This window comes from Pseudomonas sp. B21-056 (genome assembly GCF_026016325.1).
GTDB lineage: Bacteria > Pseudomonadota > Gammaproteobacteria > Pseudomonadales > Pseudomonadaceae > Aquipseudomonas.
This window is the reverse complement of sequence record NZ_CP087203.1, coordinates 3961227-4185485: the sequence shown is the minus strand read 5'-3', so window position 1 is coordinate 4185485 and position 224259 is coordinate 3961227. Positions and strand designations below refer to the sequence as shown.

Here is a 224259-nt window from a genome sequence, read left to right as displayed (position 1 = left end):
CCACGGCGCTGAAAATCTCCCGCAGGCCCGAGCGGGCGGCGAAGCGCAGCAATGGCCGCGTCACATAGCGTCCCAGCAGGATGACGACGCTGATGGCCGCGACGATCTTGACGATCGACAACGCCAGGGCGGTGCCTGACGGTGTTTCGCCGTGGGCCGACAGCAGGGGGATCATGGCGACCAGGGGAATGGCCGCGATGTCCTGGAACAACAGCACGGCAAAGCTGCTGCGGCCGACGGCGGTTGCCGTCAGGTTGCGTTCATTCATCGCCTGCATGGCAATTGCCGTGGAAGAAAGGCTCAGGGTCAGGCCGACCAGCAACGCAGCCGTCCAGTTCAGGCCCAGGGCGGCGCAGAACACCGCGATCGCAACGCCACAGGCGAGCATCTGCAAGACCCCACCACCGAACACCATCCGTCGCAGCGCCCACAGCCGCTTGGGGTCGAGCTCAAGCCCGATGATGAACAGCATCAGCACGACGCCGATTTCGGCGAATTCCAGGATGGCCTTGACGTCGGTAATGAGCTTCAGCCCCCACGGGCCGATGACGCACCCGGCCAGCAGGTAACCCAGCACCGGGCCCAGGCCGAACCTGACGGCAATCGGCACGATCAAGGTTGCCGAGGCCAGGTAGATGAGCATCTCGATCAGGCTGTGAGTCTCCATTTCAATCTTCCTTCCAGCAGGCCAGGCGGGCGCGGTAGTGTTCGATTTGTGCGTGTTGGGTTTGCGACTCGGCGGCATAGGCACCGTGGACGACGACCGGCTCCAGCCAGCGCATGCGGCAGTAGACCGCCGTTGCGTGAAGGGGCTGGGCCAACACGGAAAAACCTGGATGGGCGCCGATCTGGAAATGGTCAGGCTCGCCACCCGTGGTGACGGCCCACAGCAGGCCCTTGTCCTTCAGGGCCGTGGTACCTCTGCCGTACGCCCAACCATGGGTGAACACCTTGTCGATCCACAATTTCAGCAGGGGCGGCATGCTGTACCAGTACATCGGGTGCTGGAGGACGACCAGGTGTGCCTGCTCGACGGCGCGCTGTTCGGCTTCGACGTCGATGTCAAAGTCCGGATAGAGATCGTAGAGGGAACGTACGACCACGTCTGGAAGGCTGGACGCCCGCTCGAGCATCTGCTGGTTGACCCGCGACTGGTCGGGGTAGGGGTGGGCGTAAACAATCAGGATCATCGGGGCAATTCCAGGGCGGGTCCAGGCCGAAAGGCCGGACATCCTACCGGGGAAGGCAGCGGTTGTTCAGGCTTTTTGTTTGCCGACGGCCCCTTGGGCGATCAGTTCAATGGCAGCGAAACCCTCACTTGCAACCCGCTATCGCGCCGATTATCGAGGGCCAGCGTCCCACCGTGCTCGAGCACCGTCGCCCGCGCCGCCGAGAGGCCCAGCCCGACGCCACCGGTATTCTTGTTGCGTGAACCTTCGAGACGAAAGAACGGGGTGAAGACCTGCTCGCGGAACTCGGGCGCGATGCCCGGGCCTCGATCCAGGATATGGATTTCCACATGATCGTCCCAGGCCTTGAGTTGAACACTGGGTTCGCCGCCATATTTGATCGCGTTGTCGATCAGGTTTACCAACGCGCGCTTGAGCCCGATGGGCCGGCCCGTGTAGACGAAGCGAGGGGCGCCATCGAAGGCAACCTCGCTGCCGGCGTCCTTGAAATCATCGACGACGGTGTGCAGCAGCTCAGCCAGGTCGAAGGCGGTGGGGTGTTCGAGCCGTGCGTCGTCGCGGAAAAATTCCAGGGCCGAATTGATCATCGCCTGCATCTCGTCCACGTCCCTGAACAGCCGGGATTGCTGCTCGGTGTCCTCGATGAACTCCCCGCGCAGGCGCATGCGGGTCAAGGGTGCACGCAAGTCATGGGAGATGGCGGCGAGCATTTGCGTGCGATCCTCGATGAAGTGCTTGAGCTGGGCCTGCATGGCGTTGAAGGCGAGAATGGCCTGGCGGATTTCGTAGGGACCGACGACGGGAATGGGTGGTGCCTGGTGGTCCACGCCGAAACGCCTGGCGCCTTCGGCGAAACGTTCCAGGGGCGCGGCCAGGTGTCGGGTGGCAACCAGCGCGACGATAAATGCCGACAACAGGATTAGCGCGATGATGATCAGGTTGCGCTCCCATTCCTCCAGGCCCCAGCTGCGTGCCGGTAGGGAAAACATCACCCACGAATGATCGGACAACTCGATCATCGCGGCGTAGCGTCCGCCGGGCTGGTCAGCGGGCCAATCGCTCGGCTCGTAGCCTTCTATCCGTGCATCGGGCCTGCCCAGTTGCTGGCGCAGCAGGGTTGCGCCGTCGCTGTATTCCGGATCGTCGACCACCGGTAACCGGGCGTCTTCATGGTGTTGCAGCCATTGCGTGCTGAAGAGCCGGTCACTGGCCGCCCTGGCAATGGCCGGCCGTTGTTCGGGCGCCACGGAGTCGATGATGCGGGTGATGGCGGCGATTTTTTCGATCAGGCCGGTTTCCATCAGGGGAGGGCGGGCCCAGGCTCCCGCCAGCAGGCTGAACAGTGCATTCAGCGCCAGCAGGGTCAGCATGGCAACCAGGGTGGTCAGGGCGATCCAGCGCGCCAGGGTATCCCGAGGACGACGAGTGCCCGTACGCTTCGGCTTCATCGTTTCACCACATGGGGGCTGAAAAGGTAGCCACCGTTGCGAACGGTGCGGATCATGGACGCACCGGTGATGTCGGTTTCCAGTTTGCGACGCAACCGGCTGACCTGGACATCGATGCTGCGGTCAAATGCGTCGTAAGTCTCGCCTCGGGCCATGTCCAGCAACTGCTGGCGGCTGAGCACCCGACGCGGGTGTTCGACGAACACCAGCAGCAGCTCGAACTCACCGGTGGACAGCGGAATCATGACTTTTTCCGGCGAGCGCAATTCGCGGCGGGCAACGTCCAGTTGCCAGTTTTCGAACTCCAGGACCAGGCGAGTGTTGTCGCCGAGCGCGCCCTTGGCGTCGCCGGTACGCCGGAGGACGGCACGCACCCGGGCCAGCAGCTCCCGTGCGTCGAACGGCTTGGTCAGGTAGTCGTCCGCCCCCAGCTCCAGGCCGACGACGCGGTCACTCAACTCGCCCATGGCGGTGAGCATGATGATGCCCACCGTGTGTTCGGCGCGCAGCCGCTGGCAGAGCACCAGGCCGCTGTCGCCGGGCAGCATGACGTCGAGGATGATAAGGTCCGGCAGGCGCCGTTCCACCGCTTGCCAGAGGGCGTTGCCGTCGGCGGCCACATCGACGCTGTAGCCATGTTGTTCGAGGAATTTGCGCAAGAGGGCGAGGACTTCGAGGTCGTCGTCCACCAGGATCAGATGGCTCACGGTGGGGCACGCAGGGTAGGGAATACAGGAGGGGATACTAGGGGCAATCCACGGCCTGCGTCATATATTTCAATCCGGAAATAAAGTTGCCGGCGGGCAATGTTGTGGAAATCTGCGGGCAAGAAAACAGCGGCAGGATTTGCCCAATGCCGGTCCTGTTGAGCACAAAACCTGTGGGAACTGTGCATGGCTTCATTCCTCGACTGACTGGCACCGCCCATCCCTTGCCGAGACAGCCCCGTATGCCGCTCACCGACCCCGCTTCGCTCCGTGTTCGATCCTCCCTGGTCATCCTGCTCGCAGCCCTCGCCGGGGGCTGCGCCAGCACGCCCGCCGCAACGCCAGGCCGTTGCGATAGCACAAGCTATACCGTTGCCGATCCAGCCGAGCCCATCAACCGTGGCATCTTCGCCTTCAACCGAACCGTGGATGACTACGCCCTGGCCCCTGTCGCCCGTGGCTATCGCCATCTTCCGGAGGCCATGCAGACCGGCATGCACAACTTCGTGGCGAACTTCGGCGAGCCCAAGGTGTTCATCAACGATCTGCTGCAAGGCAATGGGCAGCGCTCGCTCAACACCCTGGGACGTTTTGTCATCAACACCACGGCCGGCATCGTCGGGCTGATCGACGTGTCGGGCAAACTTGGCATCGAGCGCCACAAGGCTGATTTCGGCCAGACCTTCGGCGTCTGGAACATCGCTGCGGGGCCGACGGTGGAATTGCCGCTGCTGGGAACGGCCAACCTGAGGGACGCCACTGGCAAGGTGATCAGTTTCGCGGTCGACCCGTTCGGCGGTAACAGCAACACCGTCGACACCCTGGGCACGATCAACACCGCAGGCGGCATCGTCGATGGCCGCGCCCAGGCGTTACCGCTGACGGATCAACTGCGGACCCAGCCGGATTACTACGTGGCCCTGCGCGATGCGGTGGCGCAGCAGCGCGCCGATTTTGTCGCCCAGGGAAAATCAGCTTCAGTTGCCCGACACACCAGACAATGCCAGCAAGGGGAGCCCGTCAATGAGTAACGACGCGCTGGTCCTGCATCGACGCATGAGAACGTGCGATCAAGGTGCGCTGCACTGCCGCGAGATGGAACTGCGGTTGGCCGAGGATGGCCAGCATGTGCTGCTCAGCCGTTATGTCGAGCGCTACAGTCAAGAGCAGGGGAGCTGGTGCGCGATCCAGCATCATCGGGTGCCGTTGGCGAGCATGATTCGCTGGATGATCGATCAGGGCGAGCGGGTGAGGGGCTAGGGCGTAGTGAGTATTCAGCAGACAAATGCCCGGCCGCGAAAAGCCGGCAGAGTTTGAAATATTTTCACACACTTACCCGTTAATTATGGTTGTACGATGTCGTATGTAATGTGTTCGACTGTTCCCGTTTCTTACAAAAAAAATAACGGAGACTCCATCCATGTCGAGCATTCCTTCCGTTGAAGGCCAGGCTGCCGCGTCCACGCAGAGCCGCTTCGTACGCACGCTGAAGCTTCTTGGCCCCGGCATCATCGCAGTACTGGCCTGGCTGGGCGCAGGCGACCTGATCACCTCTTCCGTGGCCGGTGCGAACTACGGCTACGCCATGATGTGGGTGCTGGCGGTGTCCTTGCTGCTGCGATTCCTCATCGTCAACATCATCGCGCGCTTCCAGCTCTGCAATAACCAGGGCATGACCATCCTGCAGGGCTATGCCCAGCTCAACCCGTTCTTCGCCTGGTTCCTGCTGGTTTATGCGCTGCTGATGGGGCATTTGATGAATGCCTACATGATCAAGGGCGCCGGCGAGGCGCTGGCCATGTTGCTGAAGATCGACCGCCCATTGCTCTGTTCGGTGGCGGTGGTGCTGGCGGTGTGGCTGCTGGTGGGTCGAAACATCTATTCGATGATCGAAGGCGTGATGAAAGCGCTGCTGGCGATCATGACGTTGGCATTCCTGGCGCTGGCGGTCATGTCCGGCCCGGATGTCGCCGGTATCGTCAAAGGCACCATCGGCTTCAGTATTCCTCCCGACGAGGGCGTGCACGGTGCGCTGCTGGTGGCGGTTTCGGTGATCGGTGCGGTCGCTGGCTCCATCGCCAACTTCGTGCATCCCTACGTCATGCGCCAGAAGGGCTGGACAGGTCCCGAGCACAAGCGCGTCCAGCGCAACGACCTGCTGTTTGCGGTGTTCGTCGGGATCATCATCAACCTGGCGATCTGGATCGTCGGCGCGGAAATCCTCCGGCCCAACGGCATCGAGGTCAACACCCTGGGGGATCTGGGCAAGGCGCTGGAGATGTTCTTCGGCTCGATCGGTTGGTACGTCTTTTTCGTCGGCGTGTTCGCCACGCTGTTCGCCAGCATTTCGGGCAAGACCACGGCTTTTCCGATGCTCATCACCGACGCCTTCCAACACGTGCGGCCCGAGCGCCGGGAGCGCTATGGCAAAGAGTTCCACCGCGACCCGATGCACAAGTGGTTCATGCTGTTCATCCTGGTGACCCCGTTGATCTGGTCACTGCCCGGCATGCCGGACTTCGTCACGCTGACCATCGGCGTCAATGCCTTGAATATCATCGGCCTGCCGGTCATCTCTCTGGGCCTGCTGATCATGTCCAACCAGAAGTCGTTGCTGAGCAAGGAATACCGCAACAACCTGTTCGAGAACATTGCGCTGGCCTTTGCGACTGGCCTGGCGCTGTGGGTTGCGTTCCAGTTGGGGGTGGAGTTGTTTAACTGATCAACCTGAAGCGCCGTGGTGACCTGCACCACGGCGCTTCAGTACCCCATGACGTCAAATCGGTAACTCGGTCGTCAGCTTGATCTTCTGCATCGGGATTTCAGTCTTCAGGTTCTGGACGCCCTTGATGCGCGCCAGATGCTTGATCTGGAACTGCCGGTAAGCGTCCAGATCGGAAGCCACCACGCGCAGCAGGAAATCGCAGTCACCCGCCATCAAATGGCACTCCAGCACCTGCGGCAGCTCACGCACGGCAGCAGTGAATCGATCGACCGTCTCTTCGTCCTGTCCGGTCAACCACACGCGTACAAACAGCGTGATGGCCGCGTCTACCTTCAGCGGATTGACCAGGGCGACATAACGCTCGATGACACCGGCTTCTTCCAACAGGCGCACGCGTCTCAGGCAGGGTGAGGGCGAAAGACCGACCTGCCTGGCCAGTTCAAGATTCTGCAAGCGACCATCACGTTGCAAGGCTCGCAGGATCCGGCGATCGATTGCGTCGAGATTCATGGGCATTGGATTCTTCTATCTCTTTGAAAAATGGCATCTGATGCCAATTCTTCTCGCGATTACCCCGTGTTAGCAATCAAATTCTGCCGGACTGCTGGAATAATCAGCACCTCTGGAGGTGGCTGATGACCGAACACAATCTGACCCTGTCGGCGACTGTCGGCAGTACACGACAAAATGAACTGATACGCGGTGCCAAAGCCGCTCGCCCCGTGTTGCTGGGTTTCGTGCCGTTTGCACTGGTGCTGGGAGCGCAGGCGTCGCAGAAAGGCTTGCGGGTATTTGAAGTGGCGCTGATGACCGGGCTGAATTTCGGCGGCGGTTCGGAGTTTGCCGCCATCGAGGTCTGGGCTTCGCCGCAGCAGGTGTGGGTGATCGTTGCGATGACGCTGCTGGTCAACAGCAGGCACTTGCTCATGGGGGCGACACTGGCTCCTTACCTGAAGCACCTTCCCCTGAAAAAAGCGTTGCCGTCGCTGTTTTTCATGTGCGATGAAAGCTGGGCCATGGGCCTGGCCGATGCACAGCGCAACAGGGATCGCCTCGGCCAGCCACGTTTCAGCCTGGCCTATTACCTGGGGTTGTCGCTGTGCCTGTGGCTGACCTGGATCATCTTCACGACCCTGGGCGCCGCTGTCGGGCCGGTGCTTGGCGACCTTCACACCTACGGTTTCGACATGGCTTTTGCCGCGGTATTCCTGGTACTGCTGCGTGGCATGTGGCGCGGCGTCCGGGCTGCGCTGCCCTGGTTGTTCAGCCTCCTGACCGCTGCGTTGTTTTACCGGCTGATCCCGGGTGGCTGGTACGTGCTTGCAGGGACTTCGGCTGGGTTGGTCAGCGCTTATCTGTGGGCGAGATCATGATCGATCATCTGGTTTTGCTGACGATCGTGGCAATGGCGACTGTCACCTGGTTGACCCGGGTGCTGGGGGTCATCGTTCTGCGCAACCGCGTCATGAGCCCGGTGATGCACGAAGTGCTGCAGGCGGCACCCGGGTGCGTGCTGATTGCCGTCATCGCCCCCAAGTTCGCCGACGGCAGCCCCGCGGACCTGATCGCCCTGGCGCTGACACTGTTCGCGGCCACGCGCTTTTCCATCCTGCCTGTCGTGCTGCTGGCTGTAGTCGCCACAGGTGTCCTGCGTTTTCTTCTGGCGGGCTGAAAATGGTCGGCTCGGGTTTGGAAGGACGGGAGCGCCTTGCCGGCGCGAAAGGCAGTTCATCACCCGATCGATGCCGGAAAAAGTGCGCTGCTAGACTGCACCGACCAGTCCCTCTCGGAGAACCAGGATGAATAACAAGAACAGGATCTGTCTCTGGTACGAAGGCGATGCCGTGGAGGCGGCGCAGTTCTACGCCGCAACGTTCCCGGACAGCGCGGTCCAGGCTATCCATCACGCGCCAGGTGACTATCCGTCGGGCAAGGAAGGCGATGTGTTGACGGTGGAGTTCACGGTAATGGGCATTCCTTGCATCGGGCTGAACGGTGGCCCGGTGTTCAAGCACAACGAGTCCTTCTCGTTCCAGGTGTCCACCGAGGACCAGGCTGAAACGGACCGTTACTGGAACGCGATTGTCGGCAATGGCGGCGAGGAAAGCGTCTGTGGCTGGTGCAAGGACAAGTGGGGGCTGTCATGGCAGATCAGCCCGCGTGTCCTGACCGACGCAGTCGCCAGCCCCGACAAAGCCGCCGCCAGGCGCGCGTTCGAAGCCATGATGCAGATGACGAAGATCGACATCGCAGCGATTGAAGCAGCGCTGAAAGGCTAGTGGCGGCTGTCCCGCCACTATCGCGAGCAGGCTCGCTCCCACGCAGTCTGCACAATAAATCTCCGGTGAACCCGGCTCCCCTGTGGGAGCGAGCCTGCTCGCGATGACGTCGGCACATCCAGCATCAACTCAACTGACCCACCGCTATCGCGAGCAGGCTCGCTTGTATGGTAGGACTTGAAGGGAGGAGGAGGGACAAGGTTCGCTTCTGACTGATGCGCGGCGCGAAAAATCCGGGCCTTGATGCGCGATAAATGAATGTTGAACTGTTTTCACATAGTGCAAAAGAATTACACAAAGAAGGCCCCCGCGTGGGGCCTTCTCCGTTTCATGCCGATAGTCGCTTGCCCGACACCCCCGGTTCCCATGATGCCAATGCGGGATCTTGTGGGCGTCCTTTACAGTCAATGCCAGTGTTGAGCATAGCCAACGCCTGAGAGAACAGTCGAAGTCCCATTGGCGCTAGTTCTCTGCACCATAGGGCCCGAGGCGTGTCGCCCGGCCGGATGTGGCACCAGTCCTGGGCCAATATCGGGCCGGTATCCGCGCCGTCGTCCAACCAGTAGACCGTTCCCCCCGTTACCGGCTCGCGCATATGCACAGCCCAGTGCACCGCGTCCCGGCCTCTATGCCTCGGCAGCAGTGACGGGTGGTATCCCAATGCGCCGTGCTTCGCCTTGGCGCGGACTCCCTCATCTATATAGATGTGCGCGTGAGCGGTAAGGATGACGTCACACGCGGGCACTTGGTCGGCGTGGAGACAGCCTTGAACGCAAATAGCCGGCACGCCGCGCTGCTGCGCTACCGCGTACAGCCTGTCGTATTCCCCATCCGCGCCGATAGCCGGGCTGATCGCGGTGACCACCTGGTGCCCCTCTGCCAGGCAGCGTTTGAGTAATTCGGCCGCGAGCCACTTCTGGCCGATGATCACTACTCGCATGCATTCTCCCCGAGGTATCGAAAGCCCTGAACCGCCCGGAAGTGGCCGCCGAAGCCGCTCCCGTTCCCACTATGCCGTCCCAGCCTGCGATTGCTCTCCACCAGGCTTTGGCGGCTTCTGGCGTAGTTGCCGCCGACCAACGACGCCGAGACTTGCGTCCAACGTTTGTCCCTTCGAAGCGCCGCCGCGAGGCCGGGGTGGCTGGTGTGGAACAACGTGCGCAACGGCCGGCCGTAGCGGTTGCGACCGTCCAGCCAACGCCCGCACAGGGCATTGAGGAAGCGCATCCCAACCCCGGCGCCTTGCCACTCCGGCATCACGACCAGCCGGCACGCCCGCGCCTCGATCAGCCCCGGCCGGGTCGAGAACGCGATGTGGGCCACCGGCTCGCCGTTGACCCAGCCCACATAGTTGGTCGACGCCACCATTGGGGGCAGCTTCAGATAGTGATGCGGCTCAAACACGGCATAGTCGCGCTGCTTAGCCTCGCGGACCTCAAGCTCAAAGCTTGGTCTTGGCCGAAGCCACCCCCGATGGAATTCACCTGTGCCTGTGTCGTAAACCCAATCAGGCTGTACCCAGTCGAGGATGTCGTAATGGCAGGAAAGGAGAACGACTTGCCCACAGGTGCGGCGCCACGCCTTGGCGAACGCGGCGGCGCCGACGCGGGCGATCTGCCGGTCTACTACTGAGCTGAATTCATCAACGACGGCCATGTCGGGCGCTTCACTGACCAGCCTGGCCAAGTTGGCGCGAAACTGCTCGCCGTTGGATAGCGCCGAGAACGGCCGAAGCCATGCCGGCACAGTCCCTAGCCCAACAGCCGAAAGCGCACCTGTCACGACGTCGAATGACCCGGCGGGGTCAATGGCGTCTATAAGCGGCTGGTCTTTCGGCCAGCGGGGGCGGTAGAGCTTACCAATAGCCTTGCCCAAGGTTGTTTTCCCTGAGCCCGACGGGCCGACGATGACGCCAATCTTCCAGGGCTGATCCTCAATCGGAAGCTCGGCCGCGATGTCGACGTCGCAGCCTGATGCCACGTTGAACAGCGACTTGACCCGAGCAGCCCGGTAGCTATCGAAGTCAGAGCAGCGGTGGGACACCTGAACCTTCATACGCACACCACCCGGACTTTATAGCCGAGCGCTTTGAGGCGAAGAAAGGCCGTTTGCTGCCCGCCTTCATCGGGGCAAACAATGATCACTCCATACTGAGGTTTGTATGTGAACCCATTACGGCCGGGGGCTTTGCGTTGCTTTTCCATGACTGCCTCGATCATCGGCGCTCGGCGGCGCTTGAGATATGAGGCTCACGGCCTTCTGATGATTGATGGCCCCGCAGCGGGGGCATTTAATTTGAACTTCACTCGGCGGCACTATTTTCGCGAGCAGCCTGTGACATTGACCACAACGTATCTCTTGCATCATCTGCAAACCTTTTGCACTTCTGGTAGGCTCCCCGTCGCTCACGTGAGCGGGAGGGTCCTGGCTGGCTTGCAGGCTAGATCTGCTCGTTGGCGGTCGGTCTGAGTGTTCCCGCACTCAGACCGACAGCCCTCTCTTTCTACTGATGTTGTTCGGGAATCCAGGCCGGCCGGATAGGACGGTATTCCTGGTCCGGAAACTCTTGCACCGCAGGCCAATCACGTAAAGCCTGCACATAATCCAGCAGTTCCCCTGACTGCTCGACCGTCAAGGTAGTCGGCCGCGCCGAATCGACCTCATCACGGTGGCGCTCACGCAACCACCGGACGCTTTCAATCTCAGCATCCCGCCATGCACGCTCAGCTGCCGCCAACTCATCATCCGTAGCCGGAGGTGGGTCTATCAGGATCGGCAAGCCATCGGCGTCATGGGACCGCACTTTTCCAAGGGCGGGGTTCGCGATCACTGCCTCATAACGCTCACCGTCAATCTCAACCGCGTCAGCCGGCATGGTTGGGTGGATGGAACTCAGGTAAGTGCAACCTGTTGACTGGCTATAGAAACGACGCATAAATCCTCCTCAGTAACCGAGAGCAAACCACTTGAATGGAACCGTCGCGGGGCCTGGGGCAGCGCCAATACTTGCTCCGTATACCTGCGCGGTAAAACCGTTTCGCGTAGACCCCACCACGTCGGCGAAGTAGTAAGAGCTTGCCGTCTCTGTCACCTCTCCGCCGTCAACGAAAAAGCATGCGTTTGGAAATGCCAGGGGAAAGGTAAAGCTTGTCCCACTCCCCACCCCCCATTGCAGAATCAGACCGGATAGCCACGAAGGGAATGCGATATAGCCGTTGGCCGCAAAACTGGATGCAAAACCGGCCCGCAGTTTTTTGGGGGTTACGATGGTGGTGTCATCGGCCCCGGCGTTAACTTGCTCCTGGGTCGCAACGCTGTCGCCGGTCATATGCTCAACCCAAGCAGAGAAAACGCCGGAGTTGGACATGGTGCGCGTTGCGACGACCGGACGGGTTCCTGGAGACAGGCCAGACGTTAAGGTCTGAACTAGGTAATTGGTGCTGTTGAGCCCGGACACCACCATGCTGTGGCGCGTCGATGGTGACCAGCCCGCCGGAATATTGAGTAAGCCAACCAGCGGTGTAATAAAGTTACCTGGTGTCAGGTAGTTGTTCATGTCGACTTCGGTGCTGGTAATTCCGACCCCTAGGCCGTAAGTACCAACCGTAAGCACGGATCCGGCGGTGACGTCGGTGGGGGTGGCAACCTTCACCACTAACTTGGCAATGGCCTTAAATACCCTCTGGGCCGACACCCACTTGGTCGTATTGGTCCCCGCCTCAGCCTCCAACTCGGTTGCTTGATTGCTCGTCAGCATCGCATCGGTGATTCCATAGCCGGCCAATGTCGTGGGCTTGCCGGTGGTGATCTTGCTCCAGTCCAACGCCGGTATATCCGCGGTTGCCAAAGCGGTGCCTGCCGTGATCAAGCCCTTCGCATTGACAGTGACCTTCGGATAGGTTCCGGCAACGGCGCCGCTATTCGCCAGGGTCAGCGTAATAGCGGCGTCGGCCGAACCATCGAACGAGGCGCTGCCCGTTCCCGCGCCGCTAATGGAAATAGTCCTGGCCGTGGCGAGCTGAATGGCTTTGCCAACGCCGGTCACGCCGCTGACGAGTTTGTCGATCTGGTCCTTGAGCCACCTGGTGCGGTTGGCGAGTTGCTTGCCCTGCAGGTTGTCAATGCCGTCAGGCCCGCCCAATACGGGGTCGGACGTCTCAAGCTGATAAATACCGGGCGTCCATTCAATGAGTTCGGGTAGGTCCGACATTAGCTGCTCCCATGGTTGTATTGCCCGTCGCGTCTGGCAAAACCGTTATGGCGGATGGCAACTGACGAATAGTCGAGCGACACCAGCCGGCAACGTGCGGGGGCGACAGAAAGTAAAAGGCGGCGCAAAAGCGCGGCCTGGTCGTTGGTGATGACGCGTTGCAAGAAAACGCGGTAAAGGGGCCAGGCGGCGGGGTTGCCGTGGACATGGTTGCCGTCCCGGTTGATCGAGCCGTCCCGCACCTGGTTATTCAGCCCCTCCTGGATCGTCACCTCGCCGAAGCCAAGTAGGCGGATCACTTCCCGGATAGCCCAAGGCGTTCCCTTGTAACGGTGCAACTGGGCCGAGTTCTTGATCAGGTCGCGCTTGGCGTCCGCTGATTCCGCCAACGCCCAGGCGGCCTCGTCGAGGAGTGAGAACTGATCGGCCAAATAAGGCAGTAGATGGGGTTTCAACAGGTCGATCAGGTAAACCAACATGGCGTTGACATCAACGCCCTCTAACTTCTCGTTGAGCAACTCACAAAGCAGCGCAAAACGCTCATCTCCCGCCAGCGCCGGGGGCAATGGTTGATCAGCCATAGGCCACCCCCGCGTCTTCCAACAGGATCGAACTGCAATTTGCCCATTCATTGCCCGCCAACTCGTGCAAAGCGCCGGGCAGCTCCAAGTCCGCCCGGTAAACGCCGTTCACCTGCAGCAAGGCGGTCAATTGCTCCTGGACAAGGTCCCGGCCGAGCCCCGCCCGCCGGTCTTGGGCGTACTTGCCGGCGGCGGCCTGGGCCGCCTTCATGGCCGCAGCGCGATCCGCCCAGTCATAGAAAGTGATGCGGGCCTTGATTTGGAACGCAACTTCTATCGGCGCATAGGCGTGCACCGTGTCACAGAGCGGGCGCAGCTTCTCGCCGCTGACTTGGTTTTTCACCCGCTGCAGCAGGTCTTCTGAGGGGAGCCCCGTATTGGTAAGCGGATATAACGCGACGTGGCCGTCCGGCTGCCCCTCATCCGGGCCGTGGACGGCAACGTCCATAATCGACTGATGCACCGCCAAAGCGTGGTAGCGGTAGGCCCCACGACTGCCGGCATTACTGAAGGCTTCGGGGGCCAAGATGATCCGTTCACGGTAACGGTCATCCTCTTCATCCTCCGCGCCGTCGGCGGTGACGGTTGTATTGATTGCCGTTAGGCCAGCCGCTGGCGGGTTACCAATACTGCTGATCTGCCCCACTGCCCAGCCATTGCCCAGCTCACCAGCCGTCAGGCATGTGGCCGTGACACTGACCTGAGCCTGGCCGGCTGGAATGACCGCGTCCTGGTCAGTTACAAAGGTGAGTTTGGCGTCTTGGGTGCTGACCCGAGTGCCGGCGCGTATCAGCAGGGGCTGCTGGACGGCCGCCGGCATGCTGAAGCGCAACATGCAGCGGGCCGGAACCGCCAACAGTCGGGGGGTCGCCACCAGCTCGCCCAGGTAATCGAGAATGGGGCCGAGCGCGAAGCGGACTAGCGATTGTTCGCCGGCATTCTGAATGGCCATTTGGACGCGGGTCACGGCATAGGCGATCTGATCGATGTACAGCCGCTCGACTTGCGCCGGGTAAAGCGTTTTCCCCGATTTGGCCTCGTAGCGGGCGATCAGGTCGGCCTCGGTGGCGGCCGGGTCGATCTTGACGAATTCGGGCTTAGGCAGTTCGCGCATACGGCACCTCGGTCAACTGCGCGACGCCGTCCGCAACGCGCCACTGCACCCGCAAAACGATGCGCGATTGTTCGATCAGTACCTGCACCTGGGCGACTGAGACGCGAGTTTCCCAACGGCGAATGGCGTCGACCGCCTCGCGCACCAGGTGCGGGGTTACGCGGTTAACGGGCCAGTCGATATATAAATGGAGGTCGCTGCCAAACTCAGGCCGGTGGGCGTCGCTTCCCTTGGGCGTGGTCAGGATGATGCGGATGGCCTGATCGATATCGCGCAGGCCCTCGACTACCTCGCCGGGTGAGCCGAGGGCGGGCTGCCAGTGGGCGGCGGTTAGGCTGGTGTAGGGGATGGGCGTCGTCATGAACCCATGATGCAGAAGCTTGGCTGTGGCGGCTTTTAATCGAGTTTAAAGGTGCCCGCAGAGAGCCCCTGCATGGCAAACTCTAGCGATCCCATACGGACTGAGATAGCTATGAAAGCTAACGAAAAAATGAAGGCGCAGAAAGTGCTCGACAAAATTCAAGGAGGAAATTTTGACGAGAATGACATCGACAATATTTTTATGCGGCTTCGCGCCTACTCTGGTGGTTTTCGGGTATTTCGTGAGGCTGCTGATTTCGTTGCACATAACGACGCAAGGAATAAGGGACTGGTCAATGAGGCCCTTGAGGCTCTCCACCTAAGCTTCAAATTTTACGCCTCGTATGGCCATATGAATCGGCCGCTAGACCTATCAAAACCAGCGCCAATTTACATAAAAAAAATGCTGAAGCTTCACGTCTATAGGTTTAAAGCGGAAGAGCTTAGGGAAAAATTCAACGTCACCCAGACGCGCCTTGAATCTTGGATTGACAACCTCTTCAAAGATGACAAGAAAAGCAAAACCACAATGCTTCAGCACCATGCTTTGAGCGAGGTAAAACTCGCGGCAATTCAGCATCTGATAGGTTTTAACACTTACCCGGCGTTCACGGCCGATGAACTGATGAGAGAGTTAATTGCCGTCCTACGGCTCAATAAATTGAATTTTGATGAGAGAGCAGTCTTAGAACAGCAACCTAACATCGTCCTTTGTGTGATGTTGCTTATGCACCAATCCACTTACGACTTTGGTGATGGGGCTATGGGCGAATGTATGATAACCGCTGAGTGCCCCTCGGTGACTCTGGGCTTTCCTGCTGATTTTGGCGCTCCTGGCTTTGGCGATTTGCAGGTCTCAGGCATGGTTAGAGCTGATGTGGGCGGTAGATCGATAGGGCTCGCGTTCGCGGTTTTTTCCTCAGGCCTTCGAGTTTCTGAGCTGTGTGACGAATCATTATTCAGTGTAAAGGTGCTATCTGAGGTTCAAAATTTGTACACGAAAAACGTCGATCTTAGTGGAGACCTGTTTTTGCTCAACAGCGGTAAAATTGGTAAGAGCTCCCCATTGTAAATTGTCCTCTAATGGCTGTGATGATTCGAATTCCCGCCAGCGTCTATGATTGTGCCTGTAGCGTTGATATCTCCGTTGACCTGCAGGTTGCCATTCAAGGCCACCTGCGGGATCTCCAACGTAGCCGAAGGCGCTTTCACCACCACCGGCTCGCCTGACTCCACTGTGATGTTCCGGGCACACTTCAGCAGCAAAGCCCCCACGCAGTCCAACGTCATCACCCCGGCCACACGGTCGTACATCGAAACCGTCCCATCGCTGAACCGCACATAATCTGTATCCTCGTCGATTACGGGCGGCGGTTCAGCCGTTGAGTACACCCCACCCAAGTACACGCCGCCCACTCCATCGGCATCGAGCAGCACCGCAACTTGCTCGTTCAATTCCGGCATCAGCGGCCGGCGCTGCGTCCCTTGGGTGTTGCGCTGGGGCACGTTGAGCCAATAGCTCTCAACGCCGTCGCGTTCATCCAGGCGCACCCGAATGCGGCAGGTCACGTAATCCACGGCACTGACCTCGCCGTACTCCAATTCAACGCCCATGCGCGTAATCCCTCATATCAGGCCACCACTTCGTGCTGAACGCCGTAGGTCGACAAGGCCAGATCCGGCTGGGTGTTTTCCAAAGTCAACGAGATCGACGGCGCCGAAACGCGGCAGACCTCTTTGTCCACGGTATAGCCGCCGCTTCGGGTCATCCGGTGTTGTGACGACGTGATCAGATAGTTGCCGCCAAGCTTGCCAGCGGCAACCAGGGTCACTACGTTGCCGCTGACCAGGTTCGGCCGGCCCATGGTTGTCCAGCCGCCCCTGGTACGCTCGCGGTTAGCCTGGGCCAGCTCAGCCTTGGCTTTCGCTTTGGATTCTTCAGCCGAGGCGCTGCGCTTGCGTTTCTTTTTGGTGTCGCCGCTGGTGGTGCTTTTACCAGCGCTGCTCGGCACGGCAACCGTCTCGCCATTTTCCACGGTGTAGGCGATCAACTTTTTCTGTGTCGGGTCTTTGTGTTTGACCTCGACGGCCTTCGGCACGTCCCGGATCTGGTCGCGCAAATTGACGTTCGCCAAGTCCTGAAGCACCTGCGTGGCCACCGGGGCGCCTTTAGCCAGCTCGCTGATGGCGTGAAAGACCAGACGGCTGCCGGTGACCTTAAAGGCGTAGTCGTATTCCCCGGCTAGGTTGCGCAAAAAGGTCAGGTCTGACTCTTGTTGCGTCAGCCGGTCCAGCTTGATCGGCTCGATGCTGCCGACCAACTCAAGCCCCTGCCTGGCGGCAATCTGCTTGGCCACCGCGTCCAGGGTGGTGTTCTCATAGGCGCGGTGCTCAGTCGTGCGCAACGCGGCGTTGATCCCGGTGGCGAGGGCTCGAATGTTGATCGTCGAAGGTGGGCACCTTAATTCGATCTCATCGATCTCAAAGCGGCCCACGTTGCGCAACGGCTTTCCCTCCCAGCCGATTGCCAAGGTCAGCGAATCCCCGTGTCCGGGATACCACGCGTCCCGCCATTTGCCTTCGGTATCTTCCAGCTCGACATCCAGGCTGTCCGCCTCGCCGGTCAGGAAGTCCGAATAGGTCAGCGAGAGCAAGTGTTCGCTGATATTGCGGGTGATATTGCGTTGTTGGTAGGTCAGTACGAAGCGCGCTTCCGGCACTTGCTCCGGGGTCATCGCATCCATGGCGGCAGATCCTCGGTGGACGTCGCGGGTTCAAGCACGGGGATGGCCAGCGTCAACCCGGCGGGGAGCGCGGCGGTGATAGGCACGTGCTTGTTGGCTTCGACAATGGGCTGGTACCGGTGAGGGTCGCCGTAGTAGCGCCAGGCCAACTGGTCCCAACGTTCGCCCTCAACGGTGATATGGGGAATAAACATTAGGCCCTCCGGGTCAAGACTTGGGCGGCCAGGCCCGCTAAGCGGGTTCCGGCGCCGTCCATTTTGGTGAGCGCCTGGTCAAGGGAATCCCGCGAAGCGGAGAAGCGATCCACGATGTTGCCCAGGTCGACCGGGTTCAAACTGCTGCGGGCGCCCGTCACGCTGCCGAGCACGTCTTCGCCGAGGCGCGCCAAGTCTGAGCCGTCATTGAGTAGCCCTGCGGCGGCGGTCAGGCCCTGCAGCGGCTCAATGGCCCGCGCCGTGACGCCCAGCAACTGCGGAACCTGCCCAAGGATCATGGAGGCGTTGCCGCTCTTGACCGTCTCGTACAGGTTTTGGCCGGCCCTGAGCATGTTGCCGGCCGTTTTAGCGTGGCCGATTACCATTTGCGTGACGCTGGGCGATGGCATCAGACGCGAGATAAGCCCCGGCGATCCGGCCGCCGCAGCCGGGGTGCCGGTCAGGGCTGAATCGAGCAGGCCCGGCCGGAGCGTCTTGCGGGTAAAGGCGCCCGTGTATTCAGCGAGGCTGACCTGTACGGTAGCGGCGTTGATCTGTCCTACGGCCGTAGAACGGCGAATGGCGTTGCTGATTTCGCGGATGACATAAGCGCCCAGGTACTCGCCGCTGCCCATGACGAAAGCCAGCGGCTCGTGCTTGCTCTTGGCCCGGCGCAGCGCCCGCAGGCGCTCCTCAGGGTCGCCAAGCACCGGGTGCAGCTCAATCGTCAGATTGCACTGATCCAGTCCTTCGCCGATCCATTCCAACAATGGCTTGCCCTGGATCCGCGAATGTTCGGCCCAGTCGGCCGAGCCGCTTTGCTCCATGCCGCTAATGCCGCCCGCCACGGTAAATTCGATATCGCCCAAAATGGCAAACATCAGGCTAGCCCCCCATCCGCTGGGCCGTAGCTGCGGCGTTTCTTGTCGTGTTGGTAGCGCTCCATGAACCGCACAAAGTCGGCGTAACCGGCCTGCAGGCTCTGGGCAACTTGCTCCTGCACCCCTGCGCCGCCGGGGACAGTGATTTGCGGGGAAAAGTGAAACTGCACGCCGCCCGCGCCGGGCGCGCCGCCGGGGCCCGCGCCCGAGGCGCCGCTGAGCATGCTCGCTCTGGAAACGTCGGCCGGGTTCGGCGGCGCCATGTTGACGGCGGATTGGGCGGCCATGCCCAGCGCGGCTTTGCGCACCAGGTCAGCTTGGGAGGCGATTCCAATAGCCGCGCCTTCGCTGATATTCGCGCCATAACCCATGAAAACCCGGCTCGGCGACTGGATGCCCAGCGTTTCGGTGAACCACCCCTTGATTGAGGTCCCGACGCCGACAACCGTATCCTTTGCTGAGACCAGCGCGTTGCTGATGCCGTTGACCAGGCCGCTGATGATCATGCCGCCGAACTCACTGAATTTGCCCGGCAGCTCAATGCCGAAGTAACTCATCACGCCGGCAAATGCCCTGTAGAAAAGGCCGGCCGGGGAAAAGTTGACGATCAAACCCGCGATGCCCGATAACCCGCCGCTGAATCCCGCTTTGACCTCAGTCCATAGGCCCGCGAAGAAGCCCTTGATTGGCTCCCAATAGCGGTAGATCAGGTAAGCCGCTACCGCGATGCCGGTGATGATCAACCCGATGGGGTTCATCATCAGGGCGCGGCCAATCCACAACACGGCTTGGCCGACCAGGCGCAACCCCATCAGCAGCTGCCCGCCGAGCACTCTGCCCAACATCATGCCGCCACGGGCCAGCCATGCCGCGCCGCGCCCGGCGGCCTGCATGCCGCTGCGCAAGTCATTGAAAGCCGCACGGCCGAGCCAGCTCGCGGCGTTGCCTACGGCCCGCATCGCCCGGGCTCCTTTGCCGAGGCCACTGACAAGGGGGGCAAATCTGCCGGCCTGCCACATGGCACGCAATAGAGTCCATTTGGCAGAGAGCGTGGTGATGGTGGTGCTCATTGCAGTGATCGGCGATAGAACCAGATTGGCCCCGTAAGCGACGCCGATGAAGGCCAGTTTGCCCAGCAACAGGCCGCCTACCAGGCCGACGACGCCTTTGATGATCGCGGGGTTTTCACCGGCCCAGGCGGCGAACGATTGCATCAGGGGAACAACGGCCTTGCTCACGTCCACCAGAGCGGGCAACAACGCGTTGCCTACAGATATCCCAATATCAGAGAGATTGATTCGTAGTGCCTTGAGCTGCTCTTTGGAGCTGCCCATACGCTTTGCCCAATCCTCATCGAGCACGCCCTTATCGGCGGCGTTCTTACTGCCACTCTGGATGTTATTGAGGTCTTTTTGATTGGCCAGCGCAGGTCGAATGAAGGACAGAACCTGTTGATCCGCGAACAACTCGCCGAGTTTGTAAGCCTCATCAAGTCGAGACAAAGCTATCTGGCGTTCCTGGTCATCCTTAATTTCAAGGGCCTTCCCATATTCAGCGGCAGCAGCCGGCGCTTTGGTGCCCAAGTGTTTTGTCAGGATTTTTATCATCGACTCAGCGGGCGATAATCCCTGACTGACCAGATTCTTCATACTGCCTTTAAGATCGATGCCGGCCTTCTCAAATGCTTTCAGTGTTTCAGGCGCGGTAAGCTTGGAAAGGAAGTTTTTGAAGTTGTTGGCGGCCTCGTCGTTGCTGCCGGCCCCCCGGCGGGCGATTTGAAGCGATGCCCCAATTTCCGCGACGGCGCGTTCCCCTGTGATGCCCAGCGCGGCGAATTGAGGGGTGAGTTGTGGCAGCCATTTAGCCATGTCCGCCAATTCGAACTGGCCGCTTTTGCCGGCAAACGCCAGCATATTCATGGAGCGCTCCAGGCCGGCGGCACCGATGCCCAGGTTGTCATTGAGGGCGATGGCCACCGATCCGAGATCGTCCATGCTTGCGCGGGTTGCGGTAGCCGCCTTGGCCATAACGGGCGCGTATGCCGCCAGCTCTTTTGCGCTTGAGATCCCGCCGGCGATTAACACTGCGGTGCCGTTTGCCACGTCGGTTTGCGTCTGGTTCCACCGCAGCGCCGCGCCCCGCATCACGTTACTGAGGCGTGTTTCCTCCGCCTCGTCGAAGCCTCCGGTGATGGCAATGTCCCGAGTCTGGTCCTGAAAGTCGATAGCAGTGCGCATCGACTGAACCACAGGCGCGCCGAGGACGGCGGCCGTACCGGCAGTCTCCATAGCCTGGCTACGCAGCTCGCCGCGTTTGGATTTCAGGGCTTCGCCTCGGGCAATGCTGGTGTTGAGGCGTTCCTGTTTGCCCTTGAGCTGTTCGATCGTTCGGCCGACCTGGTCATACTGACGGCGCATCCGTTCGATGCCGCTACCGCCGCGCGCCAGGGATGCCGCCAGTTCGGCGCCCATCTGCTTTTGCTTGGCGGTGAGCCCATCCGTGGCGCGCCCTAGCTGCTGAACGGTGGACTTGGCGGAACCGAAGGCCGCGTTCAGGCTGCCCGAGACGACGGCGCCAATTTTCAATCCGACCAGAACTTCGTTAGCCATAATTTGCTACGCTGTCCGCATGTTTGAGAAAGCCGCAACACGCACTGCAAAAACCATCTATGCACTGGCCATTGGCGTCGGTGTGATCTGGCTCGCCTGGTTGTGCCTGACGCACTTTTCGGCGTGGGCCGCCGTGTTGGCGTTCTGTCTGGGCTTGCCGTTGTTGGCGCTGATCGCCGCCCCTGTTGTAGCGGGCGGCGCGTTACTAACGGGAGTCGCGGTTGGGCTGGCTGTGACGGTCAGTTCTTCATTTGCTCGGCGAGCTCGATCCGCCGGTTGATTTCGCGCTCACAGACCTCGGCCCAGCGCCAATAATCGTCCATATCCAGCCGGGCGATTTCAGACGGTTGCAGCCTCAATACCAGCAGCAGCGCCTCGTCCCAAGAGCGCAGCAATGTCTCCCCCGTTAGCCATTTCCCGCAACACCTCGGTGGCTAGTTTCGAATCCGCGATATCGAACTCCCCGAGGTCCTCCAGCGTGATGCCCAACATTTTTGCCACGAGCATGTCTTCCATGGCGCCTTCGTCGCCTTTGACGGCGCCCTGCGCGGCGCTGATGTCTTTTCGTTTCAGGCGTTTGATAGGCAGCTTCGAGATCAACTCGCCGCTGGCACTTTTGAAGGGAAAATTGAGGGTAAAACTGAGGGCGTCGGCCATTTCAATAGCTCCAGGTTGATCGATATGATCGGTTGCTCTTCGAGAGCCCTGAGCTTCGCACCTGGCCGTGGCGCTTGCTTTTAATCGACTTTAAAGAGACTGCGCGCCTCGGAAAATTGCCCTAACATCAGGCGCTCGATGACGTTTTTTTATCCCAAGGAGAAGGCGAATATGAGTGTCGACAACAAAGAACAATTCAATCTATTGACTGGAAAGATCCTGGCGCTGTTGGTGAACGCCTGCCCCGTGCCGGTACAGATTACCGCTGAGACATTCGGGCTTCCGAAGGGCGAGTATAAGGCAGAGAGAGGCGGCCCTCTGCTTATGGGATTCTATGACAATACCCCTGAGGAAGAAGTGCTTAAGAGCTTGCTCAAATGGCTAGAAGCGGAAAATTACGTTAGGGAAAAAGGTGGCTATTACGTCGCTACGCTGCAGACTCTGAAGCTCTACAACTCGGTACCTAACGCAATTTCGGAGTAACAAAAAAGGCAGTCAACCGCAAGGTTCGCTGCCCTTTCGCTTTTATGCCTGCCCGATATTCCGCCTGTATTTGGACAACTGATCCTCGCCGCCCACGCGGAAGATATTGGCCAGGTAATCCAGCAACACCACCTCCTCACCGTTGAGGATCTGACGAACATAAGTGGCGGAGAATGGCGTCTCGTATTTGGTCGGGTCTCGGGGCTTGTGGCTGCCTAGTTGGTACTCTTTGCCCGTAATGGTCATGGTCGTGACCAACGGGATCTCGTCAACCAACCCCGCGCTGTTGAATACCTGCACGTTGGAGCGGCACTGCAACTGCACGCTTTTGAACGGCGTGACCAGCTTCTTGGCCGCTTCGAAATACAGGCTGTTCCAGGTAATTTTCCCCTCCAGCTTGTCGATGCCGTCCGGCAACTCGATCAAGCCGACCATGCCGAGCCCCTGGAAGTCGCTCATGACTGTCTTGATCGAGCCCAGGTCGATCTCCTCGGACTTGCCGAAGAAGCTGGTGCCGTCGAGGTAGATATTGGCGTTGGAAATGCGGTGTGCGCTAAAGCCTGGCATTTATGCGGCCCCCAAGTTGACCAGGTATTCCCCGGTGATTTCAGTTTCGAAGGTGCCGCGCTCAAACGGCACCGGAACGCCCAGTTTGTAGTTGAACAGAACGTGCCCCAGCTCCAACTCGGTTTGCGGGTTACGGGCCGGGTCGTACCAGCATTCGCCCCCGAGCAGCGCGCCGTCGCCGATCAATTTGCGGAAATACAAATTGACGCTTTCGGTGATACTGGTAAGCAACGACTCGCTGACGGGCATGTCCACGAACTGCAGCGCGCTATAGCGGATCGACTCGTCTGCGACGTCCTTCGTACGCCGAACATTCTCGAAGTTGCGCATATGGGTCACGGTCGGCCACGCCGCCGTGCGGTTGCCCCAAAGCCGCAGGCCGGTGCCGAACGAATTGAACACCGTGGTGATGCCGTTTTCGTTGAGCAGGTTGACCTCGCTGTTCGGGTCGTCGACCCGCGCCGTCAATGGGCGCTCCAGGCCAATCACGCCCATCAGCTCCTGGTTGGAACTGCTCCACCAATACCCGCTGTCGTTATCGACTTTGGCCCTCAGGCCGGCGGCCCGGATCGAAAGCGGTTGCAGGCGCTCGCCGTTGGTCGTGGCGTCATAGACCTTAACGTGTGGGTAGCACAGGCGGACACGATCACTGCTGGTGTTGAAGTTGATAGCGCCGGCCGGGCCGCGCCCGGCGATGACTTGTTGAACGGTGGTGCCGATTGGGGCGTCGATGTAAGCCACGCCGCTGACTTGTTCGGCCGAGGCGATCAACTCGACGCTCACCGAATTCAACGTACTGAACCCCGGCGCGGTGAAGATCTTCGGGAAGAAGCCCAGCAGGTTGTAGCTGTCCTGGAACGCCTTCAGGCCAGTACGTCGGCCGGCGATGGTGACGCCACCAATGATCTCTGCGGGCGTGACCTTGCTTGGGTCCGCGTAGGTATAGTCTGCTGACACTTGGGCGTTGGCGGGGATACTTCCTGTAGCCAAGCGCTTCACCCGTCCGGTGAGCAGGGTCACCGTGTAGTCCACGTCCGGGACATACGCATCAACTCCCTCAACCGCCTTCAATTGCAGCGATTGCAGGGCGCCGTGTTCCAACTGCAGCAGGTCGTTGTCCCCGAACTGTTTCACCTGGCCGGCCACGTTGGTGCGGTGAATAGCCGGATCGAGCACGTTGACCACCAGCACCGTGCCGGCGCCGAAGTCGTAGATGCCCTCCAAGGCTTCCGGAATGCTGAAGCCGGTGAGATGGGAACCGAACTGGGCGGCGTCGGCATCGTTCTGCGACAAAGTCAGTTCGTTGACCGGGCCAATAGGCGCCGTGCCGACCAGGGCGATAACTGCCGACTTGACCACTTGAATAGCCCGAGGGCCGCGTTCGACTTCGATTGTTTCAATCCCGTGCAAATAATTAGCTGCCATTGGGTTTCGCTCCTTTTTTGGTTTCGGAGGGTTCGGTCACGGCCGGACTTACGGGCGCAGAAACTGGCGGCGCCGGCGCCAGGTGCTTGAGCGAGATCAATACCTGGGTGTATTCGTGGTCAGCGGGCAGCTCCACCGATTTCCCTGGGAGCAACAGCGCTTCGAACAGCTCGCGCTTGTCGCCTACCCGCAGGGAGGCGGCGCTTTGCGGGCCGGAGTAGATGTAGCGGGTAAGGTTCATGAGTTGTCCTCGAAACGAGTTTGAGAAAGCGGAGGCCCGCCGGCGGGCGCCATGGTCTGCAATTGAGTGGCGCGAATGGCGTAGTCCTGGCCGTATTGCCAAAGGCCGGCTACCTGGCCAATAAACTGCTCGGCTACGGGCCGACAGGCCTGATCACAGTGCGGCGCGAACCATCCCGTCAGGCAGGCGCGGATCTGGTCGAGGTAGCTGATCACGCCGTCCTTGCCGTTGAGCTGGCGAAACACCAGGGTCAATCGGAGGACAATGTTGCGTGCCTGGAACATCGAGTCGCCGGCCTCGGAGCCGCCGAAGGTCGATTTCCCGTAAGCCAGCAAGATCGCCCCACGTGGGTGATTCAGGCGATATCCCGCCGGGTTCTCGGGGAACAGCTCGACCGTCAGCCCGTTGCCGAAGTGCTCCTGCAGGCGGTTACGGATTGCATCGAGCAGCTGCTCGGTTTGGGTTTTGGGTGGAATCATCAATACCGCTCCCAAAGATCGCGGCCGAACTGCTGGCGGCGTGCACGAACGCGAATCTCGCCCGGTTCCGGCGCGGCGTGGCCCGAGGGCATGCCCAAGGTGACAACGCCGTCGCGAATGCTCTCCAACAGCTTGACAGTGTCCTTGCGGCTGTCCTTCACCGCGTCGGGCAACGCGCCCTCGGGGCGACGCTGGTACAACCAATGCCGTGCCAGGTAGACCACCGCATCTCGCAAAACGGTCGGCACCGGATCGAGCGGTAGGTTGTAGCGGCCCCGAAGGTAGCCATCCACCAGCTCTTCCGCCTGCCGCACGCCGTCCTCGATCACGTTCTCGTTGGGTGACATGGCGGCCGGATCATCGTTGGAGAGCTGAATTAGTGTCATCTCCGGGATGGCGTTACCGATGTCGGCGCGGGTGCAGTAGCGCATGGGTCAGCCTGCCTTCATCTCGACCAGGGCTTCTGGGAACAGGCACATGGCCAACGGGTTTGCCTGGGCTTCCAGGTCCCAGCCTTTGCCCATCTTGCGTTCCTCGGCCTTGCTGTAGAACGGCTGCCCTAACGTGTTGACCGTTTCGTTGTAGTTGGCCGGGGCGTTGAACATACGGAACACGCCACGGGCCATCGGGAACACTTGAGCGATGTCGGCCGGAATGAAACGTTGGCCGCTGACGGTAACGTCGTACTCGATGAATTCGATGCCGCCGAAGGTGAAGCCGGAACGCATATCGCCGCCGATACGGTCTTGGGCTTCCTGGTAGTGCGCAAAAGCGTCCTTGACCTTCGCGTGATCGGTGAAGGCGTCGAACCAGTCCGGCCCGCAAAAAGAGCGGAACCCGGTGACCATCACGCCGCCCAGTTTGGACTCGGCGTAGCGCTTTGCATCCAGGCAGGCCTTGCGCACGTTGGTCCCGGCGTTGCCGAGCGCCACCGTGATTTTCTTTTGCTCAACGTTAAACTCGTCAAACAGGTCGAACAGCACCGAGCCGTCCGCGTCCAGCAGCTTGCCCCGCAATGCGCCGACCCGTTGAAATTCGCGGGTGGCTTCGACGCTGTTTTTCAGCTCCTGCAGGTTGTCGTTGATCACGGCGGCTACCGGCGCGGTGGTGCTTTCCTGGCCGAACGCGGCAATGCCCTGCAACTGGCTCGGCAGGATCGGCCGGCTTACCGGGAGGTGCAGGGTTTCGAAGCTGCGGCGCTTGCGCTTGCCGCCTTTGACGGGTGCGGGGTCGTCATTGCGCGAAGTGTTGGGCACCAGCACCAGGCGGCCCTCGCGTTCGTCGATGACAACGCTGGTGCTGGTCACGCCTTTTTCTTCGAACAAGCCCATGGCGCCGACTTTGCCGGGGATCGCCGGGAGTTTGTTAACGGCGGCGGTGAGGTTGGCGACGCTGAACATATCTTGCAGATTCATGGGGTACTCCTGACTCAGAGGGCCGCACGGGCGACGATGCCAAGGGCATTGAGTTCGTCCAGGGCGGTGGTTTTTTGGGGCTCGGTGATCCCGGCCGGCCATGCGAGTTCGGCAAGCGCTACAACGGCGCCGCGTGCGATGACTACGCCGGGCTTATCGCCCGCTGTTGCGTCAACGGGTTCGCCCAGCACGGCCGCCGCCTTTTCGGCCCCGTCAGCGCCGGCTGGATCGAGCACCTGATACTTGCCGGACACCTTGGCCAGCACTTGCCCGAGCGGGTAGTCAGTTCCGGCCAGCAGCGTTGCTTTTTCCTTGGTCCAGCCGGGGCTGACCTCGACCAGCAGCAAATCGCCCAAGTCTTTGGGCTGGTTAAACGTGGCCATGGGGCCTCCTATCGTTGGGCGCGGGCTTCAGCGTCAGCCAGCAGGGGGTTGGTGGATTCGTTGACGGCCTTGCCGGCCCGGGACTTGGTAGCCACCTCGGCGAAGCTCACGCCGCCGGCCAGGTCGCTAAAGATCGCCTTCAGGCCGTCGCTCAACGGCTCGCGGGCGTCCTCTTCGCCGAACTCCAACGGGGTTTCGCTGGAGTCGGCGTAGTCCAGGGCGGCAATCACAACCGGGGCGTGAACCGGCTTCATGCCCACCGCGACCAGTTGTTCGGCGTACTCGACATTCGCGGCGTGGATCTTTTCCTGGGCCGATTCGCGGGCGGCCTTGTCACGCTTGGCGATGTCAGCTTTCAGGCGTTTGTTCTCCGCCTCCAGGGCGGCTTTTTCTTGCTCGTTCACGACGGGTTCCTCGGCGGCGCGGGTGGGTTCAGCGAAAGCGGTTTGTTGGGTTTGCTCGGGTTGCCGGGCGATTTCGGCGAGGCTGTCGATGGCCCACGATGGGGACACCTGGTCGGCTGTTTCTTTGTCGAATTTGCCGATCAGCCATTCGCGGAAACGGCGCCACATGTCGGAGTTGAGTTCGTGGCCGTAATCGCCGAACTCGATAACGCCTTCCTCGCCGTCGGCCAGTTCAATGGGGCGCAGGCCCTTCACGGCCGGCGGTTGGGCGCCGAGAAAGCCGACGTGGCGCAGGTAATACACGCCGGGCGCCGGGTTGTTGGCGGCGTCGGGGTGGTAGAAGGAGGCGGAGATTTTTTTGTAGCTGCCCTTGGCCACCTGCTCGGCGAAGGCGGCGTCGACCTGCTGCGGCTCGGCGATCAGGCCTTGGGCGGTGGCAGTCAGTGACTTGATCCAACCGGCGGCCGGCGCGTCGTGCTTGGGGTGGCCGATGACCATCGGGGCTTCGTGCAGCGCCGGGTCATACGCGGCTACGGTTGCGGCCAGGTCGGATTCGCTGAATTCGAAGCTGGCGCCGCTCATGGCGGTGTGCGTGCCGGGTTTGAAGATGTGCAGTGGTTTCATGGCTGTGCGCTGCGTGGAGGTGATGCGCACAGACTGGACGAATGCGTGGCCTAGGGCTTTTAATCGGGTTTAAAGAGTGGCTTCCAGACTGGGTCTAGTTTGTTGTACATATCTTCACCGTATTGAATAGGGGAGCCGTTTATCTGCTCAGCAAATTCATTTTTGCGCCTCATTAGCTCTCCCAGCACGGTACTAGAAGGTCGAAATAACGGATGATCCTCGACGGTTGCGGCTAAGAGGACGGCAATGGCGATTCCAAATTCGACACATTGAGTAAGACTTCCGCCCGTATAAGTCCCCCAACCGTATAAACATCCAAAGTCGATTAATTCGTCATTGCTTTCGTTGACCATCACGTGCCCCTGCATAGCTCTGGGGTTGGGATGACCTCCAAAATCTATAGCGGCCTCATACAACGCCTTGATTAGCATCGCCGCATCAGAATCAATTTTCTCTATAAATGCAGCTGCCGTGGGTACCGCTGCTGCAAAGGCCTTTTTTTGAGCCTTAAGATCCTTTTCACTTCTATGCCTACACAGCCATGTGTTCACTAAGCTTTCGTTACGCACAACCAACAAGGCATAGCAGGCCGATTCCAACGACGTTCGCAGAGGAATTGATACCGCTGCGGGGTGTCCCGACAAGGCGATGCGGATACCTGCCAGATAGACAAATAGAGAGTTTGCCGCTAGTGATCTTGCTGCGAGGTTTATCTCACAGGATTGAATCAGTCCTTGGATCAATTCTACGCATTCACCGGCAAGCAATAAAATTCCAGGCTTTGCTGCCAAAATTTCCGTAGAGGTCTCATCGGCCGAGTTCAGATATTTTTTGAGGTGGCTTCCATCAAAATCGTCCATTTTTGTTCTCTGAGGTTCTACTTGATTAAGTTGCGGCTCTAGCGAACCGCAACAGAGGAAAGCCACTAAGTCTTGGGTGCCCAACGGTCTGTTGCTACGCCGGCACTAACACTCAGATGTTCCATGTGGTGATAGTGATCAGAGGACTCATTTCCTTCCTCCACCACCTCAATCTCACAGTAGTAACTACCCGACGCGTAAATGGATTGCACGATTTCGGTTAACCTATCTTCCAGCTGTTTATCAGTCTGATCTGTCGTGGCGATATGGATGCTGTACACGCACGCCTTGTCGTCAAAAAAAATCCTAACGAGTCGCGCACGTTCAGTATTGTGATCCAGAGCTTTGGCAATCACCGCCGCAATGAATTTGTGATCCTCATCAGGGAAGCTTGCTCGAGCTTCAAGGAGTACGCGGTGCTTACCAACCGTAAACCATTCTGAGTGGAAACCTTCAACTGGCATGTGAATCTCCTTGTAAAACATGCAGGAGATCGCTTTATAAAGCCTTTACAACGTTTTTTCGAGCCTCTTCAAGGGAATCACGCTGCTTCGTCTCTACGACGGCCTCAAGGGCTAGGTACGGGCCGCTCGTTCTAGATGCATGAGAGCCAGCTCAAGGATCGCTTCCTCTACTTCGGGCTGGATCACACCTTCTACGTCCATAGGCAAGAATGGCCGCCCCGGAATATCACCCCACAGGTGAGGGAAGTCGGATTTCTCCCCACCGAAGTGCATCATCGCCGCGTAGGGTTTGTTGCTGCCGACCAGCGCTGAGCTGTCGGTTGCGAGGCTGGTGACCGAGGCCGCCAACCCGGCGGCGCTGATTTGCAACATCTGGCCGGGCCAGTTGCCGCTTTTCGCCCGGCGCTCGGTAGTTGTGTCCGACAGGTCGGCCCAGTCTGGCCGCCCCTCGTTCTCAAAGTTTTCCTCTGTTTGGCTGAGCAGCTCGGCGGCAATGCCGCGCATCAACGGCGCCAGTTCGCCGACGGCCCATTCGACTTTGCGCAACGCGTCCTGCAGGCGCTGGTGATCCAACTCAACGGTGAACATGTTGTGCTCCTATGCGGCCGCTTCTTTGCGTTTCAACGCCTCGGCCAAACCGGCGCCCGGCGCGTGGTTGAAGCCCGGATCGGTGCGGAAGGTGGTCGCCCGGCCCTCGGCGGCGGTAGTGCGCAGGCCGGTGACCGTGGCCGTTCTGATTTCGCCGGTACGTTTGTCTATTCCGGTCTCGACAGTTTCGGTGAACATCCGCCCCGCGCTCGATACGACGGTGAGGCCCCGGCGCTTGACGGCCACCTCGGTCAAAGCGACCACGCGGCAACGGCAGTTGAAGCCGTTGGGCGGGAAGATCGCCGACCAGATGGGGTCATCGTGGCGGAACACCTGGCCGTGGAGCGCCCGGTGGCTTGGCCGGGTCTTGCCGTCCAGAATGGAGACGTACATCCAATACGGGTGCGTGTCGGCAGTCTGCTCCATGTCGGCCTTGCGGCCGGCCATGTAGGCGCTTTGCAGGTTGGTCTGATAAATCGTCTTGAGCCGGCGCGGGCTGCCGAGTTGCACCAGTTCCCCGACGCCGTCGCTGTCCACAATGACCTGTTGCCCCCACCAGCCTTGGGCTTCCAGGGTCGGCTGCATGTTTGCGGTGAACTGTTTGAGGGTTTGGCCGTTCTGCAGCGCAGCTTCCAGTGCGGCCCGAATATCAGACAACAGATCGAGGCGCATGGCCTTCGCCACGGTGAAGGCCTGGTCATGCGCCTGGTCGAGCATGTCTTGCCAATTCCAGGTGACCGCGTAGCCCTTGAACTTGAGGTAGGCAATGGCCTTCGCCGGCTCAAGTCCGAAGACGGTTTTGAGGTCGGCCGGGTTGAGGCGCTTCTCTGCGGCGGCCATGTCAGTCCTCCCGGTCGGCGCGGGCGCTCAGGCGGCCCCAGGTATCGGCGATGAACAACAGATTGGCGAGCTGCTCCTGGAGCGCTTGGTCATCCATTTGCGGGAACGCCTCGGCTAACAGGCCGAGGGCCTCTGAGCCATCGCGGGCGCGCTGCAGCGCTTCAATGAACGGGGCCGCGGCCTGTTCGGCCTGTTGTTGCAGCACTTCGGCGGGCAGGCCATTGATGGCCTGATCGAGGGCGATCTGGTCCAGCAGCGGCCGCACGGTTGCCTCGGCGAAGTCCGGCGAGTCAGCGGCGGTCGGCGCCGTTGCGAGATCACCGTCCTGCAGGTTGTAGGTGCGCTTCCAGTACGCGTCGGTGAACTTCACGCCGGACTCGGTCAATGCCTTGTCGCGCTGGGCCAGGGTCTTGTCGATTTCCTCCTGTTCCCACAACTCATACAGCGGCGCGGCGACGTCGGCGCCGAAGTTGAGGTCCACGACCAGGCGAATGCAGGCGTTCAACGCGGCGGCAACGATGCCGGCGTCGCCGTCGCGGATATCTTTGGTGACCTCGGCGCCGGCTGTGGCGCTGGCGCGGTTGCTGTCCTTCTCGGTGGTCTGGTTTTGCCCGAGCATGGCCACGTTGATTTCGCTGCGGCAGTACTCCAGCAGTTCACGGTAGACCTCGGCGCTGCCGGCTTTGCCCGCCGCCTCGATAATCTGCACGCTGGAATCGTCCGGGATGGCCGCAACGGCGTCCTGCACCATGGCCTCCAGGCTATCGAGCAGCAAATCGGTTTCGCCGTCGTTGGCGCCGCGTGGGTGTTTGCCGATGACCCACGGGCTGCCGTACTTCTCGGTGAACTGCACCCAAAACTTCAGGCCGCCTTTCATGAAGGTCGCCGGCCAAAAGCACATGCTGAGGTCCGGGAAGCCGTAGGGGTTGGCGTAGGTCGCGTCTTGCCGGGCAACGATAAAGCGTTGCGGGTCGTACAGTTCGCCGTCCTGGCCAGCTTCTTTCGAGCGAAAGCGCAGCGCGTTGTCCTTGTCGTAGAAGAACCATTCGGCGGGCTTGCCGAGCAGGTCTTGCGGCACCAGGTGCATGCCCAGCGGCTGCCACATCAGCTCGACGGGCTGGTAACCGAACAATGGCGCATCGAGCAATTCGCGGATAATGCGGTCCAGGTCCAGGTCGGTGAGCCAATCGCGAATGAAACGCTCGACTTTGGGCGGCGCGTCGCCGCGTTTGATGCCGCGCTCCAGGGAAAGCACCGAGGCCTTACGGCGGCGAACGTTGCCGCCGACCAACGCCGAGCTGCGCAGGTCGCGGTAAACCGTGATGTCTTTGCCCTGCGCCTTGAGGATGGGGTCGGGATTCGGCAGGTTGGCCCCGCTGAAGCCGCCCGCGTCTGAGCGGCTGCGGGTGGCAATGTGTTGGTTGAGTGTTGTGCTGCGCTTGGCCTCGGCAAAGCTGACGAATTCGGTGGGGCTGACCCACAGGCCTCTCTTGTTCATGCGTACCCCTGGGTGATGCGTTTGCCCTGGCGCGGGCGGCGTGATTTGACGGAGACCGGGCCGGCGGAAACCTCCAACGTCGCAAAGTTCGCCAACGCGCCGGCCCCGGCGAAGTCGCCGTGGCGGTAGAGGTCCGGGTCTTTGAGGTCTTGGGAACGGGCTTTAACAATCATCGGAATGCCGTCCACCATTTCGATAGCCCGCACGTCCTGGTGCAGCGAATCATCGAGCGGAAGAGTGATGGTCGAATCTTCGAACAATTGCACAAACTTCGGCATCCAGGCGCCGTACCAGGCGCGGCTGATCTTTACCTGTTGAATGCGGTTGCGGCCGAACTCGTCCGCCGTTTCTTCGGCGAGCGTTTCGCCGCTGCCGGTGGCGTCCAATGCGGCGCCGACAAAACGCGGCAGGCCGCGCAGGATGTAAAACAGCACCTGCTTTTGTTGCCGGGTCGGGACCTTGTGCATCTCGATGACAAATGGAATGTCACGGTGGCGAACCTGATCGACCGACATCGGGCAGATGATGGAAAAGTCCCGGTGCCGGGCGTAGTCCATGCCCAAGAAATGCCGCAGGTCGGGCGCCAATGCCTGTTGCATCAGGGGCGTTAGGTAGCGCCCGATCCAGTCATCGACATAGGCTTCGCGGCGGTAGACCGGCTCCAGGGTGAAGTCATCATCCAGCGCCAGGCGCAGCACTGTACGGCCGGGGCGCATGGCTTCATCGATCCACACGCCGGGGATGCAGACGCCGTTGCCGTCGCGGGGGATAGCGTCCAGCTCTTCGCGCATTTGCGCCTTGCGCGGGCCGTAGGCGTTGCGGATCTTCTTGTACCAGGCCTCTTTGTCTTCGGCCGTGGCTTGCTTGTCGGCCATGAAGCAGACCCGCTCAAACAGGCCGTTGGCGACGGCGTCGTCGAAGGTGGCCCGGTAGACCTGGGCGCTGTCGCCGTAACGCTTGTCGCGGATGTCGCTGACCATCTGGTTGAACGGGTTGGATTTGCCGTTGTGGGTGCTGATGATGACGATGCGTCCGCCCCAAATCAGCAGCGCCGTAGCGGCATCGAGCACGGCCGAAACGTCACGGTGAAACGCCGCCTCGTCGATGATCACTTTGCCCTGCAAACCGCGCACGCCGGCCGGGTTGCTGGACAGCGCGACGATTTTGAACCTCGAGGCGTAGCGGATGCGGTAGGCGTTGATTTGCCGGGTGTTGCCGGCCTCGTCCTGGTCATCGAACAAAAACTCTTCGATTTCACTGACGCCGGATGCCTGAGCCTCGGCCATCACGCGGCTGAATTTGGCGCAGTAGCCGATGAACTCCAGGCCTTTTTCCTTGGTGTCGCCGATGTAGAAGCAGTCCATGCCGCCCGCGACTTTTTGCGAGGCGGCGGTGATGACCGAGTCCAATGCCTCGGCGAAGGTGATGCCGGTGCGCCGGCCTTTCTCACACAGCTTGATCTGCGCGTCGATGCCCAACCATTCCGATTGATGGGCCATCAAGATCCCTTCGTCCAGCGGGTTGTAACCCGCCGGAATCTCCCGGACGCTCGGCGGCAGCTCCTCCCACTCTACGACGCGCAGCGTACTGGATGAGGGTTTCATTGCTTCACGCCCAGGAATTTCTGGCGCCAGAACAGGGCCTGGTCTTCGGTCATGCCTTTGGCCTTCACGGCGTTATCCAACTCGGCGGCCTGCTCGCGTAGCAGTCGTTCGCGGGCCGCTTTCTCGATGGTTTGGCGCTCTTTCACGCTCATCGTCCGTGCCTCCATGGTGGCCTTGGCGGCGCGCGCCAACGCGGACACTTCGGCAATGGTGACCTCGTCTTTCTCATGGGCGCCCATGGCGGCCTGATAGGTAAGCGTCGAGATCGCTTCCACCAGCAGCGCGCCGGTCTTGTCCGAAGAGTCTTCGCCGAAGGCCCCTACAAAGGCCTCGGCCATTTCGCGTTGTTGGCGGGCCTTGTCGGTGAGTTCATCGAAGCCCAACTTGAAGCGGCCCAACGCGCTGCGGCTCGGGGCTTTCTCGTTGGGGAAGCGCGTCTGGATATCGGCCAACATGTCATCCAGGGTCATGCGGTCTTCACGCAACAGCTTCTGGATGTACGCCTTGACCATCGGCGGCAGACGGTTGATGGATGACTTGCCCGCCATGGTTATGCCCCCGGCCGTTTGATGCCGGGGACGCGGGCGCGCCCGGCCGCAATGTCCTGGCCGCGCTCGGTGAGCGTTGCCACCAGCACCGGGCCAACATCGGCCAGGGTCAACGCGCCTTGCTCTGCCAGCCAGTGCAGCTCGGTTTTCACCTGGTCACGGCTGAGGGTGTGCCCGTAGTTGTCCAGCGCCATGGTCAGTACGGAGCTATTGGCGCGGTAGCCGGTCATCTCGACGAGCAGGCGCAGGATCACCAGGCGGTAATCCTGGCGCAAAAAGTCGGCGTATTCGGTCATGTTTTTTCTCGCAGCAGGTAATCATTGATCCGGTCCAGCGAACGGGCTAAAGGGCCGAGGGCCTCCTTAACCCCAGAGAGTTCAGCGCGTACCGCCTTCATGTCGCCGAGCAGATCCGTGACGGCGGTCTGGTCAGGCAGGTGGCGCACGTGTTCTTCCAGGGCGACGATACGGGTGCGCAGTTCCAGGAGTTCCTGAGCGCTGGCGGCTTGTCGCTTGGTCATCCAGGTGTAAATGCTGAGCACTGTGAGCATCAGCCACTGAACGGTTTGGAAGCCGAAGTTCAGCTCGTTCAAGTTCATTCAAAACCCCGCGTTGCCAAGTGTTCCAAGGCGTCTATGCAATCAAGACAATGTTCGGTGCCGGGCTCGGCCTGGCGGCGGTCTTCAGGGATCGCATCGCCGCACTCTTCGCAGCGATAAACCGACCGGCCGGAGCCTCGTCGCAGGGCGCTGTTGCGGACGCGCAACTCCGAAGCGCTGATGTCGTCATCTGTAGCGTGCTCAGCTACATCCATAGGGCGTCAGTCCTTTTCCTGGAGGTCGAGCAAGGCGTTGAGTTGCGCGAAATTGGTTCGGGCCCACAGGCCGTAGTCCTGGGCGTGGGCCAAGATGTCGGCCGGAGTGACGCCGCTTTCCAATAGTTCGGCGTCAGTGCCGGCGGCGGGCCGGGCCGCTTCTTCAACAGCGGCGGCAACGGCGCCCGGTCTTGGGGCGGGCACGCCGAGGGCGGCGTTGAAGTCGCGCAGCCAACCAGCAGTGAACACGCAACGAGGAATAGGCTGAGCCGCCGCGCCGGGCGCCGGCCGGTATTGGGTCGTGACATGGGGGATACGCTCCTGCAGTTGTTGTTTCTCGTTGGCGTGCTGAGTCATGAAATCGAACAACAACGACTCGCTTTGTTGGGCGCGGGAGACCTGTTGCAGAAGCAGCACCCGGTTGGCTTGTTCTGCGGCCAGGGCTTGGGCCGAATGTGTGCTCTGAAGATTGGCCAGCGCGGTATCGCCCAGTGCGGCGGCGTACCGATAGCCAAACCCATAGGCGATGGAGCCGGCGGCCGCCGCGCTGACCACGCAGGCCAACAGGGCAACGGTCAGCCCCGACGGTAGCGGCCATGGCAATCGGTCAAGCGCGGCCATGGTGTTGCCTCATACGGTTGCGGGATTTGCGCGCCCGGCGTTTTGCCGCCGCGATGCCGGTCTTGCCGTGACGGTACGGCGGGATGACTGTGGGGTTAATCCAGCTGCCGGCTGCCGCGATGGGAACGGTCCAGCGGTAGGCTCCCAACAGGCCTGCGAGGAAGGCGGCAAAGGTTCGGCCAAACAGGTTCAGTTTCATGGCTGAACCTCTTGAGGGGGGCCTTGCCTGATCAGCCGGGCAACGAACAGGATCAGCCCCAACGCGCTGTTGCAGGCGGCGTAAGCCCTGTCCGAAAGCTGCGCCTGCCACAAGGGCAGGATTTCAAGTTGGGCGAAGCCAAGGAGCGCAATCAGCACGCCGAGTTGGACGCTGTAAAGCTTGTAGCAGCAACGCCAATCGCAGATCAGCTTCATGCCGGCACCTCGCCCTTGCCGTGCACGATGCCACGTTCAACCCCCGCCAGTGCCAATCCGTCGGCAACGATTGCGTCGCCGTACCATTGGCCGCCTGGCAAAGGGCCGGGGCCGTTTTCATGGCGGATGATGGCAAGCACCAGGGCGCGCATGGTGTCGTACTGGTAGACGTCCAAACCTTCGAAGCCAGGATCGACCGCCAGGACGCTGGCTACGGCGGCGGCGTATGCGTCGGTGTTGTTTTCGGTTGCCGGGGCCCAGCGCTCAATGATCTCGCGAACGCTGTCGATACGGCTGCCGTCAGCGGCCCGGCGTTTGTCCTGGTAGGTGATCAGCACGCGGGCGATGGCGCGGATTCCCCAACGCGGGCCGTTGAACTGGACGAAGTTGGCGTCGGACTGGGCGACGGTCATGCCCTGCCAACGGACGCCTTTAGCGTGGCGGATATTGCCGGGGTTGAAGTTGCGGATGCCGCGAGGGGTTTCGGGTCGCATGGGGCGCCTCCTGTAACGGCGCCGCCAGTTTCGGGCGCCAGAAATACACACGCCGCCATGATGGGCGGCGTGTGTCAGGGGGGCTTTTAATCGGGTTTAAAGAGATTCCATCCGGTCACTCTTTACGCTCGGGGTTGTGGATACTGCTTTCGCGAAAATCAAAGACTTGGGAAACAAACGATTGGAACCAGCCGATCTTTGGTAATTCTTCCTTTTTGAATCCCATTGCACGCATTGTTTCGTTGTGACAGATGATGTTTAAAACATGCATCACGGGGGGCTCTTCGGCCTCAATGCTCAGTCGGGCCTCTGCGACCTCAAGTAATCGCTCTTCCGACTCATTCCCAAGCATGCGTTTTTCTAAATCAACGTACCGGCGCATGAAGTCCGCGTGAGCGCGTCCGCGTTGAGCACTTCCAACAACTAGGTTAATGGATGAGACAACGGTCACCGTGGCAGATGCCACCAAGGCCACATTCTTCGCGTTATCCTCAAGTACGCCGTAAATCGCAGCGGATCCGAAAATCAAAGACAGCATGTTGGAAAATTGATCCAGCCTGTCATAGAAGGCTCGACGGCGTTGGTGATACCGGATTGAGCGGCGCACACTAAACAGGGTGGCCCACCAGCGATCCGAAAGATCAGCCGTTGTCTCTCCCATCACCATTTCCTCTGTCGGGCCGTGGTGGGGGTGAGAGAGTATCTACCACTTCAGGAAACCCCCGGTCTCTGTAGTTTTCGAAGCCATCGCGACTGCCTTCCCCTTTGTCCCGATTGTTGTTGAGACCGTCGCTGTCGTCTCGGCGGCCACGGTCTCTGCTGTGATCATCTCTATCCCTTCTCATTTTTGACTCCTTGCTATGTGTTGTGTTTTTGGCAGTTGTCAGGAGCACTTTTCGGCCCCTTTTATTTTGAAACAGTCCGGCCAGAATCCGGTCCCCGTTATCGGTGGCATTGATAACCCGGCCCTGTCCGTGGCTCAAATTTTTGTCTTACAGTCCTTCGGCAAGGGAACCTCGACCAGCTCTTGCGTCTTCGGGTCAAGGGCGTAGGTGGTTAGACAATTGCCGTCACCGCCTTTTGCGTCCTGTGCACTTGCAGGTTGAGCATCTGTTAGGCACTGCGCTCGACTCGATTGATAGCTTTCGAGGGCTCCTTTGATGGCGCCGGGGCTCGACTCTTTGCCGCCTTTGGTGGCAGCGGCGAGCTGGGATGTCCACCAGCTTTGCGCGAATACGCCCGCGGCCCCACAGCTACCCAGGGGTTCGAAAACTGAGCCCCCAAACTGATTTTTGCCCTCGGTGGCTAACGCCGTGAACCTTTTGCTTTGTGCGTTTACTACGGCAAGGTCTCCGCCTTGTAGTACGGCGACGGCATTTGCCATTGCCTTATCCAATTCGCTCAAATAACGGGAGGCGCTTTCAAATGCTTCCGAGCCCTTCTGGCCGGGGGCTGCGGCGAATACGAATGCGGACATTGACTGGGTCAATAATCCGATTCCAATGCACTTCAAATAGTGCTTCATAAGATGCCTATTGCCCCCCGAGTCGCTTTTTAATCGCATCGCCAAGCTCGTCACCGTGAAACAGCCACCAGTCCTTGAATCCCGCCCAGAGGATAGCGCCGAAAAAAACTATCGCGCCGGCACATGCACCCAATTCGAAAAAACGGAAGGCATCAATCACGGTCGTTTTTTCCTGAATTTGAATCAGCATTCCCCAAGTACACAAGAGCGCGAAGAAATATCGGCCCATACGATCCTTCCACGCGCGTTCTCTCAACGCTTCCCGGCAGTGTCTACAAATACTGGCGCTCCCTGCGACCAGTCGTGTCTCACAGCTTCCACATGGTTTAACCGATAGCTCTTTAAGCTGTTCAGGCGTTAGGTTTAGGCTCGGCTTTTCGTAATAATCCCTCATCGCAACTCTGTTGTTTTGCCCTTCAACGTGCATCTCCCCACCTCATTCCTTCGTATGAAAATCCCTACCCGCTACGCGGTTACCTGAGCCAGTCACTGTGGTGTTAGTTGACGCCTGTGCCCCCACGGCGTCGCCTGGCTCGCCCAAGATCATGCTGGCAAGCATTCTTTTTTTGCTGGCCGCGTCTAATGCGCGGTATCCATCAAGCAGCATTTGTTCATCTGCCGCCAACTGCGATTTTTCAGCCTGAACGCGTTCTTCATTCAAGAGGACACGTAAGGCTGCGTCCTGCTGCGCCTCAGTGCTGCGCCTGAACTGATCGAGGAACAACCGCTCCCTCATCGTCGGCGACGCGGAACCGTGCAACCCCGTTAGAACGTACTGAACGTCTGCGCCGGCTGACGCAAAAGCTACCAGCACTTCCATTCCCGGCGACACCGTGCCCCCTTCGTATCGACTCCAGGTTTCCCGGCTGACCCCCGCGACGGCGCTCGCCGCCGCTTGGGTGAGCTTGAGGCGTTTCCGCTCTTCTTTGAGTCGCAAAAAAGGTGATGTATCAGTCACAAAATATCCTTGACGATGTGATGTATAGATCACATAATCATTCGCACATCCAGCCATTATCTTTGCATCACAGGAGCCACCACCATGGCCACCCATGCCAAAGCCCTAACCGCCGACCAGGTGAAAGAAAACTTTCGCCGGGTAGGCAAAACCATCACCCAATGGGCTATCGAAAACGGTTACACCCGCAATGAGGTCTATCGCGTCCTCAACGGCCAAGCCAAAGCCAACTATGGCAAGGCCCATGACATTGCGGTGAAGCTCGGTCTCAAACCTTCCGCAGCGTTGGCAGCGTAATGGCTACCTTGCTGATGAAGTTAAACGGGCGCTTCTCGCGTCAGCCAACTGGTCACATAGCCATACCAGCGTTCTTGCCGCTTCAGCGTCTATCGACTGCCCAGGCCAGCGCACAGGCCGCAGTGCCTGCTCAATGCACTCTGGCGCTACAACCCCGGCAACTTCCAACGCTGCGGCAAGGCGTAACCAGCCCTGCGCCAGGGCGTTCACTTGAGCTTCAAGCTTCTCGATGCGGTTGGTCATTTCTCATGTCCATGTTGGGGAATGTACCCGAAAAGATTGCGCCTGGAGTAATCCTTTTGCCTATGTGCAAAGGCGCGGTTTGTTTGGAAAACGCTCTAGCGGGGGCTTTCCAATGAGCCGCCGCCGCTGGAAGACCCTCCAGCCAACCTCATTGCGCCACGCGCTAGAGCTGTGCAAGGACTTTGCGCGGGAAACCCACAACAAAAGCGTGGAGCGAATCGCGGATGAGATGGGCGTGGCTGATCACTGGTCAGTTTACAAATGGCTACAAACTGGCCGCATGCCGGCCAATTTGATCCGCCCTTACGAACGGGCTTGTGGCTGTGATTACGTCACCCGGTGGATCGCCGCCAGCGCCGGCCGGCTGACCATTGATATCCCAACCGGCCGCAACTGCGATGCCCAGGATATGCAGGCGCTTCAAGAGCTGCTCACTACCGCCGCCGGAAAGTTGTTGGCGTTCTACACAAAGAACAGCGACACCGAGGAAACCTTGGCGGCAATACAAGCCGCAATGGAAGCGCTCGCTTGGCACCGGGGCAACGTCAGCCAAACCCAACACCCACAACTTGAACTGGAGGGGCAGCCATGAGCCGCACCGTCTCAGCCGCAGCACGTGTGTTGCGTGTGCTCAAGGCTTTGAAGGGCCACACCGTGACTGGCCTCAGCAACACCGAGCTGGCCCATCTCACGCAGGACAGCCCGAGCAATATCACCCGCGCCATGCAGACCCTCATTGAGGAAGGGCTTGCGGTGAAGCTCGATAACGGTCGGTTCGCTCATTCAGTGGGCGTGCTGCAAATCGCCCAGGCCCACGCCGAGCATATGGCCCGTCTGACCAACCGCATGCAGGAAATCAATCAGCGCATTGCCGCTGGCTCGATGAACTAAGGAGAACCCCATGGCTCGCACCAAAAACCAACCCGTAGACGCCGCTGAGTTGCCCGTTCTGGACGGTGAAACCTTGACCGCGAACCAGAACGCGATGACGTCAATCCTGGCCTCGCACAGCGATGAACGTGATCTGGTCAATCAACTGCTCGGCCAGGCTCAGATGGCCGAATCTTTTGCGAAATTTTCGCTGACGGTCAGCACTTCAAAACTTGCTTACGTCAAGGAAACCAAGCTTTACCGGGGCTTGAGCGGGAAAGTAAGTGCTGACGGTCAGCAGTTTACCGGCACCTGGGACGAATTTTGTTCGCTACTTGGCCGCTCTCGCCAGCAGGTGGATGAGGATATCGCCAACTTGCGCACGCTCGGCGAAGAGGCGCTCGAATCCATGAGCCGCATGGGCATCGGCTACCGCGAACTGCGCCAATACCGGCGCCTGCCGGAAGATCAAAAAACAGCCCTGATCGAAATCGCCAAGACTGGCGACAAAGAGGCGTTTGTCGATTTGGCCGAGGAGATCATCGCCAAACACGCCAAGGAAAAAGAAGAACTGACCCAGCGGCTGGACGAAACCAACGCCGACTATGAAGCGCAAAGCGAGGTTATGGCGAAGAAGACCAAAGAGCTGGACAGCACAAAACAGGAACTTTCGAAACACCGCAAACGCATCCAATCCGCCACGCCGGACGAGGTTATCAAGGACCTGCGTGCTGAACTTGTCGGCGTTCAGTTTGAGGTTGAGGCGAAGATCTTGGGAGAGCTGCGCGAAGGCTTTTCCCTAATGGCCGAACACGGCGCCGCAAACGGCGTTGATCACCGGGCCTACAAGGCCGATTTGATCCGGCAGCTGGAAATCACGCTGGCCACCATCCGTAGCGAATTTAACCTCCCCGAACACGCCGAGGGCGGCGCCCCTGTGTGGATGACGGCGGCCGAGGCTTAACCCATGAACCCGGTACAGATCCAGCAGTTGGCCCAAATCGCCCAACGCGCCGAGAACGCCCCACACGGCCAGCGTACCGCCGTTTACCAGGCGGGTGCGGCCGAGCTGGGTGTGTCCCTTCAAACCCTGCAGCGCAAGCTGAAGGAGATCCGCGTGACGAAGCCCCGCAAACGTCGTAGTGATGCCGGCTGCAGCGCGCTGCCCATTGAAGAGGCGCGGATGATATCTGCCGTGCTGCTCGAATCGATCCGCGCCAACAATAAGCAGCTGTCTACCATCGAGCGGGCAGTTGAACGTCTGCGCAGCAACAACTTGATCGTGGCCGGCCGGGTGGACGAACAAACGGGGCTGTTCCGCCCGTTGACCGGCGGCGCAATCAACCGGGCTTTACGGGCTTACAAGTTGCACCCCGAACAACTGCTACACGATGCCCCGGCGGTCTCGCTGGCCAGCAAGCACCCCAACCACGTTTGGCAGGTGGACGCGTCAATCTCGACTCAGTTCTACCTGGCCGATGACGGGGCGCGGGCGATGAACAAGGCCGAGTTCTACGACGGTAAGCCCGGCAATCTCAAAAAGATTGAGCGCCAGCGCCTGTGGCGGTACGTGATCACCGACCATACCAGCGGCACCCTGTACGTGGAATATGTCCTGGGCGCCGAGTCGGCCGAGAACCTGTGCAACGTTTTGATCAACGCCATGCAAAAGCGCGGCGAATCAGATCCGTTCCACGGCGTGCCGTGGGTGCTGATGACTGACCCCGGGGCGGCCATGACCAGCGGTATTTTCCGCAACCTGTGCCGTGCCATGTCCATTGACCTGATCATCAACCAGGTCGGCAATGCGCGGGCAAAGGGCCAAGTTGAGCAGGCGCACAACATCGTCGAGCGCGAATTTGAAAGCGCCCTCAAGTTTCAGGCCGCTGAGAGCCTGGAGCAGATCAACGCGTGGGCCGGCAAGTGGATGCGTTATTTCAACGCCACCTCCATTCATACCCGCACCCGGCGCACACGCTACGGCGTCTGGCAGATGATCCGGCAGGAACAATTGCGGCTAGCGCCCGGCGTCGAGGTTTGCCGCGAGTTGGCGGTCAGCACGCCGGAATACCGCAAGGTCAGCAATCTGCTGCGGGTTTCGTTCCGGGGGGCTCAGTTCGATGTCAGCTCGGTGCCAAGCGTAATGGTCGGCGAAAAGCTGCTGATCACTCGCAACTGCTGGCGCGACAAGGACACGGCCATTGCCGTCCTTGTTGGGGAAGACGGCCGCGAAAATTACCACGTCATCGAGCGTATTGGGGTGGATGAATTCGGCTTCGCCGAGACCTCCGCCACCATCGGCGAAACGTACAAGCATCACGCCGAAACGCCGGCCCAACTGTCGCGCAAGGTGTTGGAGCAAATCGCAACCGGCACCGCAAATCAGGCGGACGCCGAGGCGGCCCGCAAGGCCAAGGCGGTTCCGTTCGGCGGCCTGATTGATCCGCACAAACACGTTACCGACACCGTGCTGCCGGCCTACATGCCACGGCGCGGCACCAGCCTTAACGTCAACGCCCCAACCGTCGAGGTTGCCCCGCTCAGTCATGTTGAAGCCGCGAAGCTGCTGCGCCCGCGCCTGGGCAACCTCTGGACGGCGCAAACGTTCGGTTGGCTGCTGCAGCGTTACCCGGAAGGAGTTCCCGAAGAGCAGCTCGATGCCGTCGAGGCTGAGCTGAAACGGCCCGTTGAGGTCATGCGCAAACCGTTCAGCCTGGTGCTGGCAGCGGTTGGAGGTGAGTGATGTTGAAGCTTAAGAAAATCCTACAGGAGGTGGGCCGCCCTCAATCGGCCTTGGCCGAATCACTGAGCCTCAGCGGCGCCACGGTCGCCCAGTTGCTGAACCACGGCCATTGGCCGCGCAGCCTGGACAGCGAAGAACTACAGGGGCGCATCCGCGTGTTCCTGACCGAATCCGGCGCCAATGACGCCGATATCGCCAACGCTTTTGAAGAAGTGGACCCGCCGTGCGCCAACACGGCAGGTCCGGCCCTTAAAAAAGAGCCGTCCGGGGAGGACGAACCTATGTTACTGCCAAAACAGACCATTCAGCCAAGTACTCGTAAAGCCTTTGGCTTGTTTCGCGACCCGTTTGATGAATTGCAGTGCGCCCAGGACATGTGGGTCAGCCCGGATATTCGCTATGTCCGGGAGGTGATGTACCAGACTGCGCGCCACGGCGGCTTCCTCGCGGTGGAGGGGGAATCGGGCGCGGGCAAAAGCACGCTTCGCCGTGACCTGGTGAACCGCATTGCCGAGAACAACGACCCGGTGATCATCATCGAGCCCTATGTGTTGGCCTCCGAGGACAACGACGCCAAGGGCAAATCCTTGAAAAGCACCCACATAGCCGAATCGATGATGGCGGCCGTAGCGCCCCTCGCTAAGCCCAAGAGCAGCCCGGAGGCGCGCTTCGCCCAGTTACATAAAGCGTTGAAGGAGTCCCATGCTGCCGGCTACCGCCACTGCCTGGTGATTGAAGAGGCCCACAGCCTGCCGATTCCGACGCTCAAGCATCTCAAGCGCATCCTGGAGTTGGAGGTCGGGTTCACCAAACTCGTCAGCATCATCATGATCGGCCAGCCGGAGTTGGGCGTGAAACTCAGCGAACGCAACGCCGATGTGCGTGAGGTTGTGCAGCGTTGCGAACGAGTCACGTTGACGCCGGTTGATACCTCCCGGCTGGAAGAGTTCTTGAAGTTCCGCTTCGACCGGGCCGGCAAAGCGCTCGCCGAGGTCATTGACGAGGGCGGCATTCAGGCAATTGCTGCGCGCCTGTCCCAGCCCAAGCGTAGCGGCGGCCGGGACGAAACGGTGTCGCTGCTTTACCCCCTGGCTATTGGCAATCTGATGATCGCAGCGATGAATCTGGCTGCCCAATTGGGCGTACCAATTGTCACCGCTGATGTAGTGAAGGGGGTGTGAAATGGCCGCCCTACATCTGGTACCGCCAGCCCTGGCACGGCCGCTGAGCATCCTCACCGAAGATTTTCCGAAGAAGCTGGCCACCTTCAACGATCTGACCCGCGACATGCGTGAGGCCGGGATCGTGATCAAGGCGTTGGTACTCGCGGATAACAAGATTTTTGTTTCCCCCGATAGCCTCGAACTTCTGGCGCGGCGCTTTGGGCATGAACTTCGCGGGATGCGCTGCAACGTCGAGGGGCGACTTGCGCGCAACACAGCTTCGATTCGGGGCGTAGGCGTTGTCTGGTTCACCCTGGTCAAGGAGCAGGACAAATGAGCCTGTCACTGAATGCATCAATTGAGGCCTTGCAAGACGCGGTATGGGCGGAGCTGCCAACCATGTCCTGGGCAGACGCAATGAAGCACGTTTCAACGGTGCTCGAGCATGTGCATCGCCCATCCGTGCCGGCCGAGCATCTGTCGGCGGCCAGCGCCGCCATAGCTGAAAGCCGTTTTTACGATGCCGGTCGGCATCTTCGCCGGGCATTGATTGCTTTGGACATTCGTACCGGCGAACGCGTTGTACGTCAGGCCGAACTCTTGGACGCCTTCGACCAGGCCCACGCGGTAATGCCGTTCCTATGGCTGGAGATTGGCTACAACCGGGTCAGCGACTGGGCCGTCACCGTTTACGACAAAGCCGGCGGCACAGAGCGCGTGGTCGTGCAGTCCAGTGGTTTGGGCGCTGATGAAACTTGCGGGCGCGCTGCACAGCAGCTCCGCCAACTTCTGGAGGAAAAGACCAATGACCAATAACGACGTTCTGCAAGTCCCACTCGGCTACCGCGTCGACGCCCTCGGGCGCATGGTGCCCGAGGCCTCCATCAAGCCTACGGATCTGTTGCGCGACAAGGTGGTGATTGAAGCCGTTGACCAGGCCATGGCCATCAGTGCAATGTTGGTGAATTTCAAAGCGCACGTTTTCGGTGAAATTGACGCGCTGCTGCAGATCAGCAAGGAGCAATACGGCGTTGTGTCGCGTGGCACGAAGGGCAATCTGACCCTGATCAGCTTCGACGGGCGCTACAAGCTGATGCGCGCCAATCAGGATCAGATCGAGTTCAACGAGCACCTGCAGTCTGCCAAGGCGCTGCTCGATGAATGCGCGCATGAGTGGACGGCCAACTCCCACCCCGGCGTCAAAGTGTTGATCAATGACGCGTTCCGGGCTGACCGCAACGGGGAACTGCGTACCGCCCGAATCCTGTCACTACGCCGCCATGACATTGATGATCCGCGCTGGAAAAAGGCGATGGAGGCCATCGGCGATGCGATCCAAGTCGCGGGTAGCCGCAGCTATATCCGCTTTTACAAGCGCGTCGGCGATACCGACCGGTACGAAGCTATCCCTCTTGATTTGGCGGGGGTGTGACGTGGACAACGACCGCACGCTCGAAAAAATCAAAAAATGCCTGGAAATGGCAAAGTCCAAAACCAGCAACCCGAACGAAGCCGAGATCGCACTGCGCCAGGCCCACAAGCTGATGGAGCTGTACAACCTTGAAATGGGCGATGTACTGGCCAGCATGGCGTGCGAAACCAAAATCGCCGCCGGGTCCGACGGCGTGCCGCCAACTTGGCGGGTGCGCTTGGCACATGTGTGCGCCCACGCCTTCGGCACCCGCATGATCATTACGCACGGCTGGCACGGTGGCGGATTTATCTTTGTAGGATGCGCGGCGGCGCCTGAGCTGACCGGCTATGCGTATGAGGTGCTAGTGCGTCAGCTACAGAAGGCCCGCCGGGAATTCCTCTCTCTGCCGAAGCAGAAGCGCTGCAAACGATCCACCAAAGTTGCCAGGGGCGATCATTTCGCCAACGGGTGGATCGATGCGGTGTATCACAAGGTGGATGAGTTCGCGGGCGTTGAGGACAACGTCGCTGAGGCTATCGAGGCCTTCATGGAGAAGCATCACCCGGACCTGGAGCCGGCCGAACTCAAACGCCGCAAGCTTAAAGCCCGCGACGAGGGCGCCGTTTCCGCCGGTTACGCGGCGGGCAAGTCGGCACAGTTGCACCAGGCCGTAGGGCATCAGCCCCGCGCTCTGCTGACGGCGGGGTGCTGATTATGACATCTACAAGCACAGGCAAACTCGCGTCCGGGGTGTTGGAGTTTCGGGCTATTTGCGATCAGTGCGACCGGCCCCGTGCCGTTGGCAGTCACGTGAAGTGCAGCAAGATCCGCCAGCAGATACACGCGGCCCGGAACGAGCGACGCGGCGGCTCGCGTTCTGGAGGTGCCCAATGAAAAAAGCGCCCGCCAACCCGAACCGCCTGCCTTTAATCAAGCTGATCCACGTCGCCCGGCGCGAGCTGCGTATGGATGACGACACCTACCGCCTGATGTTGGCCAGCATGAAGGGGTTGGACGGCGCGACGTCTACCGCTGACTTGAGCGTTCCAAACCTGCTGCGGGTTTTGGAACAGCTCAAACGGCGCGGCTTCACGGTTCGTCCAAGCAAGACCAAACAGCGCCCCATGGCGGCTGACGGGCAGTCGAAGAAGATGCGGTCCCTGTGGCTGGCATTGCACGGCCTCGGCGCGGTGCGTGACTCTTCCGAAGAGGCGCTGGCGAAGTTCGTGCTGAACATGACAGGCGTCGCGGCCCTGCAATGGCTCAACGGCGCGCAAGCCAGTCGGGTGATTGAGAGCCTGAAGCAGTGGCAGCAACGTATCGAGCCGGCTCCGACCGCTGTAAAGGAGGGTGTATGACTGAGTTCAGAAGCAAAGGCCCCGAACTGCTCACGGATCTCACCGAGCACATCGCCGTTGCGCTCGTTGAGCTGGTATCGATGGAGGACGCCGCCGCTCGCCACGTTGCGCAGGAAGTCTCTGACCGCATGGCGGCGCACTGGGGCGGCCAGAACCTCTATTTTCCGATGGGGCTGTCGGTCAAGTTGAGCCGCCGGGATCGCCAGATCTACGACGAATTCAACGGCACCAACCATAGCGAACTGGCGCGCAAGTGGGGGGTGTCGCTTCAGTGGATCTATAAGATCGTCAAGGCGGTCCGAAAGGATGAGATAGCGCGCCGTCAGGTTGATATGTTTGCCTCGCTCAGTGACGATTGAGCGGGGCGTCACCTATTGCACAGGTTGCAACTGAATTTCCATAATCATCCCAACCTGTGCCAGCCTATCCCGGAATAGCCCGGGTTTATCTCACGTTCCCCCTGGTATTTATCTCAGTCCTAAACATCTGACTGTTCGCAGCAGTACAGACCGTGGGAGATTTTACCCCTCCTCCTTTCACCCAAGCGCCGATAAAGAATGCATCTGGCCTAGACCGACGATAGGAACAAGCCTGCGCCTCTGGGTGAACCCTTCAAGTGTTCAAACCTTAGCCCGGAGAGTTTTCAATGGCAATGCCGATTCCCCTCGTCAAGCCGATTGTGGGTGTGGATGTCGCCAAGGATGAGTTGGTGATGTATCACGCCGAAACCGATCAGCTTGAGATAGTCCCCAATAACAAAACCGCGATCAATAAGTGGCTTAAGGCCTTGTCCATGCAGGTGGATATCGCCATTGAGGCCACCAATATCTATCACCTGGAGTTCGCCGATCTGGCTCACAAGGCCGGCTGCGTGATCTACATGGTCGGTGGCTATGAGCTTAGTCACTACCGCAAAGGCGTGAACGTGCGCGCCAAAACCGATGCACTGGATGCTCGCCTGTTGGCCCGTTACCTGAAGAACGAAGGCCAGGAACTGCATCCCTGGAACCCGCCATCGCCCTTGTATCGCCGGCTCGTAAGCCTTTTCCGGCGCCGTGCGGCTGTGGTCCAGGCCCGTGTCAGTCTGAGCCAAAGCTGGGCGAACGAGCCGTTACTCAAAGCCGCGTTCAAACGCCAGATAGGCGCGATGCAACGGCTGGAAACCCTGGTCGAAAAAAAGATCCAGGATGAGCTGAAGGACGCAGGCTTGCTGGGTCAGCTCAAGCGCTGCATGAAAGTTGAAGGCATTGGCCTGTTGACCGGCGCCCGGTTGCTCACCTCGTTTCAGCGGGGGGATTTCAAAAATGCCGATGCCTTCATCGCTTTTCTGGGGCTGGACCTGCGCATATCGCAATCAGGGCGAAAACAGGGTCGCCGCTGCTTGACCAAACGAGGTGATCCAGAAGCTCGCCGACTGCTGCACAACGCAGCGATGTCGGCAAGGCGCACGGAGCGATGGAAGGGGTTCTATGAGGCGTTATTAGCCCGGGGGATGAGTACAACTCAGGCCATGGTGGCGCTGTCGCGCAAGCTTGCCCGCGTAGTATTCGCTCTGCTGCAGAATCAGAGCGAATACCTGCCAGAAAGGCATTTGAAGGCTAGTCATGCACCATAGAATCTCCCACAATGGATCTTCAGTGGGCTCGATATCCGCAGCACACCCAAACCCTTGTGGGAGCGAGCTTGCTCGCGATAGCGCCATCACTGACTCACCGCACAGCGTCAGGCAACCTGGCAATCACCTTGATCTCGAACTGAAACCCATACAACCACGTCACCCCCACCGCCGTCAGCGTCGGGTGCGGTGCGTTGCCCCAGAATTCAGGCACTACTTTCCAGATGGTCTCGAACTTCGATTCGGGATCGACCATGAAAACGGTGACGTCCACCACATCGTCAAAGGTGCAATCGGCAGCGGCGAGAATTGCCTCCAGGTTCGTGAAGGCACGCCGGACCTGAACCTCCAGGTCGGGTTCCGGTGAACCGTCGTCGGTGCTGCCGACTTGGCCCGAGACGAACAAAAAACCATTGGAGCGGATCGCCGGCGAATATCGATTGCGCTCGTAAAGCGCCTGGCGTCCAGGTGGGAAAACGACATCACGGGGTGTCATGGGAACCTCCATCAGGGATCAAATAGGTCAATCAACGATGAAGTCACTCTAGGGGCTTGTGCCGGGGCGATAAACGCGCAACCTTGGCGATCACTGTTTGTGAAATCCAAACAATCTGATCGATACGCGGAGCAGCAATGGATCGTTTTGACGCGATGCAGGCATTCGTCCGGGTGGTGGAGGCGGGCAGCTTCACCAAGGCCGCCGAAACCTTGCACATGAGCAAGACCACCGTGACCCAACTGGTGCAGCAGTTGGAGGCGCGCCTGCGGGTCAAGTTGCTCAACCGCACGACACGCAAAGTCAACGTCACTGCCCAGGGCGCCGTCTATTACCAACGGGTGCTGCGGCTGCTGGCCGACATGGAGGATGCCGAAACCAGTCTGTCCGAGGCCCAGGCGCTGCCCAGGGGACGGTTGCGGGTAGACGTCCCGAGCCCACTGGCCGCCCTGATCCTGATGCCGGCGCTACCGACCTTCCATGAGCGCTACCCGGACATCCAGATCGACATGGGCGTCAGTGATCGCATCGTCGATATCATCGATGAAAGCGTCGATTGCGTGGTGCGTGGCGGCGAGCTGACGGATCAGTCGCTGATCGCCCGGCGCATCGGTGACCTTGAGCTGGGCGTCTTCGCGGCGCCGAGTTACCTGGCACGTGTCGGCACCCCCGCGCATCCACGCGACCTTGAAGACTCCCAGCATCGCATCGTCGGCTTCCTGTGGGCCCGTACCGGCAAAGCCGTGCCCTATGCCATGCACAACGACAATGAACACCTGCACATCAATGGCCGCTACACCCTGGCTGTCGACGACGGCAACGCCTACCTCGCGGCGGGCCTGGCGGGGCTGGGGGTGCTGTGGCTACCCAAATACATGTCCCGGCCCCACGAAGCGAAAGGCGAACTGGTGCCGCTTTTCCAAACGTGGCGCATAGACCCGATGCCGCTCTACCTGGCGTACCCGCCGAACCGGCACATCAGCGCCCGGTTGAGGGTGTTCATCGAATGGATGGGGAAACTGATGGCGCAACATGCGCCCCTCGCAGACCGCCGAGCTTTGTAAACTGCCGGGACGCGTTATGCACACTGACTTGCGATACCCAAGGAATGCCGAATGATCGCCGAAGGACTCGTTGTACTGCTGGACTATGCACTTTACTTGCTACCGGGCCTCACCCTCCTGGGCCTCTGGTTCGGTCTGACGCCGAAGAGCCAGGTCGGATTGCGCATCGCGATCCTGATCCTGGCGTTCGTGTTGATGCGCGACGCAATGACGCCGCTGCGCATGTGGTTCCTCAATGACGACATGCAAATCGGCTTCCTCGCCAATCCGTTCCTGCTGGCTTCACTGGGAGGGTTGTCGCTGGCGTTGGTCGCGCTGATCCGGCGTTTGTCTGCGCAATTGTGGCAGCTCGTCGTTGTGTTCAAGGGCAACCGACTGGCTGGACTGCTGCTGGGTATCGTCGCGGGGTGCTTGATCGGTTTGCCCTTGCGGCTTTACCAAGGCGTCGAAGCGGGCGTCATTCCAGGCTACTGGACCTGGCTGGCGGGCATGGCGGTATTGGCCTACGGCGCCAACGCGCTGGAAGAAGTGCTGTTTCGCGGATTGCTGCAAGGTTATCTGGAGCAGCACATCAGCGCGTTGCGGGCGGCGTTGACCAGTGCCGTGGCGTTTTCGGCGTGCCATACGTTCCTGGCGCTGAGCGTCACCCAACTCGGTTGGCCCGTCCTGCTGTTTACCCTGATCGAAGGGCTGGCGTGCGGGCTCATTCGCATGCGTTATGGGGTCGTGGCGTCGACTGCCGCCCATGGGACTGCGATATTGCTGATTGCAGTGCCGATGGTGGGGAGTCAGTAAGTTAAACCAGCGGCGGCGGGGGTGGTCGAAGGCTCATATGCTCGATTGCAGAGGAGACACACCATGGACCGATTCACCGGCGGCTGCCTGTGCGGCAACGTTCGCTTCGAAGCGTCGGGACGCCCGTACCGGGTTGGCCTCTGCCACTGTCTCGACTGTCGCAAGCACCATGGCGCGCTTTTTTACGCCGCCGCCATGTTCCCCCAGGACGCGGTGAAAGTCGAAGGTGAAACCCGCGATTACGCCGGTCGCTGCTTTTGCCCCCGCTGCGGCTCGCCGGTCTTTGCCCGCAGCGGTGACGAGATCGAAGTGAACCTGGGAAGCCTGGATGCCCCTGACCAATTGCTGCCTACCTACGAATGCTGGACCGTGCGTCGCGAGGCGTGGCTGCCGGCGTTTCCGTTGACGCGATACGAGCATGACCGGGAGACGAAAGGTCGGTTCGAGGAGTAGGGCGATCAGCCAAACCCGACAATCGCTTTGACCTCGGTGTACTCCTCAAACCCATGAACACCGAATTCCCGACCATTGCCTGAGCGCTTGTAGCCACCGAACGGCGCCAACGGGTTCCACGCCGGGTAGTTCAACAGCACCTGTCCGGCGCGGATGCGCGAGGCCACGGCGCGTACCGCTTCGAGGTCCTGGCCTTGCACATGGGCACCGAGGCCGTAGACGGTGTCGTTCGCGATGGCGATGGCCTCTTCCACTGTGTCATAGGGGATGATGCACAGCACCGGTCCGAAGATCTCCTCCTGGGCAATGTTCATGGCGTTGTCGACGTCCGAGAAAATGGTCGGTCGGGTGTAAAAACCTTTCTCGAAACCTTGCAGGCGTCCTGGTCCGCCGCAGATCAGTTTTGCACCCTCAGACAGGCCCATCTCGATCATGGCCTGCACGCGATCGAACTGAGCTTTGTTGGCGATAGGGCCGAGTACCGTTTCTTCCGATTGTGGATCCCCAACGACGATGGCGTTGGCCGTCGCGGCGGCCAACGCTTCAACTTCCGCCAGCCTGTTGCGGGGCACGATCATCCGGGTCGGCGCACTGCATGACTGGCCGACATTACGGAACGCCGACATCACGCCGGGAGGCACGGCCTTGGCGAAGTCAGTGTCTGGCAGCAGCACATTCGGCGACTTGCCGCCCAGCTCCTGGGTGACGCGTTTAGCCGTGGGGGCGGCAGCCTGGACTACCAGTGCGCCTGCACGGTTGGAGCCGGTGATGGAAATCATGTCGATATCGGGGTGAGCTGCCATGGCCGCGCCGACGTTGACCCCGCTGCCGTTCACAAGGTTGAACACGCCCGGCGGCAGTCCCGCGTCATGCAGCAGTTGGGCGAACAGCAGGGCGCTCAGCGGTGAGAGTTCGCTGGGCTTGAGTACCACCGTGCAACCGGCGGCAATTGCCGGGGCGACTTTGGCAGTGATCTGGTAAAGCGGCCAGTTCCACGGTGTGATAAGGCCGCAGACACCAATGGCCTCGCGTTGAATGGCGGTGCCATTTTCGACCTTCTGAAATTGATACGTGGACAGCACATCACGGGCCACCCGAACGTGTTCGGCGGCCAGCGGCACCTGCATGGACCGTGCGAAACCAATGGCCGCGCCCATCTCCAGCGACAATGCCTGGGCCAGCACTTCCTTGCGCTCCAGGATCAGCTCATGAATTTTTCCCAGGATCGAAACGCGGGTTTCCACCGAGGTGGCGGACCAATCGGCAAACGCGGTGCGCGCGGCCGCCACTGCCCGGTCGACGTCTTCGGTGGAACCCCGAGCGACTTCGGCGATCACTTCCTCGGTCGCCGGATTGAACACCTGTTGTGTAACCAGGTGGTCCGGCGACGACCACATGCCATTGATATAAAACTGCCGACACATTTGCGGGTCGACGCTGTAGGGGTTCGAAGATTGGGTCGTCATGCAATGGGCTCCCATTGAGTGGTGAAAGCACTGCCAGCAGCAGATCGTGGTGTCGTCTCTGCTCAATAAACTAGCAAAGCGGCCCTGATGGGGTATGCCGTTCTTGAGGTTGGCGAAGGAGAATCTGCTGTATATCGCGTCAACTTTACGAGAACGTAATGCAGACCGATTCGAGACAGCGCTGCGCCAGGATCACGCGCTTGCTGCATGGGGCGTTGCCAGCATCAGCCGGCATTCAACGGACAAGGCCACCCGTGATATTTGCCGAAACTGATGGTGAATGGCGTTCAGTACTTTTTCGCCTGGTCCGTAGGGTGTTCTTCAATGGCTGACTTGTTGTCATCTCCCATGGCCTTGCGGAACCCCTTGATCGTGTCGCCGATATCCGAGCCCAACCCCCTCAGGCGTTTGGTGCCGAACAGCATGATCACGATCAGCAGGATGATCAGAAACTTGCCGATACTGATGCCGCCTATTCCCATGATGTGCGCTCCGTAATGAGTGGTCGATGGATCGGGGAAGGATGAATGCTCACGCCAGCATGGACATGACGGCGTTGTACCCACCGGGCTTTTCGCCGCAGGTCGAACGTCAATGGTGCCCGCGACTCAATATCCTCCGCCGGCACCCAACACTGTTCGCGTTATTTGACGACGTAAAGCTTGCGAACGTAGACGGTGCTCTTCCAGGCGCATGGAACGCCTTTGGGCACAAATACCGTATCGCCGGCGTTGACCACCAGCTCACTGCCGTCCTCCGCCTGCAGGGTGACGCTGCCCTCGATCAGGTGCATCAGCTCATGCAGCTTGTGGGGGCGCGATCGGCGTGTATAGGGTGTCGAATCCCAGACGCCAATGATCAGATTGGTTGGTTCTTCGACGAACATGCTGTGTGAGCGGCATTGCGGTGTCGGGCTGAGCAGAATCTCGGCGTCCGGGGGATTGGAGGAGGAGAGCGCGGCGAGCGGGTCGAGCAGCGTGAGACCTGGACTGCGTTCGCCGATGCTCTGGATATCGGCGCAGAACGCCCAAACGGCATCCCCCTGCACCTCAACCCGCAGCGGCGAGCCGCGGCCGATCACGGCGCTGCCGCCGGGGCCCAGATCAAGAGTACTGTCATGGCTCTGCAGGATGACTCGTCCGGAATGGACCACGATCATCTCGGCATAAGGATACTCATCGACGTTGAACTGGCCACGGGCCTCGACCACCCCGGCGGTGATATCTCCCGGGCCGGTGTAGGCGGTTTTGCGCTGCGCGCCGAAAGGATCTCCGGCGCCCAATGGACCAGGGATAAAGGCAGTCGAGACAGGGGTGCCATCGGCGCGAGCCAGCAGCACTGAGATGGGTTCTGACATCTGGGATTCTCCAGGTAGGGTAAGTAGGGGAGTCGTGTGTTGAGGCCGTCAGCCAATGGCCTGGCTCACCAGGGAGAATTGCTTGACGCCGCCGACGGACTGAGGGGGCGTCCCGCGTGCCATCTGCGCAACCTTGTCGACCTGTTTCAGACCCGCTGTGTCGAGCCAGTCGGACAGGCCGCTATCCGCCGGAGTATCAATGCGGAAGAACTGATCCGGCACCCGTGCCAACAACGTAGCTATCAGGTGTTTGGCCTGCTCCGGATTCTGCGCGATGATCGGTCCGACGCAGTGGCCTCGGCCGAAGGGGCGCAGGATGGCGAATGCGCGAAGTTGGCCATCGCGTTCGATACCGACCGCGTGTTCGACGACATCGGACAGATCGTTGAGTACGGTTTCCCGGTCCAGACCGCTGCCGGCATTGGCCAGTTCGAGTAGGCGAGCCCGGTCGGATACGGTCAAGGACCGACACTGTTCACCGTCTGACAGGGCAGGGGGATCGATGGCTTGCGCCTGGCCCTGATGCTGCAGGATGTGACCGAACTCGACAAAGCCCTGGCTGATATAAAGCGGGGCACCGGCCAGTGTGGCGTTGAGGATAGCCGTGCGTGGCGTGCAGGCCTCCAGGGCCAGATCCATCAATTTGCGCCCAATGCCTTGGCCTTGGTAATCATCACTGACGATAACCAGGCCGATAGTGGCATAGGAGCCCTGTGGGCAAGTGAATGCTGTACCGATCAAGCGATCGCCATCTTCGGCGACGAAGCCCTCAGCGATGCGCTGCAGCATGGCCCAATCCTCCAGGCGGTGAGGCCACTTCAATCGGACCGACAAGGCGTGGGCCGCTGATACATCGGCGGCGATCATCGGACGGTAGCGATACGATGGCTTCTGCGAGACGGACATGGCAGATCTCCATTAATGGTGGGGACGGTGGCAAAAATTCACCGGCGATGAAGGCTATATCCCACTTGCCACGAGGCCTGACAAGGGGGGGGAGTCAATTCGGCAGATTCCCCACGCGAGAGCTTTTCAGGCCCAATTTTTTACTTAATTGAGACCCGTTAGCAGCAATAAATACTTGGAAAAAAAGGCGCCCGAATGGGCGCCTCAAGGCGAAGGAGCGTGGAGAAAGCCTTCAAGAAAACCGGTCGACCCACGAGAGAGAAAAGCCGACCGGGAAAAACCGCTACAGGATGCTCAGCGGATATTCGATGATCAGCCGCACCTCATCCACATCGCTTTCAAACGAGCTGGAGCGATGGGTGGCCTGGCGCAGGCGCAAGGACAGGTCCTTGGCCGAACCCGACTGGACCACGTATTTGGCTTCGATATCGCGCTCCCATTGCTTCTCATCGTCGGCTCCGGCACGGAAATAGGCACCGTTGGGATCGGCCTTGGTGAAATCGATCTGGTCACCCTTGACGTAGCGGGTCATAAGGCTCAGGCCCGGCACACCGAAACTGGCCATGTCGATGTCGTAGCGGATCTGCATGGAGCGCTCATTGGGACTGTTGAAGTCGGAGTACTGCACCGAGTTCGCCAACCAGATCGAGTCGACACCGATGTAGTCGAAGGTCTCGTCGCCATCAATCTTCTGGTAGGCCAGGCTGACCTTGTGCGGGCCGAAGGTGTAGGCGGCTTTGGCCGACCAACTGGTGGTGTCGATCTTGCCGGCGCGGGCTTGCCCCTCGTCGTTGGTCTTGTAGGCCGTCAGGCCGAAGTTCAATGACTGCTTGTCGGCCAACGGCAGGGTGTAGGAAGCGCTGCCGAAGTACTGGCGCCAGACCTCTTCGGCTCTGCTGGTGTAGGCCATCAGCCGGAGGTTATCGCTGACCTTGTAGGAGCCGCCGACGAAGTCCACGCTGTCGGCTTCGACACCCGCATAGCTGGTGACCAGCTTGTCATTGGAGTTGGTCGAGTTCCTGCCGTTGTACGCGGTGAAGTGACCGGCCTCGAGGAAAAGATCATCGAACTCTTTGCTCGACAGCTGGAAGCCGGTGGCCACTTCCGGCAACAAGCGGTTGTCACCCATGGCGAATACCGGGGCGGTCGGGCGCTGTTCGCCGTACTTCAGCACAGTGGAGGAGACGCGCATCTTCACTGCTCCACCGATCTCGCCGTAGGCGTCCGGCACATTGGCGTCGGAGGTTCGGTTGTTGCTGATCGGCAGCAGGCCGTTACCGACCCGACCGCGACCGGTATCCAACTTGGCCCCGCCGTAAGCGAAGGCATCGGTGCCGAAGCCTATGGTGCCTTGGGTGAAGCCTGATGCGAAGTTGAGCATGGCGCCCTGCGCCCACTCTTCACGGTAGCCATTGCGCTCACTGGCCGGCTTGGCGCCGTTGCTGCCCTGACTGTTGCTGCCGCCGTTGCGCAAGTCGCGGTTCATGTAGAAGTTACGGTTGAGCAGATTCAGGCTGCTCTCCTCGATAAACCCCTTGGCTTCCTCCTGCTGGCCGGCGACGGCCAGTTGCGAGGCCGTGGTGGTGACGGCCAGGGCGAGACAGCTGTGTTTCACGACGTTCATGGGGTGACTCCATTGGTTTTTTTATTAGTTTTTCGTTGCTCTTACGGTGGACAACGGGTCTGCGGCAGAACCGGCTCCTGGGCAAACTCGCGAGAATGAAGAGCCTTGCCGGCGACCTCGTTGCATTGGCAGTCCGTTCTCTGTTGCCTTGGGAGCGGTGGCTGTATCGCAGCTGTCGCCAGGCCTGACAAGGGGCTGAAAGTAATTCGGCAGATTGCATAAAAGATGGCGCGACAGACCGCATCTACGGCTCAAATCAAGGGCAAGGCCGGCAGCAAATGTCGGCTGGTTTTTCAGGGATAGAGGCTTGGTTGTCGCGCTTGGCCGAATAGGTTTTCAACCGTTTTCGGGAGCAGTCCATGCCTGGTTTTTTTGCCGGGCAGGTGGTTCTGACGAATAAAAAAAAGCGGGAGCAAAGCTCCCGCCAAACAACGAAGAACGATTGTCAGAACTCGGAGACCTTACCCCAAACACCTCTGTTCAAGCGGGCAAGTGAATACTGAGTGTGGTCCACAAATGGCCTCGTACCGGACGCCAGTTCGGCAATCAGGCGCCCGGCGCCGGGGCCTATGCCGAAGCCGTGCCCCGAGAAGCCGGCGGCCAGAATGAAGCCCGGCAGGTTTTGCGCTTCGTCGATAACCGGCACACCGTCGGGGGTGCTGTCGATATAGCCTGCCCAACCGGCCTGAATGGGCACGCTGCCCAGGGCGGGCAACAGCCGGCGCGCACGGGCAAGGGTTTCCTTCAGGATTGCATCTGAGGGGCGAGGGTCGAGTATACGAACGCGCTCCATCGGTGTAGGTCGGTCGAGCGCCCATTTGCGGCGCGTCTCGTGTCCATACTGCCAACCTTGCAGATCACCGGGCGAGAGCATTTGCCAGCGCTTGGCGAACATCGGCAGAAAGTACGATGAGAACCGAAGCTGCTGCGGCGTCGGATCCACGCAGGCCCGTCCGGAAATAGCCAGCGTATAGCCGCCGTCCCCGCGCCGGGTGACGGTCACATCGCTGGTATGAAGCGTGTCGGGAAGCCCCTGGGCTCCCGGCATGACCGACATGATGCTCGATCGCACCGACGCCTGGGGAAAGCGAATGCCAAGCTGGGCACAGAAGGAAGAGGCCCAGGCGCCGCCAGCCATCACCACCTGACGGGTCTTGATCACACCCTTTTCCGTGATGACCCCCGACACTCGGCCGGCTTCGGTCTCGACGCCGCGGGCTGCGCAGAATTGGTGTATCGAACCGCCATGCTTGATCACACCCTTGGCAATCAGCGGGGCCGCCCGCGATGGGTCAGCGATGCCATCGGACGGCGAAAATACACCACCCAACCAGGGCTTGCCGGTTGCCGCGCCACGTTGCGTGGCTTCGGCACCGCTCAGCATATGAGTCGTGACGCCCTGGGTGAGCGCGAAATCCCGCCATTTTGCCCAACCGTCCAGTTCGGCCTGGCTGTCCGAAAGATAGAACAATCCGCAGCGGCGAAAACCCAGGTCCTCGTTCAGGTCAGCGGTGATCTCCTCCCAGAGCGCGAGACTTCTGGTCGATAACGGCAGCTCGCGGGCGTCGCGGTTCTGCTGGCGGCACCATCCCCAGTTGCGGCTGGATTGCTCGGCACCTATGCGGCCCTTCTCGATGACAGCAACGCTCATACCCTGACGGGCCATGAAATAGGCGGCGCATACGCCGATGATACCGCCGCCGATAACGACAGCATCGGCGCTTCGCGGCAGCTGCGGTGTGGACTCAATGGTTATCAAGGGGGCCGGCATTCTATTCTCCTGGCCTGGAGCCTATTGGTTTATCGCTTTGTAGTGAGCAATGCGCAATGCGGCAGCGTCGTCCCAATACCGTAACGCTATTACTTCCCGAAGAAGTTATCGGTACGTGCAGGCATCTGGCAGCCACTGCCGTTGTTGGTCCCATAGTAGACATCCGGACCCCGGGAGGACTGCCGTATTGGGTGCGCGCAATCGCAGGATCGGGCATTTTCGAGGGGGCGTTCGGAAGTTTCTGCTGTGCTGGCCGGAATGATCGACGCGGCAGGCACAGAGGCCTCAGCAGCGAATGTTCCATCCGCCACTTATTGCTCGTCTTTGGGAGCGTTAGCTTTGGTCGCAGATGATGAAAAAAACTGGAAGTTGCGTATTTCCAGGGTATCCGGGATTTTCTGCTGAGCGCTCGGCAGCATAATGATTACAGGCAAACGGGTCATGCACTCTCGTAGAGCTCGCACCTGAGAGGGTGAGCAAACTCGGCTTGGGAACCTATGCGTGAACCTGACAGATGCTCATCCAATCACAGCGAGTTGGTGTAGATGAAAACATTGCTACTGACTAAAGAAGAAGTCGGCAAATTGATATCCATGCAAGAGGTCATCGGTACGGTGGAAGAAGCGTACAAGGCCTTCTGCAGTGGACAGGTGATACAGCCTGATTACATCGGCATACATCTCCCGGCGCCTCGCGGAGAAATCGACTTCAAGGTCGGTTACTGCAAGAGCAACGAAATGATCTCGATGAAAGCCTCTTCCGGAGGCTTTCTCGATAATCCGACGACATACGGCGTGCCTAATGGCATGGGCTCCATTCTCCTGTTTGATGCCAGGAGCTGCGCGCTGATCTGCGTCATGGACGCAAGTCTGCTCACCGGTCTCAGGACGGGGGCGTCGGGGGCCGTTTCGGTAAAGGCGCTGGCAAGGAAGAACGCAAAGAAAATCACCACCATAGGTACAGGGAACCAGGCCCGGATGCAGATTCGGGCCATCAGCCTGGTGATGCAGATCGAAGAGATCCATGCCTGGAGCAGAAACCCGGAGGCGCTCGCCAGATTCAAAACGGATATCGAAGGCGAGTTCGATATTCCAGTGATCTTGGCCGACTCGAAGAAAGAGGCAGTCGAGCAGGCCGATATTCTGATCACGACCACTCGTGGCAAAGGCTCACTGGTGGATGCGAGCTGGGTGAAACCTGGAACCCATATCGTCGCCATAGGTACGGATATGAAAGGCAAGCAGGAGTTGGATCCTGAAATATTCAGGCACGCCAAGATAGTCAACGACTCGATCTCACAGTGCATCGAAAAAGGCGAAACCTGGCATCCGCTGAACGCGAAGATCATCACCCAGGACGATATCCATGGTGAGCTCGGCGAGATACTGCTGGGCAGAAAGCCTGGCCGGGAAAACGATGACGAAATTACCATTTTCGATTCCACGGGCATGGCCATCCAGGACAACACCACTGCCGAAAAAATCTACCGCAATGCGCTGGAAAACAAGGTCGGGACTTTTTTTGCGTTCCTTTGAATTGTGATTTTTCGACAGTACGGAGAGAGAACATCCATGCGTGACTATCCAACCATTCAGGACATTCGAGAAGCCCAGGAACGGCTGAAACCCCATGTCAGACATACGCCGCTACTGCGTGCGGAGAAAATAGAAAAGGCGGTGGGTTGTCAGCTCTATCTCAAGCCTGAAACCCTGCAGATCACCGGGGCGTTCAAGATTCGCGGTGCGCTGAACAAGACGCTCTCGATGCCCAGGGAGGCGATCGCCAATGGCATCATTGCCACGTCTTCCGGCAATCACGCCCAAGGGCTCGCCTACGCTGCTCGAATGCTGGGTGTGAAAGCATTCCTGGTGCTTCCGGTTACCACGCCGAAAATCAAGATCGCCAATACGGAAGCCCTGGGTGCCGAGGTCATTCTTTTCGATGGTGACAATTTGGCGCGGTGGAAGAGGGTGTATGAAATTGCGGCAGAGAATGGCTATACCGTCGTCCATGGCTTTGAAGACCCGGTGGTGATGGCCGGTCAGGGAACGATAGGCTGCGAGATCCTGGAGGATCTGGAGGATGTGGACACGGTCATTGTCCCAATGGGCGGTGGCGGTCTGATTTCTGGCATCGCCACCGCAATCAAGGAGACCAAGCCATCGGTGCGGATCGTCGGCGCGGAGCCAGCGTTGACCCCCAAGTACTATCACAGTCGATTGAACAAGCAGCGCACCACGCTCCCCTTGAAGAACACCATTGCCGACGGCTTGCGGTTAAGTGTGCCGGGGCAGAACCCCTATCCCATCATCGAGCGCTACGTGGATGAGATTGTTCTGGTCGAGGACGAGCACATCATTCAAGGCATGCGTGTCCTGGCCAAGGACGCGAAACTGATCGCCGAGCCCGCCGCTTCGATCGGCATCGGTGCGCTGTTGGCGGGCGTCGTCAAAGTCAGGCCGGATGAAAAAGTTTGCGTGGTATTGACCGGCGGCAACTGGGATCTGTGCGACCTTGCCGAGGTTTACAAGGGTGGCGAGTAAGCTTGCGGCGCACGATGGATAGTGTGCCTATGAAGCCGTGGTGATGCCGCGGACCGTGTGTGACAAATGCCCCTCTTTCATGGAGGGGCGTTTTGTTTTGTTGAACAGCAAAGGGTGAATTGCTCCTTCCGGGAGACCGCTCGCTCGGCACCGCAGGTGCTGCTGCAACGTGAGTGGCGGCTACGATTACCGCTCGGCAAAGTCTGCTGAGTGTGACTGGCAAAATAGTGGTTTATACCAAGCAGATCGGGCTTTTAACGCCATATGCTGGTTTCACAGTGCTGTAATGAGGTCGTGTTGCTGCGACGCATCGTCGCCCCGAAACGGGGTCAATGCTGTCGGCAATCATGTTTATCAACAAACTTCAGGACTGCCCACATGAGCTTTCTGCGCCCCAAGTACATCACCTTCGACTGCTACGGCACGCTGACCAACTTTCAGATGGGCCCCCTGACGCGCGAGCTATTCGCTGATCGCGTTGCCCCTGAGCAGATGGACCAGTTCGTAAAGGATTTCACCGCCTATCGCCTGGATCAGGTGATGGGTGACTGGCTGCCTTACGATGAAATTCTCAAGACCGCCATGTCGCGGTTGTGCAAGCGTTGGGGCATCGAGTATCGCGGCGAAGGCCAACTTTACTACGACGCAGTGCCGACCTGGGGTCCGCATCCCGACGTAACGGCCGGTCTGGCGAAGATCGCCGACAAGATCCCCCTGGTGATCTTCTCCAACGCGATGAACGAACAGATCATGTCCAACGTCGACAAGTTGGGCGTGCCGTTCCACAAGGTCTTCACCGCCCAGGAAGCCCAGGCTTACAAGCCACGTCTGCAAGCCTTCGAATACATGCTCGACAACCTCGGCTGCGGTCCGGAGGACGTGATGCACGTGTCCTCGAGCTTCCGTTACGACCTGATGCCGGCCGAAGACATGAAGATCAAGAACAAGGCCTTCGTCGCCCGTGGTCACGAGCAGCCGGGCAACGCTTGCTACAACTATCGTCAGATCGCCGATATCGGTGGACTGGCCGGCCTGGTCGGTCTCTGAGTCAGCACCGTCACTTCACTCCGGCCTGGCGATTGCGACGCCTGGTCGGAGTGCGTCGGACGGGTACTTGTTTGCAAATGCCCAATTAGAATTTTCCCGCGCCAAGGTGATTTCATGAGCGATAACAAAACCAAACACAGCCGGCCGCTACGCAGCGCCCGCTGGTTCCGCAAGGATGACCTGCCTGGCTTCGTACATCGCTCGACCTTATCGGCCGTCGGCTGGAGCCGTGAAGACCTGATGGAGCGTCCTGTTATAGGCATCCTGAACACCTGGTCTGACATCAACCCATGCAATCTCAACCTTCGCGCCCTTGCGGAAGAGGTAAGGGTCGGGATTCTCGAGGCAGGCGGTATTCCATTCGAGGCTCCGCTGATGTCGCTTAGCGAGAACATCATCAAGCCGTCCTCGTTTCCATTTCGAAACCTGCTTTCAATGGAGGCTGAAGAGTCCATCCGCGCTTATCCATTCGATGCGGTGGTGCTCCTGGGAGGGTGCGACAAGACTCAGCCGGCTCTGCTGATGGGAGCCGCCAGTGCCGGCGTTCCGTTTATCTTCCTGGGAAGCGGTCCGGCTACACCCAGGTCATCGACCGGCGGGAATCTGGCGAATGCCACCGGTGTCTGGCGTCTGGTCGACCAGTTGCGTGCCGGCGAGCTCGCTGAAGGTGATTTCGCGGCGTTCGAGCGAAGTGTCATGGGCACTGCCGGCCATTGTTCCGAGATGGGTACCGCCTCCTCGATGGCGGTCATATGCGAGGCGCTGGGTGTGTCGCTGCCTGGCAGTAGCCTGGTTCCGGCGGTTGACCGGCGTCGCAATCAGATCGCTCGCGAGGTGGGGCGCCGTAGCGTGCGCATGGCCGCCGAAGGCAGCCCGTGCCCGGATGAGGTTCTCGATGCACGGGCCTTCGACAATGCCATCACGCTCCTGTGTGCGGTGGGCGGTTCGACCAACGCCATCATCCACCTGCTGGCTCTCGCCGGCCGCGTCGGTGTGCCGCTGACCCTCGACCGCTTCGATGAGATTGCCAGGCGCGTACCGCTGATCGCAAACGTCCAGCCCGCCGGCGAACATCTGACCGAGCGATTGATGGCTGCCGGCGGCGTACCGGGTCTACTGAAGACCCTCAAGCCGTTTTTGCACCTGGATGCGCAGACTGTCGACGGACGCACGATGGGCGAGATCATCGAGACCGCCGAGGTCATTGATACCGAAGTCATTCGCGCGCTGGACAATCCGGTGAGGTCCGGCGAGGCGATGGTCGTGGTGAGGGGCAACCTTGCGCCGGACGGAGCGGTGATGAAGACCTGTGCTGCGGATCCGAAACTGTTCCGTCATCGCGGCCCTGCGGTGATATTCGAGGACGTACAGACGATCGCCGACCGGATCGATGATCCGGCGCTTGGTATCGACGAGAACAGCGTACTCATCCTGCGCAATGCCGGACCCGTGGGTGCGGCGATGCCGGAGTGGGGCATGCTGCCACTGCCGCGCCATTTGATGGCGCGTGGCGTGCGCGACATGCTGCGCATCTCGGATGCCCGCATGAGCGGCACTGCCTACGGTGCCGCAGTGCTGCACGTCTCCCCCGAGGCAGCCGTCGGCGGTCCGCTCGCCCTGGTGCGTGACGGCGACATCATTGAACTGGACGTTGCCGCTCGCCGGCTGGAACTTTGCGTCGAGCCGGAGGAACTCGAGCGCCGGCGCCTGGCGTGGCAGCCGCCGCTATCCCGGCACGTGCGTGGTTACCGCAATCTTTACAACCGACATATCGAGCAGGCGCATCTCGGCTGTGATTTCGATTTTCTCCGTGGTGCCGACGAAGAGACCCTCCCGGAAGGGCTCTTCGACGGCTGGGTAGGCGGCTGGTAGGACTTACATATGAGCATTCTCTATCGATCTGATGCAGCGCGTGCGGCCGCTTGGGCAAACTACTTCGCCGAGCATGCCCCTGACCTCGACTTTCGTGTCTGGCCTGATGCCGGCGACCTCGACGAGGTCGAATACTTGATCGCCTGGCAAGCACCGGCGGAGTTCATCGTCACGTTGCCTCGGCTAAAGGTTTTCTTCTCATCGGGAGCGGGGGTCGATCATGTCGATTTTTCCGCCGTGCCGGCGCACATTCCCATCGTCAGGATGGTCGAGCCGGGCATCATCAACGGCATGGTGGAATATGTCAGCCTGGCTGTCCTGGCCCTTCACCGTGACTTCTTCGACTATGTTGCGGCAAAGGCGGCGCGCGTCTGGGATCCACTCGAGGTTCCGCCTGCCTCGGCCCGTACGATCGGTGTGATGGGTATGGGAGCGCTTGGTTGCGCCGTGCTGGCGCGGCTGGCGAGTTACGGTTTCCGTTTGCGCGGCTGGAATCGTTCCCTGCGCGAGATGGATGGCGTTGAGGGGTTCGCCGGCCCCGATCAATTGCATACCTTCCTTGAGGGGTGCGATGTGCTGGTCTGCCTGCTTCCGCTTACCCCGGCGACCAAGGGTATCCTGAACCGGGAAGTTTTTTCTGCGCTGCCTGCTGGTGCGGCGTTGATCAACGTCGCTCGTGGTCCGCACCTGGTCGATGCAGATCTCCTCGAGGCGCTGGATTCGGGGCGGCTGTCTCGTGCGATCCTCGATGTCACCGAGCCTGAGCCCCTGCCAGTCGAACATCCCTTCTGGGCGCATCCGCGAGTGTTCCTGACCCCCCATGTGGCGAGTATGACCCAGCCCGAATCGGCTGCACCGATCCTGCTGGCGAACCTCCGTCGACACCAGCAGGGCGAGCCGCTTTCGGATGTTATCGATCGTTCCCGTGGTTATTGAGTGGGTATCGAGATACGCGTGACGTGGCTCGCAAGTCGCAAACAACGGCAACGGGTGCTTTCCTCGGAAGGCGCCCGTTTTGTCTTTTTTTCGGGCGCATTTTCTGCGGTAGATCCCGCCTACACTTGCTTTATGAGCTGGAAGCAATGAGCCGCAAGGGTGCAGAGGGCCTGGAAATGCCCTGCTCTGAAGCGCCCCGCAAAGTCTGCTGAGTCTGGCTGGCAAAACGGTGGTTTATATCAAGCAGGTCGCACTTTTAACGCCATATGCTGGTTTCTCGGTGCTGTAATGAAGTTGTAGTGATGCGACGCATCGTCGCTCCTGAAACGGGGCCAGTGCCGTCGACAGCATATTCATTAACGAACCTCCAGGACTGCCCACATGAGCTTTCTGCGCCCCAAGTACATCACCTTCGACTGCTACGGCACGCTGACCAACTTTCAGATGGGCCCCCTGACGCGCGAGCTGTTCGCCGATCGCGTTGCCCCTGAGCAGATGGACCAGTTCGTCAAGGATTTCACTGCTTATCGCCTGGATCAGGTGATGGGTGACTGGCTGCCTTACGATGAAATTCTCAAGACCGCCATGTCGCGGTTGTGCAAGCGTTGGGGCATCGAGTATCGCGGCGAAGGCCAACTTTACTACGACGCAGTGCCGACCTGGGGTCCGCATCCCGACGTAACGGCCGGTCTGGCGAAGATCGCCGACAAGATCCCCCTGGTGATCTTCTCCAACGCGATGAACGAACAGATCATGTCCAACGTCGGCAAGTTGGGCGTGCCGTTCCACAAGGTCTTCACCGCCCAGGAAGCCCAGGCTTACAAGCCACGTCTGCAAGCCTTCGAATACATGCTCGACAACCTCGGCTGCGGTCCGGAGGACGTGATGCACGTGTCCTCGAGCTTCCGTTACGACCTGATGCCGGCCGAAGACATGAAGATCAAGAACAAGGCCTTCGTCGCCCGTGGTCACGAGCAGCCGGGCAACGCTTGCTACAACTATCGTCAGATCGCCGATATCGGTGGACTGGCCGGCCTGGTCGGTCTCTGAGCCGTCATTCCTCAACCTATAAGGGGTTAGCCATGCGCAGTGAGTCCTATTGGCTCGATACCGCACCGGTGTTCACCGGGGCTCAGACCGGAGCGCTGCCGGCACGGGTCGATGTTGTCGTCGTCGGTGGCGGTTTCACCGGTCTATCGGCGGCCCGGGCGCTGGCTCTGAAGGGCGCGAGCGTTGCGGTGCTGGAAGCCGGGCGGGTGATCGGCGAAGCCTCCGGGCGCAACGGTGGTCATTGCAACACCGGGGTAGCCCAGGACTACAGCGGCCTCGTTGCCACCCTCGGCGCCGAACAGGCTCGCGCTTATTACCGTGCTTATGAAAGCGCGGTCCAGAGTGTGGTTACGCTGGTTGAGCAGGAGCGGATTGCCTGCGACTTCAGGCGCAGCGGCAAGCTCAAACTGGCGGCCAAGCCTCAGCACTATGAAGGGCTGGCGCGGACCTGCGAGCTGATTCGCCGTGAGGTCGATTCCGAGGTCGAGTTGCTGTCCGCCGCCCAGGTCCGCACCGAAGTGGATTCGGCAGAGTTTCACGGTGGACTGCTGCAACGCAACGGCATGCAGATGCACGTCGGGCGCTTCGGTGTCGGTTTGGCCGAGGCGGCGGCTCGGCGCGGTGCGCTGATCTACCAGCAGACCACGGTCCAGGGCTGGAAGGCCGAGGCCAACGGTTATCGGGTGAACACCAGCCGCGGCAGCCTGCTGGCTGGGCAAGTCCTCTTGGCAACCGGTGCCTGCCAGCATGGCGGGTTGGGTTGGTATCGGCGCCGGATCGTGCCGGTGGGCAGTTTCATCGTTGCCACCGAAGTACTGCCTGAAGCGCTGCTCGACCGCCTCCTGCCGGAGCGTCGCTCGTACGTCACCAGCCGCATGATCGGCAACTACTTCCGGGTAACACCGGATAACCGCCTGCTGTTCGGTGGCCGGGCACGCTTTGCCATGTCCGGCGGCAATTCCGATGCCAAGAGCGGCAAGGTGCTGCAGGCGGCGATGGCACGGATGTTCCCGCAGTTGGCCGAGGTCCGTACCGATTATTGCTGGGGCGGGTTGGTGGACATGACCGCTGATCGACTGCCTCGCGCCGGCCAGCATGGCGGCATCTACCACTCCATGGGTTATAGCGGCCATGGGGTGCAGATGTCGGTGCACATGGGTCAGGTGATGGCAGAGGTCATGGACGGCAAGGTCGAGGCCAATCCCTGGGGTGAACTGGATTGGCCTGCGATTCCCGGGCACTTCGGCAAGCCCTGGTTCCTCCCGGCGGTGGGCCTCTACTACCGGCTACAGGACTATTTGCATTGAGGCTGTTCCTTGCACCGGGTTGTGTGCAGGGACGCTGTTATCCGGATAACCGAGTTTGTTGCTTCACCGTCGTTTGCGTTACCAGGTCGCTCAGGCTTAACCGTGAGCATTGAGCCTTCTCATTATCGACAGGTAGAACCGATATGACTGACAACAAGAATAAATCCGAATCCCCACTGATCACCGGCGAACAAAGCCTGCGTGTTTTCGAGGGACTCAATCGGGGCATGTCACGCCGTGATGCGTTGCGTATGCTGGGTATGGCAGGCGTTGCCGTCGCGGGTGCCGGCAGCCTGTTCGGCCCGGCCGGTCGGCTGTTTGCCGCGGAGGCCGGCGCAGCGGCTGGTGGGACGGGCAAAGGTCGGCGCGGTGGCCGCATCAAGGTCGCCAGTGCGACCAGCTCGACCGCCGATACGCTGGATCCGGCCAAGGGCTCGAACTACACCGATTACTGCCGTCATAACATGTTCTATAACGGCCTGACGACCCTGGACGAGGCGCTGGTGCCGCGTATGGCGCTGGCAGAGTCGTTCGATACAACTGACGCGACCTCCTGGACGATCAAGCTGCGCAAGGACGTCGTCTTTCACGACGGCAAACCGTTCACCTCGGCCGATGTCATTTATTCGTTGAATCGACACAAGCTTCCCCAGGTCGGTTCCAAGGCATTGACCACCGCACAGCAGTTGGACGAGGTGAAAGCCACCGGGCCGCATGAGGTGCAGATCCGCCTGACCAGCCCGAACGCCGACTTGCCGGCCATTCTCGCCACGACGCACTTTCTCATCGTGCGTGACGGCACCACCGACTTCGCTGTCGCCAATGGGACCGGGCCCTTCAAATGCTCGGAGTTCCAGCCGGGCGTGCGTTCGATCGGCGTGCGCAACGACAGTTACTGGAAGCCAGGCCTGCCTTACCTGGACGAAGTCGAGTTTTTCTCGATCCCGGACGAGGCCGCGCGCATCAGCGCCTTGCTCGCCGGTGACGTCGACCTCATCAACCCGGTCAACCCCCGTTCGACTTCGCGCATCCTGGAGAGCAACAAGGTGGCGCTGATGGAGTCCCGCACCGGTGGCTATACCAATCTGGTGATGCGCGATGAACTGGGCCCTAACCAGAATCCTGACTTCGTGTTGGCGATGAAGTATCTGTTCGATCGTAAACAGATCAATCGAGCCGCCTTCCGTGGTTACGGCGCCATCGCCAATGACCAGCCGATCGCCTCGAATAACCGTTACTACTTCGCCGATCTGCCGCAGCGCGAGTTCGATCCGGAGAAGGCCAGGTTCCACCTGCAAAAGTCCGGTATGGTCGGACGCACCCTGCCGCTGGTGGCTTCCGAAGCTGCCACCGGTTCATTGGACATCGCCCAGTTGTTACAACTGTCGGCCCAGCAGATCGGACTCAAGTTCGACATCAAGCGGGTGCCGGCGGATGGCTACTGGTCCAATCATTGGATGAAGCATCCCCTGGGGTTCGGCAACATCGGCGCGCGTCCAACCGCCGATTTGCTGTTCAGCCTGTTCTTCCAATCCAGTGCCGGCATGAACGAATCGGGATGGAAGAACGAGCAGTTCGACCAGTTACTGGTGGCTGCGCGCGGGGAAACCGACGACGCCAAGCGCAAGCAGATGTACGCCGACATGCAGGTGCTGGTGCATGAGAAATGCGGTGTCGGTATCCCGCAGTTCACCAGCAGCCTCGATGGCCACAATGCCAAGTTGAAAGGTCTGGTTCCACACCCGCTCGGCGGTTTGATGGGCTACATGTTCGCCGAGCACGTCTGGCTGGATGCCTGAGCGAATAGAGCAACGACAGCTCGATAACCAAGACGCGCCTGTGGGGTGATGCAGGCGCGGTCATCAAGTAAAGGTATTCATTATGAACAGCACTATCGCACGGCTTGTTTCCAGTCGTCTGGCTGTAGGTGTGCTTACGCTGCTTATCGTGTCGCTTGTGGTGTTTTTTCTCACCAGCCTGCTACCGGGCGACGCAGTCCAGGAACAGCTTGGCCAGGATGCAACTCCGGAAGCGGTGGCGGCAATGCGCGCGGTGCTGGGCCTGGACCAGCCCGTGTACCTGCGGTACTTGCACTGGCTGGGCGGATTGATCACCGGCACTCCCGGTGTTTCGTTGGTCAATGGCATGGCGGTTGACGAAATGATCGCCAGTCGCCTGCCCAATACCCTGCGCCTGGCCTCCATCGCAGCGCTGGTCTCGGTGCCGCTGGCGCTGACGATAGGTATTTTGTCGGCCATGTACCGTGGCTCGATTTTCGACCGTTACAGCAACATGCTGGCGGTGTTCGCCGTCTCCGTGCCGGAGTTCCTGATTGCCACCGTCGCGGTACTGATCTTCGCGGTCAAGCTGGGCTGGTTGTCGGCCCTGTCGCGTGATGTCGAGGTCGAGACCTTCGGTGAACTGGTACGCGTCTACGCGATGCCGGTGCTGACGCTGTGTTGTGTATTGGTGGCGCAGATGGCTCGCATGACACGGGCGGCGCTGATCGACCAACTGAGCAGCCCCTACGTCGAAATGGCAGTGCTCAAAGGCGCCAGACCGATACGGGTGGTCCTTCGTCATGCGCTGCCGAATGCAATCGGACCGATCGCCAATGCCATCGCATTGAGCCTGTCGTACCTGCTGGGCGGTGTGGTCATCGTCGAGTCGATCTTCAACTATCCGGGTATCGCGACGCTGATGGTAAACGGCGTGGTCACCCGCGACATGCCGCTGGTACAGGCGTGCGTCATGTTGTTTTGCCTCGGGTTTCTGGTGCTGGTACTGCTGGCTGACCTGTGTGCAATTCTGTCCAACCCGAGGCTGCGCAAATGAAACTTGACACTAATCCACCGACGCCGGGCACAGGAAACAGCATTAAGCAGGATGGACTGAAGCAGCCCGTTGCGCACCCCCATCGACGCCGGCTCAAGTTGTCCTTCGGCGGCTTCATCGGCCTGCTGATCGTGAGCTTCTGGGCGCTGATGGCCATCTTCGGCCCCCTGTTGGCGCCCTACGATGTCAATGCCATGCCCAGCGACGGTTTCTTTGGTCCACTCAGCACGCAGTTTCCGTTGGGCACCGACTATCTGGGCCGGGATATTCTCAGCCGATTATTGCATGGAGCTCCCTACACCATCGGTCTGGCATTGGTGGCAACCGTACTTGCCTGTTCGGCGGGTGTGATGTTGGGGCTGGTGGCGGCGGCCTCCGGAGGCTGGATCGATGCGCTCATAAGCCGCACCGAAGATGCGCTGATCTCCATTCCGAACAAGATTTTCGCGTTGTTGATGGTGGCCTCGTTCGGTTCCTCTGTGCCGTTGCTGTTGTGCATGGCTGCATTTGCCTACATGCCGGGCTCGTTCCGTATTGCACGTGCGGTTGCGGTGAACGTCATGACGATGGACTTCGTCCGGGTCGCTCGCACCCGGGGTGAGGCCATGCCGTACATCATCTTCGTCGAGGTGCTGCCGAACATGCTTCGTCCGGTGTTGACCGATTTCGGCCTGCGCTTCGTGTATGTGGTGCTGCTGCTGAGCGCGATGAGCTTCCTCGGGCTGGGCATACAGCCTCCGGACGCGGACTGGGGGTCGCTGGTGCGAGAAAACATCCAGGGCCTGGAAGAGGGAGCTCCGGCGGTACTGGTGCCAGCGCTCGCCATCGCCACTCTGACCATGGGGGTCAACTTGCTCATCGACAGCTTCGGCGGGCGATCCACGCGCGGGACGGAGAAATGAAATGAACGAAATCGTCAGGGTAAGTGGCCTGCGCGTGGCTGCGCGAAATGAAGAGGGGATCGATGTACCGATCGTACACGGTGCCGATTTCAGTCTGAAAAAAGGTGAGGTACTGGCGCTGATCGGCGAGTCCGGTTCCGGCAAGAGCACCATCGCGTTGTCATTGATGGGCTACGCTCGCAGCGGTTGTCGCATCGTAGGCGGCTCGGTACATATCGGCGATGTCGACGTGCTCAAGCTGTCGAATGCCGAGCTGGCAAAGCTGCGCGGACGCACCGTGGCCTATATCGCGCAGAGCGCGGCCGCGGCGTTCAATCCGTCCAAGAGCATCATGGAGCAGGTGATCGAAAGCGCACTGATCCACGGCACGCTGTCACGGCAGCAGGCGCAGGCCAAGGCTGTCGGGTTGTTCCGGGCGCTGGCGTTGCCGGATCCCGAAGGCATTGGGGCGCGCTATCCGCACCAGGTCTCGGGCGGGCAGTTGCAGCGGCTGATGGCTGCGATGGCCCTGATCACCGATCCGGCACTGGTGATTCTCGACGAGCCGACCACGGCGCTGGATGTCACGACGCAGATCGAGGTCCTGCGGGCCTTTAAACGGGTGGTCAGTGAACTCGGCACAACGGCCGTTTACGTCTCGCATGACCTGGCGGTGGTGGCGCAGATGGCCGACCGTATCGTCGTGCTGCGCGACGGCCAGATCCAGGAAAACAGCAGTACCGAGCAGATCCTGATAGAACCGGCACATCCTTATACCCGTAGCCTGCTGTCGGCGATGAAGCCCTCGGCGAACCAGGATACGACCGATCAAGGCACGCCCGCCACGGGTAATGATTTGCTGCTCGACGTCCGTGGTCTCGAGATTTGCTATGGCCTGAAGAAGGTGTTGCAGGATGTCGACCTCCAGGTCCGCAAGGGCTCGGCAGTCGGTGTGATCGGTGAGTCGGGATCAGGGAAAACCACGCTGGCCCAGGCTATCGCCGGCCTGGCGGAGCCATCGGCCGGGCGGATCCTGCTGGATGGCCAGCCTCTGAGCAAGACGCTGGTCGGACGGACCCGCGAGCAGTTCCGACGAATTCAGTTCGTCTTTCAGAATGCCGATACGGCGCTGAATCCGCGACACAGCATCGAAGATATCCTGGGCCGTCCGTTGCGTTTCTATCACGGCATGAAGGGCGCGCAGCGCCAGCGCCGGGTGGCTGAGTTACTGCAGTTGGTGCAGCTACCGGCAAGCATCGCGCAACGCCGCCCCGGCGAGTTGTCCGGCGGGCAGAAGCAGCGGGTCAACCTGGCACGGGCACTGGCGGCAGAGCCGGACCTGATCCTGTGTGACGAAGTGACCTCGGCACTGGATACCGTGGTAGGGGCGGCAATTCTCGAACTGCTGCGTGACCTGCGTCGCGAGCTGGGGGTTTCCTACCTCTTCATCAGCCACGACATCTCTACCGTCCGCGCGCTGTGTGACGACATCGTGGTGATGTACAGCGGCCACAAGGTCGAGGCGGGTGATTGTGAGTCATTCGTCCAGGTGCCGTTCCATCCCTATACCGACCTGTTGATCAACTCGGTACCGGAGCTGCGTCAGGGGTGGCTGGAGAGCTGCGCTGCCTCCTGCGGCAACCTGCCTCCGATCAGTGCGGTGGATACCACTGCGCACCTGTGTCCATTCCTCAACCGCTGCCCGGTACGCATCGACGGGCTGTGTAATCGCAGTGCGCCGCCACGCCGAAGCATCGCCGGCGGCAGCGAGGTTCTGTGCCACCACGAAAGCGCCGAGCTGCTCAAGGCACAGCAAGGATCAAACAGCATGAAACTGATAGGTACCTACGCATGAATGCGCGTTTTGTGCGCTTGGCCGAGCGCGACCGGACGACGGTGAGGTTGATGGTCGATGGAGAGCCGATCGAGGCAAAACAGGGCGACACCTTGATGGTTGCGATGCTGACCCAGGTGTCAGTGCTGCGTCAGTCGGAGTTCGACCCAGGGCGCCGCGCCGGCTTCTGCCTGATGGGGGCGTGTCAGGACTGCTGGGTCTGGACCCGCAGCGGCGAGCGTCTACGCGCCTGCAGCAATGAGGTTCGCGAGGGCCTGGAGATAGTTACCATACAGCCGGAGGCGATATGGCCATTTCACGGGTAGAGCCTGCAAGGGTGGTCATCATTGGTGCCGGCCCTGCTGGTACCCGCTGCGCCGAGACACTGCTGGCGGCGGGGATCAAGCCGATCCTGATCGACGAAAACCGTCGCGACGGCGGCCAGATCTATCGCCGCCAGCCCGAGGGCTTCAGCCGTGACTATGCGACGCTGTATGGCAGCGAAGCGGACAAGGCCGAGGCCTTGCACCAGAGCTTCGACCATTTGCGTGAGCAGATCGACTATCGGCCGGACACCCTGGTGTGGAGCCTGACCCCTGGCCAACTGTGCTGCGTCAGCCAGGGCAAACATTCGACCGTGGATTACGATGCGCTGATCCTCTGCACTGGGGCCACCGACCGCTTGATGCCGGTCGCCGGCTGGCAGCTGGCGGGTTGCTATAGCCTGGGCGGTGCACAGATTGCGCTGAAGGCGCAGGCAGTCTCCATTGGCCATCAGGTGGTGTTCATGGGGAGCGGACCGCTGCTGTACCTGGTGGCCAGCCAATACCTCAAGGCCGGTGCCAAGGTGGCCGGGGTGCTCGACACCTCGCCGTTGCGCAAACGTATCGCGGCTTTACCCAAGTTGCTTGCCCGTCCTGGGGTCCTGTTCACCGGGATGAAGCTGTTGGCCAAGCTGTATCTGGCTGGCATCCCGGTGCACCTGGGCGTCGAGCCGCAGCAGGTGTTGGGGGATGCGAACAGCGGGGTCAGCGGCGTGCGGGTGCGTACGGCGAACGGGGCAACCGCGCAGTTCGATTGCGATGCCGTGGCCATGGGGTATCACCTGCGTCCGGAAACCCAACTGGCCGACCTGGCCGGTTGCCGTTTGCGTTTCGACGAGGCAACCAGCCAATGGCTGCTGGACACCGATGAGGATGGCCGCACCTCGGTCCGCGGCGTATATGCCGCTGGCGACGGCTCTGTTATCCGGGGTGCCGATGCAGCAGAGCACGGCGGACGCCTGGCTGCATTGGCATTGTTACGCGACCTGCACCTGCCGGTGGATGCCGGGTTGGTCACCGCGCAACGTCGTGCGCTGCAGGTGATGGATGAGTTTCGCCTTGGCTTGGCCGAGGCTTTCCCCTGGCCAGCAGCGCAGGCCCAGGCTTTGCCGGACGAGGCGATCGTTTGTCGTTGCGAGATGATTACGGTTGGCGAGTTGCGCGATGCGGTGCGCGAGAAGGGTGCCTGTGAAGTCAATCGCGCCAAGGCCTTCAGCCGCGTCGGGATGGGCCGGTGCCAAGGCCGCTACTGCTCGCAGGCCGGGGCGCAAGTGATTGCCGCCGCTGCTGGCGTCTGCGTTCAGGAAGTGGGGCGCCAGCGTGGTCAGGCGCCGGTCAAACCCCTCTCGATGCTTACCGAGGAGGTATCGTCATGATCCCGCAACAAGCCGATGTACTGATTGTCGGGGGCGGCCTGATGGGCGCTGCCGCGGCGTTTTTCCTGCGCCAGCGTGGTCAGTCGGTGATACTCCTGGAGCGTGACCAGATCGGCCAGTATGCCAGCGGGGTGAACTTTGGCAACGTGCGTCGCCAAGGCCGTTTTCTCGGTCAACTGGAGTTGGCCAATCGCTCCTTCGCGCTGTGGAAGCGCCTGCCGGAACTGATCGGCGACGACCTTGAATTCATTCCCAGCGGGCACATGCGCGTCTGCTATCGCGAGGACGAGATCGCCGAACTGGAGGCCTACGCGGCGGCGCCGCAGGCACGCGAACTGGATCTGCGCGTCTACAGCGGTCGTGAGCTGCACGAGCGGTTCCCGTTCCTCGGCCCGGAGGTCAAGGGCGGCTCCTACGCACCGCATGACGGTCACGCGAACCCACGCCTCGCTGCGCCGGCCTTCGCTCGCGCCGCACGCCGGGCCGGTGCGCGTATCGAGGAGCGCACGGAAGTGACGCAGGTACAAAAGGTCGGCGGGCAGTTCCACGTGAACACCGCTGACGGTCGTGAGTATCGCGCCGATCGACTGTTGATCACTGCCGGCGCGTGGGGCGAAAAGCTCTCCGCGCAGTTCGGTGAACCGGTGCCGCTGGTCACCAAGGGGCCGCAGATGTCGGTCACCGAACCCGTACCCTATGCGCTGAAAACGGTGATCGGCGTGTTCACCAAGAACCCCGAGGAAATGCTGTATTTCCGGCAGATTCCCCGTGGCAATATCATCATCGGTGGGTGTCACCACAGCAAGCCGGACATGCTCACCCGGCGCGCCCATTTCGAGCCGCAAAGCATCCTCAAGCAGTTGCAGCAAATGCGTCGGCTTGCGCCGCATATGGCCAACCTGAACATCATCCGCACGTGGAGCGGTATCGAGGGGTACGTCTCGGACGGGCTTCCGGTGCTGGGCTCCAGCGGCAAGGTTGACGGTCTGTACTACGCTTTCGGCTTCAGCGGGCATGGCTTCCAGCTCGGGCCGGGTGTCGGTGACGTGATGGCCGAGTTGATCAGCACCGGCAGCACCAGCACGCATATTGCCCCTTTCAATGTCACGCGCTTCGCCGGCGTCGCTGAGCAACGGACCATGGCGTCATGAGAGCGAGGACACTGGAAATCCTCAAGCGATTGATCGCTTTCGACACCGTCTCCTCGGAGTCCAACCTGGCGCTGATCGACTATGTGCGCGAGCTGCTGCTGAGCAAGGGTATCGAGTCATTGATCGTCAAGGACGAGAGCGGGCGCAAGGCCAATCTGTTCGCCAGTACCGGTCCGAATGATCAGCCCGGCATCCTGCTGTCCGGGCACACCGATGTGGTGCCGGCCGCCGGCCAGGCCTGGAGCGTGCCGGCGTTCCAGGCGACGCTCAAGGATGAGCGGATTTATGGCCGGGGCAGCTGCGACATGAAGGGTTTTATTGCCCTGGCGATCGACGCCATGCTCGAGGCCGCTGATTGCTCGTTGAACCGCCCATTGCAACTGGCCCTGTCCCATGACGAGGAAATCGGCTGCGTTGGCGTACGCCGTTTGCTCGACGTCCTGCACCTGGCGCCGTTGCGGCCGATGCTGTGCATCGTCGGTGAGCCTACCAACATGCAGTTCGTTCTCGGGCACAAGGGCAAGGGTTCCTACCGAGCTCTGTGTCGGGGTCAGGAAGCCCATTCATCCCTGGCCCCGCGGTCGGTCAACGCCATTCATGTGGCCTGCGACTTTATCGCCATGCTGCGCGAGGGCCAACGGCGTCTGGAACAGCAGGGTGCGCGCGACGCGGATTACGACGTCCCCTACAGCACCGTGCACGTCGGGCAGATTACCGGCGGCAAGGCCCTGAACATAGTCCCGAACCTGTGCAGCCTGGATTTTGAGGTGCGCAATTTGCCGGCCGACAACCTCGACCTGTTTCTTGAGCAGATGCGCGAACAGGCCGAGCAGATCGTGCGCGAGGCCAAGCGCCTGTCCGGCGCAACCGATATCGAGATCGAGACGCTGAACGTCTACCCAGGGCTGGATACCCACCCCAGTGTGGAAGCTGTGCGCTTTCTGAGGAGCTTCGCTCCAGCGGATACCGGCAACGCAAAAGTTTCCTTCGGCACCGAAGGCGGTTTATTCAGCCAGCGCCTGGATATACCGGTGGTGGTCTGCGGGCCGGGTTCCATCGAACAGGCGCACAAGCCCGATGAGTTCGTCGAGCTGAGCCAGATGCGGGCCGGGGAGCGCTTTCTTGATGGGCTGCTGGGCTCGTTGAAGCTGTAACGCCGTTGTTGCTCATGTGACCCTTGCCGAGTCCGGGGAGGGTTACTTCGCGTTCTTGCCATTCACCCGATACCCCTTGATGGTCGGCGGATTTCTCGCTCGAGGAAAGCGTACGCGTGTCTGCCAAGGGCCAATACCTCAACCGAGTAACCCAGAAAAAAGCGGGACTCTGACAAGTCCCCAATAACACTCCGGGAGTCCGTCCATGAAAGTTCTCGAACGCCTTTCCTTCTCCGCCAAGTTCGCCTTGCTCGGTCTGCTGGTCCTTGCCCTGATTGCCGTGCCGAGCACTTTGTACGTGCTTGGCGCGCTGCAAACGGGCCGTCAGGCCGACCGGGAAGTGCAGGGTCTGCCACCGGTCCAGGCGCTGCTCCATCTGGTCGCGTTGACCCAACAGCATCGCGACCTGGCTGCCACCGTGCTCGGCGGCGACGGCACCCTGCAACAGGCGCGCCTGGCCAAGCAGGCGCAGGTGCAGCGCGCCTTCGAGGCGAGCGAGCTGGCGCTGCAAGCGGCCGGGGTCGATGCGGAACTGTTGACGGCCTGGCGCAAGGTACGCGAACAATGGCAGGCGCTGTCCGAGCAGATCGGCCAAGGCGCCGTCAAAGCCAGGCAGAGCCTGCAACTGCATTCGCAACTGATCGCCTCTATCCTGTTGATCGAGAATGCCTTGCTCGATCAGTTCGAACTGGCCCTGGACCCGGTCCTGGAAACCTATTCGTTGATGTACGCCGCGCTGATCGAAATGCCGCAAACCGCCGAGTTGTTCGGTCAGTTGCGCGGCTATGGCAGCCTGTATCTGGTGCAGGGACGAATCATGCCCGAGCAACAAGGTGCCGTGGTGGGGTTGACCGCCCAGGCTCTGTCCAGCCTCGACAGGATGACTCGGGCCTTCACCAAGGCTGCGGCAACCAATCAGGCGTTCGCCGCTGCGCTGGAAACACCTTTGGCGGCGCTGCGCCCACAGATCGAGCAGGCGCTGGCATTGACCGATACGCAGTTGGTCGCGGCCGTCGAAATGGATCTTTCTGCCGGTGGTGGCTACGGAGTGAAGTTGACCTACCCGGTAGCTGATTATCTGGCCGCGTATGATCGACCGATCGGCGCTCTGCAGGCCCTTGGCGACTCCGCAATGACGATGCTCGACGAGGCGCTGGCGGCGAGGCGCGACAGCTATCGGCAGGACACCCTGCTGATGTCCGCCGGTCTGCTGGCGTTGCTGCTGGTGGGTGGCACTCTGGCCACCTTGATCGTACTGCGCCTGCTCAAACAGCTGGCTATCGCCATGGCGGCAGCCGAGCGGATCGCCAAGGGCGACCTGACCCAGACGCTTGATACCACCGGTATGGATGAGGCGGCACGCCTGCTGCAGGCATTACAGTGCATGCAAACGGACCTGCGTGACACCGTCAGCCAGGTGGTGAGTTCTGCCAAACAATTGGGTTCGACTTCCGAGGCATTGAGCGCAGTGACCGACGACGCCAGTCGAGGGCTGCAAAGGCAGAGCGAGGAGCTCGACCAGGCCGTGACTGCCGTTACCGAGTTGACCTGTGCCATTGAGGAGGTGGCGCGTAATGCGGCCTCGGCCTCGCAGGTGTCCCAGGCCGCCGACCACTGTGCGCGACAAGGCGAAGACAGCGTCACCCGAACCGTCGGCGCTATCGAGTCTCTGACCGGCGATATGGCGCATACCGCTGATGCGCTGCAGAACCTGGCGGGCCAGATAGGCGATATCGGCTCGGTACTGGATGTGATTCGAGGCATCGCCGAGCAAACCAACCTGTTGGCCCTGAATGCCGCGATCGAGGCAGCTCGGGCGGGCGAGAGCGGCCGCGGTTTCGCCGTGGTGGCGGACGAGGTACGGGCCCTGGCGCAAAGGACCCAGGACTCGACCCGACAGATCGAGGGCATCATCGGCTCGGTACAGCAAGGCAGCTGCAGCGCCCTCAGTGCCATGCACAGCAGCAACGAAAAAACCCGCGATACCCTGGGGCTCGCACGCGGAGCAGGTACAGCACTGAATGCCATCGTCGAGGCGATCGGACAGATCAATGAGCGCAGTTTGAGTATTGCCAGCGCCACCGAAGAGCAATCCCAGGTCGCCCGTGAGGTTGATAGCAATCTGTTGAATATCCGCGATGTCTGCGCACGGACCTCGGCCGGCGCCAGGCAGACCCGCGAGTCCAGCCAGGAACTTGCCGGCCTGGCCAGCGAGCTGAGTGGGCGGGTCAAGCACTTCAATGTCTGACTCGGGATCAGGTGCATCGGCGCATACCCTGGTGCACCACGACCCTGCGAGCCGGTCGCTCACATCATCAGTGAATTTCTCCGGTAGAGCCTGCTGTCATCCGCTGATATTCAGCAGCCAACGCTGCTGCGACGGCGCTTTCAGCATCCTGGCCTGTGGCGCCTGAATAGACTGAAGGCTGTCTCGGAACAGGACTCGATCATGCTCAAGAATCGCTTGCAAGACCCCAGCCTGCTGGTAGAACACGCTTACATTGATGGCCGTTGGGTGAGCGCCGATAACGCTGCCACCCTGGATGTCATCAACCCCGCCACGGGTGAGTGCCTGGCCCGGGTGCCGGCCCTGCAAGGCGTGGAAACCCGTCGCGCTATCGAGGCCGCCGACCGTGCCTGGCCGGCCTGGCGCGCACGGCCCGCGGCGGAGCGCGCGGCGCTGCTGGAGCGCTGGTATCAAGCCATGCTCGATAACCTCGACGACCTCGCCTTGATCATGACCTGCGAGCAAGGCAAGCCTCTCAACGAAGCCAAGGGCGAGATCCGTTACGGCGCCAGCTTCGTCAAGTGGTTCGCCGAGGAAGCCCGGCGGATCTACGGCGAAACCATACCGGCCCCCAGCGGTGATCGTCGTCTGCTTACTCTGAAGCAACCTGTCGGGGTTTGCGCCGCGATCACCCCCTGGAACTTCCCCAACGCGATGATCACCCGCAAGTGCGCGCCAGCCCTGGCTGCCGGTTGTCCGGTCATCGTCAAGCCTTCGGACCTGACGCCGCTTTCCGCCTTGGCACTGGCGGTGCTGGCCGAGCGAGTCGGGATACCGGCGGGGGTGTTCAACGTCGTGACCGGCATGCCGGCGGGTATCGGCGAAGAACTGACCGGTAACCCGACGGTGCGCAAGATTTCCTTCACCGGTTCGACCGCCGTGGGGAGCTTGCTGATGCGCCAGAGCGCCGAGCAGATCAAGCGTTTGAGCCTTGAGCTGGGCGGCAATGCCCCCTTCGTTGTGTTTGACGATGCGGACTTGGAACAGGCGGTGGCCGGCATCATGCAGAGCAAGTTCCGCAATGCCGGGCAGACGTGCGTCTGCGCCAACCGGATTCTGGTGCAGGACGGGATCTACGAACGCTTTGCTCAGCGCCTGGTGGAGGAGGTAGGCAAGCTCAAGGTCGGCAATGGCCTGGAGGCCAACGTGACTATCGGCCCACTGATCAACGCGGCGGCGGTCAGCAAGGTCGCCCGGCATATTGACGATGCCCTGGGCAATGGTGCTCGTCTGCTCTGTGGTGGCATCCCTGCGGGTGACAGCCAGTTCGTTCAGCCGACGGTGCTTGCCGAGGCTCATGCCGGGATGTTGCTGGCCAAGGAAGAAACCTTCGGTCCGGTTGCTCCGTTGATGCGCTTCAGCACTGAGGAAGAGGCCCTGGCCCTGGCCAATGCCACGCCCTATGGTCTGGGTGCCTATTTCTTCACCCAGGACCTGCGTCGCTCATGGCGTTTCGGCGAGGCGCTGGAGTTCGGCATGATCGGCCTCAATACCGGGCTGATTTCCATGGAAGTGGCCCCCTTTGGTGGCGTCAAGCAGTCCGGTCTGGGCCGCGAGGGTTCCAAGTACGGTCTGGACGAGTACCTGGAAGTCAAGGCTTTCCATATCGGTGGACTGTAGAGCAACGGTTGTTTGCATAGGCTTGATTGACGCGAATCCGCGAAGGTAACGACATGAGCAAGACATTCAAGATTGCCGCGATCGCCGGCGATGGTATCGGCAAGGAAGTATTGCCCGAGGGGCTGCGGGTATTGGAACAGGCTGCGCGCAAGTGGGATCTGGACCTGAGCATCGAAGTGCTCGACTGGGCCCACTGCGATTATTACCTGGAACATGGGCAAATGATGCCCGTCGACTGGTTTGAGCAGTTGAAAGGCTTCGACGCCATCTATTTCGGCGCCGTGGGCTGGCCGGACAAGGTGCCGGATCATATTTCCCTGTGGGGCTCGTTGCTCAAGTTCCGTCGCGACTTCGACCAGTACGTGAACATCCGCCCGGTGCGCCTGTTTCCCGGCGTGCCGTGCCCGCTGGCCGGACGCGAGGCGGGGGACATCGATTTCGTCGTCATCCGTGAAAACACCGAGGGCGAATATTCCTCGGTCGGCGGCAAGATGTTCGAAGGCACCGATAACGAATTCGTGCTCCAGGAGTCGGTGTTTACCCGGCGTGGCGTCGACCGGATTCTCAAGTTCGCCTTCGACCTGGCCCAGACCCGCCCGCGCAAGCGCCTGACGTCGGCGACCAAATCCAACGGGATTTCCATCAGCATGCCGTACTGGGACGAACGCACGGCGTTGATGGGCGAGCAGTATCCCGAGGTGAAGTGGGACAAGCAGCACATCGACATTCTGTGCGCGCGTTTCGTCCTGCAGCCTGATCGCTTTGATGTGGTGGTGGCGTCGAACCTGTTCGGCGACATTCTCTCCGACCTCGGCCCGGCCTGCGCCGGCACCATCGGCATCGCGCCTTCGGCCAACCTTGACCCGCAACGACGGTTCCCGTCGCTGTTCGAGCCGGTGCATGGCTCGGCCCCTGATATCTACGGGCAGAACATTGCCAACCCGATTGCGATGATCTGGTCAGGTGCCTTGATGCTCGATTTCCTGGGCAATGGGGATGAGCGTTACCGGGCGGCCCATGACGGGATTCTCAAGGCCATCGAGCGGGTGATTGCCGAAGGGCCGATCACACCGGACCTGGGCGGGCAGGGTTCGACCCAGGATGTCGGCAGGGCGATTGCCGAAGCACTCTAAGCCACATTCCAGAACATCAGGCTCACCCTTTTTGCCCGCTCACACTGCGGGCTTTTTTTCTGGTAGCTGTGTGGAGGCGCTAATAGCCCTGTCTGCGATCGATCTGGCCGAGCATGGACTCGCCACGCTGATGCCGACGGATATTCTCCAGCAGCACGCCAAACGCACTTTCCGGCTGAGTCATCGCCGCGATATGCGGGGTCAGTAAAATCTGAGGGTGCTGCCAGAACGGATGTTCGGGCTGCGCCGGTTCCTCCTGTAGCACGTCTAGCACTGCTGCACTGAGCTGGCCGCTGGCCAGAGCTTCCAGCAGATCCTCTTCCACCAGGTGCCCACCTCGCCCCATATTGACCAGCGCGGCGCCTTTGGGCAGGTGCTGGAACAGTTGCTGGTCGAGAATCCCTTCGGTCTGCTCGGTCAGCGGCAGGACACAGAGCAGGATGTCGCACTGACTCAGAAATGCTGGCAGTTGCTCAGCGCCGGCAAAGCAGTCGACCCCGGGTATGCAATGTCGGCTGCGCGCCCAGCCTGACAAGGTGAAGCCATAAGGTTGCAAGGTGGCGAGTATCTGTTGGGCTTGCAAGCCCAGGCCCATAATCCCGACCCGACGTTTTGTCGCGGGCAGCAGTCGGTGTGCTTGCCAGCACTTTCCGGCCTGTTGCTGACGATAGCGCAGCATATCCCGGTGCAGGCTGAGCACGGCGAAACTGGCGTATTCGCACATGCCCTGGGTAATGCCCGGGTCGAGCAAACGCACCACCGGCAAATTCGCTGGCAGGCGGCCAAGGTCGAGTTGATCGACGCCGGCCGACAGGGCGAACAACACTTGCAGGTTTGGCAGCAGCGTTTCCAGATCGTCCGGTGCCTGCCAGGCTGCCAGGTAGCGAATATCCTTCGGATCGCCGATATCCGGCCAGGCGCGCCATTCGATATCCGGGGCCTGGTCGGCGAACAGCGCTTTCCATTGTTCGCCGCGTACCGGGTCGGCTTTGTAAAGCAGGGCCATGGGCATTTCCTCTTATGTGCAGAGAATGGAGCATGCCCGAATGGCGTAGCAGAATCTGTCGATAAGGGTGGTGAAAACGAGGGCGGGGGGTTGTATGGCGGCACAAACTGGCAGATTCCATGGGCCAGCAGCGCCTGACGGATTCTGCCGTTTTCCGGGGTTAAAACAGTCGATCCGTATTTCTCAGCGGCCAAGTTCGGCTTAGAGCATTGCGTCGAAAGCTTAACCTAAGGCACATCGCAGCCTCCTCCTGGTTGCCTGGCTCACTATGGAGATGCCATGAACAGCAAATGCGAAGAAACCCCTTATCTGCTCCAACAGCGTGATCAGTTCGTGCCGCGCGGTTTGGTCACTGCCCACCCGCTGGTTATCGATCGGGCCCAGGGGGCAGAAGTGTGGGACGTGGGTGGTAAGCGTTACCTGGACTTCGTCGGCGGTATCGGTGTGATGAACATCGGCCACAATCATCCGAAAGTGCTGGCGGCAGTACAGGCGCAGATGCAGAAGGTGACTCACGCCTGCTTCCAGGTGGTTGCCTACCGGCCCTACCTCGACCTGGTACAGCGTTTGTGCGGGTTGGTCGGTGGTTCCAGTGGCATTGCGCATAAGGCTGCACTGTTCACCTCGGGTGCTGAGGCGGTTGAAAACGCCGTGAAGATCGCCCGCGCCCATACCAAGCGTCCGGCAGTTATTTCTTTCCGTGGCGGTTTCCACGGTCGAACCTTGCTCGGTACTACCCTGACGGGCATGAGCCAGCCCTATAAGCAGAACTTCGGCATGGCGCCGGAAGTCTTCCATACACCTTATCCGAATGCTTATCGCGGTTTCACCAGCGAGATGGCACTGCAGGCGCTGAACGAGCTGTTCGCCACTCAGGTCTCTGCAGACCGGGTAGCTGCGATCATCATTGAACCGGTTCAGGGCGACGGCGGATTCCTTAGCGCACCGGTCGAATTTCTCCGGGCGCTGCGGGCACTCACCGAACAACATGGCATCGTGTTGATTGCCGATGAAGTGCAGACCGGCTTCGGCCGTACAGGCAAATGGTTCGGGTTCCAGCACGCCGGTATTCAGCCGGACCTGGTCACCGTAGCCAAGAGCCTGGCCGCCGGCATGCCGATCTCGGGCGTGGTGGGTCGGGCAGAAATCATGGATGCACCAGCCCCCGGCGGTCTGGGCGGTACCTATGGCGGCAACGCTCTGGCTTGCGCAGCGGCGTTAGCGGTAATCGATACCTACGAGCAGGAGCAATTGCTGGCACGCGGCGTGAAGCTGGGCGAACGTCTGCGTCAGGGGCTGGTTCGCCTGCAGACGCGCTTTCCTCAGATCGGCGATGTACGCGGTACGGGCTTTATGCTTGCGATCGAACTGGTCAAGGACGATGCGGCTCGCAGTCCGGATCCAGAGTTGAATCAGCAAGTGATTGATGAGGCACGCAATGGCGGTCTGCTGGTGATCAAGTGTGGTGTGTATCGCAACGTATTGCGTTTCCTCGCGCCTCTGGTCGCTGAAGAGGCGCAGGTCGACGAAGCCTTGGATATTCTCGAAAAAGCGTTGTCACGGGTTCTGAACTGACGCCTGGTCTCGGTCGGCACATTGAAGTAAATGCCGACCGAGCACCCTGACGAGTATCTATTTTTGAAATGCCAACATGGGAGGCATTTAGGCCATGGAACTGACGGACTATCGTGCACTGCTGATTGATTGCGATGAGGTCCTGTTCGATCGGAACTCTGGCATCTGGACGGCATTGCAACCGCTGCTCCAGAGTTGTCCAGATACACTGAGTAGAGAACAGGTCTTGGCTGAATATGACCAGGTGATGCGTGGGCTCTATCCTCGCTTCTCCGAGCTGGGGTTCAGTGGCCTGCTGTGTTTTGCACATCGGCAATTGGCCGAGCGTCTGGGGCTCAAGGCCAGTTGGGAGGAGGGCATGACGTTCGCCCGTTCGGTTTGTGACTGGTCCCTGTACGAGGACGCCCCTGGCGCGATGCTGTACCTGCGCAAATTTTATCGGCTGCTGGTTTACGGGGACCGTGACAGCGCAGATCGCGAGGCATTCTGTGAGCGTCTGGGAATCGTGTCGGAAGATTTTCTGTCACCGACCAACAAGCCATTGGAGGATCGCGACTGGCTATTGACCAACGACCTGGAACCCAAGGATATTCTGCTGGTGTGCGGTTCGTCTGCCGACGTATCTTTGGCAAACGGTTTGTGCCTGATCCAGCGCGGTTGCAGCGAACCTCATGTATCTGGCGCTGCGGACTTTTACATCAACAGCATGGCGGACCTGGTGACACAGCATCAACAATCTCTTAGGCGCTGATACTGACAGAATGATTGCATAGAACAATCACGAGGCATGCGATGGAAGGTTTAGTCAAGCTGGACCGAATTGATATCAACATCTTGGTTGAGCTGCAAAAAGATGGCCGCATTACCAATGTCAGTCTCGCCGATGCGGTAGGTCTGTCGGCAAGCCCATGTCTGCAGCGAGTCAAGCGGCTCGAGGCAGCCGGGTATATTTCAGGGTACAACGCGCATCTCAATCTGGCCAAGATCACTGAGTCGGTCACCGTGTTTACGGAGATCACGCTACACGACCACAAGCGCGAAGACTTCGCCAAGTTCGAGTCCAATATTCGCCTGGTCGATGAGGTGCTCGAATGCCATTTGATCAGTGGCGGTTACGATTACCTTGCACGTTTCATGACCCGCAGTATTCCGCATTACCAGGAGGTGATGGAGGGACTGCTGGATAAGAACATCGGTATCGCCAAATACTTCAGCTACATCGTTATCAAATCGCCGGTGCTGAAGGATGGCGTGCCGCTGCGCAAGTTGCTGCATCGCTGATCACCGGCTCCATACCTTTGCAACGCAAAAAGCCCTTCCTGAGAAGGGCCTTGCATGGCGAGTGCGCCGCTCTTATTCCTTGAGGAAGGTCAGCAGGTCCTGGTTCAGGCGATCCTTGTGCGTCTCGGTCAAGCCGTGCGGTGCGCCAGGGTAGACGATGAGCCGGGCACCCTTGATCAATGCCGCCGAAGCCTTGCCCGATGCGTCTATCGGCACGATCTGGTCGTCATCGCCATGGATCACCAGGGTCGGCACGTCGAACTTCTTCAGATCGTCGCGGAAATCGGTGGCCGAGAACGCGGCGATCGAGTCATAGGTATTCTTGCTGCCACCCTGCATGCCCTGGGCCCAGAACGACTGGATCAGACCCTGGGACGGCTTGGCGCCCTTGCGGTTGTAGCCGTAGAAGGGACCGGAGGCGATGTCCAGGTAAAGCTGCGAGCGGTTCTCCAGGGACGCCTTGCGCAGGCCGTCGAACACCGCGAGCGGCAAGCCACCGGGATTGCTGTCGGTCTTGAGCATCAGTGGTGGAACAGAGGACACCAGCACCGCTTTCTTCACCCGCGAAGTGCCGTGGCGACCGATATAGCGAGCCACTTCACCACCCCCCGTCGAGAAGCCCACCAGGGTCACATCCTTCAGGTCCAACGCCTCGATCACCGCCGCCAGGTCGTCGGCATAGTGATCCATGTCGTTGCCTTCCCACGGCTGGCTGGACCGACCATGGCCGCGACGATCGTGGGCGATTACCCGGTAGCCTTTCGACGCGAGGAACATCATCTGCGCTTCCCAACTGTCGGAGTCCAGCGGCCAGCCGTGGCTGAAGGTGACGACCTGACCATTACGCGGGCCCCAGTCCTTGTAATACAGCTGGACGCCACCCTTGGTGGTGATGTAACTGGCGGACTGGACGACGCTGCCGACGGCGGAGGCAGTGGCGTTGGTCTGAGCAGGCGCGGCTTCTGCGCCGGCGGTAGCGAGTGCCAGGGTAGCAATGGCCAGGGTGCGGTTGAGTGTGTTCATTGTGCTCTCTCCATAAGGGTTGCTTGACTGTTGCGATCGGTGTCGATCGCGTTGGTGGGCAGATTAGAGAGAGAGGGCGATGACGAGAACGGTGGTGGTGTTGATAGCAACTATAGGGATAACAGATACTTGCGGGCTTTGGCAGTAAAGCTTGCTGCGAGGAGGTCTTGCAGATGGATTGGGCTGCCTCAGCCCAACATGCTGGTGTTTGGGTCTATGCTTACCTTGACCTGTCAATCAGCTTCACCCATGGAAAGCGATCAGCCCTCAGGAGCACACGTGAAACCTTCGACACCCGCCACGGCGCTGCTCTGTCTATTGCTTGGCACGGGTGTTGTCAGGGCCGGGGAGTATCAGGTCGTTACCGAGGAGTGGGCGCCGTACAACTATCAGGAGAACCGTCAGCTCACCGGCATGACCACGGAGATCGTTCGGGCCATCATGGCGCTGACCGGGGATGAATTCGAGATGGTGCTGCAACCCAGTATGCGAGCCACCCAGGTACTGAAGACCCGGCCCAAGACGATCATGTACTCGCTGTTCCGCACACCGGAGCGTGAGCCGTTGTACAAGTGGGTCGGGCCGATCGTGGAAGAAGCCATTTATCCCTATCAACTGGCAAGTACGCCGCCGGTGAATTCCCTGGAGCAACTGCTCGGCGCCCCGCAGATCACCACGCGGCATGCCGGGCTGTTGCCCGAGAAACTGCAATTTCTGGGGTTCAAGAACCTCGACAAAAGTGCAACCGAGAGCAAGTTGCTCTACCGGATGCTGCTGGCGGGACGCACCGATATCATCGTGGGTGACACCGATGCGGGGGTAGCATATTACAGCCGCCAGTTGAACATCCCACCCGGCACGCTGCGAAAAATACCCATCGAGCTGTACCGTTCATCGCTGTACATCGCCTTCAGTCCTGACAGTGAAGACAAGCTGATCGCTGCGTGGGCCAACGCCCTGGAACAGCTGCGCCAATCGGGCGAACTGAGGCGTATCCAGCGTCGGTACGAGCAACCCACTGGGCAATGAGTGGTTACGCCTCTGCTGGATATCAGCCAAAAGAAGGCATCGGCCCCAACGAATTCAGAATCCATGTGATCGCCGCCGTCGCGACGAGCACTGCGGCTACCACGCCGATAAACAGCCACTTCAGGACCTTCAGCAACACCGGCGGCTTGGACCTCGGCGCGAGAGCCTCTACGGTGAGCCTCATCTCCTCGGCGCATCGCGGGCAGGCCGCGTTGTCTTCGAGGATGAGGCTCCTGCATTGATCACAGATTTTCATGTCGTCGACTCGAGGTTCAGAATTTATAGACGATGCCCAGTCTGCCCATGATCTCCAGCGCATTGACCAGGCCCAAGCCGTTCATGGGCAGGCAGGCAAAAGTCTGGTGCTCATCGAAGTGAGTGCCGACGGCCAGGAGTTTCAGATCATGGGCATCCAGCTGTGCGTTGAAATACTGGAGCAGCGCCCGTTCCCAATCGTCGGCGCCATTGATGGCCTCGACGGTATTGCGGTCGGGTGTAGCGATCTCGATGTTCAACTGCCGCAGCGGTGCAAGGGCGTTGACGGCAGCGACGCCGCAGGACGGCCACTCTTTCCATTCGAACCCGGCCAGTTGATTGGCCTGGGCGAGCGCTGACTCGACTTGAGTCCACGCCCAATCCCACTGCGCTGTCGGGGCCGGAATGCCTTGAATGAGCGCTTGCGCATGTTCCTCGTCGAACAGGCAATCAAACAGATCGGCCAAGGTATCGGCCAAATCGAGCTGTGGCCCTTGGGTGTCCAGGTCTCGGCTCAAACGCTGCCACAGATTGCCCAGCTCCTCCCAGTCTTCCTCATCCATGTCATCTTCGATCACCTTTGCCTTATCGCCGCGCTGGTAATTGTCCAGCCGCGTCTTGAGGACACGTATGGCGCCGTCGGCGAGATCGACTTCGTAGCTGCGGTAGTCCAGGTAGTTGGTCTGGAACACGATGCGATCGGGAAATATCTCCTGGACGAGGTCTTCTTCAGCGTCGAAGTACGCCGCACCCTCAAGCGCGCCATGGGCGGTGATGATGCGTTGAAACGGCAGGGCGTCGATTGGGTTCATGGGGTTCGATCTTAGGGGGCAGTGGCTTTCACGGGTTGAGGTCTGTCATTATCCGGCAAGCCAGGAACTGAGCGGAAGCGTATGAATCGTCAGAAAAAAATCAAGCAGCTATTGAAGGCTCACGCCAAAAAGGCGAGTGCCAAACTGGCACCGAAAAAACAAGCCCAAGTACATCAGTAAAGCTGACCGACTGAAACTCGCTGCGGAATCCAGCGAAGACTCGACCGCCACCCCTGAGAGTTGAGCCGAATCAGTTGTGGGAGCGAGCCTGCTCGCGATAGCGGAGTATCAGTCGCTTAGGATGTTGAATGAGCTGCCGCCATCGCGAGCAGGCTCGCTCCCACATTGTTCCGGGCAGGTACCGGACCTGTGTTCACCGAAAAACCTGTGGGAGCGAGCTTGCTCGCGATAGCGGCTTTGCCACTGGCGAACCTGGAAACGTTCCTTTCACATAAAAAACTTGCTTGGCGTCTTACCAAACTGCTTCCTGAACATGTTCGTAAACGCACTCGGGCTTTCATACCCCAGCCCTAGCGCAACATCGATGATTTTTTCTCCCCCTGCCATTCGCTCAACCGCCTGCAGAAGACGAACCTGCTGCCTCCACTGGCCGAAAGTAATCCCGGTTTCCTTGCGGAACAATCGTTGGATCGTCTTTTCATCAAGGCCAAGGCGGGCGCTCCAGTCTGACAGCGTCGAGCCATCGGCAGGGTCTCCCTGCAGCGTGATGCAGATCTTCCTGATGCGTTGGTCGGCCGGCTGTGGAAGGTGCAGCGGCAGGGTAGGAAGCAGGGTGAGTTCATCAAGAATCAGCTGCATCACCCTGGCTGTGCGGGTGTTCGGCGCGTAGGGGAGTTGGAGGTCCACCGCAACCTTGATCAACTCGCTCAAAAGGGCGGAAATGCTGACGGCCTTGGTTTCGGTCGGAAGGTCTGCGATTGCATCAGGCCGGACAAATACGCTGCGCATTTTCACATGACCCACGCAGCGCACGGAATGTATCTGCCCACATGGCATCCACAGCCCCCGATTCGATGGGACTGTCCACTGGCTTGACGTCGTGTGCACAACCATCACGCCTTCAATGGCGTATAGCAGTTGATGCTTTTCATGGGAATGCGGTGCGATGAACCAATCCGCAGGGTAATCGGTTGCCCTCCCGATCATGGTCCAGGCGCCTTCATCGATCTCGAGCAATGCTTCGTTCAGGGGTCTGATCATGATGTCCTTTTTGCGACAGTTGGTTCCCTTGTCCGGTGAGACAGACATTCCCATGGAATCTAGGATGGCGGCAAGCCTGTCAGAAGATACCGTCATCTTCTGTTTACGTTTATTCGTACTCCTATCGTCCGGAAGCTTTTGTCATGTCCACCGCAGCCACCGCCTCGACCACTGCATCAGTCGTCCACCAAACGAGCCCGCTCGTCATGCGGGTCATTGGCGCCTGCGCACTCGCGCATTTGATCAATGACCTCATACAGGCCGTACTGCCTTCCATCTACCCGATGCTGAAGGCCAGCTATGGGCTGAGTTTCACGCAGGTGGGATTGATCACACTGACCTTCCAACTGACCGCCTCGCTATTGCAGCCCTGGGTGGGCTACCACACGGACCGTCACCCCAAACCCTGGTTGCTGCCTGCCGGGATGGTCTGCACCCTCATCGGCATCCTGATGCTGGCGTTCGTCGGCAGTTTTGAAGCAATCCTCATCGCCTCTGCATTGGTGGGCATCGGCTCTTCGACCTTCCACCCGGAAACGTCGCGTGTCGCACGGCTCGCCTCAGGCGGTCGCTATGGCCTGGCGCAATCGACCTTCCAGGTTGGCGGCAACGCGGGCAGTGCCTTCGGTCCGTTGCTCGCCGCGGCCATTGTGATCCCTTATGGTCAAGGTCATGTTGCCTGGTTCGGTCTGTTTGCCGTCTTCGCCATCTTCGTGCAATACGGCCTGAGTCGCTGGTACCGCAACCACCTCAACCTGTTCAAGCTGAAACAGGGCGGCAAGGCGACCCACGGTCTGTCCAAGGCCCGTGTGACCGCTGCGCTGGTGGTCCTGGCGTTGCTGGTGTTCTCCAAATATTTCTACATGGCGAGTTTCACCAGCTACTTCACGTTCTACCTGATCGAAAAATTCCAGCTGTCGGTGACCAGCTCCCAGCTGTACCTGTTTCTGTTCCTGGGCGCGGTGGCCGCCGGCACATTCTTCGGTGGCCCCATCGGCGACAAGATCGGCCGCAAGAAGGTCATCTGGTTCTCGATCCTCGGTGTCGCGCCCTTCACCCTGGCGCTGCCCTATGTGGACCTGTTCTGGACCGGCGTGCTCAGCATGATCATCGGCTTCGTCCTCGCCTCGGCGTTCTCCGCCATCGTTGTCTTTGCCCAGGAACTGGTGCCGGGCAATGTCGGCATGATTGCCGGCGTGTTCTTCGGCCTGATGTTTGGTTTCGGTGGCATCGGTGCGGCTTTGCTGGGGTATCTCGCCGATATCCATGGGATCGAGTATGTCTACACGCTGTGTTCATACTTGCCGTTGCTTGGTGTGCTGACCATTTTGCTGCCTTCGACCAAAGGCGTCTAAAACCGGGACGGATTCATTGGTAGGCGCCACCCTGTGGGAGCCGAGCTTGCTCGCGATGGCGGTATGTCAGTCACCGGGATGTTGAATGTGTCGCCGCCATCGCGAGCAGGCTCGCTCCCACACTTTCCGGGTGTGATCACAGGATATGCACCGCAAATCCTGTGGGAGCCGAGCTGGCTCGCGATAGCGGTATGTCAGCCACTGAAGATGTTGCATGTGCTACCGCCATCGCGGGCAAGCCCAGCTCCACAGGTCCCGCGTCGAACACAGATGTCGTGTACTGCGCAGATCCCCTGTGGGAGCGAGCCTGCTCGCGATAGCGATATGTCAGCCACTGAAGATGTTGAATATGCTACCGCCATCGCGGGCAAGCCCAGCTCCACAGGTCCCGCGTCGAACACAGATGTAGTGTACTGCGCAGATCCCCTGTGGGAGCGAGCCTGCTCGCGATAGCGGTATGTCAGCCACTGAAGATGTTGCATGTGCTACCGCCATCGTGGGCAAGCCCAGCTCCCACAGGTCCCGCGTCGAACACAGATGTCGTGTACTGCGCAGATCCCCTGTGGGAGCGAGCCTGCTCGCGATAGCGGTATGTCAGCCACTGAAGATGTTGAATGTGCTACCGCCATCGCGGGCAAGCCCAGCTCCACAGGTCCCGCGTCGAACACAGATGTCGTGTACTGCGCAGATCCCCTGTGGGAGCGAGCCTGCTCGCGATAGCGGTATGTCAGCCACTGAAGATGTTGAATATGCTACTGCCATCGCGGGCAAGCACAACTCCCACAGGTCCCGCGTCACGAGCATGTGCAGCGTCGGTGCTGTTCATTTCGCTCTCTCCACCACATAGCACCGCGAGCTGGGCTTCAATGCCGGCAGCAAGCGTAGCGCGAACCCCTTGCTCCTTGCGGGCAGCATCACCGCACAATGCTGCGAGCATGCACGTTCGCTGGTTGTGATCAGGGTCAAGTGAGGACTCAACGGGGGCCTTTGTTCTCAGAGAGACAGTTGCCGCCGTCGACCACGAGAAGCTCGCCCGTAATGTAGCTGGACTCTGGGGAGGCAAAAAAAGCCACCGCGGCAGCGACCTCGTCGGGCCTACCGGCGCGCCCGACGGGAACATATTTCGCTGCGATCAACTCCTGCGCTGTGCTGGATTGCGTCGCGATCCACCCAGGGGCAACAGAGTTCACGGTGATACCGTATGACGCGACCTCCAGCGCCAAGCTCATGTTCATCCCCACAAGCCCCGCTTTCGCCGCCGCATACGCAGCCTCGCCGGGGTTGCTGACGCGGGTGCCGGTCGTAGAACTGATATGGACGATGCGTCCGTAACGACGATCCTGCATCCCTGGCAGCACAGCACGGGTGAGCAAAAATGCAGTGGTCAGGTTGCGGGCAATCGAAGTGTTCCAGGCGTCGACGCTCATAGTGGCCACTTCTGAGAACGTTTCGGCGTCACCCTGCATCGCCATACCGGCGTTGTTCACGAGCACATCGATCCGCCCCCATAGCGATTCAGCCCAGGTCACCAATTCGACAACCTGAGTCGGCTGAGTGAGATCTGCAGCGCGTCCTTGCACCTCATAACCTGCTGCGCTCAGTTCCGCGACGCGATCATGGATGCGGGCACTGCTGCCGGTGATGATCAGCTTTGCGCCCAAGTCCCCGAGCCGCCGTGCGATAGCCAGACCAATCCCATGTTCACTGCCAGCGCCACTGACCAATGCGACCTGACCATTCCAGTTGTTGAACATTGCAAGCTCCACAGGGTTACGCAGGAAGGACTGTTTGACATTCCAGAGTAGACGCTATCAGCCCCTGCGAGGTTATTCCGGTGCACGCCCGACAGCTAGCCATGCGGCCTCAGCAAGCTGTTGTCGATCCAACCACCTGCAATCGGTTCACGCCATCGCGCTGTGCAATGCTGCCGAACTGGCGGGGGGCATGATGACGGAGGTCTCCATTCCCAGCGGCGCTCGGTGGATTCCCAAAGGCATGACGGTCGAGTACCTCGCCAAAGCGAAAACCTCCGTTCACGCCATTGCCGATGGCAGCGAAATCGATTGGGAGTCGTTCGGAGACAAGGTAGTACCCGTCGATATCTTCGACGAAGGAGGGGTGAAGGTCTTCACCGCCCGCATCACCATGAATGTGAAGGCGGGCTGAGGGGGCGCTTGCCAGTCGCTGCACAGGTGACTGGCATTGCGAGTGTTCAATCCAGCAATCGCGTCACGCCAGCATTAGACGATTTTGATCATCAGGCAGGTTCTCCGATACACCACCAGTGGACATCAACGTCATCGTCGCTCTGGGTGACGTCATGTCCATGCTCGATGAATCGGGCACATCCAGGGCAAGTTTGTCGCTCAAGCTTAGCGGAGCCAGGGTGTTGTGTTGTCCCAGAAAGCCCAAGTAGTAGTCCCGGTCATAAAACACCGTGACTTCACTCTGGTGCAACCAAGGCCACGTCAGCAGGCAGGCGACGCGGTAATAGCCTTGGCTGCGATCCGCCGCCCGGGATAAATGAGCCGCCGCTTCGAGTAACTGCTGAACACAGAAGGCTTGCACTTCGATGGAGGCCTGCGGGCCCTGCACCAGGAAAACGTGTACCGGGATTTTCCAGTGGTCGTAACGCTGGTCCTCATAACGGCGAGGAAAGTAGTTGCCTTTGAACCTCGCCGCCCAGCGCTCCAGTGCACGGAGACGGCGTGGGATACCTCGGAGTTTTTTGTCGCTGAGGGCTATTTGACGCAAGGGAATGTCCTTATATTGCCTGACGGTAATGGGGGTCCGACTATCCAACCAGTCAGATGCTGCCTGTGATCTGCGCGCAAATCCGTTCGCCACGATGTGCGCAGAAGAAGGGGAGAATCATCATCGTAAGATGCGTGGAGATTAACCTGTCAGGTACGCGACGGGATCATGGATATGGGCACTGCTGAGGGGAAATAATGACATTGAGTGTCGAAGGGTTGGTCAAGCTAGCAATGGCCAATCCAATAAATGCTGAAATCACCTCGCGCTTGCCTTCACTCCGTTTGAATCAATGTTTCCTCACCGCAGGCTGCCTTTTCCAATCTGTCTGGAATCATCAGGCGCATCTGCCGCCTGAATGGGGCGTGAAGGACTACGACGTTTTCTATTTTGACGAAGACCTGTCCTGGGAGGCTGAGAATGAGGTTATCACTTCGGCTCAGCATCTCTTCCGCGATCTCAAGGTCAACATCGAGTTCAAGAATCAGGGGCGTGTCCACCTTTGGTACGGCCAGCGGTTTGGCAGGTCCTATCCTCAGCTCCAGTCGGCAAAAGATGGCATTGATCGTTACCTGATTGCCGGTACGTGCATTGGATTGGATGCTGAAACGGGTGAGGTCTATGCGCCATACGGTTTGGCCGACGTAGAGGAGGGAGTTCTGCGTATCAACCCAAAGAATCTTCAGCCAGATTTGTTTGAGCAGAAGGCCAAGAGTTATCAATCTCGCTGGCCGTGGCTGCGCATCGGGTTCTCAGGATGACTGACGGTTTTGGGGCGGGTGGCAGGTCGAACGACGTTTTGATCGACTTCTATCTGTCGCGGATGGCAGAGACGATCAGAAGCGGTCAACCGGCAAGCAATTAACGCTGCCCATCTTCCCCCTTGTGACGCGCCTTCAGCGTCTCGCGCAAAAAAGCTAAAGCTCGTTGGAATACAGGGTGGCAATCATCGTAGGGGGGATGATCGAGAGATGCCCAGAAAAACTTGAATAGGTGGCCGTGATCATCAGCAGTCTGATGAGACCATTGCTCTGGCAGCGTTCTTTCCACATGACACAGTTGAAACGACCAGACCTGACTTAGATGGTCGGCATTCCATACCCCAAGATCGTCTTCGATCGTAGCGTCGTCGATACCGGATTCTTCCGCCAATTCTCGTAGTGCAGCTTCGCTAGGCATTTCTCCCTTTTCTATGGTGCCCTTCACCAGTTGAATTCCTGCTAGGGGGTGTCGGAACAAGAGGATCTTGAAGGGCGACACCGATGAAAGTATTACCGGGCACGCTTTGTCAGGGATCATGGTGATTTCCATATCAGATGATGGTTTACCATCATCCTCATTGAATCGATATTTGAATGTACACGAGGAGGTCAGGCAGGCGGTTTGAATACGTTTGCGTGCATGAGCATCTCAACCAGGTTTTCCGGCCATACCGTATCGCTCGTGGTTCTCAGCTCCTGGACTGACCACCAGTGATGATCCGCCATGACCTTCTTCTCATGCACTGTCCACTCAGATCGGGAAAGGACCGTATCTTGGGCATGCACGACAAAATACTGCTCAACAGAGAGCACTGTTTCGCCGCTGGGTAAAAGTAATGGAAACCGCCTATTTGCCAAAGGCTCGCCAACGGTCACGACTTGAATACCTGTCTCCTCGCGTAGCTCACGTATTGCGGCGGTGTGGAATGTCTCGCCATCCTCCAAGCCACCACCAGGTGTGGCCCAGTGGCTTTGGCCGGCCAACGCGTCGTCCGTATGGTGAAATCGAAAAAGAAGAACTTCTTCAGAAGGGCTTATGACCAGTAATCGTGCTGCCTGTCGCTCTCGCATATGCGGTCCTCCGTGAAAGGGGCGCAGATTAGGGGCTGTTAAGTTAGCGGGCAAGCTTGGAGAAAGACACGGTCCCCTTATTCCGCTTATTTCATACCGATGGCCACATTGCCAACGCACGACCAAGGCCGTTCACTGGTTCGCCACCCTTCAATACATGGGTGAAACGGCTCTGTGAGTCTCAGTGGCTGGGTAGAGACTCACACCCTGGCGACCAGCAGGTACTTTTCCGATTATGCCGGTGTGAAGCTCAGGCAGTTGCTGACGGTGGGCAGAAACTATGCATCTAGATCAGACGATAGTTTTTTGAGGAAATCCTGGATCTCGTCCTCGTTGATTTTGACGTTCAACTTCTCGCAGAGTTGATCGTTGGCGCCGAAGTCATACGCGGGGAAGCCGTGACGGATATGAATAATCACCGTTTTGTCGGGATCGTCACCCTTGGCAGCTTCCGCCGCGATTTCCTTGGTAAAAAGCTCGAGGCCTTCTTGGTCGGCTTTCGCGGTCGTTTCGCCCTGGGATAACGCTTCAAACAGCGACCGCACATACGCATTGTAGTTTTTGTAGTGGCCGTTGATAAATATGGCGTCCGGGCTATTACCTGTAAGTGACGGAATCAAATGGCCGATCCATTGGGAGTACGCCTTGGTCGGGTCACCATGCACGTGAGCGTAGCTGTCACCGAATGCATGAATCAGGAACCCCAACTGCCAGTCGGGCACCTCGGAGTCTGGTTGCACTGCGTCTATGATCTTCTGTTTCAGCCTGGCGCGACGGTCATCCACTTTTTTGGCGTCTCCGCCGTGCAGCGAATGCAGTCCGTCGACCACCCTGTGCCGAAATGACCAGAAGCCCGGAATCAGGCCATATGCCGCGACAGGCACCGCATTCAACGACCACAGCTCTTTGTCCGGTGTTTGGGTGTAGCAGGAAATGTTTTCCAGCTTGGAAGTGTTGCGGTATCCAGCAAGGTACGCCACATAGCCAGCGGTGTAGAAATGGCCGTCCTTGCCGTAGTACGGGACAAGCACGCCCAAATTACCCGTCGACAACTTGTTAACGTCAGGTTGGTGGCCTGGATCGGCCGGTGCCACATTTAGCCTATGAATCTCCGGCGATGCTGAAGAACAGCCGTATTGCAGCACGAAAGCAACTAGCAGAGGGAGAGACATTTTCAGTGGACGAAGTGAACTCAAAGTGGCGCTTCCTTACAGTGGAGGAGGGGGAAGAGTCAAAACGAACATAGTACAAATTGACGCAGATGGCGCATGCCTACTCTACGGGCTGTTGAGTCTTTGAATACCAAGAAATTGGTCAAGCATTACCTATTCTAAACGGCCCCCTAGGATTGGCTTGCAATGCAATGTCACTTTGCTATCTTTCTTGCCATCCAAGACCATGGAAGGCGTTTTATGAAGAACAAAGTACTCGCTAGCATTGTCATCGCTCCCCTCCTGACCTCGTGTGCTCTGTTCAACCCTTCCGTGGGCACGGCAAAGATCGAGCAGGACCACCTTAATGCCTCAGGTGCAGATATTTCGCTTCTGCTCAAGCGCGCTCTGCAGTCCAAGTCTGGGCAACTCGCTTACTGGCAGGCAGGCTCTACCGTGGTGATGGCCGGATTGATCGGGTATGGGGGGTACAAGGTCGTTACCGATGGTGGCTCGCACCAGGTGGCTGTGCTCATGGCAGGAGGTGGTGCACTGTATGGCACTAACACGGTGTTGTATAAACCCACGCGTGAGGGCATGTACGCCCGAGCGGTGAGCTCGATCCAATGCATCGATGGGGCGTTTTCACCCTTCAACACCGCAACTGGGCTAGGCCTGAAGAGCGCCATCTACACGCTATCACCGAGTACCTGGAGCAGGTTGGACGCCTCCTTCCAATCGGCCTATTCGCTAGCAACGGAATATGATCTCAAGTACAAGCAGTCGGTCCTTCAGGTCGCTACTGACCTCAATGTGTACCTGGCTGACATGCAGCCCACTCCCGAAAGCACCTACCGAATACTCACGCGTACCATTGGGCAACAAATCACTAAGCCCAGTAAGGACCAAGTGAGCCAGGCCATTACGGCTGAAGGCCAAGCATTCGCTGCCACCGTTACAGGCGATGCGAATGAGAAAGCACGTGCCAGCACAGACCGCGCAATCGAGCTGAGCAACTTGGTCACCCGTTTGTACGCGTGGATTGACTCTATCGAAGAGGCGCATCGCTCGTTTAATGCGAACGACGTAGCGGCCTGCAGCGGCCTGAGCATCAACTTTGGCATTGCCGGAGTAACGGAAGGCAGCGTTGTGTCTTTGAGTGCTGGCAGCACAGCCACTTACCAGATCATCGATACTTCCGGGAAGCTGGTGGCCTATGCCGTACCCAGCGATGCGAGTGACGCCAGCAAAGTAACGACAGCGATTACCACGAGTAATGGCGTCTTCAATTTGCAACTCACAGCAACCACCAAGACTACGCAGCCAGTACGCGTTACGGTGAAAGACAACGGCAAGTTCGGTGCAAGCGTTTCGTTCGAGGTGAAAGTGCCTTAGCGGGATCTCCTCAGGCGATGGCTGGTATGGGCGGTATATCCGAGTGCACAAAGAACGCTCCTGGCATCGATTTATCATGTTGCGCTGCTTCGAGACTTGGGGTTAGGGCTCGGTACATTTGAGGTGAGGGGGTGTTGAAAGCGCAACGCAGTTAGAAGCGCTCCCTGCGAGCGCGTGAGGGCAGTCCGTGCCGTTGGCGCTCCGGAGTCGAAAGTAAGCCAGTCGACGTACTGCGTCGAGATGATAAGCTCGGGCTTCCTTCACGTGCGCGAGTAACACATGGATGAAAAATACCAGGGAAGCTGCTTGTGCTCAGCAGTCAGATACGAGCTACTCACGGCGCCAAAAGCAGTGAGTCATTGTCATTGCAACCAGTGCCGCAAAGGCCATGGGGCTGCATTTGCCTCATACGGTAGTGTTCCGCGTAACGCGCTACGGATACTGGAAGGCGCTGCCAGTATCAAAGCATTTGCTTCTTCGAAGACGGTATTGCGCGAGTTCTGCGTGGAGTGTGGTTCGAGTTTGTTCTGGTCGCGCACTGAAGGTCAATTTGCCGACTGGGTATCGATAGCGTTGGGCTCTCTTGATACGCGTTTTATGCCTCGGGAGCAGAAGCACGTTTATGTGGACTCTGCGGTTCATTGGTATAGGCCATTAGAGTCGGGTTCTCAGGATGACTGACGGCTTTGGAGTGGGTGTCGCAGGTTGTGACGGACGGCGGTGACCAAAAGCTGCCTTTCGCGACCGGCAGCAATCGGCAAGCAGTCGGTGGACAGACTAGTGGCAAATAGGTGGTGCCCTGCTACCCTCTTTACCATAGTCGGGCTTGCCGTCTCCTGTCACGTTCCCCCTCGATAGACCTCGCGCTACCGTGACAAGAAACGCGATATGGCATTTCACCTAATGGGAGAGTATTAGGATAGCGCCATGAAATTTCGATGCCCTAGTTGTGGTTATATCGCAGACTCCCTTCCGCCCACCCATAGGTGTCCTACGTGTGACAAGTTTTCCCACGAATTGCTGAGTTATGATTGGGAAAGCTTTTCCTTAATGAAGCGTCGACATATTGGATATAACCTTTTAATCATTGGCGTGGTTCTAATCAATTTTCTTGCGACGATCACCTCGACATCAACCGATGCGCGTCAGTGGCTGTTCAACTTGTTACTTATTCCAGCAATGATCAGTTTGTTTTATTGTCGAGAGCAGCTTAAAAGGAAATCGGGGTATGAAGGGCATAGGGGCAGGGCTGCGCGTCCCTGGTTTATTGGTGGTTGGGGTCTCTAAGCGGCTAATAACCCGTATATCGACTCTCCCCACAAGTGATTAGCAATGCTTTCCAACCCTGTCGTCAGTGCGATTGCATTCGTGTACCTAGCCTGTTGGTCGCCCCGGCCAGTCGTCGTTTATGGACGATCGCAGATAGTTTCAAGCAGTGAACGACCGTAAAGGGTCGGACGCGGTCAGTCGTAAACACCGAAACAGCCTCAACTAGCTGACCATCGAAGTACTCCGTGTCATCGCGGGGCTCTGAATCCAATCGCAGCCTGGCCTCGGCCAACATCTGAGAAACTGCGATTCGCTGGCTCAGAAAAGTAGCGACCATTAGGTCTGACAGCTCTTTAAAGGGCGTGTCCTAGGCATCTCGACAGTGCTGTAGTAACGTTGTTGGAGCCTCTCCTTTCCAAGGGCCAATGATGCTGGCTACTGTCGTCTGTTGGACCATGGGCATCAACTCAAGCTGGTTGGAAAATGGATTCTACCGACAGATCGAACACAATGCGAAGGGCCGCTTTGGCCAGGAGCGGTCATTCAGACGTGGCTACGAAACCTGAGGACGGTTCAGAGGCCATAGTTGATTGCTAAGCTAATCCTCAAGCTCGAATTGCTGAAAACTCACGCGCCTGACGTAAACCCAAAACTCATCCCCTGGCTCATAATGCTTCATGCAGACGCTTCGTTCCTGGCACAGCTTATCTTCGTCAATCAGCATACGGTCCCAATCGAAATCAGGGTTCTTGGAAATGGCGTAGCTTGGAAAAGGTTGGTCGAGATCGAAATGGATCGAATACACGAACAACGGTGACTCCCACGGCATGTGGGTTTCGTACAACTGCATCAGTTCGGGCATCTGTGTCTTACAGTGCTGCTCGGCGAACCTCAAAGCCTGGAGTGAATCATCCCACACAGCCTTAGCCACGCGTTGCGCGGCGGCAAGCCTAAGGTAAGGCGGCTCGTCATTTCGGTGTTGGACGTAAATCAATCGGTTGCCAAACTGGAACTCGCACTGCCAGACACCCGAGGGCATACGCCAGTGGCCAAGCATGGATTCGGTCAGTAGATTGATGTCCATATAGGTACTACACAGGTGGAAAGGTGCTCAGGTTAACCTCTCAAGTCTGGCCTGGAAATGCCAAGGGCCCTTGGGCCGTTTTTTGCCCCTAACGAAACAACGTGACGAATTTATTTGTAGTCCACAAAACCTATGGGAGCTGTAGATTAGTATCTGCAATATTGAATGTACGGATGCCATCGCTAACAAGCTCAGAACCCGCTATTAACGGAAATAAATTCGTTATTTTTTTGCGCAGAAATTTTTCGGTCTTTTTGACACATCAGTCGTTAAGTCTGAAATAGACTGCCGTCATCGTTCAGCGGCCGAAAATAGCCCTTAATACAGCTAATTTCCCGAACGCAAATCTGGATGTGAGTTTTTTCCCGAAAGCTTGTCCCAGGATAAAGCTCTTCACCTTCATTGAAAGGGGAGCGAGCAGTTTCATAAGCGGGGAACTCAAGCTTCTTTCGGGCGGCATGCATATTTTCATATACAGCGCAGTCCAAGTGACGTTTCAGCAAGTCCAAATCGCCTTCGAACCCCGGGCTGTTTATTGGAAGAGGATTGCCGGTGGCGGCTGTGGTTGCTTCCAATAGCGCGTAAGCGCTCTGAAGCTCTAACAAAGCACCTTCCTCGGTCAAATTGAAGCAGAGTCCAAGATCGAGTACCGCACCGATGACATACGGATGCCTGATTGCTCCTTTCCCGCGCTTTTTGTAGCGTTTGATACTTTCGGCGTAACTCAGAGCCCGTTCTGGACTATTTTCCCAAAAGTAGATGCCTTGCCCCAGCCAGTCATAATCGTTCGTGCTTGGTGTAAGGGACTCGCCAGCAAGGACAGCCTCACCGACATCTCTATCGCATCCATGGAAGCCCAAAACGAACGAAGGGAGGTTTTGATACATTATCGATAAGCAGCCGTAAGCTCGCCTGCATTGGTGTACACCCCCGTCTTCTTCGCAAATAATTTGGCTTCCTTTGGATCCTCCAAAAGAAGTTGAGCCAACTGCATCATTCGCTCGGCTGCGTCAGAATGTGAATTGTGTATCTGCTTTGATGAAGCGGCCTTCCCTGAGGGAGTCTTGGATTTGGCAACAGCAGATGGTTTTGCAGCAGCTTTCGCTTTGGCAGGGACCTTTGGCTTAGCTGCAGGGGTTCCCACAGGCTCGGCGGTCTGGACGGCTGAAATCTTAGGTTTTGCCATGTGGTGGCCTCCTGCGACGGTCATTTACGGGCTGACTCTATCGTCAAAGTGGGTTGGTGTCAGCCACATTGAGATTCTGAAACATTTTAAAAGTCGAATTGGTAGCGACTGTTCGACCCCCATGCTTGGCCGCTGTCGGTCGTTTTTAGTCGTTCATGCTCACGGATATAGTTGGTCACCCCCCATGCGACGGTAGGGCAGGAGGATGCAAACGTCTGGGTTCGTGCGGTCCTCTAGCTCATGAGCAAAAAACGGGCGCTTTCAGGCGCCCGTCGTTCTATCAGCTCATTCAACCTGCTCTTGAAGTCGTCGACCAATGACTTCCAGCAAATCACACCCATCACGCAACGGAATCACCAGAAGCTGTGCAAAATCCGAAAGCACAACCGTGTCGCTGGCGATCTCGGATCGGAAGGCGATGTTTTCCAATACCTGGGTCACCACACGAATGCGGTAATCAGCGGTTGCATGCAAGACGTCAAGTGGGGCTTGGGTATCGATGAGTAGGGAGGCGGGGGTGCAGTCGATGCCAGTTATGGGGATGTATCTTTGCATTTGGATCGCTCCAGTCAAATTAGCGGGCTGATCCGATAGGCAGGTCGCCAAACCTGATCGCCATCTTGGGCGACGGAGTGACTATAGGTTTCGTAGGATTCGGCAGACAAGGTGATGGATTCCCAGGGTTTCGTAGGAAAACGCGATAACGGCTGTCCAGAGATGATCATGACGCTTGATGGGCGTGGGTTCCCGGAAATCCGTAAGGGCCTAGAGGGCGGGTGGTGCAATTCGCAAAAGCAGCCGCTGATTCCTGCTATTACTTGATGCAAGGACATAAGGAAATCGCCAGCCCCATGACCAACCGCAATCAACTCCACCAGAACGGCTACGTCCTCCTGCACCGAGCAATCCCCACCGAATGGCTCACAGAGCTCCGCACCCTGTTCGATGCGAGTGTGATGCCCTCAGATCAATGGCCAACCCCCCGCGGCTGGGACTGGCGTCATTCTCTATTGGACAACGATCCAAAAATCCAGGCGGTGTGCCGTCTGCCACCGTTGCTGGCAGCAGTGGGCGCGTTGATCGGCGAGCGGTTCTTTCTCGCGCAGGTGGAAGGACGCGAGCCCCTGGCGGGTGGCGGTCATCAGCAGTTGCACCGCGACCTGTCAGCCCAACGCCCAGGCGACACAGCCGTCGCCCTGGCTTTTTTCGACGACTACGGCCCCGAGAACGGCGCGACACGAATCGTTCCCGGCAGCCATCGTCCGCAGCCGGAAATGCCGCCCTTCGATTTCGCTGACGAGTCCCGCTCGGTGCAGCTTTCAGGTGGTGCCGGGGACATCCTGGTGTTTGATGCCGAGTTGGTCCATGCGGCCAGCTTGAATGTGAGTGGGGCACGCCGTCGTTCGATCCTGATGGGGTATTTTTCGGAGCGGCTCCATGCGTCGCACCTGGAAACCGCGCGCCTGCGCAATATCCGGATGGACACGAGCGAGCGGTTCGAGCCTGCCGATTTTGTCTTTGGCTCGATATAGCCGATGCAGTAGTCAATTACCGTATCTGTGTAGTACGCCCCAGCCACTGCTCACGGTCCAACGCCCATACTTCCTTGTCCAACTTGCCGCTGACAAATCGCCCCCGTTCCGTCCTGAGCAATCGCATTCCCTCACGCTCGGAAATGCGCCGCGAGGCCTGGTTGCCAACGGCCTTGGGCACCACCATCACCGAGCGATTCAGCGTGACGAACCAGTACTCGTTGATGACTTCGCAGGCCTCGCGTATGTAGCCGTGGCCTTGCCATGGCGGTGACAGCCAGAAACCGCGGTGGTTGTCTGGTTGGTCGTAGAGGGAAATGCTGCCAATGATCTGGGCCGGATTCGACGCCAGCCGGATCATCCAATGCCACTCTTTGCCGCGCTCGATGGCGGGCAAGGCGTGGTCGCGTACGTAGGTCAGCGCGCCGTCGGCGGGGTAGGGCCAGGGTACTCGGCTGTCGAGATAGCGGACTACTTCCCAATGAGGGAACAGGGTCTGGATGGCGGGGGCGTCGGTCAGTTGTAACGGGGTCAGGATGAGGCGTTGGGTTTGGAAGGTCGGGAGGTGGGGCATGGCGGTCGATCCTTGAGCGCGGAGGGGGAAGATAGTTGGGTTCCGGTATTTTCAAACCAACAGAAACGTAAACGATGTCTCCGGTTTCAATCGTAAAGGATGTGTCCATGTCTACATCGCGATAGCGGTGGGCCAGTTGGTATCGGTGTTGAATGTGCCGCCGCCATTCGCGAGCAAGCTCGCTCCCACAAAAGGCAGGTGGCGTTCACCGCCTAGCGATCCACACCCTTAAGCCGCTCCGACATCTTCACCAACGCCGCCAACGAATCCGCATCCATCTTGCGCATCAACGCGCCACGCCGCACTTTCACCGTCACTTCGCTCAGCCCCAACCGCCCGGCCACTTGCTTGTTCAGCAGCCCCGAAACCACCAGTTCCATCACGTCCCGTTCGCCGTCGCTCAGGCTGTCATAGCGTTGTTTCAAGTCATCCATCACCGACGCTGCCTGGCGCCGTTCCCTGTCCCGGTTCAGGCCCAGGCTGATTGCGTCCAGCAGGTCTTGTTCACGGAATGGCTTGGTCAGGAATTCCAAGGCCCCGGCCTTCATGGCTTTCACCGACATGGGGATGTCGCCGTGGGCGGTGATGAAGACCACTGGGACGAGGATGTTCAAGCGGGCCATTTCCTGCTGGAAATCCAGCCCGCTCATCCCCGGCATGCGCACGTCGAGGACCAGGCAGGCGGGGGTGTCCGGGAGCTTGGCGTCCATGAATTCGCGAGCCGAGGCGAAGGCCATGCTCGGCAGGTTCACCGAGGCCAGCAGGTCTTGCAGCGAGACACGTACGGAGCTGTCATCGTCGACGATGTAGACCATCGACTCGGCAATATCGGGCTCAGTCATCGGATTCCCTTGTCACCGCCGGCAGGGTGAAGTGGAAGGTTGCACCTGATTGCGGGTTGCTGGACACCCAGATACGGCCGTCATGGGCTTCGATGATCGAGCGGCTGATGGCCAGGCCCATGCCCATGCCGTCCGGCTTGGTGCTGTAGAAAGCGTCGAACGCCCGCTCATGGTCGTTGCCGGAGAGGCCCTTGCCCTGGTCGGACACGGAAAACAGCAACTGACCCGACTCCAGTTCGGCATGAAATGCCAGGACGCGCTCATCAGCGTCAACCTGGCGCATCGCGTCGATTCCGTTCATCGCCAGGTTCAAGATCACCTGTTGGATCTGCACTTCGTCCGCCAGCATCGGCGGCAAGCCTTCCTGGATGTGCACGCGCAAGGTGATGCCTTGCTCGTTCAGTTCGCCGGCCAACAGCCGCAGGGCAGTGTTTATCGTGTCGGCGACGTTCAGCCATTGCTTGGTGGGGACCTGGTGCCGGGCCATGCCGCGCAGGCGGGTGATGATCTCGCTGGCTCGATGGGTGTCGGCGAGGATGCGTTCCACGGCCAGGCGCGCCTTGGGCAGGTTGGGTGGTTCTGTCGCCATCCAGCGCAGGCAGGCGCTGCTGCTGTTGGCGACGGCAGCCAGGGGTTGGTTCACTTCGTGGGCGATGGAGGCGGCGAGTTCGCCGAGCATGTTGACCCGGGCGATGTGCGCCAGGTGCGCCCGGGTTTTGTGCACGGTTTCGATGGCCGCCGACAGGCGCAGCGCCAGGTAGGTCGTGCCGGCGATGGCGGCGAGGCTGATCAACACGTTGATCTGGCCGGCCTCCGAGTCACCGAAGCGTGTCAGCCGATAGCTGAGGATCGTCAGCACCATGCAGATGAACGATAGGCCCGCCACCGCACGCGCCGGCAGGATCCGCACGGCAATCAGCACCACGACGATCTGGAAGACCCCCACGGCGATTTCGAGATCGGTGATGGTGTCTATCGCCGCGATGCCGAGCGCCAGCCCCAGCAGAAGCAGCAGACGAAGTGCCCATTGAGTTTTTCTCATTGCCTGTTCATCTCGTATCGCTCGGTCTGTCCGCGCTTCGACTTTGCCATTTGAATCACCTCAGGACGGATTGTCCAGGCTGAACTGATCGGCCACTTCATCATAGGCGAACAGCTCCGCGTAGCGCCCCCACTGGGTGACGCAGTCCAGGGTGTTGGCGGCGTCGTGCTCGGACATGAAGTCCTCCAGTTGATCCCGGAAACGTCGCGCCGGCGCCGTGCGGGTCGGGCGGTCGTCCAGCACTTTGCGCACATGCCCCACCAGCGGCACGTGCCTGAGCAGGTGCCGGGCGAACAGTTGCTTGCGCTCATCGACATCCGACCCGGCATAGCGGTGCCCGGCGGGCAGCAGGGTGATGAGCCCATCGCGCAGGTCGGCAAAGCGCATCAGTTGCAGCACCTCGGCGACCGGAAAAAGATCGCTGTCGCTGTAGCGCAATGCCCCGGCCAGTTCCCGCAGATCGGCCTGGCCGTCAAAGGGATGATCCTGGACCGCCTCGATCAACCCGGCCAGAGCGTTGGTGGAAATCGACGGCAAGAGCATGCCCACGTCCGTGCCGGCAAACACACCCTGGCGCGCAGAGTCCGAACGTCCACCACCGGCCATCTGCACATAGATATGCTCGACCAGGGCCTGGAACGCCGGGTCGGCGCGATTGCGCGGCTGGCTGAGGCCCACGCTGATTTCCTTCATGATGCGCCCCGGATTGGAGGAAAAAATCAGTATCCGGTCGCACATCAGCACGGCTTCTTCGATGTTGTGGGTGACCATCATGATCGACTTGATCGGCATCCGCCCTTCACGCCACAGGTCCAGCAGATCGGTGCGCAGGGTTTCGGCGGTGAGTACGTCCAGTGCGGAAAATGGCTCGTCCATCAACAGTACATCCGGGGCGACCACCAACGCCCTTGCCAGGCCGACGCGCTGGCGCATGCCGCCGGACAGTTCCTTGGGGAAGGCGCTTTCAAAGCCGTCGAGGCCGATCATGTCGATGGCGGCCAGGGCCCGTCGGCGGCGCTCGGCCACCGGCACGTTCAAGGCTTCGAGGCCGACCTCGACGTTCTGCAACACCGTCAGCCAGGGGAACAGGGCGAAACTCTGGAACACCATGCGCACCGAACTCGGTAACCCCTGGGCATCGACGGGAAAGTCGACCACGCCCGCGGTCGGTGAAATCAGGCCGGCGATGGAGCGCAACAAGGTCGACTTGCCAGACCCGGAGCGACCCAGCAGGCCGACGATTTCCCCATCGTTCAGGCGCATGCAGACGTCGTCCAGTACCCGACGCTCGGCGCCACCGGCCGTGCCGTAGACATGTCCCACTTGCTGCACATCCACCAGGCAACGTTTTTCCATCACTTGCATTGAATCACCCTCAATCAATTCGCAGCCGGCGCTCGGCGAAACCGTATAGGGGACGCCACAACAGCTGATTGAAACCCACGACAAAGATCGCCATGACCGAAACCCCCAGCGCCACCCGTTGCATGTCTCCCGCCTCAGTGGCCCGGGCGATAAAGGAGCCGAGCCCTGACGCGTACAGATGCTCGTTGCCCCAGGACACGGCCTCGGCAACGATACTGGCGTTCCACGACCCGCCCGCCGCCGTCAGGGCGCCGGTGACGTAATAGGGGAAGACACCGGGCAGCGCGAACCGCCGCCACCATTGCCAGCCGCGCATGTGGAAGCTGCGGGTCGCATCCCGCAGATCGGTCGGCAGCGCGCTGGCCCCGGCGATCACGTTGAACAGGATGTACCACTGGGTGCCCAGCACCATCAGCGGCGACAGCCAGATATCGGGGTTCAGTTTCAGGGCAACGATGGCGACCACTGCAAACGGAAACAGCACGTTGGCGGGGAAGGCCGCCAGCAGTTGCGCGACCGGTTGCAGGCGCTCGGCCCAGCGCGGGTTCAGGCCGATCCACACGCCGATGGGCAGCCACACCAGGCTGGCGAGCACGATGAGCACAGCGACGCGCAGCAGGGTGGCGAGCCCCAGGCCGAAGGCGCTGATGACGTCCTCCAGGCCCAGTGTGCTGCCGATGAAACGTGACAATTGAAAGAGGCCGGCCATGCAGGCCAGGGCGATTAGAGCGGGCCAGAGCAGGTCGATAGCACGACTGAAACGGGCGCTGGCCTTGAAGCGCAGACGCGGCAGCCTGGGCAGTTTGTCGAGGAACAACGAGGTCCTGAGGCCATCCAGGGCCAGCAATGCCAAGGGCACCAGGCGGGTGGAGCGCAGCAGGTCATAAACCCTGGAGCGCGGGCGCTTCTGGGAGGCCGTCTGTTCGAAGCGAAACCGGTCCGCCCAGGCCACGATCGGCCGGAAGAACAGCAGGTCGTAGAGCATGATCACCGCAGCCATCGCCAGCACGGCCCAGGCGGTCGCGGCGATGTCTTTGCGCTCGATCGCCAGCGCCAGCCAGGAACCGATACCGGGCAGGCTGACGGTGGTGTTGCCAACAGTAATGGCCTCGCACGCCACCACGAAGAACCAGCCGCCGGACATGGACATCATCATGTTCCACACCAGCCCCGGCGTTGCGAAAGGCAGCTCCAGCTTGACGAAGCGCTGCCAGGGCGAAAACGCAAACTGCCGGCTGACTTCGTAGAGGTCGTTGGGCACGGTTCTCAGCGACTGGTAGACGCTGAAGGTCATGTTCCAGACCTGGCTGGTGAAAATGGCGAAGATCGCTGCGCATTCCACACCGGATTCCTTGCCCGGGAACAGCCCCATGAAGAACACCACGGTGAAGGTCAGGAACCCGAGGACCGGCACGGATTGCAGAATGTCCAGCGCGGGCAGGATGACCAGGGCGGCCTTGCGGCTTTTTGCTGCCAGCGTGGCAATGAGCAGGGAAAACACAAACGACGCGAACAGCGCGATGAACATGCGCAGAGTGGTACGCAGGGTGTATTCCGGCAGGTGGGCCAGATCGAGCGACAACGGCGAGGCGTCGAGCACACCGAGCGGCTGGTTCATTTGCTCGACGCCATAGCCAATGAACACGGCGAGCGCCACGATGAGGCTGACCAGGGTGATATCGGCCCACCAGGCACCTGGCTCGTTGTATTTGAAAGGGGTCAATGCTGAAGCAGCGAGTGGAGAGCGCATTGAGCACCTCTTTGTATCGTCGGTGTTTAAGTGCGGCGAGATTAAGTCCTGCCTCCGGCGATGACCACTGAGATTAAGGGCGGGAAAATATACGTTGGTATATCGATGGCTGGGGCGAGGGCGCCTTCGATCTGATCCGCTTTTTTTGCTGGCAGGTGCGGCTGTAACGCAACCTGAGTTTCAAGCCAGAATCCTGCGGGTGTTCATCGGAAATCGAGTTCACCTCAGAACTCTGTGGGAGCGAGCCTGCTCGCGATGGCGGTCTGTCAGTCGGCAAGGAAGTTGACTGTGCCGACGTCATCGCGAGCAGGCTCGCTCCCACAGGGGTTCTGAGGTGGCTGCTTGTTGTGTATTTCTCTGAGAGGTGCTTATGACGAAGATGGCGATTTTTCTGGGTGGTTTCCTGGCGTTGACCGTGCTGATTGGCGTGCTGGCGACCATACCGCCGGTATAGACCGACTGTGGCGAGGGGATTTATCTGTGGCGAGGGGATTTATCCCCGCTGGGCTGCGAAGCAGCCCTAAAATCAGCCGACTCGGTGTCAGGTAGATTGAGGTGGCTGCGTTGGGGATGCTGCGCATCCCAGCGGGGATAAATCCCCTCGCCACAAGGTTGCTCATGACTACCTATGCAAAATCACCTGCGCAATTTCCTGCAACCCCATCACCCGTTGCGCGGCGTTGAGTTTGATGGCTTCCTTGGGCATGCCGAAGACCACGCAGCTGGCTTCGTCCTGGGCCACGGTGGCGCTGCCGGCGTCGAGCATTTCCTTCAGGCCGCGGGCGCCGTCGTCGCCCATGCCGGTCATGATGATGCCGGTGGCGTTGCGGCCGGCGAACTTGGCCACTGAGCGGAACAGCACGTCCACCGACGGGCGATGGCGGTTGACCAGCGGCCCGTCCACCACCTGCACGTGGTAGAACGCGCCGCTGCGGGTCACCATCATGTGTTTGCCGCCGGGGGCGATGAGGGCCAGGCCCGGGTGGATGCGGTCGTTGTTGCGGGCTTCGCGGACTTCGATCTGGCACAGGCTGTTGAGCCGGGCGGCGAACGAGGCGGTGAATTTTTCCGGCATGTGCTGGACGATGACGATGCCCGGGCACACCCGCGGCAACGCGGTCAGCACCGCTTCCAGGGCCTGGGTGCCGCCAGTGGACGTACCCAGGGCGACGATGCGCTCGGTGGTCTGCGCCATGGCGTGGCCATTCGCGGCAGGCAGCACGGCATCGGCGCTGAGCTTGGAGGCCGGCATCAGCGGGGCGGGGCGCTTGCCCAGGTTGCGGACGTTGACCTGGGCGGCCCCCCTGATCGCCGCCACCAGCTCCGGCGCCGATTCCAGCAAGAAGTTCTTCAAGCCGCTGGTGGGCTTGGTGATGATTTCCACTGCCCCGGCGGCCATCGCCTGCAAGGTGGTTTCCGCCCCTCTGGGAGTCAGTGACGAGCAGATCACCACCGGCGTCGGCCGCTCGCTCATGATTTTCTTCAGGAAGGTGATGCCGTCCATGCGCGGCATTTCCACGTCCAGCACGATCACGTCCGGCCACTCCCGGGCCAGCTTGTCCATGGCGAAAATCGGGTCGGAGGCCGCGCCCATTACGTGGATGTCCGGGGTGTCGCTGAGAATGGCCAGCAGTACCTGGCGAACCACGGCGGAGTCGTCCACCAGCAATACGTTGATCTTTTTTGACATGGTTAATGCCGGGTCCTTATCGGTTGGTGCCTGACCCATACATCGCCGCTGCACAGGTCGAAAATGATGCTCCGGTAGCCGGTGCTGCCCATGTCCTGGGCAATCAGGTCCAGGCGATAGAGGGCGGCCATTTCCAGCGCCGCATTGACGTTCAGCCGTGCGACGTCGCCGAAGGGGACCTGCCGTTGCAACTCGGGGAACATCTCACCGCCGCCGAACAGCTTGAGCTGGTATTCCTCGGGTTCGGTGTGATGGGCCCGCGCCTCGCGGATGAACAATTCGATGGCTTCGTCGGCGTACAGGCCGTTGAGGGCCGTGGAGCAGCGCATGCGGCTGGGCAGCATGAAATGGCACATGCCGCCGATCCGGTGTTCGGGGTGCCACAAGGTGATCGCCACGCAGGAGCCGAGGATGGTGCGCAGCCGGGTCGGGCACGTGGCGAAGCGGAACTCACCCGGTGCCAGGTAAACCTCGGCCACGTCGCGGGTTGCGGCTCTCATTGCTGTTCTCATGGCTTGCGATAAATCGACGGCACCACCATTTTCAACGCATCGGACACACCATGGAGGCTTTCCGAATGGCTCACGATGAAGTACCCGCCGGACTTGAGCCGGGGGACCAGTCGGGCGACCACTTTGCTTTTGGTGGGTGGGTCGAAATAGATCATGACGTTGCGCAGGAAAATCACATCGAACTCTCCCAGCTCCGGCAGGGTGTCGTTGAGGTTGACCTGGATGAAGTTGACGCGGCTGCGCAACGCCCGGTCGATCAGGAACGTGCCCTCCTGGCTGCCGGTGCCCTTTAGGCAGTATTTCACCAGCAGCGGCTGGGGCAGGGTGCGGGCGCGCTCCATCGGGTAATGCCCGGCGCGGGCCTTGGCCAGCACCTGGGTGCTGATGTCCGAGCCGATGACTTCCCAAGACGTGGTGCCCAGCCCTTCGGCCAGGGTCATCGCCAGGCTGTAGGGTTCTTCTCCCGACGAACTGGCCGCGCTCCACAGGCGAAAGGTCTTGCCCGGTGCGGCCTGGGGCAGCACGTGCTGGCGCAGGAAATCGAAGTGCTTGGGCTCGCGGAAAAAGTAGGTTTCGTTGGTGGTGAGCAGGTCCAGCGCCACCTGCAATTCATCCTTGCGCTGGCCATTCATGATCAGTTTGAAATACTCGCCGTAGCTGTCCAGCTCATAGTGCTTGAGGCGCTTGAACAAGCGCCCGGCCACCAGGGCTTTCTTGGCGTCGGACAGGTTGATGCCGGCGGCCTGGTACAGCCAGGATTGAAACTGGCTGAACTCTCGATCACTGAGGGCCAGTGAGTTCACGGTGCGTTCCTTGCAGTCGGTGTTCACGGGCTTTCAAACTCCAGCGCGGTCGGGCTGGCTTCGGCCAGTTGCGACATTTCGTCGATGGACAGCACACGGCCCACCTCCAGCACGATCACGAACTTGCCGTCGACCTTGGCCATGCCGCTGATGAAGTCGGCGCGGATCTTCGCGCCGAAACTCGGCGGCGGTTCGATCTGCGAGGCCGGGATCTCCAGCACCGCCGACACCGTGTCCACCAGCAGGCCGATGTCCTGGGCGTGGCCGTCTTCGGTGTTGGCCTCGATGATTACCACGCACGAGCGCCGGGTGATCGACGAGTTCTGCCGGCCGAAACGGGCCGACAGGTCCACCACCGGCACGACCGCGCCACGCAGGTTGATGACCCCACGGACGAAGGCCGGCATCATCGGCACCACGGTCAGGTTGCCGTATTCGATGATCTCCTTGATGCAGAGGATGCCGATGGCGAACATCTCTGTGCCGAGCATGAATGTCAGGTATTGCGCTTCTTCCTCGACCGCCATGGCGGTTTGACGTGTAGTAGCGATGGCGCCCATGCCTTTTCTCCTTTAAGCGAGCCTGTGGAAGCGGACCGTCAGAACCGGGTGAATTCGGATTCGTCCGGCGCGCTGGCCATGTTGTAGGCGAACGCCTTGGGCAACGCGGTCACCGAAGCCCGCGCCGGTTTGCGGCTGGACGGTCCCGGGGTGTGGTCGACTTTCACCGGCAGGCTGGCCGACTTGGGCGGCGTGTCCAGGGTGAAGAAACTCATGGCCTGTTGCAGTTGTTCGGCCTGGCTGCTCATCTCCTCGGCGGTGGCCGCCAGTTCTTCGCTGCTGGAGGCGTTCTGCTGAGTCACCTGGTTGAGCTGGGTCATGGCGGTGTTGATCTGCGCCACGCCGGCGGCCTGTTCTTCGGAGGCGGCGCTGATTTCCTGCACCAGGTCCGAAGTCTTGTTGATCGACGGCACCATCTCATCGAGCAGGTTGCCGGCCTTCTCGGCCATGTCGACGCTGCTGGAGGACAGCTCGCCGATTTCCTGGGCGGCGACCTGGCTGCGTTCGGCCAGTTTGCGCACTTCGGCGGCGACCACGGCGAAGCCTTTGCCATGCTCGCCGGCGCGGGCGGCTTCGATGGCGGCGTTGAGCGCCAGCAGGTTGGTCTGGTAGGCGATGTCGTCGATGATGCTGATGCGCTGGGCGATTTTCTTCATCGCCACCACGGTCTGCTGCACCGATTCGCCGCCATCGGTGGCTTCCTTGGCGGCCTTGCTGGCCATGCCGTCGGTGACCTTGGCGTTCTCGGTGTTCTGGTTGATGCTGGCACTCATCTGCTCGATGGAGGCGCTGGTTTCCTCGACGCTGGCCGCCTGTTCGCTGGTGGCCTGGCTCATGGATTGCGCGGTGGCGCTGACCTCTTCGGAGGCGCTGGCCAGGTTGTCCGCCGCGTTGCGCACTTCCCCGATGATATGGGACAGCTTGCCGACCATGTTCTGCATGGCATTGAGTACCATGCCGGTTTCGTCCTTGGAGCCGCCTTCGATTTTTGCGTTCAGGTTGCCTTCGGCGAGCTGTTCGGCCACCGATGCGGCTTGCTTCAACGGGCGGGAAATGATCCGGGAGATGAACAGCGCCAGGCCCAGGCCGATCAGCAGGGCGGCAGCCAGCACGGCAATGATCGACAGGCGCGATTTTTCAAACAGTGCCGTGCCGCGTTCGCTGGCCGCGCCGGCACCGACATCATTGAGCTCGACCAGTTTCTGCAGGTCGGCGGTCACCAGCTCGAACCGACGCCTGGACTCGCCCTTGAGCAGCGCGTGGGCTTCATCGGTCAGGTTCTGCCGAGACAGGGCGAGCAGATCCTTGCTGATGGCCAGGTAAGCCGCCCAGTCGTTGCGGGTGGTTTCGAACAGCTGGCGGTCGTCTGGGTTGGACAGCAGTTTTTCATAGGTGCCCAGGCGGGTTTCGAAGGCCTTGCGGGCTTCTTCCGCTTCCTGTTCGACGGTGGTGCGTTCCTGTTCGGAGTCGGCGGTGATGTGGCGGTTTTCCTTGAGGCGATAGTTCGCGCCGTAGAAGCGCATGCCCGAGGCCGCACGCATCGAAGGCATCCAGTTTTCACGGATCTCGGTGGTGGTGCCGTTCACCTCGCCCAGCTGGATGATCGCGAACACCCCCATGACAGCGGTCAGGGCCAGCACCACAAGAAATGACGTGATCAGTTTGGTGGCGATTCTAAGATCGTAGAACCATTTCATTGGGAAGTACCTCTCCATGGAGTTGCTAAAGCGTCAGCGAGCGTTGGCTTGTGATAATTGGGTAGGGCTGTAGCGGTTTTCTATCTGGGCGATCTGGGTGAGCAGCGCCGGCACGTCGAGAATCAGCGCCACGGCACCGCTGCCCAGGATGGTCGAGCCGCTGATGCCGCGCAGGGCGCCGAACAGCTTGCCCAAGGGCTTGATGACGGTCTGGAATTCCCCCAGCAAGTCATCCACCACCAGCCCGGCCTTGAGTTCGGCGTAGCGCACCACCACCACGTTCTGCCGGCGCGACGCCGGGCCTTCGTGGTTGAAGTGATCGCGCAGGTACACCAGGGGCAGCACTTCGCCGCGCAGGTCGAGGTAACCCTGTTCGCGGCTGGCGACGCCGTCGTCTTCGCTCAGCTCGATGCATTCCTGGACCATGTCCAGCGGAATGACGTAGGTGGACTGGTCGATCCCCACCAGGAAGCCATTGATGATCGCCAGGGTCAGCGGCAGGCGGATGCGCACCACGGTGCCTTGGCCCGGTTGGCTGTCCAGGTCGACGGTGCCGCGCAGCAGGGTGATGTTGCGCTTGACCACGTCCATGCCCACGCCACGCCCTGACAGGCTGGTGACGGCCTGGGCGGTGGAGAAGCCGGGTTCGAAAATCAGGTTGTAGATCTCCTGGTCGGTCGGGCTGGCGCCAGGCGCGACCAGGCCACGTTCCTGGGCTTTTTCCAGGATCCGGTCGCGGTTCAGGCCGGCGCCGTCGTCGGCGATTTCCAGCACGATGCTGCCCGAGTCGTGGTAGGCGTTGAGGTGCAGATGCCCCTTGGCCGGTTTGCCGGCCGCCAGCCGCGCGTCGGCGGTTTCGATGCCGTGGTCCATGGCGTTGCGCAGCAGGTGCATGAGCGGGTCGCCGATCTTCTCCACCACGGTCTTGTCCAGCTCGGTTTCCGCGCCGCTGATGATCAGGTCGATGTCCTTGCCCAGTTCCTGGCTGACATCGCGCACCACCCGGCGGAACCGGTTGAAGGTTTCGCCGATGGGGATCATGCGCAGGCGCAAGGCGCCGTCGAGGATTTCTTCCACCAGCCCGGACACCGTCGAAGTGGCTTCCTGCAACGAGTCGTCGTGGCAGTTGCGGGCCAACAGGCTGGTGCCGGCGCTGGCGATGACCAGTTCGCCCACCAGGTTGATCAGTTCGTCGAGTTTGTCGGCATTGACCCGCACATAGGCGCCGTCCTTGGCCTTGTTTTCACTGGCGGCCGGTTGTCGGTCGGCGGGGAGTTGGGCAGGCATGCGCGGGGTCTTGCGCTGGTCCGGCAGCAGTTCGCCGGTGGCGACCAGGGCGGTGCTTGCGTCGTTCGGTTCCTGGGCGGTGGTAACCAGTCCAGTGTTCGCGTTGTCATCGACGGCCACGATTTCGATCAGGCAATCTTCCCGGACGAAATCGAAGACTTCGTTGATCGTCCCGTGGCCGGCGGCCGAGCGGAAATCGATGTCGAACCCCAGGTAGCAGGATTCGGCGTCAAAGGTTTCGACGCTGGGCAACGCCTCAGTCAGTGTGTCGAGGTGGACGATTTCACCGAGGGTCTGCAGGTAGCGCAGGAATGACAGCGGGTCCATGCCGTTGCGGAACACGTCCTGGCCGAAGCGCAGGGAAATGTGCCAGAGGCGCGTTTCGGACGGCTCCTGGGTTGTGCTGTCTGCTGCCGGTGTCGGGGCGTCATCAGTCGGGGGTGCCTGGTATTCCTGCAGGACCTGGCACAGTTCCATCTCCCGTTTCAGGGCCGGTGGCGTCAGCGTTCCGCCCTGGTTGGCCACGACGTTGATCAGCTCCAGCATGTGATCGCTGGACTTGAGCAGCACGGCGATCAGGCCGGTATCCACCTCGACACTGCCGTTGCGCAGGCGGTCGAGCACGTCTTCGACGATGTGGGTGAAGCTGACGATTGGTTCCAGGCCAAACAGCCCGGCCGAGCCCTTGATGGTGTGGGCCGCGCGGAAGATCGCACCGATGGCGTCATCGTCAGCCGGGTCGTTTTCCAGTTGCAGCAGGGATTCTTCCATCGCCTGCAACTGCTCCCGTGCCTCGACGATGAACGTTTGTTGTGCCTGGTCGAGATTGATGCTCACGCTCATATCCTTTGTCGTGTCGGGCGGTGATGCAGGGCTAGGCCAGCAGGTTGCACAGCTCGAGTGTTTCGCTGACGGTCTTGCTGCGAGCGGTCAGGGTCAGTTGGGTGCCGGCCTTCGGCGCTTCGCGCAGGGCTATCAGCAGTACTTGCAGGCCGGCGCCGTCCATTTCGGTCACTTGGGACAGGTCCAGCTCCATGTGCGGCGTATTGCCCAGGCAGGGCAGCAACTGCGCGGCGAGGTCGGCGGCGGTGTAGATCGTCAGCTCGCCGTCGATCTGCACTTGCGCGGTGTCACCCTGTGTTTCGTACAGCAGCGGCATCACAGCCTCCGGCCATCAAGGAAGAATCAGTTTGGACACCGCCGCCAACATCTGCGCCGGCTGGAACGGCTTGACCACCCAGGCCTTGGCGCCTGCCGCCTGGCCTTCCTGCTTCTTCGATTCCTGGGATTCGGTGGTGAGCATGATGATCGGCGTGAACTTGTAGCTGGCCAGCTTCTTGACCTCCTTGACGAAGGTGATGCCGTCCATGTTCGGCATGTTCACGTCACTGATGATCAGGTGCACTTTCTGGCCGGTAAGCTTGCCCAGCGCATCCTTGCCATCGCTGGCCTCGATCACGTCGTAGCCGGCACTTTTCAACGCAATGCCGACGACCTGCCGAACGCTCGCGGAGTCGTCGACAACCAATACACTTTTAGCCATGAACGGCTCTCCTAGAAGAAGGTTATTTCCTGTGAAGTCTGTTGCGCACCCGAGTCGCCGTGGTGATTGCGGCGCTGCTCGTCGGTGGCGTAAGTGGTTTCCATGCGAGCCAGCCATTGGCGGGCATCGATGGAAACGGCCTGGTCGGGCGACCGGCTGGCCTGCTGCATATGCACATGCAGGTCCTCGATGTTGTCGCGCACGTGGCTGAGGATCTGGCTGACCCGATCCTGGAATTGCAGGCTGACCAGCACTTCGGTGAGTTCGTCGCGGATGCCGAAGCTTTCCTGTTGCAGCAGGTCCGCCGATTCGGCGAGCTGTCCGGTCACGCTTTTGAAACGCTCCAGTACGTGCTGGATGCTGTCCTCGGAACTGGACACCGAATGGCTGTCCTGGTCGGCGCCGCTGGACGCGGCCTGGACCAGTTGGGTGATGGCGGTATTGATGATGTCGACCTTGGCCGACATCTGCTGGCCGGTCTCGCTGGACTTGCTCGACAGGCTGCGCACGGCGTCGGCGACCACCGCGAAGCCGCGTCCTGCTTCACCGGCCCGGGCGGCTTCGATGGCGGCGTTGAGGGCCAGCAGGTTGGTTTGCGCGGCAATCGCGGCGACGTCGGCGGCCATGGTCCGCAGCTCGCCGGTGTAGGCGGTGAGGTTGCGCACCTGGGCCAGGGTTTCGTCGCGGCTGGCTTGGGTGGCTTTCAGGGAGTCGATCACCCGCACCAGTTCGCTCTCGCTCTGGGCCAGCACTTGCACGGCGCCGCCACTGCTTTTCCCGGCCAGCTCACCGGCGGCCAGTTGCGAGGCCTGCACGGTTTCTTCCAGGCGTGACGAAATGCCGGTGAAGCGGCTGGTCAGGGAGACGATCGCGGTTTCGGTCTGCTGCCGGGAGCTTTCCACCTGCTTGGCCCAGATCGGCATGGCACCGAGGATGACTTCGTTGAGTTGCGCGCTGGCTTTGTGGGTGGCGTGCTCGGCGGCTTGCAGGTCGTGCCGGGCGCCGGCGGCGGTAGAAGCGTTGTCGAACTGCCGACGTTGCAACCGGGCACTCCATACGCCTGCACCGAGGCCAAGGACCAGAAGCACTGCGCTCAAGCCGATGTTCTGTGCATTCGTCTCGTTGAATACCAGCACGCCAACGGTGGCGACAACGGCCACGAGCACGGGACTCCAGAGAAGGCGAGGCTGGGTTGGAGAAAAGGAATGACCGTGTGGGTACGACGTCATGGTTCGGTCCTTGAACAGTGTTGCTAACAGGTTATTGGCGAATAACTGGTTATCTGCGACCCCGGACCGGACTTGAAGACCAGTCGTCCGAATCCGACTTCCGTAGGCAAACGCCTACTCAGAGCGTGGCACTGTGCTACTTCAGATTAGCCACAGTCTGTGAAATGTCGAATCGGGCTGACGAAGGTAGCTGCCAGCCTGAAACCTGTGGCGAGGGGATTTATCCCCGCTGGGCTGCGAAGCGGCCCCAAAACCGGTCTGCGCGGTGTGTCATATGAAGTGGGTTGATTGTTCTGGGGGCTGCTGCGCAGCCCAGCGGGGATAAATCCCCTCGCCACAGGTATGGATTGCGCTAAATTACCGACACCTGAATTGTCGAACCTGCCCATCAAGAGCTCCCATGCCGACCCAGCCGCTCTGGAAAACCTACCTCCTGTTCCTCACCCCCATGGTCCTGTCCAATTTCCTGCAGTCCATGTCCGGCACGCTCAACAGCATCTACATCGGCCAGATGCTCGGCACTCAGGCGTTGGCGGCGGTGTCGGGGATGTTTCCGATCCTGTTCTTCTTCATCGCCCTGGTGATCGGCCTGGGCGCGGGGGCAGGGGTGTTGATCGGGCAGGCCTACGGTGCGCGGGAGACCGGCACGGTGAAGGCGATTGCCGGCTCGACGCTGCTGCTGGGGGTGATCATCGGACTGGCGGCAGCGGTGTTCGGCAGTGTCTTTGCACGGCAGGCGTTGCAGGGGTTGGGCACACCGGCCGATGTGCTGGAGGACGCCGTTTCCTATGCACGGGTCATGATGTGGATTTTGCCGATGCTGCTGGTGTTCGTGCTGTTCACACAGCTATTGCGCGGAGTGAGCGACACGCTGTCGCCGCTGCTGGCGTTGTTGGTGTCCACCGGGGTCGGGCTGGTGCTCACACCGGCGCTGATTCGCGGCTGGCTGGGACTGCCGCAGATGGGTATCCAGAGCGCGGCGATGGCGGGGTTGGTGGGCACGGCATCGGCCATGGCGATGCTGGCGTGGCGCTTGAACCGGCGCGAGCATGCCCTGGCGCCGGATCGGGCCTTGTTCGCGGCGATGCGCCTGGACCGGGAAATTCTCGCCAAGGTGCTGCGCATCGGCCTGCCGACGGGGTTACAGATGGTGGTGATCTCGCTGTCGGAGCTGGTGATCCTGGCGCTGGTCAATCGCCACGGCTCCCAGGCCACGGCGGCCTACGGCGCGGTGACGCAGATCGTCAATTACGTGCAGTTTCCGGCGTTGTCGATTGCCATCAGCGCCTCGATCCTCGGCGCCCAGGCCATTGGCGCCGGCCGCCTGGAGCGCCTGGGGCCGATCCTGCGCACGGGCCTGCTGATCAACGTCTGGCTGACGGGCGGACTGGTGTTGCTGGGGTACCTGCTGTCCCACTGGCTGCTGGGGTTGTTCATCACCGACCCGGCGGCACGGGCCCAGGCCGAACACCTGTTGCATATCATGCTCTGGAGCCTGCTGGTGTTCGGCTTCCAGGCCATCGTCAGCGGCATCATGCGCGCCAGCGGCACGGTGCTGCCGACGGTGGCGATTTCGATTTTCTGCATCGTCGGCGTGCAGGTGCCGGCGGCTTACCTGCTCGACGCCCACTTCGGCCTGGAAGGGGTATGGATAGCGTTTCCCGTGGCGTACCTGAGCATGTTGTTGCTGCAGGTGCTGTATTACAAACGGGTCTGGCAGCATCAGTCGATCGAGCGGTTGGTGTAGATCACCACTTGATGAGACAACTCAAAACCTGTGGGAGCGAGCCTGCTCGCGAAGCGGTGTGTCAGTCGATGTCTATTTTGACTGTGCCGACGTCTTCGTCGGATCGCCGCCCGGAGCAGGCTCGCTCCCACAGGGGCTCGTGTTTTGACCGTGAGGAACCCATGTCTGCACACCCCTTATCCACCACCTACCACGCCTTCCTCTTCGACATGGATGGCACCCTGTTGAACTCCATCGCCGCGGCCGAGCGGATCTGGACCCGTTGGGCGCTGCGTCACGGCGTGGACGTGGCGACCTTCCTGCCCACCATCCATGGCGTGCGTGCCATCGACACCATCGCTCGCCAGCATCTGCCGGGGGTGGATGCCCAGGCTGAGGCCGAGCAGATTACCCGGGAGGAAATCGAGGACGTCGAAGGCGTGGTGCCTGTGCCTGGCGCCGTGGCGTTCTTGAATGAACTGCCGCCCGAGCGCTGGGCGATCGTTACCTCGGCGCCCATGGCACTGGCGTTGCGTCGGATGGAAGCCGCCGGCATTGCGCGTCCCGCCGTGATGGTCACCGCCGAGGACGTCAGCGATGGCAAACCCAACCCCGCCTGTTATCGACTGGCGGCTGAGCGGTTGCGGGTGGCACCCCAGGATTGTCTGGTGTTTGAGGACGCAGACGCCGGTATCCGGGCCGGCGAGGCGGCGGGTGCGGATGTGCTGGTGGTGACGGCGACGCATGTGCATCCGCTGGACACCGTCCATCCGTCGATCAAGGATTACCTGGGGCTTGGCGTCGGATTGGATGAATCCGGATTGATGCGGCTGAACACAATTCTGTAACCGCAACAGGCCCTTTGTGGGAGCGAGCCTGCTCGCGATAGCGGTGGTTCAGCCTGCATCAATGCTGAATGTACCGCCGTCATCGCGAGCAGGCTCGCTCCCACAGGGGCGCAGGGTGCTCAGGTCACCACGCGATAGCACGGCACATAGGCCGCGCCGCCCGGCAGTTTCATGCGGTGCTGGGCGACGAAGGCCTGGAGCAGGCGGTCGAGGGGTTCCATGATGGCGGGGTCGCCGTGGATTTCGTAAGGGCCGTGCTCTTCGATCAGGCGGATGCCCTTGTCCTTGACGTTGCCCGCCACGATCCCGGAGAACGCACGGCGCAGGTTGGCGGCCAGTTCGTGGGACGGCAGGTCGAGGCTCAGGCCCAGGCTGGCCATGTTGGCGTGGGTCGGATCGAACGGACGCTGGAAGCCTTCATCGATTTTCAGCAGCCAGTTGAAGTGGAAGGCGTCGTTGCGCTCGCGGCGGAACTGCTTCACTTCCTTGAGCCCCTGGGTCATCTGCCGTGCCACTTCAGCCGGGTCGTCGACGATGATCTGGTAATGCTTCTGGGCCGCTTCGCCGAGGGTCGCGCCGACAAAGGCATGCAACTGATCGAAGTACGGCGCGGCACTTTTCGGCCCGGTGAGGACGACCGGGAAGGGCAGGTCCTGGTTGGCCGGGTGCATCAGGATGCCCAGCAGGTACAGGAACTCTTCCGCCGTACCGGCACCGCCCGGGAAGATGATGATGCCGTGGCCGACACGCACGAAGGCTTCCAGGCGTTTCTCGATGTCCGGCAGGATCACCAGCTCGTTGACGATCGGGTTCGGCGCCTCGGCGGCGATGATGCCCGGTTCGGTCAGGCCCAGGTAACGGCCGCCGTGGATGCGCTGCTTGGCATGGGCAATGGTGGCGCCTTTCATCGGGCCTTTCATCACGCCCGGGCCGCAGCCGGTGCAGATGTCCAGGCTGCGCAGGCCCAGTTCGTGGCCGACCTTCTTGGTGTATTTGTATTCTTCGGTGTTGATCGAATGACCGCCCCAGCACACGACGATCTTCGGCTCCACGCCGGGACGCAGCGTACGGGCGTTGCGCAGCAGGTGGAAGACGTAGTCGCTGATGCCCTGGGACGAGCTCAGGTCGATGCGCTGGCTGTCCAGTTCGTTCTCGGTGTAGACGATGTCGCGCAAGGCACTGAAGAGCATCTCCCGGGTGCTGGCGATCATCTCACCGTCGACGAAGGCATCGGCCGGCGCGTTCAACAATTCCAGGCGTACGCCGCGGTCCTGTTGATGAATGCGGATCTCGAAGTCCTTGTAGGCTTCCAGGATGGTCTTGGCGTTGTCGACATGGGCGCCGGTATTGAGGATGGCCAGGGCGCACTGGCGAAAGAGGGTATAGATGCTGCCGGAACCGGCTTCGCTCAGTTGCTGGACTTCGCGCTGGGACAAGGTCTCCAGGCTGCCTTTGGGGCTTACCGAAGCGTTGATTACATGTCTTTGAGTCATTCAGCTTTCCTTGAAAACGATGCCGTACACACTGCGACGGCATCTTGAAAAATACGTCCACACAGAAAGATCGCACGATCCTTGCGGTATCGCCATGGACTTTGATCCGGATCCTTCGGATCGGTTGCAACACAAAATGAGCCCCAGCATAGCTAAATCGACCGGGCAGGCGATAATGCTCGACTCTTTTCGTGCCGTACAAGGAAATTGCACCGCGATGTTCGAGATCAAACCGTGGGACGCCGACCTCTACCGACAGCAGACCCGCCGCAGCACGCTGATCATCGCCGTGGTGTTCCTGGCACTGGCGATGCTGCTGTCCAGCCTGGCCGTGATGCTGTTCGGCACGCCTGGGAGCGATAACTTTCGCTTCAACCTGGGTGGGGTGATCGTGGCGGTGCTGGCGATGGCCGCGCTGATGCGCCTGTATCTCTGGTCGCAACCCTGGATGGCTGCGGCGGTATACGGCTGGCAGCTCAAGCGCAGCCTGATGCGCATCACCAACGTGATGCATCAGGTGACGGAAGGGGTACAAGCCCAGGATCCGACGGCGATGAAGCTGCTGCGTTTTTACCATCTGGGGCTGACCCAGATGCACCAGCTGGACGCCAATTCCAGCGCCCAGAGTTCATTGGTTCGGGAGGCTGACGAGCATCTGGCGAGGATGCAGGCGTTCAATCTGGATATCGAGCAACTGCGCCTGGACCCGGTTTGGGTCGAGGAGGTCAAGAGGGCTTATGGCGAGCGTTGATTTCGACGGATGATAAGCGCCGGGGCGCAGTAGAACTGCGCCCCGACGGTTGCAGGGTTACGATTTTCTGCCGCCGCCATGGCTGCGTTCGCCACCTTTCTTACCGGCTTCAGAGGCTTTTTCCCGGTCGTTTGCAAAGTTACCGCCCGAAGCATGTCCGCCTTTCTTGCCGGCTTCGGATGCTTTTTCACGATCGTTTGCGAAGTTACCCGGGTTCTTGTTTCCGCTATTAGCCATTTCGAGAGTCCTCATTTTGGTTAAGCGAGCAACTGCCTCGCCTTACTGTGAAAGGAAATGCCCGAGGGAAGTTTAGAAAAAAACATTTTGCCGGCGACGAACGGCTATCAGAGGGAAGTGATCAGCCGTCTCGTTTGGAAATTGCCTTCATCATTCGTCACCGCCACTGACCTTCCAATGCTTGGCCTCGGTGGGGAACACCACCTGCTCGACCCGGTGGGCGATGCCGAAGGCCAGGGAGTTTTCTGCCGGAATCACCCGCTCCTCGGCGCACAGGCATTTGAAGATATCCAGCTGGGTGGCGGCGCCGGCGGTTTCCTTGACGTAGATCTCCACGTACCGCGCCACGTCGTTGTCGAGGCTGGACAGGTACTCGCGCAGCCGCGAGTGATCCACTGATTTCTGGCCGAAATACCAATTCATCGGGTGGATCAGAAAACGTGAGTGAGGCGTGGTGGTGCGGTCACTGGCGGCCAGGTACATGACGATGCCCATCGACTCGATGTTGCCGGCATTCACGGCCCGCACCGGCACAGGGAGGGACTTGATGAAGGTGTAGAGGGTGAAACCGAAGTTGGTGCTGCCGCCGACCGTCGACAGATTGAGCATCAACGATTCGGCGCCTTTTTCGATGGCCTCCAGGCAAGTGTCCCGGAAGCGTTCCGTGGTCCCCTGATCGATCTGGCAATGGAAATGGACAATGTGTTCGGACATCTGGGACTCCTGTCGATTTCACGCGTGGGAGTGTTGCGGATCGTACAGTTGGGAGTTCACCGCTGGCTGGATGTTCCTGTTGGATGAGCCGTTGTTCTGGTCGTATCAGACACCGAACTTCGACTCGCACGCTTGCGTGGCTTCTGTCACCCGTTGCAAAAACATCGCCAGCCCGGCTTCTTCTTCGCTGAGGCCTTTACGGGCCCTGGGCTTGGGCAGTTGCTTCAGCGTGCCAAGCAGAAAGCCCTCCAGCACCGCCGGATGAATGTAGCATTTGCGACAGACGGTTGGCGTGTTGCCCAGTTGCCGGGCGACCTGCCTGACCATCTCGGCGACGTGTTTTTTTCGCCTCCGTCTCGGTTTCCCAGCGCAACGTCCGCAACCCGGCCAGGGCCGCCGCGCTACCGGCCCAGGTGCGGTAATCCTTGGCGGTGAACTCGGCGCCGGTCAGGGTCTTGAGGTAGGCATTGATGTCCGAAGAACTGATGGCATGGCGTTCACCATTCTCATCCAGGTACTGGAACAGATTCTGCCCCGGCATTTCCTGGCAGCGCTTGATGATCCGTGCCAGGCGCCGGTCCTTCACGGTGATCTGATGCTCGACGCCGCTCTTGCCTCGGAACTGGAAGGCGATGGCGCTGCCGTTGACCTCGACGTGTTTGCTGCGCAGGGTGGTCAGACCGTAGGAACGGTTCTCCCGGGCGTATTGGCTGTTGCCGACGCGGATCAGCGTCACGTCCAGCAATGTGATGACGGTGGCCATGACTTTGTCGCGGCTGAAACCGGGTGTCGCAAGGATCGCCTCCAGGCGTTTGCGCAAGCGGGGCAGGGTGCGACCGAACTCCAACATCCTGGAATATTTATCGGCATCGCGCACTTCGCGCCAGCGCGCATGGTAACGGTATTGCTTGCGCCCGCGGGCATCCCGGCCAGTGGCCTGGAGATGTCCGCGGGGGTCGCTGCAGATCCACACATCGGTGTAGGCCGGCGGCACCGCCAGGGCATTGATGCGCTGGATTTGCGCCGCATCGGTGATGCGCTGGCCCTGAGGATCGAAATAACAGAACTTGCCCCGCAGCTTCCTTCGGGTGATGCCGGGGCTGGTGTCATCGACATAATGCAGATCGGCCGGCAATGCTTCCGGCGGCGAGGTGTCGAGCATGAAAAAATCCTTGGCGAGCGAATCCGGTGGCCTATGGATTCATTGACCGCAGCCCGTTGCGGTCGTGCCGAAATTCTCAGAACACCCACCCACTCTGAAGGGATCCTCTGAACCTGTGTGGGAGCGAGCTTGCTCGCGGTAGCGATCATCCGACATCGATGGTGACTGATCTATCGATTCGCGAGCAGGCTCGCTCCCACAGGGGGATGAAGTACAACCGGGAGAGATAGGTCGGCTGACAGGCCGCCTTCGCGAGCAAGCTCGCTCCCACAATGGGATTGGCGTACACCCGAAAGAGTCAGGCCGGCTGTAAGGCCGCCTCGCAGCGGACGTTGATCTCGGCGCCCCGTTAACCACGCTGGCCGAACGCAGGTATTGCGTAGTGGGCAACCCGGCATGGATGCCGGGTTAGCCGCGCTGGGCCATGGATGGCCCTTCGCGGCGGGCCCACGGAGCAATGCCTGCGTTCGGGCATGCCGAGCCTAGGCGAGGCACCGAGTGGTGGGGCAAAAGCGTTTTGCTTACTTTTGCGCTGTTCAAAAGTGAGCCGCTGTAAAAGCGGAACCCTAAGTAGCCGTTACCGCAGGAATGGATATGTACTCGCTCAACAAAATCCTGGTCGGCCCCCAGGCCCCCATCGCGAGCAAGCTCCCACAGCTCAAGCCAACACCGCCACCGCCTTGATCTGCGCCCACAATACCTGCCCCGGATGCAACGCCAACTGATCGCGAGAATAGCGGGTAATGCGTGCCAGCAACGGCGTACCGGCGGCTTCCAGTCGGATCAGCACATGGGCAGCATTGTCGGCAGCCAGTTCACCGGTCACCGTGACCGGCAAGCGATTGAGGATGCTGGTCTGGGCATCGTTCGCCAGGCTGAGGCTGACGTCCCGGGCCTGGACCTTGAAGCGCAGCGGCTGCCCGACGGCCAGCGGAGTATGGGCCACCCGCACGTTCAACAGGCTGCCGGGCAATGTCAGGGTCAGCAATTGATAGGCAGGGTCGTAACCGCTGACCGTGCCCTGGACCACCACCCCCGCGTCATCTCCCAGGGCCAGCGGCAGGTCGAGCCGCGCCAGGGTCTCGCCAATCGGCCCGCTGGCCAGGGCGCGACCGGCGTCGAGCAACACGATGTGGTCGGCCAGGCGCGCCACCTCGTCCTGGGAATGACTGACGTAGAGCACCGGGATGTCCAGCTCATCATGAAGCCGTTGCAAGTAGGGCAGGATCTCGTTCTTGCGCCGGGCATCGAGCGCCGCCAGCGGCTCATCCATCAACAACAGGCGCGGGCTGGTCAGCAGGGCGCGAGCGATGCCCACCCGCTGACGCTCGCCGCCGGACAGGTTGTGGGGCTGGCGCTCAAGCAGGTGGCCGATGCCCAGCAGTTCGGTGGCCTGGTCCATCTCCACCCGTCGTTGTGCTGGGGCGATGCGCTTGAGACCGAACGCCAGGTTGGCCCGCACCGACAGATGGCTGAACAGGCTTGCCTCCTGGAACACATAGCCCACCGCCCGTTGATGGGGCGGGACGAACACGCCGCGCTCGCTGTCCTGCCACACGTCGCCATTGACCCGCACCAAGCCTGCGGGCGCCCGTTCCAGGCCTGCGATGCAGCGCAGGCAGGTGGTCTTGCCGGAGCCGGACTGACCGTACAACGCCGTCACGCCCCGGCCCGGCAGTTGCACATCCAGGTCCAGGGAAAAACTGCCATGGTCGAGCTGCAAACGCGCCTGAATCATCGATCAGCTCCAGGCTGCCCGGGTCCTGCGGCTGGAATACAGCGCCAGCAGCACAACGAATGAAAATACCAGCATCGCCGCCGCCAGCCAGTGGGCCTGGGCGTATTCCAGGGCTTCGACGTGATCGTAGATCTGCACCGACACCACCCGGGTTTTTTCCGGGATATTGCCGCCGATCATCAGCACCACGCCGAACTCGCCGACGGTGTGGGCAAAGCCGAGGATGGCGGCGGTGATGAACCCGGGGCGGGCCAGGGGCAGGATGACGCTGAAGAAAGTGTCCCAGGGACCGGCGCGCAATGTGGCGGCGACCTCCAGTGGGCGATTGCCGATGGCCGCGAACGCGTTCTGCAACGGCTGCACCACAAACGGCATGGAGTAGATCACCGAACCAATCACCAGCCCGGTGAAACTGAATGTGAGGGTGCCCAGCCCGAGGGTCTGGGTAACCTGGCCGATCCAGCCATTGGGGCCCAACGCCAGGAGCAGATAGAAGCCGATCACCGTGGGCGGCAGCACCAGCGGCAGAGCCACCACCGCACCCACTGGCCCGCGCAACCAGGATTGGGTGCGCGACAGCCACAGGGCGATGGGCGTGCCGATGAGCAGCAGGATCACCGTCGTCAGCGAGGCGAGTTTCAGGGTCAGCCAGATCGCTGAATAATCGGCACTGGTCAGCGGCATTTAGCGTTGGTAACCGTAGGCTTGGATGATGGCGGCGGCTTTCGGGCCCTTGAGGTAGTCCATCAGGGCCTTGGCGGCGGGGTTGTCGCGGCCCTTGTTCAGGATCACCGCGTCCTGTTTGATCGGGTCGTGCAGTTCGGCCGGGACGATCCACGCCGAACCGCTGGCGAGCTTGCCGTCCTTGTATACCTGGGACAGCGCCACGAAACCCAGTTCGGCGTTGCCGGTGGAGACGAACTGATAGGCCTGGGTGATGTTCTGGCCTTCGACGATCTTGCCCTTGACCTGTGCGGTCAGCCCCAGTTTGTCCAGCACTTGGGTCGCAGCCAGGCCATAGGGCGCGGCTTTTGGATTGGCGATGGACAGGTGCTGGAAGCCGTTATTCTTGAGCACCTGGCCCTTATCGTCGACATAGCCGTCCTTGGCCGACCACAGCGCCAGCGTGCCGATGGCGTAGGTGAAGCGCGAGTCCTTGACGGTGTCGCCTTCGCTTTCCAGCTTGGCCGGGGTGCTGTCGTCGGCGGCGAGGAACACTTCGAACGGCGCGCCATTCTTGATCTGGGTATAGAACTGCCCCGTTGCGCCATAGGCCGCGACCAGTTTGTGGCCGGTGTCTTTTTCGAAGTCGGCGGCGATGGCCTGGATCGGCGCGGTGAAATTGGCGGCCACGGCCACCTGTACTTCATCGGCCTGGACGGCGCCAGCGGTCAGGAAAGTGCTCAGCAGCAACGGCGCGAAAAGGGTGGGGCGCATTGAAGACTCCATAGGGGGCGGGTTCGCTATATACGGAAATATATAGCGAATGCCTGGCAAACGGAATGTGAGTTTTGCGCTGTTGCAGTTGGCAGTGGGCTGAATGTGCCGGCCTCATCGCGAGCAGGCTCGCTCCCACATGGATCTACGCTTGATCCTGCTGCAACACCAGACCCTGTGGGAGCGAGCCTGCTCGCGATGGCGTCCTGGCCGGCGATGAACTCTCAGGAGCCCGACCCCTTGCCAAGCCGTGCCAGTGCCTCATCCGCCAGGCGCCGCGTCAGCTCGCCGGTCGGCAGTTCCCGGCCCAGAGGAAACGCCTGTCCGGCCCAGAGGTTGCTGAAGTCGGCTTCATCCTTGGCGCGCAGCGGCATCAACGCACCACCTGCCAGGGGAAATGCCGGTGCCAGCGGGCTCATCGGGCCGACTTCGCGCATCACCCGGTTGACGATGCCCCGGGCCGGACGCCCGGTGAACAGGTTGGTCACAGCCGTCTGGCTTTCCTTGGCCGTGCGCAGCGCCCGGTGATGGGACGCGCTGATCTTGGCTTCGGGGGTGAACAGGTACGCGCTGCCCAACTGCACCGCCGATGCACCCAGGGCGAACGCCGCGACGATTCCCCGCGCGTCACCGATGCCGCCGGTGGCGATCACCGGTACGTTCACCGCATCCACTACCTGGGGAAGCAAGGCGAACAGGCCCACCTGGGTGTTGAGGTCGTCGCTGAGGAACATCCCGCGATGGCCGCCGGCTTCATAGCCCATGGCGATGATTGCATCGCAACCGTGCTGCTCCAGCCAGATCGCTTCCTCGACAGTGGTCGCCGAAGAAAGGATTTTCGCCCCGGTGGCCTTCACCCGATCCAGCAGGGATTGCTCCGGCAGGCCGAAATGGAAGCTGACCACTTTCGGCCGCAGCGCCTCCAGCACCCGGCAGGCCGCGTCATCGAATGGCGTGCGGTTGGACACCGGCGTCGGCGCATCGAAATCGGCGCCCAGTTCCTCGTAGTAAGGCTTGAGCCGTTGCTTCCAGGCCTCGGCCCGCTGTTCATCGAAAGCCGGCGGCTGATGGGAGAAAAAATTCACGTTGAACGGCTTGTCGGTCTGTTCGCTGATCGTTGTCAGCGCCTGGCGCAGTTGCTCGACATCCAGCATCGCCGCCGGCATCGAGCCCAGCCCGCCGGCATTGCAGGCGGCGATCACCATGGCCGGCCCGGTCACCCCGGCCAGCGGCGCCTGGATAATGGGCAGCTCGATACCGAGCAGGTCGAGAATGCGGGTGTCTGGCCATTGGCTCATGTGCAGGGTGCTCCGGCAGCGCAAGGAAACCCTGTTTGTAGCAGGTGTGACCCCGCCAGGACCAGTCGAGTTTTTCAATCGAACGCAAGCGCTTGATCCCCCGGGTGAGAGGATTACCATGCGTGCTTCACTTACCCAGGAGCCTTAACCATGGACGTTAAACTCAAGGCAGTCGAACCCTTCAGCGTGGCGGGTTTGCAGGTCCGTACCCGCAACACCGATGAGCAGCAAGCCGACACGGCAAGGATCGGCCCGATGTGGGAACGGTTTTTCACCGAGGGGCTGTTCGACCGGATTCCGGCCAGGCAGTCGGAGTCATTCGTCTATGGGGTGTATTCCAACTATGAGTCGGATGCGACCGGCTACTTCGATGTGACCGCCGGCGTGGAGGTCGACGCGACGAGCCCGGGCTACCCCGCCGTGGACATCGAGGGTGGGGATTACCTGGTGTTCTCGGCCAAGGGGGCGATGCCCGATTGCGTGATCCAGACCTGGGGCCTGATCTGGGCATACTTCGCCGACAACCCGCAGACCCTGCGCCGCTTCGCCACCGATTTCGAGGTCTACAGCGGCCCCGATGCGGTGGCGATCTACATCGGCGTTCAGTCCCCGGACGAGCGCTCCAGCGCCAGCAACTGACGCTTGCGCTCCACGCCCCAGCGATAGCCCGAGAGGTTGCCGTCGCTGCGCACCACCCGGTGGCAAGGGATCGCCACGGCCAGGCTGTTGGCGCCGCAGGCCTGGGCCACCGCGCGCACGGCCTTGGGCAGGCCGATGCGCTGGGCAATCTCGGCGTAGCTGGCGGTGCTGCCCGGCGGAATCTCCCGCAGGGCCTGCCAAACCCGTTCCTGGAACGCCGTGCCCTGTAGATCCAGGGGCAGGTCCAGGCCCAGGGCGGGCGCTTCGATGAAGCCGACCACCTGGGCGACCAACTGCTCGAATTCCCGGTCGGCGCCGATGAGGTTGGCGCGGCGGAACTTGTCCTGCAGGTCGCGGACCAGCGCCTCCGGGTCGTCCCCCAGCAGGATTGCGCACACGCCGCGTTCGCTTTGCGCCACCAGGATCGCCCCGAGGGAGCATTGCCCGACGGCGAAACGGATGTCGGTGTTCTGCCCGGCGGCGCGGTAGTCGGCGGGTTTCATGCCCAGCACTTTATCGGCGGCTTCATAAAAGCGGCTGTTGGAGTTGAAACCGGCGTCGTACAACGCTTCGGTGACGCTCCCGGCGTCGGCCAGGCGTTCACGCACCTTGCGCGAGCGGTGGGCGGCGGCATAGCCCTTGGGTGTCAGGCCGGTGACGGTCTTGAAGATCCGATGGAAGTGGAAAGGACTCAAGCCTGCGCTCTGCGCCAGTTCATTGAGCCCCGGCAGTTCCTCGGCCGCCTCGATCTGCCGACAGGCCGCCGCGACCCGGGCCGCTTGTTGGGCGGCCACCTGGGTCTGGTCCCTGGCGGCGCGTTTGCTCGGGCGATAGCCGGCCGCCTGGGCCTGTTCCGGCGTGTCGAAGAATTCGACGTTACGCGGATTGGGCAGGCGCGACAGGCTGCTGGGGTGGCAGTAGATCCCGGTGGTTTTCACGCCGTAGACGAATTGCCCGTCGGCGCGTGGGTCCCGGGCGAGCACGGCGGCCCAGCGAGGGTCCAGTTCAGGGGCGAGGGTGTTCGAAGTGGTGTTCATGGTCGTTCTGTCCATTGGCCCGTTTTGGCTACAGTAACCAGCCTGCGGGAGGGCGACACTCCGGGTCTTGCGGTTGAATTCTGCATGGTCAGCCGGCGGTGCGGAATGTCATGTTGATCCGCTGCGCGCCGAACCGTGGATGACGACCATCCTTGAGCGGCAACACGCCGTGATAGCGCAGCCGGTCGACGCCGCCCCAGACCACGATGTCGCCATGAAAGAGTGGAACGCGCAAGGTCTTGTCGCTGCGCTCGAACCCGCCGAACTGGAACATCGCCGGCAGACCGAGGGACATCGACACGATGGGGGCGCTGAGGCTGCGTTCGTTCTTGTCCTGATGCAACGACATCCGCGCCCCGGGCACATAGCGGTTGATCAGGCAGGCGTCGGGCTCGAAGTGCTCGAAGTGCGCCGCTCGGGCGGCGGCCTGGGCCAGTTCGCGGAACAGCGCCGGCATGTCCGGCCAGGGGCGGCCGGTCTGTGGGTCATGGGCAGTGTAGCGATAGCCGCTGCGGTCGGTGGTCCAGCCCAGCGCGCCGCAACTGCTCAAGGCCACCGACATGGTAAAGCCGCCAGGCGTGACCATCTGCCGGAACGGCGCGGCCTGCAAGACCGTTTCCAGGGCCGGCAGCAAACGCTCCAGCCAGGGCAGGGCGAACCCGCGCAGGACGAACGCCTGCTGGCCGATCCGTTCGATCTGGCCGGATGTCGTCGGCGGTTCGTCGGCGAACAGGTCCAGCGTGATCGGGTTGTCGTCATTGCGCATCATGAAAAATGATTCCCAGGGTGTGCCGTTGGCCGCTGTGCACGCGGCTGACGCCATGGCGCATGTTCACCCGATAATAACCGCGAACGCCTTTGACCGGCCGTTGATGCACGGCAAACACCACGGCATCGCCCTGTTTCAGACCGATGACCTGGGGGCGCGACTGCATGCGCGGGCGTTGTTCGGCGAGCACGAACTCACCGCCGGTAAAGTCCTGGCCCGGTTCCGACAGCAATATCGCCACCTGCAAGGGAAACACCTGCTCGCCGTACAGGTCCTGATGCAGGCAGTTGTAATCCTCGGGGCCGTATTGCAGCAACAACGGGGTCGGACGCTGCTGCCCGGCCCCATGGCAGTGCCGAATGAAATCGCAATGCGCGTCGGGGTATCTCGTCTCAAGGCCCATGCGTTCGTTCCAGCGGTTCGCCAGGGGGACCAGCAGCGGATACAACGCTTCACGCAACTGCTGGACGATAGCGGGCAAGGGGTAGCGGAAATACTGATACTCGCCGCGCCCGAAGCCATGGCGGGCCATGATCACCCGGGAACGGAACAGCCCAGGCTGCGAGTACAGGCTGCTGAGCTGTTGGCATTGAGTCGCCGACAGCAGGTTGCGGAGCACGCCGCTGCCATCCTGCTCAAGGCTCTGTTCCAGGGCTGGTCGGTTGATTGCACTGATGGATTGGGTCGGAGGGGACATGGTGACAATCCTGGGGGGGAGGATTGGTCAGTTTGGTGGGTGTCCTGTTGATTAACACTCCGGGGCTTGCGGTCAATGTTCCATTGTGGACCGGGGGCCATCTCTCACGCCGCATCACCCTGTGGCGAGGGGATTTATCCCCGCTGGGCTGCGAAGCGGCCCCAAAACAGTCAACTCAATTTGCCTGTTACACCGAGGTGTCAGGATTTAGGGCCGCTTCGCGCCCCAGCGGGGATAAATCCCCTCGCCACAAAGCTCCTGGGAAAACTTTACAACGCCTTGCTGACCTTGACGTCGCTGATCACATCGTCGGGTCCATGCGACGCCTCCAGCGCTGCCCGGGCTTCTTCCTCGGTGCCGGTTTCCAGCTGCGCGAACTCGAAGCGGCGTTCGTCGTTGAGTTTGTACTTGATGACGTATTTGGTTGTCTGGGCCACGGTTTTGCCTATGCGAGCAGGGCTCAGCTCAGTTTCGAGCTGGAGCGTCGGATGATTTTGATCTTGTGGGTCAGGGTCGGCTTGCGCGTGACGCTGATGGCCCGGCGGCTGACGGTGTCGATGGTGATGTTCCAGAAACCGGTGCTCGGTGCGGTGATCCGCGCCGGGAACGTGTCGAACGCGCCGCCATGGTAAGTGTGCCGTCCGCCATTCTTGAAGCTGCGGAAGTTGGCATCGTTCATCAAGCGGATGTTGCACGTTTGGGAGCATTCGATGACGACGATGTCGTCCTCGTTGAGGTGCTCGCGTTGGTGGATGAATTTCATGGGCGCCTCCAGAAGGGCTTTTTCTACACGCTCGACACGGTAGGGGGCTGCAATAATGGCGCGCAGTTTATCAGCACCGACGGCTAAATATCCGGCCCGCGCCGTGGCTTTGCTGATTTAGCGCGGCGCGTCGGATAAAAAAGCGCAGGGCGCCGGAGAAAAACGGCGTTTACACTGTCCGAGGGTCTTTATCGGAGGAATCATATGAAGCGTAGTGTGTGGGTGTTGGCATTGGCCGTGAGTGGATGTGCATCGGTATCGGACATCAACCAGACGCCGCCCACCATGAGTGTTATCTCCGGTAAGAAACCTCAGGAATATGCCAAATGCGTCGCCGACAAGCTGGCCGACAGCCGCGGCGCGTTGCAGATGGAACCCCACAAGAACGGCGTCCGGCTGATCGTCCCCGGCAAACTCTCGAGCCTGCCGGCGGCGGTGTTCGACATTGACGAGCGTTCCAGCGGCAGCAGCATCAAGCTGCATGAAAGCATGTCCAATGTACCGGTGCGCCCGGGTGATGTGCAGGCTGCGGCCAACGCCTGCATTTCCGGCTGAGGCAGGGCCTCAGGTTCGCCTGGACCTTACTTGCACACCACCACGACACTGCGGCTGGTGAAGTTGCCGACGTTCACGCCCAGGGTCTTGTCGCTTTCATTGGCCTGGGGCGTGCCATCAGTACCGACGATACGGTAGCCGGTGCCGGCACAGGAGGCATCTGCCTTTTCATAGCAGGCGGCCCAGGAGTTGGCTTCGCCTGAGCAGTCGATGGTCAGGCCCTGCTCACCGTTGGCCAGGTAGGTATTTTCCGTCGAGGCACAACCCGCCAGGGCCAGGACCGTAAACAGCGCCAGAACAGTTCTCATGAAGTGGTCATCGAAAGGAGGGGGGACTGCGCGAGGTTATAGCGAATGGGCATTTCGGTACAGATAAACAACAGGCCCGCGTCAATGCCGCATGGCGATTGACGCGGGCCTGTCCGGTTATTTCTTGCGGCGATCGGTGCGTGCCGGAGCTTTTTCACGCTCCTTGGTCGCAGGGGCAGGGCGCTCATCCTGGAACACCGCGGCCACTTCCACCGCCATTGTCTTGGTGGGCAAGGGACCGGCAACCTGCTCGCCGTGGTAGTTCACAATCCACCACTGACCGTCCTTGTCCTGACTGACTGAATAACCGTTTGCGTTTCGTGGTGCCGACATCTAGCTGCCTCATTGGCGGGATCAAGGGCGCCATGATACGCCAAATGCACGCAAATGGTGCCTGCGGGCCTGCAGGAAGACCGTTGAACCCCCCGAAACGAAAGGCGATTGAACTATCCGACGGTTTATTTCTCTATGATGGCATCGGTTGGCCAGTGCAGGCATTGTAAGGTGCCTGCGGCCTGATTAGACTGCGCCGAAACTCGTCGTACACACCGCCTTTTAAAGGATTCATATGATCAAGAAATGCTTGTTCCCTGCAGCCGGTTACGGTACTCGCTTCCTGCCAGCGACTAAGGCCATGCCCAAAGAAATGCTGCCGGTGGTGAACAAGCCACTGATCCAGTACGGTGTCGAAGAAGCCCTCGATGCGGGCCTGACGGAAATCTCCATCGTGACCGGCCGCGGCAAGCGCGCGTTGGAAGACCATTTCGACATCAGCTACGAGCTGGAAAACCAGATCAAGGGCACCGACAAAGAGAAATACCTGGTCGGCATCCGTAAACTGCTGGACGAGTGCTCGTTCTCCTACACCCGCCAGACCGAAATGAAAGGCCTGGGCCATGCGATCCTGACCGGCCGTCCGCTGATCGGCGACGAACCCTTTGCCGTGGTGCTGGCGGACGACCTGTGCGTCAACCTCGAAGGCGACGGCGTGCTGACCCAGATGGTCAAGCTGTACAAGCAGTTCCGCTGCTCCATCGTGGCGATCCAGGAAGTCGACCCGCAGGAAACCAACAAGTACGGCGTGATCGCCGGCGAAATGATCCGCGACGACATCTACCGCGTGCATAGCATGGTTGAAAAGCCAAAGCCTGAAGATGCACCGTCGAACCTGGCGATCATCGGTCGCTACATCCTGACGCCGGACATCTTCGACCTGATCGAACAGACCGAGCCAGGCAAGGGCGGTGAGATCCAGATCACCGACGCGCTGATGAAGCAGGCCCAGAATGGCTGCGTCATGGCCTACAAGTTCAAGGGCAAGCGTTTCGACTGCGGTGGCGCCGAAGGCTACATCGACGCGACCAACTTCTGCTTCGAGAACTTCTACAAGACCGGCAAGGCTTACTGATAGCCCACGCCGCGAACTGAAAAACGCCCCGACTGGTTCGGGGCTTTTTTTTTGCGCAATGCATTGCCATGTCTGGCACAGACCCCCTGTGGTGAGGGGATTTATCTGTGGCGAGGGGATTTATCCCCGCTGGGCTGCGAAGCAGCCCTAAAACCAGGCGACTTGGGTGTGTCAGGCAGATTGAGTTGGTTGCTTTGGGGCTGCTGCGCAGCCCAGCGGGGATAAATCCCCTCGCCACAGGATCCGCGCTCGGCTTTGATTAAGCTCACACTGGCATTTTCATTTTCCGCCCCCATAACCAACGCAACGCTGGCCCATCTGGAAACAGCGGGTATGCTGGTGGCCTGCCAAAGGAGACAGTAATGGCCTACGATTTTGACCTGTATGTGATTGGCGCCGGTTCCGGTGGTGTGCGGGCTGCGCGGTTCGCCGCCGGTTTTGGTGTCAGGGTGGCCGTGGCGGAAAGCCGCTACCTGGGCGGTACCTGCGTGAACGTCGGTTGCGTGCCGAAAAAGCTGCTGGTCTACGGTGCGCACTATGCCGAGGACTTCGAGCAGGCGTCGGCCTATGGCTGGTCGGCGGGCGAGGCGAGTTTCGACTGGGCCACGCTGATTGCCAACAAGGATCGGGAGATCAACCGCCTCAACGGCATCTATCGCAACCTGTTGGTCAACAGCGGCGTGGCCTTGCATGAGGGCCATGCGAAGATCACCGGTCCCCATGAGGTCGAGATCAACGGCCAGCGCCACACCGCCGAGCACATCCTGGTCGCCACCGGCGGTTGGCCGGTCATCCCGCAGATTCCGGGGCGTGAGCATGCCATCAGCTCCAACGAGGCCTTTTTCCTCAAGGAACTGCCCAAGCGCGTGCTGGTGGTGGGCGGTGGCTACATTGCGGTGGAGTTCGCCGGGATTTTCCACGGCATGGGCGCACAGACGTCCCTGCTGTATCGCGGTGAGCTGTTCCTGCGCGGCTTCGACGGCGCAGTGCGCAAGCATCTGGCCGAAGAACTGACGCGCCGCGGCCTGGACCTGCAGTTCAACGCCGACATCGAGCGCATCGACAAGCAGGCCGATGGCAGCTTGAAGGTGACCCTCAAGGACGGCCGCACGCTGCTCACCGACTGCGTGTTCTACGCCACCGGCCGGCGGCCGATGCTCGATAACCTCGGCCTGGAGAACACCGCTGTCACGCTGGATGAGAAGGGCTTTGTCCAGGTCAATGAAAAATACGAGACCACCGAGCCGTCGATCCTGGCTATTGGTGACGTGATCGGGCGCGTACAACTGACACCCGTTGCCCTGGCCGAGGGCATGGCGGTGGCGCGGCGTCTGTTCAAGCCCGAGCAGTACCGCCTGGTGGACTACCGGATGATCCCCACCGCGGTGTTTAGCCTGCCGAACATCGGCACGGTGGGCCTGACCGAGGAACAGGCCCGGAAAGAGGGGTATGAAGTGCAGATTTTCGAAAGCCGTTTCCGGCCGATGAAGCTGAGCCTGACCGACTGTCAGGAACGTACGCTGATGAAACTGGTAGTGGATGCCCGGACCGACAAGGTCCTGGGTTGCCACATGGTCGGCCCGGATGCCGGAGAAATCGTCCAGGGCCTGGCCATCGCCATCAAGGCCGGCGCCAGCAAGCGCGATTTCGACGAAACCATCGGCGTGCATCCTACCGCCGCCGAAGAATTCGTCACCATGCGCACCCCCACGGCTTAACCCGTTACATTGTAGGAGCTGTCGAGCGCAGCGAGGCTGCGATCTTTTGCTTTCGTTCTCAGGATTTAATTGCCTGGGGAAAGATCGCAGCCTCGCTGCGCTCGACAGCTCCTACAGAGATTTTTTCTATCTATACAGCCCGTTGATAGCCAAAACCAATTATTCGCATCAGCTTTGCCAATGAGCCAGGCCGGGAATGAGTGGGTAAGCTTCCCTCCATCAACTTTTCAACCCTGATGGAGAAACATCGATGCCTATCATCAACAGCCAAGTTAAACCGTTCAAAGCTACCGCATTTAAAAACGGCGCTTTCATCGACGTGTCGGACGCCGACCTGAAAGGCAAGTGGTCTGTCGTGTTCTTCTACCCAGCCGACTTCACCTTCGTTTGCCCAACCGAGCTGGAAGACCTGGCTGACAACTACGCCGAGTTCCAGAAGCTGGGCGTCGAGATCTACAGCGTGTCGACCGACACTCACTTTGCCCACGCGGCCTGGCACAACACTTCGCCAGCCATCGGCAAGATCCAGTACACCATGATCGGTGACCCGACCCTGACCATCTCCCGCAACTTCGACGTGCTGATCGAAGAAGCCGGCCTGGCTGACCGCGGTACTTTCGTGATCAACCCTGAAGGCCAGATCAAGATCGTCGAAATCAACGACGGCGGTGTAGGCCGTGACGCTTCCGAGCTGCTGCGCAAGATCAAGGCCGCTCAGTACGTTGCCGCTCACCCGGGCGAAGTCTGCCCAGCCAAGTGGAAAGAAGGCGAGGCCACCCTGGCTCCGTCCCTGGACCTGGTCGGCAAGATCTAAGTCCATGCGTCATCGCGAGGGCGATCAGCTCTTGATCCAGTAAGCCGCTTCGCCCCCGAAAACGCCCGGGCGAGATTCGCCCGGGCGTTGTTTTTTCTGAAATTCAAAAAATGGAAATCGCCCGTATGTTGGACGCCAATCTTAAAGCTCAGTTGAAGTCATATCTGGAACGGGTCACCCAACCGATCGAGATCGTTGCATCCCTCGACGACGGTGCGAAATCCCAGGAAATGCTGGCGCTGCTCAAAGACATTGCCAGCCTCTCCACCCAGATTACCTTGCTCGACAACGGCACCGATGCGCGCAAGCCATCGTTCTCGTTGAACCGCCCGGGAGCCGATATCAGCCTGCGTTTCGCCGGCATTCCCATGGGCCACGAATTCACTTCGCTGGTACTGGCCTTGCTGCAAGTCGGCGGCCATCCATCGAAAGCCAGTGTCGAAGTCATTGAACAGATCCGCGCCCTTGAAGGCGAGTTCAACTTCGAGACTTATTTCTCGCTGTCCTGCCAGAACTGCCCGGACGTGGTCCAGGCGCTGAACCTGATGGCGGTGCTGAACCCGAACATCCGCCACGTCGCCATCGACGGTGCGCTGTTTCAGGCCGAGGTCGACGAACGTCAGATCATGGCCGTGCCGAGCATCTACCTCAACGGTGTGAACTTCGGTCAGGGCCGCATGGGCCTGGAAGAGATTCTCGCCAAGATCGACACCAGCGGCATCGAACGCCAGGCTGAGAAAATCAGCGCCAAGGAGGCCTTCGATGTGTTGGTGGTCGGCGGTGGCCCAGCCGGTGCGTCGGCGGCGATCTACGCGGCCCGTAAAGGCATCCGCACCGGTGTGGCGGCCGAACGCTTCGGCGGGCAGGTGCTCGACACCATGGCCATCGAAAACTTCATCTCGGTCCAGGAAACCGAAGGGCCGAAACTGGCCGTCGCCCTGGAAGAGCACGTCAAGCAGTACGACGTGGACATCATGAACCTGCAACGTGCCGATGCGTTGGTACCCGGCACGGACGGCGCGCTGCATGAAGTCCGGTTCGCCAGCGGTGCGCGCCTGACGGCCAGGACCGTGATCCTGGCTACCGGTGCCCGCTGGCGTGAAATGAACGTGCCGGGCGAGCAGCAATACCGCAACAAGGGCGTGGCGTACTGCCCGCACTGTGACGGTCCGCTGTTCAAGGGCAAGCGCGTGGCGGTGATCGGCGGAGGCAACTCCGGCGTCGAAGCGGCCATCGACCTGGCCGGTATCGTGGCCCATGTCACCTTGCTGGAGTTCGATGTGCAATTGCGCGCCGACGCGGTGTTGCAACGCAAATTGCACAGCCTGCCGAACGTGACGGTGATCACCAACGCCCAGACCACCGAAGTGACGGGGGACGGTCAGAAGGTCAACGGCCTGCGTTACAAGGATCGTCCAAGCGGTGAAGTACGCGACGTGGCGCTGGAGGGGATTTTCGTGCAGATCGGCCTGTTACCCAACACCGATTGGCTCAAGGGGACCGTCGAGCTGTCACCGCGTGGCGAGATCATCGTCGACGCCCGTGGCGAAACCTCGATCCCTGGCGTGTTCGCCGCCGGTGACGTGACCACCGTGCCGTACAAGCAGATCGTGATCGCGGTGGGCGAGGGGGCCAAGGCTTCGTTGAGCGCCTTCGATCATCTGATCCGGACTTCTGCGCCGGCATAAGCAGCCGCACGCTGGAAAAACAAAACCCCATGGGCCTGGCTCATGGGGTTTTTTATTGAGCTTCGTATATCCACCGCCGAGCCCTGTGGGAGCGAGCCTGCTCGCGATAGCGTCAGTTCAGTCAACATCGATGTCGACTGATACACCGCTATCGCGAGCAGGCTCGCTCCCACAGGTGGCCAAGGTGAGCTTTAGAGCGGTGCCGGCTGGATAATCTCGACCCAGTAACCATCCGGGTCCTTGATGAACGCCAGGCTTTTCATGCGGCCGTCGCTCAGGCGCTTCTGGAAGTCGCAGCCCAGTGCTTCGAAGCGCTCGCAAGCTGCGACCACATCCGGTACCGAGATGCAGATGTGACCGAACCCGCGTGGGTCGGTGTTGCCGTTGTGGTAAGCAAACGCCGGGTCGCTTTCGGTGCCATGGTTGTGGGTCAGTTCCAGGATGCCGGGGATCGATTTCATCCACTCGGTACGCGCCGCGGCGTCTGCCGGGATCTGGCGCTTGTCCACCAGGGCGAGGAAATACAGGCTGAACTCGGCTTCAGGAAAGTCGCGTTTTTCCACCAGGGAGAAACCCAGTACGCGGGTATAGAAATCCAGGGATCTGGTGATGTCCTTGACCCGCAGCATGGTGTGGTTGAAGACGAAATTGGCCGTGGCGGCATCGGGTTGGGCGGTGACGCCCGGGAAAGTGTCGAGTTCGTGCAGGCTCATGGGCCCTCCGGAAAATAAGTGGGGCAAACGGCGTCGCAGGGCTTGGCGCGACGGTTCTGTGGCTTGCGTCAAACATGATACGCAGGGGGCGCGGCATCGCCAAACCGTGTGCGGCTATTGCCTGGTTCTGTGGCGGGCTTCAGACTTCGCGATTCGTCCTTGAGTGCAGCGCAATGATTCGACCGTGCCTTTCGTTGTTCGTCCTGTTTTTTGTCGTTGTCGCGAGTGCCGGCGTTCAGGCAGGCGAACCGCAGGTCACCTGGCCCCAGGGCTGGTTCATCGAGCCGCTGCCCGCCGACGCATCCGCCGCGCCGGCGGCACCGGGAACTTCGCGCCAGCGTGCGACCAAGAATGACCCGGCAGGCAACGCGGTCATGGTCATGGAACTGACCGCAACGCCCGTCGAGCCCGGTCATCAAGTCAACTTGCAAGGTGTGCTGCTGGAAATGCGCAAGTCAATCCAGAAGGATTTTTTCCAGGGTGGTTATCAAAGTGTGTGCAATAAGATTCACGCCTCCCTATTGGGTGGGGTAACCGCTCTGGAAACTACCTGTACGATCACGCAGAACGGCCGACATGTGTTGTCTCAGACACTGGTCGCAGCACTTAATGAGGGCCGGGCTTATGTACTGTCCTACGCGGGGCAGGCGCAGGTGTTTGTTGAAAGCCAGGATGAAATACAGTCGGTACGAAATAGCCTGAAACTATAAGGCGATCAAGCTAATACGCCAGGGCTGCCTCATAAGTTTGAGCCCATGAAAAAAGCCCTGAAATGCTCAGGGCTTTTTTTATTCATCCCGGATGTCAGGTACGTACCCAGGAGTCGACGGTGCTTGCACCGTACTGTTCTTTCCAGGCTTTCAGGCCACGGTGATTGCCGCCCTTGGTTTCGATCAGTTCGCCGGTGTGCGGGTTCTGATAGACCTTGACCACCCGCGCACGGCGGGTTTTAGGGGGCTTGGCCGATGAAGGTCCCGCTTTTGACGGGTTCGGGTCAAGAATTGCGATGATATCGCGCAGGCCCTTGTTGTAGGTCTTCATCAGCCCCTGGAGCTTTTCTTCGAATTCGATTTCTTTCTTGAGCCCGGCATCATTCTTCAGCAACTCCAGCTGTTTGAGCTGATCCTGAAGGGCCTTTTCGGCTTTACGAAATTCAACGAGTCTGGACAATTATCGTTACTCCAATCAAATATATGGCTGAGACCAACCGCAGACAAAGCTATAAGCCAAGCGCTTTGAAGCGACTCGGTGATAAATGACTCTCCTGCTATCCAGCACAGGCAGAAAAAATTGTAGTAGTTAAACCAGACAGTGTAAATCTTATCTTTTTCGTCATGTAACAAGAGCAAACGTTTTCCTCAAGTTGAATCGCTGTCTGGGGCAGGTCGGAGTGTGTGCCAAGTATAGGTTTAAGTGGGTAATTCGATTGAAAGTTGTGCTTCGATTATCAAGAGATGGCGTTGTGATATCGCCTCGCTGGAATCAAGCCTTTTTTCATTCAATAGACAAGGCCAGTTCAATAAATGCCTGGGTGGCGGGCGAGACCTGGCGGCTGTCCAGCACCGCCAGGCCGATCCGACGCGGAACCGGGGGCGCCAGGGGGCGTATGACGAAACCCGGATGATCACCTTCCGGCAGCGAGCCTTCGGAGACCACGGTCACGGCCTCACCCTGGCTGATGGTGTTCAACGTACTGAGCAGTTGTGAACAGCGATAGCGCACGTTCGGCGTGAGCCGGGCGGTATTGAACAGGCGTGTGACCAGTTCCGCCGATCCGGCCTCGGTGAGCACGAAGGGGTCGTCGCACAGGTCCCTGAGGCTCAGGCTGGTTCGTGCGGCGAGAGGATGGCCGGTGGGAAGGAGGGCGACCATCCGGTCTTCCATCAGGGCGAACGTATCGAAACGGTCCTCGGGCAGTACCACGAAGCCGACATCGATCCGTCGCTCGTCCAGCCACTGGATGACTTGCCGGTCCGGCCCTTCGTCGATGTGCACTTCAATTCCCGGATGCAAGGCGCGGTAGCGCTGCAGGATGGCGGGCAACAACTTCACCGATGACGTTGGGCCGAACGAGCCGATGCGCAAGGTGCCACGGCGCATGCCGCGGGCGTCGGCGGCCTCCTGGCGCAGGGTATTGGCCAACCCGAGCATGGCACGGGCGCGCAGCAGCAGTCGCTGACCGATGTCGCTGGGTTCCACCAGGGATTGATGACGCCTGAACAGCTCCACCCCCAGCTCCTGTTCCAGCGACTTGATGGCATGGGACACGGCTGACTGGCTGATGCCCAGGCGCGTCGCCGCAGCGGTGAAGCCACGCAGCTCGGCCACCAGGGAGAAGATTTCGAGTTGGGTGAGGGTCATGAGGGATTGCTCATTTTACGATGACTTAATATGAGCTAGATAATGGGGTACTAGATTCGAACTGGATAGACACAACCTTGTGGCGAGGGGATTTATCCCCGCTGGAGCGCGCAGCGCTCCCTTTGAATAACCTGCCGTATCGCAAGATTTTGGGGCCGCTACGCTGCCCAGCGGGGACAAATCCCCTCGCCACAAGGTTGTGTCCCTCGTTTTATTTGTCTGTGGTGGCCCATGAAAACCCTCGAACAAACCTTACCAACCCCCTCGGACCTGCCGGTGTACCTGAAGCTGTCCCTGGTCACCATGATCTGGGGCGGCACCTTCGTGGCTGGCAGGATTCTGTCCGATGCCCTGGCGCCTTTGCTGGCCGCCAGCCTGCGCTTCTTGCTGGCCAGCGTGGCGTTACTGCTGTTCCTCGCCCTGGCGAGAATTCCATTGGCCAGGCCCACGCTGAAACAGGGGGTGCAACTGGCGGTGCTGGGTTTTTTCGGCATCCTCTTCTACAACTTGTGTTTCTTCTACGGCTTGCACTACATCAATGCCTCGCGGGCTTCGCTGATCGTGGCCTTGAACCCGGCAGTGATCGGCCTGGCGTCCTGGTGGCTGTTCAAGGAGCGGCTGAGTCGGTTGAAGGTCGCCGGGATCGTGCTGTGCATCGGCGGCGCGGGGCTGGTCATCGTCAGTCGCGATCCTGCCTTGCTGCAGACCGGCGCGCAGAGCTGGATCGGCGATCTGCTGATTTTTGGCTGCGTGCTGGGCTGGGGCATCTATTCGCTGTTTTCCCGGAGCCTGAATGAAAGCCTCGGCCCGTTGCAGACCGTGACCTGGTCGATCCTGCTGGGCACGCTGATGCTGTGGGTGGCCTGTGCCGCCGGGGGCGAGGTTCGCTTCGAAGCCCTGCGCGGGCTGGACATCAGGCAATGGCTGAGCCTGCTCTACCTGGGCGTGTTGGGCTCGGCCCTGGCCTACATCGCCTGGTACGACGGTATCCGCCGGATCGGTGCAACCCGTTCCGGTGTGTTCATTGCCCTCAACCCGCTGACGGCGGTGCTGCTGGGGGCGCTGCTATTGGACGAACGGCTCACTGCCTTGATGTGTGTGGGCGGCGGGTTGATCCTGACGGGCATTTTCCTGTGCAACAAACCCCTTGCGCGGTCGGCGGAAAAGACGATTTGATACAGGAGGCGGACAAATTCGGTTACGCTGTGTAGAATCGATTTACGCATATAAGAATAACGTCTTCTGGCAGCAGAAGCCTCGCCCGCAAAAGCCTTGGGTCGACAATGAAGATACTTGGGTTACAACTGATCTATGGCGATTTCCTCGCCCGCAGCGTTCGCGGTATCTCCTGCGCGCCACCGCACGCCCTCAGCATCGCCCGCAACTAACGTTCCGTTAATTGATAAGCATGATGAGGTGCCGACATGGCAGATCTATACGAAAACCCGATGGGCCTGATGGGCTTTGAATTCATCGAATTCGCATCCCCTACACCCAATACCCTGGAGCCGATCTTCGAGATCATGGGCTTCACCAAAGTCGCTACGCACCGTTCCAAGGACGTGCACCTGTATCGCCAGGGCGCGATCAACCTGATCCTCAACAATGAACCCCATAGCGTGGCGTCGTACTTTGCGGCCGAGCATGGGCCGTCGGTCTGCGGCATGGCGTTCCGGGTCAAGGATTCGCAACTGGCCTACCGGCGTGCGCTGGAACTCGGCGCCCAGCCGATCCATATCGAAACCGGCCCGATGGAGCTGAACCTGCCGGCGATCAAGGGCATCGGTGGTGCGCCGCTGTACCTGATCGACCGTTTCGGTGAAGGCAGTTCGATCTATGACATCGACTTCGTGTTTCTTGACGGCGTCGACCGTCATCCGGTGGGCGCGGGCCTGAAGATCATCGACCACCTGACCCACAACGTGTATCGCGGCCGCATGGCCTACTGGGCCGGCTTCTACGAGAAGCTGTTCAACTTCCGCGAGATCCGTTATTTCGACATCAAGGGTGAGTACACCGGCCTGACGTCCAAGGCCATGACCGCTCCGGACGGCATGATCCGTATTCCGTTGAACGAAGAGTCGTCCAAGGGCGCCGGGCAGATCGAAGAGTTCCTGATGCAGTTCAACGGCGAAGGCATCCAGCACGTCGCGTTCCTCACTGACGACCTGGTCAAGACCTGGGATGCGCTGAAGAAGATCGGCATGCGCTTCATGACCGCGCCGCCGGACACCTACTACGAGATGCTCGAAGGGCGGTTGCCGAACCACGGCGAGCCGGTGGATGAACTGCAATCGCGGGGCATCCTGCTGGACGGCTCTTCCAACCCGGACGACAGGCGCCTGCTGCTGCAGATATTCTCGGAAACCCTGATGGGGCCGGTGTTCTTCGAATTCATCCAGCGCAAGGGCGACGATGGGTTTGGCGAAGGCAACTTCAAGGCGCTGTTCGAGTCCATCGAGCGTGATCAGGTGCGGCGTGGGGTGTTGACGACTGAGTAACAGTTAAACCCCGAGTGTGGGAGCGAGCCTGCTCGCGATGGCGATGTGTCAGTCACTATTGCATTGACTGACAGGCCGCCATCGCGAGCAGGCTCGCTCCCACAGGGGATTGGGGTAATTTCAAGCGCGGCGTCGCTGCCGCGTCATGTGCCTGAAGCCTTCGAACACCAGCACCGCCACGGCCATCCAGATCGGGATATAGGTCAGCCATTCTCCGGCCTTGATGCTTTCGCCCAGCAGCAGCGCTACCACTAGCAACAGCACCGGTTCGACGTAGCTCAACAACCCGAACAGGCCGAACGGCAACAGCCGGCTGGCGAGGATGTAGGACACCAGCGCCGACGCGCTGATCACCCCGAGCACCGGGATCAGCAGCGACAGCCACGGGTACTGATCGAACACATTGAAGCCTTGCTCACCGCTCTGCACGAACCAGAGTGCTACGGGTAGCATCAGTGTCATGTCCAGCCAGAGCCCGCCCAGGTTATCGGTCTTGATGCGTTTGCGCAGGACGAAGTAGATGGGATAGCCGATCACCACCAGCAAGGTCGCCCAGGAAAACCCGCCTACTTGATAGAACTCGTTGCACACGCCAAGGGTGGCGAAGAACACCGCGACTTTCTGCAGGTATGACAGGCGTTCGCCATAGACGATGCGCCCGGTCAGGACCATCGACAGCGGCAACAGAAAATACCCCAATGACACATCCAGGCTGTAGCCGTTGAGTGGCGCCCACATGAAAAGCCAGACTTGCGCGGCCATCAGTATCGAAGACACCATCGCGCCGATCAGCAATCGTGGGTTGGCAATCAGGCGCTGAACCAGTGCCGTGACCAGTTTCCATTCCCGCGCCATCAGCATGAACACCGTCATACACGGCATCGTCAGCAGCATGCGCCAGCCAAAAATCTCCACGCCGGTCAGCGGTGCGAGCAGCGAGGTGTAGTAATACATGACGGCGAACAGCACGGAGGCTGAGACCGATAGGGCGATGCCTTTGGACACAATAACTCTCTGGAAGAATGAATCAGTACACCTTGAGCGATAAACCTTGTGGCGAGGGGATTTAGCGAAACGTTGCACCGCCCCGCTGGGCTGCGAAGCAGCCCCTGGACCTGACAACACTTTGTGTCAGATTGCAAAAGAGGGGGGCTTCGCCCCCCAGCGGGGAGAAATCCCCTCGCCACAAGTCACTGGTTTTATGACGTACGCGGCACGCGTCCCGGCACGAAATGCCCCACATCATTGAACCCCGGTGTCGACGCATGTCCCGGCGTCACCAGCGAATCGATGAAGGCCTCATCCTCGGCGGTGATCGTCACCGCTTGCGCCTTGGTGTAGCCATCCCACTGTTCCTCGGTGCGCGGCCCGACGATGGCTGAGGTGACGGCGCGGTTGTTCAGCACCCAGGCGATGGCGAACTCGACGATACCCACGCCCCGTTCCCGGGTGTACTGCTGGATCTGCTGGGCAATGCGCAGGGACTCGACCCGCCATTCGGTTTCCAGGATGCGTTTGTCCTGGCGGCCGGCGCGGCTGTTGGCGTCCGGTGCGGCATCCGGCGCATATTTACCGCTGAGCACACCCCGGGCCAGGGGGCTGAAGGGCACCACGCCAAGGCCATAGTTCTGCGCGGCGGTGATCTGCTCGGTTTCTGCCTGGCGGTTGACGATGTTGTACAGCGGCTGGCTGATCACCGGTCGGTCGACGCCCAGGCTGTCGGCGATGCGGATCACTTCGGCGATGCGCCAGCCACGGTAGTTCGACAGGCCCCAGTAGCGGATCTTGCCCTGGCGGATCAGGTCGCCGATGGCCGACACGGTGACCTGCAGCGGAGTGTTGTGGTCTTCGCGGTGCAGGTAATAGATGTCCAGGTAATCGGTGCCCAGGCGCGTGAGGCTGGCCTCGATGCCATTGAACAGGTGCTTGCGGCTCAGGCCGCTGCGGTTGGGCACGCCGTCCGGCGGGCCGAAGCCGACCTTGGTGGCGAGCACCCACTCCTGGCGGCGACTGGCAATCGCCTCGCCGACGATCTCTTCGGAACGGCCGTTGGTGTAGACGTCCGCCGTGTCGATGAAGTTGATGCCCTGGTCCCAGGCCTTGTCGATGATCCGCAACGAATCCTCGGTGCTGGTCTGTTCGCCGAACATCATGGTACCCAGGGTCAAGGTCGAGACTTGTAACCCGGAGTGACCCAGTGTGCGGTAGCTCATGACAAGATCCTTTTTATCGATGGGAAAGGCTCAATCAAACCCCAGAACGACCGTGTGGATCAAACACATTTATCAAACACCCCTGAACCCCTTTGGGAGCGAGCCTGCTCGCGATAGCGTCAGTCCAGTCAACATTGATGCTGACTGACACACCGCTATCGCGAGCAGGCTCGCTCCCACAGGGTTGGGTGTCAGGCTTTAAGTGTACGGGTCATGCGCAACGCCAGCCCGCTCCCGCAGACAATCACCCCCGCCAGCAGGTACAGCGCCGCATCGGTCGACCCGCTGGCATCTTTCACCCAGCCCACCAGGTACGGGCTGAGGAAGCCTGCCATCTGGCCCATGGAGTTGATCAACGCCAACCCGCCGGCTGCCGTGCCCGCGCTGAGCAGGGCGGTGGGTACCGGCCAGAACATCGGCAGGCCGGTGAGGGCGCCCATGGTGGCGATGGACAGGCCGAGAATGGCGATGGCCGGGGTACTGGCGAAATTGACCGCGATCAGCAGCCCCAGCGCGCCCATCAGCATCGGTACTACAAGATGCCAGCGACGTTCCTTGCGCAGGTCCGCTGAGCGGCCCACCAGCAACATGAACAGCGCTGCCAGCAGATAGGGAATCGCGCTCAGCCAACCGATGGTCAGGTTATCGCTGAAACCCAGATTCTTGATGATCGACGGCAGCCAGAAGTTGATCGCGTACACGCCGCTCTGGATGCAGAAATACACCAGGCCGAAGGCCCAGATCGCCGGGTTCCTGAACACGGCCAGCAGGGAGTCGCTGTCGGTCTTCGGTTTGTTCGCCAGGTCCTCGGCATGGTCGGCGGTGAGCACGGCGCGTTCCTCGGCGGTCAGCCACCTGGCGTTGGCGAAGGTGTCGCTGAGCAGGAAAAACGCCAGAGCCCCGAGGATGACGGTGGGAATACCCTGCAGCAGGAACATCCACTGCCAGCCCGCGAGGCCACCCTGGCCCGCCGCGAAGTGGTTGAGGATCCAGCCGGAAAACGGACTGCCCAACAGACCGGACACTGGAATGGCCGACATGAACAACGCCATGATCCGGCCCCGGCGGAACGTCGGGAACCATTGCGAGAGGTACAGCACCACGCCGGGAAAGAACCCGGCTTCGGCAGCGCCGGTGAGCAGGCGCAGGGTGTAGAAACCGGTGGGGGTGGTGACGAACAACAGGCAGGTCGACAGTGTGCCCCAGGTGATCATCATCAGCGCGATCCAGCGCCGTGGGCCGAATCTGGTCAAGGCCAGGTTGCTCGGCACACCGCACAGCACGTAGCCGATGAAGAAGATTCCAGCGCCGAGGCCGTACACGGTTTCGCTGAACTTCAGCGCGTCGAGCATCTGCAGCTTGGCGAAGCCGACGTTGACCCGGTCAAGGTAATTGAACAGGTAGCAGATGAAGATGAAGGGAATCAAACGCAGGGTGATGCGTTTGTAGACGCTGTTTTTTTCGTCTGGAGTAGCCAGAAGGGCTGCTGCGCTCTGGGACATGGCGGGTCTCTCTTTATTATGATTTTTGCGAGCCAAGGGGTAACGTTGACCGCCCCTTGAGTCTCGGCCAGCCCAGGGCCTTGTGTCTTTGTGCCTGGGCACAGGGTTTGAACACAGACCCTGTGCGCCTGACCAATCACCCTTGCAAGGAACACCGCCCATGTTCGAACTCGATCACGACCTGGCGCAGGACATCGTCGACCGGGCGATGGCGATCCTGCCGTACAACGTCAATGTCATGGATAACCAGGGCCTGATCCTCGGCAGTGGCGAGCGCGAGCGGATCAATACCCGCCACGAGGGCGCGCAACTGGTCCTGGCCAATGGTCGGGTGGTGGAGATCGACGCGCACACGGCCTTGCAGCTCAAGGGCGTGCAGCCGGGCATCAACCTGCCGCTGATGCTCGATCAACGGCTGATCGGCGTGCTGGGCATCACCGGCGAGCCGGAGCAGTTGCGCACCTATGCCGAGCTGGTGCGCATGACCGCCGAAATGCTGCTGGGCCAGCGCAACCAGCAGGCCGAACAGCAATGGCGCCGCCAGCGTTGCGATGACTTGCTGGCGTTGTTGCTGGGGGACGCGGGGGATTCGCCACGGTTGCTGGATGAAGCGCGGCAGATGGGCCTCAAGCCGCAATTGTCGCGGGTGCCGTACCTGTTCGAATTGGGCCTGGAGCATGGCCCCGGACAGACCGTCGAGGCCCTGAGCGCCTGGCTGATGTCCCGTTACCCCGACAGTTGGTGCCTGACTTCGTCCAAGTCCTCCTTGCTCTGGTGTCGACCGGTCACTGCCTCGGTGGAGAACGAGCGTTTGCTGGGCAAGCTCGACGGGCTGGGCTGGAACATCCTGCGGGTCGCGGTGGGCGGCCAGGCCGAAGGGCTTGCGGGACTGCGGCGTTGCTATCGGCGCGTGGGCGACTTGCTGGCCTATGGACGGGATGTGTTGCCGCTGTCGCGATTGCTGACGCTCAATCGCTATCGGTTGCCGGTGATGCTCTGGCGTCATCGCAATGATGATGCCCTCGATGAGTTGCTCACGCCGTTGCGCAAAGTCATCGCCAAGGACAGCAACGGCCAACTGCTCGCGACCTTGCGCAGTTGGTGTGAACACGACGGCCAGAGCCAGGCCTGCGCCGAAGCCCTCGGCATCCATCGCAACAGCCTGCGCTACCGCATGGAGCGCATCGCCGAGCTCAGCGGCGTGGACCCATTGCGACTGGACGGAATGCTGGCGTTGTACCTCGGCGTCCAACTGCTGCCGCAGACTGAGAGTACGTCCACATAACTTAATGTGGGAGCGAGCCTGCTCGCGATAGCGTCAGTTCAGTCAACATCGATGTGGACTGACACACCGCTATCGCGAGCAGGCTCGCTCCCACAATGGATCTTGGGTGTACGCACCGATATTTGTGAATCTGAACAATAATCCCCAGTGTCTTTTGTGCAGCAGACCGGCGCTACGTCTGCCGTCAGCTGGCAGCATGCCAAGCATCGGAACCGGAGACCAAAATGAAAATAATCATCGCCCCCGACTCGTTCAAGGACAGCCTCAGCGCCCAGGGCGTAGCCGATGCCATCGCCGCAGGGCTGGCCCAGGTCTGGCCGGATGCGCAGTTGATCAAATGCCCGATGGCCGATGGCGGCGAGGGGACGGTGGCGTCGGTACTGGCCGCGTGCAATGGCGAGTGGCGCCATACTTGGGTGCTGGGGCCCTTGGGTACAGCGGTCGAGGCGCGTTGGGGCTGGTTGCCCGACAGCCGCACGGCAATCATCGAAATGGCCGAGGCCAGTGGCTTGCAGTTGGTGCCGCCGGGGCAACGCGATGCCTGTTCCAGCAGCACCTACGGCACCGGCGAGTTGATTCGTGCGGCCCTGGATGAAGGGGCCGGGCGGGTGATCCTGGCGATCGGCGGCAGCGCCACCAACGATGCCGGCGCGGGTGCCATGCAGGCACTGGGCGTGACACTGCTGGATGAACAGGAACAACCGCTGCCATCTGGTGGCCTGGCGTTGGCAAAACTGTCGCGCGTCGACCTGAGTGGCCTGGATCCGCGCCTGGCCGGCGTGAGCTTCGAGATTGCCGCCGATGTCGACAATCCCCTTTGCGGGCCCCATGGCGCTTCAGTGGTTTTCGGTCCCCAGAAAGGCGCATCCCCAGGGCAGGTGCAGCAATTGGATCAAGCCCTGGCGCACTTCGCCGCACAGTGCGCCCAGGCGTTGGGCAACGATGTAAGAGACGAACCGGGCAGCGGCGCCGCCGGTGGCCTGGGGTTCGCGGCCAAGGCGTTCCTGGGTGCGAAGTTTCGGACCGGGGTGGACGTTGTCGCCCAACTGACTGGCCTGGCCGATGTGATCGAGGGCGCCGACCTGGTGATTACCGGGGAAGGCCGCTTCGATGCCCAGACCCTGCGTGGCAAGACGCCCTTTGGCGTGGCCCGTATCGCACGTCGTCACGGTGTACCGGTGGTGGTCATCGCCGGCACGCTGGGGGAGGGTTACCAGGCGCTGTATGAGCACGGTATCGATGCAGCCTTCGCCTTGGTCAGCGGGCCGATGACGCTGCAAGAGGCCTGCGCCGATGCACCGCGCCTGTTGAGCGAGCGAGCTCGGGATATCGCCCGGCTCTGGCAGGTCGCTGCCCGGTAATCGGCCACGAATTTTTGACACATCATGAAATATATTTTATCGGCGCCCTAAAAGAAGGCTGAAGCCCAGCCGATAACGGGGTCAGGCGTTCCCATAACTCTTTCAATCGATACGCTGACCGGCATGGATGCTCGACCCCATCACCCCGAGGTCCTTCCATGTCGTTACGCAGCCTGAATATCGCTCCCCGTGCCTTTCTCGGCTTTGCCTTCATTGCCCTACTGGTGATCGCCCTCGGCGTATTCGCCGCCAATCGCATGTCCGTTATCCGCCAGGCCTCGATTGACATGGAGCAGACCCAGGTCCCCAGTGTCGGCTACCTCGCCAACGTACTGGAAAACGTGCTGCGCATGCGCATTCTCTCGTTCCGGATCCTGGTCAACCGGGACCCGACCAGCCTCGCAGAGTCCGAAACCCGCATCGGGGCGCTGGTGGAGAAACTCCACAAGGCCAACAACAGCTACGCCAAGCTGCCCTCCACTGCGGAAGAGACCGAGCTCTACAAGACCTTTTCGGCAACCCTCGACAAGTACCTGCAAGCCCAGAAGGAGATGCTGGAGCTGTCGCGCCAGGACAAGGTCGACCAGCTGCGCTCCCACATCAATACGCGTATCAAGGAAGGTACCGACCTGATGGGCGAGCAGCTCAACAAGCTCATCGCGATCAACGTGTCCGGTGCCACTGACGCATCGGCCAAGGCGGGCGAGCACTATGACAGCGCCATGACCGGCATCATCGTCGTCTCGGTCGCTGCCGCGCTGGCTACCGTGGTGCTGGCATTGCTGCTGACTCGCAGCATCGTCACGCCGCTCAATCGTGCACTGGAAGCGGCGTGGGTCATCGCCGGTGGCAACCTGGTCAAGGCCATCGAGGTCGATGGCAAGGATGAGCCTGCTCGTCTGCTCCAGGCCTTGGCCGACATGCAAGGCAGCCTGCGCAAGACCATCGAGCAGATCGCCGGTTCCGCCACGCAATTGGGCGCGGCCGCCGAGGAACTGAGCGCAGTGACCCAGGAATCCTCCCGTGGCCTGCAACGCCAGCACAATGAAATCGAACAGGCCGCGACCGCCGTCAACGAGATGACCGCTGCCGTGGAAGAGGTCGCCCGCAACGCCGTGTCGACCTCCGAAGCTTCGAACCAGTCGACCCAGGCCGCACAGGAAGGTCGCAGCCGGGTGGTGGAAACCGTCGAGGCGATCCAGACCATGACCCACGACGTGCAAGCCACCGCCAACATGGTCGAGGGCCTGGCCGTCCAGGGGCGCGACATCGGCAAGGTGCTGGACGTGATCCGCGCCATCGCCGAACAGACCAACCTGCTGGCGCTCAACGCCGCCATCGAAGCGGCTCGCGCGGGCGAGGCCGGACGCGGTTTCGCCGTGGTGGCCGATGAAGTCCGGGCCCTGGCCCATCGCACCGCACAGTCGACCCAGGAAATCGAAAAAATGGTCGCCGGCATCCAGAACGGCACCGGCGAGGCGGTGCAATCGATGCAGCAGAGCAACCAGCGGACCCAGAGCACCCTGGAACTGGCCCGCGCCGCCGGCGTCGCCCTGGAGCAGATCACCCAGTCGATCCACCAGATCAACGAACGCAACCTGGTCATCGCCAGCGCTTCGGAAGAACAGGCCCAGGTGTCCCGCGAAGTGGACCGCAACCTGGTGAATATCCGCGACCTGGCGACGCAATCGGCCTCGGGCGCGCAGCAGACCAGCGATGCGACCCACGAACTGTCGCGCCTGGCGGTGGGCTTGAATGCGATGGTGGCGCGGTTTGTGATTTGAGATAGGGTTGAGGCTGGACACCGCATAAACCAGGAGCCGTACATGCGCTATTCAGCCTTGACCCAACGCATCACCGGTGAAGGTGCCGCCGCATGGCAGATCCACGACCGGGCACTGGCCATGCGTGAGCAGGGCATGGACGTATTGTTGCTGTCGGTGGGCGATCCGGATTTCGACACGCCGCGGGCCATCGTCGACGCCGCCGTGGACAGTCTGCGGGCCGGGGATACCCATTATTCCGACGTTCGCGGCATCCACGGTTTGCGCGCCAGCATCGCGGGCCGCCATCGTCGGCGTTGCGGCCAGTCGGTCGGGGCAGGACACGTCACGGTACTGCCGGGCGCACAGTGCGCGGTGTACGCGGTTGCGCAATGCCTGCTCAACCCCGGCGACGAAGTCATCGTTGCCGAGCCCATGTACGTCACCTACGAAGCCGTGTTCGGCGCCTGCGGGGCGAAAGTGCAGCCGGTACCGGTACGCCCGGAAAATGCGTTTCGGGTCGAGCCGGCCGACGTGGCCCGCCTGATCACCCCGCACACCCGGGCCCTGCTGCTCAACAGCCCCAACAACCCCTCCGGGGCCAGCCTGCCATTGCCCACCTGGCAGGCGCTGGCGCAACTGTGCGTGGAGTATGACCTGTGGCTGATCAGTGACGAGGTCTACAGCGACCTGCTGTACGAAGGCGAGCACATCAGCCCGGCCGGCCTTCCGGGCATGGCCGAACGCACCGCGACCATCAACAGTCTGTCCAAATCCCACGCCATGACCGGTTGGCGCATCGGCTGGGTCATCGGCCCCGAGCCGCTGGCCGAACACCTGGCGAACCTGTCGTTGTGCATGCTGTTCGGCCTGCCGGACTTTGTGCAGCGGGCGGCCCAGGTTGCGCTGGAGGAGGAGCTGCCTGAAGTGACGTACATGCGTGACGAGTATCGCCAGCGTCGGGATTTGGTGTGCGCCATGCTCGATGACTGCCCGGGGCTCACGCCCATTCGGCCTGACGGTGGCATGTTCGTGATGGTGGACGTGCGCCGGACGGGGCTCGCTGCCCAGGCGTTTGCCGAGCGGCTGCTGGATGGGTATGGCGTGTCGGTGCTGGCGGGTGAGGCGTTCGGGCCGAGTGCGGCGGGGCATATTCGGATCGGTTTAGTGCTTGGGCAATCGCAACTCGAAGAAGCCTGTCGTCGGATTACCCGGTGCGCAGCGGACTCACTGGAACAGTTGTCGCAAGAGTGATTGCCCCGACGAACGGGCCTAAGACCTGTCAGATCTGACAGTAGGCGCATCCGGGATATCCACGTCTAATTCCTCCAGGCCCTTTGAAGGTTCGGTCTGGAGAATGGAGCATGGCCTGGTCAGATAAAAACAGTAGGAGTAGCGGTGTTCTGGCAGTGCCTTTGACGGTCGAAGGCGTCGGCACAAGTGGCATGCTCCCGCCCGAGGCCGCCGTAGTGGGGGCCAAACTGTTGATTCCCCTGTGGGTGGACCCTTCGACTCAACCCGGCAATAGCGATCTGTTGGAAATCTGGGTGCTCCAGCCAGGCGATCAGGAGGAAGTGCTTTTCTACAGCACTTATTTTCCTGTGCCCGTACAGACTCCCCCCGTCATTACTTTGCCGCCGCAATACCTTCAGCGTGATGGAATCATTCGCTTGAAGTATCGGGTCACTGCCGGAGATACCGGCAACCCGGACACATCGATCCCTCAAAGTTTCACTGTCAATCGCGCGCCACCGGAGAACCTTGAGGCGCCGACGTTTCCGAGTGCCACGTTATGGGGCTATCTCAACTGCGATAGCCAGCCAAAGTTGTGGGAGCGCGTAGTGGTGCATGTGCCTGCACAACCGGGGCGGTTCGAGATGGGCGACAACTGCGCACTGGATTGGGAAGGATTCAACAGCCTGAATGGTACAGCGCCGATCGCGGATACGTCGCTGCGACTGACCAAGTTATTAACGCAAGAAGAAGCTTCGTCTGGGCAAGGGTTCGATTTTGTATTGGAGAGCGATAAATATGAACAACATATAAAACCGATGGAACGGAATGCGTCGGCCACGGCCACTTACACGCTCTATCGAAATGGAGTCGGATTAGGGAAGTCCGCTCTGGGCCTGGTAAAGATTGATCGAATTATTCCGGGTCAAACCGTTCCTTGTGGTCCAAGTGGTGTGTCAGGGGGGTAGTCCGCTGAGGCGGATTACGTTATTGAGTGGCGAAAGTTGCAAGACATCAATGCCAGGCGCCTGTGACCTGCCATCGTGCGGTCCTTCATCGGGTCATGACGTTGATTGTTCAATGATTAACTCATCGGTGGAGTCATCAAAATGAATATGCAGGTAAGGTCGGGTGGTGTGTTTGCTGAAGAGCCGGTAATTGTCGATATATTACCGGATGACCGGCTCACTTATAAACAGCTCAAGGAAGACCGGAGTATCAAGGTGCGGTTGACGGGCATCGTTGACCAAGGGCCCGAAAGCGGCATCTTAGTAGAACTCCATGTGTTTCCAGAAGGTGTTGATATTGTCCCAGGCGATCCCTCGTATGTGGTCGATACAAAGCTCAAGGCTGATCAGCCCACAGGTGATTGGGTATTTCCGGTAGAGTTCGATTTGGACACCAATGCCTTGAATCTGGAAGATGTATATGACTCGGCTGGTGAGTACAACGCCTATAATTTTGCTTTTGTTGTCTACGATCTTCCTGGGAACATTGATACCTCGACTTACACCCCCGTCCTGGTTGATTTGACCGCACCCTACCAGCGTCAGCCAGGCACGGGCAATGGCACGGGCACGAGACCAACGCTATTGACCCTGGGCGCCACGGTCCCTGCCATTGTTGACGACGCCTGGCTGAGCGATCCGGCCAATGCCGGAGGATTGAGCCTGACTATTCCCCACGCCTATCAAAAGTTCGAAGCGGATAACGACAAGGTCAATTTCTATATTTCAACTCAGACGACTTTTTCCTTGATGCAAGGAGAACCCCCCGCTTTTACAGGTCCGGTGCCAGCCACGGGTATTATCAATATTCCGTTGGCTTTTCTGCAGGCGCTCAACGAAGGGACCTATTATTACTCTTACAATCTCACTGACCTGCCCGGGAATATCAGCAATAACTCTAACATCACGTTGCTGTTCCAACGGGTCAGGACGCCGGCACCGATACTCCATCCTCCAAAGATCCCGGTGACCAATGGAGGTCAATTACCTATCAACTTCTCGATGGTGACGGAGCCTCCCGACACGCGGGTCATTATGGAAATCGATATTCCAGACAATGCACTTCCGGGTGACCGCATCATTCCCTACCTCTATTCAATAGAAGACGGACCAATAGGCTTACCTGAAGACACTGTTCCGCCTGTCGGCACCCCTGGACCCTTGAGGTTCGAATTGGACTATTCAACGTTGGCAACGTTGTTTGGAGATGCCAACAAGGAGGATGAGACAGAGTTGGAATACTGGTATGAACTGGAGCGCTCCACCCTTTCACCCAATCCGGTTTCGAGCCGCGAGTTCGCTGTCATCGACTTCTCCTACGCCGGACCTGAGCAGCCTAATCTGCCCGATCCAGAGAACCCCAATATTGATCCCGTGGTGGTACAGGGTGCAGGTACTCCGCAACCTGCTCCAAACATTTTGGGACCGGACCAGGCAGGGCTGGCGGCGACCATGAACTGGCCGGTGTGGATCGACGCCAGTCGACCCGTGACCGGACGTGAAATCGTCAAATTCTACTATCAGGGCAAACAGGTGGGGGCGCCGGTACCGGTGCGGGTGGGCGACACGACCGTCCGTACCGAGCTGCCATGGGCAACGATCCTGGCGGAGGGGAACGGCTCTACAGCAGGGGGGGACGCCAGGGAGGCCTATATCACCATCGAATACCCGGGCGGTAACCTGATGAAACAGCAGGTCACGACCAAGGTCGATGTGACGGCCATCGTGATCGACTTGCCTGCACCGCAAATTGTGATCTCGGCGTTCAGAAGCAGCACAGGAGCGCTGGTACCGGAACGGATCGCCAACCTCATCAACTGCCCTAGCCTCAATCATCCGCAGGTGGCTGATGGCCCCATGCCCCCCTATGCGCCACGCAACCTGCGCATCCGGATCCGGCGTGATGCCAATATCCCCACCGGTGCCACGGTCGATCTGGAATTCGAGGGGCGAGTGACCAATACACCTGGCGGCGTTGTGATCCCCAACACACTCATCACTGCTTCGGCGCCGATGCCTGCGACGGGGGATCTGGAGTTCAGGCTGACGGATTACGCAAAAATCCGTGAAATCCAATTGCCAAAAAACGGTACGCAACGGCCGGCTGTTCGATACGCGCGTATTGCCTATACGGTCAATGGTATCGAATCGGAAGTTATCGTTGGGGTACAGCTACTGAACTCCAGCCTGGTTTATTGCGACGAGGAACGTCCTGAGACACCGTAACTTATCTTCAGATGGACTAGTTAAGGGCGATGGTATGAGTCGTCCTTAACTATTGAAATAGCCTTTCATACATTCAGTTGTAGAACTCTCACGACGAAACAGGAAAAGTCCTACGTATTTACGGATATGTCCTACATAAGGCTGGATGGGTAAACCGTAGTCTGGCGGCCGCTTTTTATTCCGGCTCTGACATATCTGTGAGTCGGAGACTTGTTCCTAACGGAATGTCATTGAGCAGGACTCACTTATGTTGTCTAGATCCGTATTTCTCTTTCGTAGAACCTCACTCAGTCTGTCGGTCATGTTGTGCATACCGTTGCTGACAAACCCATTATCGGCTCAGGCCGGCGTCGTTCCCGGTGGGCAAAGCGAAACCATTGACGCCAATACCCCAGTGGAAACATGGAGCGTTGGACCCGGAGCGACACTGATTGGCACGGGCGCCACGACGCTCGGCATCGCCAGCACCAACGGCGGCGTGGTCAACCTGACCAACTCGACGGTGAACTCCGCCGGAGGAGGCGGAATCAGCCAAGGAATTTTCCTCACGAATGCCAGTGCCACCCTGGCCAACTCCACGGTGACCAGTACCACGGGCATCGGCATATCTGCCGTACGTGACATCAACAGTGCTGGCGGCTCCAGGGTGACGTTGAGTAACAACAGTACCGTGCGAGGGCTGTTGGGTGGGATCGCCGGCAACCGCTTCAGTGAGCTGAGCCTCCAGAACTCCACTGTTGAGGGCACGGGCGCCAACAGTTTTGGCATCCGTATGCTGGAAAGTACGCTGACGGCCAGCGGCAGCACGATCAAAGGTGGCCTGAACGGGATAACCGTGGGCACCGATACGGGCCCGACAACGGTCATTCCTACCTCCATCGTGCTGGATGGGACGAGGGTGGAGGGCGTCACCGGTTCGGCCATTGTCGTGGGCATCAACGCGCCGAATTTTCCGACCGTGGCCAACATTGAAGTGCGTAACGGTTCCAGCCTGGTTGGCGGTAACGGTAACTTGCTTGAGGTTCGCAACGGTGCTACGGCCGGTTTGCTGGTCGACAACAGTCAACTGACGGGCAATATCGTGGTGGATGCTGGCGGTTCCGGCAACGTCACCCTGCAGAATGCGGCCTCGTTGACCGGTGACATGCAGAACGTCACCAATGCGACACTCAACAATCAGGCGCGTATGACCGGCAATGTGCTGGGCGCCGCCAGTGTGGTGATCAACAACGCGTCCACGCTCACGGGTAACCTGCAGGATGTTGCCAGCGTATCGATCAACAACCAGAGCGTGATGGTCGGTGATGTGACAGGCGCTGCCAACAGTGTTTCCAGCCTGACATTGGACAACGGTGCCAGCCTGACCGGAAAGGTGAGCAACGTCTCCAATTTCGCCATCAGCAACCAGGCTCTGTGGCAGATGACCGACAGCCAGTCGGTGAGCAATCTCACGCTCAACAGCGGCGGTACGGTTCGATTGGGGGGTAATCAGGAATACTTCCAGTTGGACGTGGCCAACCTGTCGGGTAGTGGCCGGTTCGAGATCGGTACCGATTTCAATCAGGGCATCAGCGACCTTCTGAATATCACCGGCAGCGCAACCGGCAATCATCAACTGTTGGTCGCCAGCTCGGGGCTCGATCCGGTCAACGATGCGTCGATCAAGGTGGTCCAGAGTGTCGCTTCCGGCGCCCAATACGACCTCGTCAATGATCGGGTGGACGTCGGGGCGTATACCTATCGCCTGGTGAAGAACGGCGATGATTGGTACCTGCAACCCGATAAGGATGTCATCAGCACACCGACCCGTTCGGTCCTCGCCATCTTCGGTACTGCACCTACTGTCATTTACGGAGAGATGGCGTTGTTGAACAACCGAATGGGCGATCTTCGTGTCAACGGCGGGCAAACAGGTGGATGGATTCGCTCCTTCGGCAGCCGATACAGCATCACCAACAAGGCTTACGGCAACGGCTACAGCCAGAACCAGCACGGCATTTCCATGGGCGTCGATACCCCGGTCGAAATCGCGGGTGAGCGGGTACTGCTGGGGGCATTCGCCGGCTACAGCAAGTCGAACCTTGACTTGAGTCGTGGCAGTTCAGGGGAGATCGACAGCACGTCTATCGGTATGTACGGCACCTGGCTGGGTGACAGCGGTTACTATCTGGATACCGTCGCCAAGCTCAACCACTTCCGCAACGATGCCAAAGTGACGATGAGTGATGGAGCCAAGACCAAGGGTGGCTATAACAACCTGGGGGCCAGTGCGTCCGTTGAGTTTGGCAAGCACATCGACATCAAAGATGGCTACTACGTGGAGCCGTTCACGCAATGGCAAGTAGCGACGGTACAGGGGAAGGATTTCAACCTGGACAATGGGTTGAAGGCTGACGCCGACACAACGCGTTCCATGCTTGGCAAGGTGGGCGTGACAGTGGGGCGAGGCATGACCCTGGACGACGGCAGTGTACTGCAACCGCATATTCGCACGGCGGTGGTTCAGGAATTTGCCAAGCACAACGAAGTTCAAGTCAACAATAACAAGTTCAACAACGACCTTTCCGGTACCCGCTTCGAAGTGGCCGCGGGTGCCTCCTGGACATTGAGTGATCGTTGGCAGGTCCATGCTGAACTGGACACCAGCAAAGGTGACAATCTGACCAAGGACTTCGGTTTCAATTTCGGTGCGCATTACACGTTCTGAATAATAGAAGGGAAGCTTTGGCTTCCCTTTTTATATCGCCAGAGCGGATTACCTGGCCTTGAGCACTTGGAACTGGCCCTTCAGGATGAAGGTTTCTCCATCGGTATCCGGCAGCTCGAGATCGACATTGAATTTGCCTTTGATATTTCCCTCCGGAGCCGGTACCAGATCAATTGTCCCTGAAATACCTTCATAGATAGTCTGGTCGGATTCTCTGAGGCTGAAACTAACATCATCGCGTGTTTTCAGCTCATAGCTGCCGGGTTCATAATCGGCCGGAATGCTGATAATGAGTTCACGCTTGGATGTAATCGATGCCCTTGTCTGTTTTTCCTCCCGATCAACTGCCGTAATCACTACGGTTTCTGTTTGTTTGACTCCCGCTTTTTTCTTTTCAATCAGTCGCGAAGTGGCAGCAAACTCAGGGAACTCCTTGCCATGGTTTGAGAAAGCTGACGCAGTGACATAATTGCCTTTGGCAAAACTCAATTGGTTGATGACAGCATTCATGGATTCGATCTCCGTGCTGGAATTGAGATATCCAGCGACTCTGTGAGCCGTGATTCTGGATGAACCATGAAAGCCCTTGGGCCAGGGCTTGTAAACTGTCACCTATAACAGTTTACAAGCTGCTGTTTTTGTGGATTTGTCTCACGCATGACGCCGCATCGCGCATTCTTCCAGGTGTGCAACGAAGGTCTTTTATGGTTTGCGCACCAGCCTCATCACCCCGACAAAAAACACCGGCACAAACACCACCGCCAACGTCGCGCTGATCATCCCGCCAATCACCCCGGTCCCGATGGCCTGCTGGCTCGCCGAACTGGCCCCGGTGGCGATTGCCAGGGGCACCACTCCAAGAATGAACGCCAGGGAGGTCATGATGATCGGCCGCAGACGCAGGCGTGCAGCCTGGAGGGTGGCGTCGATCAGGTCATGGCCTTCGTCGTACAGGCTCTTGGCGAACTCGATGATCAGGATCGCGTTCTTCGCCGACAGGCCGATGATGGTCACTAGCCCGACCTTGAAGAACACATCGTTGGGCATGCCGCGCAACGACACCGCCAGCACCGCGCCGAGTACCCCCAGCGGCACCACCAGCAGCACCGACGTCGGAATCGACCAGCTCTCGTACAGCGCCGCCAGGCACAGGAACACCACCAGCAGGGACAGGCCGAGCAGGATCGGTGCCTGGCTGCCGGACAGGCGTTCCTGCAAGGACAGGCCGGTCCATTCCTGGCCCAGTCCCGTCGGGCCCTGGGCCACCAGCCGTTCGATTTCCGCCATGGCCTGGCCGGTGCTGTAGCCCGGTGCCGGTTCGCCGGAAATGCTGATGGCCGGATAGCCGTTGTAGCGGGTCAGTTGCGTCGGGCCTTGGGTCCATTTGGCCTGGACGAAGGCCGACAACGGCACCATTTTCCCGGCATCGTTGCGCACATGGATCTTCAGCAGATCGGCCACCTGGCTGCGCTGGTCGCCCTCGGCCTGGACCACCACCCGCTGCATCCGCCCCTGGTTGGGGAAATCGTTGATATAGCTTGAACCCACGGCGGTTGCCAGCACGTTGCCGACGTCGGCGAAGGACACCCCCAGGGCATTGGCCTGCTTGCGGTCGACTTCCAGTTGCACTTGCGGTGCTTCGGCCAGGGCGCTTTCACGCACATTGATCAGCAGCGGGCTCTTTTCAGCGGCGGCGAGCAATTCGTCGCGGGCCTGCATCAGCGTCGCGTGGCCGAGGCCGCCGCGATCCTGCAGGCGGAACTCGAAGCCGCTGGAGGTGCCCAGGCCATCCACCGGTGGCGGCAGTACGGCGAAGGCCATGGCGTCCTTGATCCCACTGAAGGCCTGGTTGGCGCGCTCGGCAATGGCGCTGGCCGAGTCGTCGTTGCCACGGTCCGACCAGTCCTTGAGCGTGGTGAAGGCCAGCGCCGCGTTCTGCCCACTGCCGGAGAAGCTGAAACCCAGGATCACCGTGCTGTCACCCACTCCCGGTTCACCGGCGTTATGGGCTTCGATCTGCTCGACCACCCGCACCGTGCGGTTCTTGCTCGCGCCGGGTGGCAACTGGATGTCGGTGATGGTGTAGCCCTGGTCTTCCACCGGCAGGAACGAGGAGGGCAGGCGACTGAACAGCAGGCCCATGCCCACCAGCAGCACACCGTAGATCAACAGGTAGCGCCCGGTGCGCTTGAGGGCATAGGCGACCCAGCCTTGATAACGCTCGCCCAATTGATCGAAGCGGCGATTGAACCAGCCGAAGAAACCGCCCTTGGCGTGATGTTCGCCCGGGCCGATGGGCTTGAGTAAGGTTGCGCACAGCGCCGGCGTCAGGCTCAGGGCGAGGAACGCCGAGAACAGGATCGACGTGGCCATGGACAGCGAGAACTGCCGATAGATGACCCCTACTGAACCTTGCATAAACGCCATCGGAATGAACACCGCCACCAGCACCAGGGTGATGCCGATGATGGCGCCGGTGATCTGCCGCATCGCCTTGCGCGTCGCTTCCTTGGGCGACAGGCCTTCGCTGGCCATGATCCGTTCGACGTTCTCCACCACGACGATGGCGTCATCCACCAGGATGCCGATGGCCAGCACCATGCCGAACATGGTCAGCACATTGATGGAGAAGCCCAGGGCGAGCATGGTGGCGAATGTGCCCATCAGCGCCACCGGCACCACCAGGGTCGGGATCAGGGTATAGCGGATGTTCTGCAGGAACAGGAACATCACGGCGAACACCAGCAGCATGGCTTCACCGAGGGTGTAGATCACTTTGGTGATGGACACCTTGACGAATGGCGAGGTGTCGTAGGGGATCTTGTATTCCACGCCAGCCGGGAAGTAGCGCGCCAGTTCGTCCATCTTCGCCCGCACCAGGGTCGCTGTGCTCAGGGCATTGGCCCCCGGTGACAGTTGCACGCCGACGGCCGTGGACGGCTTGCCGTTGAGCCGCGTGGAAAACTGATATTCCTGGCTGCCGACTTCCACCCGCGCCACATCGCCGATGCGTACGGTGGAGCCGTCGGGATTGGCCTTGAGCACGATGTCGGCGAACTCTTGCGGTGTCGACAACTGACCCTTGACCAGGATGGTCGCGGTGATTTCCTGGGTGCCGCGGCTCGGCAAGTCGCCAATGCTGCCCGCTGAAACCTGGGCGTTCTGGGCCTGGACGGCGGCGTTCACGTCGGCCGGGGTCAGGTTGAAGCCGAGCAGTTTCTGCGGGTCGATCCAGATCCGCATCGCCCGTTCGGCGCCGTACAACTGCGCCTTGCCGACACCGTCCAGACGCTTGATCTCATTCATCACGTTGCGTGCCAGGTAGTCGCTGAGGGCGACGTCGTCGAGCTTGCCGTCACTGGACGTAAGGGTGATCAGCAGCAGGAAACCGGCCGAGACCTTATCCACCTGCAAGCCTTGTTGGGTGACCGCCTGGGGCAGGCGCGATTCCACCGCCTTGAGGCGATTCTGCACGTCGACCTGAGCCAGCTCCGGGTTGGTGCCAGGCTTGAACGTCGCGGTGATGGTGGCGCTGCCCAGGCTGCTCTGGGAGCCGAAGTACAGCAGGTTGTCGGTGCCGTTGAGTTCTTCCTCGATCAGGCTGACGACGCTCTGGTCCACGCTTTGCGCCGAGGCGCCGGGGTAGGTGGCGGAAATCTCGATTTGCGGTGGCGCGACATCAGGGTACTGCGCCACCGGCAATTGCGGGATCGCCAGCACACCGGCCAACAGGATGAACAGCGCGACCACCCAGGCGAACACCGGGCGGTCGATAAAGAACTGCGGCATGGGAAACGTCCTGCTTACTGACCAGCTGCCTGGGCAAGTGGAAGAGGGGAGTTGTCGATCTGGACTTTTTCACCGGGGCGGGCATGTTGCAGGCCTTCGACGACGATGCGGTCGCCGGGCTTCAGGCCGTGGGTGACGATCCAGCGGTTGTCCTGCACGCCGCCCAGCTCCACCGGTTGCAGGCTGACTTGCAGCTCGGCGTCGACCAGCAACACCTGGGCTGTGCCTGCGCTGTCACGCTGGATGGCCCGTTGCGGCACGCTGATGCCCTGGCGGTCGAAGGCCTGCTCCAGGCGCACGCGCACGAAGCTGCCGGGCAACAGGTCGAGGTCGGGATTGGGGAATTCGCTGCGCAGGGTGATCTGGCCGGTGCCCGGGTCGACGCTGATGTCGGTGAACAACAGCTTGCCCGGCAGCGGATAGAGGCTGCCGTCGTCCTGGATCAGCGTGGCCTTGGCCTGGTCCTGGCCGACCTGCTGCAACTGGCCGGAACGCAGGGCCCGGCGCAGTTCGTTGAGTTCGCGGGTCGATTGGGTGAGGTCGGCGTGGATCGGGTTGAGCTGCTGGATAAGGGCCAGCGGCGTGGTTTCGTTCTGACCGACCAGCGCGCCCTCGGTCACCAGCGCCCGACCGATGCGTCCGGCAATCGGCGCGGTGACCGTGGCATAACCCAGGTTCAACCGGGCCCGCTCCACGGCGGCCTTATTGGCGGCGACATCGGCGGCGGTCTGGCGGGCGGCGGCGCGGGCGTTGTCGTAGTCCTGGGCGCTGATGGCATTGTCCTCGATCAACCGGGCGTAGCGCTGTTCCTGCAAGCGGGCCTGGAACGCGTTGGCCTCGGCCTTGCGCAACGCCGCTTCGGCGCTGTCCAGGTCGGCCTTGAACGGCGCCGGGTCGATGCGGAACAGCACGTCGCCCTTTTTCACATCGCTGCCTTCGCGGTAGACCCGCTGCAACACCACGCCAGGCACCCGCGCGCGGACTTCGGCGATGCGCGGCGCGGCGATACGCCCGCTCAACTCGCTGCTGATGGACAGCGGCCGGGCTTCGACGGTTTCGATGGCAACGGTAGGGCGCGGCGCTTCGTCCGTGGGCGCCGAGGCGTTGTCGCAGGCGCTCAACGACAGTACCCCGAGCAACAGGCCCAGGATGGAGAAAGAGTTCTTTGGCATGGTGCTTTCCCAATGATCAACCTCGCCATGCTATGGCTGGCGGTTGGGCGAAGCGGTAAAGCTTTGTAGGGGGTGTGTGAAATTGTGTAAGGGGTTTGCTCGTGGGTGGGTGAGGGCGTATATCCTTGGCAGCTTGAGATTTTCTGCGCCTGGCAGGGCCTCATCGCGAGCAGGCTCGCTCCCACATTGGTTTTGTGTCGCAGCAAGACCCTGTGGGAGCGAGCTTGCTCGCGATAGCGGTACGACAGGCGCCACAGCACTTTCTGGAAGACCCATGCCCAACATCCTCCTGGTCGAAGACGACACCGCCCTCTCTGAGCTGATCGCCAGTTACCTGGAACGCAACGGCTATCAGGTCAGCGTGCTCAGCCGTGGCGATCATGTGCGCGAGCGGGCGCGGGTCGATCCGCCGGACCTGGTGATCCTCGACCTGATGCTGCCGGGGCTGGACGGCTTGCAGGTCTGCCGCTTGCTGCGGGCCGACTCGGCGACCTTGCCGATCCTGATGCTGACCGCCCGGGACGACAGTCACGACCAGGTGCTGGGCCTGGAAATGGGCGCCGACGACTACGTCACCAAGCCGTGCGAGCCGCGGGTGTTGCTGGCGCGGGTGCGGACCTTGCTGCGGCGCAGCAGCCTCAGCGAGCCGCAGACAGCCAACGACCGCATCCTCATGGGCAACCTGTGCATCGATTTGTCCGAACGCACCGTGACCTGGCGCGGGCAAGCGGTGGAATTGTCCAGCGGCGAATACAACCTGCTGGTGGTGCTGGCCCGTCATTCCGGCGAAGTGCTGAGCCGCGACCAGATCCTGCAGCGCCTGCGCGGCATCGAGTTCAACGGCACCGACCGCTCGGTGGACGTGGCGATTTCCAAGCTGCGCCGCAAGTTCGACGACAACGCCGGCGAAGCCCGCAAGATCAAGACGGTGTGGGGCAAGGGCTATCTGTTCAGTCGCTCCGAGTGGGAGTGCTGAGTCGATGTGGAAGCTGTTGATCCGTCTTTACCTGGTCACCATCGTGTCCTACAGCGCCGCGATCTACCTGATGCCGGAGCTGGTGATCCGACTGTTCCATGAGCGGTTCGTGAGCTACAACCTCGATCATTCCCGTGGCTTGCAAACCCTCATGACCCAGCAGTTCCATGCCGTGCCGAGCGAGCAATGGCCGGCGCTGGCGGCACAGATGGACAAGGCGTTCGAACCGCTGCACATCCAACTGGCCGCCATCGATGACGCGGATTTCAGCGCCGATGAACAGGCCCGTCTCAAGCGTGGCGAGAATGTGGTGCGCCTCGGCGACTGGGCCTGGCGAACCCTGGCGGTGGCGCCGCTGGATGAGCGCACGGTGGTCAAGATGATCGTTCCCCCTGACCCGGCCGACGTCAATTGGTTGTACTGGAGCATCAACGTGTTGATCGGCGCGACGATGCTGGCGTGCCTGTTGCTCTGGCTGCGGCCGCACTGGCGTGATCTGGAGCGCCTCAGAAGCACCGCTGAGCGTTTCGGTAAAGGCCACTTGAGCGAGCGCACGCAGATCGCTTCCAGTTCGAACATCGGTAGCCTGGCCCACGTGTTCGACACCATGGCCAGCGATATCGAGAGTCTGCTCAACCAGCAGCGAGACCTGCTCAACGCCGTCTCCCATGAGCTGCGCACGCCCTTGACCCGGCTCGACTTCGGCCTGGCCCTTGCGCTGTCCGACGACCTGCCACCGGCCAGCCGCGAGCGCCTGCAAGGGCTGGTGGCGCACATTCGCGAACTGGACGAGTTGGTGCTGGAACTGCTCTCCTACAGCCGGTTGCAGAACCCCGAGCGTCTGCCGGAGCGAGTCGAAGTGCCACTGGACGAATTCATCGACAGCATCCTGGGCAGCGTCGACGAGGATCTGGCGGCGCCGGACGTGGTGATCGACGTGCTCTTGCATGGAGCGCTGGAGCGTTTTGTGCTCGACCCACGCCTGACCGCCCGGGCACTGCAGAACCTGTTGCGCAATGCCATGCGCTACTGCGAGAAACGGATCCAGGTCGGTGTGCGGGTGGGCGACGAGGGCTGTGAGATCTGGGTTGACGACGACGGTATCGGCATTCCCGACAGCGAGCGCGAGCGGGTGTTCGAGCCGTTCTACCGCCTGGACCGCAGCCGCGACCGCGCCACGGGCGGCTTCGGCCTGGGCCTGGCCATCAGCCGCCGCGCCCTGGAAGCCCAGGGCGGCACCCTGACCGCCGAACTCTCACCGCTGGGCGGCGCCCGCTTCAGGTTGTGGCTGCCCGACACCACTCACCCCGCCCCGTAGGAGCTGTCGAGTGCAACGAGGCTGCGATCTTTCCACTACCAGTTGAATCTCAAGCGAAAGATCAAAAGATCGCAGCCTTCGGCAGCTCCTACAGCCGAGTCGATTCATCACCCAAACAACCCCGCCGCAATATTGATCGAGAACCCGAGAATCGCCGTGTTGAACACGAACCCGATCAACGACTGCGCCAGCACGATCTTGCGCAACTGCCGCGTGGCAACGCCCACGTCCGACGTCTGTACTGCCACGCCGATGGTGAACGAGAAATACAGGAAGTCCCAATAATTGGGCGTGGTCAGCCCTTCGGCAAACCGCAGCGCCGGTTCCTTGCCGTCCCAGGTGTAATACAACCGCGCGTAATGCACGCTGAAGATCATCCCGATCAGCAACCATGAACCGATCACCGTGAGCGCGGTGAAGCCGTAATGCATCAGCTTGCCCGCGGTTTGCAGGTCGCGGCTGCCGGCCAGTTCGAAGGTGATGGTCGCCAGGCTGGCTAATGCCGCGATGCAGACCACCAGCAGGACCAGCCCGGCATTTTCGTCTTCGATTTCGGCGATGCGCCTGACGTCGGGGGCCTTGGCCCGTACGGTCAGCCAGAACATCAGCGCCAGGTACGTCCAGACGCCGATATTCCAGCCGATCAGGATTTTGCCGATGACCGAATCCGCGGGAACCAGAAGCCCCGCCATCAGGCCAAGGGCCGTTGCGCCGGAAAGGCGTGGGTGGGTGCGGGCGAGGAAGGGCACCGGGTCAGGCCGTCATGGCGCTGGACTGGATCAATTCCACGCCTGCTGCCTGCATTCGTCGGATCGCTGCTTCCATCGAGCCGTCGATATCGATTCCCCGGCACGCGTCGAGCACCACGAACGCGTTGAAGCCAGCGGTGCGGGCGTCCAGGGCGGTGAACATCACGCAGAAATCCAGGGCCAGACCCACCACGTAGACGGTGTCGATGCCGCGTTCCTTGAGGTAGCCCGCCAGCCCGGTGGGCGTCCGGCGGTCGGCCTCCATGAAGGCCGAATAACTGTCGATATCCGGGTTGCAGCCTTTGCGGATGATCAATTGGGCGTGGGGCAGCTCCAGTGCCGGGTGCAGCGCCGCGCCCTGGGTGCCTTGTATGCAGTGGTCGGGCCACAGCGTTTGTTCGCCGTAGGGTAACGGGGTGGTGTCGAAGGGTTGCTTGCCAGGGTGGCTGGACGCAAACGAGGCGTGCCCGGCCGGGTGCCAGTCCTGGGCGAGGATGACCTGATTGAATGAGCGGCCCAAGCGGTTGATCAGCGACACGATCTCGTCGCCTCCCGGCACGGCCAGCGGGCCGCCGGGGATGAAGTCGTTTTGGACGTCTATCACCAGTAATGCAGTGGTTGTGGCGCGGGTCATTGCGGCGTTCTCCTTGAAGTCGTGTGCAAGCTTAGCCGAACCGGATCGGATCCAGTGTCGTTGCAGGCGCTAACTGCATCATGGCGATCCCATTGTGGGAACGGGCTTGCTCGCGAAGGCGGCCTTACAGCCGACCTGACTCTTTCGGGTGTACTCCGATCCAACTGTGGGAGCGAGCCTGCCCGCGAAATGAGGGCACCGCCACAATGATCTCCATGCAACGCAAGGTGTCTTTCGTCGTAAATATCCCAGGCTGATGGCTTTTTGATACTTCCCTGCGACACGATTGGGTACAATCCCGACCTCAACCGGGCATGGAGGCAGTTCGGCGTTTCAGCTACGAGAAAACTCCCCATGCTCATCGGCAGTTATTCCCCCGCCCTTGTTTTGATTTCCCTATTGGTTGCGGTACTGGCGTCCTACACCGCGTTGGACTTGGCCGGGCGTATCGCTACCACCCGTGGTCGCGCAGCTCACCTCTGGATGACCGGTGGTGCGCTGGCGATGGGGGTGGGGATCTGGTCCATGCACTTCATCGGCATGCTGGCTTTCACCCTGCCGGTGGAGCTTGGCTACGACGTGTCGATTACCGCGTTGTCGTTGCTGATCGCCATTCTTTCCAGCGGCTTCGCCCTATGGCTGGTCAGCCAGCCACGTCTGCCTGCCTGGCAGTTGGCTTTCGGCGCGCTGATCATGGGTGCCGGCATCAGCGCCATGCATTACACCGGCATGGCGGCGCTGCGGATGCAGCCGGGGATCGATTATGACCCGACGCTGTTCGGCGCTTCGCTGGTGATTGCAGTGGCGGCCTCGGCCGCGGCGTTGTGGATTGCCTTCCGCCTGCGCCAGAACAGTCCGCACGTGCGATTGGCCCGTGCCGGTGCCGCGGTGATCATGGGCATCGCCATTGTCGGCATGCATTACACCGGCATGGCCGGAGCGCAGTTCAGGGAGGGCAGCTTCTGTGGTTCCCTCGACGGCCTGAGCGGCAAAGGCCTGGACAATGTGGTGCTGATCACGACGTTGGCGGTGCTGGCGATTGCCTTGCTCACGTCGATCCTCGATGCACGTCTTGAGGCCCGTACCGCAGAATTGGCCCAATCGTTGACTTTGGCGAACCGGGAGCTGACTCAACTGGCCCTGCACGACCCCCTCACCGGATTGCCCAACCGGGTGCTGCTGGCCGACCGCATCGATCAGGCCATGCACCGGGTACAGGAGCAGGGTGGCTGCTTTGCCTTGATGTTCATCGACCTGGACGGCTTCAAGCCGGTCAACGACGCCTTTGGTCATCACATGGGTGATTTGCTGTTGCGGGACGTGGCCCTGCGCCTGCGCGAAGACTTGCGAAGCCAGGACACCCTGGCGCGGATCGGCGGTGATGAATTCGTGCTGCTGGTGCAACTGGCCGAGCCTGACGATGCCTTGCGGCTGGCGGCGCGCCAGGTCGGGTTGATCGGCCGCACGTTCCGGGTCACCGAGCATGACCTGCAGATTTCCGCCAGCGTCGGCATCGCGCTGTTCCCGGGCAATGGCCTGAGCGCCGAAGAATTGCTGATGAACGCCGACGCGGCGATGTACCACGCCAAAGGTGCCGGCAAGAACGGCTACAGCTTTTTCGATGCCTCGATGAACAGCAATGCCCGCAAGCAATTGCAGTTGCTGCAGGATCTGCGCCTCGCCGTCGAGCAGCGGCAGTTCAGCTTGCATTACCAACCCAAGTTCGACGCGGCCAACGGTCGTCCGGTTGGCGCCGAGGCGTTGCTGCGCTGGCACCATCCGACCCAGGGCCTGTTGATGCCCGACACCTTCATCGACCTGGCGGAAAAGACCGGGCTGATCATTCCCATCGGCGATTGGGTGCTGAACGAGGCCTGTCGCCAGATGCGTGAATGGTACGTGCTCGGCTATACCGATTGGCGCATCGCGGTGAACCTCTCGGCCTTGCAGTTCTGCCACACCGGGCTGGTGCAAAGCGTGGCCAAGGCGCTGGAGACCCATCATCTGCAGCCCAACAGTTTGACCCTGGAAATCACCGAAACCACCGCCATGAGCGACGCGGATGCCAGCATGACAGTGCTGCAGCAGCTTTCGGACATGGGCGTGGACCTGTCCATCGACGACTTCGGCACCGGCTATTCGAGCCTGATGTACCTCAAGCGCCTGCCGGCCAACGAGCTGAAGATCGATCGCGGCTTCGTGCGGGACCTGGAGCACGACAGCGACGACGCCGCCATCGTCTCGGCCATCGTCGCCCTCGGCCAGGCCCTTGGCCTGCGGATCGTCGCCGAAGGGGTGGAAACCGATGTGCAACAGGACTTCCTGACCCAACTGGGCTGCGACTCGCTGCAAGGCTATCTGCTGGGTCATCCGCTGCCGGCTGATCGGTTCCTGCAAAACATCCGCAAGGCACCACGCTTGGTGGTGGTCTGAAACAGCGTCCCCTGTGGGAGCGAGCCTGCTCGCGATAGCGGTGGGTCAGTTGCGGGTGATGTTGGCTGTGCCGCCGTCATCGCGAGCAGGCTAGCTCCCACACGGGTTCCGGGACGACCACAAGACTCAGACCCACCGCCACTCCCTTGTGGGAGTGAGCCTGCTCGCGATAGCGGTGGGTCGGTTGCAGATGATGTCGAATGTGCCGCTGCCATCGCGAGCAGGCTCGCTCCCACAGGTTTTGTGCATCCGGTGGGTCGCTACAGTAAAGGGAATGATTCGCCGCCATTGAAGTCGGAGATTCAGTACCCTGATAACTGGAGTTTTTCTATGCGCAAACCAACCCTGATCGCCAGCCTGGTCCTGATCGCCGGCCTCGGAGCCCTTGGGCCTGTTGCGCAAGCGGTCGAGAAAACCGGAGATGCCTTGGAGCATTCGCCGAGCAATGGCCGCAGGCTGGTGGAGAACGACCGGGTACCCGCGGATTACCAGCGCACGGACAGAGCCATGAAAGACTGGAAACAGAAGAAGCTCGAACAGCCGACAAACGACCAGCAATGGGTGCATATCGACGACAAGTACCTGCTGATCGAAACCGTGTCCGGCGCGATCGTCAAGATCGTTCCGGCCACGCGTTAGGCCTTCAGAGTATTTCGCCCTTGTCCCACAGATGAACCAGCTCGCCGGGTGCCCGGTCCTCGGGCACTTGCAGCACCATTTCATCGTCCTGGTCGTTGGCGCGATAGCGCACTTCGATCTGGAAGAAGCGTTGATCGCCCCGGCCCGAGGTGGAGGAGGTCAGCGGCAGGCAACCCTCCAGGACCGAACAGATACGCGTGCGCTGGTCGAGGTCGCATTGGGCGAATTCGATCTCCCGCGGGCGGGTCAGGGCATGGATGGCTGCCACGCCGCCCTGGCGTGACAGGCGGACCACGGCGTTATCGTCAAGGTCTGGAAGGGTTTTCATCAGCTCTCCTCGGTCAGGTTGACGCCGACCTGGGCCCAGCCGTCCTGCACTGCGCGTACCTCCCGTTCGCCGAAACGCCGGCGGGCATGCTCGACGGTCAGGTGGGCGAAGGCACTGAAGGTCGCGTCGTTGGCCAGGTTCCTGTCGCACAGGGTTTCATACCAGATCCGGCCGGCCTTTTCCCAGGCAAATCCGCCCAGGGCAGTGGCTATCAGATAAAAGGCACGGTTGGGAATACCGGAGTTGATGTGCACACCGCCGTTGTCTTCACGGGTGATGACGAACTGGCGCATGTGAGCGGGCTGCGGGTCCTTGCCCAACAGCGGGTCGTCGTAGGCGGTGCCGGGATTGGCCATGCTGCGCAGGCCGTCGCCGTTGATCTTGTCGGTGAGCAGGTCGGCGCCGATCAGCCAATCGGCCTGGTCGGCCGTCTGTTCGAGGACGAACTGCTTGACCAGCACGCCGAACACATCGGAGATGGACTCGTTCAGGGCCCCGGATTGATTGGCATAGATCAGCCCGGCTTCGCTTTCGGTGACACCATGGGCCAGTTCGTGGGCCACCACATCCAGGGAGCGGGTGAAACGCTGGAAGATTTCCCCATCACCGTCGCCGAAGACCATCTGCGCGCCGTTCCAGAAGGCGTTTTCGTAGCCCTCGCCATAATGCACGCTGCCGACCAGGGCAAAGCCTTTGTTGTCGATGGAGTCGCGGCCCAGGACCTTCCAGAAAAAATCGTAGGTGGCACCCAGGGCGTCATAGGCCTCGTCCACGGCCGCATCGCCACTGGCCGGCTGGCCCTCGAGGCGTATGGGCTGGCCGGGCAGATCCATTCTGTTCTGGGCGTCGTGCACGCTGCGCTGTGGGTGTCCGGCCTTGCCCGGCTTGGGCAGCACGGCCGCGGCGGGTGGGTTGTTGGGCGGGCCGGGGTTGTGCCGCAGGTTGCGCACATGGGTCAGGGTGCCGAGGGCACTGGAGCGTTGTTGTTCGGAGCCGTGGGCGATGATGCGATTGAGGATATAGGGTGGGATGAAACCGTGGAGCGGGCGAGAGTCGATCATCAGAACATCCTTATCTGAATACAGGGTCGATACCCATGTGAACCAAAGCGGGCGTTGCGGTTCCCTCCTGCTTGCGGGATTCATCTGTAGGCTATCTGTTGCCAGGCGCGCCGATTTCTGCGAAAACCCGCGCCTGGAATCACACGGGAATGCCCATGAACGAAGAACTGCAAATCATCGACCTGCAACAGGGCGACGGTAAAAGCGTAGTCAAAGGCGCGCTGATTACCACTCAATACCGCGGCACCCTCGAGGACGGCACCGAGTTCGATTCGTCCTACAGTCGCGGCAAACCCTTCCAGTGTGTGATCGGCACCGGGCGCGTCATCAAGGGGTGGGACCTGGGCCTGATGGGCATGAAAGTCGGCGGCAAGCGCAAGCTGCTTGTGCCGGCGCACCTGGCTTACGGCGAGCGATCCATGGGCGCCCACATCAAGTCCAACGCCAATCTCATCTTTGAAATCGAACTGCTGGAAGTGCTGACCCGGGACGATTGATGGGCGCTAATGGCCTGGCCGATCGCTGAATATCGGGATGCGTCCGTTGAGCGAAGGGCGGTAGCGCCAGGTCAGACGATCCCATCGCGGTTCGCGTTCAAGCATCATCTCCAACGTGGCGTGGGCGATGCTCAGCGCCAGGGTTTGCCCGGGACATTCATGGCGGCCGATGCCAAAGCTGAAACTGCGGCGGTTGGGGCGATCCAGCAACAGGACGTCCGGTTGCGGGTTGAGCAGTGGATCACGGTTGGCCGAGGCCAGCAGCACCAGGATCACATCACCGCTGTTCAGCGTCGCGCCGAGGATTTCGCAGGGGGCGGCGACGAAGCGGCGGGTGTTTTGCACGCCAGGGTCGAAGCGCTGGACTTCGGCCAGCAACGGGCTGATCTGCGTGGGATCGGCCATGACTGCCCGGCGCAATGCCGGATCGCGGATCAGCGCCAGCAACGCGTTGCCGATCAAGCCCGCCGTGGCTTCATAGGTTTGCGAAAGCAGGCCGATCAGGTTGGCGATCAGACTGTCCGGGTCGGCTTCCAAACCCTGGCAAATGCGCGCCAGCAAAGGGCTGTCCGGCGCTTCAATGCGTTCCCGGATCAGTGTTTGCAGTTGCCCGGTGGCCCGGTGCGCCGCGTCCAACTGCGCGGTTTGACTCAAGGGCGACAGGCAGGCGACGAAATCCCCCGTCAGTTCACTGATCAGATGACTTTCCGCCGGACTGAAGCCGAGCAGCGCCGCTATCACGCTGGCCGGTCCGATGAATTGCCCGTGATGCAGGTCCTCGGCGCCTTCATTGAATCGTGCCCTGACCAGTGCTTTTACCTGTTGCGGGTCGATGTCCTGCAGCGCCGGAGCAATCGCCGACCGGGGGCAGCGCTGGCGCTCGCCTTCGTTCATGCGCATCAGGCGTCCGAATACCCGACCGGCAGGGCCATCGGCAATCGCTTTGGGCACGGGTTCGTGGGCCGGGCGCACATGGCAATCGGCGTGACGCAGCACGGCGCACGCCGCTTCGGCGCTGCTGGCGATCCACAGCTTCAGTTGCGGATCGAAAACCAGCCCGCCACCGGCTCGCAGGCTGGCGTAGTAAGGGTAGGGGTCGGAGTGGGTCGCGGCGGTGATCGGGTCCATGCAGCGCTGCCTTGTGCGTGGAGAAAGTGTTGCTACTATCTCCCGTTGACCCATGGCTTGATTCGTCCGGGAGCGAAATATGAGCGCAGAACACTCTGATCTTGGCGTGTCCCAGGTGGCTGCGGCGATTGCCGAACCGGCGCGTACCCGGATGCTCTGTTCGTTGATGGACGGTCATGCCCGCACCAGTACGGAGTTGGCGAGCATCGCCGAGGTCAGCGCTTCCACCGCCAGCGCCCACCTGGCGAAGCTCAAGGACCTGGCTCTGGTGCGCCTGCATGTCCAGGGACGCCATCGCTACTACAGCCTGGCAGACAAACGTGTCGCCCAGGCCCTCGAAGCGCTGATGGTGATTGGCCAGAAACCCGCGCCGGCATTCGTGTCGCGCACGCCGGATCGCCTGCAATTCGCCCGCACCTGCTACGACCACATGGCCGGCACCCTGGCGGTGCGGTTGCATGACCGCATGCTCGACGCCGGATGGCTGCTGGAGGTGGAAGGGCAGGATTATCGGCTGAGCGAATCCGGCAAGACGTTGTTCGAGACGCTGGGCATTGACGTCCAGGCCCTGGCCAGTGAGCGACGCCGATTCGCCTGCCCTTGCCTGGATTGGAGCATGCGTCGGCCGCATCTGGGCGGTGCATTGGGGGCGGCGTTGCTGCAACTGGCGATCAAGCGTCAGTGGGTGACCCAGGATCTGGACAGCCGGGCATTGGCGGTGACGGCCAAGGGGCGTCGGGAGATGGTGGGGCGATTGGGTGTCAGTGCAGAAAGGGATGTTGAACCCGCTGGCGCTATCGCGAGCAGGCTCGCTCCCACCGTAGAGTTGCGTTGAACGCAAGCCTGATGAACAACCGGGAGCCTGCTCGCGATGGGCCCGTAGGAGCTGTCGAGCAAAGCGAGGCTGCGATCTCTCCCCTCACACTTGAGTCTCAAGTGAAAGATCAAAAGATCGCAGCCTCGCTGCACTCGGCAGCTCCTGCAGGCTTCCCTCGCCACAACTGGGATCAGACCTTGACGATCCAGCCCGCCGGCGCTTCCACGTCGCCGGTCTGCACGCCGGTCAGCTCTTTATAGAGCTTCTGGGTGACCGGGCCGACTTCGGTTTCGCTGTAGAACACGTGCAGCTTGTCCTTGTAGCTGATGCCGCCGATCGGGCTGATCACCGCCGCGGTACCGCAGGCGCCGGCTTCCTTGAAGTCCGACAGCTTGTCGATGAACACATCACCTTCAACCACTTCCAGGCCCAGGCGGGTCTTGGCCAGTTCGATCAGCGACAGGCGGGTGATGCCCGGCAGGACCGAAGGGGAGTTGGGGGTGACGAATTTGTTGTCGTGGGTGATGCCGAAGAAGTTGGCCGAGCCGACTTCTTCGATTTTCGAATGGGTCAGCGGGTCGAGGTAGATGCAGTCGGCGAAGCTGGCCTTCTTGGCCTGGGAGCCGGGCATCAGGCTGGCGGCGTAGTTGCCACCGACCTTGGCCGCGCCGGTGCCTTGTGGGGCGGCGCGGTCGAAGCTGGAGATCAGGAAGTTGTGCGGGGTCAGGCCACCCTTGAAGTAGGCGCCGACCGGGATGCAGAAGACCGAGAAAATGAACTCGGGTGCGGTGCGCACGCCGATGTTGTCACCCACGCCGATCACGAAGGGACGCAGGTACAGCGCGCCGCCGGTGCCGTAAGGCGGGATGAAGCGCTCGTTGGCGCGAACCACTTGCTTGCAGGCGTCGATGAACTGTTCGGTGTCGACGTGCGGCATCAGCAGGCGGGCGCAGCTGCGCTGCATGCGGGCGGCGTTCTGGTCCGGGCGGAACAGGTTGATCGAGCCGTCCTTGCAGCGATAGGCCTTGAGGCCTTCGAAGCACTGCTGGCCGTAGTGCAGGGCGGTGGAGCCCTCGCTGATGTGCAGCACGTTGTCGTCGGTCAGGGTGCCGGCGTCCCAGGCGCCATCGCGCCAGTGCGACAGGTAGCGCTTGTCGGTCTTGATGTAGTCAAAGCCCAGTTTGTCCCAATTGATGCTCTCGTTACCCATGACACCCTCTATATCTTCGTAGCCGTCGAAACGGTCAAGGCTTCTGACGTTTTTTGGATGGGGACAACAATACTTCATTCCGGGGGTGTTTCGCAGCCTCACTCGCATGATTGTTCCCACGCTCCGCGTGGGAACACTTCAACGGACGCTCCGCGTTCGGCTTTGGGACGCGGAGCGTCCCTGGCTGCATTCCCCCGCGGAGCGTGGGAACGATCCTCAGGTCACACATGCAACGCATGCCCCAGCGCCCGCAGCGCCGTTTCCTGCACCGCCTCGCCCAGTGTCGGATGGGCATGGATGGTGCCAGCGATGTCTTCCAGCCGTGCGCCCATTTCCAGGGACTGGCCGAATGCGGTGGACAGTTCCGAGACGCCGACACCGACCGCTTGCCAGCCAACGATCACATGGTTGTCCCGACGGGCAACCACCCGTACAAAACCACTCTTCGATTCCAGGGTCATCGCCCGGCCATTGGCGGCGAACGGGAAGCTGGAAACGATGCAATCCAGGCCGGCTGCCTTGGCTTCGTCCGGCGTCTTGCCCACCACCACCAGCTCCGGATCGGTGAAGCACACGGCCGCGATGGCCGTCGGGTTGAACTCGCGAGGCTGGCCGGCGATCAGTTCGGCGACCATCTCGCCCTGGGCCATGGCCCGGTGGGCGAGCATCGGTTCGCCGCTCAGGTCGCCGATGGCCCAGACGTTGCGCATGCTGGTCTGGCAGCGACTGTCGATTTTCAGCGCCAAGCCGTTCATCGCCAGGTTCAAGGCTTCGAGGTTCCAGCCTTGGGTATTGGGCTTGCGACCGACCGCCACCAGGACCCGGTCGGTGTCCAGGTTCAAGGTGTCGCCGGCGGGGTCACGCACCTGCAACGTGCTGGCCTGGGCATCGAAACCCTCGACGCTGTGCTTGAGGTACAGCTTCACGCCCAATTGCTTGAGCGCCTCATGCACCGGTTGGGTCAGCTCGCCGTCGTAGGCCGGCAGGATCCGTTCCTGGGCTTCGACCACGCTGACCTCGGCGCCGAGCTTGCGGTAGGCAATGCCCAGCTCCAGGCCGATGTAACCGCCACCGACCACCACCAGATGCTTGGGCACCGAGGTCGGAGCGAGGGCTTCGGTGGAGGAAACGATTGCCCCGCCGATGGGCAGCATCGGCAGGTCGACGCTTTTCGAGCCGGTCGCCAGCAGCAAATGTTCGCACTGGATGCGGCTATCGCCGACTTCAACGGTCTTGCCGTCGACCACCTTGGCCCAGCCATGAATGACCTGGACCTTGTGCTTTTTCAGCAGTGTCGCGACGCCTGTGGTCAGGCGATCGACGATGCCGTTCTTCCATTCCACGCTCTTGCCGATGTCCAGCACTGGCGACGACACGGTGATCCCGAGGGCTGAGCCCTGGCGGTGGTGTTGCGCCTGATGAAACTGCTCAGCCACGTGGATCAACGCCTTGGACGGAATGCAGCCGATGTTCAGGCACGTCCCGCCCAGCGCCTGGCCTTCCACGAGGATGGTCGGGATGCCCAGTTGGCCGGCGCGGATCGCCGCGACATAACCGCCGGGCCCGCCGCCAATGATCAGCAGGGTGGTATTCAAAGTCTGTTGCATGCCAGCTCCTGACATCAGTCCACAAACAAGGTGGCGGGTTGTTCGAGCAGGCCGCGCAGGGCCTGGATGAATTGCGCAGCATCCATGCCGTCGACCACCCGGTGATCGAAAGAGCTGGAGAGGTTCATCATCTTGCGAATCACCACCTGGCCCTTGAACACCACGGGCCGTTCGACGATTTTGTTCACGCCGACGATCGCCACTTCCGGCAGGTTCAGCACCGGTGTGCTGACGATCCCACCCAACGCGCCGAGGCTGGTCAGGGTGATGGTCGAGCCGGACAGTTCATCGCGGCTGGCCTTGCCATTGCGGGCCGCCGTGGCCAGCCGGGCGATTTCCGCCGCGCTGTCCCACAGGCTACGGGCCTCGGCATGACGCACCACCGGCACCATCAGGCCGACGTCGCTCTGGGTGGCAACACCGACGTGCACCGCACCGGAACGGGTGATGACCTGGGCTTGGTCGTCGTAGCGAGCGTTCATCTGCGGGAAATCCCGCAAGGCGACGACCAGGGCCCGCACCAGGAACGGCAGCAAGGTCAGCTTGCCACGGCTGGCGCCGTGTTTTTCATTCAGGTGAACCCGCAGCTCTTCGAGGGCGGTGACGTCGATTTCCTCGACGTAGCTGAAATGGGCGGCGCGCTGGGTGGCTTCCTGCATGCGCTGGGCGATCTTGCGCCGCATGCCGATCACCGGGATCTGCTGCTCGTCGTGGCGCTCGGCATAGCCTGAGCCGCCCTTGGCCGGCGTCGAAGGACCTTGGGCCAGATACGCCTCCAGGTCTTCGTGCAGCACCCGGCCGGCGGGGCCGCTGCCCTGGACCAGGCGCAGTTGAATGCCCAGGTCCAGCGCGTGTTTACGCACCGCCGGCGAGGCCAGTGGGCGCTCGTCGGGATCGCGGGCCACTGGGGCCTGGGGCTGCCGGGCCGGGTGTGGCGCAGCGACGGGATGTTCCGCTACGGGCTCGGGCGCTTTCTCAGGGGCTTTGAGCGGTGCAGGTTTGGCGGCCGGGGCCGCAGCAACGGGTTGTGCCGATTCCTTCAGGTTGCCGGCACCTTCCACTTCAATACGGATCAGTTCACTGCCCACCGCCATGACTTCACCCGGCTCACCGCCCAGGGCGATGACCCGGCCATGCACCGGCGAAGGGATGTCCACCATGGCCTTGTCGGTCATGACATCGGCCAGGACCTGATCCTCGGTCACCAGGTCACCGACCTTGACGTGCCACGCCGCCAGTTCAACTTCCGCAATGCCTTCGCCGATGTCCGGCATCTTGATAACGTGCGTGCCCATTCAGACCTCCATGACCCGTTTCAACGCCGCGCCCACACGGGACGGCCCTGGGAAATACGCCCATTCCTGCGCGTGCGGGTAGGGGGTATCCCAACCGGTGACACGCTCGATAGGCGCTTCCAGGTGGTGGAAGCAATGTTCCTGGACCAGCGACACCAGTTCGGCGCCAAAGCCGCAGGTGCGGGTGGCTTCGTGGACGATCACGCAGCGGCCGGTCTTCTTCACCGACTTGACGATGGTGTCCAGGTCCAGCGGCCAGAGGCTGCGCAAGTCGATGACTTCGGCGTCGATGCCGGTTTCCTCGGCAGCGGCCTGGGACACGTAGACCGTGGTGCCGTAGGTGAGGATGGTCACGTCCTTGCCCGGACGGGTGATGGCGGCGACATCCAGCGGCACCGTGTAGTAGCCGTCGGGTACCTGTGCCGTCGGGTGTTTCGACCAGGGCGTTACCGGGCGGTCGTGGTGGCCGTCGAACGGGCCGTTATACAGGCGCTTGGGTTCGAGGAAGATCACTGGGTCATCGTTCTCGATGGAAGCGATCAGCAGGCCCTTGGCGTCGTAGGGGTTCGATGGCATTACGGTGCGCAGGCCGCAGACCTGGGTGAACATCGCCTCGATACTCTGGCTGTGGGTCTGGCCGCCATAGATGCCGCCGCCGCAGGGCATGCGCAGGGTCATCGGCGCGGTGAACTCGCCGGCCGAGCGATAGCGCAGGCGCGCCGCTTCGGAAATGATCTGGTCCGAGGCCGGGTAGACGTAGTCGGCAAACTGGATCTCGGCCACCGGCCGCAATCCATAGGCGCCCATGCCCACGGCCACGCCGACGATGCCGCTTTCGGAGATCGGTGCGTCGAACACCCGCGAGGTGCCGTATTTGTTCTGCAGGCCTTCGGTGCAGCGGAACACGCCGCCGAAGTAACCCACGTCCTGGCCGAACACCACGACGTTGTCGTCACGTTCGAGCATCACGTCCATGGCCGAGCGCAGGGCCTGGATCATGGTCATGGTGGTAGTGGTCATGGCGGTATCCAACGCAATATTGGTGTTGTGATCGTTCATGTCAGATCCCCAACTGCTGACGCTGGCGCTTCAAGTGCTCCGGCATCTCTTTGTAGACGTCTTCGAACATCGTCGCGGCGCTCGGTACCTGGCCGCCGGCGAGGGTGCCGTACTGTTCGGCTTCCTTCTGGGCCGCAATGATCTGCGCTTCCAGCTTGGCGGTGACGGCGGTGTGTTCCTCTTCCGACCAGTGACCGATGCGGATCATGTGCTGCTTGAGACGGGCAATCGGGTCGCCCAACGGGAAATGGCTCCAGTCGTCGGCGGGGCGGTATTTGGAGGGATCATCAGAGGTGGAATGCGGGCCGGCGCGGTAGGTGACCCATTCGATCAGGGTTGGGCCGAGGTTGCGGCGGGCGCGTTCGGCGGCCCAGCGCGAGGCGGCGTAGACGGCCATGAAGTCGTTGCCATCGACCCGTAGCGAGGCGATGCCGCAGCCGACGCCGCGTCCGGCGAAGGTAGTGGCTTCGCCGCCGGCGATGGCCTGGAAGGTGGAGATCGCCCACTGGTTGTTGACCACGTTGAGGATCACCGGCGCCCGGTAGACGTGGGCGAAGGTGAGGGCGGTGTGGAAGTCCGACTCGGCGGTAGCACCGTCACCGATCCAGGAAGAAGCGATCTTGGTGTCGCCCTTGATCGCCGAGGCCATGCCCCAGCCCACGCCCTGGATGAACTGTGTAGCGAGGTTGCCGGAGATGGTGAAGAAGCCGGCTTCCTTGACCGAATACATGATCGGCAACTGCCGGCCCTTGAGCGGGTCACGCTCGTTGGACAGCAGTTGGCAGATCATGTCCACCAGCGGCACGTCGCGGGCCATCAGGATGCTCTGCTGGCGATAGGTGGGGAAGCACATGTCGTCGATGTTCAGCGCCAGGGCCTGGCCGCTGCCGATGGCTTCCTCGCCGAGGCTCTGCATGTAGAACGACATCTTTTTCTGGCGCTGGGCGACCACCATGCGGTTGTCGTAGATCCGCGTCTTGAGCATGGCACGCATGCCCTTGCGCAGGATGTCGAGGGGAATGTCTTCGGCCCATGGGCCGTGGGCGTTGCCCTGGTCGTCGAGCACGCGGATGAGGCTGCGGGCCAGGTCGGCGGTATCGGACGGTTCAACATCGATGGAGGGTTTGCGCACCGTGCCGGCATCGCTCAGATGCAGGTAGGAGAAGTCGGTCTTGCAGCCGGGACGGCCCGAAGGTTCAGGGACGTGCAGGCGTAGCGGTTCATACGCTGGGTTCATGGCTTTCTACGCTCGATCTTGTGAATTTCTTGTAGTGGGCGCGCTAGCTGACAAATCCCCCGGTTAAGGAGAATTGTCCTACAACAATCATAGGCTCGACGGCGAAGAATATTTTTCTCTGTTGGCTTGCTGTTCAGACTGTTTGCAGATAAAAAATCTGCACAACGATAAAAAACAGGATTATTTGTCTCATGCGTAAACTGGATCGCACCGACATCGGCATTCTGAACAGCCTTCAGGAGAACGCCCGCATTACCAATGCTGACCTTGCCCGTTCGGTCAACCTTTCGCCGACGCCGTGTTTCAACCGGGTCCGGGCCATGGAGGAGCTGGGGGTGATCCGCGAGCAGGTCACCCTGCTGGATGCCGACCTGCTGGGCTTGCATGTCAATGTGTTCATCCACGTCAGCCTGGAGAAGCAGGTGGAGGAGGCGCTGCAGCATTTCGAAGAGGCGATCTCCGACCGGCCCGAGGTGATGGAGTGCTACCTGATGGCGGGCGATCCGGATTACCTGATCCGTGTGCTGGTGCCGACGATCCAGTCCCTGGAGCGGTTCATGATGGACTTTTTGACCAAGGTCCCGGGGGTGGCGAATATCCGTTCGAGTTTCGCGCTCAAGCAGGTGCGCTACAAGACGGCGTTGCCGCTGCCGGCGAATGGGTTGACCTTGGGAACCTGAATCTATGGATCAACCGCGCTCCCACAGGGTTTGGCCTTCAGAGCTGGTTGAGCGGAATCTTCAGGTACGTCACCCCATTGTCCTCGGCCGGCGGCAGGTTGCCCGCCCGCACATTGACCTGGATCGCCGGCAACAGCAGCGTCGGCATGCCCAGCGTTGCGTCGCGCTGGGTGCGCATGGCGACGAACGTCGCTTCGTCGATGCCATCGTGGACGTGGATATTGTGCCGGCGTTGTTCGCCCACGGTACTCATGCAATGGGGTTCGCGATGCTCCGGTGGGTAGTCATGGCACACATACAGCCGCACGCCGGCGGGGAAGGCCAGCAGCCTGCGGATCGAGGCGTAGAGCTGATGGGCGTTGCCGCCGGGGAAGTCGCAACGGGCGGTCCCGACGTCGGGCATGAACAGCGTATCGCCCACCAGGATCACATCGTCGTCGATCAGGTAGGCCATGTCCGCCGGGGTGTGGCCGGGCACGTGCAGTGCAGTGGCCTTGAGGTTGCCGATGAAGAATGTTTCACCGGGGCCGAACAGATGATCGAACTGCGAACCGTCCACGGCAAATTGCGGTTCGAGGTTGAACAGGGTCTTGAAGGCACGCTGGACCTGATCGATGGATTGGCCGATGGCGATCTTGCCACCCAGTTCCCGACGCAGGTAGGGCGCAGCGGACAGGTGATCGGCGTGGGCGTGGGTTTCCAGCAGCCATTGCACGGTCAACCGGTGTTCGCGTACGAACGCGATCACCCGGTCGGCCTGTGTGGTGCCGCTGCGCCCCGAGGCCGGATCGTAGTCGAGCACCGGATCGACCACCGCGCATGGCCCGGCGTCCTGCTCATAAACGACATGGGTGTAGGTCTTTGACGCGGGGTCGAGGAAGCTTTGGATCTGCGCGGGCATGACGACTAACCTGTGCGGAAGGAACCGGTTGCAACATCTAAGGTTAGCAACATATGGTCCGCAGCTTAGTGAGGGCCACGGCGTCCTGCAAATGCGATCGCACCTGCCAACAGGTGTGCGCGGCGTGAGAGAAGCTTATGTTACTGGCAGGTTTTTTTGGCGTGGTCATGGGCCTGGTGCTGGGTCTGACGGGGGCGGGCGGCGGCATCCTCGCCGTTCCCGCCTTGGTGTTGGGCCTGGGCTTGACCATGACCCAGGCTGCGCCCGTGGCGTTGTTGGCCGTGGGCAGCTCGGCGGCGGTGGGCGCCATCGACGGCTTGCGCCATGGCCTGGTGCGTTATCGTGCGGCATTACTGATTGCGCTGTTGGGGGCGGTGTTTTCGCCGCTGGGCATCTACTTCGCCCATCAGCTCTCGGAAAAAATCCTGATGGTTCTGTTCAGCCTGTTGATGGTGCTGGTGGCAGCGCGCATGTTGCGCCGGGAAACCGCGCAACCCGGGCCGAGCGACCACGGTGCCGCCAGTTGGGGCCAGAAGAATTGCATGCTCGACCGCCAGACCGGACGCCTGGCCTGGACCGCCCGCTGCACCGCTACGTTGGCGGCGCTCGGCGCGGTGACGGGTGTGGTGTCCGGCCTGCTGGGTGTGGGCGGCGGCTTTCTGATCGTGCCGGCGTTCAAGCAACTGACCGACGTGCAGATGCGCGGGATCGTCGCGACGTCGCTGATGGTCATCAGCCTGATTTCGCTGATTGGCGTGGTGGGGGCCTTTCATGCCGGGGTGCGTATCGATCAGGTCGGGGCAGGATTCATCGTGGCCAGCATTGTCGGCATGATACTGGGCCGGCGGCTGGCGTCCCGAGTCCCGGCCCGGGTGCTGCAAGTGGGGTTTGCCGGGGTGTGCCTGGGGGTGGCGGTGTATATGCTCGTGCGGGCGTAGCGTACTTACACCCTGTAGCTTGTGATGCTTTTGTGGCGAGGGGATTTATCCCCGCTGGGCTGCGCAGCAGCCCAAAGCAACCCAATCAGTCTGTCTGACACAGCCGAGTCGCTTGGTTCTAGGGCTGCTTCGCACCCCAGCGGGGATAAATCCCCTCGCCACAGGTGTGTGGTCAGAACAACCGGCACCGCATCGAAAACCCCAACGCCACCGACTGACCTTGCTCCAGCAGCCGCAGCCCCGGCTTTCCTGGCAGGTGATGGGCATTGACCGGATGACTGACCGGCTCGATGCAGAAGAAGTCCAGGCCCACGGGACAGTACAGCAGGAAGTACTCGCTGCCACTGGCCCGGCATTCCAGTTCATAGCCCAGATCGGGTTGCTCGATCAGGCAGTGTCCATCCCAACCGCCGAAGCCATTGTCCACCAGCGTATCCGGCAGCACGCGGGGTTGCTGGAAATCCCAGTGCGCGGGGATGTCGCGCAGTTCGGTCGGCAGCTTCGTGGCATCGCACAGCCAGACTTCGGTGGCGCGGGTTTGCAGGCGGGTAGTGGCGGTGCGGGGAAAGTACGGATGCAGGCCCAGCCCGTGCCATGCCGGCTGCTCGGCCCGATGGGTGACGTGCATCGCCATTTGCAGCTGTCCGCCGCTCAAGCGGATCCGCAGGCTGGCGCCATAGGCGAACGGGTATTGACTGTCCAGTTGCAGCAGCGCGTGCTGAGGGCTCTGCTCGATCACCTGCCACGGCTGTTGCCAGGCGCTGCCATGAATCGGGAAGGGATCGTTGGGGCTGTTGGCTTCCAGTGCCAACCAGCCGCCGGGGCAATCGAAGCCGCCGTTGGCGATCCGGTTCGACCAGGGAATCAATGGAAAACAGCCGAGCTTACCGGGCAGGCCGTTCTCCACGGCCTGCGGTGCTGGCGGGCGTAGCAGTGGCTGGCCGTTGCTGCGCAGGGTCCAACTGACCAGGCTGGCACCCAGGTGTGGCGCCACGGTAAGGCGGGTCAGTTCGTCTTCGAGGTGCAGGAGGGATGTCATGTTGGCGTTGTCTGCAGGGTAGGAGGAGCGGTGCAAGGGTTTCTATGTGAACGCTGTTGTGGCGAGGGGATTCAGCGAAACGTCGCACCGCCCCGCTGGGCTGCAAAGCAGCCCCAAAGCATTCAACTCAATCTGCCTGACACACCGAGTTGGCTGGTTTTAGGGCTGCTTCGCAGCCCAGCGGGGCGGTGCGACGTTTCGCTAAATCCCCTCGCCACAAGGGGATTTGCTTCGGGTTACAACACCAGATGCGGCAACCACAGTGACAGCGCTGGAACGTAGGTCACCAGCATCAGTACCAGGAACAGCACGGCATAGAACGGCAGCAGCGCCTTGACAGTACTTTCGATGCTGACCTTGCCCACCGCCGAGCCGACGAACAGTACCGCACCCACCGGCGGTGTAATCAGCCCGATGCCCAGGTTGACCAGCATGATCATGCCGAACTGCACCGGGTCGACGCCGATGCCCATGATCACCGGCATCAGGATCGGCGTCAGGATCAGGATCAGCGGCGCCATGTCCATCACCGTACCGAGCAGCAGCAACATCACGTTGATGCACATCAGAATCACGTAGCGGTTGTCCGACAGGGTCAGGAACAGCGTGGTGATCTTCGCCGGGATCTGCATCAGCGTCATGATGTAGCCGAAACTGGCGGCAAAGCCGATCAGGATCATCACGATGGAGATGGTGCGGACCGTGCGGTGCATCAGCTTCGGCAGTTCACGCCACTTGTAGTCGCGGTAGATGAACATGGTCACGAAGAACGACCACAACACCGCGATGGCTGCCGATTCGGTGGCGGTGAAGATGCCCGACAGGATCCCGCCGAGGATGATCACCATCGCCATCAGGCCCCAGAGGGCTTCGCCGACGATTTTCAGCGCTTCGCGCATCGGGATGACTTCACCCTTGGGGTAGTCGCGCTTTTTCGCGAAGATCAGGCACAGCACCATCAGACAGGCGCTCATCAGCAGGCCCGGGACGATGCCGGCCATGAACAGCGAGGCAATCGACACCGTACCGCCGGCGGCCAGGGAGTAGAGCACCGAGTTGTGGCTTGGCGGGGTCAGCAGGGCCTGCACCGAACCACTGACGGTCACGGCGGTGGAGAAGTCCCGCGGATAGCCCTTGCGTTCCATTTCCGGAATCAGCACCGAGCCCACCGAAGCGGTGTCCGCCACGGAAGAACCGGAAATCGCCCCGAAGAAAGTCGATGCCACGATGTTGACCAACGACAGGCCGCCACGCACGAAGCCCACCAGCACGCCGGCACACGCCACCAACCGGCGGGACATGCCGCCCTCGGCCATGATCGCACCGGCCAGCACGAAGAACGGAATGGCCAGCAGCGAGAACTTGTTCACCCCGCCCGCCACCTGGATCATCACGGCCTGGAATGGAATGTCGATCCACCATGCACCGATCAGGGCAGCGGCGCCCAGGGCATAGGCGACCGGCATGCCGATCAGGATCAGAATGATAAAACTGCCCAGCAGAATCAGAGCGTCCATTAAGCGGCACCTTCACTTTCTTCAACCAGGTCGAACTGCACGACACGCCGTTTGCTCTGGTCACCGAGCAAGAGTTTCTCCAGCACGAAAATCAGGGTCAGCAGGCCGCCCACTGGAATCGGCAGGTAGGTGATGCCGACCCGCAGGGTAGGCAGGGCGCTCATGAACTGGTTCCAGGTCGACATGCACAACTTGGCGCCCCAGATGGTCATGAAGATGCAGATCATCGCCATCAGCAATTGGGAAAAAACCGACGCGGCGGTTTTCAGGTTGGGCGGCATGCGATCGGTGAGCATCGCCACCGCCATATGTGCACCCGCGCGGTAACTGGCGGCGGCACCGATGAAGGTGAACACCATCATCAGCAGGATTGCAGTGGGCTCCGGCCAGCTTGAGCCGGTACCGAGCACGTAGCGGGCGAACACGCCCCAGGGGATCATCAGGGAGATCGCCAGGACAGACAGGCCGGCCACCCAGATGCACGTCATGTAAATCCTATCGTTGATACGCAGCAGCAAATTCTTCATCGGGTTCCACCGTAAACCGGGCGCGCCTTGGGCAGCAGGCGCGCCGGGCCTTTTCAGGAGTACAGATCGAGGGGTTACTGAACGGCTTCGATTTTCTTGATCAGGTCGGCATACGGTGCGCCGTATTTGGCCCGCACTTGCGCGGTGGCGTCGTAGAAGGGTTTCTTGTCGACAGTGATGAACTCGACGCCGGCGGCCTTGAGTTTTTCCTCACTGGCGGCAGACTTCTTGTCCCACAGCGCGCGCTCATCCAGCTGGGCAGCCTTGGCGGCTTTCTTCACCAGGTCCTGTTGCGCCGGGGTGAGTTTTTCCCAGGTGATTTTCGACATCACGATCGGCTCGGGCAGGATCAGGTGACCGGTCAGGCTGTAGAACTTAGCGTTCTGGTAATGGTTGTGCTCGAGCATGGTCGGCGGGTTGTTTTCCGCGCCGTCGATCACGCCGGTCTGCAGGGCACTGAAGATCTCGCCGGTGTCCATGGCGATACCGTTGCCGCCCATGGCGTTGATGGTCTCGATGAACATCGGGTTGCCCTGCACGCGAATTTTCATGCCCTTGAGGTCTTCGAGCTTGCGTACCGGCTTCTTGGTGTAGAGGTTGCGCGTGCCGCCGTCCATCCAGGCCAGGGCCACCAGGCCGAATTCGGAGTGGGTGATGCGGTCGAGGATCTCGTCGCCGACGGGGCCATCGATGACATTACGCATGTGCTGCGTGTCACGGAAGATGAACGGCATGTTGAACACGTTCACGTCCGGCACCACCGGCCCGACGATGCCGAGGCTGACGCGGGTCATCTGGACAGCGCCGACCTGGGCTTGCTCGACGACTTCCTTTTCCGAGCCCAGCACGCCGCCAGGGAAGTACTTGAAGGTCAACTCGCCGTTGGTGTCCCTGGTCAGGGCCTTGCCCATGTTTTCCTCGGCGACCACGGTCGGGTAGCCCGCCGGGTGGATGTCGGCGAACTTGATTTCCAGGGCGTGCGCTGCTTGTGCCAGGAAGGCCAAGGGAAGCGCTGCGATCAGAAGGGTACGTTTGAAGTTCATGGTCAATCTCCTGTCTTGTTGTTTTTATGTGCTCATCCAGTGAAGCGGCAAAGCAGATCAGTTCGCTGAGTGTTGCAGCCCTCCAAACGCGGGTTCGGCCAGGCCCTTGACGCCGGGATTGAAGGCGAACACGCCTCCGGCCAGGGAGTGAGGATCAGTGTCGTCCCCGGGGCGGATCGAGGTGACGAACAGCGTGTCCAGACGACTGCCGCCAAAAGCGCACATCGTCGGTTTTTTCACCGGCACGAACAGCGAGCGGTCCAGCCGGCCATCGGGAGTGAAGCGATGGATCAGCCCGGCATCGTTGGCGCAGATCCAGTAGCAGCCCTCGGCGTCCACCGCCGCGCCGTCCGGGCGACCGGCCAATGGCAGCATGTCGACGAACACGCGCTGGTTGGAGGGCGTGCCGCTGTCGATGTCGTAGTCGAAGGCCCAGATCTGCTGCACCAGCGGGTGGGAGTCGGAGAGGTACATCGTCCGTCCATCCGGGCTGAAACCCAGGCCGTTGGGCACTATGAAGCCGCCCAACTGCGCCGCGACCGGGCTGCGTTGCCCGGCTTCGTAACGGTACATCCGGCCCTCGTTGGCGTTCGCGCCCATGTTCAGCACCATGCTGCCGGCCCAGAAACGGCCCTGGCGGTCGCAACGGCCATCGTTGAGGCGCATGTCGGTGCGGCTGTGCTCGACGCTGGCACACAGTTCGCTGTCCAGGCTGCCGTCGTCATTGGGGTGCAGGCGGAAGAAACCGCTCTCCATCCCAGCCACCCAGCCACCGTCCTGGTGACGGGCGATACAGGCGAGCATTTCGGGGGCTTGCCAACCCTTGAGCTGGCCGGTCCCGGCGTTCCAGCACTGCAGGCCGCCGCTGGGAATGTCCACCCAATACAGGGCGTTTTCCTCAGGCACCCACACCGGGCTTTCCCCGACGGCGTTGCGTGCATCGACAATCAGTTCGGCTTGCATGGTGATTCCCTTGTGCATTCGTATCCCATGGGTACAGGCGAATCAGTTGTCGAACGGGCCGGCCGCGACGAAGGCACCACCCTGATAGACCATGGCCGGATCATCGGCGGCCGGCATCGGCTGTGCTTCGATTTTGGCGCGGAAAATCTCGGAGCTGTCCTTGGGCTGGTAGCCCAGGTGCGCGGCGAGGCTGTTGTCCCACCAGACGTCACGGTTGGCGGACACGCCGTACACCACGGTGTGCCCGACGTTCGGGGCGTAGAGCGAACATTCGATCAACTGGGTCAGGTCGTCGTAGCTCAGCCAGGTGCTCATCATGCGGCGGTTCTGGGGTTCGACGAACGACGAGCCGATGCGGATGCTGACGGTCTCGATGCCGTAGCGATCGAAGTAGAAACTGGCCATGTCTTCGCCGTAGGACTTGGACAGGCCGTAGTAGCCATCCGGACGGCGAGGGGAGAGGGCGTCGAGGGCTTCGTCCTGCTTGTAGAAACCGATGACGTGGTTGGAGCTGGCGAAAATGACCCGTTTGACGCCATGTTTGCGGGCGGCTTCATAGAGGTGGAACACACCGCTGATGTTGGCACCGAGGATTTCCTCGAACGGGCGCTCGACCGAAACACCACCGAAATGCAGGATCGCGTCGACGCCCTCCACCAGTTGATGCACCGCCTGTTTATCGGACAGGTCGCAGAGCACCACTTCCTCGCTTTCATCGATGGCCGGGGTCATGTTGGCGATGTCCGACAGGCGAATGTGCCGGGCGAAAGGCTTGAGGCGTTCGCGCAGGACCTTGCCCAGGCCGCCGGCGGCACCGGTCAGCAGCAGGCGATTGAGAGGATGGCGGATCTGTGTCGTAGTCATGAAATTACCTGAGCAAACAGTGGGAGGTATCAATTGTTATAGGTTTGTATGACCGCTGGGAGACATCCTTGTCGTGACGACTGATCTACATACGCCACAATTCCCCTGTGGGAGCGAGCTTGCTCGCGATAGCGGTGGGTCAGCTTGCATAGAGGTTGGATGTACCGTCGCCATCGCGAGCAAGCTCGGCTCCCACAGTGGTTTGGCGTCGTGTGCAGATAATGTGTTCATCACAATCCCCTGTGGGAGCGAGCCCGCTCGCGATGACGACAGTCCAGTCGCCACCTGATCCAGCAGGCCCGCCGCAGCCGCGTTACAACAAACTCATCGGGTAGCTGATGAAGATCCGGTTCTCATCGAACTCATTGGTGCTGAAATCCCGCCGCAACGTCGAGTTGCGCCACTTCACGTTGAGATTCTTCAGCGCACCGCTCTGCACGGTGTACGCCAGCTCGCTCTCACGTCCCCATTCCTTGCCATCGTCCACCGTGGCGGTGTGCACGTTGTCGCCGCTGATGTAGCGGTTCATCAGGGTCAGGCCCGGTACACCGACGGCGGCGAAGTTGAAGTCGTGGCGCACCTGCCAGGATTTTTCCTTGGCGTTGTCGTAGCTGGAGTTGTAGCTGTCGTTGGCCAGGGTGCCGCCGCTGGTGCCGTTGACGCGCATCCAGGCGTCGTCGCCGCTGAGTTTCTGCAGGCCGACGTAGAAGGTGTTGCCACCGTACTTGGCCGAGAGCATGGCGAAGGCGGTCTTGTTGTCGAGGTCGCCGGCCAGGGCACTGCCGTTTTCCTTGCCGGTGAAGTAACCGAGGTTGGCGCCCAGGGTCCAGTCGCCGATGGGCTGGCTGTGGGTCAGGTTGAAGTATTGCTGTTGGTAGATGTCGCTCAGTTCCGAGTACCAGACGCCGACCTGGGTGCGTTTGTCGTTGAAGGCGTACTCGCCGCCACCGAAGTTGAAGCGGTCGGAGGTAAAGGCCGGGCGGCCGTTCATGAACATGTCTTCCATGCTCGCGTCGTTGCGTGGGCTGTTGCCACGGAACTGGCCGCCATAGAGGCTCAGGCCGCTGATCTCGGTGGAGGTGACCTGGCCGCCGCGGAAGGTTTGCGGCAGGGAACGACCGTCGTCGGAACGCAGGATCGGCAACACCGGCATCCATTCGCCGACCTTCAATTCGGTCTTCGACACCTTGGCCTTGAGAGCCACACCGAGGCGCCCGAAGTCATCGGCCGGACGCCCGTCATCGTGGACCGGCAGCAACTGGGTGCCGGCGGTGCCTTTGCCGCCATCGAGCTTGAGCGAGTACAGGCCCAGCACGTCCATGCCGAAACCCACCGTGCCCTGGGTGAAACCGGACTTGGCGTCGAGGATGAAACTCTGGGTCCATTCCTCGGCCTTGCCCTGAGCGTTTCTCGGGTTGGTGAAGTTGCGGTTGAAGTAGGCGTTGCGCAGAGTCAGCGTGGCCTTGGCGTCATCGACGAAACCTTCGGCGTGGGCGGTGACTGGCAGGAACGCGGCCAGGCCGCTGCAACCGAGCAAGAGCATTGCGGGACTGGAATGGAGAAGGGTACGGCGGGTTGGACGGTTGTCGGGCGAAAAACGGACGCGTGTGCTCACTATGACGGCTCCCTACTTTTTTGTTGTTTTTATTTGTCATACGTCGTCGTACAACATGGCGTGGATTATTTGTGGGGACGTGGCGCGTTGTCAACTGGCCATGATTGCAATAATCCAATTGGCGCGGGGCTGAGAATTGACTGGTTCAAGGGTTGTAGCAAAGTGAAGTGCAGGAGAAGGCCTTGGTGGAGGCCCAACGCACCCGCGTTACGGTCGCAGTGGTGACAAATAGTTATGCGATGACTGGTCTAAGACATTAGTCGAAGAACCACGCCCGAAGGTTCACTACAGCTTTTTTGTGGCGAGGGGATTTATCCCCGCTGGGCTGCGCAGCAGCCCAAATTCCTGATACTCGGTGTATCAGACATATTGTGTTCTGAGTGTTTTGGGGGCTGCTTCGCAGCCCAGCGGGGATAAATCCCCTCGCCACAAGAGCATCTGTATACGCTCGGCTGGATACGAACATGATCCGACGGGAGCGAGCAGGCTCGCTCCCACAGGGAACTCCTGTGTTTTCGACAGTGGGTGAATGCTAGTCTTGGGCATCGCTGTTGCCAGGGAGCCCTCATGGGCAATCACAAGATCGAGATTCGTCGCAGTAACGTCGAGAAAATCCTGTTGGCCGCCGAGAAAGTCTTTGCCGAGAAGGGCTTCGGCAGTACCGCCATGGCCGACATCGCCGCTGAAGTGCAGTTGCCCCGTTCCAACCTGCATTACTACTTCAGCACCAAGAGCGAGCTGTACAGCGCCGTGCTGTTCGATCTGCTGGAAGTCTGGAAGCAGGACGCCTTGTGCTTCGAGATGTTCGACGATCCGCGGGTGGTGCTCAGCAGCTACATCCGCGCCAAGATGAACCACTCCCGCAGCCGGCCCTATGGCTCCAAGGTCTGGGCCAACGAGGTGATCCATGGCGCGCCGACACTGGGGCAGGCGCTGGACGCCAGTCTCTATGAATGGGCCAAGATGAAGGAAGCGAAAATTCGCCAATGGGTGGACGACAAACGCATCCTGCCGGTGGAGCCTTCAAGCCTGCTCTACATGATCTGGGCCTCGACCCAGCACTACGCCGACTTCGACCACCAGATCAACATCCTCAACGATCACCAGCCGCTGTCGGACATGCAGTTCGAGCGGGCGGTGCAGACGGTGACCGGGGTGATTTTGCGGGGGATCGGGTTGGAGCCCTGAAACTGTGGTGTGGCTGATGGCCTCATCGCGAGCAAGCTCGCTCCCACAGGGGATCTCTGGCGAACACAGGTTCTGAGTTCGCAACAAATCTCCTGTGGGAGCGAGCTTGCTCGCGATGGCGTCAGCCCAGACGCGTCAAATCTCAAACCGCTACATGATAGGGATTACGCGGATCATGATCCCAATCCAGAAACGGCTTGCCCGTTTCCACCGGCACCATCTCGATGCAATCCTGCACCGGGCAGGTGATCTGGCACAGGTTGCAGCCCACGCACTCTTCATCGATCACTTCATATTTTCGCGTTCCGTCAGTTTGCTTGTGGCTGGCGATGGCCTGGTGCGAAGTGTCTTCGCAGGCGATGTGGCAGCGGCCGCAGCCGATGCACGCTTGCTGGTCGATTTTTGCGATGACCTGGTAATTGATGTCCAGGTACTTCCAGTCGGTGGTGTTGCCCACCGCACGACCTGAGAACGCCTGGAGGTTGGCGTGGCCTTGGCTGTCCATCCAGCGTGACAGGCCGTCCTTCATCTCTTCCACAATGCGAAAACCATGCAGCATCGCCGCCGTGCACACCTGCACCGCGCCGCTGCCCAGGGCGATGAATTCCGCGGCGTCGCGCCAACTGCCGATGCCACCGATGCCGCAGATGGGCAAGCCGCGGGTCTGCGGGTCACGGGCGATTTCCGCGACCATGTTCAGGGCGATGGGCTTGACCGCCGAGCCACAGTAACCGCCATGGGTGCTCTGGCTGCCGACCGTAGGCAGTGCGACCATGCGGTCCAGGTCGACGCTGGTGATGGAGTTGATGGTGTTGATCAGCGACACCGCATCCGCGCCACCGCGATGGGCCGCCCGGGCGGCGACGCGGATGTCGGTGATGTTCGGCGTGAGCTTGACGATCACCGGCAACGAGCAATAGGTCTTGCACCAGCGGGTCACCTGTTCGACGTACTCCGGCACCTGGCCGACCGCCGCACCCATGCCCCGTTCCGGCATGCCGTGGGGGCAGCCGAAGTTCAGCTCGATACCGTCGGCACCGGTGGCTTCCACCAACGGCAGGATGTGTTTCCACGACTCTTCGACACAGGGCACCATCAGCGACACGACCAGCGCCCGGTCTGGCCAGTCCTTTTTCACCTGGGTGATTTCCCGCAGGTTGATCTCCAGGGAGCGGTCGGTGATCAGCTCGATGTTATTGATGCCCAACACCTCGCGATTCGCGCCGAAGTGCGCCGAATAGCGCGACGACACGTTCACCGCCGCCGGGTCTTCCCCCAGGGTTTTCCAGACCACGCCACCCCAGCCGGCCTCGAAGGCGCGGACCACGTTGTAGGCCTTGTCGGTGGGCGGGGCGGAGGCCAGCCAGAACGGGTTGGGGGCTTTGATGCCGGCGAAGACAATCGACAGATCGGCCATTTACGCAGCCTCCACGTTGAGCATGAGTTGGGCATTGATCGCCTCGGCGGCGAGCTTGCCGTGTTGCACTGCCTGTACGGTGAGGTCCTGGTCCAGGCTGGTGCAATCGCCGCCGGCATACACGCCGGGAACGCTGGTGCGCAGTTGTTCGTCCACCAGGATCCGTCCGTCCTGGCGCTTGAGCTCCCGGGCCAGCGGGTCCGCCAGCGCGTCCGCGTCGAAGGCCTGGCCGATGGCCTTGAAAATGCCGTCGGCGGGCAGCTCGAAGGTTTCGGCATCGATGACCAGTCGACCGTTTTCCAGATGGGTGCGGGAAAACCTCATGCCGCGCACCTGTCCGGTCTCGTCGAGCAGCACTTGTTGCGGCTGGGCCCAGGTCAGCAGGCGGACCTGATTGGCCTTGGCGATGTCCTGCTCATGACCAGTCGCGCCCATGTCCTCCAGACCGCGACGGTAGACCAGAGTGACGTCGCGGGCGCCGAGGCGGGCCATCTGCACGGCCATGTCGATGGCGGTGTTGCCGGCACCGAGCACGATGCAGCGGTCGGCCAACGGCAATTGGCTGAGATCGTCGGCCTGGCGCAGCTCGCGGATATACTCGGTGGCGGCCAGCAGCCCCGGCGCCTGCTCGTCGCTCAGGCCCAGTTGTTTGCTGGCGGCGAGGCCGAGGCCGAGGAACACCGCATCGAACTGTTGATGCAGTTCGCTCAGGCTGAGGTTCTCGCCCAGCTTCTGACCGTGACGGATTTCGATGCCGCCGATCTCCAGCAGAAAGTCCAGTTCGCGCTGGGCGTAATCGTCCACCAGCTTGTACTTGGCGATCCCATATTCATTGAGGCCGCCGGCCTTGTCCCGGGCTTCGAAAATCACCACGTCATGGCCGTGCATCGCACTGCGGTGAGCGCAGGACAGGCCCGCCGGGCCGGCACCGACCACGGCGATACGCTTGCCGGTGGCGGCAGCCCGTTTGAACGGGTGTTCGCTGAAGTGGGCATTGTCCACGGCGTAGCGCTGCAACAGGCCGATCAACACCGGGGCGCATTCGTGGCTGTTGTTGCGTACGCAGGCTTGCTGGCAGAGGATTTCCGTAGGGCAGACCCGGGCGCAACTGCCGCCGAGGATGTTGGCCGAGAGAATCTTCTGGGCCGCGCCCTGGACATTGTCCTGGTGGATGTTGCGAATGAACGAAGGAATATCGATGTCGCTCGGGCAAGAGTTCACGCAGGGGGCGTCGTAGCAGTACAGGCACCGGGACGCTTCCAGATGGGCCTGTCGGGCGTTGAGTGGTGGTGCCAGGTCGCTGAAGCGGGCGGCGAGGGTGGTCGGGTCTTCCAGGGAATGGGGGAGGTGGCTCAAGGGCTGGATCATGGAATGGGCCTCACGGTGTTTGAGGTGCTGCCTCTGGTGGGCAGTGTTTTTTGGGGCCTGTGCTGGCCTCATCGCGAGCAGGCTCGCTCCCACATTTGAAATGCGGTCCCCTGTGGGAGCGAGCTTGCTCGCGATAGGCCGAAGGCCTCGATTTCAGCGTTTCACAGCAGTCGGCTTGTGCAACTCAGCTCGCTTGCTCAGCAAATCGAACACCGCCGGATACGCCGGTCGTTCGATATAGCGCCCGGCGCCGCGCTCGGCCCGCAAGTCACCCGCGGCCCACACCAGCCGACCCTGGCTGATGGTATGGCTGGGCACGCCGCGCACGGTCTTGCCTTCGAAGATGTTGAAATCCACCTGCTGATGGTGGGTCTTGGCCGAAATCGTACGGCTGCCCTGGGGGTCCCAGAGCACCAGGTCGGCGTCGGCACCGACGCGGATCGCCCCTTTGCGTGGGTAGAGGTTGAAGATCTTCGCGGTGTTGGTGGAGGTCAGCGCGACGAAATCCTGCATCGACAATTTGCCGCTGTTGACCCCTTCGTCCCAGAGCACGGCCATGCGGTCTTCGATGCCGGCGGTGCCGTTGGGGATCTTGCTGAAGTCGTCGCGGCCAGCGGCTTTCTGCTCGGCGCAGAAGCAGCAATGGTCGGTGGCAGTGGTGTGCAAGTTGCCCGATTGCAAGCCGTGCCACAGCGCGTCTTGATGCCCGCGCGGACGGAAGGGCGGGCTCATCACGTAGCCGGCGGCGGTCTGCCAGTCGGGGTGGCGATAGACGCTATCGTCCAGCAGCAGGTGCCCGGCCAGCACTTCACCGTAGACCGGTTGGCCTTTGCTGCGGGAATAGGTGATTTCGTCCAACGCCTCTTTGGTGGAGACGTGCACCAGGTACAGCGGCGTGCCGATAGTTTCAGCAATGCGGATGGCCCGGCTCGCGGCTTCGCCTTCCACCTGTGAAGGCCGCGACAGCGGGTGGGCTTCGGGCCCGGTGATGCCTTGGGCCAACAGCTTGCGTTGCAGGTGGTAGACCAGCTCGCCGTTCTCGGCGTGCACGGTGGGCACCGCGCCGAGTTCCAGGCAGCGCTCGAAGCTCGCCACCAGGGTGTCGTCGGCGGCCATGATCGCGTTCTTGTAGGCCATGAAATGCTTGAAGCTGTTCACGCCGTGCTGGCTGACCAGCTCGGCCATTTCCTCGCGAACCTGCTCGCTCCACCAGGTAATCGCGACATGAAAACCGTAGTCGCTGGCGCTTTTCTCGGCCCAGCCGCGCCACTGGTGGAAGGCTTCCATCAGCGACTGCTGGGGATTGGGAATCACGAAGTCGATGATCGATGTCGTCCCCCCGGCCAGGCCGGCGGCCGTGCCGCTGAAGAAGTCTTCGCTGGCGACCGTGCCCATGAACGGCAACTGCATATGGGTATGGGGATCGATGCCGCCGGGCATCAGGTATTGACCGCTGCCATCGAGCACTTCGACTGCGGCCGGAACATCCAGGTTTTCGCCGATGGCCTTGATCACGCCGTCGGCGCAGAACACATCGGCGCGGTAACTTTCATCATGGGTAATCACGGTGGCGCCACGGATCAACAGAGACATTCCGAGTTCCTCGCAGGCATGACCGACTGTTGTCGGTTCTTGATTGTTGTATCGATCACGGCGTGCAGCGAAAGGATGTTCCTGTCACTGCTGTCAGGATTAGACGCTAGTTGGAGATATTGAAATGAGCAAGATTATTTTCGATAAGCCTGTTTTTTAACTAATTGATTGAAAATTAACGATTAAGTATAAAAAACAGCAGGATTATGCGCTTCCAGGTCATTTTGACGAGCTTGACAGGATCGTTATTTGAGCGAGATTTGTTACGGCAAATCAGCGGCTTGATCGCCGTTGAGCCGTGGTAGCACGCGTGCCTTACTGCAAGTCCTCCGGCCATCGCCCCGTCGATGAGCAAAAATAATGAAAACAGTGGAGCGGACATGACCAGATCAACTGTGACCGAGCGCGACGGGTTGTTTGAGCTTGAAGCCGGCAGCGACGTGCTCGAGAGCCCTCGTTACAACCACGACATCGCACCGACGAAGGTGCACGAGCGAACCTGGAACAAGTGGCACATCACTGCCCTGTGGGTCGGCATGGCGATTTGTGTGCCGACCTATACCCTTGGTGGCGTGCTCACCGCCTATTTCGGCCTGACGGTGGGCGAGGCGCTGCTGGCGATTCTGTTTGCCAACATTATCGTGTTGATTCCCCTGACCCTGAATGCCTTTGCCGGGACCAAGTACGGCATTCCGTTTCCGGTGCTGTTGCGCTCGTCCTTCGGGGTCATCGGTTCCAACGTTCCATGCCTGATCCGCGCCCTGGTGGCGTGCGGCTGGTTCGGCATCCAGACGATGTTCGGCGGGCTGGCGATCCACCTGTTTCTCGGTTCGGTGTTCGAAGGCTGGAAGAGCCTGGGGGGCACGGGCGAGGTACTCGGCTTCATGATGTTCTGGGTCATGAACCTCTGGGTGGTGCTGCGCGGCGCCGAATCGATCAAATGGCTGGAAACCCTGTCCGCGCCGCTGCTGGTGCTGGTGGGGGCCGGTCTGCTGGTGTGGGCCTTGCCCAACGTCTCCCTGACCGAGCTGATGGCGGTCCCGGCCAAACGGCCCGAGGGGGCCGGCGTGACCGGCTACTTCCTTGCCGGGCTGACGGCCATGGTCGGTTTCTGGGCAACCCTGTCGTTGAACATTCCAGACTTCAGCCGTTATGCCAGGAGCCAGAAGGACCAGGTCGTGGGGCAGATCATCGGGTTGCCGTTGACCATGTTCCTGTTCGCCTCCCTCGGCGTGGTCATGACGGCTGCCTCGGAAAAACTGGTGGGCGTGACCGTCTCCGACCCGGTGACCTTGATCGGGCACATCCAGAGCCCGTTGTGGGTGGCGCTGGCCATGGTGCTGATCATCGTCGCCACGCTCTCGACCAACACCGCCGCCAACATCGTCTCGCCCACCAATGACTTCCAGAACCTGGCGCCCAAGCTGATCGGTCGCTCCAAGGCGGTGATGTTGACCGGGCTGGTGGGGCTGGCGCTGATGGCCCATGAGCTGCTGAAAAAGCTCGGCTGGATCGTCTCCGACGTCAGCCTTGAATCGGTGTATTCCAACTGGCTGCTGGGCTATTCAAGCCTGCTCGGGCCGATTGCCGGGATCATGGTGGTGGATTACTTCCTGATCAAGAAACAACAACTGGACCTGGCCGGGTTGTACCGCGACGACGTCTACCCGGCGTGGAACTGGAACGGTTTCATCGCCTTCGGCGTGCCGGTGGCCTTGACGCTGCTGTCCCTGGGCAGCGATGCGTTCAACTGGTTCTACAGCTACGGCTGGTTCACCGGCTCGGTGCTGGGTGGGGTGATTTATTACGGGTTGTGCGGTTTGCGTGCGAGCCCATCCGTCGCTAAATCTGCTGTGTAGAGGAGGGCCCCATCGCGAGCAGGCTCGCTCCCACATTTGAAATGCATTCCCTTGTGGGAGCGAGCCTGCTCGCGATGGCGGCCTCGGATACACCGAATAATGCCTGGAAAAAAGGAGATTCCCCCATGAACGCCGCCATCGACGTCCTGCAATCCACCCATCAACACATCAACCGCGACCGCCTCTGGCAGTCGCTCATGGACCTGGCCCGACTCGGCGCCACGGTCAAGGGTGGCGTGTGCCGGCTGGCCCTGACCGACCTGGATCGCCAGGCCCGGGACCTGTTCGTGCAGTGGGCCGAGGCGGCCGGCTGTACCGTCAGCATCGATGCAGTGGGCAATATTTTCGCCCGGCGCCCGGGGCGCAATCCGATCCTGCCGCCGGTGATGACCGGCAGCCACATCGACACCCAACCCACCGGCGGCAAGTTCGATGGTTGTTTCGGCGTGTTGTCCGGGCTGGAAGTGCTGCGCACCCTCAATGACCTGAACATCGAAACCGAAGCGCCGCTGGAAGTGGTGGTGTGGACCAACGAAGAAGGCTCGCGCTTCGCACCGTGCATGATGGGATCCGGGGTGTTCGCGGAAAAATTCACCCTCGAAGAAACCCTCGCCAAGGTTGACGCCGAAGGCATCACCGTGGGGCAGGCGCTGAATGCCATCGGCTATGCCGGCCCTCGTCAGGTCACCGGTCATCCGGTGGGGGCGTATTTCGAGGCGCACATCGAACAGGGACCGATCCTGGAAGACGAGCGCAAGACCATCGGCGTCGTCATGGGCGCCCTCGGGCAGAAGTGGTTCGACCTCTCGCTGCGGGGCGTCGAGGCCCACGCCGGTCCGACCCCGATGCACCTGCGCAAGGACGCCTTGGTGGGCGCCTCGATCATCGTCGGCGCCGTCAACCGTGCCGCCCTCGGCCATCAACCCCACGCCTGCGGGACCGTCGGTTGCCTGCAAGCCTACCCGGGCTCGCGCAATGTCATTCCGGGCGAAGTGCGCATGACCCTGGATTTCCGGCATCTGGAACCGGCGCGACTGGATTCGATGATCTCCGAGGTCAAGCAAGTCATCGAAGACACCTGCCGGCAACACGGCCTGACCTATGAGCTGACCCCCACCGCCGACTTCCCGCCGCTGTATTTCGACCCGGGTTGTGTCGAAGCCGTGCGCGGTGCTGCCCAGGGGCTGGGCCTGTCCCATATGGACATCGTCAGCGGCGCCGGCCATGACGCGATTTTCCTGGCCGAACTGGGCCCGGCCGGCATGATTTTCGTGCCCTGTGAAGGCGGGATCAGCCACAACGAAATCGAAAACGCCGCCCCCGACGACCTCGCCGCCGGCTGTGCGGTATTGCTGCGGGCAATGCTGGCCGCCTCCCAGGCCATCGCCGAAGGGCGCATGGCGGCTTGACCGGGCCGATCAGCGGTTTTGCCGGCGCCGGCAAGGGAACGCACGACGACCACGGACGGTCGTAACCTCCATGCGCTTCTGACCCCATGGAGACCCAATGAGCCCGGACGTCCCGACCACGGAGACCAATCGCCGTCAACTGCTGCAAATCATCGCCGGGCTGTCGGACGGTGTGATGTTGATCGAAGTCGACCAGACCATCGCCTGGGCCAACGAGGCCGCGCTGAACATGCATGGGGTCAAGGACCTCGGTAAGCTGGGTGCCAACGCCCGGCAGTATGCGCGGCGCTTCAATTTGCGTTATCGCAATAACCATCCGCTGACGGCGGACAACTATCCGATCGCCCGGGTTGCCCGTGGCGATGAGTTCAGCGATGTGCTGGTGGAGGTCACCCCCGTGGCCGATCCGGACCGCACCTGGGTCCACCGCATCCGCAGCATGGTGCTGACCGATCGCAACGACGCACCGGAGCTGCTGGTGCTGATTCTCAGCGACGCCACGGAGTGGGCCAGCGCCGAGCAGCGTTTCGAGAAAACCTTCGGCGCCAACCCGGCACCGGCGGTGATCTGCCGCCTCAGCGACCTGCGCTACATCAAGGTCAACCAGGGCTTCCTGGAAATGACCGGCTACAGCCGCGAGCAGGTGATCGGTCGTTCAGTGTATGAACTGGACGTGCTCGAAGCCGCCGAACGCCGTGAGCTGGCCATCGAACGCCTGGGGCAGGGCGCGACCATTCCGCAGATGCAGGCCGAGTTGAGGTTGCCGGAAGGGACCAGCAAGCAAGTGATCGTCGCCGGCCAGCCACTGGACCTGCACGATGAAGATTGCATGCTGTTTTCCTTCATGGACATGGAGCCGCGCCGCAAGGCTGAAACGGCGCTGCGCCAGAGCGAGGAGCGCTTTGCCAAGTCGTTTCGCCTGTCCCCCGTGCCGACCGTGGTGTGCAGCGCCGAACAGTTGTTGCTGGAAATCAACGAAGCCTTTTTGCAGACCACCGGGTACGCCAGTGAAGAGCTCTTCGGCAAGACTGTGGACGAGATCGGCTTTCTCGACAAGGACGCCAGCGCCACGCTGTTTGCTCGCCTGGAGAAGACCACCGCGGTGTCCAATGTCGACGTCAAGGTGCGCAAGAAGGGCGGCGAGCTGATCGACTGCGAAGTGGCGGCCGACACCGTGATCATCCAGGACCAGCCTTGTTATCTGCTGGTCCTGGTGAACATCACCGAACGCAAGCGCTCGCACCTGGAACTGGTGGCGGCGATTGAGGAGGTGATGAAGGATGCTTCCTGGTTCAGCCGTACGCTGATTGAAAAGCTGGCCAATGTGAAGAGCATCAACACCCAACTGCCCAGTACCTCCTACACCGAACTGACCGCCCGCGAGCGTGATGTGCTGGGGCTTATCTGCCAGGGCCTGGCGGACAAGGAGATCGCCGCGCGCCTTAAACTGGCGCCCAATACCGTGCGAAATCACGTCGCTACGCTGTACTCGAAACTGGATGTTCATAGCCGCAGCGAGGCTATTGTCTGGGCCCGGGAGCGGGGCCTGTTCGGGAATGACTGGAGCATGAAGGCACCATAATGGCCGGTGCAAATGCACCGGGCCGACTAGTGCAAATTCGGGTATCTGGCGGACAGGCGGCTGCTTAGGATGTGATGGTGCGCCGGTATCAGATGACTGCCGCGTCCCCAGGAAACAGTCAAGGAATACGCCGTAATGTGTAGTGATCGAAACCAACATGCCATTGACAGGATGTCTGCTGGAACCGGGAGCCCGGTGTTGTTTGCCGCTCCTTTGTGTTTCCTGCGTTGAGGTGCAGCCCATGACCCAGTTGGCCCCCCTGCGCACCCGACTCGAAGAAAGTTTCTCGCCGCTGTCCTGCGAGTGCAGCCTCAATGGCGACGGCACCCTGACCGTCCGGCTCTATCACCGCGAAAGCGGGGAGGTGGACTTGGTGGTGAGTGGCTTGAACCTCGACAGCGTTCGCTCGGAAGAAAGCCTGGCGAAGCTGATCGACGAATTACGCTATGAGCTGCATAACACCCCAGGGCATCGCAACGATCCCGTGTAGATAATCAAGTGAATGCAGTCTTCTGTGGCGAGGGGATAAATCCCCTCGCCACAGGTGGACTGGGTTTGATCCTTACAACAACGTCGCCCGGCAATCGAGCGCCAACCGCGCGCCGCCATGTTCGCTGTTGCCCACCTCCAACGTGAACCCGTGCAAATTGACGATCGCCGCGACGATCGACAGGCCCAGGCCAAAGCCGCCATGGTGGCTGCTGCCTTCGGCCCGGTAGAAGCGGCGGAACACGGCCTTGCGCTCTGCTTCCGGAATGCCGGGGCCGGAGTCGAGCACTTCGATGCGGGTGCTGTCGCCCTGGTCGATCCCCCGCAGGATCACTTTGCCTCCCGCCGGGGTGAACTTGATGGAATTGCTCAGCAGGTTCGACACCGCTTCGAACAGCAAGGCCCGGTCGCCATTGAGCAAGGGCAGAGTCTCGGGCACTTCGAGGCTGAAGGTCAGCTCGCCTTCCTCGGCCAGGGGCAGGTAGAAGTCATGCAACTCCTGCAATAACTGCAGCGGGTCGACCCGCACGAAACCCGAGCGGCGCTGCTGGTCTTCCAGTTCGGAGATCCGCAGCAAGCCTCGAAACCGCGCCATCAGGGTATCGGTCTCGGCAATCACCTGATCCATTTGCAAGGCTTCGGGCGAGCCATCCGCGGCTTGCTGCTGGATGCGGTAAAGCTGGGCGCGCAGACGGGTCAGTGGCGTGCGCAGGTCATGGGCGATGTTGTCGCACACGCCCTTGACCTCGTTCATCAGGCGCTCGATGCGGTCGAGCATGGCATTGACGATTGCCGCCAGCATGTCCAGCTCATCCCGCCGGCTCGACAGCGGCAGGCGGTGGGTCAGGTCGCCGGCCACGATGGCTTCGGCACTGGCCTGCAATTTACGGATGCGCTGCAACGGTCGACGGCGCAAAAGATGCCAACCGGCGATTCCCGGCAGAATGGTCAGCGACACACCCCATAGCAGTGCATGGAGGATGATGCGGGTCACCGCGAAGAGCGAGCCATTGTCCCGCGCCAGTACCAGCCAGCGCCCGTCCTGGGTCCGGGTCGCCACGGCGTCGCAACTGTCGGAGGGCACGCCCGGCTCGTCGGAGTCGACACAATCGCCCAGCAGGTGGATTCTGCCGTCCAGCGGCAGGTCGGTGGGAATCCGCAGGATCGGTCCGCTCAGATGCCGCAGCTGAGGGTCGAACAGGCCATAGGCGTCGACGCCACGGTCGTCCAGGGTCAGGCTGGCCATGAGCGCGTCTTCCAGTTGATCGCCATGGATGCGGGCGAACAGGTGCTGACGCTGCATCAGGGAGTGCTTGGCCAGGCTGTCGAGGTAGCCGAATACCTCGTAGTACATCACCCCCATCAGGATCGCGCTCCAGAGCACGAACAGCGCACTGTACAGCGCCAGCAGGCGGCTGCTGGAGGAGCGCCAGCCCTTAGCGGGGTTCAGCAATGACATAGCCGGAACCCCGCACGGTGCGAATCAGCGGTTCCAGGCCTGGCGGATCGATTTTCTTGCGCAGGCGACCGATATGGACGTCGATCAGGTTGGTGCCGGGGTCGAAGTGATAGCCCCAGACTTCCTCGAAAATCATCATGCGTGAAAGAATCTGCCCGCAGTTGCGCATCAGGAATTCCAGCAGTTTGTATTCCGTGGGCAGCAGGCTGAGCAGTTGCCCGTTGCGACTGGCTTCGCGGCTGATCAGATCCAGTTCCAGATCGGCCACCCGCAGGATGGTTTCCGGTTCCCGGGCGCCATTGTTGCGTCGCAGCAACACTTCGACACGGGCAGCCATTTCATCGGTGGCGAACGGCTTGGTCAGGTAATCGTCACCGCCGGCCCGCAGGCCACGCACACGTTCATCCACATCGGAGAGGGCGCTGATCATCAGGATCGGCGTCACCACGCCCATGGTGCGCAGCGTGGTGACGATCACCAGGCCGTCGAGCTCGGGCAGCATGCGGTCGAGGGTGATCAGGTCGTAATCCCCGCTCACCGCTCGTTCCAGGCCTTCGCGACCGTTGTCGACCCAGTCGACGTTCAGGCCGTTACGGGTCAGCTCGGCGACGATTTCACGGGCGGTCACGGCGTCGTCTTCGATGGTCAGGATGCGGTTCATGGGCGGTACCGAGTTGAGAAATTGATGCCATTGCGCAGCATTCTGCCAAAGAAAACCTGTCGGCTTTCTGAAAAAAAGTTCATGGACGGGCAAGCGGTTTCCCTGGCCTGGATCAACACTTGGTCACAAATAATCCCTAACATGAATGTCGTGCGCACGATTATGTTGCGTCTTGCCCTGCTTTGGCGCGCTGTCGCTGTCGGGTACTGACGCTAACCGGTGATGGTGTGCCGCAAGGAGCCGAGACCTCACCGGTCTTTCATTAAAAGCATCAAGGAAGAGCAGCATCATGCAGCCTCAAGACTTTCTACGCCAAAAATTCGATATCCAGCCGTTGACCCGGCCCGACATGACGGTGCACCTGGACGGGCGGGTCGTCAATGCCGCCCAGGGGGAAACCGTCCTGACCGTCATCCAGTCCCAGGGCCAACGCCAGGTGGCCCGCAACGATCATGGCCAGATCAGCGGTGCGTATTGCGGCATGGGCGTCTGCCAATGCTGCCTGGTCAGGATCGACGGCCGCCACAAGCGCCGCGCCTGCCAGACCCAGGTACGCCCCGGCATGCAGATCGAAACCCGGACCAACCGCATCGCCGAAACGGAGGCGCCATGAACCTCGATCCGGTGATTGTCGGCGGTGGGCCGGCGGGTATGGCGGCCGCCATCGAGCTGGCCGCCCATGGGGTGCGGTGTACCTTGTTTGAAGAGGCACCGCGCCTGGGCGGCGTGGTGTATCGGGGGCCGTTGCGCGATGGCGTCAGCCTCGACTACCTGGGACCGCGCTATAGCGAAGCCCTGGAAAAGCTCCATGGCGAATTCCAGCAGCACGCCGGGCTGATCGACGTCCGGCTCAACCACCGCGTCATCGGGGCCGAAGGGTTCCGGGCACTGATGCTATTGGATGCCGATGAGCGCGTGCGCGAGGTCGGCTATTCCCATCTGGTCCTGGCGGCCGGTTGTCATGAACGCAGCGTGCCGTTTCCCGGCTGGACCTTGCCGGGGGTGATGCTGCTGGGTGGCCTGCAACTGCAGATCAAGAGCGGGGTGGTCAAGCCGCCGAGCCCGGTGCTGATCGCGGGTACCGGTCCGTTGCTGCCGCTGGTGGCATGTCAGCTGCACGCCTCGGGCGTGGCCGTGGCCGGTGTCTATGAGGCTTGTGCATTCAGCAGGATCGCCAGGGAAAGCCTGGCATTGCTGAACAAGCCGCAGCTTTTTCTCGACGGTTTGAGCATGCTCGCCTACCTCAGGCGCCATCGCATACCCGTGCGCTATGGCTGGGGCGTGGTGCAGGCCCATGGCGAGGGCGAGTTGGACATGGTCACCGTCGCGCCGTATTCCAGCACCTGGGAGCCCGATCTCGAACGGGCCGAACAGGTGCCGGCCCAGACGCTGGCGGTCGGCTACGGTTTCATCCCGCGTACCCAGTTGAGCCAACAGATGGGCCTGGACCATGGTTTCAGCGACGATGGCTACCTGCGGGCGGTGTCCGATGCCTGGCAGCAGAGCAGCGAGGCGCACATCCATCTGGCCGGTGACATGGGCGGGATTCGCGGCGGTGAAGCCGCCATGCTGAGCGGGCGGATTGCCGCGCTGTCGATCCTGATGCAACGCAATGTGCTGGATTGCCGTGCCGCCCTCGAGCGTCGAGGGCAGTATCAGGCGCAGTTGGACCGGATCATCCGCTTCCGTGCGGGCGTGGACCGCTACACCCGGCGCGGTGCTGGACAAACTGCGCTGCCGGCTGCCGATACGGTGATCTGCCGTTGTGAACACGCCACCCGCGCCGACATCGACCGGGCCCTGGAGCAGGGCGTGCAGGACATGGCCAGTCTGAAAATGCGCACCCGTGTGAGCATGGGCGATTGCCAGGGGCGGATGTGCGTGGGGTATTGCAGCGACCGCCTGCGCGAAGCCACCGGGCGTGCCGACGTCGGCTGGCTACGGCCACGCTTCCCGATCGATCCGATACCGTTTTCAGCGTTCCGTAATGTTGCCATGGAGGCTGCCGGGCATGATTGAACATCCAGGGATCAAGGACTACGACGTCGTCATCGCCGGTGGCGGCGTGATCGGCGCCTCCTGTGCCTACCAACTGTCCAAGCGCAAGCACCTGAAAGTCGCCCTGATCGACGCCAAGCGTCCCGGCAACGCGACCCGCGCTTCGGCCGGCGGCCTGTGGGCCATTGGCGAGTCGGTGGGGCTGGGTTGCGGGGTGATCTTCTTTCGCATGATGTCGGCCAATCGCAAGCGCCAGACCCCCATCCGGAACCAGAGTGCCGCCGTGGCGGTGGATGCCAGCACGCCGCATATCCTGCCCCAGTCGTTCTTCGACTTTGCCTTGCAGTCCAACGCGATGTACCCCCAGTTGCACCGGGAGTTACTGGACAACCACGGCATGGATATCAAATTCGAGGAAACCGGACTCAAGTTCGTGATCTACGACGATGAAGACCGCTTGTATGCCGAGCACATCGTCGCCTGCATTCCCCACCTGGCCGATCAGGTGCGCTGGCTTGACCAGGCCGCCCTGCGCGAGGCCGAGCCCAGCGTCAGCCACGAAGCCCGGGGAGCGCTGGAATTCCTGTGCGATCACCAGGTCAGTCCGTTCAGGCTGGCCGACGCTTACACCGAAGGTGCCCGGCAGAATGGTGTCGACCTGCACTTCAACACCCACGTGACCGAGGTGTTGCGCAGCGGGGCGCGGGTGACCGGGGTAAAAAACCGCCGAGGCCGGCACCTTCAACTGCCGGACCCTGATCAATGCCACCGGAGCCTGGGCGGCGGACCTGAGCGAGCAGGCCACCGGCGTGCGGATTCCGGTCAAACCGGTCAAGGGGCAGATCCTGCTGACCGAGCGCATGCCGAAGCTCCTCAACGGGTGCCTGACCACCAGCGACTGCTACGTGGCGCAGAAAGACAACGGCGAAATCCTCATCGGCAGCACCACTGAAGACAAGGGCTTCGACGTGACCACCACCTACCCTGAGATCGAGGGATTGGTGCAGGGCGCGGTGCGTTGCATCCCACAGTTGGCCGACATCAACCTGAAGCGAACCTGGGCCGGCCTGCGCCCGGGCTCTCCCGATGAATTACCGATCCTGGGGCCGATGCAAGGGGTGGAAGGTTATCTCAATGCCTGCGGGCATTTCCGCACGGGCATCCTGACCTCGGCCATTACTGGGGTCTTGCTGGACAAACTGGTGAACAACGAGCCATTACCGTTGGATATCACGCCGTTCCTGGCAGACCGCTTCGAGGTGGCGACGAGGGTTGCTGAAGACAAGGAAGTGCAGATGGCCTGAGGCAGCGAGCCTGTTGTGAACACAACATTTGCAGCCATCTGGGAACCCTGTGGGAGCGAGCCTGCTCGCGATGACGGCGGCACAAACAACATCGACGCAAGCTGATCCACCGCTATCGCGAGCAGGCTCGCTCCCACAGGGGATTTGCAGTGAACGCCAAGTCTGCGATCACCTCAGGACCCTGTGGGAAGGGTGTTGGGCGTCAATCCTCGAACCCCACCTGTTCATGGATCTCATCGACCTTGAGTTCCAGCCGATAAGCCACGGCGATGAACAGTGCCTGGCACAGACATAGGGTGGCGCTCAGCGAGCGGAAGGCGAAGGAGCTGCCTTCGTTCACCAGCAGCACGGTGTTGGCCCGTTTCGCCAGGGGCGACAGGTTGCTGTCGGTGATGATCAGCGTCTTGGCCTGGTGATGCTGGGCGATGCGCAGGCAGTGCTGGGTTTCCTTGCCGTAGGGCGTGAAGCTGATGGCGATCACCAGGTCGTTGGCCCGTACGCTGCGCATCTGCTCGCGATAACTGCCGCCCAGCCCGGAAACCAGGTGAATGCGCTTGTTGGTGTGCTGCAGGTTATAGACCAGGTAATCGGCCACCGCGAAGGAGCGCCGCACGCCCACCACATAGATGTTGTCGGCGTTGACCACCAGGTCGACCGCTTTGTCGAACGCCTGGTCGTCCAGTTCCAGCCCAAGCCGCTCGATGCCCGACAGCGTGGCATTGATGCATTCACGGGCCAGGTCACCGCCGCTGGCCTTCTGCGACTTGTTGGCGATCATGCTGCGGATGCGTTGCTGGTAGTTCTGCACCGGCGTGGTCTTGTGGGTGTAGGCCTCGCGGAACAACGCCTGCATTTCGCTGAACCCGCTGAACCCGAACCGTTGCGAGAAACGCACGATGGCCGACGGATGCACTTCGCATTCGCGGGCGATGTCGCTGATGCGATCCACCATGATCCGGTCGCTTTGCTGGCTCATGTAGCTGGCAATGCGTTTGAGCTGGCGCGGCAGGCTTTCATATTCATCGGTGATCAGTTGCAACAGACGCTCGGCATTGATCGGGGGGCTGGCGAGGGCGGCCTCGGACGCGCGCTCGGATGGCGCCGGCAGATCGGGGCGGGTCATAGATAATCCTTCTGGCTTGTTCTTATAGGCCGTCCGGTAAAGGCCGGCCCTCGACAATAAGTTGGCTGCTTGCAGTCTACCGCGTAGGCGCAGGGAAAATCATGACGGGTAACGTCGCAATCCATGACTGAAACGACGCACTGCGTCTGACACGGTTGATTTGCAGTCTATTGGAAAAAATATTCCACATAAAAAATTTATAGAATAATTATTGATTATTGGTCCTCGCTCGTTTTAGTCTGAGCCCACCAAGAGCGTTGGCGCCGGTCCGGCAGCGAACGCAGGCTGATAAAAATAACAGGAGCCAGCATGGGCCAGACTCGTTTTGCCAGTGGGCGTCAATTGGATGTGATCTGCCTGGGGCGCCTGGGCGTCGACCTGTATGCGCAGCAAGTCGGGGCGCGGCTGGAAGATGTGTCGAGCTTCGCCAAATACCTGGGCGGCTCGTCTGCCAATATCGCCTTCGGCACCGCGCGACTTGGGCTCAGGTCAGCGATGTTGAGCCGGGTAGGGGATGACCACATGGGCCGTTTCCTGGTGGAATCCCTGGCACGCGAAGGCTGCGATGTCAGCGGCATCAAGGTTGATCCTGAGCGTCTGACTGCCCTGGTCTTGCTGGGTATCAAGGATCGGGAAACCTTTCCCCTGGTGTTCTACCGGGAAAACTGCGCCGACATGGCGTTGCGCGCCGAAGACATTGACGAGGCTTTCATTGCGTCGAGCAAGGCCTTGCTGATCACCGGCACTCATTTCTCCACCGAAGGCGTCTACCAGGCCAGCCTCCAGGCGCTGGACCATGCCGCTAAGCACAACGTCAAACGCATACTGGACATCGACTATCGGCCGGTGCTCTGGGGGCTGACGGGCAAGGCCGATGGGGAAACCCGTTTCGTTGCCGACCAGAAAACCAGCCAGCATGTGCAGGGCATCCTGCCGCGTTTCGACCTGATCGTCGGCACCGAAGAAGAGTTCCTGATTGCCGGCGGCAGCGAAGATCTGCTGACGGCGCTGCGCACTGTCCGCTCGCTGACCGCGGCCACCCTGGTGGTCAAGCTCGGCCCGCAGGGTTGCACGGTGATTCACGGCGCCATTCCGGCCCGACTTGAGGACGGTGCCATTTATCCGGGTGTCCGCGTTGAAGTCCTGAATGTACTGGGCGCCGGCGATGCCTTCATGTCGGGCTTCCTCGCCGGCTGGCTGGAGGACGCCAGTGATGAGCGCTGCTGCCAGTTGGCCAACGCCTGCGGTGGCCTGGTGGTGTCGCGTCACGGCTGTGCGCCGGCGATGCCGACCCGGGTTGAGCTCGACTATCTGTTCGACAGCCCGGTGCCGATCACCCGCCCGGACCAGGACCTCGTGCTGCAACGGCTGCATCAGGTCAGCGTGCCACGCAAGGCCTGGAAACAACTGTTCATATTTGCCTTTGATCATCGTTGGCAACTGGTGGAACTGGCGCAAAAGGGCGCTCGGGACCTGAGTTGCATCGGTGCACTCAAGCAACTGTTCGTCCAGGCGGTGGAACGGGTCGAAGCTGACCTGCGGCGCCAGGGCATCGAGGCCGATGTCGGCTTGCTGGCCGATCAGCGTTTCGGCCAGGACTCGTTGAACGCCGCCACCGGGCGCGGCTGGTGGGTCGCACGGCCGGTGGAAGTGCAAGGCTCGCGGCCGCTGGCGTTCGAACACGGGCGTTCCATAGGCAGCAGCCTGATCGCCTGGCCCAGCGAGCAAATCATCAAGTGCCTGGTGCAATTCCACCCCGATGACGAACCGCTGCTGCGCCTGGAGCAGGAGGCGCAACTGATGGGGCTCTACAAGGCCTCCCAGGTCAGCGGCCATGAATTGCTGCTGGAGGTCATTCCACCGAAGGATCATCCATCGCCGCACCCGGACGTGCTGTACCGCGCGCTCAAGCGCCTCTACAACCTGGGGATCTATCCAGCGTGGTGGAAGATCGAAGCCCAGACGGCGGAGGAATGGAAGCAACTCGACGAGTTGATCCAGCAGCGTGACCCGTACTGCCGGGGCGTGGTGTTGCTGGGCCTCAACGCCCCGGCCTCCACGCTGGCCGAAGGGTTTCGCCAGGCCAGCCAGAGCACGACTTGTCGCGGGTTTGCCGTGGGACGCACGATTTTCCAGGAGCCGAGCCGGGCCTGGCTGGCGGGGGAAATCGATGATGAAACGCTGATCCGGCAGGTGCAGGGCACGTTTGTGGAATTGATCGAGGCGTGGCGTGCTGCGCGGGCGTGAAGACAGTAAAAGGCTTTTGTGGCGAGGGAGCTTGCTCCCGCTGGATTCTGTAGGAGCTGTCGAGCGAAGCGAGGCTGCGATCTTTTGATCTTTCGCTTGGGACTCAAGTGCCAGGGGAAAGATCGCAGCCTCGCTTCGCTCGACAGCTCCTACAGGGGGCAGCCGAGCGGGAGCAAGCTCCCTCGCCACGGGGGCTCGGTTGAATATCAGAGAAAACAATAAAAGGTGCAGCCATGCCCGCTATTCGAATTGGCATCAACCCGATTTCCTGGAGCAACGACGACTTGCCGTCCCTGGGCGGTGAGACGCCGTTGAGCACTGCGCTGAGCGAAGGCAAGGCCATCGGTTACGAAGGTTTCGAGCTCAACGGCAAGTTTCCCAAGGACGCCAAGGGCGTCGGCGATGTGTTGCGTCCCTATGACCTGGCGCTGGTGTCCGGTTGGTATTCCAGTCGCCTGGCCCGGCGCTCGGCGGCCGAGGAAATCGACGCGATTGCCGCCCATGTGCAGTTGCTGGCGCAAAACGGCGCGACGGTGCTGGTCTATGGCGAAGTCGCCGACTCCATCCAGGGCCAGCGCATTGCGCTGATCGAGCGGCCGCGTTTCCACACTGACGACGCCTGGCAGGCCTATGCCGACAAGCTGACCGAACTGGCACGCTTCACCTTGTCCCAGGGCGTGCGCCTGGCGTATCACCACCACATGGGGGCCTATGTCGAGTCACCCTCGGACATCGACAAGTTGATGGCCCTGACCGGCAGTGAGGTCGGCCTGCTGTTCGACTCGGGCCACTGCTACATGGGCGGCGGCGAGCCGTTGCAGGTCCTGCGCAAGCACATCGAGCGGGTCTGCCATGTGCACTTCAAGGATGTGCGCAAGCCGGTGGTGCAACTGGCGCGCAACCATCTCTGGAGCTTCCCGGATTGCATCGTCAACGGCACCTTTACCGTGCCGGGGGACGGCGACATTGATTTCGCCGCGTTGCTGGACGTGCTGCTGGCCGCCGATTACCAGGGCTGGCTGGTGGTGGAAGCCGAACAGGACCCGGCTGTAGCGCCGAGTTATGCCTACGCCAAGAAGGGCTACGACACCTTGCGCGCCCTGTTGCAGGAAAGGAGTTCGTCATGAGTCTGTTGATCAAAAGCCAGTCCGGTGGCCGGACCATGGTCCAATTGCCCCCGGGTGAGCTGGAATATGTCGGCTTCGCCGCCTATCGCCTGAGCCTCGGCGAAACCCTGCCGGTGGCCGCCGGTGACAAGGAGCTGTGCCTGGTGCTGCTCAGTGGTCGCATCAGCCTCAAGGGTGAAGCACCGGGGCAGGGCAGCTTCGCGTGGGACAACCTCGGCGATCGCCAGTCGGTCTTCGAGGACAAATCGCCCTATGCCGCCTACTTGCCACCCGGCAGCCAGGCCCAGGTGATCGCCTTGAGTGACGTGCAGGTCGCGGTGTGTGCCGCGCCGGGTTCCCGCCAGAACGATTACGGCCCACGGCTGATCCGCCCGGACAGCATGAAGCGCAGCGTGCGCGGCAAGGGGGCGAACACCCGCTACGTCTGCGACATCCTGCCGGACAGCGAACCGGCCCATTCGCTGCTGGTGGTGGAGGTGCGCACGCCGTCGGGTCACTCGTCGAGCTATCCGCCCCACAAGCACGACACCGATGACCTGCCGCATCAGAGTTTCCTGGAAGAAACCTATTACCACCAGGTCAACCCGTCCCAGGGCTTCGTGTTCCAGCGGGTCTACACCGACGACCGCAGCATCGACCAGGCCATGGCCGTGGAAAACAGCGACCTGGTAGTCGTACCCAAGGGCTACCACCCGGTCAGCGTGCCCTACGGGTACGAATCGTACTACCTGAACGTCATGGCCGGCCCGAAGCGGGTCTGGCAGTTCCATAACGACCCGCAGCACAGTTGGCTGCTGGATCTCTGAATACCGTTTGCTGCCACTCACCCAAGCCGTTTCGTATGGACACTGGAGGGATAACAACATGAACAAGCCCCTGCGTTTTGCCTTGAACCGAATGGTCGCCCCGCGCCTGGCGTTGCCCGAATTCATCGATCTGGCCCTGGCTTTGAAAACCGATGCCATCGAGATCCGCAACGACCTGAAGGGCGTCGAGATCGAGAACGGCATGGCGCCTGCTCACGTGCGTGAGTTGTGCGAAGAGCGGGGCATCAAGGTGTTGTCGATCAACGCGCTTTATCCCTTCGACGTGTGGAACGAGGAGCGGCGTGCCCAGGCCGTGCGGCTGGCCGACTATGCTCGCGAATGTGGTGCCGAGGGCCTGGTCATGTGCCCGCTCAACGACCGCGCCGACCCACGCAGCGAGGCCGAGCGCGCGGCGGGGCTGCGCACGGCGCTCAGCGAACTGGCGCCGATTTTGCGAGCCTTCGGCATCTACGGCTTTATCGAACCCCTGGGGTTCGAGGAGTGTTCGTTGCGCCGCAAGGAGACGGCGGTGGACGCGATCAAGGCCATCGGCGGGCTGGATGTGTTCCGTCTGGTGCACGACACCTTTCACCACCATCTGGCGGGTGAGCAGGTGTTCTTCCCCGAGCTGACCGGGCTGGTGCACATCTCCGGCGTGGAGGATGCCCAGGCACCGCTGGCGACGATCCGCGACGGCCACCGGGTGTTGGTGGGCAAGGCCGACATCCTCGGCAACGCCGCGCAGATCGAGGCGCTGCGGGCCGGTGGCTATGACGGTTACTTGTCCTTCGAACCGTTCGCCGAGAGCGTCCATGAACTGGCCGACATCCGTCAGGCGTTGGGGGCGAGCATGAGCCATTTGCAGGATTCACAGGCCTGACACAACTTCCAACATGATGAACACCCCTGTGGGAGCGAGCCTGCTCGCGAAAGCGATCTCACATTCAACAGTGATGTTGTCTGACCCACCGCTTCGCGAGCAGGCTCGCTCCCACAGGGATCTGCATTCCAGACAAGGTGCAAGCATGTCCACAACACGACTGACCATGGCCCAGGCCCTGGTGAAATTCCTCGATAACCAGTACGTCGAGGTCGACGGCGTCCAGAGCAAGTTCGTCGCCGGGGTCTTTACCATTTTCGGCCACGGCAACGTGTTGGGCCTGGGCCAGGCGCTGGAGCAGGACAGCGGCGACCTGGTGGTCCATCAGGGCCGCAACGAACAGGGCATGGCCCACGCCGCCATTGGTTTCGCCAAGCAGAACCTGCGTCGCAAGATCTACGCCTGCACCTCATCGGTCGGCCCCGGCGCGGCGAACATGTTGACCGCGGCGGCCACCGCGACGGCCAATCGCATTCCGCTGCTGCTGTTGCCCGGCGATGTCTACGCCAGCCGCCAACCGGACCCGGTGCTGCAACAGATCGAGCAGTTCCACGACCTGAGCATCAGTACCAACGATGCGTTCAAGGCAGTGAGCAAATACTGGGACCGGATCAACCGTCCCGAACAGCTGATGAGCGCCGCGATCCAGGCCATGCGCGTGCTCACCGATCCGGCCGAAACCGGCGCGGTGACCCTGGCGCTGCCTCAGGATGTGCAAGCCGAAGCCTATGACTACCCGGATTATTTCCTGGCCAAGCGCGTGCATCGCATCGACCGCCGTCCGGCCACCGCGGCGATGCTCGGCGATGCCCTGGCGCTGTTCAAGGGCAAGCGCCAGCCGATGATCATCTGTGGCGGCGGGGTGAAGTACGCCGGCGCCAACGCTGCTTTGCAAGCCTTTGCCGAACGCTTCGACATTCCCTTTACCGAGACCCAGGCCGGCAAGAGCGCGGTGGTGTCCAGTCATCCGCTGAACGTCGGCGGTGTCGGCGAAACCGGTTGCCTGGCGGCGAACCTGCTGGCCAAGGAAGCGGACCTGATCATCGGCATCGGTACGCGCTACAGCGATTTCACCACCGGCTCCAAATGGCTGTTCCAGCACCCGGATGTGCAGTTCCTCAACCTCAATATCAGCCCATGCGACGCGCTGAAACTCGATGGCGTGCAGCTGCTGGCCGATGCGCGTTCAGGCCTGGAGGCATTGTCTGCCGCCCTGGGCGACTATCGTGCCGGCTGGGGCGGGCGGATCGCCGACGCCAAGGGCCAACTGGAGGCTGAGGTGGACCGGGTCTACCAGGCTGATTATCAGGCCGAGGATTTCGTCCCGGAAATCAACGACGGCATGGACCCGGCGGTGTTTCGCGAGTTCATCGAACTCACCGGTTCCTGCCTGACCCAGAGTCGTGTGCTGGGCACGCTCAACGAAGCCTTGGCGGACGACGCGATCATCGTCGCCGCCGCCGGCAGCCTGCCCGGTGATTTGCAACGCAGTTGGCGCAGCAAGGGCGTCAATACCTATCACCTCGAGTACGGCTATTCCTGCATGGGTTACGAGGTGAATGCGGCGCTGGGGGTGAAACTCGCCGAACCTGATAAAGAGGTGTACGCCCTGGTGGGAGACGGCTCCTACATGATGCTGCATTCGGAGCTGGCGACCTCGATCCAGGAGCGGCGCAAGATCAACGTGGTGCTGCTGGACAACATGACGTTCGGCTGCATCAACAACTTGCAGATGGGGAACGGGATGGACAGCTTCGGCACCGAGTTCCGCTTTCGCAACCCGGACACCGGCAAGCTCGACGGCGGTTTCGTGCCGGTGGATTTCGCCATGAGCGCGGCGGCCTACGGCTGCAAGACCTACAAGGTGAAGACCCTCGACGAACTGCACGCGGCCCTGGCCGATGCACGGTTGCAAACGGTCTCGACCCTGATCGACATCAAGGTCCTGCCCAAGACCATGATCCACGGCTACCTGTCGTGGTGGCGGGTCGGCGTGGCGCAGGTCTCCACCAGCGCCCGCACCAACGCAGTGGCCAAGGCCCTCAATGAACGACTGGCCCAGGCCCGTCAGTACTGATCACAACAACAAGGAGTTCCAAATGTCTTTGAAGCTGGGCGTCATCGGCACCGGGGCCATCGGCCAGGACCATATCCGTCGTTGCAGCCAGACCTTGCTCAACAGCCAGGTGGTGGCGGTGACCGACATCAACCTGGCCCAGGCGGCGAAAGTGGTGGCCGACCTGAAACTGACCGCCGAGGTCTATCCCGATGGGCACGCGTTGATCAAGGCGCCGGAAGTCGAGGCGATCCTCGTCACGTCCTGGGGGCCGAGTCACGAGGAGTTCGTGCTGGCGGCGATTGCTGCCGGCAAACCGGTGTTCTGCGAGAAGCCCCTGGCCGTCACGGCTGAAGGTTGCCGCCGGATCGTCGAGGCCGAGGTGGCCCATGGCAAGCGACTGGTGCAGGTCGGTTTCATGCGCCCGTACGACGAGGGGTATCGGGCGCTCAAGGCGGTGATCGACAGTGGCCAGATCGGCGAGCCCCTGATGCTGCACTGCGCCCACCGCAACCCCAGCGTGGGTGAAAACTACAAGACCGACATGGCAATCACCGACACCCTGATCCACGAGTTGGATGTGTTGCGCTGGCTGCTGGCCGACGACTACGTCTCGGTGCAGGTGGTCTTCCCGCGCAAGACCAGCAAGGCCTTGGCCCACCTGCGCGATCCACAGATCGTCCTGCTGGAAACCGCTAAGGGCACGCGCATCGACGTGGAAGTGTTCGTCAACTGCCAGTACGGCTACGACATCCAGTGCGAAGTGGTGGGGGAGACCGGTATCGCCAAGCTGCCGGAACCGTCCCAGGTGCAATTGCGCAGTGGCGCCAAGCTGTCCAATGCCATTCTCATGGATTGGAAGGATCGCTTCATCGCCGCTTATGACGTCGAGTTGCAGGCCTTTATCGACGGGGTTCGGGCCGGGCAGGTGGGTGGGCCTTCGGCGTGGGATGGCTTCGCGGCAGCGGTGGCGGCGGATGCCTGCATCGATGCGCAGCGCAGTGGGCAGATCGTCAAGGTGGAGCTGCCTGAGCGCCCGCGTTTCTACGGTTGATCACTGTTTCAAATGTGGGAGCGAGCCTGCTCGCGATAGCGGCCTGTCAAGCACATCGATGTCGCCTGACACACCGCCATCGCGAGCAGGCTCGCTCCCACAGGGCCGCATTTCAATTGTGGAACAAGGAGCTTTCATGCGAATCGGACTGGTGGGCTACGGCAAGGGTGGACGGTTCTTTCATGCGCCGCTGATCAGCAGTTTGCCGGGGGCGACGTTCGTGGGCGTGGTGACCCGGTCCGCCGAGCGCCGCCAGCAACTGGCGGCCGAACATCCGGATGCCCAGGCTTTCGACACTCTGGAACAACTGGTGGCGGCCGGCGTCGACGCGGTGGTGGTTTCCACACCCCTGGACGGTCGTCCGGCCGTGGTGATGGAGGCCATCGAACGGGGCGTGGCGGTGGTCAGCGACAAACCTTTCGCCGCTGATGCCACGCAGGCCGAGGCGCTGGTGCTGGCCGCCGAGCGGCGCAACGTGCCGCTGAGCGTCTACCAGAACCGGCGCTGGGACTCGGACTTCCTCACCGTGCGCAAATTGCTGGCATCCGGTGTCCTGGGGCAGGTCCTGCGGTTTGAATCCAGTGTCGAGCGTTATTCGCCGACGTCGGTCGGCAAGGGCAGCGGTGGCGGATTCCTGCGTGACCTGGGCAGTCACCTGGTGGACCAGGCACTGCAGTTGTTCGGGCCGGTGGTGCGGGTTTACGCCGAGCTGGACTACCGACAGCCAGACCAGGTTTTCGACAATGGCTTCTTCATGTCCCTGACCCATGCCAGCGGCGTGGTGTCGCACTTGAGCGGCAGTTGCCTGCAGAACGCGCCACGCCCCCGGTTCCGGCTCAGCGGCACCGAGGGCTGTTATACCGTCGACGGCCTGGACGGACAGGAAGCCCAGGCCCTGGCCGGTTTGAGCCCGGCGACAGAGGGCGAGCGCTGGGGCACCGAAGAGCATCGACGCTGGGGCTGGTTCGAGCATGGCGGCGAGCGTGAGCGGGTGACGTCGGAACGCGGTTGCTGGATCGAGTTCTACCAACACCTGCAAAGCGCATTGCAGGGGGCTGGCCCGCTGCCAGTCCAGGCCCGTGATGCACTGGCGACCACCCGGCTCCTGGACGCTGCCCGGCAGAGCGCGGAACGTCAGGAAGTGGTGGTTCTATCCACGCCTATCGGCCATGGAACAAAAAACGAATAAAATTCTAAAATCTGTTGATATGGAAAATATTTTCCAATAAAGTCTTTTCCAGGTTACCGACATCCTGTTCCCGCTTGTGCAACGGCTTCTTAAACAAGCGGCGGACTCAACAAAAACAAGAAACACAGCCAGGTACCGTCGATGAAAACCTTCAGCCGCTCTGCGTTTCACTTGTCACGTGCGCTGCGCTTGCCCGCAGTCCTTCCCCTGTTCGAATCCCTGTGCATCCAGCGCAATGGCGCCGTGGTCTGTTGCATGCCCGGTGCGTCCATCGTGCGTTTGCCCCGTTCCTGAGTTCCGACACGCCTTATCCATAAAACCAACAAAAATGTGGAGAAAGACCGTTCATGAAGACCAAGACCCGTATCGCCTCGTTGGCCCTGTCATTGATGCTTGCCAGCGGCGCTGCCCTGGCGGACGTGAAAATCGGCGTCAGCATGTCGCAGTTCGACGACACCTGGCTGACCTACCTGCGTGAGTCGATGGACAAGAAAGCCAAGTCCCTGCCGGACGGCGTCAACCTGCAGTTCGAAGACGCACGCAGTGATGTGGTCAAGCAACTGAGCCAGGTGGAAAGCTTCATCAGCCAGAAGGTCGACGCCATCATCGTCAACCCGGTGGACACCGCCGCGACCCAGCGCATCACCAAGGCCGCCGTGGCCGCCGGCATTCCGCTGGTCTACGTCAACCGTCGCCCCGATGACCTGAAACTGCCGGCCGGCGTGGTGACCGTTGCCTCGGACGACCTGGAAGCCGGTCGGATGCAGATGCAATACCTGGCCGACAAGATGGGCGGCAAGGGCGACATCGTGATTCTGCTGGGGGACCTGGCGAACAATTCCACCACCAACCGCACCAAGGGCGTCAAGGAAGTGCTCGCCAAGTACCCGAACATCAAGATCGAACAGGAACAGACTGGCATCTGGTCGAGGGACAAGGGCATGACCCTGGTCAACGACTGGCTGACCCAGGGCCGCGAGTTCAACGCCGTGGTGGCGAACAATGACGAGATGGCTATCGGCGCGTCCATGGCACTCAAGGGCGCCGGCAAGGAGAAGGGCAGCGTACTGATTGCCGGGGTCGATGGCACGCCGGATGGCCTGAACGCCATCAAAAAGGGCGACATGGCGGTCTCGGTGTTCCAGGACGCCAAGGGTCAGGCCGACGGTTCGATCGACACGGCCGTGAAGATGGTCAAGAAACAGCCGGTGGAGCAGGCCGTGTGGGTGCCGTATCGCCTGATCACGCCGGAAAACGTCGACCAGTTCAAGTAAGGTTCCACGCACCATCGGTCCGACCACAACAATAAGCAGGCAAGGACGCCACGCCGACCTTGCCGAGGGAGTACCTGACCATGTTTGCCTCAGCGATAGCTTCGAGCGCCCCGGCAATGACTGTCCAGCCGGGCGTACTACCTGACGAACCGTATCTGCTGGAAGTCGTCAATGTCAGCAAGGGATTTCCCGGCGTGGTGGCCTTGTCCGACGTGCAGTTGCGGGTACGTCCCGGCTCCGTCCTGGCCCTGATGGGCGAGAACGGTGCCGGTAAATCCACCCTGATGAAGATCATTGCCGGCATCTACCAGCCGGACGCCGGTGAACTGCGCCTGCGGGGCAAACCGGTCACCTTCGACACGCCCCTGGCGGCGTTGCAGGCCGGCATTGCGATGATCCACCAGGAACTGAACCTGATGCCGCACATGAGCATCGCCGAAAACATCTGGATCGGCCGCGAGCAGCTCAATGGCCTGCACATGATCGACCACGGGGAGATGCACCGTTGCACCGCCAGGTTGCTGGAACGCCTGCGGATCAACCTCGACCCGGAGGAGCAGGTGGGCAACCTGAGCATTGCCGAGCGGCAGATGGTGGAGATTGCCAAGGCCGTGTCCTATGACTCCGACATCCTGATCATGGACGAACCGACCTCGGCTATCACCGAAACGGAAGTCGCCCACCTGTTCTCGATCATTGCCGACCTCAAGGCCCAGGGTAAGGGCATCATCTACATCACCCATAAAATGAACGAAGTGTTCGCCATCGCCGATGAAGTCGCGGTGTTTCGCGACGGCAGCTACATCGGCCTGCAACGGGCCGACAGCATGGACGGCGACAGCCTGATTTCAATGATGGTCGGGCGGGAATTGAGCCAACTGTTTCCGGAACGGGAAAAGCCCATCGGCGAGTTGCTGTTGTCGGTACGCGACCTGAGCCTGGAGGGCATTTTCAAGGGGGTCTCCTTCGACCTGCACGCTGGGGAGATCCTCGGCATCGCCGGGCTGATGGGCTCGGGACGGACCAACGTGGCCGAGGCGATCTTCGGCGTAACACCCAGTACCGGTGGCGAGATTTTGCTGGACGGCCAGCCGGTGCGCATCAGCGATCCGCACATGGCCATCGAGAAGGGCTTCGCCCTGCTGACCGAGGATCGCAAGCTCAGTGGGTTGTTCCCGTGCCTGTCGGTGCTGGAAAACATGGAAATGGCCGTGCTGCCCCATTACGTCGGCAATGGCTTCATCCAGCAGAAAGCCCTGCGCGCCTTGTGCGAAGACATGTGCAAGAAGCTGCGGGTCAAGACCCCTTCCCTGGAGCAGTGCATCGACACCTTGTCCGGTGGCAATCAACAGAAGGCGCTGCTGGCCCGCTGGCTGATGACCAACCCGCGCATCCTGATCCTCGACGAGCCGACCCGTGGCATCGATGTCGGCGCCAAGGCCGAGATCTACCGGCTGATTGCCTACCTCGCCGGCGAGGGCATGGCGGTGATCATGATTTCTTCGGAGCTGCCGGAAGTGCTGGGCATGAGCGACCGGGTCCTGGTGATGCACGAAGGCGACCTGATGGGCACCCTCGACCGGAGCGAAGCGACCCAGGAGCGGGTCATGCAACTGGCCTCGGGACTGTCTTGAGGCCGCAAAGCCGAGCAGTAAGCCCTCGCAACAGATAAAAAAGGTGAATGGCAATGAACGCGATACTGGAAAACAAACCCGCGGCCGTACCGGCCAGGACGCGCCGGCGGTTGCCGACGGAACTGAGTATCTTCCTGGTGCTGATCGGCATTGGCCTGGTGTTCGAGCTGTTTGGCTGGATCATGCGCGACCAGAGTTTCCTGATGAACTCCCAGCGCCTGGTCCTGATGATCCTGCAAGTGTCGATCATCGGCCTGCTGGCCATCGGCGTGACCCAGGTCATCATCACCACCGGTATCGACCTGTCGTCCGGTTCCGTGCTGGCGCTGTCGGCGATGATCGCGGCCAGCCTGGCCCAGACCTCGGACTTCGCCCGAGCGGTGTTCCCGTCGCTGACCGACTTGCCGGTATGGATCCCGGTGGTCGCCGGGCTGGGCGTGGGGCTGCTGGCCGGGGCGATCAACGGCAGCATCATCGCCATCACCGGCATCCCGCCCTTTATTGCCACCCTCGGCATGATGGTGTCGGCCCGCGGCCTGGCGCGTTACTACACCGAAGGTCAGCCGGTGAGCATGTTGTCGGATTCCTACACGGCGATTGGTCATGGCGCCATGCCGGTGATCATCTTCCTGGTGGTGGCGGTGATCTTCCATATTGCCTTGCGCTACACCAAGTACGGCAAGTACACCTATGCCATCGGCGGTAACATGCAGGCGGCGCGCACCTCGGGGATCAACGTCAAGCGTCACCTGGTGATCGTCTACAGCATCGCCGGGTTGCTGGCGGGGCTCGCCGGGGTGGTGGCCTCGGCGCGGGCCGCGACCGGGCAGGCCGGCATGGGCATGTCCTATGAGCTGGATGCGATTGCCGCGGCGGTGATCGGCGGCACCAGCCTGGCCGGTGGCGTGGGGCGCATCACCGGTACGGTGATCGGGGCGCTGATCCTCGGCGTCATGGCCAGCGGCTTCACGTTCGTCGGCGTCGATGCCTACATCCAGGACATCATCAAGGGGTTGATCATTGTGGTGGCGGTGGTCATCGACCAGTACCGCAACAAGCGCAAACTCAAGCGTTAACGCTCATCCTGTTGCGACAAAGCGCCACGCCTGACCCGCGTGGCGTTGCCATTTGTCTTCTTAATACAGCTATTGCACCGAATTTCTTGTTATAAACGCACTCCGATGACTGCCAAACGCCTGTCAGAGAACATTTGAAGGGGTTGTCGGACATTTTCCCATGTTTTCGGTTG

Annotated in this window: 227 protein-coding genes and 5 pseudogenes (1 of these 232 cut by a window edge); 101 read left to right on the top strand and 131 right to left on the bottom strand. The window is 60.9% G+C overall.

Going from position 1 to position 224259, the window contains the following annotated elements; all coding sequences use genetic code 11:
• The 4 genes from kefC to LOY67_RS17700 form a co-directional block, all read right to left on the bottom strand.
• Nucleotides 1–667 carry the beginning of a glutathione-regulated potassium-efflux system protein KefC gene (kefC, locus tag LOY67_RS17715; protein WP_265063726.1) on the bottom strand. It extends 1160 nt beyond the left edge of the window, so 667 of the gene's 1827 nt are visible here — the first part of the coding sequence; it begins with the start codon at nt 665–667; its stop codon lies off the left edge, out of view.
• Nucleotide 668: 1 nt separating this feature from the next.
• On the bottom strand, nt 669–1190 hold the full coding sequence (gene kefF / locus LOY67_RS17710) for a glutathione-regulated potassium-efflux system oxidoreductase KefF (protein WP_265063725.1): 522 nt from the start codon (nt 1188–1190) through the stop codon (nt 669–671).
• A gap of 101 nt (nt 1191–1291) precedes the next feature.
• The gene (locus LOY67_RS17705; protein ID WP_265063724.1) at nt 1292–2638 is read right to left on the bottom strand and encodes a sensor histidine kinase; all 1347 of its coding nucleotides are present in this window, start codon (nt 2636–2638) and stop codon (nt 1292–1294) included.
• On the bottom strand, nt 2635–3345 hold the full coding sequence (locus LOY67_RS17700; protein ID WP_265063723.1) for a response regulator: 711 nt from the start codon (nt 3343–3345) through the stop codon (nt 2635–2637). The genes LOY67_RS17705 and LOY67_RS17700 overlap by 4 nt, the downstream gene beginning before the upstream one ends.
• A 242-nt stretch (nt 3346–3587) precedes the next feature.
• Between LOY67_RS17700 and LOY67_RS17695 the strand changes: the two genes are divergently transcribed.
• The 3 genes from LOY67_RS17695 to LOY67_RS17685 all read left to right on the top strand — a co-directional run bounded on the left by LOY67_RS17695 (nt 3588) and on the right by LOY67_RS17685 (nt 6067).
• The gene (locus LOY67_RS17695) at nt 3588–4376 is read left to right on the top strand and encodes a VacJ family lipoprotein (protein ID WP_265063722.1); all 789 of its coding nucleotides are present in this window, start codon (nt 3588–3590) and stop codon (nt 4374–4376) included.
• Entirely contained in the window at nt 4369–4605 is a 237-nt protein-coding gene (locus LOY67_RS17690) for a hypothetical protein (RefSeq protein WP_265063721.1), read from the top strand. Before LOY67_RS17695 ends, LOY67_RS17690 begins: the two co-directional genes overlap by 8 nt.
• 160 nt (nt 4606–4765) lie before the next feature.
• Nucleotides 4766–6067 (top strand): Nramp family divalent metal transporter, encoded by a 1302-nt coding sequence (locus LOY67_RS17685; protein ID WP_265063720.1) that lies wholly within the window; start codon nt 4766–4768, stop codon nt 6065–6067.
• Nucleotides 6068–6121: 54 nt separating this feature from the next.
• Here the strand turns inward: LOY67_RS17685 and LOY67_RS17680 are convergent, their stop codons facing one another.
• Nucleotides 6122–6580 (bottom strand): Lrp/AsnC family transcriptional regulator, encoded by a 459-nt coding sequence (locus tag LOY67_RS17680; protein ID WP_265063719.1) that lies wholly within the window; start codon nt 6578–6580, stop codon nt 6122–6124.
• 125 nt (nt 6581–6705) lie between these two features.
• On the opposite strand from LOY67_RS17680, the gene LOY67_RS17675 reads away from it, so the two are divergent.
• From LOY67_RS17675 to LOY67_RS17665, 3 genes are all read left to right on the top strand, one after another.
• Nucleotides 6706–7443: an AzlC family ABC transporter permease gene (locus tag LOY67_RS17675; protein ID WP_265063718.1), complete on the top strand. Its 738-nt coding sequence runs from the start codon at nt 6706–6708 to the stop codon at nt 7441–7443.
• Nucleotides 7440–7742 (top strand): AzlD family protein, encoded by a 303-nt coding sequence (locus tag LOY67_RS17670; RefSeq protein WP_265063717.1) that lies wholly within the window; start codon nt 7440–7442, stop codon nt 7740–7742. The genes LOY67_RS17675 and LOY67_RS17670 overlap by 4 nt, the downstream gene beginning before the upstream one ends.
• A 127-nt stretch (nt 7743–7869) precedes the next feature.
• Nucleotides 7870–8349: a VOC family protein gene (locus LOY67_RS17665; protein WP_265063716.1), complete on the top strand. Its 480-nt coding sequence runs from the start codon at nt 7870–7872 to the stop codon at nt 8347–8349.
• 328 nt (nt 8350–8677) lie between these two features.
• On the opposite strand, the gene LOY67_RS28610 is transcribed toward LOY67_RS17665, so the two are convergent.
• The 9 genes from LOY67_RS28610 to LOY67_RS17625 all read right to left on the bottom strand — a co-directional run bounded on the left by LOY67_RS28610 (nt 8678) and on the right by LOY67_RS17625 (nt 14615).
• The gene (locus LOY67_RS28610) at nt 8678–9289 is read right to left on the bottom strand and encodes a formyltransferase family protein (RefSeq protein WP_413776142.1); all 612 of its coding nucleotides are present in this window, start codon (nt 9287–9289) and stop codon (nt 8678–8680) included.
• Complete coding sequence (locus LOY67_RS17660; protein ID WP_265063715.1) at nt 9280–10404, bottom strand: GNAT family N-acetyltransferase; 1125 nt, start codon at nt 10402–10404, stop codon at nt 9280–9282. Before LOY67_RS17660 ends, LOY67_RS28610 begins: the two co-directional genes overlap by 10 nt.
• Entirely contained in the window at nt 10401–10553 is a 153-nt protein-coding gene (locus tag LOY67_RS17655) for a hypothetical protein (RefSeq protein ID WP_265067848.1), read from the bottom strand. Before LOY67_RS17655 ends, LOY67_RS17660 begins: the two co-directional genes overlap by 4 nt.
• Nucleotides 10522–10713, bottom strand: coding sequence for a Com family DNA-binding transcriptional regulator (locus LOY67_RS17650; RefSeq protein WP_413776141.1), 192 nt, complete (start codon nt 10711–10713; stop codon nt 10522–10524). Before LOY67_RS17650 ends, LOY67_RS17655 begins: the two co-directional genes overlap by 32 nt.
• A 139-nt stretch (nt 10714–10852) precedes the next feature.
• Nucleotides 10853–11284, bottom strand: a complete 432-nt coding sequence (locus tag LOY67_RS17645; RefSeq protein ID WP_265063713.1) for a phage tail assembly chaperone — start codon at nt 11282–11284, stop codon at nt 10853–10855.
• 9 nt (nt 11285–11293) lie between these two features.
• Nucleotides 11294–12559: a gp53-like domain-containing protein gene (locus tag LOY67_RS17640; RefSeq protein WP_265063712.1), complete on the bottom strand. Its 1266-nt coding sequence runs from the start codon at nt 12557–12559 to the stop codon at nt 11294–11296.
• Complete coding sequence (locus tag LOY67_RS17635) at nt 12559–13140, bottom strand: phage tail protein (RefSeq protein WP_265063711.1); 582 nt, start codon at nt 13138–13140, stop codon at nt 12559–12561. Before LOY67_RS17635 ends, LOY67_RS17640 begins: the two co-directional genes overlap by 1 nt.
• Nucleotides 13133–14254 (bottom strand): baseplate J/gp47 family protein, encoded by a 1122-nt coding sequence (locus LOY67_RS17630; RefSeq protein WP_265063710.1) that lies wholly within the window; start codon nt 14252–14254, stop codon nt 13133–13135. The genes LOY67_RS17635 and LOY67_RS17630 overlap by 8 nt, the downstream gene beginning before the upstream one ends.
• Nucleotides 14238–14615, bottom strand: a complete 378-nt coding sequence (locus LOY67_RS17625; protein ID WP_265063709.1) for a GPW/gp25 family protein — start codon at nt 14613–14615, stop codon at nt 14238–14240. Before LOY67_RS17625 ends, LOY67_RS17630 begins: the two co-directional genes overlap by 17 nt.
• Before the next feature lie 111 nt (nt 14616–14726).
• Here LOY67_RS17625 and LOY67_RS17620 point away from each other — a divergent pair, with 111 nt between their 5' ends.
• Nucleotides 14727–15686: a hypothetical protein gene (locus LOY67_RS17620; protein WP_265063708.1), complete on the top strand. Its 960-nt coding sequence runs from the start codon at nt 14727–14729 to the stop codon at nt 15684–15686.
• A gap of 8 nt (nt 15687–15694) precedes the next feature.
• On the opposite strand, the gene LOY67_RS17615 is transcribed toward LOY67_RS17620, so the two are convergent.
• The 5 genes from LOY67_RS17615 to LOY67_RS17595 are packed head-to-tail and all read right to left on the bottom strand — an operon-like array spanning nt 15695 to nt 21042.
• On the bottom strand, nt 15695–16228 hold the full coding sequence (locus tag LOY67_RS17615) for a phage baseplate assembly protein V (protein ID WP_265063707.1): 534 nt from the start codon (nt 16226–16228) through the stop codon (nt 15695–15697).
• Nucleotides 16229–16245: 17 nt separating this feature from the next.
• Entirely contained in the window at nt 16246–17358 is a 1113-nt protein-coding gene (locus LOY67_RS17610) for a phage late control D family protein (protein WP_265063706.1), read from the bottom strand.
• A complete protein-coding gene (locus LOY67_RS17605; protein WP_265063705.1) occupies nt 17346–17552 on the bottom strand; it encodes a tail protein X in 207 nt (68 codons plus the stop codon). Before LOY67_RS17605 ends, LOY67_RS17610 begins: the two co-directional genes overlap by 13 nt.
• Nucleotides 17552–18433, bottom strand: coding sequence for a phage tail protein (locus LOY67_RS17600; RefSeq protein ID WP_265063704.1), 882 nt, complete (start codon nt 18431–18433; stop codon nt 17552–17554). The genes LOY67_RS17605 and LOY67_RS17600 overlap by 1 nt, the downstream gene beginning before the upstream one ends.
• A complete protein-coding gene (locus LOY67_RS17595) occupies nt 18433–21042 on the bottom strand; it encodes a phage tail tape measure protein (RefSeq protein WP_265063703.1) in 2610 nt (869 codons plus the stop codon). The genes LOY67_RS17600 and LOY67_RS17595 overlap by 1 nt, the downstream gene beginning before the upstream one ends.
• 19 nt (nt 21043–21061) lie before the next feature.
• On the opposite strand from LOY67_RS17595, the gene LOY67_RS17590 reads away from it, so the two are divergent.
• Nucleotides 21062–21322 carry a hypothetical protein gene (locus tag LOY67_RS17590; protein WP_265063702.1) on the top strand — a complete coding sequence of 87 codons (261 nt, stop codon included), beginning with the start codon at nt 21062–21064 and terminating at the stop codon, nt 21320–21322.
• A 59-nt stretch (nt 21323–21381) separates the two neighbouring features.
• Here the strand turns inward: LOY67_RS17590 and LOY67_RS17585 are convergent, their stop codons facing one another.
• The gene (locus tag LOY67_RS17585; protein WP_265063701.1) at nt 21382–21699 is read right to left on the bottom strand and encodes a phage tail assembly protein; all 318 of its coding nucleotides are present in this window, start codon (nt 21697–21699) and stop codon (nt 21382–21384) included.
• Nucleotides 21700–21870: 171 nt separating this feature from the next.
• On the opposite strand from LOY67_RS17585, the gene LOY67_RS17580 reads away from it, so the two are divergent.
• Complete coding sequence (locus tag LOY67_RS17580; RefSeq protein WP_265063700.1) at nt 21871–22182, top strand: hypothetical protein; 312 nt, start codon at nt 21871–21873, stop codon at nt 22180–22182.
• Between the two features lie 42 nt (nt 22183–22224).
• On the opposite strand, the gene LOY67_RS17575 is transcribed toward LOY67_RS17580, so the two are convergent.
• The 26 genes from LOY67_RS17575 to LOY67_RS17450 all read right to left on the bottom strand — a co-directional run bounded on the left by LOY67_RS17575 (nt 22225) and on the right by LOY67_RS17450 (nt 38947).
• A complete protein-coding gene (locus tag LOY67_RS17575; RefSeq protein WP_265063699.1) occupies nt 22225–22749 on the bottom strand; it encodes a phage major tail tube protein in 525 nt (174 codons plus the stop codon).
• The gene (locus LOY67_RS17570; RefSeq protein WP_265063698.1) at nt 22750–24174 is read right to left on the bottom strand and encodes a phage tail sheath subtilisin-like domain-containing protein; all 1425 of its coding nucleotides are present in this window, start codon (nt 24172–24174) and stop codon (nt 22750–22752) included.
• Nucleotides 24164–24415 (bottom strand): hypothetical protein, encoded by a 252-nt coding sequence (locus LOY67_RS17565; RefSeq protein WP_265063697.1) that lies wholly within the window; start codon nt 24413–24415, stop codon nt 24164–24166. Before LOY67_RS17565 ends, LOY67_RS17570 begins: the two co-directional genes overlap by 11 nt.
• Entirely contained in the window at nt 24412–24894 is a 483-nt protein-coding gene (locus LOY67_RS17560) for a Gp37 family protein (protein ID WP_265063696.1), read from the bottom strand. The genes LOY67_RS17565 and LOY67_RS17560 overlap by 4 nt, the downstream gene beginning before the upstream one ends.
• Complete coding sequence (locus tag LOY67_RS17555) at nt 24894–25325, bottom strand: gp436 family protein (protein ID WP_265063695.1); 432 nt, start codon at nt 25323–25325, stop codon at nt 24894–24896. Before LOY67_RS17555 ends, LOY67_RS17560 begins: the two co-directional genes overlap by 1 nt.
• Nucleotides 25326–25328: 3 nt before the next feature.
• Nucleotides 25329–26309: a major capsid protein gene (locus LOY67_RS17550; RefSeq protein ID WP_265063694.1), complete on the bottom strand. Its 981-nt coding sequence runs from the start codon at nt 26307–26309 to the stop codon at nt 25329–25331.
• Between the two features lie 14 nt (nt 26310–26323).
• Nucleotides 26324–26692, bottom strand: a complete 369-nt coding sequence (locus LOY67_RS17545; RefSeq protein ID WP_265063693.1) for a head decoration protein — start codon at nt 26690–26692, stop codon at nt 26324–26326.
• An 8-nt stretch (nt 26693–26700) separates the two neighbouring features.
• Entirely contained in the window at nt 26701–27720 is a 1020-nt protein-coding gene (locus LOY67_RS17540) for a phage protease (RefSeq protein WP_265063692.1), read from the bottom strand.
• 59 nt (nt 27721–27779) lie between these two features.
• Nucleotides 27780–28580: a hypothetical protein gene (locus LOY67_RS17535; RefSeq protein ID WP_265063691.1), complete on the bottom strand. Its 801-nt coding sequence runs from the start codon at nt 28578–28580 to the stop codon at nt 27780–27782.
• 65 nt (nt 28581–28645) lie between these two features.
• Nucleotides 28646–29044: a hypothetical protein gene (locus tag LOY67_RS17530; RefSeq protein WP_265063690.1), complete on the bottom strand. Its 399-nt coding sequence runs from the start codon at nt 29042–29044 to the stop codon at nt 28646–28648.
• A gap of 111 nt (nt 29045–29155) precedes the next feature.
• Nucleotides 29156–29632, bottom strand: a complete 477-nt coding sequence (locus LOY67_RS17525; RefSeq protein ID WP_265063689.1) for a phage virion morphogenesis protein — start codon at nt 29630–29632, stop codon at nt 29156–29158.
• 9 nt (nt 29633–29641) lie between these two features.
• On the bottom strand, nt 29642–30472 hold the full coding sequence (locus tag LOY67_RS17520) for a phage minor head protein (protein ID WP_265063688.1): 831 nt from the start codon (nt 30470–30472) through the stop codon (nt 29642–29644).
• Between the two features lies 1 nt (nt 30473).
• The gene (locus LOY67_RS17515; protein WP_265063687.1) at nt 30474–31970 is read right to left on the bottom strand and encodes a DUF935 domain-containing protein; all 1497 of its coding nucleotides are present in this window, start codon (nt 31968–31970) and stop codon (nt 30474–30476) included.
• Nucleotides 31967–33574: a hypothetical protein gene (locus tag LOY67_RS17510; protein ID WP_265063686.1), complete on the bottom strand. Its 1608-nt coding sequence runs from the start codon at nt 33572–33574 to the stop codon at nt 31967–31969. The genes LOY67_RS17515 and LOY67_RS17510 overlap by 4 nt, the downstream gene beginning before the upstream one ends.
• Nucleotides 33571–34122, bottom strand: a complete 552-nt coding sequence (locus LOY67_RS17505; RefSeq protein WP_265063685.1) for a DUF3486 family protein — start codon at nt 34120–34122, stop codon at nt 33571–33573. The genes LOY67_RS17510 and LOY67_RS17505 overlap by 4 nt, the downstream gene beginning before the upstream one ends.
• 2 nt (nt 34123–34124) lie before the next feature.
• On the bottom strand, nt 34125–34418 hold the full coding sequence (locus tag LOY67_RS17500; protein WP_265063684.1) for an ArsR family transcriptional regulator: 294 nt from the start codon (nt 34416–34418) through the stop codon (nt 34125–34127).
• Complete coding sequence (locus tag LOY67_RS17495; protein ID WP_025132158.1) at nt 34415–34720, bottom strand: DUF2730 family protein; 306 nt, start codon at nt 34718–34720, stop codon at nt 34415–34417. The genes LOY67_RS17500 and LOY67_RS17495 overlap by 4 nt, the downstream gene beginning before the upstream one ends.
• Entirely contained in the window at nt 34717–34935 is a 219-nt protein-coding gene (locus LOY67_RS17490) for a TraR/DksA C4-type zinc finger protein (RefSeq protein WP_265063683.1), read from the bottom strand. Before LOY67_RS17490 ends, LOY67_RS17495 begins: the two co-directional genes overlap by 4 nt.
• A 6-nt stretch (nt 34936–34941) precedes the next feature.
• The gene (locus LOY67_RS17485) at nt 34942–35556 is read right to left on the bottom strand and encodes a lysis protein (protein WP_265063682.1); all 615 of its coding nucleotides are present in this window, start codon (nt 35554–35556) and stop codon (nt 34942–34944) included.
• Nucleotides 35543–35755, bottom strand: coding sequence for a hypothetical protein (locus LOY67_RS17480; protein WP_265063681.1), 213 nt, complete (start codon nt 35753–35755; stop codon nt 35543–35545). The genes LOY67_RS17485 and LOY67_RS17480 overlap by 14 nt, the downstream gene beginning before the upstream one ends.
• Nucleotides 35752–35970, bottom strand: coding sequence for a hypothetical protein (locus LOY67_RS17475; protein ID WP_265063680.1), 219 nt, complete (start codon nt 35968–35970; stop codon nt 35752–35754). Before LOY67_RS17475 ends, LOY67_RS17480 begins: the two co-directional genes overlap by 4 nt.
• Nucleotides 35967–36464 carry a structural protein gene (locus tag LOY67_RS17470; protein ID WP_265063679.1) on the bottom strand — a complete coding sequence of 166 codons (498 nt, stop codon included), beginning with the start codon at nt 36462–36464 and terminating at the stop codon, nt 35967–35969. The genes LOY67_RS17475 and LOY67_RS17470 overlap by 4 nt, the downstream gene beginning before the upstream one ends.
• A 115-nt stretch (nt 36465–36579) precedes the next feature.
• Nucleotides 36580–37125 (bottom strand): hypothetical protein, encoded by a 546-nt coding sequence (locus LOY67_RS17465; protein ID WP_265063678.1) that lies wholly within the window; start codon nt 37123–37125, stop codon nt 36580–36582.
• A gap of 318 nt (nt 37126–37443) precedes the next feature.
• Nucleotides 37444–37941: a hypothetical protein gene (locus LOY67_RS17460; RefSeq protein ID WP_265063677.1), complete on the bottom strand. Its 498-nt coding sequence runs from the start codon at nt 37939–37941 to the stop codon at nt 37444–37446.
• Nucleotides 37942–37996: 55 nt separating this feature from the next.
• Complete coding sequence (locus tag LOY67_RS17455) at nt 37997–38218, bottom strand: hypothetical protein (RefSeq protein ID WP_265063676.1); 222 nt, start codon at nt 38216–38218, stop codon at nt 37997–37999.
• Between the two features lie 207 nt (nt 38219–38425).
• A complete protein-coding gene (locus tag LOY67_RS17450) occupies nt 38426–38947 on the bottom strand; it encodes a helix-turn-helix domain-containing protein (RefSeq protein ID WP_265063675.1) in 522 nt (173 codons plus the stop codon).
• Nucleotides 38948–39031: 84 nt separating this feature from the next.
• On the opposite strand from LOY67_RS17450, the gene LOY67_RS17445 reads away from it, so the two are divergent.
• On the top strand, nt 39032–39244 hold the full coding sequence (locus tag LOY67_RS17445) for a DNA-binding protein (protein ID WP_214912914.1): 213 nt from the start codon (nt 39032–39034) through the stop codon (nt 39242–39244).
• 3 nt (nt 39245–39247) lie between these two features.
• Here LOY67_RS17445 and LOY67_RS17440 read toward each other — a convergent pair whose 3' ends face one another.
• Complete coding sequence (locus tag LOY67_RS17440) at nt 39248–39487, bottom strand: hypothetical protein (RefSeq protein WP_265063674.1); 240 nt, start codon at nt 39485–39487, stop codon at nt 39248–39250.
• Nucleotides 39488–39599: 112 nt separating this feature from the next.
• Between LOY67_RS17440 and LOY67_RS17435 the strand changes: the two genes are divergently transcribed.
• The 12 genes from LOY67_RS17435 to LOY67_RS17380 all read left to right on the top strand — a co-directional run bounded on the left by LOY67_RS17435 (nt 39600) and on the right by LOY67_RS17380 (nt 48650).
• Nucleotides 39600–40079 carry a hypothetical protein gene (locus LOY67_RS17435; RefSeq protein WP_265063673.1) on the top strand — a complete coding sequence of 160 codons (480 nt, stop codon included), beginning with the start codon at nt 39600–39602 and terminating at the stop codon, nt 40077–40079.
• Complete coding sequence (locus tag LOY67_RS17430) at nt 40076–40378, top strand: helix-turn-helix domain-containing protein (RefSeq protein WP_265063672.1); 303 nt, start codon at nt 40076–40078, stop codon at nt 40376–40378. Before LOY67_RS17435 ends, LOY67_RS17430 begins: the two co-directional genes overlap by 4 nt.
• 10 nt (nt 40379–40388) lie before the next feature.
• Nucleotides 40389–41321, top strand: a complete 933-nt coding sequence (locus LOY67_RS17425; protein WP_265063671.1) for a hypothetical protein — start codon at nt 40389–40391, stop codon at nt 41319–41321.
• Between the two features lie 3 nt (nt 41322–41324).
• Nucleotides 41325–43100: a DDE-type integrase/transposase/recombinase gene (locus tag LOY67_RS17420; protein WP_265063670.1), complete on the top strand. Its 1776-nt coding sequence runs from the start codon at nt 41325–41327 to the stop codon at nt 43098–43100.
• A complete protein-coding gene (locus tag LOY67_RS17415; protein WP_265063669.1) occupies nt 43100–44281 on the top strand; it encodes an ExeA family protein in 1182 nt (393 codons plus the stop codon). The genes LOY67_RS17420 and LOY67_RS17415 overlap by 1 nt, the downstream gene beginning before the upstream one ends.
• A 1-nt stretch (nt 44282) precedes the next feature.
• Nucleotides 44283–44600: a hypothetical protein gene (locus tag LOY67_RS17410; protein ID WP_265063668.1), complete on the top strand. Its 318-nt coding sequence runs from the start codon at nt 44283–44285 to the stop codon at nt 44598–44600.
• Nucleotides 44597–45079, top strand: coding sequence for a hypothetical protein (locus LOY67_RS17405; protein WP_265063667.1), 483 nt, complete (start codon nt 44597–44599; stop codon nt 45077–45079). The genes LOY67_RS17410 and LOY67_RS17405 overlap by 4 nt, the downstream gene beginning before the upstream one ends.
• Nucleotides 45069–45695, top strand: a complete 627-nt coding sequence (locus tag LOY67_RS17400) for a DUF3164 family protein (RefSeq protein WP_265063666.1) — start codon at nt 45069–45071, stop codon at nt 45693–45695. The genes LOY67_RS17405 and LOY67_RS17400 overlap by 11 nt, the downstream gene beginning before the upstream one ends.
• Before the next feature lies 1 nt (nt 45696).
• The gene (locus LOY67_RS17395; protein ID WP_265063665.1) at nt 45697–46389 is read left to right on the top strand and encodes a DUF2786 domain-containing protein; all 693 of its coding nucleotides are present in this window, start codon (nt 45697–45699) and stop codon (nt 46387–46389) included.
• Between the two features lie 178 nt (nt 46390–46567).
• A complete protein-coding gene (locus LOY67_RS17390; protein ID WP_265063664.1) occupies nt 46568–47035 on the top strand; it encodes a gp16 family protein in 468 nt (155 codons plus the stop codon).
• Nucleotides 47032–47394: a Mor transcription activator family protein gene (locus LOY67_RS17385; protein WP_265063663.1), complete on the top strand. Its 363-nt coding sequence runs from the start codon at nt 47032–47034 to the stop codon at nt 47392–47394. The genes LOY67_RS17390 and LOY67_RS17385 overlap by 4 nt, the downstream gene beginning before the upstream one ends.
• Nucleotides 47395–47681: 287 nt before the next feature.
• Nucleotides 47682–48650, top strand: a complete 969-nt coding sequence (locus tag LOY67_RS17380; protein WP_265063662.1) for an IS110 family transposase — start codon at nt 47682–47684, stop codon at nt 48648–48650.
• A gap of 94 nt (nt 48651–48744) precedes the next feature.
• Here LOY67_RS17380 and LOY67_RS17375 read toward each other — a convergent pair whose 3' ends face one another.
• On the bottom strand, nt 48745–49146 hold the full coding sequence (locus LOY67_RS17375) for a RidA family protein (RefSeq protein WP_260961003.1): 402 nt from the start codon (nt 49144–49146) through the stop codon (nt 48745–48747).
• Nucleotides 49147–49283: 137 nt separating this feature from the next.
• Between LOY67_RS17375 and LOY67_RS17370 the strand changes: the two genes are divergently transcribed.
• From LOY67_RS17370 to LOY67_RS17360, 3 genes are all read left to right on the top strand, one after another.
• On the top strand, nt 49284–50210 hold the full coding sequence (locus LOY67_RS17370; protein WP_265063661.1) for a LysR family transcriptional regulator: 927 nt from the start codon (nt 49284–49286) through the stop codon (nt 50208–50210).
• Nucleotides 50211–50261: 51 nt separating this feature from the next.
• Nucleotides 50262–51005, top strand: coding sequence for a CPBP family intramembrane glutamic endopeptidase (locus LOY67_RS17365; RefSeq protein WP_265063660.1), 744 nt, complete (start codon nt 50262–50264; stop codon nt 51003–51005).
• A 63-nt stretch (nt 51006–51068) separates the two neighbouring features.
• Nucleotides 51069–51458 carry a GFA family protein gene (locus LOY67_RS17360; protein ID WP_265063659.1) on the top strand — a complete coding sequence of 130 codons (390 nt, stop codon included), beginning with the start codon at nt 51069–51071 and terminating at the stop codon, nt 51456–51458.
• 5 nt (nt 51459–51463) lie between these two features.
• Here LOY67_RS17360 and LOY67_RS17355 read toward each other — a convergent pair whose 3' ends face one another.
• The 7 genes from LOY67_RS17355 to LOY67_RS17325 form a co-directional block, all read right to left on the bottom strand.
• Complete coding sequence (locus LOY67_RS17355; RefSeq protein WP_265063658.1) at nt 51464–52924, bottom strand: aldehyde dehydrogenase family protein; 1461 nt, start codon at nt 52922–52924, stop codon at nt 51464–51466.
• A gap of 287 nt (nt 52925–53211) precedes the next feature.
• Nucleotides 53212–53406 (bottom strand): twin-arginine translocase TatA/TatE family subunit, encoded by a 195-nt coding sequence (gene tatA / locus LOY67_RS17350; protein WP_265063657.1) that lies wholly within the window; start codon nt 53404–53406, stop codon nt 53212–53214.
• 161 nt (nt 53407–53567) lie between these two features.
• Nucleotides 53568–54281 (bottom strand): cupin domain-containing protein, encoded by a 714-nt coding sequence (locus LOY67_RS17345; RefSeq protein ID WP_265063656.1) that lies wholly within the window; start codon nt 54279–54281, stop codon nt 53568–53570.
• Nucleotides 54282–54329: 48 nt separating this feature from the next.
• Entirely contained in the window at nt 54330–55187 is an 858-nt protein-coding gene (locus LOY67_RS17340; protein WP_265063655.1) for a GNAT family N-acetyltransferase, read from the bottom strand.
• 283 nt (nt 55188–55470) lie between these two features.
• Nucleotides 55471–56811 carry an OprD family porin gene (locus LOY67_RS17335; RefSeq protein WP_265063654.1) on the bottom strand — a complete coding sequence of 447 codons (1341 nt, stop codon included), beginning with the start codon at nt 56809–56811 and terminating at the stop codon, nt 55471–55473.
• 445 nt (nt 56812–57256) lie between these two features.
• Nucleotides 57257–58582 (bottom strand): NAD(P)/FAD-dependent oxidoreductase, encoded by a 1326-nt coding sequence (locus LOY67_RS17330; protein WP_265063653.1) that lies wholly within the window; start codon nt 58580–58582, stop codon nt 57257–57259.
• 311 nt (nt 58583–58893) lie between these two features.
• On the bottom strand, nt 58894–59025 hold the full coding sequence (locus LOY67_RS17325; RefSeq protein ID WP_265063652.1) for a hypothetical protein: 132 nt from the start codon (nt 59023–59025) through the stop codon (nt 58894–58896).
• A gap of 102 nt (nt 59026–59127) precedes the next feature.
• On the opposite strand from LOY67_RS17325, the gene LOY67_RS17320 reads away from it, so the two are divergent.
• The 18 genes from LOY67_RS17320 to LOY67_RS17235 all read left to right on the top strand — a co-directional run bounded on the left by LOY67_RS17320 (nt 59128) and on the right by LOY67_RS17235 (nt 81931).
• On the top strand, nt 59128–60117 hold the full coding sequence (locus LOY67_RS17320) for an ornithine cyclodeaminase family protein (protein ID WP_265063651.1): 990 nt from the start codon (nt 59128–59130) through the stop codon (nt 60115–60117).
• Between the two features lie 36 nt (nt 60118–60153).
• Nucleotides 60154–61125: a threonine/serine dehydratase gene (locus tag LOY67_RS17315; RefSeq protein WP_265063650.1), complete on the top strand. Its 972-nt coding sequence runs from the start codon at nt 60154–60156 to the stop codon at nt 61123–61125.
• A 378-nt stretch (nt 61126–61503) separates the two neighbouring features.
• A complete protein-coding gene (locus LOY67_RS17310; protein WP_145132347.1) occupies nt 61504–62172 on the top strand; it encodes a haloacid dehalogenase type II in 669 nt (222 codons plus the stop codon).
• A 114-nt stretch (nt 62173–62286) separates the two neighbouring features.
• Nucleotides 62287–64044 (top strand): dihydroxy-acid dehydratase, encoded by a 1758-nt coding sequence (locus LOY67_RS17305; RefSeq protein ID WP_265063649.1) that lies wholly within the window; start codon nt 62287–62289, stop codon nt 64042–64044.
• Between the two features lie 9 nt (nt 64045–64053).
• Complete coding sequence (locus tag LOY67_RS17300) at nt 64054–64980, top strand: 2-hydroxyacid dehydrogenase (RefSeq protein ID WP_265063648.1); 927 nt, start codon at nt 64054–64056, stop codon at nt 64978–64980.
• Between the two features lie 381 nt (nt 64981–65361).
• Nucleotides 65362–66030, top strand: a complete 669-nt coding sequence (locus tag LOY67_RS17295; RefSeq protein WP_265063647.1) for a haloacid dehalogenase type II — start codon at nt 65362–65364, stop codon at nt 66028–66030.
• Between the two features lie 32 nt (nt 66031–66062).
• Nucleotides 66063–67337: an NAD(P)/FAD-dependent oxidoreductase gene (locus LOY67_RS17290; protein ID WP_265063646.1), complete on the top strand. Its 1275-nt coding sequence runs from the start codon at nt 66063–66065 to the stop codon at nt 67335–67337.
• A gap of 143 nt (nt 67338–67480) precedes the next feature.
• Nucleotides 67481–69136: an ABC transporter substrate-binding protein gene (locus LOY67_RS17285; RefSeq protein WP_265063645.1), complete on the top strand. Its 1656-nt coding sequence runs from the start codon at nt 67481–67483 to the stop codon at nt 69134–69136.
• A gap of 82 nt (nt 69137–69218) precedes the next feature.
• Nucleotides 69219–70172: an ABC transporter permease gene (locus LOY67_RS17280; RefSeq protein ID WP_265063644.1), complete on the top strand. Its 954-nt coding sequence runs from the start codon at nt 69219–69221 to the stop codon at nt 70170–70172.
• Nucleotides 70169–71074, top strand: a complete 906-nt coding sequence (locus tag LOY67_RS17275; protein WP_265063643.1) for an ABC transporter permease — start codon at nt 70169–70171, stop codon at nt 71072–71074. The genes LOY67_RS17280 and LOY67_RS17275 overlap by 4 nt, the downstream gene beginning before the upstream one ends.
• Nucleotide 71075: 1 nt before the next feature.
• Nucleotides 71076–72908 (top strand): ABC transporter ATP-binding protein, encoded by a 1833-nt coding sequence (locus tag LOY67_RS17270; RefSeq protein ID WP_265063642.1) that lies wholly within the window; start codon nt 71076–71078, stop codon nt 72906–72908.
• Nucleotides 72905–73213 carry a (2Fe-2S)-binding protein gene (locus tag LOY67_RS17265; RefSeq protein ID WP_265063641.1) on the top strand — a complete coding sequence of 103 codons (309 nt, stop codon included), beginning with the start codon at nt 72905–72907 and terminating at the stop codon, nt 73211–73213. The genes LOY67_RS17270 and LOY67_RS17265 overlap by 4 nt, the downstream gene beginning before the upstream one ends.
• On the top strand, nt 73195–74586 hold the full coding sequence (locus tag LOY67_RS17260) for an NAD(P)/FAD-dependent oxidoreductase (RefSeq protein ID WP_265063640.1): 1392 nt from the start codon (nt 73195–73197) through the stop codon (nt 74584–74586). The genes LOY67_RS17265 and LOY67_RS17260 overlap by 19 nt, the downstream gene beginning before the upstream one ends.
• Nucleotides 74583–75737 (top strand): NAD(P)/FAD-dependent oxidoreductase, encoded by a 1155-nt coding sequence (locus LOY67_RS17255; protein WP_265063639.1) that lies wholly within the window; start codon nt 74583–74585, stop codon nt 75735–75737. Before LOY67_RS17260 ends, LOY67_RS17255 begins: the two co-directional genes overlap by 4 nt.
• Nucleotides 75734–76891, top strand: a complete 1158-nt coding sequence (gene argE, locus LOY67_RS17250) for an acetylornithine deacetylase (protein WP_265063638.1) — start codon at nt 75734–75736, stop codon at nt 76889–76891. Before LOY67_RS17255 ends, argE begins: the two co-directional genes overlap by 4 nt.
• A 205-nt stretch (nt 76892–77096) precedes the next feature.
• A complete protein-coding gene (locus LOY67_RS17245; RefSeq protein ID WP_265063637.1) occupies nt 77097–79139 on the top strand; it encodes a methyl-accepting chemotaxis protein in 2043 nt (680 codons plus the stop codon).
• Between the two features lie 201 nt (nt 79140–79340).
• Nucleotides 79341–80798, top strand: a complete 1458-nt coding sequence (locus tag LOY67_RS17240; protein ID WP_265063636.1) for an NAD-dependent succinate-semialdehyde dehydrogenase — start codon at nt 79341–79343, stop codon at nt 80796–80798.
• Nucleotides 80799–80851: 53 nt separating this feature from the next.
• A complete protein-coding gene (locus LOY67_RS17235) occupies nt 80852–81931 on the top strand; it encodes a tartrate dehydrogenase (protein ID WP_265063635.1) in 1080 nt (359 codons plus the stop codon).
• Nucleotides 81932–82010: 79 nt separating this feature from the next.
• Here the strand turns inward: LOY67_RS17235 and LOY67_RS17230 are convergent, their stop codons facing one another.
• The gene (locus tag LOY67_RS17230) at nt 82011–82937 is read right to left on the bottom strand and encodes a 2-hydroxyacid dehydrogenase (RefSeq protein ID WP_265063634.1); all 927 of its coding nucleotides are present in this window, start codon (nt 82935–82937) and stop codon (nt 82011–82013) included.
• A gap of 279 nt (nt 82938–83216) precedes the next feature.
• On the opposite strand from LOY67_RS17230, the gene gabT reads away from it, so the two are divergent.
• From gabT to LOY67_RS17215, 3 genes are all read left to right on the top strand, one after another.
• Nucleotides 83217–84512 carry a 4-aminobutyrate--2-oxoglutarate transaminase gene (gabT, locus tag LOY67_RS17225; protein ID WP_265063633.1) on the top strand — a complete coding sequence of 432 codons (1296 nt, stop codon included), beginning with the start codon at nt 83217–83219 and terminating at the stop codon, nt 84510–84512.
• A gap of 94 nt (nt 84513–84606) precedes the next feature.
• Nucleotides 84607–85263, top strand: a complete 657-nt coding sequence (locus tag LOY67_RS17220) for an HAD family hydrolase (protein WP_265063632.1) — start codon at nt 84607–84609, stop codon at nt 85261–85263.
• Nucleotides 85264–85304: 41 nt separating this feature from the next.
• Nucleotides 85305–85793, top strand: a complete 489-nt coding sequence (locus tag LOY67_RS17215; protein ID WP_144172315.1) for an Lrp/AsnC family transcriptional regulator — start codon at nt 85305–85307, stop codon at nt 85791–85793.
• A gap of 72 nt (nt 85794–85865) precedes the next feature.
• Here LOY67_RS17215 and LOY67_RS17210 read toward each other — a convergent pair whose 3' ends face one another.
• Nucleotides 85866–86816, bottom strand: coding sequence for an alpha/beta fold hydrolase (locus LOY67_RS17210; RefSeq protein WP_265063631.1), 951 nt, complete (start codon nt 86814–86816; stop codon nt 85866–85868).
• A 249-nt stretch (nt 86817–87065) separates the two neighbouring features.
• On the opposite strand from LOY67_RS17210, the gene LOY67_RS17205 reads away from it, so the two are divergent.
• Nucleotides 87066–87845 carry a substrate-binding periplasmic protein gene (locus LOY67_RS17205; RefSeq protein ID WP_413776140.1) on the top strand — a complete coding sequence of 260 codons (780 nt, stop codon included), beginning with the start codon at nt 87066–87068 and terminating at the stop codon, nt 87843–87845.
• Between the two features lie 22 nt (nt 87846–87867).
• Here LOY67_RS17205 and LOY67_RS17200 read toward each other — a convergent pair whose 3' ends face one another.
• Nucleotides 87868–88101 (bottom strand): hypothetical protein, encoded by a 234-nt coding sequence (locus tag LOY67_RS17200; protein ID WP_265063629.1) that lies wholly within the window; start codon nt 88099–88101, stop codon nt 87868–87870.
• A gap of 16 nt (nt 88102–88117) precedes the next feature.
• Complete coding sequence (locus LOY67_RS17195) at nt 88118–88912, bottom strand: hypothetical protein (protein WP_265063628.1); 795 nt, start codon at nt 88910–88912, stop codon at nt 88118–88120.
• 81 nt (nt 88913–88993) lie between these two features.
• Here LOY67_RS17195 and LOY67_RS17190 point away from each other — a divergent pair.
• Nucleotides 88994–89156 (top strand): annotated as a pseudogene (locus LOY67_RS17190) (DUF2986 domain-containing protein).
• A gap of 203 nt (nt 89157–89359) precedes the next feature.
• On the opposite strand, the gene LOY67_RS17185 reads toward LOY67_RS17190, so the two are convergent.
• The gene (locus tag LOY67_RS17185; RefSeq protein WP_265067782.1) at nt 89360–90181 is read right to left on the bottom strand and encodes an AraC family transcriptional regulator; all 822 of its coding nucleotides are present in this window, start codon (nt 90179–90181) and stop codon (nt 89360–89362) included.
• A 95-nt stretch (nt 90182–90276) separates the two neighbouring features.
• Here LOY67_RS17185 and LOY67_RS17180 point away from each other — a divergent pair, with 95 nt between their 5' ends.
• The gene (locus LOY67_RS17180) at nt 90277–91488 is read left to right on the top strand and encodes an MFS transporter (RefSeq protein WP_265063627.1); all 1212 of its coding nucleotides are present in this window, start codon (nt 90277–90279) and stop codon (nt 91486–91488) included.
• A 974-nt stretch (nt 91489–92462) separates the two neighbouring features.
• Here the strand turns inward: LOY67_RS17180 and LOY67_RS17175 are convergent.
• On the bottom strand, nt 92463–93242 hold the full coding sequence (locus LOY67_RS17175) for an SDR family NAD(P)-dependent oxidoreductase (RefSeq protein ID WP_265063626.1): 780 nt from the start codon (nt 93240–93242) through the stop codon (nt 92463–92465).
• Between the two features lie 34 nt (nt 93243–93276).
• Between LOY67_RS17175 and LOY67_RS17170 the strand changes: the two genes are divergently transcribed.
• On the top strand, nt 93277–93654 hold the full coding sequence (locus LOY67_RS17170; RefSeq protein WP_265063625.1) for a hotdog fold domain-containing protein: 378 nt from the start codon (nt 93277–93279) through the stop codon (nt 93652–93654).
• A 63-nt stretch (nt 93655–93717) separates the two neighbouring features.
• Here LOY67_RS17170 and LOY67_RS17165 read toward each other — a convergent pair whose 3' ends face one another.
• Complete coding sequence (locus LOY67_RS17165) at nt 93718–94242, bottom strand: DUF3916 domain-containing protein (RefSeq protein ID WP_265063624.1); 525 nt, start codon at nt 94240–94242, stop codon at nt 93718–93720.
• Between the two features lie 197 nt (nt 94243–94439).
• Here LOY67_RS17165 and LOY67_RS17160 point away from each other — a divergent pair, with 197 nt between their 5' ends.
• Nucleotides 94440–95003 (top strand): nucleotidyltransferase family protein, encoded by a 564-nt coding sequence (locus tag LOY67_RS17160; RefSeq protein WP_265063623.1) that lies wholly within the window; start codon nt 94440–94442, stop codon nt 95001–95003.
• A 100-nt stretch (nt 95004–95103) separates the two neighbouring features.
• Here LOY67_RS17160 and LOY67_RS17155 read toward each other — a convergent pair whose 3' ends face one another.
• From LOY67_RS17155 to LOY67_RS17145, 3 genes are all read right to left on the bottom strand, one after another.
• The gene (locus tag LOY67_RS17155) at nt 95104–95541 is read right to left on the bottom strand and encodes an NUDIX hydrolase (RefSeq protein WP_265063622.1); all 438 of its coding nucleotides are present in this window, start codon (nt 95539–95541) and stop codon (nt 95104–95106) included.
• A gap of 71 nt (nt 95542–95612) precedes the next feature.
• Nucleotides 95613–96074, bottom strand: a complete 462-nt coding sequence (locus LOY67_RS17150; RefSeq protein WP_265063621.1) for an NUDIX hydrolase — start codon at nt 96072–96074, stop codon at nt 95613–95615.
• A gap of 278 nt (nt 96075–96352) precedes the next feature.
• Entirely contained in the window at nt 96353–97270 is a 918-nt protein-coding gene (locus LOY67_RS17145) for a hypothetical protein (RefSeq protein WP_265063620.1), read from the bottom strand.
• Between the two features lie 216 nt (nt 97271–97486).
• Between LOY67_RS17145 and LOY67_RS17140 the strand changes: the two genes are divergently transcribed.
• Both LOY67_RS17140 and LOY67_RS17135 read left to right on the top strand, forming a co-directional pair.
• Entirely contained in the window at nt 97487–98620 is a 1134-nt protein-coding gene (locus tag LOY67_RS17140; protein ID WP_265063619.1) for a hypothetical protein, read from the top strand.
• 279 nt (nt 98621–98899) lie between these two features.
• Nucleotides 98900–99301 (top strand): GFA family protein, encoded by a 402-nt coding sequence (locus LOY67_RS17135; protein WP_265063618.1) that lies wholly within the window; start codon nt 98900–98902, stop codon nt 99299–99301.
• Between the two features lie 1186 nt (nt 99302–100487).
• Here LOY67_RS17135 and LOY67_RS17130 read toward each other — a convergent pair.
• The 4 genes from LOY67_RS17130 to LOY67_RS17115 form a co-directional block, all read right to left on the bottom strand.
• On the bottom strand, nt 100488–100973 hold the full coding sequence (locus LOY67_RS17130; protein ID WP_265063617.1) for a hypothetical protein: 486 nt from the start codon (nt 100971–100973) through the stop codon (nt 100488–100490).
• A gap of 269 nt (nt 100974–101242) precedes the next feature.
• A complete protein-coding gene (locus LOY67_RS17125; protein ID WP_265063616.1) occupies nt 101243–101860 on the bottom strand; it encodes a hypothetical protein in 618 nt (205 codons plus the stop codon).
• Nucleotides 101860–102159, bottom strand: a complete 300-nt coding sequence (locus LOY67_RS17120; RefSeq protein WP_265063615.1) for a hypothetical protein — start codon at nt 102157–102159, stop codon at nt 101860–101862. The genes LOY67_RS17125 and LOY67_RS17120 overlap by 1 nt, the downstream gene beginning before the upstream one ends.
• A gap of 285 nt (nt 102160–102444) precedes the next feature.
• Nucleotides 102445–102714 (bottom strand): hypothetical protein, encoded by a 270-nt coding sequence (locus LOY67_RS17115; RefSeq protein ID WP_265063614.1) that lies wholly within the window; start codon nt 102712–102714, stop codon nt 102445–102447.
• A gap of 296 nt (nt 102715–103010) precedes the next feature.
• Here LOY67_RS17115 and LOY67_RS17110 point away from each other — a divergent pair, with 296 nt between their 5' ends.
• Entirely contained in the window at nt 103011–103691 is a 681-nt protein-coding gene (locus LOY67_RS17110) for a phytanoyl-CoA dioxygenase family protein (RefSeq protein WP_265063613.1), read from the top strand.
• Between the two features lie 16 nt (nt 103692–103707).
• Here LOY67_RS17110 and LOY67_RS17105 read toward each other — a convergent pair whose 3' ends face one another.
• From LOY67_RS17105 to LOY67_RS17040, 14 genes and pseudogenes are all read right to left on the bottom strand, one after another.
• The gene (locus tag LOY67_RS17105; RefSeq protein WP_265063612.1) at nt 103708–104265 is read right to left on the bottom strand and encodes a GNAT family N-acetyltransferase; all 558 of its coding nucleotides are present in this window, start codon (nt 104263–104265) and stop codon (nt 103708–103710) included.
• Between the two features lie 212 nt (nt 104266–104477).
• Nucleotides 104478–105107 (bottom strand): response regulator transcription factor, encoded by a 630-nt coding sequence (locus tag LOY67_RS17100; RefSeq protein ID WP_265063611.1) that lies wholly within the window; start codon nt 105105–105107, stop codon nt 104478–104480.
• A complete protein-coding gene (locus LOY67_RS17095) occupies nt 105100–106149 on the bottom strand; it encodes a sensor histidine kinase (RefSeq protein ID WP_265063610.1) in 1050 nt (349 codons plus the stop codon). Before LOY67_RS17095 ends, LOY67_RS17100 begins: the two co-directional genes overlap by 8 nt.
• A 60-nt stretch (nt 106150–106209) precedes the next feature.
• Entirely contained in the window at nt 106210–107514 is a 1305-nt protein-coding gene (locus LOY67_RS17090; RefSeq protein ID WP_265063609.1) for an AAA-associated domain-containing protein, read from the bottom strand.
• Between the two features lie 10 nt (nt 107515–107524).
• Nucleotides 107525–109132 carry an ABC transporter permease gene (locus LOY67_RS17085; protein ID WP_413776222.1) on the bottom strand — a complete coding sequence of 536 codons (1608 nt, stop codon included), beginning with the start codon at nt 109130–109132 and terminating at the stop codon, nt 107525–107527.
• A gap of 754 nt (nt 109133–109886) precedes the next feature.
• Nucleotides 109887–110954, bottom strand: a complete 1068-nt coding sequence (locus LOY67_RS17080; RefSeq protein WP_265063607.1) for a protein-glutamate methylesterase/protein-glutamine glutaminase — start codon at nt 110952–110954, stop codon at nt 109887–109889.
• A gap of 2 nt (nt 110955–110956) precedes the next feature.
• Nucleotides 110957–111454, bottom strand: a complete 498-nt coding sequence (gene cheD, locus LOY67_RS17075) for a chemoreceptor glutamine deamidase CheD (RefSeq protein WP_265063606.1) — start codon at nt 111452–111454, stop codon at nt 110957–110959.
• Between the two features lie 8 nt (nt 111455–111462).
• Nucleotides 111463–112296 carry a CheR family methyltransferase gene (locus tag LOY67_RS17070; protein ID WP_265063605.1) on the bottom strand — a complete coding sequence of 278 codons (834 nt, stop codon included), beginning with the start codon at nt 112294–112296 and terminating at the stop codon, nt 111463–111465.
• The gene (locus LOY67_RS17065; protein ID WP_265063604.1) at nt 112293–112829 is read right to left on the bottom strand and encodes a chemotaxis protein CheW; all 537 of its coding nucleotides are present in this window, start codon (nt 112827–112829) and stop codon (nt 112293–112295) included. Before LOY67_RS17065 ends, LOY67_RS17070 begins: the two co-directional genes overlap by 4 nt.
• Before the next feature lie 38 nt (nt 112830–112867).
• Nucleotides 112868–114526 (bottom strand): methyl-accepting chemotaxis protein, encoded by a 1659-nt coding sequence (locus tag LOY67_RS17060; RefSeq protein WP_265063603.1) that lies wholly within the window; start codon nt 114524–114526, stop codon nt 112868–112870.
• Nucleotides 114527–114559: 33 nt separating this feature from the next.
• Nucleotides 114560–116650, bottom strand: a complete 2091-nt coding sequence (locus LOY67_RS17055) for a chemotaxis protein CheA (protein ID WP_265063602.1) — start codon at nt 116648–116650, stop codon at nt 114560–114562.
• A gap of 37 nt (nt 116651–116687) precedes the next feature.
• A complete protein-coding gene (locus tag LOY67_RS17050; RefSeq protein WP_265063601.1) occupies nt 116688–116972 on the bottom strand; it encodes a lipid asymmetry maintenance protein MlaB in 285 nt (94 codons plus the stop codon).
• A 15-nt stretch (nt 116973–116987) separates the two neighbouring features.
• Nucleotides 116988–117356 (bottom strand): response regulator, encoded by a 369-nt coding sequence (locus tag LOY67_RS17045; RefSeq protein WP_042730627.1) that lies wholly within the window; start codon nt 117354–117356, stop codon nt 116988–116990.
• Between the two features lie 11 nt (nt 117357–117367).
• Nucleotides 117368–118312, bottom strand: a pseudogene (locus LOY67_RS17040) (methyl-accepting chemotaxis protein); the annotation flags it as partial.
• Nucleotides 118313–118985: 673 nt separating this feature from the next.
• Here LOY67_RS17040 and LOY67_RS17035 point away from each other — a divergent pair.
• Entirely contained in the window at nt 118986–120332 is a 1347-nt protein-coding gene (locus LOY67_RS17035; protein WP_265063599.1) for an MATE family efflux transporter, read from the top strand.
• Between the two features lie 161 nt (nt 120333–120493).
• On the top strand, nt 120494–121159 hold the full coding sequence (locus tag LOY67_RS17030; protein ID WP_265063598.1) for an HAD family hydrolase: 666 nt from the start codon (nt 120494–120496) through the stop codon (nt 121157–121159).
• 119 nt (nt 121160–121278) lie between these two features.
• Here LOY67_RS17030 and ppnN read toward each other — a convergent pair whose 3' ends face one another.
• Nucleotides 121279–122652 carry a nucleotide 5'-monophosphate nucleosidase PpnN gene (gene ppnN, locus LOY67_RS17025; RefSeq protein ID WP_139648620.1) on the bottom strand — a complete coding sequence of 458 codons (1374 nt, stop codon included), beginning with the start codon at nt 122650–122652 and terminating at the stop codon, nt 121279–121281.
• A 217-nt stretch (nt 122653–122869) separates the two neighbouring features.
• Between ppnN and LOY67_RS17020 the strand changes: the two genes are divergently transcribed.
• The gene (locus LOY67_RS17020) at nt 122870–123403 is read left to right on the top strand and encodes a DUF3087 domain-containing protein (protein ID WP_265063597.1); all 534 of its coding nucleotides are present in this window, start codon (nt 122870–122872) and stop codon (nt 123401–123403) included.
• 57 nt (nt 123404–123460) lie between these two features.
• Here LOY67_RS17020 and LOY67_RS17015 read toward each other — a convergent pair whose 3' ends face one another.
• The 7 genes and pseudogenes from LOY67_RS17015 to LOY67_RS16985 all read right to left on the bottom strand — a co-directional run bounded on the left by LOY67_RS17015 (nt 123461) and on the right by LOY67_RS16985 (nt 129989).
• Nucleotides 123461–123640, bottom strand: a complete 180-nt coding sequence (locus tag LOY67_RS17015; RefSeq protein WP_186614672.1) for a general stress protein — start codon at nt 123638–123640, stop codon at nt 123461–123463.
• A 150-nt stretch (nt 123641–123790) separates the two neighbouring features.
• On the bottom strand, nt 123791–124354 hold the full coding sequence (locus tag LOY67_RS17010) for an ATP-dependent Clp protease proteolytic subunit (protein ID WP_265063596.1): 564 nt from the start codon (nt 124352–124354) through the stop codon (nt 123791–123793).
• Between the two features lie 105 nt (nt 124355–124459).
• Nucleotides 124460–125516, bottom strand: a pseudogene (locus LOY67_RS17005) (DNA topoisomerase IB).
• Between the two features lie 658 nt (nt 125517–126174).
• Nucleotides 126175–127254: a molybdenum ABC transporter ATP-binding protein gene (gene modC, locus LOY67_RS17000; protein WP_265063595.1), complete on the bottom strand. Its 1080-nt coding sequence runs from the start codon at nt 127252–127254 to the stop codon at nt 126175–126177.
• Nucleotides 127255–127257: 3 nt separating this feature from the next.
• The gene (modB, locus tag LOY67_RS16995) at nt 127258–127938 is read right to left on the bottom strand and encodes a molybdate ABC transporter permease subunit (RefSeq protein WP_265063594.1); all 681 of its coding nucleotides are present in this window, start codon (nt 127936–127938) and stop codon (nt 127258–127260) included.
• Nucleotides 127939–128691: a molybdate ABC transporter substrate-binding protein gene (modA, locus tag LOY67_RS16990; protein WP_265063593.1), complete on the bottom strand. Its 753-nt coding sequence runs from the start codon at nt 128689–128691 to the stop codon at nt 127939–127941.
• Between the two features lie 224 nt (nt 128692–128915).
• Entirely contained in the window at nt 128916–129989 is a 1074-nt protein-coding gene (locus tag LOY67_RS16985) for an NAD(P)H-dependent flavin oxidoreductase (RefSeq protein ID WP_265063592.1), read from the bottom strand.
• Between the two features lie 150 nt (nt 129990–130139).
• Here LOY67_RS16985 and LOY67_RS16980 point away from each other — a divergent pair, with 150 nt between their 5' ends.
• Nucleotides 130140–130628 (top strand): GyrI-like domain-containing protein, encoded by a 489-nt coding sequence (locus LOY67_RS16980; protein WP_265063591.1) that lies wholly within the window; start codon nt 130140–130142, stop codon nt 130626–130628.
• Here the strand turns inward: LOY67_RS16980 and ada are convergent.
• The 5 genes from ada to LOY67_RS16955 all read right to left on the bottom strand — a co-directional run bounded on the left by ada (nt 130592) and on the right by LOY67_RS16955 (nt 133894).
• Nucleotides 130592–131665 carry a bifunctional DNA-binding transcriptional regulator/O6-methylguanine-DNA methyltransferase Ada gene (ada, locus tag LOY67_RS16975; RefSeq protein WP_265063590.1) on the bottom strand — a complete coding sequence of 358 codons (1074 nt, stop codon included), beginning with the start codon at nt 131663–131665 and terminating at the stop codon, nt 130592–130594. The two genes, LOY67_RS16980 and ada, sit on opposite strands and share 37 nt — an antisense overlap.
• Nucleotides 131666–131753: 88 nt before the next feature.
• Complete coding sequence (gene alkB / locus LOY67_RS16970) at nt 131754–132434, bottom strand: DNA oxidative demethylase AlkB (RefSeq protein WP_413776139.1); 681 nt, start codon at nt 132432–132434, stop codon at nt 131754–131756.
• Nucleotides 132421–133131 (bottom strand): 2OG-Fe(II) oxygenase, encoded by a 711-nt coding sequence (locus LOY67_RS16965; protein WP_265063589.1) that lies wholly within the window; start codon nt 133129–133131, stop codon nt 132421–132423. Before LOY67_RS16965 ends, alkB begins: the two co-directional genes overlap by 14 nt.
• Before the next feature lie 269 nt (nt 133132–133400).
• Nucleotides 133401–133568: a hypothetical protein gene (locus tag LOY67_RS16960; protein WP_265063588.1), complete on the bottom strand. Its 168-nt coding sequence runs from the start codon at nt 133566–133568 to the stop codon at nt 133401–133403.
• 23 nt (nt 133569–133591) lie between these two features.
• Nucleotides 133592–133894, bottom strand: a complete 303-nt coding sequence (locus LOY67_RS16955; protein ID WP_041022208.1) for a DUF1883 domain-containing protein — start codon at nt 133892–133894, stop codon at nt 133592–133594.
• 204 nt (nt 133895–134098) lie between these two features.
• On the opposite strand from LOY67_RS16955, the gene LOY67_RS16950 reads away from it, so the two are divergent.
• A complete protein-coding gene (locus LOY67_RS16950; protein WP_265063587.1) occupies nt 134099–134449 on the top strand; it encodes a hypothetical protein in 351 nt (116 codons plus the stop codon).
• Nucleotides 134450–134475: 26 nt separating this feature from the next.
• On the opposite strand, the gene LOY67_RS16945 is transcribed toward LOY67_RS16950, so the two are convergent.
• Together LOY67_RS16945 and LOY67_RS16940 are read right to left on the bottom strand one after the other, a co-directional pair.
• Nucleotides 134476–134757, bottom strand: coding sequence for a hypothetical protein (locus LOY67_RS16945; protein WP_265063586.1), 282 nt, complete (start codon nt 134755–134757; stop codon nt 134476–134478).
• Nucleotides 134758–134874: 117 nt separating this feature from the next.
• A complete protein-coding gene (locus LOY67_RS16940; protein ID WP_265063585.1) occupies nt 134875–135090 on the bottom strand; it encodes a hypothetical protein in 216 nt (71 codons plus the stop codon).
• Between the two features lie 235 nt (nt 135091–135325).
• Here LOY67_RS16940 and galU point away from each other — a divergent pair, with 235 nt between their 5' ends.
• The 4 genes from galU to ahpF all read left to right on the top strand — a co-directional run bounded on the left by galU (nt 135326) and on the right by ahpF (nt 140385).
• The gene (gene galU, locus LOY67_RS16935) at nt 135326–136165 is read left to right on the top strand and encodes a UTP--glucose-1-phosphate uridylyltransferase GalU (protein ID WP_003182953.1); all 840 of its coding nucleotides are present in this window, start codon (nt 135326–135328) and stop codon (nt 136163–136165) included.
• A 362-nt stretch (nt 136166–136527) separates the two neighbouring features.
• Nucleotides 136528–137883: a glutathione-disulfide reductase gene (gene gorA / locus LOY67_RS16930; protein ID WP_265063584.1), complete on the top strand. Its 1356-nt coding sequence runs from the start codon at nt 136528–136530 to the stop codon at nt 137881–137883.
• A gap of 250 nt (nt 137884–138133) precedes the next feature.
• Nucleotides 138134–138697 (top strand): alkyl hydroperoxide reductase subunit C, encoded by a 564-nt coding sequence (gene ahpC / locus LOY67_RS16925; protein ID WP_265063583.1) that lies wholly within the window; start codon nt 138134–138136, stop codon nt 138695–138697.
• Nucleotides 138698–138822: 125 nt separating this feature from the next.
• A complete protein-coding gene (ahpF, locus tag LOY67_RS16920; RefSeq protein ID WP_265063582.1) occupies nt 138823–140385 on the top strand; it encodes an alkyl hydroperoxide reductase subunit F in 1563 nt (520 codons plus the stop codon).
• 191 nt (nt 140386–140576) lie between these two features.
• On the opposite strand, the gene gloA is transcribed toward ahpF, so the two are convergent.
• The gene (gloA, locus tag LOY67_RS16915) at nt 140577–141098 is read right to left on the bottom strand and encodes a lactoylglutathione lyase (RefSeq protein WP_265063581.1); all 522 of its coding nucleotides are present in this window, start codon (nt 141096–141098) and stop codon (nt 140577–140579) included.
• Nucleotides 141099–141271: 173 nt separating this feature from the next.
• On the opposite strand from gloA, the gene LOY67_RS16910 reads away from it, so the two are divergent.
• Complete coding sequence (locus LOY67_RS16910; RefSeq protein ID WP_265063580.1) at nt 141272–141808, top strand: DUF4946 domain-containing protein; 537 nt, start codon at nt 141272–141274, stop codon at nt 141806–141808.
• 94 nt (nt 141809–141902) lie between these two features.
• Here LOY67_RS16910 and LOY67_RS16905 read toward each other — a convergent pair whose 3' ends face one another.
• Together LOY67_RS16905 and LOY67_RS16900 are read right to left on the bottom strand one after the other, a co-directional pair.
• Nucleotides 141903–142268: a histone-like nucleoid-structuring protein, MvaT/MvaU family gene (locus LOY67_RS16905; RefSeq protein ID WP_265063579.1), complete on the bottom strand. Its 366-nt coding sequence runs from the start codon at nt 142266–142268 to the stop codon at nt 141903–141905.
• A 324-nt stretch (nt 142269–142592) separates the two neighbouring features.
• Complete coding sequence (locus tag LOY67_RS16900) at nt 142593–143459, bottom strand: LysR family transcriptional regulator (protein WP_265063578.1); 867 nt, start codon at nt 143457–143459, stop codon at nt 142593–142595.
• 231 nt (nt 143460–143690) lie between these two features.
• Between LOY67_RS16900 and LOY67_RS16895 the strand changes: the two genes are divergently transcribed.
• Nucleotides 143691–144635, top strand: coding sequence for a DMT family transporter (locus LOY67_RS16895; protein WP_265063577.1), 945 nt, complete (start codon nt 143691–143693; stop codon nt 144633–144635).
• 248 nt (nt 144636–144883) lie between these two features.
• Nucleotides 144884–145960, top strand: a complete 1077-nt coding sequence (gene hppD / locus LOY67_RS16890) for a 4-hydroxyphenylpyruvate dioxygenase (RefSeq protein ID WP_265063576.1) — start codon at nt 144884–144886, stop codon at nt 145958–145960.
• A gap of 120 nt (nt 145961–146080) precedes the next feature.
• Here hppD and rarD read toward each other — a convergent pair whose 3' ends face one another.
• The 3 genes from rarD to LOY67_RS16875 form a co-directional block, all read right to left on the bottom strand.
• Nucleotides 146081–146965 carry an EamA family transporter RarD gene (gene rarD, locus LOY67_RS16885; RefSeq protein ID WP_265063575.1) on the bottom strand — a complete coding sequence of 295 codons (885 nt, stop codon included), beginning with the start codon at nt 146963–146965 and terminating at the stop codon, nt 146081–146083.
• A gap of 194 nt (nt 146966–147159) precedes the next feature.
• Nucleotides 147160–148173 carry an aldo/keto reductase gene (locus LOY67_RS16880; protein WP_265063574.1) on the bottom strand — a complete coding sequence of 338 codons (1014 nt, stop codon included), beginning with the start codon at nt 148171–148173 and terminating at the stop codon, nt 147160–147162.
• Between the two features lie 191 nt (nt 148174–148364).
• Nucleotides 148365–149675 carry an MFS transporter gene (locus LOY67_RS16875; RefSeq protein ID WP_265063573.1) on the bottom strand — a complete coding sequence of 437 codons (1311 nt, stop codon included), beginning with the start codon at nt 149673–149675 and terminating at the stop codon, nt 148365–148367.
• Nucleotides 149676–149835: 160 nt separating this feature from the next.
• On the opposite strand from LOY67_RS16875, the gene LOY67_RS16870 reads away from it, so the two are divergent.
• The 8 genes and pseudogenes from LOY67_RS16870 (at nt 149836) to LOY67_RS16840 (ending at nt 161257) form a co-directional block, all read left to right on the top strand.
• Entirely contained in the window at nt 149836–150960 is a 1125-nt protein-coding gene (locus LOY67_RS16870; RefSeq protein ID WP_265063572.1) for a sugar diacid recognition domain-containing protein, read from the top strand.
• A gap of 224 nt (nt 150961–151184) precedes the next feature.
• Nucleotides 151185–152321: a glycerate kinase gene (locus LOY67_RS16865; protein ID WP_265063571.1), complete on the top strand. Its 1137-nt coding sequence runs from the start codon at nt 151185–151187 to the stop codon at nt 152319–152321.
• A gap of 158 nt (nt 152322–152479) precedes the next feature.
• A pseudogene (locus LOY67_RS28605) lies at nt 152480–153247 on the top strand (MCP four helix bundle domain-containing protein); the annotation flags it as partial.
• Nucleotides 153242–154105, top strand: a complete 864-nt coding sequence (locus LOY67_RS28600; RefSeq protein ID WP_413776221.1) for a methyl-accepting chemotaxis protein — start codon at nt 153242–153244, stop codon at nt 154103–154105. The pseudogene LOY67_RS28605 and the gene LOY67_RS28600, both read left to right, overlap by 6 nt.
• Nucleotides 154106–154147: 42 nt before the next feature.
• Complete coding sequence (locus LOY67_RS16855) at nt 154148–155338, top strand: pyridoxal phosphate-dependent aminotransferase (protein ID WP_265063569.1); 1191 nt, start codon at nt 154148–154150, stop codon at nt 155336–155338.
• Between the two features lie 110 nt (nt 155339–155448).
• On the top strand, nt 155449–156285 hold the full coding sequence (locus LOY67_RS16850; protein WP_265063568.1) for a hypothetical protein: 837 nt from the start codon (nt 155449–155451) through the stop codon (nt 156283–156285).
• A gap of 141 nt (nt 156286–156426) precedes the next feature.
• The gene (locus LOY67_RS16845; protein WP_265063567.1) at nt 156427–158550 is read left to right on the top strand and encodes a hypothetical protein; all 2124 of its coding nucleotides are present in this window, start codon (nt 156427–156429) and stop codon (nt 158548–158550) included.
• 247 nt (nt 158551–158797) lie between these two features.
• Entirely contained in the window at nt 158798–161257 is a 2460-nt protein-coding gene (locus LOY67_RS16840) for an autotransporter outer membrane beta-barrel domain-containing protein (RefSeq protein ID WP_265063566.1), read from the top strand.
• Between the two features lie 48 nt (nt 161258–161305).
• On the opposite strand, the gene LOY67_RS16835 is transcribed toward LOY67_RS16840, so the two are convergent.
• The 3 genes from LOY67_RS16835 to LOY67_RS16825 all read right to left on the bottom strand — a co-directional run bounded on the left by LOY67_RS16835 (nt 161306) and on the right by LOY67_RS16825 (nt 166218).
• The gene (locus LOY67_RS16835) at nt 161306–161767 is read right to left on the bottom strand and encodes a hypothetical protein (RefSeq protein WP_265063565.1); all 462 of its coding nucleotides are present in this window, start codon (nt 161765–161767) and stop codon (nt 161306–161308) included.
• 192 nt (nt 161768–161959) lie between these two features.
• Nucleotides 161960–165046 (bottom strand): efflux RND transporter permease subunit, encoded by a 3087-nt coding sequence (locus LOY67_RS16830; RefSeq protein ID WP_265063564.1) that lies wholly within the window; start codon nt 165044–165046, stop codon nt 161960–161962.
• 14 nt (nt 165047–165060) lie between these two features.
• Nucleotides 165061–166218, bottom strand: coding sequence for an efflux RND transporter periplasmic adaptor subunit (locus tag LOY67_RS16825; RefSeq protein WP_265063563.1), 1158 nt, complete (start codon nt 166216–166218; stop codon nt 165061–165063).
• 274 nt (nt 166219–166492) lie between these two features.
• Here LOY67_RS16825 and LOY67_RS16820 point away from each other — a divergent pair, with 274 nt between their 5' ends.
• Nucleotides 166493–167194: a response regulator transcription factor gene (locus LOY67_RS16820; protein WP_024777367.1), complete on the top strand. Its 702-nt coding sequence runs from the start codon at nt 166493–166495 to the stop codon at nt 167192–167194.
• Between the two features lie 4 nt (nt 167195–167198).
• Complete coding sequence (locus LOY67_RS16815; protein WP_265063562.1) at nt 167199–168512, top strand: ATP-binding protein; 1314 nt, start codon at nt 167199–167201, stop codon at nt 168510–168512.
• Nucleotides 168513–168619: 107 nt separating this feature from the next.
• On the opposite strand, the gene LOY67_RS16810 is transcribed toward LOY67_RS16815, so the two are convergent.
• A complete protein-coding gene (locus LOY67_RS16810) occupies nt 168620–169261 on the bottom strand; it encodes a DUF1345 domain-containing protein (RefSeq protein ID WP_265063561.1) in 642 nt (213 codons plus the stop codon).
• A 4-nt stretch (nt 169262–169265) separates the two neighbouring features.
• Complete coding sequence (gene pncA / locus LOY67_RS16805; RefSeq protein WP_265063560.1) at nt 169266–169895, bottom strand: bifunctional nicotinamidase/pyrazinamidase; 630 nt, start codon at nt 169893–169895, stop codon at nt 169266–169268.
• Nucleotides 169896–170249: 354 nt separating this feature from the next.
• Here pncA and LOY67_RS16800 point away from each other — a divergent pair, with 354 nt between their 5' ends.
• Both LOY67_RS16800 and LOY67_RS16795 read left to right on the top strand, forming a co-directional pair.
• The gene (locus tag LOY67_RS16800) at nt 170250–172328 is read left to right on the top strand and encodes a putative bifunctional diguanylate cyclase/phosphodiesterase (protein ID WP_265063559.1); all 2079 of its coding nucleotides are present in this window, start codon (nt 170250–170252) and stop codon (nt 172326–172328) included.
• Nucleotides 172329–172658: 330 nt separating this feature from the next.
• Nucleotides 172659–172967: an RcnB family protein gene (locus LOY67_RS16795; RefSeq protein ID WP_265063558.1), complete on the top strand. Its 309-nt coding sequence runs from the start codon at nt 172659–172661 to the stop codon at nt 172965–172967.
• A gap of 4 nt (nt 172968–172971) precedes the next feature.
• On the opposite strand, the gene LOY67_RS16790 is transcribed toward LOY67_RS16795, so the two are convergent.
• Nucleotides 172972–173295 carry a protealysin inhibitor emfourin gene (locus LOY67_RS16790; RefSeq protein WP_265063557.1) on the bottom strand — a complete coding sequence of 108 codons (324 nt, stop codon included), beginning with the start codon at nt 173293–173295 and terminating at the stop codon, nt 172972–172974.
• A complete protein-coding gene (locus LOY67_RS16785) occupies nt 173295–174356 on the bottom strand; it encodes a M4 family metallopeptidase (protein WP_265063556.1) in 1062 nt (353 codons plus the stop codon). Before LOY67_RS16785 ends, LOY67_RS16790 begins: the two co-directional genes overlap by 1 nt.
• Before the next feature lie 155 nt (nt 174357–174511).
• Here LOY67_RS16785 and LOY67_RS16780 point away from each other — a divergent pair, with 155 nt between their 5' ends.
• Nucleotides 174512–174853 (top strand): FKBP-type peptidyl-prolyl cis-trans isomerase, encoded by a 342-nt coding sequence (locus LOY67_RS16780; protein ID WP_265063555.1) that lies wholly within the window; start codon nt 174512–174514, stop codon nt 174851–174853.
• A gap of 6 nt (nt 174854–174859) precedes the next feature.
• Here LOY67_RS16780 and LOY67_RS16775 read toward each other — a convergent pair whose 3' ends face one another.
• Nucleotides 174860–175981, bottom strand: a complete 1122-nt coding sequence (locus LOY67_RS16775; protein ID WP_265063554.1) for a cytochrome P450 — start codon at nt 175979–175981, stop codon at nt 174860–174862.
• Nucleotides 175982–176060: 79 nt separating this feature from the next.
• Between LOY67_RS16775 and LOY67_RS16770 the strand changes: the two genes are divergently transcribed.
• Entirely contained in the window at nt 176061–176816 is a 756-nt protein-coding gene (locus LOY67_RS16770) for an ArsR/SmtB family transcription factor (protein WP_265063553.1), read from the top strand.
• 172 nt (nt 176817–176988) lie between these two features.
• Here the strand turns inward: LOY67_RS16770 and LOY67_RS16765 are convergent, their stop codons facing one another.
• The 5 genes from LOY67_RS16765 to LOY67_RS16745 all read right to left on the bottom strand — a co-directional run bounded on the left by LOY67_RS16765 (nt 176989) and on the right by LOY67_RS16745 (nt 183206).
• Nucleotides 176989–178008, bottom strand: a complete 1020-nt coding sequence (locus LOY67_RS16765) for a branched-chain amino acid aminotransferase (protein WP_265063552.1) — start codon at nt 178006–178008, stop codon at nt 176989–176991.
• A 221-nt stretch (nt 178009–178229) separates the two neighbouring features.
• Nucleotides 178230–179615 carry a dihydrolipoyl dehydrogenase gene (gene lpdA / locus LOY67_RS16760; protein WP_265063551.1) on the bottom strand — a complete coding sequence of 462 codons (1386 nt, stop codon included), beginning with the start codon at nt 179613–179615 and terminating at the stop codon, nt 178230–178232.
• Nucleotides 179616–179629: 14 nt separating this feature from the next.
• Nucleotides 179630–180910 (bottom strand): dihydrolipoamide acetyltransferase family protein, encoded by a 1281-nt coding sequence (locus tag LOY67_RS16755; protein WP_265063550.1) that lies wholly within the window; start codon nt 180908–180910, stop codon nt 179630–179632.
• On the bottom strand, nt 180911–181969 hold the full coding sequence (locus tag LOY67_RS16750) for an alpha-ketoacid dehydrogenase subunit beta (RefSeq protein WP_144925260.1): 1059 nt from the start codon (nt 181967–181969) through the stop codon (nt 180911–180913).
• Between the two features lies 1 nt (nt 181970).
• The gene (locus LOY67_RS16745) at nt 181971–183206 is read right to left on the bottom strand and encodes a 3-methyl-2-oxobutanoate dehydrogenase (2-methylpropanoyl-transferring) subunit alpha (protein ID WP_265063549.1); all 1236 of its coding nucleotides are present in this window, start codon (nt 183204–183206) and stop codon (nt 181971–181973) included.
• Between the two features lie 191 nt (nt 183207–183397).
• Between LOY67_RS16745 and bkdR the strand changes: the two genes are divergently transcribed.
• Entirely contained in the window at nt 183398–183886 is a 489-nt protein-coding gene (gene bkdR, locus LOY67_RS16740; protein WP_003202929.1) for a Bkd operon transcriptional regulator BkdR, read from the top strand.
• Nucleotides 183887–183923: 37 nt separating this feature from the next.
• On the opposite strand, the gene LOY67_RS16735 is transcribed toward bkdR, so the two are convergent.
• A complete protein-coding gene (locus tag LOY67_RS16735) occupies nt 183924–184787 on the bottom strand; it encodes an MBL fold metallo-hydrolase (RefSeq protein ID WP_265063548.1) in 864 nt (287 codons plus the stop codon).
• Nucleotides 184788–184924: 137 nt separating this feature from the next.
• Between LOY67_RS16735 and LOY67_RS16730 the strand changes: the two genes are divergently transcribed.
• Nucleotides 184925–185725, top strand: coding sequence for a sulfite exporter TauE/SafE family protein (locus LOY67_RS16730; protein ID WP_265063547.1), 801 nt, complete (start codon nt 184925–184927; stop codon nt 185723–185725).
• Between the two features lie 172 nt (nt 185726–185897).
• Here the strand turns inward: LOY67_RS16730 and LOY67_RS16725 are convergent, their stop codons facing one another.
• The 7 genes from LOY67_RS16725 to LOY67_RS16695 all read right to left on the bottom strand — a co-directional run bounded on the left by LOY67_RS16725 (nt 185898) and on the right by LOY67_RS16695 (nt 193221).
• Nucleotides 185898–186764, bottom strand: a complete 867-nt coding sequence (locus LOY67_RS16725) for an aldose 1-epimerase (protein WP_265063546.1) — start codon at nt 186762–186764, stop codon at nt 185898–185900.
• Between the two features lie 236 nt (nt 186765–187000).
• Entirely contained in the window at nt 187001–188281 is a 1281-nt protein-coding gene (locus tag LOY67_RS16720) for a TRAP transporter large permease (protein ID WP_265063545.1), read from the bottom strand.
• Nucleotides 188281–188808, bottom strand: coding sequence for a TRAP transporter small permease (locus LOY67_RS16715; RefSeq protein WP_265063544.1), 528 nt, complete (start codon nt 188806–188808; stop codon nt 188281–188283). Before LOY67_RS16715 ends, LOY67_RS16720 begins: the two co-directional genes overlap by 1 nt.
• A gap of 74 nt (nt 188809–188882) precedes the next feature.
• Nucleotides 188883–189851: a TRAP transporter substrate-binding protein gene (locus LOY67_RS16710; protein WP_265063543.1), complete on the bottom strand. Its 969-nt coding sequence runs from the start codon at nt 189849–189851 to the stop codon at nt 188883–188885.
• Nucleotides 189852–189908: 57 nt separating this feature from the next.
• Nucleotides 189909–190814, bottom strand: coding sequence for an SMP-30/gluconolactonase/LRE family protein (locus LOY67_RS16705; RefSeq protein ID WP_265063542.1), 906 nt, complete (start codon nt 190812–190814; stop codon nt 189909–189911).
• A gap of 42 nt (nt 190815–190856) precedes the next feature.
• Nucleotides 190857–191678 carry an NAD-dependent epimerase/dehydratase family protein gene (locus LOY67_RS16700; protein WP_265063541.1) on the bottom strand — a complete coding sequence of 274 codons (822 nt, stop codon included), beginning with the start codon at nt 191676–191678 and terminating at the stop codon, nt 190857–190859.
• Between the two features lie 313 nt (nt 191679–191991).
• Nucleotides 191992–193221 carry an OprD family porin gene (locus tag LOY67_RS16695; RefSeq protein WP_265067780.1) on the bottom strand — a complete coding sequence of 410 codons (1230 nt, stop codon included), beginning with the start codon at nt 193219–193221 and terminating at the stop codon, nt 191992–191994.
• A gap of 639 nt (nt 193222–193860) precedes the next feature.
• Here LOY67_RS16695 and LOY67_RS16690 point away from each other — a divergent pair.
• On the top strand, nt 193861–194481 hold the full coding sequence (locus LOY67_RS16690; RefSeq protein ID WP_265063540.1) for a TetR/AcrR family transcriptional regulator: 621 nt from the start codon (nt 193861–193863) through the stop codon (nt 194479–194481).
• A gap of 142 nt (nt 194482–194623) precedes the next feature.
• Here LOY67_RS16690 and preA read toward each other — a convergent pair whose 3' ends face one another.
• From preA to hydA, 3 genes are all read right to left on the bottom strand, one after another.
• Nucleotides 194624–195898, bottom strand: a complete 1275-nt coding sequence (gene preA, locus LOY67_RS16685; protein WP_265063539.1) for an NAD-dependent dihydropyrimidine dehydrogenase subunit PreA — start codon at nt 195896–195898, stop codon at nt 194624–194626.
• Nucleotides 195899–197266, bottom strand: coding sequence for an NAD(P)-dependent oxidoreductase (locus LOY67_RS16680; protein WP_265063538.1), 1368 nt, complete (start codon nt 197264–197266; stop codon nt 195899–195901).
• Nucleotides 197267–197419: 153 nt separating this feature from the next.
• On the bottom strand, nt 197420–198859 hold the full coding sequence (gene hydA / locus LOY67_RS16675) for a dihydropyrimidinase (RefSeq protein WP_265063537.1): 1440 nt from the start codon (nt 198857–198859) through the stop codon (nt 197420–197422).
• A 380-nt stretch (nt 198860–199239) separates the two neighbouring features.
• Here hydA and LOY67_RS16670 point away from each other — a divergent pair, with 380 nt between their 5' ends.
• From LOY67_RS16670 to LOY67_RS16655, 4 genes are all read left to right on the top strand, one after another.
• Nucleotides 199240–200718, top strand: coding sequence for an NCS1 family nucleobase:cation symporter-1 (locus LOY67_RS16670; protein WP_265063536.1), 1479 nt, complete (start codon nt 199240–199242; stop codon nt 200716–200718).
• Between the two features lie 125 nt (nt 200719–200843).
• The gene (locus tag LOY67_RS16665) at nt 200844–202127 is read left to right on the top strand and encodes a Zn-dependent hydrolase (protein WP_265063535.1); all 1284 of its coding nucleotides are present in this window, start codon (nt 200844–200846) and stop codon (nt 202125–202127) included.
• A gap of 97 nt (nt 202128–202224) precedes the next feature.
• Nucleotides 202225–203709, top strand: a complete 1485-nt coding sequence (locus LOY67_RS16660; RefSeq protein ID WP_265063534.1) for a helix-turn-helix transcriptional regulator — start codon at nt 202225–202227, stop codon at nt 203707–203709.
• 241 nt (nt 203710–203950) lie between these two features.
• Nucleotides 203951–204199, top strand: a complete 249-nt coding sequence (locus tag LOY67_RS16655; RefSeq protein ID WP_265063533.1) for a DUF1652 domain-containing protein — start codon at nt 203951–203953, stop codon at nt 204197–204199.
• Between the two features lie 72 nt (nt 204200–204271).
• Here LOY67_RS16655 and LOY67_RS16650 read toward each other — a convergent pair whose 3' ends face one another.
• A complete protein-coding gene (locus LOY67_RS16650; RefSeq protein WP_265063532.1) occupies nt 204272–205657 on the bottom strand; it encodes a sensor histidine kinase in 1386 nt (461 codons plus the stop codon).
• Nucleotides 205635–206318 (bottom strand): response regulator transcription factor, encoded by a 684-nt coding sequence (locus tag LOY67_RS16645; RefSeq protein ID WP_265063531.1) that lies wholly within the window; start codon nt 206316–206318, stop codon nt 205635–205637. Before LOY67_RS16645 ends, LOY67_RS16650 begins: the two co-directional genes overlap by 23 nt.
• Nucleotides 206319–206607: 289 nt before the next feature.
• Between LOY67_RS16645 and hcnA the strand changes: the two genes are divergently transcribed.
• The 3 genes and pseudogenes from hcnA (at nt 206608) to hcnC (ending at nt 209620) form a co-directional block, all read left to right on the top strand.
• On the top strand, nt 206608–206931 hold the full coding sequence (gene hcnA / locus LOY67_RS16640; RefSeq protein WP_265063530.1) for a cyanide-forming glycine dehydrogenase subunit HcnA: 324 nt from the start codon (nt 206608–206610) through the stop codon (nt 206929–206931).
• Nucleotides 206928–208337: a cyanide-forming glycine dehydrogenase subunit HcnB gene (gene hcnB, locus LOY67_RS16635; protein WP_265063529.1), complete on the top strand. Its 1410-nt coding sequence runs from the start codon at nt 206928–206930 to the stop codon at nt 208335–208337. Before hcnA ends, hcnB begins: the two co-directional genes overlap by 4 nt.
• A pseudogene (hcnC, locus tag LOY67_RS16630) lies at nt 208330–209620 on the top strand (cyanide-forming glycine dehydrogenase subunit HcnC). The gene hcnB and the pseudogene hcnC overlap by 8 nt, the downstream one beginning before the upstream one ends.
• Nucleotides 209621–209822: 202 nt before the next feature.
• On the opposite strand, the gene LOY67_RS16625 reads toward hcnC, so the two are convergent.
• On the bottom strand, nt 209823–210743 hold the full coding sequence (locus LOY67_RS16625; protein ID WP_258625041.1) for a MurR/RpiR family transcriptional regulator: 921 nt from the start codon (nt 210741–210743) through the stop codon (nt 209823–209825).
• A 309-nt stretch (nt 210744–211052) separates the two neighbouring features.
• Here LOY67_RS16625 and LOY67_RS16620 point away from each other — a divergent pair, with 309 nt between their 5' ends.
• The 11 genes from LOY67_RS16620 (at nt 211053) to LOY67_RS16570 (ending at nt 224086) form a co-directional block, all read left to right on the top strand.
• Nucleotides 211053–212990 carry a bifunctional 5-dehydro-2-deoxygluconokinase/5-dehydro-2-deoxyphosphogluconate aldolase gene (locus tag LOY67_RS16620; RefSeq protein WP_265063528.1) on the top strand — a complete coding sequence of 646 codons (1938 nt, stop codon included), beginning with the start codon at nt 211053–211055 and terminating at the stop codon, nt 212988–212990.
• Nucleotides 212991–213223: 233 nt separating this feature from the next.
• Nucleotides 213224–214117 carry a myo-inosose-2 dehydratase gene (gene iolE, locus LOY67_RS16615; RefSeq protein ID WP_265063527.1) on the top strand — a complete coding sequence of 298 codons (894 nt, stop codon included), beginning with the start codon at nt 213224–213226 and terminating at the stop codon, nt 214115–214117.
• Complete coding sequence (iolB, locus tag LOY67_RS16610) at nt 214114–214923, top strand: 5-deoxy-glucuronate isomerase (RefSeq protein ID WP_265063526.1); 810 nt, start codon at nt 214114–214116, stop codon at nt 214921–214923. Before iolE ends, iolB begins: the two co-directional genes overlap by 4 nt.
• A gap of 58 nt (nt 214924–214981) precedes the next feature.
• Complete coding sequence (locus LOY67_RS16605; RefSeq protein ID WP_265063525.1) at nt 214982–215803, top strand: TIM barrel protein; 822 nt, start codon at nt 214982–214984, stop codon at nt 215801–215803.
• A 145-nt stretch (nt 215804–215948) separates the two neighbouring features.
• On the top strand, nt 215949–217880 hold the full coding sequence (gene iolD / locus LOY67_RS16600) for a 3D-(3,5/4)-trihydroxycyclohexane-1,2-dione acylhydrolase (decyclizing) (RefSeq protein WP_265063524.1): 1932 nt from the start codon (nt 215949–215951) through the stop codon (nt 217878–217880).
• 22 nt (nt 217881–217902) lie between these two features.
• A complete protein-coding gene (locus tag LOY67_RS16595; RefSeq protein ID WP_265063523.1) occupies nt 217903–218913 on the top strand; it encodes a Gfo/Idh/MocA family protein in 1011 nt (336 codons plus the stop codon).
• Nucleotides 218914–219049: 136 nt separating this feature from the next.
• Nucleotides 219050–220102 (top strand): Gfo/Idh/MocA family oxidoreductase, encoded by a 1053-nt coding sequence (locus tag LOY67_RS16590; protein WP_265063522.1) that lies wholly within the window; start codon nt 219050–219052, stop codon nt 220100–220102.
• 141 nt (nt 220103–220243) lie between these two features.
• Entirely contained in the window at nt 220244–220396 is a 153-nt protein-coding gene (locus LOY67_RS16585; protein ID WP_265063521.1) for a hypothetical protein, read from the top strand.
• A gap of 53 nt (nt 220397–220449) precedes the next feature.
• Nucleotides 220450–221376, top strand: coding sequence for a sugar ABC transporter substrate-binding protein (locus LOY67_RS16580; RefSeq protein WP_265063520.1), 927 nt, complete (start codon nt 220450–220452; stop codon nt 221374–221376).
• Between the two features lie 80 nt (nt 221377–221456).
• Nucleotides 221457–223010 carry a sugar ABC transporter ATP-binding protein gene (locus LOY67_RS16575; protein WP_265063519.1) on the top strand — a complete coding sequence of 518 codons (1554 nt, stop codon included), beginning with the start codon at nt 221457–221459 and terminating at the stop codon, nt 223008–223010.
• A gap of 53 nt (nt 223011–223063) precedes the next feature.
• Nucleotides 223064–224086, top strand: coding sequence for an ABC transporter permease (locus LOY67_RS16570; RefSeq protein ID WP_265063518.1), 1023 nt, complete (start codon nt 223064–223066; stop codon nt 224084–224086).
• Nucleotides 224087–224259 lie beyond the last annotated feature (173 nt).

Bases quoted from the DNA above. Each gene is read 5' to 3' on its own strand.
- LOY67_RS17330 (WP_265063653.1), bottom strand. From the start codon at position 58,582: ATGCCGGCCCCCTTGATAACCATTGAGTCCACACCGCAGCTGCCGCGA.
- LOY67_RS16750 (WP_144925260.1), bottom strand. From the start codon at position 181,969: ATGAACGATCACAACACCAATATTGCGTTGGATACCGCCATGACCACT.
- LOY67_RS16605 (WP_265063525.1), top strand. From the start codon at position 214,982: ATGAACAAGCCCCTGCGTTTTGCCTTGAACCGAATGGTCGCCCCGCGC.
- LOY67_RS17365 (WP_265063660.1), top strand. From the start codon at position 50,262: ATGATCGCCGAAGGACTCGTTGTACTGCTGGACTATGCACTTTACTTG.
- LOY67_RS17665 (WP_265063716.1), top strand. From the start codon at position 7,870: ATGAATAACAAGAACAGGATCTGTCTCTGGTACGAAGGCGATGCCGTG.
- LOY67_RS17050 (WP_265063601.1), bottom strand. From the start codon at position 116,972: ATGCCGCTGCTGTACGAAACACAGGGTGACACCGCGCAAGTGCAGATC.
- LOY67_RS16825 (WP_265063563.1), bottom strand. From the start codon at position 166,218: ATGCCAAAGAACTCTTTCTCCATCCTGGGCCTGTTGCTCGGGGTACTG.
- LOY67_RS17270 (WP_265063642.1), top strand. From the start codon at position 71,076: ATGAACGAAATCGTCAGGGTAAGTGGCCTGCGCGTGGCTGCGCGAAAT.
- tatA (WP_265063657.1), bottom strand. From the start codon at position 53,406: ATGGGAATAGGCGGCATCAGTATCGGCAAGTTTCTGATCATCCTGCTG.
- LOY67_RS16870 (WP_265063572.1), top strand. From the start codon at position 149,836: ATGTTCGAACTCGATCACGACCTGGCGCAGGACATCGTCGACCGGGCG.
- LOY67_RS16800 (WP_265063559.1), top strand. From the start codon at position 170,250: ATGCTCATCGGCAGTTATTCCCCCGCCCTTGTTTTGATTTCCCTATTG.
- LOY67_RS17675 (WP_265063718.1), top strand. From the start codon at position 6,706: ATGACCGAACACAATCTGACCCTGTCGGCGACTGTCGGCAGTACACGA.
- LOY67_RS17605 (WP_265063705.1), bottom strand. From the start codon at position 17,552: ATGTTTATTCCCCATATCACCGTTGAGGGCGAACGTTGGGACCAGTTG.
- LOY67_RS17410 (WP_265063668.1), top strand. From the start codon at position 44,283: ATGGCCGCCCTACATCTGGTACCGCCAGCCCTGGCACGGCCGCTGAGC.
- lpdA (WP_265063551.1), bottom strand. From the start codon at position 179,615: ATGCAACAGACTTTGAATACCACCCTGCTGATCATTGGCGGCGGGCCC.
- LOY67_RS17515 (WP_265063687.1), bottom strand. From the start codon at position 31,970: ATGAACAAGAGAGGCCTGTGGGTCAGCCCCACCGAATTCGTCAGCTTT.
- LOY67_RS17315 (WP_265063650.1), top strand. From the start codon at position 60,154: ATGCGTGACTATCCAACCATTCAGGACATTCGAGAAGCCCAGGAACGG.
- LOY67_RS17600 (WP_265063704.1), bottom strand. From the start codon at position 18,433: ATGTTTGCCATTTTGGGCGATATCGAATTTACCGTGGCGGGCGGCATT.
- LOY67_RS17230 (WP_265063634.1), bottom strand. From the start codon at position 82,937: ATGGCCCTGCTTTACAAAGCCGACCCGGTACGCGGCGAACAATGGAAA.
- LOY67_RS17385 (WP_265063663.1), top strand. From the start codon at position 47,032: ATGACTGAGTTCAGAAGCAAAGGCCCCGAACTGCTCACGGATCTCACC.
- LOY67_RS16820 (WP_024777367.1), top strand. From the start codon at position 166,493: ATGCCCAACATCCTCCTGGTCGAAGACGACACCGCCCTCTCTGAGCTG.
- kefF (WP_265063725.1), bottom strand. From the start codon at position 1,190: ATGATCCTGATTGTTTACGCCCACCCCTACCCCGACCAGTCGCGGGTC.
- LOY67_RS16715 (WP_265063544.1), bottom strand. From the start codon at position 188,808: ATGAAGAATTTGCTGCTGCGTATCAACGATAGGATTTACATGACGTGC.
- LOY67_RS17595 (WP_265063703.1), bottom strand. From the start codon at position 21,042: ATGGCTAACGAAGTTCTGGTCGGATTGAAAATTGGCGCCGTCGTCTCG.
- iolB (WP_265063526.1), top strand. From the start codon at position 214,114: ATGAGTCTGTTGATCAAAAGCCAGTCCGGTGGCCGGACCATGGTCCAA.
- LOY67_RS16650 (WP_265063532.1), bottom strand. From the start codon at position 205,657: ATGTCATTGCTGAACCCCGCTAAGGGCTGGCGCTCCTCCAGCAGCCGC.
- LOY67_RS16770 (WP_265063553.1), top strand. From the start codon at position 176,061: ATGAGCGCAGAACACTCTGATCTTGGCGTGTCCCAGGTGGCTGCGGCG.
- LOY67_RS17160 (WP_265063623.1), top strand. From the start codon at position 94,440: ATGACATTGAGTGTCGAAGGGTTGGTCAAGCTAGCAATGGCCAATCCA.
- LOY67_RS17265 (WP_265063641.1), top strand. From the start codon at position 72,905: ATGAATGCGCGTTTTGTGCGCTTGGCCGAGCGCGACCGGACGACGGTG.
- LOY67_RS17120 (WP_265063615.1), bottom strand. From the start codon at position 102,159: ATGGCAAAACCTAAGATTTCAGCCGTCCAGACCGCCGAGCCTGTGGGA.
- LOY67_RS16720 (WP_265063545.1), bottom strand. From the start codon at position 188,281: ATGGACGCTCTGATTCTGCTGGGCAGTTTTATCATTCTGATCCTGATC.
- LOY67_RS17035 (WP_265063599.1), top strand. From the start codon at position 118,986: ATGCCGACCCAGCCGCTCTGGAAAACCTACCTCCTGTTCCTCACCCCC.
- LOY67_RS17290 (WP_265063646.1), top strand. From the start codon at position 66,063: ATGCGCAGTGAGTCCTATTGGCTCGATACCGCACCGGTGTTCACCGGG.
- LOY67_RS17490 (WP_265063683.1), bottom strand. From the start codon at position 34,935: ATGGATGTAGCTGAGCACGCTACAGATGACGACATCAGCGCTTCGGAG.
- LOY67_RS17210 (WP_265063631.1), bottom strand. From the start codon at position 86,816: ATGAACACACTCAACCGCACCCTGGCCATTGCTACCCTGGCACTCGCT.
- galU (WP_003182953.1), top strand. From the start codon at position 135,326: ATGATCAAGAAATGCTTGTTCCCTGCAGCCGGTTACGGTACTCGCTTC.
- LOY67_RS17130 (WP_265063617.1), bottom strand. From the start codon at position 100,973: ATGGACATCAATCTACTGACCGAATCCATGCTTGGCCACTGGCGTATG.
- LOY67_RS16590 (WP_265063522.1), top strand. From the start codon at position 219,050: ATGCGAATCGGACTGGTGGGCTACGGCAAGGGTGGACGGTTCTTTCAT.
- LOY67_RS17685 (WP_265063720.1), top strand. From the start codon at position 4,766: ATGTCGAGCATTCCTTCCGTTGAAGGCCAGGCTGCCGCGTCCACGCAG.
- LOY67_RS17345 (WP_265063656.1), bottom strand. From the start codon at position 54,281: ATGTCAGAACCCATCTCAGTGCTGCTGGCTCGCGCCGATGGCACCCCT.
- preA (WP_265063539.1), bottom strand. From the start codon at position 195,898: ATGGCCGATCTGTCGATTGTCTTCGCCGGCATCAAAGCCCCCAACCCG.
- LOY67_RS17660 (WP_265063715.1), bottom strand. From the start codon at position 10,404: ATGAAGGTTCAGGTGTCCCACCGCTGCTCTGACTTCGATAGCTACCGG.
- LOY67_RS17195 (WP_265063628.1), bottom strand. From the start codon at position 88,912: ATGAACCCAATCGACGCCCTGCCGTTTCAACGCATCATCACCGCCCAT.
- LOY67_RS17200 (WP_265063629.1), bottom strand. From the start codon at position 88,101: ATGAAAATCTGTGATCAATGCAGGAGCCTCATCCTCGAAGACAACGCG.
- LOY67_RS17485 (WP_265063682.1), bottom strand. From the start codon at position 35,556: ATGGCCGCGCTTGACCGATTGCCATGGCCGCTACCGTCGGGGCTGACC.
- LOY67_RS17060 (WP_265063603.1), bottom strand. From the start codon at position 114,526: ATGAAATGGTTCTACGATCTTAGAATCGCCACCAAACTGATCACGTCA.
- LOY67_RS17650 (WP_413776141.1), bottom strand. From the start codon at position 10,713: ATGCAAGAGATACGTTGTGGTCAATGTCACAGGCTGCTCGCGAAAATA.
- LOY67_RS17390 (WP_265063664.1), top strand. From the start codon at position 46,568: ATGAAAAAAGCGCCCGCCAACCCGAACCGCCTGCCTTTAATCAAGCTG.
- LOY67_RS17185 (WP_265067782.1), bottom strand. From the start codon at position 90,181: ATGTCTGTCTCACCGGACAAGGGAACCAACTGTCGCAAAAAGGACATC.
- LOY67_RS17635 (WP_265063711.1), bottom strand. From the start codon at position 13,140: ATGGCTGATCAACCATTGCCCCCGGCGCTGGCGGGAGATGAGCGTTTT.
- LOY67_RS17180 (WP_265063627.1), top strand. From the start codon at position 90,277: ATGTCCACCGCAGCCACCGCCTCGACCACTGCATCAGTCGTCCACCAA.
- LOY67_RS17405 (WP_265063667.1), top strand. From the start codon at position 44,597: ATGAGCCTGTCACTGAATGCATCAATTGAGGCCTTGCAAGACGCGGTA.
- LOY67_RS17460 (WP_265063677.1), bottom strand. From the start codon at position 37,941: ATGTCCGCATTCGTATTCGCCGCAGCCCCCGGCCAGAAGGGCTCGGAA.
- LOY67_RS16955 (WP_041022208.1), bottom strand. From the start codon at position 133,894: ATGAAATTCATCCACCAACGCGAGCACCTCAACGAGGACGACATCGTC.
- LOY67_RS17140 (WP_265063619.1), top strand. From the start codon at position 97,487: ATGAAGAACAAAGTACTCGCTAGCATTGTCATCGCTCCCCTCCTGACC.
- LOY67_RS17355 (WP_265063658.1), bottom strand. From the start codon at position 52,924: ATGACGACCCAATCTTCGAACCCCTACAGCGTCGACCCGCAAATGTGT.
- LOY67_RS16765 (WP_265063552.1), bottom strand. From the start codon at position 178,008: ATGGGTAACGAGAGCATCAATTGGGACAAACTGGGCTTTGACTACATC.
- ahpC (WP_265063583.1), top strand. From the start codon at position 138,134: ATGCCTATCATCAACAGCCAAGTTAAACCGTTCAAAGCTACCGCATTT.
- hcnA (WP_265063530.1), top strand. From the start codon at position 206,608: ATGCAGCCTCAAGACTTTCTACGCCAAAAATTCGATATCCAGCCGTTG.
- LOY67_RS17640 (WP_265063712.1), bottom strand. From the start codon at position 12,559: ATGTCGGACCTACCCGAACTCATTGAATGGACGCCCGGTATTTATCAG.
- LOY67_RS17695 (WP_265063722.1), top strand. From the start codon at position 3,588: ATGCCGCTCACCGACCCCGCTTCGCTCCGTGTTCGATCCTCCCTGGTC.
- gabT (WP_265063633.1), top strand. From the start codon at position 83,217: ATGAACAGCAAATGCGAAGAAACCCCTTATCTGCTCCAACAGCGTGAT.
- LOY67_RS16620 (WP_265063528.1), top strand. From the start codon at position 211,053: ATGGGCCAGACTCGTTTTGCCAGTGGGCGTCAATTGGATGTGATCTGC.
- LOY67_RS17570 (WP_265063698.1), bottom strand. From the start codon at position 24,174: ATGGCAGCTAATTATTTGCACGGGATTGAAACAATCGAAGTCGAACGC.
- LOY67_RS17090 (WP_265063609.1), bottom strand. From the start codon at position 107,514: ATGCAAGTGATGGAAAAACGTTGCCTGGTGGATGTGCAGCAAGTGGGA.
- LOY67_RS17305 (WP_265063649.1), top strand. From the start codon at position 62,287: ATGAGCGATAACAAAACCAAACACAGCCGGCCGCTACGCAGCGCCCGC.
- iolE (WP_265063527.1), top strand. From the start codon at position 213,224: ATGCCCGCTATTCGAATTGGCATCAACCCGATTTCCTGGAGCAACGAC.
- LOY67_RS16895 (WP_265063577.1), top strand. From the start codon at position 143,691: ATGAAAACCCTCGAACAAACCTTACCAACCCCCTCGGACCTGCCGGTG.
- LOY67_RS17215 (WP_144172315.1), top strand. From the start codon at position 85,305: ATGGAAGGTTTAGTCAAGCTGGACCGAATTGATATCAACATCTTGGTT.
- LOY67_RS16875 (WP_265063573.1), bottom strand. From the start codon at position 149,675: ATGTCCCAGAGCGCAGCAGCCCTTCTGGCTACTCCAGACGAAAAAAAC.
- LOY67_RS17030 (WP_265063598.1), top strand. From the start codon at position 120,494: ATGTCTGCACACCCCTTATCCACCACCTACCACGCCTTCCTCTTCGAC.
- LOY67_RS16815 (WP_265063562.1), top strand. From the start codon at position 167,199: ATGTGGAAGCTGTTGATCCGTCTTTACCTGGTCACCATCGTGTCCTAC.
- LOY67_RS17415 (WP_265063669.1), top strand. From the start codon at position 43,100: ATGTTGAAGCTTAAGAAAATCCTACAGGAGGTGGGCCGCCCTCAATCG.
- LOY67_RS17245 (WP_265063637.1), top strand. From the start codon at position 77,097: ATGAAAGTTCTCGAACGCCTTTCCTTCTCCGCCAAGTTCGCCTTGCTC.
- iolD (WP_265063524.1), top strand. From the start codon at position 215,949: ATGTCCACAACACGACTGACCATGGCCCAGGCCCTGGTGAAATTCCTC.
- gorA (WP_265063584.1), top strand. From the start codon at position 136,528: ATGGCCTACGATTTTGACCTGTATGTGATTGGCGCCGGTTCCGGTGGT.
- LOY67_RS16835 (WP_265063565.1), bottom strand. From the start codon at position 161,767: ATGAATGCTGTCATCAACCAATTGAGTTTTGCCAAAGGCAATTATGTC.
- hydA (WP_265063537.1), bottom strand. From the start codon at position 198,859: ATGTCTCTGTTGATCCGTGGCGCCACCGTGATTACCCATGATGAAAGT.
- LOY67_RS16585 (WP_265063521.1), top strand. From the start codon at position 220,244: ATGAAAACCTTCAGCCGCTCTGCGTTTCACTTGTCACGTGCGCTGCGC.
- LOY67_RS17010 (WP_265063596.1), bottom strand. From the start codon at position 124,354: ATGTCCGAACACATTGTCCATTTCCATTGCCAGATCGATCAGGGGACC.
- bkdR (WP_003202929.1), top strand. From the start codon at position 183,398: ATGCGTAAACTGGATCGCACCGACATCGGCATTCTGAACAGCCTTCAG.
- LOY67_RS17505 (WP_265063685.1), bottom strand. From the start codon at position 34,122: ATGGCGGGCAAGTCATCCATCAACCGTCTGCCGCCGATGGTCAAGGCG.
- LOY67_RS16880 (WP_265063574.1), bottom strand. From the start codon at position 148,173: ATGAGCTACCGCACACTGGGTCACTCCGGGTTACAAGTCTCGACCTTG.
- LOY67_RS16645 (WP_265063531.1), bottom strand. From the start codon at position 206,318: ATGAACCGCATCCTGACCATCGAAGACGACGCCGTGACCGCCCGTGAA.
- LOY67_RS17475 (WP_265063680.1), bottom strand. From the start codon at position 35,970: ATGAAGCTGATCTGCGATTGGCGTTGCTGCTACAAGCTTTACAGCGTC.
- LOY67_RS17575 (WP_265063699.1), bottom strand. From the start codon at position 22,749: ATGCCAGGCTTTAGCGCACACCGCATTTCCAACGCCAATATCTACCTC.
- hppD (WP_265063576.1), top strand. From the start codon at position 144,884: ATGGCAGATCTATACGAAAACCCGATGGGCCTGATGGGCTTTGAATTC.
- LOY67_RS17425 (WP_265063671.1), top strand. From the start codon at position 40,389: ATGGCTCGCACCAAAAACCAACCCGTAGACGCCGCTGAGTTGCCCGTT.
- LOY67_RS17690 (WP_265063721.1), top strand. From the start codon at position 4,369: ATGAGTAACGACGCGCTGGTCCTGCATCGACGCATGAGAACGTGCGAT.
- LOY67_RS16830 (WP_265063564.1), bottom strand. From the start codon at position 165,046: ATGCCGCAGTTCTTTATCGACCGCCCGGTGTTCGCCTGGGTGGTCGCG.
- LOY67_RS16730 (WP_265063547.1), top strand. From the start codon at position 184,925: ATGTTACTGGCAGGTTTTTTTGGCGTGGTCATGGGCCTGGTGCTGGGT.
- LOY67_RS17445 (WP_214912914.1), top strand. From the start codon at position 39,032: ATGGCCACCCATGCCAAAGCCCTAACCGCCGACCAGGTGAAAGAAAAC.
- LOY67_RS17480 (WP_265063681.1), bottom strand. From the start codon at position 35,755: ATGAAACTGAACCTGTTTGGCCGAACCTTTGCCGCCTTCCTCGCAGGC.
- LOY67_RS17220 (WP_265063632.1), top strand. From the start codon at position 84,607: ATGGAACTGACGGACTATCGTGCACTGCTGATTGATTGCGATGAGGTC.
- modA (WP_265063593.1), bottom strand. From the start codon at position 128,691: ATGCGCCCCACCCTTTTCGCGCCGTTGCTGCTGAGCACTTTCCTGACC.
- LOY67_RS17380 (WP_265063662.1), top strand. From the start codon at position 47,682: ATGGCAATGCCGATTCCCCTCGTCAAGCCGATTGTGGGTGTGGATGTC.
- LOY67_RS17115 (WP_265063614.1), bottom strand. From the start codon at position 102,714: ATGCAAAGATACATCCCCATAACTGGCATCGACTGCACCCCCGCCTCC.
- LOY67_RS17325 (WP_265063652.1), bottom strand. From the start codon at position 59,025: ATGACCCGTTTGCCTGTAATCATTATGCTGCCGAGCGCTCAGCAGAAA.
- LOY67_RS17560 (WP_265063696.1), bottom strand. From the start codon at position 24,894: ATGATTCCACCCAAAACCCAAACCGAGCAGCTGCTCGATGCAATCCGT.
- LOY67_RS16845 (WP_265063567.1), top strand. From the start codon at position 156,427: ATGAATATGCAGGTAAGGTCGGGTGGTGTGTTTGCTGAAGAGCCGGTA.
- LOY67_RS28610 (WP_413776142.1), bottom strand. From the start codon at position 9,289: ATGCGAGTAGTGATCATCGGCCAGAAGTGGCTCGCGGCCGAATTACTC.
- LOY67_RS17680 (WP_265063719.1), bottom strand. From the start codon at position 6,580: ATGAATCTCGACGCAATCGATCGCCGGATCCTGCGAGCCTTGCAACGT.
- LOY67_RS17540 (WP_265063692.1), bottom strand. From the start codon at position 27,720: ATGAAACCACTGCACATCTTCAAACCCGGCACGCACACCGCCATGAGC.
- ppnN (WP_139648620.1), bottom strand. From the start codon at position 122,652: ATGACTCAAAGACATGTAATCAACGCTTCGGTAAGCCCCAAAGGCAGC.
- LOY67_RS28600 (WP_413776221.1), top strand. From the start codon at position 153,242: ATGCAAGGCAGCCTGCGCAAGACCATCGAGCAGATCGCCGGTTCCGCC.
- LOY67_RS17335 (WP_265063654.1), bottom strand. From the start codon at position 56,811: ATGAACGTCGTGAAACACAGCTGTCTCGCCCTGGCCGTCACCACCACG.
- LOY67_RS17310 (WP_145132347.1), top strand. From the start codon at position 61,504: ATGAGCTTTCTGCGCCCCAAGTACATCACCTTCGACTGCTACGGCACG.
- LOY67_RS17495 (WP_025132158.1), bottom strand. From the start codon at position 34,720: ATGAACTTGAACGAGCTGAACTTCGGCTTCCAAACCGTTCAGTGGCTG.
- LOY67_RS16950 (WP_265063587.1), top strand. From the start codon at position 134,099: ATGAAGCGTAGTGTGTGGGTGTTGGCATTGGCCGTGAGTGGATGTGCA.
- LOY67_RS16850 (WP_265063568.1), top strand. From the start codon at position 155,449: ATGGCCTGGTCAGATAAAAACAGTAGGAGTAGCGGTGTTCTGGCAGTG.
- LOY67_RS17085 (WP_413776222.1), bottom strand. From the start codon at position 109,132: ATGAACCAGCCGCTCGGTGTGCTCGACGCCTCGCCGTTGTCGCTCGAT.
- LOY67_RS17370 (WP_265063661.1), top strand. From the start codon at position 49,284: ATGGATCGTTTTGACGCGATGCAGGCATTCGTCCGGGTGGTGGAGGCG.
- LOY67_RS16775 (WP_265063554.1), bottom strand. From the start codon at position 175,981: ATGGACCCGATCACCGCCGCGACCCACTCCGACCCCTACCCTTACTAC.
- LOY67_RS17100 (WP_265063611.1), bottom strand. From the start codon at position 105,107: ATGACTGAGCCCGATATTGCCGAGTCGATGGTCTACATCGTCGACGAT.
- LOY67_RS16965 (WP_265063589.1), bottom strand. From the start codon at position 133,131: ATGTCCCCTCCGACCCAATCCATCAGTGCAATCAACCGACCAGCCCTG.
- LOY67_RS17655 (WP_265067848.1), bottom strand. From the start codon at position 10,553: ATGGAAAAGCAACGCAAAGCCCCCGGCCGTAATGGGTTCACATACAAA.
- alkB (WP_413776139.1), bottom strand. From the start codon at position 132,434: ATGATGCGCAATGACGACAACCCGATCACGCTGGACCTGTTCGCCGAC.
- LOY67_RS17545 (WP_265063693.1), bottom strand. From the start codon at position 26,692: ATGGCCACGTTTAACCAGCCCAAAGACTTGGGCGATTTGCTGCTGGTC.
- LOY67_RS17440 (WP_265063674.1), bottom strand. From the start codon at position 39,487: ATGACCAACCGCATCGAGAAGCTTGAAGCTCAAGTGAACGCCCTGGCG.
- LOY67_RS16655 (WP_265063533.1), top strand. From the start codon at position 203,951: ATGACCCAGTTGGCCCCCCTGCGCACCCGACTCGAAGAAAGTTTCTCG.
- LOY67_RS17585 (WP_265063701.1), bottom strand. From the start codon at position 21,699: ATGGCCGACGCCCTCAGTTTTACCCTCAATTTTCCCTTCAAAAGTGCC.
- LOY67_RS16945 (WP_265063586.1), bottom strand. From the start codon at position 134,757: ATGAGAACTGTTCTGGCGCTGTTTACGGTCCTGGCCCTGGCGGGTTGT.
- LOY67_RS16910 (WP_265063580.1), top strand. From the start codon at position 141,272: ATGATTCGACCGTGCCTTTCGTTGTTCGTCCTGTTTTTTGTCGTTGTC.
- LOY67_RS17430 (WP_265063672.1), top strand. From the start codon at position 40,076: ATGAGCCGCACCGTCTCAGCCGCAGCACGTGTGTTGCGTGTGCTCAAG.
- LOY67_RS17155 (WP_265063622.1), bottom strand. From the start codon at position 95,541: ATGATCCCTGACAAAGCGTGCCCGGTAATACTTTCATCGGTGTCGCCC.
- LOY67_RS17175 (WP_265063626.1), bottom strand. From the start codon at position 93,242: ATGTTCAACAACTGGAATGGTCAGGTCGCATTGGTCAGTGGCGCTGGC.
- LOY67_RS16725 (WP_265063546.1), bottom strand. From the start codon at position 186,764: ATGACATCCCTCCTGCACCTCGAAGACGAACTGACCCGCCTTACCGTG.
- LOY67_RS16795 (WP_265063558.1), top strand. From the start codon at position 172,659: ATGCGCAAACCAACCCTGATCGCCAGCCTGGTCCTGATCGCCGGCCTC.
- LOY67_RS17150 (WP_265063621.1), bottom strand. From the start codon at position 96,074: ATGCGAGAGCGACAGGCAGCACGATTACTGGTCATAAGCCCTTCTGAA.
- LOY67_RS16595 (WP_265063523.1), top strand. From the start codon at position 217,903: ATGTCTTTGAAGCTGGGCGTCATCGGCACCGGGGCCATCGGCCAGGAC.
- LOY67_RS17525 (WP_265063689.1), bottom strand. From the start codon at position 29,632: ATGTTCACCGTTGAGTTGGATCACCAGCGCCTGCAGGACGCGTTGCGC.
- LOY67_RS16695 (WP_265067780.1), bottom strand. From the start codon at position 193,221: ATGCTCTTGCTCGGTTGCAGCGGCCTGGCCGCGTTCCTGCCAGTCACC.
- LOY67_RS17565 (WP_265063697.1), bottom strand. From the start codon at position 24,415: ATGAACCTTACCCGCTACATCTACTCCGGCCCGCAAAGCGCCGCCTCC.
- LOY67_RS16855 (WP_265063569.1), top strand. From the start codon at position 154,148: ATGCGCTATTCAGCCTTGACCCAACGCATCACCGGTGAAGGTGCCGCC.
- LOY67_RS17320 (WP_265063651.1), top strand. From the start codon at position 59,128: ATGAAAACATTGCTACTGACTAAAGAAGAAGTCGGCAAATTGATATCC.
- LOY67_RS16575 (WP_265063519.1), top strand. From the start codon at position 221,457: ATGTTTGCCTCAGCGATAGCTTCGAGCGCCCCGGCAATGACTGTCCAG.
- LOY67_RS17670 (WP_265063717.1), top strand. From the start codon at position 7,440: ATGATCGATCATCTGGTTTTGCTGACGATCGTGGCAATGGCGACTGTC.
- LOY67_RS17300 (WP_265063648.1), top strand. From the start codon at position 64,054: ATGAGCATTCTCTATCGATCTGATGCAGCGCGTGCGGCCGCTTGGGCA.
- LOY67_RS16840 (WP_265063566.1), top strand. From the start codon at position 158,798: ATGTTGTCTAGATCCGTATTTCTCTTTCGTAGAACCTCACTCAGTCTG.
- LOY67_RS17435 (WP_265063673.1), top strand. From the start codon at position 39,600: ATGAGCCGCCGCCGCTGGAAGACCCTCCAGCCAACCTCATTGCGCCAC.
- modB (WP_265063594.1), bottom strand. From the start codon at position 127,938: ATGCCGCTGACCAGTGCCGATTATTCAGCGATCTGGCTGACCCTGAAA.
- LOY67_RS17065 (WP_265063604.1), bottom strand. From the start codon at position 112,829: ATGGGCGCCATCGCTACTACACGTCAAACCGCCATGGCGGTCGAGGAA.
- modC (WP_265063595.1), bottom strand. From the start codon at position 127,254: ATGATTCAGGCGCGTTTGCAGCTCGACCATGGCAGTTTTTCCCTGGAC.
- LOY67_RS17615 (WP_265063707.1), bottom strand. From the start codon at position 16,228: ATGGGCGTTGAATTGGAGTACGGCGAGGTCAGTGCCGTGGATTACGTG.
- hcnB (WP_265063529.1), top strand. From the start codon at position 206,928: ATGAACCTCGATCCGGTGATTGTCGGCGGTGGGCCGGCGGGTATGGCG.
- LOY67_RS17235 (WP_265063635.1), top strand. From the start codon at position 80,852: ATGAGCAAGACATTCAAGATTGCCGCGATCGCCGGCGATGGTATCGGC.
- LOY67_RS17125 (WP_265063616.1), bottom strand. From the start codon at position 101,860: ATGTATCAAAACCTCCCTTCGTTCGTTTTGGGCTTCCATGGATGCGAT.
- argE (WP_265063638.1), top strand. From the start codon at position 75,734: ATGAGAGCGAGGACACTGGAAATCCTCAAGCGATTGATCGCTTTCGAC.
- LOY67_RS17015 (WP_186614672.1), bottom strand. From the start codon at position 123,640: ATGGCTAATAGCGGAAACAAGAACCCGGGTAACTTCGCAAACGATCGT.
- LOY67_RS16785 (WP_265063556.1), bottom strand. From the start codon at position 174,356: ATGATCGACTCTCGCCCGCTCCACGGTTTCATCCCACCCTATATCCTC.
- LOY67_RS17110 (WP_265063613.1), top strand. From the start codon at position 103,011: ATGACCAACCGCAATCAACTCCACCAGAACGGCTACGTCCTCCTGCAC.
- LOY67_RS16735 (WP_265063548.1), bottom strand. From the start codon at position 184,787: ATGCCCGCGCAGATCCAAAGCTTCCTCGACCCCGCGTCAAAGACCTAC.
- LOY67_RS17455 (WP_265063676.1), bottom strand. From the start codon at position 38,218: ATGGGCCGATATTTCTTCGCGCTCTTGTGTACTTGGGGAATGCTGATT.
- LOY67_RS17275 (WP_265063643.1), top strand. From the start codon at position 70,169: ATGAAACTTGACACTAATCCACCGACGCCGGGCACAGGAAACAGCATT.
- LOY67_RS17095 (WP_265063610.1), bottom strand. From the start codon at position 106,149: ATGAGAAAAACTCAATGGGCACTTCGTCTGCTGCTTCTGCTGGGGCTG.
- LOY67_RS17260 (WP_265063640.1), top strand. From the start codon at position 73,195: ATGGCCATTTCACGGGTAGAGCCTGCAAGGGTGGTCATCATTGGTGCC.
- LOY67_RS17240 (WP_265063636.1), top strand. From the start codon at position 79,341: ATGCTCAAGAATCGCTTGCAAGACCCCAGCCTGCTGGTAGAACACGCT.
- LOY67_RS17590 (WP_265063702.1), top strand. From the start codon at position 21,062: ATGTTTGAGAAAGCCGCAACACGCACTGCAAAAACCATCTATGCACTG.
- LOY67_RS17530 (WP_265063690.1), bottom strand. From the start codon at position 29,044: ATGCCAGTTGAAGGTTTCCACTCAGAATGGTTTACGGTTGGTAAGCAC.
- pncA (WP_265063560.1), bottom strand. From the start codon at position 169,895: ATGACCCGCGCCACAACCACTGCATTACTGGTGATAGACGTCCAAAAC.
- LOY67_RS17045 (WP_042730627.1), bottom strand. From the start codon at position 117,356: ATGGCTAAAAGTGTATTGGTTGTCGACGACTCCGCGAGCGTTCGGCAG.
- LOY67_RS16980 (WP_265063591.1), top strand. From the start codon at position 130,140: ATGGACGTTAAACTCAAGGCAGTCGAACCCTTCAGCGTGGCGGGTTTG.
- LOY67_RS17625 (WP_265063709.1), bottom strand. From the start codon at position 14,615: ATGACGACGCCCATCCCCTACACCAGCCTAACCGCCGCCCACTGGCAG.
- LOY67_RS16580 (WP_265063520.1), top strand. From the start codon at position 220,450: ATGAAGACCAAGACCCGTATCGCCTCGTTGGCCCTGTCATTGATGCTT.
- LOY67_RS16940 (WP_265063585.1), bottom strand. From the start codon at position 135,090: ATGTCGGCACCACGAAACGCAAACGGTTATTCAGTCAGTCAGGACAAG.
- LOY67_RS16700 (WP_265063541.1), bottom strand. From the start codon at position 191,678: ATGACTACGACACAGATCCGCCATCCTCTCAATCGCCTGCTGCTGACC.
- gloA (WP_265063581.1), bottom strand. From the start codon at position 141,098: ATGAGCCTGCACGAACTCGACACTTTCCCGGGCGTCACCGCCCAACCC.
- LOY67_RS16710 (WP_265063543.1), bottom strand. From the start codon at position 189,851: ATGAACTTCAAACGTACCCTTCTGATCGCAGCGCTTCCCTTGGCCTTC.
- cheD (WP_265063606.1), bottom strand. From the start codon at position 111,454: ATGAGAGCCGCAACCCGCGACGTGGCCGAGGTTTACCTGGCACCGGGT.
- LOY67_RS17465 (WP_265063678.1), bottom strand. From the start codon at position 37,125: ATGGGAGAGACAACGGCTGATCTTTCGGATCGCTGGTGGGCCACCCTG.
- LOY67_RS17500 (WP_265063684.1), bottom strand. From the start codon at position 34,418: ATGACCGAATACGCCGACTTTTTGCGCCAGGATTACCGCCTGGTGATC.
- LOY67_RS17510 (WP_265063686.1), bottom strand. From the start codon at position 33,574: ATGAAACCCTCATCCAGTACGCTGCGCGTCGTAGAGTGGGAGGAGCTG.
- LOY67_RS17375 (WP_260961003.1), bottom strand. From the start codon at position 49,146: ATGACACCCCGTGATGTCGTTTTCCCACCTGGACGCCAGGCGCTTTAC.
- LOY67_RS17295 (WP_265063647.1), top strand. From the start codon at position 65,362: ATGAGCTTTCTGCGCCCCAAGTACATCACCTTCGACTGCTACGGCACG.
- LOY67_RS16670 (WP_265063536.1), top strand. From the start codon at position 199,240: ATGACCAGATCAACTGTGACCGAGCGCGACGGGTTGTTTGAGCTTGAA.
- LOY67_RS17420 (WP_265063670.1), top strand. From the start codon at position 41,325: ATGAACCCGGTACAGATCCAGCAGTTGGCCCAAATCGCCCAACGCGCC.
- ada (WP_265063590.1), bottom strand. From the start codon at position 131,665: ATGAACACCACTTCGAACACCCTCGCCCCTGAACTGGACCCTCGCTGG.
- LOY67_RS16705 (WP_265063542.1), bottom strand. From the start codon at position 190,814: ATGCAAGCCGAACTGATTGTCGATGCACGCAACGCCGTCGGGGAAAGC.
- LOY67_RS16755 (WP_265063550.1), bottom strand. From the start codon at position 180,910: ATGGGCACGCACGTTATCAAGATGCCGGACATCGGCGAAGGCATTGCG.
- LOY67_RS17105 (WP_265063612.1), bottom strand. From the start codon at position 104,265: ATGCCCCACCTCCCGACCTTCCAAACCCAACGCCTCATCCTGACCCCG.
- LOY67_RS16790 (WP_265063557.1), bottom strand. From the start codon at position 173,295: ATGAAAACCCTTCCAGACCTTGACGATAACGCCGTGGTCCGCCTGTCA.
- LOY67_RS17205 (WP_413776140.1), top strand. From the start codon at position 87,066: ATGGAAAGCGATCAGCCCTCAGGAGCACACGTGAAACCTTCGACACCC.
- LOY67_RS17610 (WP_265063706.1), bottom strand. From the start codon at position 17,358: ATGGATGCGATGACCCCGGAGCAAGTGCCGGAAGCGCGCTTCGTACTG.
- LOY67_RS16690 (WP_265063540.1), top strand. From the start codon at position 193,861: ATGGGCAATCACAAGATCGAGATTCGTCGCAGTAACGTCGAGAAAATC.
- LOY67_RS17705 (WP_265063724.1), bottom strand. From the start codon at position 2,638: ATGAAGCCGAAGCGTACGGGCACTCGTCGTCCTCGGGATACCCTGGCG.
- LOY67_RS17520 (WP_265063688.1), bottom strand. From the start codon at position 30,472: ATGGCCGCCGCAGAGAAGCGCCTCAACCCGGCCGACCTCAAAACCGTC.
- LOY67_RS16660 (WP_265063534.1), top strand. From the start codon at position 202,225: ATGAGCCCGGACGTCCCGACCACGGAGACCAATCGCCGTCAACTGCTG.
- LOY67_RS16900 (WP_265063578.1), bottom strand. From the start codon at position 143,459: ATGACCCTCACCCAACTCGAAATCTTCTCCCTGGTGGCCGAGCTGCGT.
- LOY67_RS17555 (WP_265063695.1), bottom strand. From the start codon at position 25,325: ATGCGCTACTGCACCCGCGCCGACATCGGTAACGCCATCCCGGAGATG.
- LOY67_RS17550 (WP_265063694.1), bottom strand. From the start codon at position 26,309: ATGAATCTGCAAGATATGTTCAGCGTCGCCAACCTCACCGCCGCCGTT.
- LOY67_RS17535 (WP_265063691.1), bottom strand. From the start codon at position 28,580: ATGGACGATTTTGATGGAAGCCACCTCAAAAAATATCTGAACTCGGCC.
- LOY67_RS16780 (WP_265063555.1), top strand. From the start codon at position 174,512: ATGAACGAAGAACTGCAAATCATCGACCTGCAACAGGGCGACGGTAAA.
- ahpF (WP_265063582.1), top strand. From the start codon at position 138,823: ATGTTGGACGCCAATCTTAAAGCTCAGTTGAAGTCATATCTGGAACGG.
- LOY67_RS16680 (WP_265063538.1), bottom strand. From the start codon at position 197,266: ATGATCCAGCCCTTGAGCCACCTCCCCCATTCCCTGGAAGACCCGACC.
- LOY67_RS17470 (WP_265063679.1), bottom strand. From the start codon at position 36,464: ATGCGACCCGAAACCCCTCGCGGCATCCGCAACTTCAACCCCGGCAAT.
- LOY67_RS17630 (WP_265063710.1), bottom strand. From the start codon at position 14,254: ATGCGCGAACTGCCTAAGCCCGAATTCGTCAAGATCGACCCGGCCGCC.
- LOY67_RS16665 (WP_265063535.1), top strand. From the start codon at position 200,844: ATGAACGCCGCCATCGACGTCCTGCAATCCACCCATCAACACATCAAC.
- LOY67_RS17080 (WP_265063607.1), bottom strand. From the start codon at position 110,954: ATGTCAAAAAAGATCAACGTATTGCTGGTGGACGACTCCGCCGTGGTT.
- LOY67_RS17645 (WP_265063713.1), bottom strand. From the start codon at position 11,284: ATGCGTCGTTTCTATAGCCAGTCAACAGGTTGCACTTACCTGAGTTCC.
- LOY67_RS17580 (WP_265063700.1), top strand. From the start codon at position 21,871: ATGAGTGTCGACAACAAAGAACAATTCAATCTATTGACTGGAAAGATC.
- LOY67_RS16865 (WP_265063571.1), top strand. From the start codon at position 151,185: ATGAAAATAATCATCGCCCCCGACTCGTTCAAGGACAGCCTCAGCGCC.
- LOY67_RS16985 (WP_265063592.1), bottom strand. From the start codon at position 129,989: ATGAGCCAATGGCCAGACACCCGCATTCTCGACCTGCTCGGTATCGAG.
- LOY67_RS17360 (WP_265063659.1), top strand. From the start codon at position 51,069: ATGGACCGATTCACCGGCGGCTGCCTGTGCGGCAACGTTCGCTTCGAA.
- LOY67_RS16745 (WP_265063549.1), bottom strand. From the start codon at position 183,206: ATGAACCCAGCGTATGAACCGCTACGCCTGCACGTCCCTGAACCTTCG.
- LOY67_RS17285 (WP_265063645.1), top strand. From the start codon at position 67,481: ATGACTGACAACAAGAATAAATCCGAATCCCCACTGATCACCGGCGAA.
- LOY67_RS16625 (WP_258625041.1), bottom strand. From the start codon at position 210,743: ATGACCCGCCCCGATCTGCCGGCGCCATCCGAGCGCGCGTCCGAGGCC.
- LOY67_RS17255 (WP_265063639.1), top strand. From the start codon at position 74,583: ATGATCCCGCAACAAGCCGATGTACTGATTGTCGGGGGCGGCCTGATG.
- LOY67_RS17340 (WP_265063655.1), bottom strand. From the start codon at position 55,187: ATGTCCGTCTCGCAGAAGCCATCGTATCGCTACCGTCCGATGATCGCC.
- LOY67_RS17280 (WP_265063644.1), top strand. From the start codon at position 69,219: ATGAACAGCACTATCGCACGGCTTGTTTCCAGTCGTCTGGCTGTAGGT.
- LOY67_RS16570 (WP_265063518.1), top strand. From the start codon at position 223,064: ATGAACGCGATACTGGAAAACAAACCCGCGGCCGTACCGGCCAGGACG.
- LOY67_RS17020 (WP_265063597.1), top strand. From the start codon at position 122,870: ATGTTCGAGATCAAACCGTGGGACGCCGACCTCTACCGACAGCAGACC.
- LOY67_RS17620 (WP_265063708.1), top strand. From the start codon at position 14,727: ATGAAAGCTAACGAAAAAATGAAGGCGCAGAAAGTGCTCGACAAAATT.
- LOY67_RS17135 (WP_265063618.1), top strand. From the start codon at position 98,900: ATGGATGAAAAATACCAGGGAAGCTGCTTGTGCTCAGCAGTCAGATAC.
- LOY67_RS17400 (WP_265063666.1), top strand. From the start codon at position 45,069: ATGACCAATAACGACGTTCTGCAAGTCCCACTCGGCTACCGCGTCGAC.